Origin of the sequence: Paenibacillus rhizovicinus (genome assembly GCF_010365285.1) — a bacterium.
Lineage (GTDB): Bacteria > Bacillota > Bacilli > Paenibacillales > Paenibacillaceae > Paenibacillus_Z > Paenibacillus_Z rhizovicinus.
Genome location: NZ_CP048286.1, coordinates 2,605,515 through 2,836,200, shown reverse-complemented (window position 1 = coordinate 2,836,200; position 230,686 = coordinate 2,605,515). Strand labels below are relative to the sequence as shown.

The 230,686-nt window shown below is 55.5% G+C and carries 185 protein-coding genes, 1 tRNA gene, 5 pseudogenes and 2 riboswitches (2 of these 193 only partly in view); of the genes and pseudogenes, 142 read left to right on the top strand and 49 right to left on the bottom strand.

Going from position 1 to position 230,686, the window contains the following annotated elements; translation table 11 throughout:
• Both GZH47_RS12675 and GZH47_RS12670 read left to right on the top strand, forming a co-directional pair.
• Positions 1-2,206: the 3' portion of a glycoside hydrolase family 2 TIM barrel-domain containing protein gene (locus GZH47_RS12675; protein ID WP_162640418.1), read on the top strand. It extends 917 nt beyond the left edge of the window; 2,206 of the gene's 3,123 nt are visible here — the last part of the coding sequence; the start codon falls outside the window, past its left edge; it ends in the stop codon at positions 2,204-2,206.
• Positions 2,207-2,353: 147 nt separating this feature from the next.
• Positions 2,354-2,545, top strand: coding sequence for a hypothetical protein (locus GZH47_RS12670; RefSeq protein WP_162640417.1), 192 nt, complete (start codon positions 2,354-2,356; stop codon positions 2,543-2,545).
• Between the two features lie 73 nt (positions 2,546-2,618).
• Here GZH47_RS12670 and GZH47_RS12665 read toward each other — a convergent pair whose 3' ends face one another.
• Both GZH47_RS12665 and GZH47_RS12660 read right to left on the bottom strand, forming a co-directional pair.
• Entirely contained in the window at positions 2,619-3,575 is a 957-nt protein-coding gene (locus GZH47_RS12665) for an aldo/keto reductase (RefSeq protein ID WP_225446534.1), read from the bottom strand.
• A gap of 363 nt (positions 3,576-3,938) precedes the next feature.
• Positions 3,939-4,814 carry an aldose epimerase family protein gene (locus GZH47_RS12660; RefSeq protein WP_162640415.1) on the bottom strand — a complete coding sequence of 292 codons (876 nt, stop codon included), beginning with the start codon at positions 4,812-4,814 and terminating at the stop codon, positions 3,939-3,941.
• Between the two features lie 218 nt (positions 4,815-5,032).
• Here GZH47_RS12660 and GZH47_RS12655 point away from each other — a divergent pair, with 218 nt between their 5' ends.
• The 5 genes from GZH47_RS12655 to GZH47_RS12635 all read left to right on the top strand — a co-directional run bounded on the left by GZH47_RS12655 (position 5,033) and on the right by GZH47_RS12635 (position 9,445).
• On the top strand, positions 5,033-5,353 hold the full coding sequence (locus GZH47_RS12655; protein WP_162640414.1) for a PadR family transcriptional regulator: 321 nt from the start codon (positions 5,033-5,035) through the stop codon (positions 5,351-5,353).
• On the top strand, positions 5,350-5,907 hold the full coding sequence (locus GZH47_RS12650) for an HAAS signaling domain-containing protein (protein ID WP_162640413.1): 558 nt from the start codon (positions 5,350-5,352) through the stop codon (positions 5,905-5,907). The genes GZH47_RS12655 and GZH47_RS12650 overlap by 4 nt, the downstream gene beginning before the upstream one ends.
• Positions 5,904-6,857, top strand: a complete 954-nt coding sequence (locus GZH47_RS12645) for a DUF4097 family beta strand repeat-containing protein (RefSeq protein WP_162640412.1) — start codon at positions 5,904-5,906, stop codon at positions 6,855-6,857. Before GZH47_RS12650 ends, GZH47_RS12645 begins: the two co-directional genes overlap by 4 nt.
• Before the next feature lie 202 nt (positions 6,858-7,059).
• Positions 7,060-7,947, top strand: coding sequence for a multicopper oxidase family protein (locus GZH47_RS12640; protein ID WP_162640411.1), 888 nt, complete (start codon positions 7,060-7,062; stop codon positions 7,945-7,947).
• 40 nt (positions 7,948-7,987) lie between these two features.
• Positions 7,988-9,445, top strand: a complete 1,458-nt coding sequence (locus GZH47_RS12635) for an HD-GYP domain-containing protein (RefSeq protein WP_162640410.1) — start codon at positions 7,988-7,990, stop codon at positions 9,443-9,445.
• 288 nt (positions 9,446-9,733) lie between these two features.
• Here GZH47_RS12635 and GZH47_RS12630 read toward each other — a convergent pair whose 3' ends face one another.
• On the bottom strand, positions 9,734-10,627 hold the full coding sequence (locus GZH47_RS12630; protein ID WP_225446533.1) for a helix-turn-helix domain-containing protein: 894 nt from the start codon (positions 10,625-10,627) through the stop codon (positions 9,734-9,736).
• Positions 10,628-11,077: 450 nt separating this feature from the next.
• Between GZH47_RS12630 and GZH47_RS12625 the strand changes: the two genes are divergently transcribed.
• From GZH47_RS12625 to GZH47_RS12615, 3 genes are all read left to right on the top strand, one after another.
• Positions 11,078-11,332: a hypothetical protein gene (locus GZH47_RS12625; protein WP_162640408.1), complete on the top strand. Its 255-nt coding sequence runs from the start codon at positions 11,078-11,080 to the stop codon at positions 11,330-11,332.
• 72 nt (positions 11,333-11,404) lie between these two features.
• Positions 11,405-15,319 carry a response regulator gene (locus GZH47_RS12620; protein ID WP_162640407.1) on the top strand — a complete coding sequence of 1,305 codons (3,915 nt, stop codon included), beginning with the start codon at positions 11,405-11,407 and terminating at the stop codon, positions 15,317-15,319.
• A gap of 128 nt (positions 15,320-15,447) precedes the next feature.
• Positions 15,448-16,173, top strand: a complete 726-nt coding sequence (locus GZH47_RS12615) for a response regulator transcription factor (protein ID WP_162640406.1) — start codon at positions 15,448-15,450, stop codon at positions 16,171-16,173.
• Positions 16,174-16,485: 312 nt separating this feature from the next.
• Here the strand turns inward: GZH47_RS12615 and GZH47_RS12610 are convergent, their stop codons facing one another.
• Positions 16,486-16,704 (bottom strand): hypothetical protein, encoded by a 219-nt coding sequence (locus GZH47_RS12610; protein WP_162640405.1) that lies wholly within the window; start codon positions 16,702-16,704, stop codon positions 16,486-16,488.
• Positions 16,705-16,948: 244 nt separating this feature from the next.
• Between GZH47_RS12610 and GZH47_RS12605 the strand changes: the two genes are divergently transcribed.
• The 4 genes from GZH47_RS12605 (at position 16,949) to GZH47_RS12590 (ending at position 20,601) form a co-directional block, all read left to right on the top strand.
• Positions 16,949-18,523 (top strand): sensor histidine kinase, encoded by a 1,575-nt coding sequence (locus GZH47_RS12605; RefSeq protein ID WP_162640404.1) that lies wholly within the window; start codon positions 16,949-16,951, stop codon positions 18,521-18,523.
• Between the two features lie 97 nt (positions 18,524-18,620).
• A tRNA-Thr gene (locus GZH47_RS12600) sits at positions 18,621-18,695 on the top strand.
• A 569-nt stretch (positions 18,696-19,264) separates the two neighbouring features.
• Positions 19,265-19,681, top strand: coding sequence for a hypothetical protein (locus GZH47_RS12595; protein WP_162640403.1), 417 nt, complete (start codon positions 19,265-19,267; stop codon positions 19,679-19,681).
• A gap of 194 nt (positions 19,682-19,875) precedes the next feature.
• Entirely contained in the window at positions 19,876-20,601 is a 726-nt protein-coding gene (locus GZH47_RS12590; RefSeq protein ID WP_162640402.1) for a hypothetical protein, read from the top strand.
• Here GZH47_RS12590 and GZH47_RS12585 read toward each other — a convergent pair.
• Together GZH47_RS12585 and mscL are read right to left on the bottom strand one after the other, a co-directional pair.
• The gene (locus GZH47_RS12585) at positions 20,525-21,184 is read right to left on the bottom strand and encodes an NUDIX hydrolase (protein ID WP_162640401.1); all 660 of its coding nucleotides are present in this window, start codon (positions 21,182-21,184) and stop codon (positions 20,525-20,527) included. The genes GZH47_RS12590 and GZH47_RS12585 overlap by 77 nt on opposite strands.
• A gap of 3 nt (positions 21,185-21,187) precedes the next feature.
• Positions 21,188-21,679 (bottom strand): large-conductance mechanosensitive channel protein MscL, encoded by a 492-nt coding sequence (gene mscL / locus GZH47_RS12580; RefSeq protein WP_162640400.1) that lies wholly within the window; start codon positions 21,677-21,679, stop codon positions 21,188-21,190.
• A gap of 177 nt (positions 21,680-21,856) precedes the next feature.
• Between mscL and GZH47_RS12575 the strand changes: the two genes are divergently transcribed.
• Positions 21,857-23,659, top strand: coding sequence for an ATP-binding protein (locus GZH47_RS12575; protein ID WP_162640399.1), 1,803 nt, complete (start codon positions 21,857-21,859; stop codon positions 23,657-23,659).
• Between the two features lie 27 nt (positions 23,660-23,686).
• On the opposite strand, the gene GZH47_RS12570 is transcribed toward GZH47_RS12575, so the two are convergent.
• Positions 23,687-24,670, bottom strand: a complete 984-nt coding sequence (locus GZH47_RS12570) for a diacylglycerol/lipid kinase family protein (protein ID WP_162640398.1) — start codon at positions 24,668-24,670, stop codon at positions 23,687-23,689.
• Positions 24,671-24,938: 268 nt separating this feature from the next.
• Between GZH47_RS12570 and GZH47_RS12565 the strand changes: the two genes are divergently transcribed.
• Positions 24,939-25,979 (top strand): FUSC family protein, encoded by a 1,041-nt coding sequence (locus GZH47_RS12565; RefSeq protein WP_162640397.1) that lies wholly within the window; start codon positions 24,939-24,941, stop codon positions 25,977-25,979.
• Between the two features lie 161 nt (positions 25,980-26,140).
• On the opposite strand, the gene GZH47_RS12560 is transcribed toward GZH47_RS12565, so the two are convergent.
• The 10 genes from GZH47_RS12560 to GZH47_RS12520 form a co-directional block, all read right to left on the bottom strand.
• The gene (locus tag GZH47_RS12560; protein ID WP_162640396.1) at positions 26,141-27,343 is read right to left on the bottom strand and encodes a DUF5643 domain-containing protein; all 1,203 of its coding nucleotides are present in this window, start codon (positions 27,341-27,343) and stop codon (positions 26,141-26,143) included.
• Positions 27,303-27,884 (bottom strand): RNA polymerase sigma factor, encoded by a 582-nt coding sequence (locus GZH47_RS12555; RefSeq protein WP_162640395.1) that lies wholly within the window; start codon positions 27,882-27,884, stop codon positions 27,303-27,305. Before GZH47_RS12555 ends, GZH47_RS12560 begins: the two co-directional genes overlap by 41 nt.
• Before the next feature lie 165 nt (positions 27,885-28,049).
• On the bottom strand, positions 28,050-28,343 hold the full coding sequence (locus tag GZH47_RS12550) for a transposase (RefSeq protein ID WP_162640394.1): 294 nt from the start codon (positions 28,341-28,343) through the stop codon (positions 28,050-28,052).
• Between the two features lie 102 nt (positions 28,344-28,445).
• Positions 28,446-28,589, bottom strand: a complete 144-nt coding sequence (locus GZH47_RS33850; protein ID WP_192043604.1) for a hypothetical protein — start codon at positions 28,587-28,589, stop codon at positions 28,446-28,448.
• 123 nt (positions 28,590-28,712) lie between these two features.
• Positions 28,713-29,015 (bottom strand): hypothetical protein, encoded by a 303-nt coding sequence (locus tag GZH47_RS12545; RefSeq protein WP_162640393.1) that lies wholly within the window; start codon positions 29,013-29,015, stop codon positions 28,713-28,715.
• 29 nt (positions 29,016-29,044) lie between these two features.
• A complete protein-coding gene (locus tag GZH47_RS12540) occupies positions 29,045-29,650 on the bottom strand; it encodes a TVP38/TMEM64 family protein (protein ID WP_162640392.1) in 606 nt (201 codons plus the stop codon).
• Positions 29,651-29,679: 29 nt separating this feature from the next.
• On the bottom strand, positions 29,680-30,864 hold the full coding sequence (locus tag GZH47_RS12535) for an MFS transporter (RefSeq protein ID WP_162640391.1): 1,185 nt from the start codon (positions 30,862-30,864) through the stop codon (positions 29,680-29,682).
• Positions 30,865-30,905: 41 nt separating this feature from the next.
• Positions 30,906-32,042, bottom strand: a complete 1,137-nt coding sequence (locus tag GZH47_RS12530; RefSeq protein WP_162640390.1) for an MGDG synthase family glycosyltransferase — start codon at positions 32,040-32,042, stop codon at positions 30,906-30,908.
• A 192-nt stretch (positions 32,043-32,234) separates the two neighbouring features.
• On the bottom strand, positions 32,235-33,506 hold the full coding sequence (ilvA, locus tag GZH47_RS12525; protein WP_162640389.1) for a threonine ammonia-lyase IlvA: 1,272 nt from the start codon (positions 33,504-33,506) through the stop codon (positions 32,235-32,237).
• A 434-nt stretch (positions 33,507-33,940) separates the two neighbouring features.
• The gene (locus tag GZH47_RS12520; protein WP_162640388.1) at positions 33,941-34,762 is read right to left on the bottom strand and encodes a PPK2 family polyphosphate kinase; all 822 of its coding nucleotides are present in this window, start codon (positions 34,760-34,762) and stop codon (positions 33,941-33,943) included.
• 130 nt (positions 34,763-34,892) lie between these two features.
• On the opposite strand from GZH47_RS12520, the gene GZH47_RS12515 reads away from it, so the two are divergent.
• The 4 genes from GZH47_RS12515 to GZH47_RS12500 all read left to right on the top strand — a co-directional run bounded on the left by GZH47_RS12515 (position 34,893) and on the right by GZH47_RS12500 (position 40,774).
• A complete protein-coding gene (locus GZH47_RS12515; protein WP_162640387.1) occupies positions 34,893-35,468 on the top strand; it encodes a histidine phosphatase family protein in 576 nt (191 codons plus the stop codon).
• 157 nt (positions 35,469-35,625) lie between these two features.
• Positions 35,626-35,937: a Dabb family protein gene (locus tag GZH47_RS12510; RefSeq protein WP_162640386.1), complete on the top strand. Its 312-nt coding sequence runs from the start codon at positions 35,626-35,628 to the stop codon at positions 35,935-35,937.
• Positions 35,938-36,065: 128 nt separating this feature from the next.
• Entirely contained in the window at positions 36,066-36,236 is a 171-nt protein-coding gene (locus tag GZH47_RS12505) for a hypothetical protein (protein WP_162640385.1), read from the top strand.
• A 257-nt stretch (positions 36,237-36,493) separates the two neighbouring features.
• On the top strand, positions 36,494-40,774 hold the full coding sequence (locus tag GZH47_RS12500) for a choice-of-anchor I family protein (RefSeq protein WP_162640384.1): 4,281 nt from the start codon (positions 36,494-36,496) through the stop codon (positions 40,772-40,774).
• Between the two features lie 413 nt (positions 40,775-41,187).
• Here GZH47_RS12500 and GZH47_RS12495 read toward each other — a convergent pair.
• Together GZH47_RS12495 and GZH47_RS34095 are read right to left on the bottom strand one after the other, a co-directional pair.
• Positions 41,188-42,209, bottom strand: a pseudogene (locus GZH47_RS12495) (electron transfer flavoprotein subunit alpha/FixB family protein).
• Between the two features lie 239 nt (positions 42,210-42,448).
• Positions 42,449-43,417 carry an electron transfer flavoprotein subunit beta/FixA family protein gene (locus GZH47_RS34095; protein WP_225446464.1) on the bottom strand — a complete coding sequence of 323 codons (969 nt, stop codon included), beginning with the start codon at positions 43,415-43,417 and terminating at the stop codon, positions 42,449-42,451.
• 295 nt (positions 43,418-43,712) lie between these two features.
• Here GZH47_RS34095 and GZH47_RS12480 point away from each other — a divergent pair, with 295 nt between their 5' ends.
• From GZH47_RS12480 to map, 9 genes are all read left to right on the top strand, one after another.
• Positions 43,713-45,977: a (Fe-S)-binding protein gene (locus GZH47_RS12480; protein ID WP_225446532.1), complete on the top strand. Its 2,265-nt coding sequence runs from the start codon at positions 43,713-43,715 to the stop codon at positions 45,975-45,977.
• Positions 45,978-46,149: 172 nt separating this feature from the next.
• A complete protein-coding gene (locus tag GZH47_RS12475; protein WP_162645213.1) occupies positions 46,150-48,561 on the top strand; it encodes a 3-hydroxyacyl-CoA dehydrogenase/enoyl-CoA hydratase family protein in 2,412 nt (803 codons plus the stop codon).
• Between the two features lie 117 nt (positions 48,562-48,678).
• The gene (locus tag GZH47_RS12470) at positions 48,679-49,878 is read left to right on the top strand and encodes an acetyl-CoA C-acyltransferase (protein ID WP_162640383.1); all 1,200 of its coding nucleotides are present in this window, start codon (positions 48,679-48,681) and stop codon (positions 49,876-49,878) included.
• 249 nt (positions 49,879-50,127) lie between these two features.
• Positions 50,128-51,921: an acyl-CoA dehydrogenase family protein gene (locus GZH47_RS12465; protein WP_162640382.1), complete on the top strand. Its 1,794-nt coding sequence runs from the start codon at positions 50,128-50,130 to the stop codon at positions 51,919-51,921.
• An 862-nt stretch (positions 51,922-52,783) separates the two neighbouring features.
• Positions 52,784-54,514 (top strand): long-chain-fatty-acid--CoA ligase, encoded by a 1,731-nt coding sequence (locus GZH47_RS12460; RefSeq protein WP_162640381.1) that lies wholly within the window; start codon positions 52,784-52,786, stop codon positions 54,512-54,514.
• Entirely contained in the window at positions 54,511-54,948 is a 438-nt protein-coding gene (locus GZH47_RS12455) for a PaaI family thioesterase (protein ID WP_225446463.1), read from the top strand. The genes GZH47_RS12460 and GZH47_RS12455 overlap by 4 nt, the downstream gene beginning before the upstream one ends.
• A gap of 113 nt (positions 54,949-55,061) precedes the next feature.
• Positions 55,062-55,235, top strand: a complete 174-nt coding sequence (locus tag GZH47_RS12450) for a hypothetical protein (protein ID WP_162640380.1) — start codon at positions 55,062-55,064, stop codon at positions 55,233-55,235.
• A 192-nt stretch (positions 55,236-55,427) separates the two neighbouring features.
• Complete coding sequence (locus GZH47_RS12445; RefSeq protein ID WP_161703939.1) at positions 55,428-55,616, top strand: hypothetical protein; 189 nt, start codon at positions 55,428-55,430, stop codon at positions 55,614-55,616.
• A gap of 109 nt (positions 55,617-55,725) precedes the next feature.
• A complete protein-coding gene (gene map, locus GZH47_RS12440) occupies positions 55,726-56,469 on the top strand; it encodes a type I methionyl aminopeptidase (protein ID WP_162640379.1) in 744 nt (247 codons plus the stop codon).
• Between the two features lie 142 nt (positions 56,470-56,611).
• Here the strand turns inward: map and GZH47_RS12435 are convergent, their stop codons facing one another.
• Positions 56,612-57,577, bottom strand: a complete 966-nt coding sequence (locus GZH47_RS12435) for an AraC family transcriptional regulator (protein WP_162640378.1) — start codon at positions 57,575-57,577, stop codon at positions 56,612-56,614.
• A 106-nt stretch (positions 57,578-57,683) separates the two neighbouring features.
• Here GZH47_RS12435 and GZH47_RS12430 point away from each other — a divergent pair, with 106 nt between their 5' ends.
• Together GZH47_RS12430 and GZH47_RS12425 are read left to right on the top strand one after the other, a co-directional pair.
• Positions 57,684-58,328, top strand: coding sequence for an SOS response-associated peptidase (locus tag GZH47_RS12430; protein WP_162640377.1), 645 nt, complete (start codon positions 57,684-57,686; stop codon positions 58,326-58,328).
• Between the two features lie 246 nt (positions 58,329-58,574).
• Positions 58,575-59,333: a carbon-nitrogen hydrolase family protein gene (locus GZH47_RS12425; RefSeq protein ID WP_162640376.1), complete on the top strand. Its 759-nt coding sequence runs from the start codon at positions 58,575-58,577 to the stop codon at positions 59,331-59,333.
• A 144-nt stretch (positions 59,334-59,477) separates the two neighbouring features.
• Here GZH47_RS12425 and GZH47_RS12420 read toward each other — a convergent pair whose 3' ends face one another.
• Positions 59,478-60,266, bottom strand: coding sequence for a helix-turn-helix transcriptional regulator (locus GZH47_RS12420; protein WP_162640375.1), 789 nt, complete (start codon positions 60,264-60,266; stop codon positions 59,478-59,480).
• A 126-nt stretch (positions 60,267-60,392) separates the two neighbouring features.
• Here GZH47_RS12420 and pyk point away from each other — a divergent pair.
• The 3 genes and pseudogenes from pyk to GZH47_RS12405 all read left to right on the top strand — a co-directional run.
• Positions 60,393-61,400, top strand: a pseudogene (gene pyk, locus GZH47_RS12415) (pyruvate kinase); the annotation flags it as partial.
• 285 nt (positions 61,401-61,685) lie between these two features.
• Positions 61,686-63,623: an ABC-F family ATP-binding cassette domain-containing protein gene (locus GZH47_RS12410; protein ID WP_162640373.1), complete on the top strand. Its 1,938-nt coding sequence runs from the start codon at positions 61,686-61,688 to the stop codon at positions 63,621-63,623.
• Between the two features lie 93 nt (positions 63,624-63,716).
• Positions 63,717-64,271, top strand: a complete 555-nt coding sequence (locus GZH47_RS12405) for a hypothetical protein (protein WP_162640372.1) — start codon at positions 63,717-63,719, stop codon at positions 64,269-64,271.
• 799 nt (positions 64,272-65,070) lie between these two features.
• Here the strand turns inward: GZH47_RS12405 and GZH47_RS12400 are convergent.
• Complete coding sequence (locus tag GZH47_RS12400) at positions 65,071-66,528, bottom strand: MATE family efflux transporter (protein WP_162640371.1); 1,458 nt, start codon at positions 66,526-66,528, stop codon at positions 65,071-65,073.
• A 183-nt stretch (positions 66,529-66,711) separates the two neighbouring features.
• On the opposite strand from GZH47_RS12400, the gene GZH47_RS12395 reads away from it, so the two are divergent.
• Positions 66,712-67,599: a helix-turn-helix domain-containing protein gene (locus GZH47_RS12395; RefSeq protein ID WP_162640370.1), complete on the top strand. Its 888-nt coding sequence runs from the start codon at positions 66,712-66,714 to the stop codon at positions 67,597-67,599.
• A 152-nt stretch (positions 67,600-67,751) separates the two neighbouring features.
• Here the strand turns inward: GZH47_RS12395 and GZH47_RS12390 are convergent, their stop codons facing one another.
• Together GZH47_RS12390 and trxB are read right to left on the bottom strand one after the other, a co-directional pair.
• A complete protein-coding gene (locus GZH47_RS12390) occupies positions 67,752-68,195 on the bottom strand; it encodes a Dps family protein (RefSeq protein ID WP_162640369.1) in 444 nt (147 codons plus the stop codon).
• 33 nt (positions 68,196-68,228) lie between these two features.
• Positions 68,229-69,179 carry a thioredoxin-disulfide reductase gene (gene trxB, locus GZH47_RS12385; RefSeq protein WP_162640368.1) on the bottom strand — a complete coding sequence of 317 codons (951 nt, stop codon included), beginning with the start codon at positions 69,177-69,179 and terminating at the stop codon, positions 68,229-68,231.
• Between the two features lie 170 nt (positions 69,180-69,349).
• Here trxB and GZH47_RS12380 point away from each other — a divergent pair, with 170 nt between their 5' ends.
• The 5 genes and pseudogenes from GZH47_RS12380 (at position 69,350) to GZH47_RS12365 (ending at position 74,121) form a co-directional block, all read left to right on the top strand.
• Complete coding sequence (locus tag GZH47_RS12380) at positions 69,350-69,964, top strand: NAD(P)-dependent oxidoreductase (RefSeq protein ID WP_162640367.1); 615 nt, start codon at positions 69,350-69,352, stop codon at positions 69,962-69,964.
• Between the two features lie 114 nt (positions 69,965-70,078).
• Positions 70,079-70,951 carry a UTP--glucose-1-phosphate uridylyltransferase GalU gene (gene galU / locus GZH47_RS12375; protein ID WP_162640366.1) on the top strand — a complete coding sequence of 291 codons (873 nt, stop codon included), beginning with the start codon at positions 70,079-70,081 and terminating at the stop codon, positions 70,949-70,951.
• Between the two features lie 62 nt (positions 70,952-71,013).
• The gene (locus tag GZH47_RS12370; RefSeq protein ID WP_162640365.1) at positions 71,014-71,988 is read left to right on the top strand and encodes a hypothetical protein; all 975 of its coding nucleotides are present in this window, start codon (positions 71,014-71,016) and stop codon (positions 71,986-71,988) included.
• A gap of 218 nt (positions 71,989-72,206) precedes the next feature.
• A pseudogene (gene araD, locus GZH47_RS34090) lies at positions 72,207-72,346 on the top strand (L-ribulose-5-phosphate 4-epimerase); the annotation flags it as partial.
• 95 nt (positions 72,347-72,441) lie between these two features.
• A complete protein-coding gene (locus GZH47_RS12365; RefSeq protein ID WP_162640364.1) occupies positions 72,442-74,121 on the top strand; it encodes a ribulokinase in 1,680 nt (559 codons plus the stop codon).
• 1,202 nt (positions 74,122-75,323) lie between these two features.
• Here the strand turns inward: GZH47_RS12365 and GZH47_RS33845 are convergent.
• The 3 genes from GZH47_RS33845 to GZH47_RS12350 form a co-directional block, all read right to left on the bottom strand.
• The gene (locus GZH47_RS33845) at positions 75,324-76,193 is read right to left on the bottom strand and encodes a hypothetical protein (protein ID WP_192043603.1); all 870 of its coding nucleotides are present in this window, start codon (positions 76,191-76,193) and stop codon (positions 75,324-75,326) included.
• Positions 76,194-76,309: 116 nt separating this feature from the next.
• Positions 76,310-78,520, bottom strand: coding sequence for a methyl-accepting chemotaxis protein (locus GZH47_RS12355; protein WP_162640363.1), 2,211 nt, complete (start codon positions 78,518-78,520; stop codon positions 76,310-76,312).
• Between the two features lie 436 nt (positions 78,521-78,956).
• Positions 78,957-79,568: a superoxide dismutase gene (locus GZH47_RS12350; RefSeq protein ID WP_162640362.1), complete on the bottom strand. Its 612-nt coding sequence runs from the start codon at positions 79,566-79,568 to the stop codon at positions 78,957-78,959.
• A 264-nt stretch (positions 79,569-79,832) separates the two neighbouring features.
• Here GZH47_RS12350 and rfbC (GZH47_RS12345) point away from each other — a divergent pair, with 264 nt between their 5' ends.
• Genes rfbC (GZH47_RS12345) through rfbD (GZH47_RS12335) form a run of 3 tightly spaced genes read left to right on the top strand, consistent with a single transcriptional unit; the run spans position 79,833 to position 82,298 of the window.
• Positions 79,833-80,390, top strand: coding sequence for a dTDP-4-dehydrorhamnose 3,5-epimerase (gene rfbC / locus GZH47_RS12345; protein ID WP_162640361.1), 558 nt, complete (start codon positions 79,833-79,835; stop codon positions 80,388-80,390).
• A gap of 7 nt (positions 80,391-80,397) precedes the next feature.
• Positions 80,398-81,432: a dTDP-glucose 4,6-dehydratase gene (rfbB, locus tag GZH47_RS12340; RefSeq protein WP_162640360.1), complete on the top strand. Its 1,035-nt coding sequence runs from the start codon at positions 80,398-80,400 to the stop codon at positions 81,430-81,432.
• Positions 81,429-82,298, top strand: a complete 870-nt coding sequence (gene rfbD, locus GZH47_RS12335; RefSeq protein ID WP_225446462.1) for a dTDP-4-dehydrorhamnose reductase — start codon at positions 81,429-81,431, stop codon at positions 82,296-82,298. Before rfbB (GZH47_RS12340) ends, rfbD (GZH47_RS12335) begins: the two co-directional genes overlap by 4 nt.
• Before the next feature lie 135 nt (positions 82,299-82,433).
• Here the strand turns inward: rfbD (GZH47_RS12335) and GZH47_RS12330 are convergent, their stop codons facing one another.
• Both GZH47_RS12330 and GZH47_RS12325 read right to left on the bottom strand, forming a co-directional pair.
• Positions 82,434-84,017 (bottom strand): S-layer homology domain-containing protein, encoded by a 1,584-nt coding sequence (locus tag GZH47_RS12330; RefSeq protein WP_162640359.1) that lies wholly within the window; start codon positions 84,015-84,017, stop codon positions 82,434-82,436.
• Positions 84,018-84,153: 136 nt separating this feature from the next.
• A complete protein-coding gene (locus GZH47_RS12325) occupies positions 84,154-86,598 on the bottom strand; it encodes an O-antigen ligase family protein (protein WP_162640358.1) in 2,445 nt (814 codons plus the stop codon).
• A gap of 256 nt (positions 86,599-86,854) precedes the next feature.
• Between GZH47_RS12325 and GZH47_RS12320 the strand changes: the two genes are divergently transcribed.
• The 22 genes from GZH47_RS12320 (at position 86,855) to folE (ending at position 109,176) form a co-directional block, all read left to right on the top strand.
• Positions 86,855-87,649 (top strand): ABC transporter permease, encoded by a 795-nt coding sequence (locus tag GZH47_RS12320; RefSeq protein ID WP_162640357.1) that lies wholly within the window; start codon positions 86,855-86,857, stop codon positions 87,647-87,649.
• Positions 87,650-87,661: 12 nt separating this feature from the next.
• On the top strand, positions 87,662-88,942 hold the full coding sequence (locus GZH47_RS12315; RefSeq protein WP_162640356.1) for an ABC transporter ATP-binding protein: 1,281 nt from the start codon (positions 87,662-87,664) through the stop codon (positions 88,940-88,942).
• 12 nt (positions 88,943-88,954) lie between these two features.
• Positions 88,955-92,416 (top strand): glycosyltransferase, encoded by a 3,462-nt coding sequence (locus GZH47_RS12310; RefSeq protein ID WP_162640355.1) that lies wholly within the window; start codon positions 88,955-88,957, stop codon positions 92,414-92,416.
• Complete coding sequence (locus GZH47_RS12305) at positions 92,413-93,438, top strand: GHMP family kinase ATP-binding protein (RefSeq protein WP_162640354.1); 1,026 nt, start codon at positions 92,413-92,415, stop codon at positions 93,436-93,438. The genes GZH47_RS12310 and GZH47_RS12305 overlap by 4 nt, the downstream gene beginning before the upstream one ends.
• Positions 93,439-93,457: 19 nt before the next feature.
• Positions 93,458-94,153 (top strand): nucleotidyltransferase family protein, encoded by a 696-nt coding sequence (locus GZH47_RS12300; RefSeq protein WP_162640353.1) that lies wholly within the window; start codon positions 93,458-93,460, stop codon positions 94,151-94,153.
• Positions 94,146-94,688 carry a D-glycero-alpha-D-manno-heptose-1,7-bisphosphate 7-phosphatase gene (locus GZH47_RS12295; RefSeq protein WP_225446461.1) on the top strand — a complete coding sequence of 181 codons (543 nt, stop codon included), beginning with the start codon at positions 94,146-94,148 and terminating at the stop codon, positions 94,686-94,688. Before GZH47_RS12300 ends, GZH47_RS12295 begins: the two co-directional genes overlap by 8 nt.
• A gap of 30 nt (positions 94,689-94,718) precedes the next feature.
• Positions 94,719-96,920, top strand: a complete 2,202-nt coding sequence (locus GZH47_RS12290; protein WP_162640352.1) for a cellulase family glycosylhydrolase — start codon at positions 94,719-94,721, stop codon at positions 96,918-96,920.
• A gap of 34 nt (positions 96,921-96,954) precedes the next feature.
• Entirely contained in the window at positions 96,955-98,046 is a 1,092-nt protein-coding gene (locus GZH47_RS12285) for an acyltransferase family protein (RefSeq protein ID WP_162640351.1), read from the top strand.
• Between the two features lie 27 nt (positions 98,047-98,073).
• Positions 98,074-98,706, top strand: a complete 633-nt coding sequence (locus tag GZH47_RS12280; RefSeq protein WP_162640350.1) for a D-sedoheptulose-7-phosphate isomerase — start codon at positions 98,074-98,076, stop codon at positions 98,704-98,706.
• 22 nt (positions 98,707-98,728) lie between these two features.
• Complete coding sequence (locus GZH47_RS34625) at positions 98,729-98,836, top strand: sulfotransferase (protein ID WP_162640349.1); 108 nt, start codon at positions 98,729-98,731, stop codon at positions 98,834-98,836.
• A 92-nt stretch (positions 98,837-98,928) separates the two neighbouring features.
• Positions 98,929-99,672, top strand: coding sequence for a sugar phosphate nucleotidyltransferase (locus GZH47_RS12270; protein WP_162640348.1), 744 nt, complete (start codon positions 98,929-98,931; stop codon positions 99,670-99,672).
• Positions 99,673-99,697: 25 nt separating this feature from the next.
• On the top strand, positions 99,698-100,255 hold the full coding sequence (gene rfbC / locus GZH47_RS12265) for a dTDP-4-dehydrorhamnose 3,5-epimerase (protein ID WP_162645209.1): 558 nt from the start codon (positions 99,698-99,700) through the stop codon (positions 100,253-100,255).
• 8 nt (positions 100,256-100,263) lie between these two features.
• Positions 100,264-101,280, top strand: coding sequence for a dTDP-glucose 4,6-dehydratase (gene rfbB / locus GZH47_RS12260; RefSeq protein WP_162640347.1), 1,017 nt, complete (start codon positions 100,264-100,266; stop codon positions 101,278-101,280).
• A 3-nt stretch (positions 101,281-101,283) separates the two neighbouring features.
• Positions 101,284-102,144 carry a dTDP-4-dehydrorhamnose reductase gene (rfbD, locus tag GZH47_RS12255; protein ID WP_162640346.1) on the top strand — a complete coding sequence of 287 codons (861 nt, stop codon included), beginning with the start codon at positions 101,284-101,286 and terminating at the stop codon, positions 102,142-102,144.
• A gap of 261 nt (positions 102,145-102,405) precedes the next feature.
• Positions 102,406-103,812 (top strand): undecaprenyl-phosphate glucose phosphotransferase, encoded by a 1,407-nt coding sequence (locus GZH47_RS12250; RefSeq protein ID WP_162640345.1) that lies wholly within the window; start codon positions 102,406-102,408, stop codon positions 103,810-103,812.
• Positions 103,802-104,779, top strand: coding sequence for a glycosyltransferase family 2 protein (locus tag GZH47_RS12245; protein ID WP_162640344.1), 978 nt, complete (start codon positions 103,802-103,804; stop codon positions 104,777-104,779). The genes GZH47_RS12250 and GZH47_RS12245 overlap by 11 nt, the downstream gene beginning before the upstream one ends.
• Before the next feature lie 371 nt (positions 104,780-105,150).
• Positions 105,151-105,573 (top strand): GNAT family N-acetyltransferase, encoded by a 423-nt coding sequence (locus GZH47_RS12240; RefSeq protein ID WP_162640343.1) that lies wholly within the window; start codon positions 105,151-105,153, stop codon positions 105,571-105,573.
• 205 nt (positions 105,574-105,778) lie between these two features.
• Positions 105,779-106,330, top strand: a complete 552-nt coding sequence (locus GZH47_RS12235) for a DUF402 domain-containing protein (protein ID WP_162640342.1) — start codon at positions 105,779-105,781, stop codon at positions 106,328-106,330.
• A 6-nt stretch (positions 106,331-106,336) separates the two neighbouring features.
• Positions 106,337-107,026 (top strand): signal peptidase I, encoded by a 690-nt coding sequence (gene lepB / locus GZH47_RS12230; RefSeq protein ID WP_162640341.1) that lies wholly within the window; start codon positions 106,337-106,339, stop codon positions 107,024-107,026.
• A gap of 39 nt (positions 107,027-107,065) precedes the next feature.
• Positions 107,066-108,205 (top strand): tRNA epoxyqueuosine(34) reductase QueG, encoded by a 1,140-nt coding sequence (queG, locus tag GZH47_RS12225; protein WP_162645208.1) that lies wholly within the window; start codon positions 107,066-107,068, stop codon positions 108,203-108,205.
• 105 nt (positions 108,206-108,310) lie between these two features.
• Positions 108,311-108,535, top strand: coding sequence for a YneF family protein (locus GZH47_RS12220; RefSeq protein ID WP_162640340.1), 225 nt, complete (start codon positions 108,311-108,313; stop codon positions 108,533-108,535).
• Between the two features lie 47 nt (positions 108,536-108,582).
• Complete coding sequence (gene folE / locus GZH47_RS12215) at positions 108,583-109,176, top strand: GTP cyclohydrolase I FolE (protein ID WP_162640339.1); 594 nt, start codon at positions 108,583-108,585, stop codon at positions 109,174-109,176.
• 91 nt (positions 109,177-109,267) lie between these two features.
• Here folE and GZH47_RS12210 read toward each other — a convergent pair whose 3' ends face one another.
• On the bottom strand, positions 109,268-110,431 hold the full coding sequence (locus tag GZH47_RS12210; protein WP_162640338.1) for an alpha/beta hydrolase: 1,164 nt from the start codon (positions 110,429-110,431) through the stop codon (positions 109,268-109,270).
• A gap of 231 nt (positions 110,432-110,662) precedes the next feature.
• Between GZH47_RS12210 and GZH47_RS12205 the strand changes: the two genes are divergently transcribed.
• Complete coding sequence (locus GZH47_RS12205) at positions 110,663-111,409, top strand: IclR family transcriptional regulator (protein WP_162640337.1); 747 nt, start codon at positions 110,663-110,665, stop codon at positions 111,407-111,409.
• A gap of 124 nt (positions 111,410-111,533) precedes the next feature.
• On the opposite strand, the gene GZH47_RS12200 is transcribed toward GZH47_RS12205, so the two are convergent.
• Entirely contained in the window at positions 111,534-112,787 is a 1,254-nt protein-coding gene (locus GZH47_RS12200) for an exo-alpha-sialidase (protein WP_225446460.1), read from the bottom strand.
• Positions 112,788-113,001: 214 nt separating this feature from the next.
• On the opposite strand from GZH47_RS12200, the gene GZH47_RS12195 reads away from it, so the two are divergent.
• From GZH47_RS12195 to GZH47_RS12185, 3 genes are all read left to right on the top strand, one after another.
• Complete coding sequence (locus tag GZH47_RS12195) at positions 113,002-113,373, top strand: hypothetical protein (RefSeq protein ID WP_162640335.1); 372 nt, start codon at positions 113,002-113,004, stop codon at positions 113,371-113,373.
• A 182-nt stretch (positions 113,374-113,555) separates the two neighbouring features.
• Positions 113,556-114,785, top strand: coding sequence for a glycosyltransferase family 2 protein (locus tag GZH47_RS12190; protein WP_162640334.1), 1,230 nt, complete (start codon positions 113,556-113,558; stop codon positions 114,783-114,785).
• Positions 114,782-115,873 carry a glycosyltransferase family 4 protein gene (locus GZH47_RS12185; protein ID WP_162640333.1) on the top strand — a complete coding sequence of 364 codons (1,092 nt, stop codon included), beginning with the start codon at positions 114,782-114,784 and terminating at the stop codon, positions 115,871-115,873. The genes GZH47_RS12190 and GZH47_RS12185 overlap by 4 nt, the downstream gene beginning before the upstream one ends.
• 87 nt (positions 115,874-115,960) lie before the next feature.
• On the opposite strand, the gene acnA is transcribed toward GZH47_RS12185, so the two are convergent.
• Positions 115,961-118,681, bottom strand: coding sequence for an aconitate hydratase AcnA (gene acnA / locus GZH47_RS12180; protein ID WP_162640332.1), 2,721 nt, complete (start codon positions 118,679-118,681; stop codon positions 115,961-115,963).
• 281 nt (positions 118,682-118,962) lie between these two features.
• On the opposite strand from acnA, the gene GZH47_RS12175 reads away from it, so the two are divergent.
• The 6 genes from GZH47_RS12175 (at position 118,963) to GZH47_RS12150 (ending at position 125,257) form a co-directional block, all read left to right on the top strand.
• Positions 118,963-120,168 carry an amidase domain-containing protein gene (locus tag GZH47_RS12175; protein ID WP_225446459.1) on the top strand — a complete coding sequence of 402 codons (1,206 nt, stop codon included), beginning with the start codon at positions 118,963-118,965 and terminating at the stop codon, positions 120,166-120,168.
• Between the two features lie 173 nt (positions 120,169-120,341).
• Positions 120,342-121,544, top strand: coding sequence for a D-alanine--D-alanine ligase (locus GZH47_RS12170; RefSeq protein ID WP_162640331.1), 1,203 nt, complete (start codon positions 120,342-120,344; stop codon positions 121,542-121,544).
• 971 nt (positions 121,545-122,515) lie between these two features.
• A complete protein-coding gene (locus GZH47_RS12165; RefSeq protein WP_162640330.1) occupies positions 122,516-122,836 on the top strand; it encodes a hypothetical protein in 321 nt (106 codons plus the stop codon).
• Positions 122,833-123,834 carry a UV DNA damage repair endonuclease UvsE gene (gene uvsE, locus GZH47_RS12160; protein WP_162640329.1) on the top strand — a complete coding sequence of 334 codons (1,002 nt, stop codon included), beginning with the start codon at positions 122,833-122,835 and terminating at the stop codon, positions 123,832-123,834. Before GZH47_RS12165 ends, uvsE begins: the two co-directional genes overlap by 4 nt.
• Positions 123,835-124,000: 166 nt before the next feature.
• Positions 124,001-124,771: an enoyl-ACP reductase FabI gene (gene fabI / locus GZH47_RS12155; RefSeq protein WP_162640328.1), complete on the top strand. Its 771-nt coding sequence runs from the start codon at positions 124,001-124,003 to the stop codon at positions 124,769-124,771.
• Between the two features lie 339 nt (positions 124,772-125,110).
• The gene (locus tag GZH47_RS12150; protein WP_162640327.1) at positions 125,111-125,257 is read left to right on the top strand and encodes an anti-repressor SinI family protein; all 147 of its coding nucleotides are present in this window, start codon (positions 125,111-125,113) and stop codon (positions 125,255-125,257) included.
• 9 nt (positions 125,258-125,266) lie between these two features.
• On the opposite strand, the gene GZH47_RS12145 is transcribed toward GZH47_RS12150, so the two are convergent.
• The gene (locus GZH47_RS12145; RefSeq protein WP_162640326.1) at positions 125,267-125,611 is read right to left on the bottom strand and encodes a helix-turn-helix domain-containing protein; all 345 of its coding nucleotides are present in this window, start codon (positions 125,609-125,611) and stop codon (positions 125,267-125,269) included.
• Between the two features lie 478 nt (positions 125,612-126,089).
• On the opposite strand from GZH47_RS12145, the gene GZH47_RS12140 reads away from it, so the two are divergent.
• The 6 genes from GZH47_RS12140 to GZH47_RS12115 all read left to right on the top strand — a co-directional run bounded on the left by GZH47_RS12140 (position 126,090) and on the right by GZH47_RS12115 (position 130,862).
• The gene (locus GZH47_RS12140; RefSeq protein WP_162640325.1) at positions 126,090-127,262 is read left to right on the top strand and encodes a hypothetical protein; all 1,173 of its coding nucleotides are present in this window, start codon (positions 126,090-126,092) and stop codon (positions 127,260-127,262) included.
• Positions 127,259-127,846, top strand: a complete 588-nt coding sequence (gene sipW / locus GZH47_RS12135; RefSeq protein WP_162640324.1) for a signal peptidase I SipW — start codon at positions 127,259-127,261, stop codon at positions 127,844-127,846. The genes GZH47_RS12140 and sipW overlap by 4 nt, the downstream gene beginning before the upstream one ends.
• Before the next feature lie 81 nt (positions 127,847-127,927).
• The gene (locus tag GZH47_RS12130; protein WP_162640323.1) at positions 127,928-128,545 is read left to right on the top strand and encodes a TasA family protein; all 618 of its coding nucleotides are present in this window, start codon (positions 127,928-127,930) and stop codon (positions 128,543-128,545) included.
• Positions 128,546-128,787: 242 nt separating this feature from the next.
• Complete coding sequence (locus GZH47_RS12125; RefSeq protein ID WP_162640322.1) at positions 128,788-129,642, top strand: inositol monophosphatase family protein; 855 nt, start codon at positions 128,788-128,790, stop codon at positions 129,640-129,642.
• A gap of 99 nt (positions 129,643-129,741) precedes the next feature.
• A complete protein-coding gene (locus tag GZH47_RS12120) occupies positions 129,742-130,152 on the top strand; it encodes a GntR family transcriptional regulator (RefSeq protein ID WP_162640321.1) in 411 nt (136 codons plus the stop codon).
• Positions 130,149-130,862 (top strand): DUF5808 domain-containing protein, encoded by a 714-nt coding sequence (locus GZH47_RS12115; protein WP_162640320.1) that lies wholly within the window; start codon positions 130,149-130,151, stop codon positions 130,860-130,862. Before GZH47_RS12120 ends, GZH47_RS12115 begins: the two co-directional genes overlap by 4 nt.
• Positions 130,863-131,107: 245 nt before the next feature.
• Here the strand turns inward: GZH47_RS12115 and GZH47_RS12110 are convergent, their stop codons facing one another.
• On the bottom strand, positions 131,108-132,433 hold the full coding sequence (locus GZH47_RS12110; RefSeq protein WP_162640319.1) for a glutamate-1-semialdehyde 2,1-aminomutase: 1,326 nt from the start codon (positions 132,431-132,433) through the stop codon (positions 131,108-131,110).
• 161 nt (positions 132,434-132,594) lie between these two features.
• Entirely contained in the window at positions 132,595-133,689 is a 1,095-nt protein-coding gene (locus GZH47_RS12105) for an LCP family protein (protein WP_162640318.1), read from the bottom strand.
• 253 nt (positions 133,690-133,942) lie between these two features.
• On the opposite strand from GZH47_RS12105, the pseudogene GZH47_RS12100 reads away from it, so the two are divergent.
• The 4 genes and pseudogenes from GZH47_RS12100 to bcp form a co-directional block, all read left to right on the top strand.
• A pseudogene (locus tag GZH47_RS12100) lies at positions 133,943-134,977 on the top strand (ABC transporter ATP-binding protein); the annotation flags it as partial.
• Positions 134,978-135,267: 290 nt separating this feature from the next.
• Entirely contained in the window at positions 135,268-136,062 is a 795-nt protein-coding gene (locus GZH47_RS12095) for an ABC transporter permease (protein WP_162640317.1), read from the top strand.
• Positions 136,063-136,068: 6 nt separating this feature from the next.
• Positions 136,069-136,860 carry an ABC transporter permease gene (locus GZH47_RS12090; protein ID WP_162640316.1) on the top strand — a complete coding sequence of 264 codons (792 nt, stop codon included), beginning with the start codon at positions 136,069-136,071 and terminating at the stop codon, positions 136,858-136,860.
• Positions 136,861-136,889: 29 nt separating this feature from the next.
• The gene (bcp, locus tag GZH47_RS12085) at positions 136,890-137,369 is read left to right on the top strand and encodes a thioredoxin-dependent thiol peroxidase (protein ID WP_162640315.1); all 480 of its coding nucleotides are present in this window, start codon (positions 136,890-136,892) and stop codon (positions 137,367-137,369) included.
• 265 nt (positions 137,370-137,634) lie between these two features.
• On the opposite strand, the gene GZH47_RS12080 is transcribed toward bcp, so the two are convergent.
• Positions 137,635-138,501 carry a phosphotransferase gene (locus tag GZH47_RS12080; protein WP_162640314.1) on the bottom strand — a complete coding sequence of 289 codons (867 nt, stop codon included), beginning with the start codon at positions 138,499-138,501 and terminating at the stop codon, positions 137,635-137,637.
• A gap of 121 nt (positions 138,502-138,622) precedes the next feature.
• A complete protein-coding gene (locus GZH47_RS12075) occupies positions 138,623-139,861 on the bottom strand; it encodes a S41 family peptidase (protein WP_162640313.1) in 1,239 nt (412 codons plus the stop codon).
• 334 nt (positions 139,862-140,195) lie between these two features.
• On the opposite strand from GZH47_RS12075, the gene GZH47_RS12070 reads away from it, so the two are divergent.
• The 3 genes from GZH47_RS12070 to GZH47_RS12060 are packed head-to-tail and all read left to right on the top strand — an operon-like array spanning position 140,196 to position 145,325.
• A complete protein-coding gene (locus GZH47_RS12070; protein WP_225446458.1) occupies positions 140,196-141,227 on the top strand; it encodes an AAA family ATPase in 1,032 nt (343 codons plus the stop codon).
• On the top strand, positions 141,224-142,687 hold the full coding sequence (locus GZH47_RS12065) for a DUF58 domain-containing protein (RefSeq protein WP_162640312.1): 1,464 nt from the start codon (positions 141,224-141,226) through the stop codon (positions 142,685-142,687). Before GZH47_RS12070 ends, GZH47_RS12065 begins: the two co-directional genes overlap by 4 nt.
• Positions 142,665-145,325: a transglutaminase-like domain-containing protein gene (locus GZH47_RS12060; protein WP_162640311.1), complete on the top strand. Its 2,661-nt coding sequence runs from the start codon at positions 142,665-142,667 to the stop codon at positions 145,323-145,325. Before GZH47_RS12065 ends, GZH47_RS12060 begins: the two co-directional genes overlap by 23 nt.
• A gap of 213 nt (positions 145,326-145,538) precedes the next feature.
• Here the strand turns inward: GZH47_RS12060 and GZH47_RS12055 are convergent, their stop codons facing one another.
• Complete coding sequence (locus GZH47_RS12055; protein ID WP_162640310.1) at positions 145,539-147,128, bottom strand: bactofilin family protein; 1,590 nt, start codon at positions 147,126-147,128, stop codon at positions 145,539-145,541.
• On the bottom strand, positions 147,097-148,107 hold the full coding sequence (locus tag GZH47_RS12050; RefSeq protein ID WP_162640309.1) for a M23 family metallopeptidase: 1,011 nt from the start codon (positions 148,105-148,107) through the stop codon (positions 147,097-147,099). The genes GZH47_RS12055 and GZH47_RS12050 overlap by 32 nt, the downstream gene beginning before the upstream one ends.
• 237 nt (positions 148,108-148,344) lie before the next feature.
• On the opposite strand from GZH47_RS12050, the gene GZH47_RS12045 reads away from it, so the two are divergent.
• Positions 148,345-149,463 carry a ParM/StbA family protein gene (locus GZH47_RS12045; protein WP_162640308.1) on the top strand — a complete coding sequence of 373 codons (1,119 nt, stop codon included), beginning with the start codon at positions 148,345-148,347 and terminating at the stop codon, positions 149,461-149,463.
• A gap of 712 nt (positions 149,464-150,175) precedes the next feature.
• Positions 150,176-151,714, top strand: coding sequence for a glutamine-hydrolyzing GMP synthase (guaA, locus tag GZH47_RS12040; RefSeq protein ID WP_162640307.1), 1,539 nt, complete (start codon positions 150,176-150,178; stop codon positions 151,712-151,714).
• Between the two features lie 72 nt (positions 151,715-151,786).
• On the opposite strand, the gene GZH47_RS12035 is transcribed toward guaA, so the two are convergent.
• Positions 151,787-152,938: a HupE/UreJ family protein gene (locus tag GZH47_RS12035; protein WP_162640306.1), complete on the bottom strand. Its 1,152-nt coding sequence runs from the start codon at positions 152,936-152,938 to the stop codon at positions 151,787-151,789.
• A 264-nt stretch (positions 152,939-153,202) separates the two neighbouring features.
• On the opposite strand from GZH47_RS12035, the gene GZH47_RS12030 reads away from it, so the two are divergent.
• Together GZH47_RS12030 and GZH47_RS12025 are read left to right on the top strand one after the other, a co-directional pair.
• Positions 153,203-154,282: a peptidylprolyl isomerase gene (locus GZH47_RS12030; RefSeq protein ID WP_162640305.1), complete on the top strand. Its 1,080-nt coding sequence runs from the start codon at positions 153,203-153,205 to the stop codon at positions 154,280-154,282.
• A 65-nt stretch (positions 154,283-154,347) separates the two neighbouring features.
• Positions 154,348-154,448, top strand: a riboswitch (purine riboswitch).
• Between the two features lie 129 nt (positions 154,449-154,577).
• Complete coding sequence (locus GZH47_RS12025) at positions 154,578-155,969, top strand: NCS2 family permease (protein ID WP_162640304.1); 1,392 nt, start codon at positions 154,578-154,580, stop codon at positions 155,967-155,969.
• 105 nt (positions 155,970-156,074) lie between these two features.
• On the opposite strand, the gene GZH47_RS12020 is transcribed toward GZH47_RS12025, so the two are convergent.
• The 3 genes from GZH47_RS12020 to GZH47_RS12010 form a co-directional block, all read right to left on the bottom strand.
• Entirely contained in the window at positions 156,075-156,728 is a 654-nt protein-coding gene (locus tag GZH47_RS12020; protein ID WP_162640303.1) for a TetR/AcrR family transcriptional regulator, read from the bottom strand.
• 88 nt (positions 156,729-156,816) lie between these two features.
• Positions 156,817-157,614, bottom strand: a complete 798-nt coding sequence (locus tag GZH47_RS12015; RefSeq protein ID WP_162640302.1) for an ABC transporter permease subunit — start codon at positions 157,612-157,614, stop codon at positions 156,817-156,819.
• A gap of 20 nt (positions 157,615-157,634) precedes the next feature.
• Entirely contained in the window at positions 157,635-158,516 is an 882-nt protein-coding gene (locus GZH47_RS12010) for an ABC transporter ATP-binding protein (protein WP_162640301.1), read from the bottom strand.
• A 262-nt stretch (positions 158,517-158,778) separates the two neighbouring features.
• A riboswitch (purine riboswitch) is annotated at positions 158,779-158,879 on the top strand.
• A gap of 200 nt (positions 158,880-159,079) precedes the next feature.
• Here GZH47_RS12010 and purE point away from each other — a divergent pair.
• The 23 genes and pseudogenes from purE to GZH47_RS11895 all read left to right on the top strand — a co-directional run bounded on the left by purE (position 159,080) and on the right by GZH47_RS11895 (position 184,636).
• A complete protein-coding gene (gene purE / locus GZH47_RS12005) occupies positions 159,080-159,565 on the top strand; it encodes a 5-(carboxyamino)imidazole ribonucleotide mutase (RefSeq protein ID WP_162640300.1) in 486 nt (161 codons plus the stop codon).
• Positions 159,562-160,734: a 5-(carboxyamino)imidazole ribonucleotide synthase gene (purK, locus tag GZH47_RS12000; RefSeq protein WP_162640299.1), complete on the top strand. Its 1,173-nt coding sequence runs from the start codon at positions 159,562-159,564 to the stop codon at positions 160,732-160,734. The genes purE and purK overlap by 4 nt, the downstream gene beginning before the upstream one ends.
• Positions 160,735-160,737: 3 nt before the next feature.
• The gene (gene purB, locus GZH47_RS11995; protein WP_162640298.1) at positions 160,738-162,033 is read left to right on the top strand and encodes an adenylosuccinate lyase; all 1,296 of its coding nucleotides are present in this window, start codon (positions 160,738-160,740) and stop codon (positions 162,031-162,033) included.
• A 184-nt stretch (positions 162,034-162,217) separates the two neighbouring features.
• Complete coding sequence (locus GZH47_RS11990; RefSeq protein ID WP_162640297.1) at positions 162,218-163,108, top strand: phosphoribosylaminoimidazolesuccinocarboxamide synthase; 891 nt, start codon at positions 162,218-162,220, stop codon at positions 163,106-163,108.
• Between the two features lie 386 nt (positions 163,109-163,494).
• A complete protein-coding gene (gene purS / locus GZH47_RS11985; protein WP_162640296.1) occupies positions 163,495-163,737 on the top strand; it encodes a phosphoribosylformylglycinamidine synthase subunit PurS in 243 nt (80 codons plus the stop codon).
• A 3-nt stretch (positions 163,738-163,740) separates the two neighbouring features.
• Entirely contained in the window at positions 163,741-164,436 is a 696-nt protein-coding gene (purQ, locus tag GZH47_RS11980) for a phosphoribosylformylglycinamidine synthase subunit PurQ (RefSeq protein WP_162640295.1), read from the top strand.
• Positions 164,414-166,657, top strand: coding sequence for a phosphoribosylformylglycinamidine synthase subunit PurL (purL, locus tag GZH47_RS11975; RefSeq protein ID WP_162640294.1), 2,244 nt, complete (start codon positions 164,414-164,416; stop codon positions 166,655-166,657). The genes purQ and purL overlap by 23 nt, the downstream gene beginning before the upstream one ends.
• The gene (purF, locus tag GZH47_RS11970; RefSeq protein ID WP_162640293.1) at positions 166,642-168,120 is read left to right on the top strand and encodes an amidophosphoribosyltransferase; all 1,479 of its coding nucleotides are present in this window, start codon (positions 166,642-166,644) and stop codon (positions 168,118-168,120) included. The genes purL and purF overlap by 16 nt, the downstream gene beginning before the upstream one ends.
• 274 nt (positions 168,121-168,394) lie before the next feature.
• Positions 168,395-169,438 carry a phosphoribosylformylglycinamidine cyclo-ligase gene (gene purM / locus GZH47_RS11965; protein WP_162640292.1) on the top strand — a complete coding sequence of 348 codons (1,044 nt, stop codon included), beginning with the start codon at positions 168,395-168,397 and terminating at the stop codon, positions 169,436-169,438.
• Positions 169,438-170,064 (top strand): phosphoribosylglycinamide formyltransferase, encoded by a 627-nt coding sequence (purN, locus tag GZH47_RS11960; protein WP_162640291.1) that lies wholly within the window; start codon positions 169,438-169,440, stop codon positions 170,062-170,064. Before purM ends, purN begins: the two co-directional genes overlap by 1 nt.
• Positions 170,065-170,110: 46 nt before the next feature.
• Positions 170,111-171,292, top strand: a complete 1,182-nt coding sequence (locus GZH47_RS11955; protein ID WP_162640290.1) for a phosphoribosylaminoimidazolecarboxamide formyltransferase — start codon at positions 170,111-170,113, stop codon at positions 171,290-171,292.
• Positions 171,293-171,318: 26 nt separating this feature from the next.
• A complete protein-coding gene (locus tag GZH47_RS11950; protein ID WP_162640289.1) occupies positions 171,319-172,077 on the top strand; it encodes an IMP cyclohydrolase in 759 nt (252 codons plus the stop codon).
• 3 nt (positions 172,078-172,080) lie between these two features.
• Positions 172,081-173,346 carry a phosphoribosylamine--glycine ligase gene (gene purD / locus GZH47_RS11945; RefSeq protein ID WP_162640288.1) on the top strand — a complete coding sequence of 422 codons (1,266 nt, stop codon included), beginning with the start codon at positions 172,081-172,083 and terminating at the stop codon, positions 173,344-173,346.
• A 242-nt stretch (positions 173,347-173,588) separates the two neighbouring features.
• On the top strand, positions 173,589-175,082 hold the full coding sequence (locus GZH47_RS11940) for a polysaccharide deacetylase family protein (protein WP_162640287.1): 1,494 nt from the start codon (positions 173,589-173,591) through the stop codon (positions 175,080-175,082).
• A gap of 21 nt (positions 175,083-175,103) precedes the next feature.
• Entirely contained in the window at positions 175,104-176,492 is a 1,389-nt protein-coding gene (locus GZH47_RS11935) for an FG-GAP repeat domain-containing protein (protein ID WP_162640286.1), read from the top strand.
• Positions 176,493-176,554: 62 nt separating this feature from the next.
• Positions 176,555-176,938 (top strand): annotated as a pseudogene (locus tag GZH47_RS11930) (response regulator transcription factor); the annotation flags it as partial.
• Positions 176,915-177,871 (top strand): winged helix-turn-helix domain-containing protein, encoded by a 957-nt coding sequence (locus GZH47_RS34620; RefSeq protein WP_404823805.1) that lies wholly within the window; start codon positions 176,915-176,917, stop codon positions 177,869-177,871. The pseudogene GZH47_RS11930 and the gene GZH47_RS34620, both read left to right, overlap by 24 nt.
• Positions 177,868-179,289, top strand: coding sequence for a sensor histidine kinase (locus GZH47_RS11920; protein WP_162640285.1), 1,422 nt, complete (start codon positions 177,868-177,870; stop codon positions 179,287-179,289). The genes GZH47_RS34620 and GZH47_RS11920 overlap by 4 nt, the downstream gene beginning before the upstream one ends.
• 264 nt (positions 179,290-179,553) lie before the next feature.
• Entirely contained in the window at positions 179,554-180,165 is a 612-nt protein-coding gene (locus tag GZH47_RS11915; protein WP_162640284.1) for a sigma-70 family RNA polymerase sigma factor, read from the top strand.
• Complete coding sequence (locus GZH47_RS11910; RefSeq protein ID WP_162640283.1) at positions 180,146-181,498, top strand: DUF4179 domain-containing protein; 1,353 nt, start codon at positions 180,146-180,148, stop codon at positions 181,496-181,498. Before GZH47_RS11915 ends, GZH47_RS11910 begins: the two co-directional genes overlap by 20 nt.
• A gap of 94 nt (positions 181,499-181,592) precedes the next feature.
• Complete coding sequence (locus GZH47_RS11905) at positions 181,593-182,711, top strand: DUF3048 domain-containing protein (protein ID WP_225446457.1); 1,119 nt, start codon at positions 181,593-181,595, stop codon at positions 182,709-182,711.
• A gap of 285 nt (positions 182,712-182,996) precedes the next feature.
• Entirely contained in the window at positions 182,997-183,611 is a 615-nt protein-coding gene (locus GZH47_RS11900) for a DUF47 domain-containing protein (RefSeq protein WP_162640282.1), read from the top strand.
• Between the two features lie 26 nt (positions 183,612-183,637).
• Positions 183,638-184,636, top strand: coding sequence for an inorganic phosphate transporter (locus GZH47_RS11895; RefSeq protein WP_162645203.1), 999 nt, complete (start codon positions 183,638-183,640; stop codon positions 184,634-184,636).
• A 157-nt stretch (positions 184,637-184,793) separates the two neighbouring features.
• Here GZH47_RS11895 and GZH47_RS11890 read toward each other — a convergent pair whose 3' ends face one another.
• The gene (locus GZH47_RS11890; RefSeq protein ID WP_162640281.1) at positions 184,794-185,423 is read right to left on the bottom strand and encodes a hypothetical protein; all 630 of its coding nucleotides are present in this window, start codon (positions 185,421-185,423) and stop codon (positions 184,794-184,796) included.
• Between the two features lie 222 nt (positions 185,424-185,645).
• On the opposite strand from GZH47_RS11890, the gene GZH47_RS11885 reads away from it, so the two are divergent.
• The 7 genes from GZH47_RS11885 (at position 185,646) to GZH47_RS11855 (ending at position 193,160) form a co-directional block, all read left to right on the top strand.
• The gene (locus tag GZH47_RS11885) at positions 185,646-185,936 is read left to right on the top strand and encodes a YerC/YecD family TrpR-related protein (protein WP_162355398.1); all 291 of its coding nucleotides are present in this window, start codon (positions 185,646-185,648) and stop codon (positions 185,934-185,936) included.
• A 4-nt stretch (positions 185,937-185,940) separates the two neighbouring features.
• The gene (locus GZH47_RS11880) at positions 185,941-186,852 is read left to right on the top strand and encodes a sirohydrochlorin chelatase (protein WP_162640280.1); all 912 of its coding nucleotides are present in this window, start codon (positions 185,941-185,943) and stop codon (positions 186,850-186,852) included.
• Between the two features lie 290 nt (positions 186,853-187,142).
• Complete coding sequence (locus GZH47_RS11875; RefSeq protein WP_162640279.1) at positions 187,143-188,075, top strand: diacylglycerol kinase; 933 nt, start codon at positions 187,143-187,145, stop codon at positions 188,073-188,075.
• Positions 188,076-188,150: 75 nt separating this feature from the next.
• On the top strand, positions 188,151-189,779 hold the full coding sequence (gene rlmD / locus GZH47_RS11870; RefSeq protein ID WP_162640278.1) for a 23S rRNA (uracil(1939)-C(5))-methyltransferase RlmD: 1,629 nt from the start codon (positions 188,151-188,153) through the stop codon (positions 189,777-189,779).
• 862 nt (positions 189,780-190,641) lie between these two features.
• Positions 190,642-191,487, top strand: a complete 846-nt coding sequence (locus tag GZH47_RS11865; protein WP_162640277.1) for a hypothetical protein — start codon at positions 190,642-190,644, stop codon at positions 191,485-191,487.
• Positions 191,488-191,795: 308 nt separating this feature from the next.
• A complete protein-coding gene (locus tag GZH47_RS11860) occupies positions 191,796-192,737 on the top strand; it encodes a ParA family protein (protein WP_192043602.1) in 942 nt (313 codons plus the stop codon).
• Between the two features lie 9 nt (positions 192,738-192,746).
• Complete coding sequence (locus GZH47_RS11855; protein ID WP_162640276.1) at positions 192,747-193,160, top strand: hypothetical protein; 414 nt, start codon at positions 192,747-192,749, stop codon at positions 193,158-193,160.
• A gap of 936 nt (positions 193,161-194,096) precedes the next feature.
• On the opposite strand, the gene GZH47_RS11850 is transcribed toward GZH47_RS11855, so the two are convergent.
• Entirely contained in the window at positions 194,097-195,362 is a 1,266-nt protein-coding gene (locus GZH47_RS11850; protein WP_162640275.1) for an IS110 family RNA-guided transposase, read from the bottom strand.
• A 344-nt stretch (positions 195,363-195,706) separates the two neighbouring features.
• On the opposite strand from GZH47_RS11850, the gene GZH47_RS11845 reads away from it, so the two are divergent.
• The 4 genes from GZH47_RS11845 to GZH47_RS11830 all read left to right on the top strand — a co-directional run bounded on the left by GZH47_RS11845 (position 195,707) and on the right by GZH47_RS11830 (position 205,727).
• The gene (locus GZH47_RS11845) at positions 195,707-196,627 is read left to right on the top strand and encodes a restriction endonuclease (RefSeq protein ID WP_162640274.1); all 921 of its coding nucleotides are present in this window, start codon (positions 195,707-195,709) and stop codon (positions 196,625-196,627) included.
• Positions 196,624-200,871, top strand: coding sequence for an Eco57I restriction-modification methylase domain-containing protein (locus GZH47_RS11840; RefSeq protein ID WP_162640273.1), 4,248 nt, complete (start codon positions 196,624-196,626; stop codon positions 200,869-200,871). The genes GZH47_RS11845 and GZH47_RS11840 overlap by 4 nt, the downstream gene beginning before the upstream one ends.
• Before the next feature lie 274 nt (positions 200,872-201,145).
• The gene (locus GZH47_RS11835) at positions 201,146-203,338 is read left to right on the top strand and encodes an McrB family protein (protein ID WP_162640272.1); all 2,193 of its coding nucleotides are present in this window, start codon (positions 201,146-201,148) and stop codon (positions 203,336-203,338) included.
• Positions 203,310-205,727 carry a restriction endonuclease-like protein gene (locus tag GZH47_RS11830; protein ID WP_162640271.1) on the top strand — a complete coding sequence of 806 codons (2,418 nt, stop codon included), beginning with the start codon at positions 203,310-203,312 and terminating at the stop codon, positions 205,725-205,727. The genes GZH47_RS11835 and GZH47_RS11830 overlap by 29 nt, the downstream gene beginning before the upstream one ends.
• Positions 205,728-205,830: 103 nt before the next feature.
• Here the strand turns inward: GZH47_RS11830 and GZH47_RS11825 are convergent, their stop codons facing one another.
• Positions 205,831-206,775, bottom strand: coding sequence for a GIY-YIG nuclease family protein (locus tag GZH47_RS11825; protein WP_162640270.1), 945 nt, complete (start codon positions 206,773-206,775; stop codon positions 205,831-205,833).
• A 152-nt stretch (positions 206,776-206,927) separates the two neighbouring features.
• Between GZH47_RS11825 and GZH47_RS11820 the strand changes: the two genes are divergently transcribed.
• Positions 206,928-207,665, top strand: coding sequence for a restriction endonuclease (locus GZH47_RS11820; RefSeq protein ID WP_162640269.1), 738 nt, complete (start codon positions 206,928-206,930; stop codon positions 207,663-207,665).
• Between the two features lie 75 nt (positions 207,666-207,740).
• Here GZH47_RS11820 and GZH47_RS11815 read toward each other — a convergent pair whose 3' ends face one another.
• Complete coding sequence (locus GZH47_RS11815) at positions 207,741-207,968, bottom strand: helix-turn-helix domain-containing protein (RefSeq protein WP_162640268.1); 228 nt, start codon at positions 207,966-207,968, stop codon at positions 207,741-207,743.
• A 158-nt stretch (positions 207,969-208,126) separates the two neighbouring features.
• Here GZH47_RS11815 and GZH47_RS11810 point away from each other — a divergent pair, with 158 nt between their 5' ends.
• The gene (locus GZH47_RS11810; RefSeq protein WP_162640267.1) at positions 208,127-208,462 is read left to right on the top strand and encodes a LytTR family transcriptional regulator DNA-binding domain-containing protein; all 336 of its coding nucleotides are present in this window, start codon (positions 208,127-208,129) and stop codon (positions 208,460-208,462) included.
• 62 nt (positions 208,463-208,524) lie between these two features.
• Here GZH47_RS11810 and GZH47_RS11805 read toward each other — a convergent pair whose 3' ends face one another.
• On the bottom strand, positions 208,525-208,752 hold the full coding sequence (locus GZH47_RS11805) for a helix-turn-helix domain-containing protein (RefSeq protein ID WP_162640266.1): 228 nt from the start codon (positions 208,750-208,752) through the stop codon (positions 208,525-208,527).
• Between the two features lie 391 nt (positions 208,753-209,143).
• On the opposite strand from GZH47_RS11805, the gene GZH47_RS11800 reads away from it, so the two are divergent.
• The 6 genes from GZH47_RS11800 (at position 209,144) to GZH47_RS11775 (ending at position 218,479) form a co-directional block, all read left to right on the top strand.
• Positions 209,144-209,644, top strand: a complete 501-nt coding sequence (locus tag GZH47_RS11800; protein ID WP_162640265.1) for an RNA polymerase sigma factor — start codon at positions 209,144-209,146, stop codon at positions 209,642-209,644.
• Complete coding sequence (locus tag GZH47_RS11795; RefSeq protein WP_162640264.1) at positions 209,622-210,491, top strand: DUF5666 domain-containing protein; 870 nt, start codon at positions 209,622-209,624, stop codon at positions 210,489-210,491. Before GZH47_RS11800 ends, GZH47_RS11795 begins: the two co-directional genes overlap by 23 nt.
• 376 nt (positions 210,492-210,867) lie before the next feature.
• Positions 210,868-213,939 carry a DUF5107 domain-containing protein gene (locus GZH47_RS11790; RefSeq protein WP_162640263.1) on the top strand — a complete coding sequence of 1,024 codons (3,072 nt, stop codon included), beginning with the start codon at positions 210,868-210,870 and terminating at the stop codon, positions 213,937-213,939.
• Positions 213,940-214,377: 438 nt separating this feature from the next.
• Positions 214,378-216,210, top strand: a complete 1,833-nt coding sequence (locus GZH47_RS11785) for a cache domain-containing sensor histidine kinase (RefSeq protein ID WP_162640262.1) — start codon at positions 214,378-214,380, stop codon at positions 216,208-216,210.
• Complete coding sequence (locus GZH47_RS11780) at positions 216,207-217,835, top strand: response regulator (RefSeq protein WP_162640261.1); 1,629 nt, start codon at positions 216,207-216,209, stop codon at positions 217,833-217,835. The genes GZH47_RS11785 and GZH47_RS11780 overlap by 4 nt, the downstream gene beginning before the upstream one ends.
• Positions 217,836-217,981: 146 nt before the next feature.
• On the top strand, positions 217,982-218,479 hold the full coding sequence (locus GZH47_RS11775; protein ID WP_162640260.1) for a hypothetical protein: 498 nt from the start codon (positions 217,982-217,984) through the stop codon (positions 218,477-218,479).
• A gap of 1,002 nt (positions 218,480-219,481) precedes the next feature.
• Here the strand turns inward: GZH47_RS11775 and GZH47_RS11770 are convergent.
• Positions 219,482-219,733 (bottom strand): hypothetical protein, encoded by a 252-nt coding sequence (locus GZH47_RS11770; protein ID WP_162640259.1) that lies wholly within the window; start codon positions 219,731-219,733, stop codon positions 219,482-219,484.
• Positions 219,734-219,906: 173 nt separating this feature from the next.
• Between GZH47_RS11770 and GZH47_RS11765 the strand changes: the two genes are divergently transcribed.
• From GZH47_RS11765 to GZH47_RS11730, 8 genes are all read left to right on the top strand, one after another.
• Positions 219,907-220,869 (top strand): ABC transporter permease, encoded by a 963-nt coding sequence (locus GZH47_RS11765; RefSeq protein ID WP_225446456.1) that lies wholly within the window; start codon positions 219,907-219,909, stop codon positions 220,867-220,869.
• 21 nt (positions 220,870-220,890) lie between these two features.
• Complete coding sequence (locus GZH47_RS11760) at positions 220,891-221,778, top strand: carbohydrate ABC transporter permease (RefSeq protein ID WP_162640258.1); 888 nt, start codon at positions 220,891-220,893, stop codon at positions 221,776-221,778.
• A 111-nt stretch (positions 221,779-221,889) separates the two neighbouring features.
• Positions 221,890-223,515, top strand: coding sequence for an extracellular solute-binding protein (locus GZH47_RS11755; protein ID WP_162640257.1), 1,626 nt, complete (start codon positions 221,890-221,892; stop codon positions 223,513-223,515).
• An 18-nt stretch (positions 223,516-223,533) separates the two neighbouring features.
• A complete protein-coding gene (locus GZH47_RS11750) occupies positions 223,534-224,055 on the top strand; it encodes a hypothetical protein (protein WP_162640256.1) in 522 nt (173 codons plus the stop codon).
• An 11-nt stretch (positions 224,056-224,066) separates the two neighbouring features.
• Entirely contained in the window at positions 224,067-225,965 is a 1,899-nt protein-coding gene (locus GZH47_RS11745) for a glycoside hydrolase domain-containing protein (RefSeq protein ID WP_162640255.1), read from the top strand.
• Positions 225,944-227,353, top strand: a complete 1,410-nt coding sequence (locus GZH47_RS11740; RefSeq protein ID WP_162640254.1) for a DUF4832 domain-containing protein — start codon at positions 225,944-225,946, stop codon at positions 227,351-227,353. Before GZH47_RS11745 ends, GZH47_RS11740 begins: the two co-directional genes overlap by 22 nt.
• A gap of 271 nt (positions 227,354-227,624) precedes the next feature.
• Positions 227,625-228,710 (top strand): alpha/beta hydrolase family protein, encoded by a 1,086-nt coding sequence (locus GZH47_RS11735; RefSeq protein ID WP_225446455.1) that lies wholly within the window; start codon positions 227,625-227,627, stop codon positions 228,708-228,710.
• 511 nt (positions 228,711-229,221) lie between these two features.
• Positions 229,222-230,686: the 5' portion of a cadherin-like beta sandwich domain-containing protein gene (locus tag GZH47_RS11730; RefSeq protein ID WP_162640253.1), read on the top strand. Its footprint extends 1,487 nt past the window's final position; only the first 1,465 of its 2,952 coding nucleotides appear in the window; its start codon is at positions 229,222-229,224; its stop codon lies beyond the right edge, outside the window.

Genomic DNA, 230,686 nt, shown 5'->3' with positions numbered 1-230,686 from the left:
GTTTAGATCGGTTACGACGGACGGCGGCGTCTTCCGCATTAACGGACAGGCGGTCAAGCTGAAAGGCGTCAACCGTCATGATTCCCATCCGAGCCTCGGCCAGACGATTCCGCTTGCGCATATGATCGAGGATTTGCAGCTGATGAAGCGGCATAACGTCAATACGATCCGTACATCGCATTACCCGAACGATCCGCGTTTCCTGGAGCTGTGCAATGAATACGGCTTCTATGTCGTGGACGAGGCCGACCTGGAGTGCCACGGCATCGGCATGGCGGAGGACTGGAAGGACGGCGCGTTCCACCGTTTGTCCAACGACCCTGCATGGAAAGAGGCATTCATCGAACGCGCTTCCCGGATGGTGGAGCGGGACAAGAACCAGCCTTGCGTCGTCATGTGGTCGATGGGCAACGAGTCCGGCTATGGGCCCAACCATATCGCGATGGCGGAATGGACCCGCGGCCGCGACGGCTCGCTTCCCGTTCATTATGAAGGCGCGACGGCCGGCTACAAGGGGAACGAAGATACGAGCAGTCTCGATGTCGAAAGCCGCATGTATGCTTCTCTGCAGGAGATGGAACGGTACGGTCAAGATCCGGCGCAAACCAAGCCCGTCTTCTTGTGCGAATACAGCCATGCGATGGGCAACGGGCCCGGCGATCTGCAGGATTACTGGGACGTCATTTACCGCTATCCGAACCTGATGGGCGGCTGCGTCTGGGAATGGTGCGATCACGGGATCCCGCAGACGGCGGAGAACGGGCAGGCTTATTTTGCTTATGGCGGGGATTTCGGGGACAAGCCCAACGACGGCAACTTCTGCATCGACGGACTCGTCTCGCCGGACCGCAAGCCGCATACGGGCCTGCTGGAGCTGAAGAAAGTCATCGCGCCGGTTCGATTCGAGGCGGAGGATGCGGAACGCGGGTTGGTCAAAGTGACCAATCTGTATGACTTCATCGGGCTTTCCCATCTCACGCTGCATTGGAAGCTGGAGCGGGATGGCGAGCTGCTGCGTCAAGGCTGGAGCGGTTCGCTCGAAGCGGCGCCGCAAGCCTCGCAAGTGATTGAATTGCCGAGCGAGTGGAACGAGAAAGCTGACGGCGCGTGCGATCTGACGCTGTCCTGCCGCTTGAACAGGGACACGGCTTGGGCGGAGGCCGGCTATGAGGTAACGTTCGAGCAGTTCCGTCTCGGCACAGTGTCGACAGCTTCCGTGGAGGATGACGGCGGAGCGGCGGCGGGAGCGGCTTCGGCGGGCGATGGGAATGGCAAAGGCAAAGGCGCTGGAGCGGGAGCGGGAGTTAGAGCCGCTACGGCACGCACTGGGGCGGCGGCTTTACAGGTTGAGGAAACAGGCGGCTTGCTGTCGTTAAGCGGTCTTGATTTCCGTCATGTCTTCGATCTTCGTCAGGGCGTGTTCGCGGGTATTTCGAAGAACGGCGTGGAGCTGCTTGCAGAGCCGCAGCGGTTTCAAATTTGGCGCGCGCCGACCGACAATGACCGCGGCATTCGCTCCGCTTGGGAGCACGAAGGTTTCCAGCGAGCCGCGATGAAAGTCTATGACGCCGCATGGGAACGCCAAGCGGACGGCACGGCTGCCATCCGCGTACGCTTCTCGCTCGGGGGCTACATCCGGACGCCGATCCTGCAAGGCGAAGCGCTGTGGACCGTGGATGCGGCAGGGACGATTCGCTTGCGCGCGGACATGCAGGTGAAGGACAGCGCCACGCATCTGCCGCGCTTCGGGGTGGAACTGGTCATGCCGGCAGGCAGCGAAGCCGTGGAGTATCTGGGCTTCGGGCCGCATGAGAGCTACATCGACAAGCGCCGCAGCGTGCGCCGCGGCAAATACCGGACGACGGTGGACGGCATGTTCGAGTCGTACGTGATGCCGCAGGAGAACGGCTCGCGTTACGGCACGGAATGGGCGACCGTCACGAACGCGCTGGGCATGGGCCTGCGCTTGGAAGCGCCAGGCAGCTTCTCCTTCCAAGCGTCGCACTTCACGGCGCAGGACCTGACGGCTGCGACTCACACGCATGCGCTGAGGCCGAGGAAGGAAACGATCGTCAACGCGGATTACCGCATGGGCGGCATCGGTTCTAATTCTTGCGGACCAGAGCTTCAGGAGCGTTATCGCTTCGACGAGAAATCGTTCACGTTCGAGCTGGTCGTTCGTCCGGTATTCGCGGAGGACGAATAAGGGGTTGTGACGTGGCGTAACGTGGCGTGAATGATAGTGAAATGAAAGAAGGGCCATTCCCGAAAGTGCGACACTTTCGGGAATGACCCTTTTTGGGTTGGGTTGTTGAGCGCTGCGAGCTGTTGGCCGCTGGTGCTTTTCCGGGCTGTGAAGGAATTCGTCAGTTTTTCCGCCGATGAAGTGTACTGGGAGCAGCTCATGGCTGGAATTCGTCGGCTTTCCGCCGACGAAGTGTACTGGGAGCAGCTCATGGCTGGAATTCGCCGGCTTTCCGCCGACGAAGTGTACTGGGTGCAGCTCATGGCTGGAATTCGCCGGCTTTCCGCCGATGAAGTGTAATGGGTGCAGCTCATGGCTGGAATTTACTAGTTCTCCGCCCACAGTCCACCGCTCCGCTGCCCGCCCTTCAAACCTAGCGCTTCGCGCACAACGCCGAAAGCTCGGCAAGCTCGCGCAGCTCGTCCGAGCCGAGCGCGAAGGTCATCGCGCGGACGTTCTCTTCCGCATGATGCGGCTTGGAAGCGCCCGGAATGGCGAACACAGTCTCGCCGTTGGCATGAATCAGCCAATTGAGCGCGACCTGGCTTGGCGACGCGCCGTATTTGACGGCCAGCTCGTCCAGTCGGTTGATCAGCGGCTGCGTCCGCTGCAGCCCGGCGGGCTTGAAGCCGCCGGAGAACTTGCGCGGACCCGTGATGCCTTTGACGAGCGCCGGATTCTTGTGGAACTTGCCGCTTAGAAGACCCTGCTCAAGCGGCGAATAGGCAATGATGGAGACGCCCAGCTCCTTGGCCGTATCCAGAATGCCGTTGCGTTCGATGCGGCGGTCCAGCAGGTTGTATTTGACCTGGTTGGACGTCAGGCGCAGGCCGTGCGCCCGCAGCGCCTTGTCCGCCTCGCGCATCTTCGCGGCAGAGAAGTTGCTGACGCCGATATGGCGGATGCGGCCGGCTTTCGCCAGCTTGGCCATCTCGTTCATCTCCGCGGTCGCCGAGGAGAAAGAGTACGGCTGGTGCACCTGGTACAGGTCGATCGGCCAGCCCTTTAACCGGCGCAGCCGCTCGTCGATCGTGCGCGGGATGCTCCCCGCCGTGCGCATGATCGGCCACCACTTCGTTGCGATGTACGTCTCTCGGGGAGAAGCTCCGGCGGCATGCAGCGCATCGGCCAGCGCTTCCTCGGAACGGCCGCCGCCGTACACCTCGGCCGTATCGAACCAATTGATGCCGCCGGCCAAGCTGGTGCGCACGATCGACGCGATGTCGGCATCGTTAAGAACGGGCCAGAATTTCCCGACCATGCCGCTGCCTTTGCTGAACTGCCAGCAGCCGAGCCCGAGCGGAGACAATTCCAGATCGGAATTGCCCATGCGCCGAAGCTTTACTTGCTGTGCGCCGTCTTTGACAACGCCGGCTGCTCCGACGCGAAACGAATTTTCCTTGTCTGTGGCCGTTATGGACTGTTCATCATGTTCCGGTTGCGCCATACCCGCATCTCCTTCGTATAATTTGCGCTGTTGGAGTCATTGCTAGCAAATAAACGCATGCATGCCATGGTTGCACTCACGCCGCCGAGGCGTCTGCCTAAGCGTTCGCGCCGCGGGGCAGTCCGCCTAAGTGATCGCGCTGCCGAGACGTTCCACAGTGCACGCGCCATCAGGGCTGCGCCCGATCACTCTCTCAGCAGGACCTGCGCCACCAAGGCTACCTGCGCCGCCAAGGCTAACCTGCTCCTAAGAGCGCGTATACCCGATGACCAGCTCCAGATCCAATTGCTCGCCGGCTGCAAGCTCTGGCAGTCCGTCCCGCGTGTTCAACGCGCTGTTCAGCGCCATCCACGGTTCCACGCAGACGAACGGCGAGCCGTTCACCTGCCAAAGCACGACGTACTTGAACGCATCGCTGTACGACAGGACAACCGTGCCGCCGTCCGGACCCGGGAAAGCGATACGGCGAGCCGAAGCGTCGAGCAGGGCGACGGACTCTTTTAGGCCGTCAAGCGCAATCGCGCCTTCGATCGGTTTGACGACGTTATCGTTGTAATCGAGGTATTTCGTGGCATCCGTGTCATAGACCAAATTCTTGTCCGATGCGCGGAAATAAGGATGGAAGCCGGCGTAGAAAGGCATGCTCCGCTCCGATAGATTGCGGTACGTTTGGCGAATGGCAAGCTCGCCATTGACAAGCGCATACGTGAATAGCAGCTCGAACGCGAACGGGAATTCAGCCAGCGTGCTGTCGCTGCTATGCAATCGGACCGTTACGGAAGCTTCGCCATTCTCGGATACGGAGACGACCTCCCAAGGGCGATTGCGGGCGACGCCGTGATTGCGCATCGTGTACGTAGTCCCTTCCCACTCGAACTTGCCGTCTACCAGCTGGCCGCTAATCGGGAACAGCACCGGGTTGCCGCCCCGGATATTCGCTTGCGGATCGACGAACGTCGCCCGGTCGAAATAGAACAGTTCCTCGCCGCGCAGCGTGCAGCCGATGGCAATCGCGCCTCGCTCCGGGCAAATGGTAACGGAAGAGTTCGTCTCGGCGTCCTTCAACGTATAGAGCGGAAAAACATCCGCGTGCTGCTCAACTTCATAGCGCTTTTGATTCATGTTGTCTTGGCCTCCATCAATAAAGTTTTCTAACAAAATCATACCATATTGCATAGCCCGGACTAAAGCGCGCCTAAATTTATCCATTTCCCCTCAGCTATATTGCATTGTTGAATAGCTGGTGATATAGTATAGCTATCGAGCGGAGGCTCATTATTTTTTTAGCCAGCTATGCTACATTAATTAATACTCAACGATAACTAATAGGGGCGCTGCGAATGAATGTGCAATTTAAGAAAGGCGTGCTCGATTTATGCGTGCTGGCGCTTACCGCTTGGGATGACCGGTACGGCTACGAGCTGGCGGTGACGATGTCGGCGAAATTCGAAGTTGCGGTCGGCAGCGTGTATCCGCTGTTGAACCGGCTGACGCAGGAAGGTTATTTCTCCACGTATCTCAAGGAATCGAGCGAGGGGCCGCCGCGCAAGTACTACAAGCTGACCCCGCAAGGACATGCGCATCTCATGGCGCTGATTCGCGAATGGCGGAGCTTCTCCGTTTCCGTGGATGAACTCATTAAGGAAGGTGTAGAGCGATGATCAGAGAGCAGTATTTGGGTCACTTATGGGAACTGCTTGCTCCCGTGCCGGAGAAGCAGCGACGGGAATGGATGTACGACTACGAGGAACATTTCCGCGTCTCGGCAGAGCTTGGACGGAGCGAGGAAGAAGCCGCAAGCGAGCTGGGCGATCCGAGACTGATCGCGAAGGAGCTGCTGCTGAACTATCGCGTCGAACAGGCTGACAAGAAGAAAGGCAGCATTACGCTCGTGTCGCGCGCGGTGTTCGCGGCGGTCAGCCTCGGTTTCTTCAATCTGGTATTTGTGCTTGGGCCGTTCTGTGCCGTGCTTGGCGTGCTGGTTGCGCTTTGGGCGACATCCCTGGCAGTTGCGGTATCCTCGCTGATGGTTATGTACGAAGGCTTGTTCGGTGAAGCCGTGACGAGCGTTCAAGCTTCGTTCATCGCGCTTGCGCTCATCGGACTCGGCATGCTGCTAGGCGCCGGAACGCATTGGTTGACGCGCGCGTTCGCCAAGCTGACGCTGCAATATTTGAAATTCAATTCCAAAGTGATAAGGGTGAGAAAAGGATGAGGAAATGGGTATTCGTCGGGCTCATTCTGTTCGTGGTCGGGCTGGTCGGCGCAGCGGGCACGATCGGAGCCAAGGGAGACTTCTCGTTCGGAACGGAGAAAGTGGATAAGCAACAATCGATGTCCGCGGAGGGCATTCGCAATATCGATATCCAAACCGGCAGCGTCGACCTGACGATCGTGCCAGGCACGGGCAACGAAGTGAAAGCAAGTTTGACCGGCCGCGCAAGCAAATCATATCTCGACAAGATGAATATCTTGCTGAAGAAGGACGGAGACACGATCAAGGTCGGCTTCGAAGACCATATCGGCTTCCGTATTGGCATCAATATTCTGAACGTGAATCTGAAGCTCGAGGTGCCGCAGCAGCAATACGCTAATTTGAAATTGGACTCCGGCAGCGGAGACAACGTGATTAACGGGTTGAAGGCAGATGCTTTCGAACTGGACGGCGGTTCCGGCGACGTCGACTTAAACGGACTGCGAAGCAAGACGATCAAGGTATCGATCAGCAGCGGCGACCTGTCGCTTGCGGACGTAACCGCCGATGGGGACGTAACGTTAAAAACCGGCTCGGGCAATATCTCGGCGGATCGGCTGACGGCGAAGCGGCTGGACATCAATCTGAGCAGCGGCGACGTCGACCTGTCGGAGGCCGAAGCGGAGTTGAACGTGAAGACGGGCAGCGGCGATATTACGGTGGAAGGGAAGACGCTGGATTTCCCGGCGACGCTGAAGACGGGCAGCGGCGACGTGGGGATCTTTACGGATCGGCAGCCAGCCGATGTCGCAATCAGCTACAGCTCCGGATCCGGCAGTCTCGACAATGACTGGGATGGCGTGAAAGGCAGCACGGACGACGATGACATTCATCATCTCGTCTTCGGCAGCGGCTCCGTGCCTGTTCAAATCCATACGGGCTCCGGCGATCTCGACGTAGGGAAAAGGTAATGCGCAAGAGGACTTTGTTTCACCGATCCGGTGGGCGAAGTCCTTTTTTTATTCGAGTATGCGTCCATTTCGCTTGTAACGACTACATTTTACTCCTTCATAATCCGATATTCTGAATAGAGGTCTATATTTCGTTAAAAGCTCATGTTCCGCGTCCGCCCCGCATAAACTTCGTTGGTTATGACATGGGAGGGATGGCGGAATGGTGGAATCTCCGGATGTGTCGCTTTTGCCTTGTACGCTTCATAACGGCGTGAAATGCTTCGAATTGATTGCCCAGCCCGTGCAGCAGGAATTGCTCCCGGGCTTATTCATGCAAGGGTACGGATACAACGGTTCGATTCCGGGACCGACCATCGTCGTGGAGCCCGGAGACCAGGTGCGAATTCGCGTCACCAACCTGCTGCCGGAGGCGACCTGCGTGCACTGGCATGGCCTTGACGTGCCGAATACGATGGACGGCGTTCCGGACATCGAGCCGACTCCGCTCATTCGGCCGGGTTACTACGTCGATTACGAATTCCGTATCGTCAATCAACCAGGCACCCATATGTATCACAGCCATCATGAAACGATCCGCCAAGAGATGATGGGAATGGGCGGACTGTTCATTATTTGGGACCGTTACGAACGGGGGATTTCGCGGGATTTTGCTTATATGCTGCAGGAGTTTGCGGTGACCGGCCTGCCGAAAGGCAAGCTGGGACCGGGCACGTACGCGATCGATCCGTTGTCGGACGGCTTCAATTTTTTCACCATGAACGGGCGCTGCTTCCCGAATACGTCACCGCTTCAAGCGAGGCGCGGGGAGGTGTTGCGGATTCGAATGGCGAATCTTGGTATGCAAGGGCATCCCATGCATCTGCACGGCGTGCAGATGCTCGAAACCGCATGCGACGGCAACGAGATTCCGCCGTGGAATCAGCTTCGCCGAAGCACGGTGCTCGTGTCTCCGGGCGAAACGCGTGACGTGCGGTTTCTGGCGTGGAATCCGGGAAACTGGCCCTTTCACTGCCATATCCCCCATCATAATGCGAACAACTTCACGTTGCCGACAGGGGGCATGTTTACGACAATTCAAGTCGGCTAGGCGCAGGATAACCGAGGATGAAGGAGAGGGATTTTAACTTATGCAGGGACGTCGCAGAGCCGTTATCGGACCGTTATTGGCCGCTATTCTTCCGATCGTATTATTTGAATGGTTTCGTTCGCATCAAGAAGCTGACATGACGATGAAAATGCCGCATGGCCATTTCATAATCGTTACGATCGTGGCGGCGCTGGCCACGCTGGTTGCGGTTGCCGTCGGCATAGCAGGACAGCGGCTTCGCAACATAAAGGTCGGTTTCCTGTCGCTGGCGTACTTGTCGCTGGCTGGCGTTTTTCTCCTTCATGGGCTGACGACGCCGGGGTTTGTGACCCATTACGGCGATTTGCCCGCGATGTTCGCCCAGCTCAGCGTATTGCTGGCTGCCTTATGGCTCGCGTTATCGTCCTTATCGACGGATCATTGGCTTGTTCGGCAGATCGCCAGAAGGCGGCAGTGGCTTCTCCCCGTATGGCTGATGACGCTGCTGCTGCTCGGGATGCTTACGATGCTGGTTCCGGACATGATAGGCGATATCCCGCTGGCGACCAATCCGAACAAATGGCTGGCGGCCGGCATAACATTGGCTGCCTGCGCATGGACCTTCTACCGATACTGGCGTTCTTATCTGTCCGCGGGATTTCCGCTGCAGAAAGCGATCGTATACAGCGTAAGCTTGATTATCGCCGCGCAGTATATCATCGTCGAAGGCAAGACGTGGCAGCTGAGCTGGTGGATATACCATCTGCTGCTGCTGGGCTCCATACTGGTGATGGTCGCCGGCTTGCTTCGGCAGTACTTCTCCCAAGGCTCGTTCAGCTCGTCGCTGCGCGTGCTGTTCCAATCCGATCCTCGCGCCTGGCTGGAGGCCTGCAAGACACCTAGCGTGAAAGCCCTCATTATGGCGACGGAAGCCAGGGATGCCTACACCGCGGGGCATAACAATCGCGTGGCGCTCTACGCGCTCCGGCTCGGCGAGGAGATGGAACTTTCCAAGGACAAGCTTCGCGCCATCGCCCAGGGCGGTGTCGTCCATGACGTCGGCAAGCTGAGGGTACCGGATGCGATTCTGAATAAAGCCGGCAAGCTGACGCAGGAAGAGCGCCGCGTCATCGAGCAGCATCCCGTTTCGGGGTACGACATGTGCAAACAGCTCGGATTTCTTGGCGATGAGCTTGCTGTTATTCGGTCTCATCATGAGAAGTGGGACGGCACGGGTTATCCCGACCGGCTGCGCGGAGACGACATCCCTCTGCTCGCGCGCATTACGGCCGTCGCGGACGTTTACGATGCGCTGACCTCGTCACGATCCTATCGGCAGGCGATGTCGCACGAAGAAGCGATGGCCATCATCGTGGCAGGCAGCGGTGTCCATTTCTGTCCGACCTGCGTCAAAGCGTGGCAGCACTTGGCATCCGTGGACGCCGGCTTTATCGGCGAAATCGCCGCAAGCAGCAGGACGCTGCGGCTCGTGCATCAAGCGATGCAGGAACGCGCCTGAACTTCATAGTCAAGCATTACAGCGCTGCAGGAACGCGCCTGAACTTCATAGTCAAGCATTACAGCGCTGCGAGGGGCATGCCCCTCGCAGCGCTGTAATGCTTAGTCCGCAAATCAAGCGGCACTGTAACGCTTGGCCTCGCAAATTAGGCAACGCTGTGACGCTTAGACCCGAAGACCGAGCAACGCTGTAACGCTACATTCCGTTTACCGATAAACGCTTTAACGCACTAAACTATAAAGGCGCAAAATGGCGCGGTTTTGCGTGTTCGACGCTTAACCTCGTTTTTTATGGCCAAATAACCTGCGGCGAAACTTTTAACGCTTGCGCGATGAGCAGCGCCGTCTGACGCTGGGGCTTGTTGATTTTCCCATTGCGCAGCTTGGAAATGGTTTGCATGGAGATTCCGGTTACGGCGGACAACTGCTGGGCGGACATATAATTGCGGGCCATGAGTACTTTCAACGTGACGGATGAGTCGACGGTATCGGATGCATCCGGGGCAATGGATCGAATGTCCGATACGATGAAAGCGATGTTCTTCAGTCCCCCGTCCATGTGATAGAACGGATGATACGCGATGTGCAGGTCCAACTGCGCGGAATCGGTAAATTCCTTGGTCCGGACAACGATATGATGCTTTTGGCGCTGCTGGGCGGTCTGTTTGAGCACGGTGAGCAGACGCTCTCGTTCATCGTCATCCAAGTATTCGTTCAGAAGTTCGCTTTCGGGAAACCGATGATTGTCGAAAACAGGCGTCGGGTAGTACTTGAAGAAACGTTCGACAATGAACTTGTCGTTAAGAATGCCGCCCAGGAGCACCTTTTGAGATTCCCGCATGCCGTCTATCCAGGATTTGGCGCTGATGTCTTCGGCAGTCAGCAGGAAGGCGTTCTGCTCTGTTTCGGTGAGGGCCTCGCAGGTCAATAGCAGACGGAGCGGGTCATCGCCGGCCAAATGCTGCAGCAGGCAGGTTTCGTGCTGAGCGAGCGAGAGCATCCTGCTTCGGTCCCATTCCGAGAATAAGCGTTCCGGCGGCAGACCTTCCAGCACATCTCCGGAGCAGCCGACCAGACGGGAGAAAGCTTTGTTCGCGACATTAAAGTGGCAATCGTCGTCATGGTCGACAACGACGACGGCGAGCGGCGTTTTGAGATTCTGAAAAACAACGGTAGAAAGCATCACGCGGCATCCCTCGCAATCTATTTCTTAATGACTAGAACGTATCCGTTGTCGCGATACGCTGCAAAACATGGCCCACCGCTTGAAGACGGCGAAAGCCCTTTCTTGTTAACTGATTATACAACAGTATAAGAGTGGCGATTCTACTTTTCAACTGGGACTATTTTTTAAGAGGCAGGAATGGTGCCGAAACCCGAAAGCGTTTCAATAGCGGAGCGTGAATAGCCTTCGTAAAGCGATGACATTTCGTTAAACCCCGGGCGGGCACTTGCAATAAATTGACATGCAAATTTAAATATTTATCGATGTGCAAATGCAGTCCTTTTCATTCGACGAGTACCGAAATTTATAGTGAAATTGCGGCTTTGAAGGTCTTTTCAAACCTTTCGTAATCCCTCATAATAAGACAAAATGCATCATGAGATCCTGACATCGAGAGGAAGAATTTAGATGAATAATTGTAAAGTCCACGCATGCGATAAACCTATTAAAGCGAAGAAGATGTGTTCCATGCATCACCAGCGCTGGCTGAGGCACGGAGACCCCGAGGTCATTAAAGTTCGCCAAGCCGCCGAGCCGACCGCCTGCAAATGGATTAATTGCAGCAAGCGCTCCGTCAGCAAAGGTTATTGCGCGAAGCACTATTACATACAACGCCTGCATCAGCTCCGAACGAATCTGCAGGACATGAACGTGCCCCGATAAATTACCTATGAAGCCGTTTCCTCCCAAGTTATAATGAGGTATTACGACCTATGAGCGCAGGAGGATTTCGTGTTGGGACAATGGTCACTTCGGACAAAAGTATTGGTTCTTATTCTCTCTCTTACCGCAGGCGTGCTGTCCATTGTCGGTTACGGCAATTATTCGGCGGCCAAGCATACGATCGTGGAAGCGCTGGTCGACAAGGCCGGCACGCAAGTACAGAACGCGGCGGACAATCTCTCGTCATGGGTCGATACCCGTCTTGCGGAGGCGGAGGTCATGAGCCGCACCGACCAGGTACGGTTCGGTTCCGACACGGTTCGGCTTCAGTATTTCCGTAACGAAATCGGACGCTCCGGTTCTCCCTTCAAGACGCTCGGATTTGCGGATCCTGCGGGACGCCTCGTACTGGACGACGGGGATATCGTCGACATTTCCGCCGAACCTTCGTTCTCTGCCGTCATGCAAGGCAAGGTCATGGTCACGGATCCCTTCGTCCGCGGGCAGAGCGGCACGAGGATGTTCGTGATTCAGGTTCCCGTCTACGGCAGCGGCAACGAGATCGTCGGCGTGGTGGACGCCGCCATGTCCGCGGACCGGCTTTACAACGAGCAGCTCCACGTTCGCGTCGGCCGAGCCGATGAGACGTTTATGTACAACAACGAAGGGACGATCATCGAGGCGCCGTCGGACAGCGATTTGCTGAACGCGCCGCATTCGATCGCATCCCCGGATTTGCCGTTTCAACCGGCGGCGAAGCAGATGTTGTCGATGCTGAACGGCTCTGCCAAGCTAAGCGGGAAATCCGGCGATTCCTTCCTCTTCTATGCCAAAGTCGAACGAACGACATGGTATATGGCCTTGGACGTGCCGCTGCATGAAATCGAAGCGCCGCTATCGGAAATCAAATGGCGCTCCATCCTAACGATCGCCCTCGCTGAAGCCATTCTCACTCTTCTGTTAATTCTGTTCTCGCATCCTATCATTTCACGCCTTAAACGCATTCTAAGCGTGACGGAAGCGGCTGCGGCCGGCCGATTCGACGTGAGTAATATCGTGGACGAAGGCGGAGACGAGCTGTCGCAGCTGTCGAATTCCGTCAATCAGATGAAGCATCATCTAAGTGGCATGTTCGGCCAGATGGACGCCATGATCAATCAAAACCAATTTGCGTTTATCGTGCTCGATAACCAGTATCGCGTTACGTATTTCAGCAAAGCCGCCGAACGGATGCTGGGTTATAAAGCCGAGGAAGTCATTCAGCATGCCACGGGCCTCTTGTTCATCGACCCGATGGACATTGCCATGGAAGCGGCTCGTCTCAGCCGAACTTACGGCCGGCCGGTTCCCGCGGATATTACGGTGTTCGAGATGCTGCGCGCCGAGCAATTCACGTACGAGAGGGAATGGAACTACATCCGGAAGGACGGTACGCGGTTCCCCGTCGCTCACAGTTCGAACGGCATGCTGGATCGGGAAGGACGCTTCATTGGCGTTGCGGGCATCGCGCGCGATATTACGCAGCAGAAGCAGGCGGAGCAGATTCGCAGCCAGCAGTTGAAAGTACTGGGCGCTGCCAAGGATTTGATTGCCACGTTTGACGAGGAAGGCAAGCTGCTCTACATTAACGAAGCGGGGAAGACGCTTCTTGGCATGCGCGACTCCGCGACGAGCGTGGAAGATGTGCCGAAGCGTACGATCGAAGAGCTGCTCGAAGGCATCGAGGACGCGCGTGCGGTCGGTTACCGGGAGAATGAAGCGCTGCTCCGTTCGCTCCAAGGCGAATTTATCCCCGTTTCCAAAATTCTCGTGCTTCACCGGGATGACGATACCGGGGAATCGTTCTACTCCTGCATCGCCAGGGATATCTCCGAAGCGAAGCGCGTGCAATTCGAGCTGGAGCAAGCCAAGCGGGAGGCGGAAAGCGCGAATGTCGCCAAAAGCCATTTCCTGGCTCAGATCAGCCATGAGATTCGGACGCCGCTTGCCGGCATCATCGGCTTAACGGGACTCATGCAGAAGACGGAGCTTATGCCGCTGCAGCTCGATTATTTGCAGAAAACGCGGGATTCGTCTCAAGCGCTGCTCGCGATCATCAACGATATTCTGGATTTCTCCAAAGCCGAAGCGGGCCGAATCGAGCTGAACGAGATGCCGTTCGATCCGTACAGTCTCATTCAGAAGCTGAACGAAATGCTGAGCGTCTTCGTCGGCGGCAAAGAGCAGTTCCAATTCATTACGGAGACGCCGCTTATGCTGCCTGAATCGTTGATCGGCGATTGGCTGCGCATCGAGCAAATTCTGCTCAATCTTTGCATCAATGCCATCAAGTTTACGGAGCGCGGATTCGTGCGGCTGCGACTGGAAGTGCTGAGCGGCGGGGAGACGGAGGGCAGCCATGCCCGCATTGCGTTCACCGTGGAGGATACCGGCATCGGCATGACGGAGGATCAGCTCAGCAAGCTGTTCAAACCGTTCGTGCAGGCGAACGCGCAGACGAACCGCAAATACGGCGGGACAGGCCTCGGCCTCGTCATCGTCAAGCGGCTGGTGGAGCTGATGGGAGGCACGATTCAGGTGAGAAGCGAGATCGGCAAAGGCAGCACGTTTTCCTTCGCGCTCGATTTGGCCGTCGCCGAGCCGCCGCTGATGGACCGGTTCTTCATTCAGGCTGGCAAGGACTGTTCGATCTGGGTCGTGGAGGATCACCAGTACTTGAGCGAGCGGCTCTGCACGGCGCTTGAGGAGAGCGGACTCATGCCGATCCCGCTGTGGTCGTGGAAGTCTGCCCACGAGCGGCTCGCCCGATCCGGAATAGGCGTCCTGCCGTTTGCGGTGCTGCTAGATTTCGAAATGCCGGACATGTATGCCGAGGAGACCTGGCATGCCATGCACGAAACGGCCAAGGAGGCGGGCATCAAGACGATCGCGCTGACGACGGCTTATGGCCGTGAAGAGCTGTTGAAACTGCCGGAGGAGAATCGGCCGGACGCCATCCTGGTCAAGCCGACCACGCGCATCAGCTTGTATCAGGCGCTGCTGACGTTGTTCGATCGGACGGCGGAGAGGCCCGCCGAAGGCATGGAGGAGACGGCTGCCGCCGCATCCGTGCCGGAGCCGCTGGCCGGAACGATTTTGCTTGCCGAAGACAATGACATCAATCAGCTCGTGGCCGTCGAACAGCTTCGGGAATGGGGATGCAAAGTCGATGTCGCCGAAACCGGGAACGAAGTGCTGGATAGACTGACGACCAAACGATACGATCTGATCCTGATGGACATTCATATGCCGGAAATGGACGGCGACGAGGCGGCCCGCATCATTCGCCTGGATTCCAAATACGACCGCATGCCGATCGTCGCGCTGACGGCGAATATTATGCAAGAGGATCATGACCGCTATATGCAGCTTGGGATGAACGACGTGCTGACGAAGCCGATCGACCCTGCGAAGCTGATGCAAGTCATCGCCAAATGGCTTCGCTACGGCAAGGAGCTGCGCGTTGAACCTGCCAAGGGCAAAACAGGAGATGCGGCGAAGGCCAAACCGAAGGAGCGCGATTCGCTGAGCGCCGTCTACGTGCCGGTATCGGATGCGGGCGAGGAATGGCTTGAACGCGGCATAGAGGGCCTGCGTCTGCAGGAAGCGTTGCAGCGGGTGAACGGCAAGCGGGATATACTGACGCATATGCTGAAGCTGTTCCTGAAAGATTACCGAACGTTCGAGGAGCGCCTGTACGAGACCGTGGATGCCGGCGATTACGCCACTGCCCGTCGGATGGCGCATACGTTGAAAGGCGTAGCCGGTAATTTGTCCGCTGACGAATTGTCTGCGTCGGCACATCGGCTGGAGCTGCAGCTGAAGGCTGCCGGGGATGGACAGCCCGCGCCGGAGCTGGAAACGGCCGCGTCCGAAGCGAACGCGGTACTGCAGAATCTACTGGAAGAATTGACAATTATTATGCCAGATTTCGACAATATTTCCTAACATTTTTCTAACAATCTATTGTTGGGACGATCTTCCTATTGTATATTATAGTAGATGAAACGTGCCAGGCAGTCGGCTCCGCGTTTGCTGTCGAAATGGACGAATTCCTTCACGAGGTGAGGCATTGCATGTACAAACTCTTGATTATCGAAGATGACGTGATGATGAGCGACATGCTGTCCATGTACATGTCCGGCGAGGGATACGAAATCAAACAGGCGGAAAACGGCGAGCTAGGGCTGAAGCTGCTGGAACAGTTTAAGCCGGATCTTGTATTGCTGGATCTCATGCTTCCAGATTGGGATGGCATTGAACTGTGCATCCGGATGCGTCAGCAATCCCCCGTACCGATTATGATCGTCTCCATGAAGTCGGAAGTTTCCGAGCGGGTACAAGCACTTCGCGCCGGAGCGGATGATTACTTATGCAAGCCGTTCAGCATGCATGAGCTCAGCGCCCGGGTGGAAGCACTTATCCGCAGATCGCGTTTGATGCAGACCGCCGTGTCGGAGAGCCGCTCGATGGAGGCGGCTGAAGCGATAGCCGAGAAAGAGATCAAGCTGGATTCCGAGCGCAGGCTGCTGCTCGTTCGGGGCAATTTCGTCGAGACGACGTTCTCGGAGTTCGAAATCATGAAACTCTTCTTGACCCATCCCGGTAAAGTGTTTAGCCGCGAGGATTTGATTAATGCGATTCGCGGTTTTGATTCCTTCGTTACCGACCGTGCGATCGACGTGCACATCGTGAACCTGCGCCGCAAGGTGGAGAAGAATCCGAAGGAACCGCATTTTATCCGTACCGTGTGGGGCGTCGGCTACAAGTATGTTATGGAGGCCGAATCGGCAACGCATTAAACGCATTAATGGATTATAAATAGATGCCTTTTATCGCAGGCCTTCTGCGGTAAGAGGCTTTTTTTGTGCATATGGGGCAGAGGAAGAGGCGCGATATTTCCGCAAAATGAGCGGTTTGGTATAATCTAACGATTCGCTCATACATCTTTGCTTCTTTTCTAATCATTTTGTGTGACAATCGCCCTAACAGCTCCTCCTCCGTGCGGGGGATTAAAAAAGCAGTCTGTGCATCATGCGGGCCGCGGCCGAATAGCCGGGACCGTCCGATGCACAGACTGCCTTTTGCAGATACTTGCGGACTTGCGTGTTTGTTCAGCATACTTCCAGGTAAAGCTTGGTACCATCGCTGTATTGGAGAATGGCCACGTCGCGGATCATCTCGACGGACTTGATTCGCTTCCATTTCTTGCGGAAATCAAAGTTGAATTCCATCTCCAGCAATTTATTGTGCAGCAGCTCCATATACGTTAACTGCTCGGAAGGATAATGAACCGGGACCGAACGATTTTTGAAGGTTATGACTTTGGTCATTTGCAATGCACCTCCGTTTCTTTAATAATGCCATTGTACAGGTTGAATTTTAGTCCCTTATAAAATGAGCATGAGTCTGCTGTTTGTTTTGCTTACCCTTTTCTAACATGTTCGAAATCCATGGAGTACCAAGCGGGGACGTAGTGCTATTATGCGCTCCAAGCCGGAGGGATTATCCGCCAATGCTTCAAGTCAAGCTGGAGCGGGTAATAACCGGGGAGATAAATGGCGGGAGGATTATGAGTTGACATTTGCATTCGCAAAGGCTGTATTCGCCAACTTCAGTTTACTTATCGCGCTGGCGTATATGTTCGATCTGGCCTATCGGTATTTGTTTCAATATGCACCCAGCCGCGTGAAATATGGGATTACTGTGGCCGTCTTTATCCTGGGGGGCTGGCTTGCTATGGCCTTCGGGCTGCGCGTGGACGGCTTGCTCGTGCTCGATCTGAGGTTTCTGCCGCTCATCATAGCCATGCTCGTCTTTCCGAGTCTGCCGGCCATTGCGCTGATCGGCTTCGGAATCGGAATCGGACGGTTATTCATAGGGCTTGACGCCTCCGCGTTCATGGCTTGCCTAAATATGATTGTGCTCGGGCTTATTTGCACGTGGATGAGCGCGGGGCTTCGCTGGAAGTCGTGGAGCTTCTTAAAGAAGAGCATCATTACGCTTATTTCGGTGAATGTGATTTTCGCGCTAAACGCGACGCTGGTAGTGGCTTTCGGATCGAAAATGTCCGTCTCGGCCTTCTGGCTCGATTACGGGATTTATTCCTTCCCGCTGCGTTTGCTGCTGAGCGGCCTATTGATCTTCATCATCCGTGACTTTCAGAAGGAGCAGCAGCGGGTGGACGAGCTGCGGAAGATGAACATGCTCCTGCGCCGGCAAACACGCGAACTGCGGCAAGCGAAGCGCGACGTGGAAGAGAAGGCGCGCGAACTGATGCTGGCCAACAAATACAAATCGGAATTTCTTGCGAACATGTCGCATGAATTGAAGACGCCGCTCAACAGCATCATCATGCTCTCCCAGCTGATGAAGGAAAGCGAGGAAGAGCGAGGCGGCGGCGCGGAGGAAGCCCAGTATTCCGGGTTGATCAACGGCGCGGGCCATGAGCTGCTGCAGCTGATCGACGATATCTTGGATCTTTCGAAGGTTGAAGCGGGCAAGATGGATATCTACATGGAGCCGCATTCCGTCGAAGAGCTCGTTCAGACGCTGTATTTGCAGTTTCTGCCCGTTGCGGCGCAGAAGGGCTTGACGTTCGAAACGGAAATTGGCTCGCAGGTGCCGGAAGCGATCTATACCGATGCGCTGCGGATCAACCAAATCCTTCGCAATTTGCTTGCCAATGCGTTTAAATTCACGGAGACGGGCAGCGTCCGGCTCATCGTCAAGGCGGAAGGTGGCGTGCCGATCGAGCCCGGGCAGCTGCGCAAGCGCCGGCTGCGGAGCTGGAATCCGGTCGCTTGGGGCCGTCCGGCCGTCCGGATCGTCAATCCGCTGCGGATCGCGTTCTCCATTGCGGACACGGGAATCGGAATCGAGCCGGAGAAGCAGCAGCTGATCTTCGAGGCTTTCCGGCAGGAGGATGGCTCTATCAACCGCAAATACGGCGGCACGGGGCTGGGGCTGTCCATCAGCTTGCAGCTGACGCGGCTGCTTGGCGGGACGCTTGCGCTGGAGAGCCAGAAGGGAGAGGGGAGCAAGTTTACGCTTCGCCTGCCAGCGACCCAGACCGGTACGGATTCGGAAAAGGGGACAGGGTCCGAGGGGAGCGCGCCGGGGGACAGAGGATTGCGTATGCAAGACAGCTGACGGGGGACGGAGTGTTTTTTTGGACGAAAGGGATTGACTCCGCATTGATGATGCAGTATATTATAAAAGTCGCGTCAGCGACCTCAAGTTCAGACAAGCTGGTGTAGCTCAGGGGTAGAGCAACGCACTCGTAATGCGTAGGCCGGGGGTTCAATTCCCTTCACCAGCACCATTTACGCCAATAACCGCGCGGTTTCCGAGATATCGGGGATCGCGCTTTTTGTTTGTTTGGGAGAGAGGTATTCAAATAATGGATACGCATATCTATTCAACAACCTGTCGACGGCGCGTGGGTGAAGGCGCCTGACTTAAATGAAATCAAACGGTATATAGATGTTCATGATATAACTGTTCCGGTCTTGTCTCTGCAATACGAAGCGGACGCTTACGGGAAGCTTGGCCGGGCAGATAAGGCCAATTCCATTACCGACTACCTGGAAAGGTTAAATCCCTCGACGATCAAGGAATGATCAGTCATCAACCGGCGACTTTGCATACTACGAAACTCCAATAACGGCACGGTTTCCGAAGCTTTCGGGGATCGTGCTTTTTGTGCTGTTTACCGAGTCGTTCAGACCGGCAGGAAAGGCTCGCCGCTTATAGGGGCATTCGACAGGCGAGGCGCTTGCCTGCGCGCCAATGCTGGCGTACAGCTTGGGCAATTGATGTTGGCTTCTTGTCTTATACAGGGATGTCTCTCCACACATAGATTACATTAGCTCTTCTAAAGGAGGAATTCAGTTGTCAGTTAAAATCAAGAACGTGAAAGCTGTCAGCACGAAAGGGAAGTCCCAATCCCGCTCCGGCCGCAAGTCGGCCCGTGTGTCGAACGAATTGCTCGGAGGTGTCAGCATGGGCAACCATTGCTGCAACCGCCGGGACCCAGCCGTTGAAGGCATTCAGGAAGCCGGTGCAGATCTTAGCGATCTGTTCCACCAGTTCAAGAACCCTGTCGTTGCTGCCAAAGTCGTTCGCGCCATCCGCTGCCGGAACCGCAAACTCCTCGAAGAATTAATCGGAGCCAATTGTCATGTTGTCTGTTTCTTCCACCAAGGCCGCTTCTCCTGCGTTCGTATCGAGTGTACGTTCGGCCAATGCTGCGACGTGCGTATCAGCTTCGACATTTGCGTATCCAACCAATTCTGCCGCGACCGCTAGAGATTCAAGTCTTCACCAGCAACTGCCGTTATACAGAAAATGCCGGGGAATGTCCGATGGCGTGGACATTTTCCCGGCATTTTCGTTTTGTCGTAGGCATGCGCTCCATAGCCGGGTTGAAGCCCGGAAGCCCGGACCGTTGGCGGGCTTATGGCATAAGCTGACCATAATGCTTGGAAAGGGAGGGGATAGGTATGCCGATCATTCCGAATTTTCCGCAGTCGCTGCTGCAAGAGCACATGCGTTGGCATCACGCCAATCATTACAATGACCCTTCGCAGCTGCCGCCGGGTTACGGCTTGAATTTCCTGCAGTTTCACCGGCAGTTCATAAACAAGGTGTACCAATGGTACAACGGGCAGGGACTCGATCCGCAGCTCGTTGCCGGCTGGCAGGGCGTGCCGGAAGCGATCCGCAATACGCCTTGCTATAATCAGCAGGCGGAGGCTCGCGTGCTGTACAATCCGCAGTCTTTCGCGTCGGCGGACCAGTTGGGATTGTTCCTGGAGCAGTCGAATCTGCATGGCTGCATTCACCAGGAAGCGGCGAGAATATTCGGAGAGCCCTATCTGAACGATTTCGATATCGCACCGCAGAGCACGATGTTCTATAACATCCATGGCATGATCGATCAATGGTACCGGAATTGGGAGCGGGCGACAGGCAACGCCAGGGCTGCCGGGAATAAGCCGGCCGCCGGCTCGGCGCGCGGAAGAAGCGGACGCAGCGCGGGTTCGGCTGAGCGTCTGACGGCGAAGACAAAGCGGGGAAACGTCAGCGGAGCAGCGCAAGCACCAAAAGGACCGCTTCGCAGCGGTCCTCAAAGTACGCCTGCCCAGCCCTTCATAAAAGGTGCAGCAAGGCCTGGAATACATCTCTATAGTAAGAAGCCGGGCGCGGGACGAAATCGGAAGCCTTGACTTCCGCTTCGGCGTCGACGGCTCTGCCTTCGTTGTCGAGGCGAAACCCTGCCGCGCGCGCATGCTGCCGACGGCCGTCGAACAGCGCGATCATCGCTTCCAGCTCGGCCTCGTACACGCCGGACACTTCATCCTGTTGGAGCGTCAGCGAGGACAGCGGTCCGGGATAGACATAGCCGTAGACGCCGCTGATCTCCCGATCGAGGAACGCAAGTCCCTTCGCGACGCCTGCGGACTCCTTGCGAGCTTCGCCGAGCGAGAGGAGCGATTCGAACGGGATGGCGGCGCCGAGTTCTTCCTCGATCTCGCGGGCCGCGTCCCGCATCGTCTCGCCGGCGGCCAGGTGGCCGGCGGCGGTAATGTCGAAGCTCCCCGGGAACGTGTCTTTCCCGGGGGCTCGCTGCTGGAACAGAACAAGCCTGCGGTCGCCTTCGCGCCGCGCCAGCCAGCAATGGATGGAGCGGTGCCAGAGCCCGCGGGCGTGTACTTCGCTGCGGGGCGCCGTACCGAGCCAGACGCCGTGCTCGTCGTAATAATCGAAGCGTTCTTCTTCCCCGCCGCCGGCTTGGCTATGTCCGCTCATAGGCTAGGACAAGCCTCCCTCGAGCTCCGTCGATTCGGTCTGGAGATGGGAGGTGCAGTGCGAGCAGCGCGTCGCTTTGATCGGGATTTTGGACAGGCAGTACGGGCAGTTCTTGTCCGTCGGTTCGGATGGAGCCGCAGGATCCGGCTGACCCAGGCGGCGCAGCGCGTTCGCCCCTTTGACGATCATGAAGATACAGAACGCCACGATCGTGAAGTCGAGCAGAACGTTCAAAAAGTTACCGTATGCGATGACGGCAGCGGATTGTTCTTTCGCTTTGGCCAGCGTGTCCGGATTTTTGTCGATGGATAGATTGATGAACCGATCAACGAGGTTCACCCTGCCGAGCAGAATGCTGATCGGCGGCATAATGATGTCGTTGACGAGCGAGGTGACGATTTTACCGAACGCTCCCCCGATGATAACCCCGACCGCAAGGTCGAGCACGTTGCCGCGGACGGCGAATTCTTTGAACTCTTTTAATATTTTAACCATGATTCCACTCCTTCCGGTACTCTCTAATTATAGCGGACAAAAAGCGCAGTTCAACTGGTATTCGCGCCGCGCGAGGTATCGGTTCGAAGGATTTGTCGCGAAAAAAAGGATTTTCTGGAAATATGTCGAAATGGATGGACGAAAGCATCCTCGATTTTTGGAAAATGGAGATATGCGATGATCGAACCAATATTCAGCGATAGTTGGAAAATGATAGCGCTTGCGATGGTCATCCAGCTGTTCGCATCCATTACGGTTTACGGCATAATCGGCCATCTCAACAGAGCGCGGGTCAAGCAGCATTATTGGCAGCTGAGCGGCGCGCTCGTCTATGCTTTGGGCGTGTGGGTCAGTCACATTATCGTCCTGCTGACGACCAATGTTACGATCGACATCGATTGGACGACCGGCGTCAAGCTGTTCGGAATTATGATCTGCACGTACGGCTCGTTCAGGCTGCTGGATTCGCGCATTCCGTATGGCGTCCGTCTGCTTGGGGGCAGCGTGCTCATGGCGTTCGGCGCGAACCTGGTGATGTACGCTTCGCTTCCCGGCCAGCCGTCGGAATCGTTCAGCATCGACCCGGCCTTCGCTTGTTTTACGTTTCTGTTCAGCTTGATCGGGACGGCCAGTTCCTTCTACCTGTACGAACGCAAAACCGGCTATGCGTTCCTGCCCGGCCTGCTGCTCGGCATTTCCGGCATGATCATGGAGCTGTTCGGGCTCAGCTTGGTCGGAAAAGGGGAGACCGTCATATTGACCGCCGACCGGTTGAACGATTACATGCAGCTGTTGTCCGTCGTCCTTGGCCTCGCCACGCTGGTCATCTTCGCGTTCAGCATCGTCGCCCGTTACGTGGACCGCCGGTACGTGTCCATGAACGAACGGTACAAGCTGTTGGTCGAGAACTCGATCGACATGATCGCCGTCATCCAGGACGAGCGCTGGGAGTATATTAACCACTCCGGATTGCGCATTTTCGAAGCGGAGGGCGAACACGATCTGCTCGGCAAAAGCATTTATATGTATTTGCAGCCCCGTTTCCATGCGGCAATGAAAATGTTGCTGCAGGCTTCGCGGCAGAAGGAGCGCAAGACGCCGATAGAAATGGACTGGATTTCGGTCGAAGGCAAAACGCTCCATACCGAAGTGATCGTCTCCGGCACGAAGCTGTCGGGTAAACCCGTCATCCAAGTGATTATCCGCGATATATCGGAGCGGAAGAAGAACGAGGAGCTGCTCATCAATTCCGAGAAGCTGTACGTTGCCGGGCAGCTGGCCGCGGGCATCGCGCATGAGATCCGCAACCCGCTCACGTCGCTTAAAGGCTTCCTGCAGCTGATTACGTCGGGCAGAAGCGGCAAAAACTACTACGACATCATGCAGTCGGAGCTCACCCGTATCGAATCCATCGTAAGCGAGCTGCTGATGCTCTCCAAGCCGCAAATCTACGAGCTGACGCATATGGATATTCGAACGGTGATGTCGGATACGATTACGCTGCTGGACGCGCAGGCGATTTTGCACGATATCACTATCGAAGCGAGCCTAGGCGAAGAAACATTGTGGGCGCATGGCGTCGAGAACCAGCTGAAACAGGTGTTTATCAACGTCATCAAGAACGCGATCGAGGTGATGATGGACGGCGGGGTTATTAAAGTGACCTGCCTTCTGGACGAAATCGGGCGCATTATCGTGCGTATCGCGGATCGGGGCCCCGGCATCGCCCATGACCAGCTGGCGAAGATCGGGCAGCCCTTCTACACGACGAAGGAGAAAGGCACGGGCCTCGGGCTGATGGTGACGTACAAAATCGTCGACAACCATCACGGCAGCATCGAGGTCAGCAGCCGCATCGGGGAAGGCACGACGTTTGATATCCTATTGCCGTACCACGCGCCGAGGGAGGCGGAAGCAACGGAACGAAGCAACATCGTTTCGATTCTCCGGTTCCGCGAGGATAACGAGAGCGCTTCTTAATAAATTAGGTCCCGCGCAAGCGGCCGGCTACCGCAGCACTTCGATGCGGTTGCCGGCCGCTTGCGCGTACAGCGGCAGCGGGCCGGCAAATTCGCCGTCCCCGTAGACGGCGATCGCCGATTTCGCCGGATCCGGAAGCGTTTCTTCGACGACGATCGTTCGTCCGCGGAGCATCGTCACATAAGGCAGCCGCACATGCTTGCCCGACAGCAGCAGCGGAAACAAGCGAAGCAGCTGCAAGGGCGTGCAGGAATGGACGATGCAGACGTTCAGCCAGCCGTCGTCCGGCAGGGCTTCGGGACAAATCCGCAGTCCGCCGCCGTACGCGGGGACGTTGCATACGGCAGCCATCCATCCGCGTTGGAAGCTGGTCTTCCGGCCGTCCGCCGTGACGTCAAGCGGGCGCGGCCGGAAGGTGAACAGCACATGGATCAATCCGATGATATAAGCGAGAGAGCCGGCATGCATGAGGTTGCACAGCTTCTTGTAGAACGAACGGTTGACGGCTGCTGCGATAGCGGAGTCGAAGCCGGCGGCAAGCGCAGTCAGCACGGGGCGAACGGGATCATCCGGCTCTGCTCCGCGAAGCTCGATGATATCCGCGGGGAACGGCTTGCCCCGGAGCACGAGCCGCAGGGCAGCCAGCGGTTGCCGCGGAATGCCGAACGCTCTGGCGGTATCGTTGCCGGATCCGGCCGGAATGATGCCGAGCGGCACGCCGCTTCCGCATAGCAGGGGGAGCAGCCCGTGTATCGTCCCGTCGCCGCCAATTATTGTAATCGCTTTCAAATTTCTCGGTAAATCATCGGCCCGCGAATCAGCAGCGGCTTCCCTCGCGATTGCATCCTGTTCCCGGAGCAGGCTTGCGATCTCGCCGCGGGCTTCCTCGGGCGTGCCCGCCAACACGGTCGCATAGTCTGTACCGAGCCGTTTGAGCTCCGTTTCAACGATTTGCCATACTTTACGTCCTCGGCCTCCGCCGGAATTTTCATTGACTGCGAATATCCACATAGCTGAACCCCTCTTTATCTCTAATGGTCCCATTATAAAGGGGATTGCGGAGCGTGGAAACTTCTTTTTGAACATACAAGCAACCCTAGGTTCGCCTGATCTCGGCATGTACCTCTTCGGAAGGAAACGCGCTGCTCCGCGGGATTGGCGACGGCAACCATTTCACCTTACGCGGGGGGATGGTCTATAATAGCGGAAGGAGGCGAGAGAAAAACATGCCTGAACCATTGAAAACGACGTACATGCCCCGCAGAAGGAGCGATGAACCATGACGATCGGCGCGCGCGTTATCAAGACCGGCCTCGCCGTGGCGCTGGCCGTGTACATAAGCACGCTGTGTGGCTTTCCGTCGCCGATTATCGCGGCGGTGGCTTCGATTTTCACGATTCAGCCTTCCATCTCCCGCTCGTGGCAGCAGGTGGTGGATCAAGTGCAGACGAACGTGCTCGGCGCCGTGGTAGCGCTGATTGCGGTCCGTCTGTTCGGGCAGACGCCGATCTCGCTCGGCATGGTATGCATTATCGTCATTCTGGTATGCATCCGGCTGCGGATGGAAAGCACGATCGGACTGACGCTCGTAACGGTGGTTGCCGTAATGGAAGCCAACCAGCAGGGCTGGATGTTCGCGCTCGACCGCCTGCTCATGGTGCTGACGGGCATGGCTGCGGCATTCGCGGTCAATATTCTCATTATCCCGCCGCGCCCGCGCAAGCTGTTCATGACGCAGGTGCATGACGCGCACGCCAAGCTTTCCTTGCTGCTTCGCATGGCCATCTCCAACGAGATGAAGGAAGGCGTCCATCGCGAAGAGAAGGAGAAGCTCCAGGGCACGCTGCGCAAGCTGGACGAGGCGCATCGCCTGTTCGAGGAGGAACGCCCGTTTCTGCGCAGGCGCAACCAAGCGGGGGCGCGTCAGCTCATTCTGTCGCGGCATCTCATCAAGGCGCTGCATAAAGGCGTGGATTTGCTGGAAGCGGTGGAGGAGCATTATTTTGCCGTGTCGGGAGCGGAAGCGTGGGCGCGGCGATTCGATCAGCAGATCGAGGAGCTGGCCAAGTATCATGAGCAGATATTGCTGAAGCTGGAGGGCAAAATGAAAGCCAATGCCGCGATCGAGCCCGAGGAAGAGCGCGAAGGCCGGCTTATCAAGCAGCTCAGCGATTATTTGCATCAGAATCCCGACGAATACAAGAGGCTCGTCTTCGTCGCGTCCACGATGCTGGAGTACGCGTATCACCTGCGCCGGCTGGATCGGGTATCCGACCAAGTGCAGCAGCGTCAGGAGACGGAAGCTGCCTTTATCGGCTGATCGTCGCGAAGCGCAGCGCGGAGCGGAGCAGTTTAGCGTTGCAGTGCCGATTATAGTGCCAATAGCAGTGCCAATAGCAGCACCAAAGCAAGCGCCCTTGTACCGGCTGAAGCCGAACGTACAAGGGCGCCTGCTGCTTTTCACAGTGTAGCAGTTCCTTCTTACGGAGCGTGGAAAGGAACGGTCACTTCGAGTTCGGGCAGGTACCGAATCTTCGGCTTCCCGTTCTTGTCCAGCTGGAATTCATGCGGACTATCGGTGCGAAATAGATAGACGAAGGGTTTGATCGTTACGGAATCGGGAACGCCTTGAAGGGGTTCATAGCGATAGTCGGAGATCATAATCCGGCCACCATGCTCATTCCAGCCATTGCCGCCGAGCAGCTTGAGCTGATTGCCCCGATTATCGAACAGATCGATGCCCATCGTCGTAGCGGCGGTTGTCAGGGCCGCGCTATCCGGCACTTCGATGCTTGTCGTTAAGCTCGTCGTAATCGGCGTGGATTCGATGCGATCGAGCGTGAAACTCAAGCCGTCCTGGCTGCGCTTCGCATGAGGCTCGATGACGCGTATGCCCGCCGTGGCTTTGCGGACGGAGAATTGCAAGTCGAAAGGGGCGGCGACGTCCGTCAATGTTATGTCGACAGACAGCTCGAACGCGTCCGGAAACGGTTTCCCTCCCTGGTTGTGAAGGTCCGAGAACTCGATAATGGATTCATCGCTGCTTGAACCCGGAATAATGACAATGCCGATCGAGTTCGAATTGCCTGGCGAATACGCTTCGAGCTTCTTGCCGTCGATGGCAAGCGTCAACGTTTTGATTTGCTCCCCGATCGTATCGCTGCGTTTGTCGGCGGAGTCGCGCTTCAATCCGAGCGAGACGCGCGTGCCGTCGAATATGGCGACAGGGATGCCAAGCGTCACTCCCTGATGCGATGCGCTGGCTTGCACGTCGTTCGCCTGTCCGTCGTTCGCTGCGGCCTGCAGCCCCCGGTCGTTGGAGGCTTGGAAGATCGCCGCGAATCCGGGCAGCCGCTTGAACGCTTCCGCCATGGAAGGCGACAAGAAGTACGCGCCGGCAATCGCCAGCAAGAGGAGCGAGGCGGCAGCGGCGGACAGCCATGCCGAGCGTTTCCTCGTCTCGGGTGCTTCGCCGGCTTGCGTGCGGCAGCCGTCCATCATGCAGCCGTTCATCGTACGGGCGGCCAAATCGACTTGGACGGGCGTATCGCGAATCAGCTGTTGTATGTATTCGAGCTCTGAATCATGCGTCGGTCCATGCATCGGCTCGTTTCTCATTTCGACTTTCGGCTCGTTTCCCGCATCATGCTCGCGGTTTGTACGCATGCCCATAGATGGTTCCAATCGGATCGCCTCCTTTTTGTCCAAGCAGCTTTTTGCGGAGCCGCTCGTACTTCTTGCGGACCGCTGCCGGCGTCAGCCCCATGACGCTGCCGATTTCGTCGAAGGAGTACTCCTCCAGCGCGCGCAGCAGCAGCACTTTGCGCTCGGAAGGCGTCAGCTTCTCCAGCAGCTCGTGAATATAATCGGCATATCGGCCGACGGTCTCCGCTGCCGGGGGCGGTTCATTCTTGATATGCAGGAAAGCGATGAGGGACCGTTTGCGTTTCTTCAAGGCGTCGATGCAATGGTGGTGGGCGATTTTGTACAGCCAGCTGGAGAACGGCGCCGTCGGCCGGTATTGGCCGATCGAACGGAAGCCTTTAATGAAGATCTCTTGGGCAGCGTCTTCCGCTTCTTCTTGGCTGCCGAGCAGGTAATAGCAATACAAGTAGATTTTGCGTTGGAATCGTTCGATCAGCAGGGCGTACGCGTCCGTCTCACCTTGCTGCGTGCGTGCGATCACGGCGGCTAACGCCTCGGCATCCGTATCGGATGAATGCATGCAGGTCTCCCTCCTTTCTGCCTATATAACTTCCAACCGGAGCCGATTGTGACAATCCGCGCGAAAAAAAGACCCGCTGCGGCCATTCGCTTCCTGCGAAGCGACCGCCAAGCGGGTCTTGTGGGAGCCGATTCAAACAATAATCACAGATGAGCAATGGTTGACTTAATTGTTTTCCTTCGTATCGCTCTTATGGCGTCGCGGATGCTGCAGATGAGCCTCGAGCGAGGTCGTATCTTTCTTCGGCACGAGACGCGGGTCGGTCTTGCCGTCATGATGATTGCTGAAATCAAGCTGCACGAGATCCCATTCCGTCGTGCCCAGCATCGGGTCGGCGGGGAAAACGTCGCCGCGGTTCAGCTTCTCCTCGCGGCCCCATTCATTCTTATAAACGCCATCCACTTCAACGGGTTCGCCGGACACGGGCTCCATTTCAAAATGTCCTTGTTGTTCGCTCATAACGATCTCCTCCTTGGGTGCATAGGCGAGCCGTACTCCGACGCGCATCCGTAAAGATGCATAGAAGTACGACCGGCCTGTCGGTGTCGAAGAGCTCCGGGGCTACAATCCATGCTTCGGCACGGCGGCGCGGTCGGCATCGGATTGCGCATTGCTGGCCGCATTCTTTCCTTGGCCGGTGCGGTCCGCCTTGGACTGTGCCCTGCTTGCTTTGATTTGCAAATGAGAAGGGTGTTCGCCTGACATGAATGATCATCCTCCTGATCGGGATAAGTCATGAGAATCCACCTTCAGTTTGCCACCGCGGCGTGCGAACTATGTGCGCAGGAAGCCGTTATGAACGACCGGCAAGATCTGGCTGGCGGCGCATCACACGAGACGCAGTCCGCAGCCGGGACAGTCGGCATCCTGATGCGTGACCGTCTCCCCGCATGCGGGACAGGGCTCGCTGAAGGACTCCTTGTGCGCCGCAAGCCGCTGCCGCGCCGCAGCGGAATCCTCTTCCGCTGCGGCCTCCTGCCGGGCGGAGCCGCCGAACAGCGCCTCCACGAACTGCCGCAGCTCGGAGGCTTTGCCGGAATCGTCGGCGGAGAGCTTGAGAATATAAACCATGACGGCTACGAGCGTGCCGGCTATAACTAAGACGATGATCGTTGCAATCGCATTCATCATTTTCTGGATGTCTCCCTCTCCGAATGGGGCTATTTCAGCTGAAGACGGGCTTCCATTTTCTTGCCTCCGAACCACATGACGGCCAGCACGACGAGCGCGATCAGAATCCGCCACGGCTGCTCCAATAAATCGCCGATATTGAAGCTGAGCAGGGACACCGTAAGGATCATGACGGCTTTGCCCAGCAGAATGGCCAATACGAACGAACGGAACGAAATGCCGCTTAAACCCGATATGACGTTAATGAGCGCGGAAGGCGAGAAGGGAAAGCAGGCAAGCAGGAATATGGGCGTGAAGCCCTTGCGTTCGATGAAGGCAAGCAGCTTGCCGGCCTTCGGAAACCTGCGGCGCAGCCAGTCGCTGAAGTGGCCGCCGAGCTTGCGGGAGAGCCAGAAGAGCAGGAGCGACCCGGTGCAGACGCCGATCCAGGAGTAGAGCGAACCGAGGAACAGCCCGTATATGTTGGCATTGGCCGCCACGAAGACGATCAATGGCAGCACCGGGATGAAGGATTCTGCCAGCGGGAGCAAGATACCAGGCAAGGGACCGTATGCCGAGTAGCTCTCCAGCGTTCGCTGGAGATGCTCCAAGTCCATATTTTTAAACTGGGTAAGCCAATTTCCGAACAGATTCATGCCTTACACGTCCCCCTGGTTCAACGCTCTCACGCATGCGTTTTGTCGTGAAACGCACGGAACGGAAACCAAATATAGAAAAATCCGATGACGGCATACATGATGCCGCCATACAAGAGCACCGCGGACTGGCCCTGCAAAGTCGCGAGCGTTCCGCCGATGACGGGGCCGATCATGCCGCCGATACCCTCGACGGTCGAGAAGATGCCCCATCCGAGCCCCTGCTGCTTCGGCGGCACGTAATTGGCGAGCAGCGCGTTCCATGCGGGCAGCAAGGTGGCGTATGCCAGGCCGAGGATACCGGTCAGTACGATGCAGACCCACATCGGAGGCGCAACGGAAATCAGGTACAAAGCCGCTCCGATCAGAATGAAGCCCAATACGAGAAACCATTTCTTGCCGCCGAGCTTGTCCGAGAGCCTGCCCATCGGCATGAGGCTGACAACGGTACAGAAGCCGCCGGCAAGCAGCAGCAAGGAATACTGCGCGCCGTTCATGCCCAGCTTATCTTCCGCGAAGCTGGGCAGAACGGGCACCAGCATGCCGGCGCCCATCGTTTGCAGCACCATGCCCGGCAGCAGCAGCCGCATATGGAGCAGACGTTCTTTCAGAATAACGAATTGTTCGCGCACCGGCAGCGAAGGCGCCGAACCGGAAGCGCGCTGATTGCTGATAAACAAGGACAGCAGCCAGCTGACTACCGCAAGCACGAGAAGCAAGTAATAAGCCGTCATGCGGTTCCGGTCCATAATCACGTTGCAGACGATGGGTCCGCCTCCGATGCCGATGAACCAAATCGTATAGTAAAATCCCATTTGCATCGCCCGTCGGTCACTGGATACTTTGGTCAGGCAGACGATCCAAATCGGCGATATGCCGACCCCGTACAAGGCCGAAGCCGTAATGAACAGCCAAGGCTGATCCGAGATCGGAATGAGCAGAATGCCGGCAATGGAAGCGAGCAGTCCGACATGAACGACGAACCGGATGGAGAACCGGTCGAGCAAATAGCCGATGAACATCTTGAGTACCGTGTCCGTCAGGTAGTGGGCCGTAATGGCGATGCCGATAATATCGAGCGATAAACCGAGCGTTTTCTCCCCGTAAATCGGCAGGAAGCTGATAAGCGCCGCGCCGCGAATGAATTCGACGAACAGCAGAATGACGGAAAATAGTGCGACTTCGCGACTGAACAGACGTTTAATGACAGTCACATCCCCTTTATATCCAGGGTTCCCGTAAATGCTGCGCGCTTCTATAGGCGCACGGATGTCCTCTCCATTATATGCAAGCTGGAACAGAAATCCAAGGCGACGGTCTCGGCCGCGTCCTGGTACCGGAGCTTGCGCGCGCGAAGTTTATGCTGCATCAGCAGAACGGGATCGTGGATGAGTTGAACGATTTCTTGGGCGAGCTGGTCCGGCGAATGAACGATATTGGCTGCGGCTTTGTCCGCCAGGTAGCGCGCATTGTTCCGCTCTTGGCCCGGAACCGGTTGATAGGTGAAGATCGGGAGTCCGAGCGAGAGCGATTCCGCGAGCGTGACGCCGCCCGGCTTCGTGACGATGCAGGCTGCGAGCGCCATGAGCTCGTGCATCGCTTCGACATAGCCGAAGACGCGCAGCCTTCCTTCGGAGGCGGCTTCTTCGAACTGTCCGGGCAGCGCGGCGGCAAGCGCTTCATTGCGCCCGCAGACGACGGCAACGGTAAGATCAGGATGCCCAATTAACGGTGAAATCATAGCTGCGACCGCGGCAAGCGAGGACTGAACGCCGGCCATAACCAATACCACGGGCGTGCCGATGTCGAAACCGTAACGCATGCGGATGTCCGGATCGCAGGCGGCGCTGCGGAAGCCGCGTTTGACCGGAATGCCGCTGACGCAGATCCGGCGGTCGGAGATGCCGAGCGTCAGGAGTTCGCGTTTCATGTCTTCGGTCGGTACATAATAACGGTCAATATCGGGATGAACCCAGCGCCGGTGCAGATCGAAATCCGTCACGACGGTGCAGGCGGGAATGCGAAGGCCGATCTTTTTCTTGAGGGCGGGCATGGCGAGCAGGGGGAAAGTGTGGATGACGGCATCCGGCCGCTGGCGGAGCAGAATCCGCCGCAGCCGGTCGCGGCCGAAAGAGTGAAGCCAGCCTGAGAAGACGGAGTCGTGCTTCATCGGCTTGGTCCGGTCGTAAATCCAGCCGTACAAGCCGGGGATCAAGGAGTAGCTCTTCAGATACACCCGTTTGGTCATGGCGTTAATCCACGGATGCGCTTCGGCAAGCAAATCGACGAGGACCGGCTCGCCCAGTCCGCGGTCTTCAATCGCTTCGCTGATGGCGCGCGCGGCTTGCAAGTGCCCGTCTCCGTACGAAGCGTACAGGATCATGATTTTCATAGGAAAAACACCTCCTGCCGGAAGCATAACGCGCGAATGTCACTGGGCGGTCAGCGGTTTGTGAAGTGATTGTAAGGGGACGGGGCGGACAAGGAAAAAGCCTTGCCATGCACGGAAAAGATGCATGCCAAGGCTCTTATTGCGCAGCGCTCAGACTAATCCCAAGCGCGCATAGTTAACAATTCTCAATTCTCAAATCAGCAGATTGAAGAGGACGGGGTCCTTGTTCAGCTCCAAGAAGCTGAGCCCCTTATGATTCATGCGCGCGATGAGCGGCTCGTAATCGCCGCGCTGCTTCAGCTCGATGCCGACGAGCGCGGGACCGTTGTCCTTGTTGTGCTTCTTCGTGTATTCGAATCGCGTAATATCGTCGTCCGGTCCCAGCACTTCATCGAGAAATTCGCGCAGGGCGCCGGCGCGCTGCGGGAAGCTGACCATGAAGTAATGCTTCAGTCCCTCGAACACGAGCGAACGCTCCTTGATCTCCTGCATCCGGTCGACGTCGTTGTTCCCGCCGCTCACGACGCAGACGACGGTCTTGCCCGCGATTTGATCGCGATACAGATCGAGCGCGGCAATCGGCAATGCGCCGGCCGGCTCCGCCACGATGGCGTTCTCGTTGTACAGGTCGAGCATCGTCGTGCACGCTTTGCCTTCCGGCACGAGCACGATGTCGTCCAGCAGCTCGCGGCACATGCGGAACGTCAGGTCGCCGACGCGCTTCACCGCCGCGCCGTCGACGAACTTGTCGATCGTATCCAGCGCGATCACCTCGCCGGCATCGAGCGACACGCGCATCGACGGAGCGCCTTCCGGCTCCACGCCGATCAGCTTCGTGCCCGGCGACACGGCTTTGACATAGGCCGCGACTCCCGCCGCAAGCCCGCCGCCGCCGATCGTGACGAAGACGAAATCCGGCGCTGTTTCGACCGCCTCCATGATTTCTTTGCCGATCGTGCCGTTGCCGGCAATGATCTTCGGATCGTCGAACGGGTGGATGAACGCAAGGTCATCCTTCCGGCTAGCCGCGATCGCCTCCCGGAAGGCATCGTCGAACGTATCGCCGGTTAGGACGATCTCGACGTTCGGACCGCCGAAGAACGCCACTTGGTTAACCTTCTGCCGCGGAGTCGTGCTCGGCATGTAGATTTTGCCCGGGATGCCGAGCGTTTGGCAGGAGTAAGCGACGCCCTGCGCGTGATTGCCCGCGCTTGCGCAGACAACGCCCCGCATCAGCCGCTCCTCCGGCAAGGATTTGATCAAATGATAGGCGCCGCGCAGCTTGAAGGAGCGGACGACCTGCAAATCTTCGCGTTTGAGCAGGACGTTGCAGCCGTAGCGTTTGGACAGCACCCGGTTCTGCTGCAGCGGCGTGCGCAGGGCTACATCCTTCACGTGCATTTGCGCTTGCGCGATTTCCGTCAGTCCTACCGTCAGAGCATCATAGTTTCGTTCGTTCCCCATTGCCAACCGTCTCCTTTAGCCTTGAAAATGCTGGTCTGAAAATAAAAAAATCCCGTCCCCGTGAAGGGACGAGATGCATCTCGCGTTACCACCCTAATTCCGCTCCGTCGCAGGATGACCTGCAGCGTAACGGCTCTCTTGTCGCGTACCAACATACGCGCTCCGTGTAACGGCGGATTCCGTCCATGCTTACTGCATCATCCGGATCGGGACCCGGACGGTTCGGCACGGCTTCTCAGGGAGGATGCGTCATTCGCGGGCAAACGTCGGCTTTCAGCGGGCGCCGACTCTCTGGGGATTGCCTCTTGCGTAAAGCGCGTGTTCCCATCAACGAATTTCGATCATGTCGTGATTTATATTTGTTATACTCCCCGGGAGAGCGGATGTCAACAGCGGGTTGCGTCAGGGCTCCCATATATCCCCTCTTGTGACTGCTATTTGCTTGACTCGTTAATGCCCGCTGCCAAACGGAATTGCGACATATCCACTTCAGGATAGGATAGATCTAGTGAATCGAGCGCGGATTCCACGATCCGCAGCACGAGGTAGTCCCGGAACCAGCGGTTGTTGGCCGGCACGATGTACCACGGATTGCGTTTGGTCGAGGTTGCTTTGATCGCGTGCTCGTAGGCCTTCGTATAAGCCTTCCAGTATTGCCGCTCCTCCAGGTCGCTGGGGTCGAATTTCCACAGCTTCTCGGGGTTCTCCATCCGCTCTTGGATTTTGCGCAATTGAAAATCCGGCGAAATGTGCAGGAAAATCTTAATGATCGTAATGCCGCCGTCGCTCAGCATTTTCTCGAAATGCCCGATGTGCTTGAGCCGCTTGGACGCTTCCTTGCCGTCGATGAGGTCATGCACCCGCGTAATAAGCACTTCTTCGTAATAGGAGCGGTTGAACGCGGCGATCGATCCCTTGGCCGGGGCCACTCTATGGGCCCGCCATAGAAAATCATGCGCCGATTCGTCCGCCGTCGGCTTCTTGAAGCTCTCGGCCCGGAATCCCTGCGGATTGAGTCCCGCAAGCACTTTCTTGATGACGCCGTCCTTGCCGCTGCAATCCATGCCCTGGAATAGGATGAGCACGCCGTTCGTTTTTCCCGCGAACAGCTTCTCTTGATGCTCCTTAAGCTTGTCCTTGAGCGCTTCGAATTCCGCTTCGATGTCTTCCTTGCCTGCGATGCCCGCTGTATCCTCGGGATCGAAATCTGCAAGTGAAAAGCTCCGTTTCTCGTTCAACCGGTATTTCTCCAGCATAAGCTTCCTCCTTTGGCGGTCGCATGCGGACGCTAGAATCGCTAACCTAATCGTCTGCAAACGACGGGCGATGTGCTACTATGGATTATACTAGAAATTCCGATGCGTTGCTCGAAGGGGGAGGATGAGCATGGAGACGAAGACGAATGTGCTGCTTATTCGTCATGCGGAATCGGCGGTCCATCTCGGCGCCGACCGCACGAGAGGACTGACGGAGCAAGGCGGCGAGGATGTGCTTCGGCTAACCGCCAAGCTCGGCCGGCTGCCGATCGACACGGTCGTGTCCAGCCCGTATACGCGGGCAGTGCTGACGGTGCAGGGCATTGCGGACGAACGGAATTTGCCGGTGCTCATGATGGAGGATTTGCGGGAAAGGCGGCTGCACGGGGAAGACGTTTCGTTGCCGAAGGCAACGTTCCTTGAGGCGATCAAGCAGTCGTTCGCGGATCCGGACGCGGTTCTTCCCGGCGGCGAGTCGTTTCGCGAGGCGCAGTCGAGGGGCGTTCGGGCTTTGCAGGACATGCTGCAGCGGTTTCGCGGACAGACGATCGCCGTCGGAACGCATGGCAACTTGATGACGATGATCATGCAGGCGTACGATGCGCGTTACGATTACGCGTTCTGGCAGCGGCTGACGATGCCCGACGTGTACCGGCTGACGTTCGACGATGACAAGTTTCTGGAAGCGGGCCGTGCGTGGAGCTGATCGGATCGGATCGGATCGGATCGGATCGGGAGACGGAAAGGCGGAACGCGAGCGGAGGCGCTCTATCGATCGTTCGGCTTCTGTAGAATTTCGGATTTGGAAGACGCGGCGCATGTGCTAAACTTAACGGGTAATTACTAGGAGGAGGATGACGAAGATGGAACAAACGAGCATTCAACACATGGTGATTTTTAACTTGAAGCATGAGGCGGGATCCGAGGCGGCCGAGCAATTTCTGCGGGACGGCGAGCGGCTGCTGACCTCGATTCCCGTCGTGAATCAGTTCAGCGTTTTCAAACAGGTGAGTCCGAAGAACGATTACGACTACGGCTTCTCGATGATCTTTAACAGCCAAGCCGATTACGAGGCTTATAATGCGCATCCCGTGCATGTGGATTTCGTGGAAACTCGCTGGGTGCCGGAAGTGTCGCGGTTCCTGGAAATCGATTTTAAAGCTTACGGGGCATAAGGCGAGCGGAATTTCACGCCGGTTCGCTTCAGGACCGTTTGTCCTACTATATCGCCGAGAAGCCGCATATGATCTTCTATGAGGAGTAAGCCTGAACGGCTTATTCCGGGCATAGGAGGGGCGGCGCTATGCATACGGAAGAGGACGGGCAGCCGGGTTCGGCAGAATTACCGAGGGGCAGGAAGCCTTCGCTGCTGATGATCGTGCTGATACTGGCGGTCATCGCGGCGATCATCGCGTCCAGCTTCGCGCTGGCGCATGCGCTGATCGGCGGGCTGTTCCACAGGCTCGGGGGATGAACGGCCGAACGGGTTCATGCGCAGGCAGGCCGGTGCGCTCCATATTCCATCGTTTACGGTTTGAAGATCCGTTACCCGTTCCGCTAATTCCATAAGAATGAACGACGATTCGTTATCGGCTGCGCCGAAAGCGGGCGTCTTTTTTTGGCTTTTCGCCATGAAATGATAAGGGAAGGTTGCGAATTTACAAAATATCCAAATCACCTTAATACCGTCGACACATTGTCCCATTAAGCTACTAGGAGAATAATCCTAGAATGGGAGATGAAGTAGAGTTGAATACGAGGAATAAACGTTTGGTGTCGCTGGCCATGTCTGGCATCATCGCGGCGGGTTCATTCGGGGCCGTCATTCCGGCATCCGCGGCTGCACCTGTGATCGCAGCGGGTACGCCATATGATGCAAGCGGCTACAACGTGAATGTGAAGCACGTTGAAATTTATCAGTATTACGGTTCGGGCGTGTCCACGGGCGGCGCGGCCGATTATGGTTTCATCGAGCTGTACAACCCGACGGATGCAGCTGTCGACCTCGGCAACTGGTCCATTCAATACGCGGATCGCATGAATCAATATAACGCGTCGGCGGATCCCGCTCTGCCACTAAGCGGGGCGACAGGACCGTGGGAGAAGCTGGACTTGACCGGCAGCATTCCCGCGCACGGCTCGTACTTGATTCGCGCAGCCTCGTCGCTTTCGCCTAGCACGAAGCTTAGCGTGAAAACAGGAGACATCAATTTCACCCGCGATCATGCGGAGTATACGTTGCAAAACAAAGGCATGAAAGTCGTGCTGATGAGCAACCAAACGCTGCTGGATGCGACGAACGTCAATCCGTCCGCCAATACGCCGAAAACGGCTGGATTCGTGGACATGCTCGGAGCGGCTGGAAACGATACCGGCAGCACGATCGACGGTTACGAAGGCAGCGATTATCCGAAAGAGGCTGGCGGTCCTTCCAAAAACATTTCTTTGCGCCGGGTGGATTTCAACGATTCGGACGATAACAAAAACGATTTCGCTCTGATCGATTACAAGGGCACCGCGGGTGCCGCTGCGACATACGGACCGCATAGCAGCGCCGACGGCTCATGGGGACCGTCTACGCCCGTGACCCCGCCGGTGGCAACCCCGGTTTCCATTTCGACGGCTTCGCTGCCGGACGCGACGAAAACCCTTGCTTATTCGGCCAGCGTAGCCGCGACCGGCGGAACGGCTCCTTATGCCTATAGCGCGACGGGACTGCCGAAGGGATTGAGCATCAATGATTCCACGGGCGCCATCACGGGAACGCCTGCAGATGACGCAGCTTCCGCCAATACGGCAGCCATTACCGTAACCGACAGCGCCCCGGGCACACCGGGCACGGTGACGAAATCGTTGACGATCAACGTCAACCCCATGTTCCAGGATTCGGTATCCATCACGAAGCTGGGCTCCTTCATCGCCGGAACGCCGAACGCGGACGGCGGCGTAGCCGAAATCGTCAAATACAACACGGACAATCATAAGTTTTATTCCGTCAACGGCTCGAGCGATCCGGCGACGCTGGATATCGTAAGCCTTGACGCGAATGGCGTGCCTATCCAGCAAGCCAACAAAATCAACATCGAGCAGACGATCGCGGATCATGTTCCGAACTTCGCTTACGGCGATTTCACGAGCGTAGACATCGACACCAAGCATGACCTGGTGTATGCGGCTATTCAAGAATCGGACTATACGAAGAACGGGATCATTCTCGTATTCGATTACGACGGCAATTTCGTGAAGTACTATGAAGCCGGCGTTCAACCGGACATGGTCAAGGTTACGAAGGACGGCAGCTATGTCCTGACAGCCGACGAAGCCGAAGGACGGAGTACGGTCGATCCGGAAGGCAGCGTAACAATTGTCGATACGGTTAACAACACCGTCAAGCATGTCAAATTCGACAACCCGAGCGTCATCGACGACGCTGTGCATCTGCGCGGGCTGGCAACGAACGGCGTCATCACGGGGCCGGCGACATCCAAAGACGCAGCGGTGTACGACTTGGAGCCGGAGTACATTGCGCTGTCGGCAGACGAAGCGACCGCGTATGTGTCGCTGCAAGAGGGCAACGCCATCGGCACGATCAACATTGCGCAAGGTACGGTAACCTCGGTGAAAGGGCTGGGCTACAAGGACTTGAACGATCCGGCCAATTCGCTGGATTTGGTGAAAGACAACGCCATTAAATTCGAGAACGTGCCGTTCAAAGGCATGTACATGCCGGACGGTATCGACACCTATACGGTGGACGGCAACACATATCTGTTTACGGCGAACGAAGGCGACAGCACGGATTGGCCGGGCGCCCGGACGAACGTTTCGACCATCGGCGCGATGAAAGGCAGCCTGACGCCGGGTTCCGCGGCAGCCACGTTCCTGGCGAACAACACCGTCAACGGCAAGACGCCGTACGACGGCGTCGAAGTGCCGAGCGACATGGGACCGGACGGTATCTACCTCTATGGGGCGCGTTCCTTCTCGGTGTGGAACCCTGCCACGATGGAGCAAATTTACGACAGCCACAACGACTTCGAGAAAATCACGGCACAGCGCCTTCCGGCGTACTTCAACTCCAACCATGCGGATGTGTCATTCGACAAACGGAGTCCGAAGAAAGGACCGGAGCCGGAATACGTGAAAGTAGGGAAAGTCGGCAATAAAGCGTTCGCGTTCATCGGCTTGGAGCGCATCAGCGGCATCATGACGTACGACGTGACCGATCCGACGAAACCGGTATTCGCGAATTACATCAATACCCGCGATTTCACGGCAGCGGGCGCAGGTTCATTGCCGCCGCAAACCGATACGGGTCCGGAAGGCATCGACTTCATTCCGGCGTCGGCCAGCCCGACGGGACTTCCGCTCATTCTCGTCGCGAACGAGGTCGGCGGAACGGTAACGGTACTGCAGATGAACGTCACGAAAGTAACGCTGGATAAAACATCGTTAACGATTGCATCGGGCTCCGCGTCCAAAAAGCTCGTTGCAACGGTACAGCCTGTCGGCAACGGCGCTGCAACAGCGACTTGGTCTTCGTCCAATACGGCTGTTGCGCGAGTGGATGCGAACGGCAACGTTTCGCCTCGCAGCCAGGGTACGGCTGTAATCACGGCGATCAGCGCAGACGGCTACGGAATGGCCGAAGCGACGGTGAAAGTAACTGCGTCGAGCGTTCCTGGCGAAACGCCGGGCACGCCGTCCATTCCTGGAACACCGACCGATTCGGGTACGCCGACTGATCCGGGAACACCGACGAATCCAGGTCAAACGGGTAACAACGGGTCGTCGAACGAGCAAGGCACAACGGTGACAACGGAAGTCAAAACAACGACGGACAGTTCCGGTCAAGCGACGGCAGCGGTCACTGGCGAGCAAATCGAGGAAGCCTTGTCCAAGCTGAATGCAGGCACGGGGAACAAAGTCGTTGAAATCAAAGCGATCGCCGATTCGAATGCGACCAAGAATACGATCACGCTTCCGGCGACGGCACTTAGTCAGTTGGCGAGCAGCACGGTAAATGCCGTAACGATCGACGCAGGTCTGGCACGGGTGACGCTCGACGGGAAGGCGCTTGATACGATTTCCAAATCGGCGACTTCGGGCGACGTGTCCATATCCGCAGCGAAGGTAGACCTTGCCGATCTGACGGCGAATCTGTCGCCATCGGCGCAAGCGTCGGTTACCGCTGCAATCGGGTCCCACCCCGTATATTCGTTTACGGTCCTGGCGGACGGCAAGAAAGTATCCGATTTTGCTGGCGGCGAGGCAAGCGTCAGCGTGCCGTACACACCGGCGCCAGGCGAGAATATGAATGCGATTATCATGTATTATCTCGCGGATAACGGCGATATCGCGATGGTTCCGGAAGCGAATTACGATCCGGTAACGGGCATGCTGAGCTTCACCGTCAAACATTTCTCTACGTATGCGGTAGGATATAACGAAACGAAATTCAGCGATATTGCTTCAAGCTTCGCGAAGGATCAAATCATTTACCTGTCCGCGAGGAACATTATCAAAGGAACGAGCGCAAGCAGCTTTGCTCCCAAAGCGAACGTGACGAGAGCCGACTTTACGCTGATTCTCGCCCGCGCGGCAGGCGTGGATCTGGCAGCGTACGGCGGAAGCGGGTTCAGCGACGTGAGCAGCGATGCTTACTATGCGAAATCCGTTGCATGGGCTGCGGCGAACGGCATTACGAGCGGCGTATCCGCGAAGGCATTCGACCCGAGCGCGAACATTACGCGGGAGCAGATGGTCACTATGATCGCCCGCTTCGCCGACAAACTGCAATACAAACTGCCGGCATTGACCCATGGCGCAACGTTCGCGGACGCTTCGAGCATCTCGGCTTACGCGCAGCAGGCGGCAATGGCTGTTCAGCAGGCAGGCATCATCAACGGCAAACCGAACGGCAGCCAAACGCTGTTCGCTCCGAAACAGTTCGCAACGCGCGAAGAGACGGCGAAAATGATCGCGATTCTCTTCCAGTTGATGACGAAGTAACGTAGGGACATGAATGGGACGGAGCAGAAGCCATTCTGCTCCGTAGACTGTAGGCTGCAAACGCAGATCGCGGATCGCGGACCGCAAACCGCAGACCGCAAATCGCAAGCCGCAAATTGCCGACTCAGACCCAGACCGTAGACTGCAAGCCGCAAATTGCATACCGCAGGATTAGCCCTGCGGTCTTTTTGCGCGCTCAAATAGGTGTTCAGCCAGGCGGTGCGGCCGAGTATTCTCGATAACAAAACAACGAAGTGGAAAATCGGGAATGGCAGGCGGAGGCAATAACCGGGAGCTTCCTCGTTGCCGACTGTCCGCAGGTGAAAAGGCGCTTCACAAGCCGCGTTACACGCGGATGGGAAGCGCCTTTTGATTGATAAAACAATGGATAACCCGTGGTAGCCGTGAAAGGTTTAGCCGGTTTTGCCAAGCAGCCGTTGAAACCGTTCGGTTAACAGCGGCACGATCTCGAATAAGTCTCCGACGATTCCGTAATCGGCAACGCCGAAGATGGGAGCGTCGGGGTCTTTGTTGATGGCGACGATAACGCGGGATTGGCTCATCCCGGCGAGATGCTGGATCGCCCCGCTGATGCCGCAGGCGATATAGAGCTTCGGCGTGACGGTTTTGCCGGTCTGGCCGATCTGCAGCGCATAGTCGCAGTAGCCGGCGTCGCATGCTCCGCGCGAAGCGCCGACCGCGCCGCCGAGCACGTCGGCCAGCGCGGCCAGCGGCGCGAAGCCTTCCGCGCTGCGCACGCCCCTGCCGCCGGCGACGATGATATCCGCCTCGGCGAGATCGACCGTGCCGCCGGTCTTGCGCGCGATGCCGCGGACGGCGGTCCAAAGCGGCGGCGCTTGGTAAGCCAGCGCCGCGATCTTGCCCTCGCTGCCGGGCGTCACCGGTTCCGCGACGGGCAGGTTGTTAGGGCGCACCGAAATGATCTGCGGTGCGCCGGGAAGAAACCGCCGCTGCTCGAACGCCTTGCCGGCGTAGAGCGGGCGGGTGAAGAGCGCGGCCGCGCCGCCATCGCCGGACAGGTCGATGGCGGTCACGTCCGCGACGTGGCCGCCGCCGGCTCTGGCGGCCACGCGGGGCGCGAGCTCGCGCCCGCCGCGGTGTGGCCGAGCACGATGATGCTCGGCCGCGCCGCGGCAACGGCAGCGCCGATGGCGGCGGCGTACGCCTCCGGCGCATAGCCGGCCAGGGCGGGGTCGTCGACGACATGGACGACCCCCGCCCCCCGGGCGGCGAGCTCGGCGGCGGCTTCCTGCAGCGCCGCCCCGGGCCCGCCGCCGACGAGGACGGCGTGCACGTCGCCGCCGTCCCCGGCCAGCAGCCGCGCGGCGCCGAGCGCTTCCAGCGCCACGCGGCGCAGCTTGCCATCCAGGCACTCGGCATAGACGAGTGCCGTTATTTTCGTTGCATCGGTCATCGGTTCATGACCTCCTCTCTCAAGGTGAAGCTTGCTGCCGCATGGGCCGTGCGCAGAAACCAAGAAATTGGCAATTTGGGCAGTTTATTGGCCGGATCCATGTTTTGGCAGGCGAAAAGCTGCTGCGGCGACAGCCTTTCGCGAAATCGTCGTCACGGCAGGCGAACGCCTGACGAACACCTGACGAGCGCTTGGCTGCTATTCGCATACCTGGAACCGCAGCATAACCACCGGATCTTTCAAAACAACTTCGCTTCGCGCTGCAGCAGCTCCGCAAGCTGATCGGCCTGCTCCGCCGGCGCGCCGCTTAGCTTGCGGCCTGCCGCGCGAACCGGCGGCGGCAGAAGCGCGACGCGCTCCGTGCGCGGCGCGAGATCCGCCGCGTCCAGGCCGAGCGCCGCCGCGTCCAGCTGGCGAAGCGGCTTGCGCTTCGCTTTCATAATGCCGGGCAGCGACGGATAGCGCGGCTCGTTCAGCCCCTGCTGCGCCGTGACGAGCGCGGGCAGGGGAAGCTGCACCGTTTCCACGCCCCATTCCGTGTCCCGCGCGACGACGGCGATTTTGCCAGCGCCGCCGCTCCAAGCGGCACCGCTTGGCGCGGTCTGGCCCCCAGATGCCGAGCCTTCGGCCGCACCAGCACTTCCGGGCACCGAGCCGCCAGCACTTCCGCCGCCAGCCTCGCCAGGCGCCGAGCCTCCAGCACCGCCGGCCCCCGCTCCGCCGCCAGCACTCCCGCCACCTGTACCCCCAGCTATCGCTCCGTCATCCTCCACCGTCAGCTTCAACGCCGCCGACGCGCTCGGCAAGCCGAGCCGCTCCGCGACCTGCAGCGCGACGCTGCCCGCCCCGCGGTCAACGGCAAAAAGCCCCGCGAGCACGAGGTCCGGCCGCAGCTCCAGTACCGCCGCGGCCAGTGCCGCCGCGACGGCGTTCCCGTCATCCGGCAAGCCGGCCTGCGCGATCAGCACCGCCTCGTCGGCACCCATGGCGAGCGCGGTCCGCAGCGTCTCCGCGGCGCGATCGCTGCCGCAGGAGACGACGGTGACGCTGCCGCCGTGCGCCTCGCGCAGCCGAAGCGCTTCTTCCAGCGCGTATTCGTCGTACGGGTTCATGATGAACTTGACGCCGTCCTCGGCGACGGCGCCGTTCGCGAGCTCGATTTTCTCCTCCGTATCGAACGTTTGCTTGATCAATACCACCAGCTGCATCGGTCCCGAGCACCTCCCGGTCGTTCTGTAATTGCCTGCGGCAGTCATACCGTCCCACGGCCGCCGAATACGATAAAATAAGCCGTCCGAGAGCCGCTGCCGCCCCTGTTACCTTATGAACTTGGCCCTCGAAATAGACCCCGGCGCACCGCTGGACGGCGCCTTCGCGACATGTTGCCGACCGCCCGGACATATACTGAAACACTCCGCGTTTCCGTGGGAAGGAGGGGGCCTTGTGGGTGGATTAAGCGAACATACGCTGGTGCTGTTGACGAGATGGGTCCTGTTTTCGCTGATGACGCTGACGGCGTTGGCATGCTTTTACACGGTGGTCCGCAGACGGGCAGGTTACATGCTGCTGGGCAGGAGCGAGCAGCGCAAACCGCCGCCTCCGCATGATCCGTCCGATCCCGAGAACGATCAAAGCGACGACATGCTCCGCATTTCCTCGTTTACGACGACCGCCGGGCTTGCAACGGAGGCGTCCTCATGGTTCGAGCGGCCGTTCGAATGGGTCGTCCAGGTGTTCGGCCACCGCAAGCTGCTGAAGGATCTTCGAAGCGGGCTCATGCATGTCGTCCTGTTCTACGGATTCATCGTGCTGCAATTCGGCGCGGCGGACATCATTTGGAAGGGGCTCACCGGCTCCGCGCTGCCATATCCGGCGTATCACGGGTTCGTGCTGACGCAGGAAATCACAGTCGCGCTCGTGCTGCTGGCCATTCTTTACGGCACGTTCCGCCGTTACGTCGAGCGGCTGCGGCGGTTGAAAAGAGGCTGGAAGCCGTCCATCGTCCTTTGGTTTATCGGCGGGCTGATGGTGACGGTGCTGCTGACGCAGGCTTTCGACCGGTTGAAGGAAGCGCCGCCCTCGGGATCGGGCGCTTCGGATTCGATTTACGCGAGTTATGCTCCAGTGTCCTCTGCGCTGGCCGACGGGTTCCGGAACATCGGGTTCTCTACTGACGCGGGCAGCGTGCTGTACGAAATCTTCTGGTGGATGCATTTGGCGGTGCTGCTGGGGTTTCTCGTATACGTGCCGCAGTCGAAGCATTTTCATATCTTCACGGCACCCGTGAACTTATGGCTTCGCCGCCGTTCGCCGCCGGGCCGGCTTGCGCCGCTTGACCTGGAGGACGAGGAGGCGGAGTCGTTCGGAGTCGGGGCGGTGGAGCAATTCACGCAAAAGCAGCTGCTTGATCTCTACGCCTGCGTCGAATGCGGACGGTGCACGAATGTTTGTCCCGCGTCCTCGACGGGCAAGTTGTTGTCGCCGATGCATCTGATCGTCAAGCTGCGCGATCATTTGACCGAAAAGGGGGCCGCGATCACCTCGAAATCCCCGTGGGTGCCCGCGTTAAGCGGAAGCGGTGCGTCTGGCGCGCATGTCATGTCCGGCGCGGTACCGCTATGGACCGGCGGCGCGTCTGCGGAAACGACGATCGAGCCGACCATGACCGCGCAGAAGCAGGGCTGGCATGTGCAGGCGGGTACGTCCGTGACGGACTTGTCGCTGATCGGCGACGTCGTGACGGAGTCGGAGCTCTGGTCGTGCACGACCTGCCGCAACTGCGAGGATCAGTGCCCCGTCGGCAACGAGCATGTGGACAAAATCATCGATATGCGGCGCTATCTCGTCTTGACGGAAGGCCGCGTTCCGTCCGAAGGCCAGCGCGCCATGCAAAATATCGAGCGGCAGGGCAATCCGTGGGGACTGCCCCGCGCCGAGCGTGCGGCTTGGCTTGCGGCTTATGAAGCGGCTGTGCCGGGAGCGCCGCCCGTGCGGACGATGCGGGATGCGGCTAGCCGGGGCGAGCAGCCGGAGCTGCTGTTATGGGCCGGCACGATGGGCGCGTACGACCAGCGCAGCCGCAAGGTGCTGTTCGCCGTGGTGCGGCTGCTGCAGGAAGCCGGCATACCGTTCGCCGTCCTGGGCGGCGAGGAGCGAAACTCCGGCGATACGGCGCGGCGGCTGGGCAACGAGCTGCTTTTTCAAACCTTGTGCGCCGAAAATATCTCGACGCTGCAGCGTTACGGCATCCGCCGGATCGTCACGATCTGTCCGCATACGTTCAATGCGTTGAAGAACGAGTATACCGACTTCGGCCTCGAGCGTTCCGTGGCGGTGGAGCATCATACGACGCTGCTTGCGCGGCTCGTCGCGGACGGTTCGCTTACGCCTACGGTTACCCTTCGCGAGCGAGTGGTCTACCACGATTCGTGCTACTTGGGCCGGTACAATGGCGTCTACGATGCACCGCGTGCTCTGCTGCGCGCCATCCCCGGCGTTCAACTGTTGGAAATGGAACGCAATCGCGCGAACGGGCTGTGCTGCGGCGCCGGCGGCGGTCTGATGTGGATGGAGGAACGCGGGGGAATCCGCGTGAACGAGGCGCGTACGGCGCAGGCGCTGGAAACGTCCCCCACGGTCATCGGCTCCGCCTGCCCGTACTGTCTGACGATGATGGAAGACGGCATCAAGCTGCATGACGCGGAGTCCGGGGTTCGCGCCCGCGACGTCGCCGAGCTGCTTGCCGAAAGCGTATTCGGCACCGAGTAGCGCCTGCGGTCTGGCAGGCAGAGGCCGGTTTGCCGATGTTGCTGCAGAGCTTGCGGCGGCATTCCCTTGACCGACGCTTCATTTTGCAGGCTATACCGCATCATTCGCCAAGCCAAAGACTCGCCGCCTCAAGCGGCCAAACCACCATTGCAAAGGAGGGAGCGGCGTGGGAATGCGATCGACGCCGACGATTCGCCGTGCGGCCGTCATTGGTTCGGGGGTCATGGGGGCCGGAATTGCCGCCCATCTGGCCAACGCGGGCATGCAGGTGCTGCTGCTGGATGTGCCGCCGGCTGCATTATCGGAGCAGGAGACACGAGCGGGAGCATCGCTGCAGGATAGAGCGGTTCGCAATCGGCTGGCTGCGGCAAGCCTCGCCAAACTGGCCCGCAACGAACCGCCTGCCTTGTACGAGGCTTCTTTTATCAAGCGCATTACGCCCGGCAACTTGGAGGACGATCTCGAACGGCTCGGGGAGGCCGAATGGATCGTCGAGGCCGTCGTCGAGCGGCTGGACATTAAGCAGAGCGTCTTTGCCCGCATCGAATCCGTGCTGAAGCCGGGCACGCTCGTTTCGTCCAACACTTCGGGCCTGTCCGTGGCGGCGATGGCGGAGGGGCGAGGGGAGGCGTTCCGGAAGCAGTTTGCCGTCACGCATTTCTTCAATCCGCCCCGTCATATGAAGCTGGTCGAGCTCGTGCCCGGCCCGGATACCGATCCCGACACGTTGACCCGGCTTCGTGCCGCATGCGAGAAGCAGCTCGGCAAAGGCGTCGTGCTTGCCAAGGACACGCCGAATTTTATCGCCAATCGGATCGGCACGTACGGCATGCTGACGACCATCGCGGCCATGCGCAGCTTCGGGCTCAGTGTCGATGAGGTCGACGCGTTGACCGGCCCCGCCATGGGCAGGCCGAAAACCGCGACGTTCCGCATGCTGGACCTGGTCGGGCTCGATACGCTGCTGCATGTCGTGGACAATGTGCGGGAGCGAAGCGAGGACGACGAGGAACGCGCGGCGTTCGCAAGGCCGCCGGAGCTGGAAGCGCTTGTCGCGAAAGGCTGGATCGGGGAGAAGGCCGGCAGCGGCTTTTATCGCAAAATCAAACGTCCCGGCGGCGGCAGCGACATCGAGACGCTCCAGCTGGACACGATGACCTACGCGCCGAGGCGCAGCGTGAATTCACCGGTCATCGAAGCGGCCAAGACGGCCAAGGGCGCCGCGGGCAAAGCGAAGGCGCTGCTCTTCACGGACGGCGCCGACCGTTACGCCCAATTCGCCTGGCAGGCGATCAAGACGGTCTTATTGTACTCGGCCCGCCAGTTAGGCGTCGTGGCGGACACGATTACGGACATCGACCGGGCGCTGGTGTGGGGGTTCAATTGGGAATTGGGGCCGTTCGAGCTGTGGGATGCGATCGGGGTGGAGCGTTCCGTGCAGCGGATGCAGTCGGAAGGCGACGAAATTCCGAAATGGCTGGAGCGCTGGCTCGCAGCCGGCAACCGGAGCTTTTACAAGCAGGAGGGCTTGCAGCGTTTCTACGTCAGCGACGGCGCCTACCGGCTGCAAGAGGAAGAGCCGGATGTCATTTCGCTTGGGGCCTTGCAGCGTTCGGGCAAAATCATCCTCGGCAACGCCGGCGCCTCGCTGCTCGACCTGGGCGACGAGGTGGCGGGACTCGTGTTTCATTCGCCGAACAACGCGATCGGCGGGGATATCCTCACCGCGATCCGGCAGAGCGCGGTGGAAGTGAGCCGCAACTGGCGAGGGCTCGTTATCGCGAACGAGGGGCGTCACTTCTGCGTCGGAGCGAATTTGATGATGCTCCTGCTCGAAGCGCAGAACGGCGACTTCGACGAGATCGACGACATCATCTCCCTCTTCCAAAACAGCATGCTGACGCTCAAACGGCTCGACCGTCCCGTCGTTGCGGCGCCTCACCGGATGACGCTGGGAGGCGGCGTGGAAGCATGCCTGCCGGCGGACCGGATCGTCTTCTCGGCGGAAACGTATTTCGGCCTCGTCGAAACGGGCGTCGGCCTTATTCCGGCCGGAGGCGGCTGCAAGGAAGCGGCAGCGCTCGCGGATGCCAGGGCCGGAGCAGACGGGGACTTGCAGCCGCAGGTGAACGCGCTGTTCGAGACGATCGCGCTGGCGAAAACATCGACGAGCGGTAACGATGTCGGCCGCATCGGCTTCATGCGGCCGCATGACCGCGTCGTCATGCGCGGCGAAACGCGCACGGCCGAGGCGAAGCGGACGGTGCTGGCGATGGACCGCGAAGGGTATGCGCCGCCTCCGAAGGAGCAGCGGATCCGCGTCGCGGGCCGCGAAGGCCGTGCCGTGCTGCAGCTGGCGGTCGAAAACATGCGGCTCGGCGGCCAAGTGAGCCCGCATGACGTGCGCATCGGCCGCAAGCTGGCGCATGTGCTTGCAGGCGGCGACGCGGCGCCGGGCGCGGAGGTCAGCGAGCAATATTTGCTCGACCTGGAGCGCGAGGCGTTCCTCAGCCTCTGCGGCGAACCGCTGACGCAAGCGCGCATGCGTCATATGTTGACGACCGGGAAGCCGCTGCGCAACTAGGCGGCGCGGGAAGTGCTGCACCCCGTGCAGTACGTCGCCGCAAATCCGGCGAACCCGGCGAATCCACCCGCCGTCCAATATCTAACCACTCCGCCCCATAAAAGGAGGGAACCAACCATGACCGCGACCAAAAACCCGCGGGATGCTGTCATTGTCTCCGCCGTGCGCACAGCCGTCGGCAAAGCAAAGAAGGGCAGTCTCGCGGATACGCGCGCTGAGGATCTGGGCCGCGCCGTGCTTCGGGCAGCCGTCGACCGCGTGCCTGGATTGGACTATGCCGACGTCGAAGATGTCGTTATCGGCTGCGCGATGCCCGAGGGCGAGCAGGGGCTGAACTTCGCCCGCATCATGACGCTGTATGCGGGTTTTCCGGTGACGACGCCGGCCGTAACCGTCAACCGGTTCTGCGCCTCGGGCCTGCAGGCGATCGCCTATGCCGCGGAGCGCATTCGTCTCGGCGAAGCGGACATCGTGCTCGCCGGCGGCGTTGAAAGCATGAGCCATGTCCCGATGACCGGCTTCAAGCTTTCCCCGCATCCCGGCATTGCGGACAGCATGCCGGAGGTTTACATGGGCATGGGCCACACGGCAGAGGAAGTGGCCCGGCGCTATGGCATCAGCCGCGAAGCGCAGGACGCCTTCGCCGCGGAGAGCCACCGCAAAGCGGCGCAGGCCATTGCCGAGGGCCGCTTTCGCGATGAAATCGTCCCGCTGCATATCCGGCGGGAAGGCGTCGACGACAACGGCAGGCCGTGGGCCAAAGCGTTGACGTTCGAGCAGGACGAAGGCGTGCGGGCGGACACGACGCCGGAGGTGCTGGCGAAGCTGAAGCCGTCTTTTGCCCGGGAAGGTACCGTAACCGCAGGCAACGCTTCGCAGATGAGCGATGGGGCTGCGGCGGTTGTCGTCATGAGCCGGGAACGGGCCGAGCAGCTGGGCATCAAGCCGCTGGCGCAATTCCGGGCATACAGCGTGGCCGGCGTCGCGCCGGAGGTGATGGGCATCGGCCCCATCGAAGCAATCCCCAAAGCGCTCGCCCGCGCGAAAATCACGCTGGATCAGGTGGAAGTCATCGAGTTGAACGAAGCTTTTGCCGCGCAATGCCTGCCGATTATTCGTGAGCTTGGCATTAATCCGGCCATCGTCAACGTCAACGGCGGCGCGATCGCGCTCGGCCATCCGCTCGGCTGCTCGGGCACGAAATTGTCCGTCTCGCTGATCCACGAGCTGCAGCGGAGAGGGGGCGGCACGGGCATCGTATCCATGTGCGTCGGCGGCGGAATGGGAGCGGCTGGTGTTTTTACGGCTGAAACGTAGGTAGGTATGCGCCCGCCGGCTCGTTGATTGGTTCTATCCGTTGCTTCGCCCAGAGAATGAAGGTACTCCGCTCCATCTGTGCTTAGCTCAATCCCTGCTTCGCCCAACGATCAATCGCGCGCAGCCGATGCAGCGAGCCCCGGCGTGACCCGGAAACCGCAAGCATTTCGCATCCGCTAGAGCACAAGCCTATTCGACCAGAGTCAGACCGACAAGCAACGCCTGCTTATTCAGAAAGGAGGCAGCGACATGGCCCAAAACAAAGGTTGGGGCGGCCGTTTCGTGGTAGAAGACATGACGCCCGAGGAGATCGCCACGCCGGAGGATTTTACCGAGGAACAGGTGATGATCGGCGAAGCGGCGCGCGCTTTTCTCGAAGGCGAAATTCGCCCGCGCGATGCTGAGATCGAGGCGCTGGATTACAAGCTGACGGTGGAACTGATGCGCAAGGCGGGGGAGCTCGGCTTGCTTGGCGCCGATGTTCCCGAGGCGTACGGCGGGCTCGGACTCGACAAGGTAAGCTCGACGCTGCTAGCCGAAACGCTGGCCGAAGCGTCGTCGTTCGCCTTGTCCATCGGTGCGCATGTCGGCATCGGCACGCTGCCGATCGTCTTCTTCGGGACGCCGGAGCAGAAGTCCAAATACTTGCCCGACCTGGCGATCGGCAAGCGAATCGCGGCGTACTGCCTGACGGAGCCGTCATCCGGTTCCGACGCCTTGGGCGCCAAAACGACAGCGAGGCTGAATGCGGAAGGCACGCATTACAAGCTGAACGGCTCCAAGCTCTACATTACCAATTCCGGATTTGCCGACGTGTTTATCGTTTACGCGAAGGTGAACGGGGATCATTTTACCGCGTTCATCGTGGAACGGGGCTTGCCTGGCTTCAGCATCGGGCCGGAGGAGCACAAGATGGGCATCAAAGGCTCGTCGACCTGTCCCATCTTCTTCGACGACACGCCGGTACCGGTGGAAAACGTGCTCGGCGAAGTCGGCAAGGGTCATCTCATCGCCTTTAATATTTTGAATATCGGACGCTTCAAGCTCGCCGCGGCTTGCGTCGGCGGGGCGAAGGAGACGATCGGGCTCGCCGCCAAATATGCGATCGGCCGCAAGCAGTTCGGACGTCCGATCGCCTCGTTCCCGCTCATCGGGGCGAAGCTGGCGGATATGAATATCTCGGCTTACGTGACGGAAAGTATGGTTTATCGCACGGCCGGCTGGATCGACGAAATGCTGCAATCGACGGATGCCCAAGAAGGCGATGCAAGCCAAGCCGGCGCCTGCGCGGCCAAAGCGATTTCCGAGTATGCGCTGGAATGTTCCATCAACAAAGTGTTTGCGACGGAAGCGCTGGATTACGTGGCGGACGAAGCGGTGCAAATTCATGGCGGCTACGGCTATATCAAGGAGTACAAAGTCGAACGGATTTACCGCGACTCCCGCATCAACCGGATTTTCGAGGGGACGAACGAAATCAACCGGATGCTCATCCCCGGCACGCTGATGAAGAAGGCGCTCAAAGGCGAGCTGCCTCTGCTGCGAAAAGCACGCGCCTTGCAAGCGGAGCTGCTGCAGCCGATGCCGCTGCCGGCGTTCGACGAACCGCTCAGCAAGGAAACGTACCGGATCGGGCAGGCCAAAAGGACGTTTCTGGCCGTCGGCGGCTTGGCGGTGCAAAAGTACGGGCTTGCGCTGGAGCAGCAGCAGGAGGTCCTCTGCCTGCTGGCCGACATGATGATCCAAACGTTCGCGATGGAGAGCGCCGCGCTCCGCACGCGTAAAATGCTTCTCCGCGCCGATCCCGCCGCGGCCGCCCGCACTCGCAACGCCGTCGACATGACAATCGTCTTCGTGCAGGAAGCGATGGAGCGTATCGAGCGCTACGCGAAGACGACGTTATCCGCCCTGGAAACGGGCGATTCGCTGCAGACGCAGCTGGCCGTGCTGAAAAAGCTGATGCGCGCGCCGCTGGATGACATCATCGCGCTCAAACGCGGAATTGCCGCCCGCGTCATCCGAAGCCAGCAATACACGTTGTAGCCCGGAGCAGCGGGAGCGGTCCGTCAAGGGCATGAGCTGTCGGGTGTGAAAGAGCTGGCTTTTGTTCGCAAGTGGCTTCAACAGAGGCTTCAACAGAGGCGTCAAGAGAGGCGTCAAGAGAGGCTTCAACAGAGTCTTCGACAGAGCCTCCAACAGAGCTTCCAACAGAGTCTTCAGCAGAGACTCCAACAGAGCCTCTAACAGAGTCTTCAGCAGAGACTCCAACAGAGTCTTCAGCAGAGACTCCAACAGAGTCTTCAGCAGAGACTCCAACAGAGACACCAACAGAGGCTTCAACAGAGAGGCTTCAACAGAGGCTTCAACAGAGGCTTCAACAGAGGCTTCAACAGAGCCTTCAACAGAGGCTTCAACAGAGGCTTCAACAGAGACACCAACAGAGGCTACAACAGAGCCTCCAACAGAGAGGCCAACAGAGACTCCAACAGCGGCTTCTAAAAGAGCCTCCAAAACAGCTTCCAAGAAGGCGTTCTCGCGCCAAGGCAGCACTACGAATCTCATAACTCGAAGGTGCTGGGGAGTTAATTCAGTAACCTAACGAACTCAGAAAGCGCTATTCGCCGATTTTAGCCGCAATCGAAATTCTAACGAATCGTACAACGCTTATTGAATGGAAAATGAGCGAATTTGAGTGAATATAGGTGCATTTACGACGAATAGCATCGATAGGATTCGTTAGCTTTACAAAACGCCTTAAATACCCCTAATAAGGCGTCCAGGGTTCGTTACATCCATGCAGCGATGCGTCCAGCATCATTTCAGAAGGGCTCATGCTGCCGAAGCAAGTTTTCGCTCGCGAGGATGCACCTCGATATGTTTCGCAAAAACGTTCAGGAGGCGGGACATGGATCAACCGCAGGCTTTGCCCTGGCTTCGCAATTATCCCGGCGAGGTCGCCCCGGAAGTGGAAATCCCGAACCTCACCCTTGGCGATTTGCTGCTCCAGGCCGCCGCCAAATACCCCGCCAGCGAGGCGCTGCACTTCTTCGGCAAGCGGACCTCGTATAAGGAGCTGCTCGCCGCGGCTCAGCGGATGGCGGCGGGGCTTCAGCAGGCCGGAATCGGCAAAGGCGACCGCGTCGCCATCATGCTTCCGAACTGCCCGCAGACGGTCATCTCGTATTTCGGCGTCCTGCTCGCCGGGGCGGTCGTCGTCATGACGAACCCGCTCTACGTGGAGCGCGAGCTGGAGCATCAATTGAAGGACAGCGGCGCCGTCGCCATCGTGACCTTGGATTTGCTCTACCCCCGCCTCGCGCGGGTGCGCGGCGATACGCCTGACGAGGGGCCCGTTCCGCAGCTGCGGAAGGTGATCGTCACTTCCATTCAGGATGGGCTGCCCTTTCCGAAAAACATGCTCTACCCCATCAAGCAGCGCCGTGCGGGACAGTCTCCGAACGTGCCCTACGGCAAGAACGGGGTCACGCGCTATGTTTCGTTCCTGTCGAAAGCCGCCAAGCTGCCCGCCGAGGTCCATGCCGACCCGGCGGATATCGCGCTGCTGCAATATACGGGAGGCACGACCGGCATCGCCAAAGGCGTCATGCTGACGCACCGCAATATGCTCGCGAACGCGCATCAGTGCGCGGCTTGGTTTTACCGGGTGCAGGAAGGGAAAGAACGGTTCCTCGCGGCGCTGCCGCTGTTTCACGTGTTCGGATTGACGGTTATTATGAATCTGTCCGTGCTGAAGGCCGGTTCGATCCTGCTGCTGCCGCGCTTTGAACTTGAGGCCGTGCTCAAGACGATTCGCGACGAGAAACCATCGATCTTCCCCGGGGCGCCGACGATGTACGTCGCGCTGTTGAACCACCCCGACGTGAAGAAATACGACTTGTCGTCCATCAAAGTGTGCGTCAGCGGCTCTTCTCCCCTTCCGCTGGAGGTGCAGACGCAGTTCGAGCAGATGACCGGCGGACGGCTGATTGAAGGCTACGGGTTAACGGAAGCTTCGCCGGTGACGCATACGAATCCGTTGTGGACGAAACGGAAGATCGGCACGATCGGACTGCCGCTGCCCGGCACGCTGGCCAAAGTCGTCCATGCGGAAACCGGCGAAGAGCAGCCGCCGGGCGAGATTGGCGAGCTGTTGATCAAGGGCCCGCAGGTGATGCTGGGCTACTGGAACAAGCCTGAGGCGACGGCGAACGCGCTGCAGGACGGCTGGCTGCGGACCGGAGATTTGGCGCAGATCGACAGGGACGGATTTTTCACGATCGTGGACCGGATCAAGGACATCATCATCGCCGGCGGCTTCAACATCTACCCCCGCGAGGTGGAAGAGGTGCTGTATGAGCATCCCGGCGTCAGGGATGCGGCCGTTATCGGCGTGAAGGATGCGTACCGGGGAGAGACGGTCAAGGCGTTCATCGTGCTGCGCAAGGACGTAAGCGTCTCCTCCATGCAGCTGGACCGCTGGTGCAGGGAACGGCTGGCGGTGTTCAAAGTGCCGCATCAGTACGAATTCCGCACCGAGCTGCCGATGACGATGATCGGTAAAGTGCTGCGGCGCAAGCTGCAGGAAGAAGAAGAACTGGCCGCGGCCGGGAATGATGAAGGTGGCGCAGCGACATGATGGAAGGCGAGCAAGACCGTTCGCGCTCGCAGGAGGCCAAAGCGCGGCTTGAGGCGCTGGAAGCGGCCGCCCGGCCGACTTTCTGGGGCTACCTCGGCTGCGAGCTGGTGTCCGCAGGGGAGGACCGGGCGGTCATCGCGCTGCAGGTCAGGCCGGAGCATCTGAATCTGGCCGGCATCGTCCACGGAGGCGTGCTGGCTTCCCTGCTCGACAATGCGATGGGGCTGGTTGCGATCCTCGCCTGCCCGGGAGAACGGACGGTAACGACGGGGCTGAACGTTCATTATTTGCTGCCCTCGTCCGAGGGACTGCTGACCTGTGAAGCGGCGCTCATATTTCGCTCGAGAAGAACACTTACATTAGAAGGGCGAATTGCCGATAATAAAGGTGAGCTTCTTGTATGGGGAAGCGGAACGTTCCGCAGAGTAACTTGATTGTAACATGTTACATTTGTGTAGCGGGTTGTCCGCCGCATTGAAAGCGCTATTCCTTTCCTCTATAATTAGCCTATATATGGAAATTAGACAGAGCGAGAGGAGGGCGCATCGTGGTTAGCCCTTGGATAACGACTGCGGTCATCTTGTTCGGCATCATCGTCGCAATCGTGGGCGTCGTCGCCTACTTGCGCATGTACAAAAGCAGTGCCTGGTCGGCTGCAACGACGCGCTCGCAGGAATGGGATAACTCAGGCGTCGAATCGACAGATAACGACGAAAAATGAGGTTACAGAAATAAAATAAATAGCTGTTCGCTTTTATATCCCTCTTTAAAATGTTATAATTAATTGATAAATTAGATAATTCAAACCAGCCTGCTCCATGGCGCTTACAGGCTCACCTTCATTCAAGTGGATCGTTCAACATGCTCCAATCGTATTTGTTAGAACCACCAACCGATGCTAGGAGGGGATTTCATGGCGAAACGCAGCCATAATGAAGTCAAAGAAAGCCTCGTGGAGCTGACGCGCATTTTCCAACCGAAAGACTCGCGCAAATTCGTCAGGGATTATATCCGCAAGTACAGAATTATGGGCGGCTATGAGGAAGAACTGACGCTGCTGGTAGAGCATGAAATGGGGAGGCTTCGCTCCTCGGTAAGTTAATCGAACGCATCGACAGCCTTGCCCGGTAAGATAGGGACAAGGCTTTTTTGTTCCCTATCGCAAATTAAACTCTGCTTCGCCCTGCAGCACGCTTATGGAGGGATGTCGCATGATTCAATACAAAACGAAAGAAGAGATCGAGCGCATACGCAAGGCGGGGCGCATCGTAGCGGCTTGCCATCGCGAGATCGCCCGGCGGCTAAGGCCGGGCGTGACGACGCTTGAGATCGACCGATTCGCGGAAGCGTATTTGAGCGGAAACGGCGCGAAGCCGGCCCAGAAAGGGTACAAAGGCTACCCGTTCGCCACCTGCGCTTCCGTTAACGAAGTCGTCTGCCATGGGTTTCCGCGCAACATTCCCTTGCGGGAAGGGGAGATCGTGACCATCGACATGGTCGCCGAGCTGGACGGCTGGATGGCGGATTCCGCCTGGACGTATCCGGTCGGGCGGGTCAACCCCGATATGGCCAGACTGCTGGAAGCGACGAAATTTGCGCTCTTTCAGGGAATCGCGCAAGCGACGTCCGGCAAGCGCCTCGGCGATATCGGCGCTGCCGTGCAGGCCGTGGCGGAACGCGAGAATTACGGCATCGTGGAGGCGTTCATCGGTCATGGCATCGGGCGGCGGATGCACGAGGATCCGCAGGTGCATCACACGGGCAAAGCCGGTACCGGCAGGAAGCTGCGGGAGGGCATGGTCATTACGGTCGAACCGATCTTCGTCACCGGCAAGCCGCATATTTCGGTCGATGCGGACGGCTGGACGGCCCGCACGTTCGACGGTTCCTGGGGGGCGCAATTCGAGCATACGATAGCGGTCACCGGCGACGGCCCCGTCGTTCTGACAGGATGAGCGAAACTGAGCGGTCGGCAGTTGCGGCTGGTTTAGTTACTCTCTTGTCGCTTGCTTCGCCGATGCCCGGTGGTAGTGCTTGCTCATTGGAGAAACGCCTCGTCCCTGCACATTCTGCGGGGACGAGGCGTTTTTTTGCATGTTAGTCGAGCTCTTGTCCTGTCTGCGCGGGCAGGCGGGGAGGCTGGGGAAGATTCAAGGACGCCCGGTATTGGCGAGGCGTGACGCCGGTCTTCTTCTTGAACAGCCGATTGAAAAATTTCGTGTCCTGGTAGCCGGAGCGGGCTGCGATCGCGCTGATTTTGTCCGTCGTCTCGAGAAGCAGCCGGCAGCCGATATCGATCCGGGCGCTTTGCACGAAGTCGAGGAACGTGACGCCGGTCGCTCGCTTGAAGCTGCGTTGAAACTGGCGCTCGCCGATACCCAGCTTTGCCGCCATATCGCCCGCTAGCAGCTCCGCGGAACAGTTGGCGCCTATATAGGCAAGCAGCTCCTGCATGGAGGCGGCGGGCATTTCCGGGTCCGATGGCGCTCGCTCGGGACCTTCGATTTGCTGCCGGTACAGCTGAACGAGCAGCTCGACCGTCAAGGCGCATAGCGCGGCGGCCGATCCCGGCCGCCGGTCCGAGAATTCACGGTGCAGCCGGCGGAACAAGCGCTGTGCTTCTTCGCCGCGATCATGGAGGTGAAACCAGGCTTTGCCTGCGCCTCTTTCATTGAAGAAGGATACGAGCCCGGGCTCGGCCTGCACGGCCAGCAGCAGGCTGTTCAGTTGTTCGGCCGTAAGGATGCAATTGTATAGAACGAGCGGCTGCCCTTTCGCCGCCGGACGGAAGACATGGGAGATGCCGATGGGAATGAAGAACAGGTCGCCGCGCGTGACGGCCATTTGTTCCGTATCCAAATAGTGAAAGCCCGAGCCCTCGGCCACGAGGCAAATTTCGATGAAATCATGCGCATGCATGCGAAGGTCGAACGATTCATGGACGCGGTTGACGTAGACCGGCATCGGGTTATCGATCAGAGAGGCGTAAGGCAGCAGCCGTTCCCCCCTGGAAAAAGGCGCGGGAGCGCGGAGAGCCTCCGTTTCGTTCGCGGTTTCTTTCATGCCGGTCCACCTCCTTGGTATAGCTTTATTATAGCGAATCCTTCCCCGGCGCACATGATTTTGGCGGAAGCGGTCATAATAACCAAAACAAAAGGAGGGTTTTACCATGTGCCAAGCGATTTCCATTACGGCCGCTTCATCCGAGCTGACGGAACGTTTCGAACTCGATAATGTCCTATTCCATACTTCGAGCCGCTACGAAATTCAACCCACGGAGTCGATTTCCGCGATTATTCACCTCAAGAACGAACGGGTGCTGGACGAATTCCGCTGGGGAATGGTACCGTATTGGGCCAAGGATTCCGTGCGCATGGACAGCTTGCAGCTGTTCGAAAAGCCGATCTACGATCGGATCGCGAACAAGCAGCGCTGCGTGATTCCGTGCAACGGCTTCTATGTCACCAGAACCGAGGGCAAAGAAGTGCAGCGGGTCAAAATCACGATGCGAAGCGGGACGTTTGCCATTGCCGGGCTCTACGACGTGTTCCGTCCGGCTTCCGGCGAGGAGATGCGCACCTGCACGATGCTCATGACCAAAGCGAACGGACTGATCGCTCCCTATCAGCCGCAAATGCCGGCTATTCTAGAGCAGGAGGACATTTCGGACTGGCTGACGCGCGGCGCCTGCACGCCGTTTAAGCTGAAAAACATGCTGAGAATGATGGAGTCGGTGCGCATGATCGCCATTCCGGTCTCGGAGTCCGGCGAAGCGGAAATGGAATTCGAAGCGCCGCGGACGGAATGGGTGTAGCGGATACTTGCGCGAGCGTGAGCGGCAAAGCTGCTCCTGTTAATCGGGAGTGATGAATAAGGTTCCTTGAAAGCCGCGATTATCGCGGCTTTTGTCATTGCGGGAGAGGATGCGCTCGTTGTATTAATCATAGCGATGCGAAAGATTCATTATACAAACGATTCGGTTGCGAGTAAGATTCACTCTATGCTAACCATGCTGCAGATAAGTTACTAGATTGGATTAGAATGGATTGGGGGAATAGCGATGCGAATTGGATTAGCTCAAACTCGATTTCCATCCAGCTTGAAGGATGGGATGGCAGCCGTGCGGAAGATGATTGAATCCGGAGCCGAGCAGCAATGCGACCTTCTCTGCTTCCCGGAATCTATTCTTCCCGGGCTGCGAGGCGTCGGCTATGGGGTCGAAGCGTATGATCATCGGCGGATGACGGAATCTCTGGATGAAGTCTGCGAGCTTGCCCGGCTGAACCGCGTAGCGGTTATTTTGCCGACGGAGTGGTTGGATGAACGCGGTATGCATCTCGCGGCCTTCGTCATCTCGGCCGAGGGGAAGGTGCTGGGTTACCAGACCAAGAACCAAATCGATCCCGATGAAGATCAATTCGGGTACCTACCTGGACAAGGACGTCAATTGTTCGAGATCGGGGACGTGAAATTCGGCATCGTTATTTGTCATGAGGGCTGGAGGTATCCGGAGACGGTCAGGTGGGCGGCGCTTCGCGAAGCGAGCATCGTCTTTCACCCGCAATTCACCGGAGAGGTGGAGCAGCCGGCGTTCTATGAAGGCGCGATGCTTTGCCGGAGTCAGGAAAACAACATATTCTTCGCCAGCGTCAATTACGCGCTGCCTGTCCAAGGCAGTCCGACAGCGCTTATCTCTCCTTCGGGGAAACGATTGCGCGCAGCCGAGTCCGGTACGGAGCAGCTGATCGTTTGCGATATCGATCCGAGCGAAGCCAGCGGCTTGTTGGCCAGCCGTCTGCGCCCGGAGCTTCTCCTGTAGCTGTCACCTGCCACAATCGGGAATGCGGATACGATTCGGATAACAGCTTGTTCCGACTACTGTCTATAACCGACTTACAAGAAACACCAGCAGACCGCTGGTGTTTTTTTCCATTAGAGCAGTTGTGCGAACCTTTTCGGGCGCTCAATCGCGGTCCGACCGCTCCGCGATCACGTCGGAAGGCAGCTTCGCCGTGATGCGTTTGAAAATCCGGTTGAAATACGACGGGTCGCTGTAGCCCAGATGCTCGGAAATGTCCTGCACGGTCAGCTGCGAGTGGCGGAGCATATAGACCGCGGTCTTCATTCTCCGGCGGTGCACGTAATCGCTGATCGTCATGCCCGTCACTTTGCGGAACAAGGAAGCGGCATAGTTGGGACTGACGCCGATGCAGGCGCCGAGCTCGATCTTGGTGATTTTGCCGCGGTAATGATCGTCGATGTAGCGCTTCATGACTTCGATATGGTGAATGGAAGACGGCGCCTTCTCGCCCTCGTCGTATTCCCGGCTGACCGTCACCATCAGCTCGGTGAGCAGCGCGGCGCACATGATGGAGAAGTAGCGGTCTCTGGCCGTCCACTGCTCGACGATATAGAGCAGCTTCTCCAGCAGCAGCTCCGGCATATGCGTGACCCAGCGAAGCGGCGTGCGCCTCGAGAGAATGGGGAGCAAGCGCACGGTGGCGGAATCGGCCGGACTGAAGCGGACGACGACGCTTTCGCGGATGCTGCCGGCGCCATACAGTTCTGCGACCGGCAAGCCGGAGGGGATGAGCAGCAGATCGTTCTTGCGAAGCTGCATCGTCTGGCCCGCGACGCGGTAACTGGTCTGGCCGAATCGGATCCAGATCAGCGCAAGGCTGTCGCTGCCTAAGGATTTCTGTTCGATCCCGAGCATGCCGCGCTCTTGGCGGATATCGAAGATGTCGAACATGGCACACACTCCCATCTGTCTTCGTCGTACTATTATACAACCACTGTACTATAGTTCATCGCGCTCGCGCAAATGTTCTTTTACAATGAAAGAAGAGATGAAAATAGGATCCAAGGAGTGAGCGGAATGAAAAAGACATCGATCGTTTGTACGATGGGACCTGCTTGTATGTCACCGGAAATGTTGGAAAATATGCTGCTTGCCGGCATGAATATAGCAAGACTGAATTTGGCGCATGGGGAGCTTGACGATCATAAGGAGCGCATCGAGCTGGTTCGTGCTGCAGCTAAGAAATTGAACCTGCCTGTCTCCATCATGCTGGACATCAAAGGACCGGAAATCCGTACGGGATTGCTGCAAGAGCCATCCTACCTGCTGAAAGCCGGCGAGTTTCTGACGCTGACGACGGAACAGATCCAAGGCACGGAGAAACGTATTTCGGTTTCTTATGACCTGGCCAGCGACGTGAAGATCGGTTCCCGCATCATGATCGACGACGGCTTGATCGAGCTGCAAGTCGTTCGCATCGAAGGGCCGGACGTTGTGTGCTTGATTCAGAACGGCGGCGTCATTAAGAACCGCAAAGGCGTCAATCTGCCTGGTATCCGCACAAGCCTGCCGGGCGTAACGGAGAAAGACAAACTGCACATCGCCTTCGGTATCGAGCACAACGTGGAAATCATCGCGATGTCGTTCGTTCGCCGCGCGGAGGACGTGCAGGAAGTGAAAGCGATGCTGGCCGAGAAAGGCGCTTCGCACATTCAAGTGATGTCCAAAATCGAGAACCAAGAAGGTCTCGACGAGCTGGAAGCGATCGTAGAAGCGTCCGACGGCATCATGGTTGCCCGCGGCGATCTTGGTGTCGAGATTCCGATCGAGGAAGTGCCGGTAGCGCAAAAGCAAATGATTCAATCCTGTAACCGTGCCGGCAAATTCGTCGTAACGGCGACGCAAATGCTGGAATCGATGCAGAGCAACCCTCGTCCGACCCGCGCGGAAGCTTGCGACGTTGCCAATGCGGTATGGGACGGCACGGACGCGGTCATGCTTTCCGGCGAGACGGCTGCAGGGAAATATCCGCTCGAAGCGGTCCGTACGATGGCCGCGATCGCAGTCCGCGCAGAGGAAGCGATTCTCGAGTTTGCAAATAAAGATTTGATCCGCGCGTAGGCATCGTTTAAAGTGAATAGACAAGGTGAAACGGCTGTCGCCGTCCTTGTGGCGGCGCAGCGCGGTTCATTCCGGTGAAATCCAATCTTGGATTTGAAGGTGAAACGGCTGATGCTGCCCTCGAGGCGGCGTCAGCCCTTTTCATTCCGGAGAAATCCATGCATCGGCTGCGGCTAATGCGCTCGGATGAGGACAAACCGCCCGTACTCGGGGCGCTTTGCGATTTACTTACGTTAGGCGGGAGCAATCATGCACGTATTGACGATTGATCATATTTCCAAGAGCTACGGCGAGAAAATATTGTTTCAAGACGTATCGTTCGGCGTGGAAACGGGCGATAAGATCGGCATCATCGGCGTAAACGGCACCGGGAAGTCGACGTTTCTTCAAGTCGTCGCAGGAATAGAGCCCCCTGATTCGGGCTCTATTCTCGTTGCCGGCGGCACGACGGTGCGGATGCTGTCGCAGGATCCCCAGTTCGATCCCGAGGAGACGGTGCTCGAGCATGTGCTCGGCGGCGATTCCGCGCAAATGCAGGCGGTCCGCGCTTACGCGGATGCACTGCGCGATCTCGAGTTGAATTCCAGCGACGCGGCGCTGCAGGAGCGGCTTGTTCGCGCCAACCAGCGGATGGATGAGCTGGAGGCTTGGGGCATCGAGAGCGATGCGAAGATCGCGCTGACGAAGCTCGGCATCTTGAATTTCGATGCCAAGCTCGGCATTCTCTCCGGCGGACAGCGCAAGCGCGTCGCCATGGCGGCGGCACTGATTCAGCCGGCAGACGTGCTGCTGCTGGACGAGCCGACCAACCATATCGACAACGAATCCGTCGCTTGGCTGGAAGGCATGCTGCAGAAGCGCAAGGGCGCGCTGCTGATGATTACGCATGACCGGTACTTCCTGGACCGCGTCAGCAACCGGACGCTGGAGCTCGACAAGGGCCGCGCGTATTTCTATTCCGCGAATTACAGCCGCTTCTTGGAACTGAAGCTGGACCGCGAGGAGCGGGAAGCGGCTTCGGAGTCGAAGCGCCAGAATCTGCTCCGCAATGAGCTGGCCTGGATGCGCCGCGGCGCGCAGGCGCGTTCGACGAAGCAGCAGGCGCGCATTCAACGGTTCGAGGCGCTGAGCGCGCAAGGGCCCGATCGGGCGGCAGGCAAGCTGGAGATGTCGGTTGCCTCGTCCAGACTCGGGAAGAAAATTCTCGAGATCGAGAACGTACGCAAATCGTTCGAAGGACGCACCGTCATCGAGGATTTCAGCTACATCGCGGTGCCGGAAGACCGCGTCGGCATCGTTGGCCGCAACGGCCTCGGCAAGTCGACGCTGCTGAAGCTGATCGCAGGCAAGCTGGATCCGGACGCGGGTACCGTCTCGCTCGGACCGACAGTCAAGCTCGGCGTGTTCTCGCAGGAGCGCGAGGAGATGGACGAGACGCTGCGCGTCATCGATTTCATCCGCGAAACCGCGGAGCAGGTGACGACGGGGGACGGTTCGACGATTACGGCGGGACAAATGCTGGAGCGGTTTCTGTTTCCGCCGGTGCAGCAGTGGACGCCGATCGGAAAGCTGTCCGGCGGCGAGAAACGGCGACTGCAGCTGCTGCGCGTCCTGATGGAAGCGCCGAACGTGCTGCTGCTGGATGAGCCTACGAATGATTTGGACATCTTGACGCTGACTGTGCTGGAAGATTATTTGGACGAATTCCCTGGCGTCGTCTTCACGGTATCCCATGATCGCTACTTCCTGGATCGGATTGCGGAGCGGATCTTCGCGTTCGAAGGCGATGGCGTCATCGAGCAGCATGTCGGCAACTTCTCGGATTATCAGGCTTACGCGTCGGCACACGGCGTTCGATCGTCGGCTGGCGAGAGCGCAGCCGAGCGCAAGCCTGCTCCGGCAGCGGCGCAGGCGAAGCAGGATGCGGTACAAGAGCCGGCCAAGCCGACCAAGATGACGTATAACGAGCAGAAGGAATTCGATACGATCGATGCCGATATCGAGAAGGCGGAGACCGCGCTCCAGAAGGTGCAGGAGCGGATGGAAGCGTCGGCCAGCGACTCCGGCCTGCTGCAGGAACTGCTCGCGGAGCAGGCGCAGCTGGAGCTGAAGCTGGAGCAGCTGATGGATCGTTGGGCTTACTTGAATGAGTTAGCGGAGCAGATCGCGGCGAATAAGAAGAAATAGATGTGTGAGTTAAGTGCAAAAAGCCGTCCCGCTGTTGAAGCAGGACGGCTTTTTACGTGGTCAGGGCGGCGGAGCTGCCGGGGCTGTGGCTGAATGACGAGGACAGGAAAGAGGTGTGCTCCGAGTACTACGCCAAGCAGAGCGCCAGCAGAACGCCAAGCAGAACGTCAAGCAGAGCGCCAGCAGAACGCCAAGCAGAACGCCAAGCAGAACGCCAAGCAGAACAGCCGAGCAGAACAGCCAAGCAGAACAGCCAAGCAGAACAGCCAAGCAGAACAGCCAAGCAGAACAGCCAAGCAGAACAGCCAAGCAGAACAGCCGAGCAGAACAGCCGAGCAGAGCGCCAAGCAGAGCGCCAAGCAGAACGCCAAGCAGAACGTCATGCAGAACGCCAAGCAGAACGCCAAGCAGAACGCCAAGCAGAACGCCAAGCAGAACGCCAAGCAGAACGTCAAACAGAGCGCCAAGCAGAACACCAAGCAGAGCGCCAAGCAGAACGCCAAGCAGAACGCCAAGCAGAACGCCAAGCAGAGCGCCAAGCAGAACACCAAGCAGAGCGCCAAGCAGAGCGCCAAGCAGAACGCCAAGCAGAACGCCAAGCAGAACGCCAAGCAGAACGCCAAGCAGAACGCCAAGCAGAACGTCTAGCAGAGCGCCAAGCAGGACGCCAAGCAGAACGCCAAGCAGAGCGCCAAGCAGAACGTCAAGCAGAGCGCCAAGCAGAACACCAAGCAGAGCGCCAAGCAGAACAGCCAAAGTCCGGCGCTGGCTCCGCGGCCAGCATCATGGTCAGTTTTCAGGCCGCACAACGCGAGTGGTTGACTCTCTCACAATAACTGTAACGAACCCAGATGACGCTATTTGGTGAATTTTTGATCCATTCGGATTTTAACGAATCGAGAGAGGCTTATTAATGCGAAATCGAACGGAAATCGAGCAAAATGGGTGCGTTGGAGTCGAATAGCGATTATAGGATTCGTAAGAATCTCAAACGGCCCCAAAAGCCGAAGATAAGGTTTGTACGGTTCGTTAGTGTTTTGTGATGGGCATACGGTCCGACCGAAGCGCGCTAGCTAGGGGGCGTTCATGCCGGACCGAAGCGCGATAGCTCTGAAGCGTACGGTCCGACCGAAGCGCGCTAGCTCCGGGGCGTATGGCCCGACCGAAGCGCGATAGCTCCGGAGCGTTCGGTCCGACCGAAGCGCGATAGCTCTGAAGCGTACGGTCCGACCGAAGCGCGCTAGCTCCGGGGCGTATGGCCCGACCGAGTCGCGATAGCTCCTGGCGTTCATGCCGGACCGAAGCGCGATAGCTCTGAAGCGTACGGTCCGACCGAAGCGCGCTAGCTCCGGGGCGTATGGCCCGACCGAGTCGCGATAGCCCCAGGGCGTTCATGCCGGCCGGCTCGGTTCGCATGACTATCGAATTGCAAACGGCACGCGAATCGTTACACGTTCAGCGGCCGGGCCGGTTTCGGCGCCGAAGCCGCCGCGGCTCCGGCGTGCGAACTGCCATGCGACTGCGCGGCAGCTGGCATAAGCCGCAGCCACTCCGCGTGTTCCTCGCGTTTCAGCACCTTTCGCTGCCGCCAGCGAAGGAAAGCAAGAAAACCGCGCACATACTCGTCGGCGATCATGCAGCAGTAGATGGCTACGAGTCCCCAGCCCAGGTGAAGGCCGAAATAATAGGACAGGCCGACAGCCACGATCCACATGGAGAACAGGGAGGTCGTCATCGGGAAACGCGTGTCGCCGACCGCGTTCAAGCCGGAGTTGAAACCCATGTTCATCATTTTACCGGGCTGCAGGAGCATGTTGAGCGCGAGCAAGGAGACGCCCATATGAATTATGTCGGGATCGTCCGTGAAGAAGCCGAGAAACCATTTGCCGAGCAGAGCGAGCAGCCCTGCATTGACAGTGACGACGGCAAGCCCGATATAGAGCGCTTTGTAGGCGCCGCGGTAGGCTTCTTGCCACTTCTTCGCGCCGAAATGGTGGGCGATCTGGATTTGCACGGCCATGGCGATCGCAAAACCGAGCATGAAACAGAACGATTCGAGCGTGTTCATGTACGTTCGGGTCGCGAGCTCTTTCGCACCCAAAGTAGCCAGAAACACGAAGATGATCATTTGCGAGAGCATCCAGCAGGATGAATTGACGCCAAGCGGCCAGCCGATGCGGAGCACTTCCTTGAAGAGCTTCCGGTCGCGCAGCCGAATATCTGCGATTCCAACCTTGCGCTCGAAGGCGCCGACGAACATGTAAGCGAGAATGAGCATCATGATGATCCGGCAGGAGAGCGTGGAGATCGCGACGCCATGCAGGCCCAGCTTCGGAAATCCGAACGCACCGAAAATAAAGCCGTAATTAAACAGCACGTGCAGCAAATTGATGACGACGGCCGTCAGCATCGGACCGCGCGTGTTGCCCGTATTGCGGATCACGGTGCTGAACGCGGCCGACAAGGCGAATGGCGCAAGCGCGCAGCCGGCGGTGGAGATATAGGTATGCGCCAGCGGGAGCAGCTCCTCCGGCGTTTGAATCAGCCGCGCGATCTGGTCTGGAAGCAGGAAGAGCAGCGCGCTGATCCCGAGACCGATGCAGCCCGTCACTTTCGCCGCGATGATGCCGATCGTGCGGGCGTCTTCCGGATTCCTTGACCCCAGCTTCTGGGCGACGAGAATGCCTGCCCCGCCAGTGATCGTCATAAACAGCGTGTTCAGCCCGTTGAACAGCTGATTCGAGAGCCCGACGACCGCGACGGCGTCGTCGGAAACCCGGCTCACCATTAACGTATCCACGGTGCCGAGCAGCGTGGCGAGAAATAATTCAATGAAGATCGGCCATGACAATGACCACAAGGAATACGAGCGAAGCCCGTTCCTGTCTAATGCAGATGCTCCCATCTTGATTTGCCTGCCTCCCAAAGTTGCCTTCTTGCGCGTTCGGCGCGTCATGCACCGAAAGCGGAGCGCGGTTGATGCGCGCATATCACTTTCAAATTATAATGGGAATACGGATCGCGAAGTATGATGTTATCAACCGAAACTTTCAAATTTGAAACCTTACCGTGGAAAGGAAGGGGTTGCATGAGCAGACTGCAATTTACGGTTCCCCCGCTGCCGCATTACATGCTTTGCGGGCCGATGTCTCACGCTCCCGGCAGAAGGCATGCCAGCCGGAGGGATACGGGCGTATTCGATCTGCTCGTCGTGCGCGAAGGCTGTCTGTACATGGGGGAGGAGGATCGGACCTTCGAAGTGGAGCCGGGCTGCGCGTTGATTCTCCGCCCGGACACCTATCATTTCGGCACGCAAGGCTGCACGGAACGCACCTCTTACTACTGGCTGCATTTCCAGACGACGGGCAGTTGGACCGTAACGGACGACGAGCTGCCCCGCCATGGACTGGAACCGTACGACGAGAAACGCACGCAGGCCATGTGGTCGTATTCGACGCATACGTTTCATATTCAAGTGCCGCAATTCGTGAAGCTCCTGCATCCAAACAAAATGGACGAGCTGTTCGAGCAGCTCATCCAGCTGAACCAAAGCTTCTATTCCGGCAACGCAAAATGGAGCCAGCAGGTCCTCTTCCAAGAAGTGCTGTGGCAGCTGTCCGCCTCGATGGCGAAGGAAGAATCGACGCCGGCCGCGGCCTGCGCGGAGTTGGCGGCAGATTACATGCGCAAGCATTACCGGGAGCCGATTACCGCGCAGGAGCTGGGCGAGCGGCTTAATTTTCACCCGGTCTACATCGCCCGCTGCATGCAGCGGATCTATGGCTGCGCGCCGATGGAATACCTGCTGCACCAGCGCATCGAGCAGGCGAAGCTGCTGCTCCTTCAATCCGACCTCTCCATTGGCCGAATCGCGGAAGAGGTCGGCTTTAATCAGGCGGCGTATTTCACGTCCTGCTTCACGCGCAAGGAAGGCATTTCGCCGCGGCAGTTCCGGCAGCGGTTCTCCTATGGTTGAACGCAGTCCGATCGCCGCCGCATCATCCTCGTCCTACCTCTAATCAGCACAAAAAGACCACCTTCCGCAGCATAGGCTGCGCCGAAGGCGGTCTTCTATTCCGTTAGGCAGCGATGAAAGCGAAAGCGGGCTGCCGTCAGGCGTTTGATCAATTAGCGGCCGTTGAACGCTTTGAGCATCCACACATGTTTCTCAAGCGATTTGTGAATGGCCAGCAGCAGGTCGCCCGTCGTTTCGTCGCCGGCAGCGGCAGCGGCTTCCATGCCTTCCTTCAGCTCGGCGGCGACGTTCGTGAAGTCCTCGATAAGGGAATCCACCATCTCGTTTGCCTCTTCCTTGCCTGTCGCTTCTTTGACGCTGGAATACTCCAAGTATTCCGACATCGTGGCGTACGGCGTTCCGCCGACGGCCAGCAAGCGCTCGGCGATGTCGTCGACATGCAGCGTCGCTTCTTCGTAGAGCTCTTGGAATTTCACGTGCAGCGTGAAGAACGAGTTGCCTTTGACGTACCAGTGATAGTTATGCAGCTTCACATAGAGGACGCTCCAGGTCGAGATTTGTTTGTTCAGAATCGTTTGCAGTTTTTTGTTCGGCATGTTTGGCATCTCCCTCATAATAAGATAGATTACTTACACTTCTACGGTCTGTGCTTGCTGTGCCCGCCAGGCTTCGAAATCGTGCTCGCAGTCCAGCGCCGCCATGCAGCCGCTGCCCGCCGCCGTTATGGCTTGGCGATACTGGCGGTCTTGAACGTCGCCGCAGGCGTAAACGCCCGGAATGTTCGTTCTTGAGGTGCCGGGCTGAACGACTACGTAGCCCAGCTCGTCGGTCGTTACTTGGCCGCCGAGGAAGGACGTGTTCGGCGTATGGCCGATTGCGACGAATACGCCGTCGGCTTCCAGCAGCTGCTCTTCGCCGGTCGCATTGTCGCGCACCCGCAGGCCGCGCAGGCCTTGTTCGCCGGCTTCCACTTCAAGCGGCGTTACGCCGAGGCTCCAAGCGATTTTCTCGTTCGCCCGCGCCCGGTCCTGCATGATCTTGGACGCGCGCATTTCTTCGCGGCGGTGAACGAGGCGCACCTCGGAGGCGAAGCGGGTCAGGAACCCGGCTTCCTCCATCGCGGAGTCGCCGCCGCCGACGACGATGATCTTCTTCCCGCGGAAGAAGAAGCCGTCGCAGGTCGCGCAGGTGCTCACGCCCCGGCCCACATTGTCACGCTCGCCAGGGATACCCATATATTTTGCCGAAGCGCCCGTCGAAATAATCACGGCTCCGGCAGTAAGCACGTTTCCGTTCTCGAGCGTCAGCTTGAACGGACGCTCGGACAGGTCGGCGGTCTGCACCCAGCCTGTCTGGAAGCGGGCGCCGAAGCGCTGAGCCTGCTCGCGCATGTTCGCCATGAGCTCGGAGCCGAGCACGCCGTCGGGGAAGCCGGGAAAGTTCTCGACCTCCGTCGTCGTCGTCAATTGGCCGCCGGGCTGCGGCCCTTCGAGCACAAGCGGGCTATAGCCTGCGCGGGCTAGATAAATGGCTGCGGTCAATCCGGCAGGACCGGTACCGACAATGATCATATTTTCCATGGGTGATCCCCTTCCTCTCGTTAACCTCGGTATTTGAATATGAAACGGAACAGCTAGATAATAATTATTTCTAGATTAAAATTATTATAAATAAGAGGAATTGTCAAGCGTTATTGCTTCCAATCATTGGCCGTGTTACGTTAGCTTCATTAGGAAGGTGGCGCACGAAAATGAGGATCGTTGTGTTCGGTGCCGGGGGAAGAACAGGCCGCTTCGTCGTGGAACAGGCGTTGGATCAAGGGCATATCGTGACGGCTTTTTTGCGCCGGCCGCATCGTTTGGGATTGACCCATGCCCGATTGTTCTTCGCGCAGGGCGACGCTCGCGACGGCGAAGCGGCCGCTGCGGCCATCGCGGGTCAGGATGCGGTCATCTCCTGTCTGGGGACGAAAGGGCTGGGCAGCACGACGCTCCTCTCGGAGACGGCAGAACGCATCATCGCGGGCATGCAGCTTCACGGCGTGACTCGGATCGGCTACCTGGCTTCTGCCGGCATCGATCATGAAATTCCCGGCTTCGCCGGATTCGCCGCCCAGAAGCTGCTGCGGAACGTGCTCGCCGATCATCGCCGCGCCGCGGATGCGCTGGCAGCCAGCGGCCTGGATTGGACGATCGCGCGTCCGATGCGGCTTGCCGGCCAGCGGCTGCGGGGCGCTTATTTGGAAGCAAGGCAGGGCGTTCCGCAAGGCAAGGCGAGGATATCGCGGGCGGACGTGGCGCATTTTCTGCTCCGCTGCCTAACGGATCCGTTGTACAGCAGGCAGTCGATCGGACTCAGCTATTGATGAGTTATTGATGAGCTATTGATGAGTATTAATTAGCTATTATTGAACGTTTATTTGGCACGCCGTATAAAACAAGACATTCTGGCAAAAACAGAAAAGAGGACAGATATGGCAATGACACACAAACGAGTTCGAAAGGCCATTATACCGGCAGGCGGGCTCGGCACGCGTTTTCTTCCGGCAACGAAGGCACAGCCGAAAGAAATGCTGCCGATCATCGACAAGCCGGCGATTCAGTATATCGTCGAGGAGGCAGTGGCTTCCGGTATCGAAAGCATCATGATCGTGACCGGCCGCAACAAACGGGCGATCGAGGACCATTTCGACAAGTCGTTCGAATTGGAAGCGGAGCTTGAAGCGAACGGCAAAGCAGAGATGCTGGAGCTGGTGCGGAGCATTTCGCATATGGCGGAAATCGTCTACATCCGGCAGGGCGCGCCGCTTGGTCTCGGCCATGCGGTGTTGTGCGCGCGCCGCTTCGTCGGGGACGAGCCTTTCGCCGTGCTGCTAGGCGACGATATTTTGCAAGGCGGACGTGCCGCGCTCGCGCAGATGATCGAGCTGTACGAGGAGCGTCAGTCGTCGGTCGTGGCCGTTATGGAGGTTCCTTGGGACCAAACGGACAAATACGGGATCGTTGATTTGGCTGATAACGGCGACGGACGGCTGCGCGGGCTCGTAGAGAAGCCTTCCATCGGCGAAGCGCCTTCCAACTTGGCCATTGTCGGCAGATACGTGCTTGAGCCGGAGATTTTCGAGCTGCTTGAGCGGGCCGAGCCCGGCAAGGGCGGGGAGATTCAGTTGACGGACAGCCTGCAGCGGCTTAACGTGACGCGTCCGATCAGCGCCTTCCGGTTCGAGGGCCAGCGTTACGACGTCGGGGACAAGCTCGGCTTCGTTCAGGCGACGATCGATCTCGCGCTGCGACGCGGGGATCTGTCCGACGACGTGCGGCGGTATATGATCGAACGGTTGAAACAGGAATAAGCCGACGGGGCAGTTAGACGCGTTTACCGCATCCTCGTCGGAAGAAGGCGAGGATGTTTGCGTTGGGTATAAAAAGACGAATAAAGAAGATCAAGCGAGCGCTCGCGACGGCGGTCGTTCTTCTGGCGCTTGGCGTTGCGGCTGGCTATTGGATGAGCGGCTACGCGAAGCGCGGCCTCCCGGTTACGGCAGTGGAATCGGGGAACCTTCAGGACCGTCCCGCCCATAGCGGAATGATGGACATGGAGCAAGAAGGCGGCGAAGGAGAATCCGCCGCCGGCGCAATGGACGAGCATGACGGGGCGATGAACATGGACATGCCGGCGAATGCCGATGGCGCGGACGGCGCGCAGTGGGTATGGCCTGCCGGCGTGCCGGAAGCCGGGGAAACGGGCAAGCTGCGCGTGACGATTACGGGGAAAGACGGCAAGCCGGACGCCGGACTTCAAATCAATCACGAGAAGAAGCTGCATCTGATCGTCGTCAGCGAAGGACTGTCGACGTTTATGCACATGCATCCCGTGGAGACGGCGGAGCAAGGCGTATTCGATGCGAGCGTCACGTTCCCGGCCGCCGGGCGGTATGAGCTGATCGCGGATTTCAAGACGCCGGACGGCAGCCAGCAATGGCAGAGCACTTGGGTGCAGACGGGCGGCGCATCCGGTAAGCGTCAAGCGGAGCCGGCGCTGGCTGCGGATCAGCAGCTGACGCGCGCCGCGGACGGAATGGCGGTCAGCTTGGCGTTCGACAAGGCCCCGAAGGCCGGCGAATCGGCCGCGCTGACCTTCAGCTTCGCCGATCAAGCGACAGGCAGTCCCGTGCGTGATTTGCAGCCGTATCTAGGCGCTGCCGGGCATGTGGTCATTTTGGACGCCGAAGCGAAGCATTATCTTCACGTGCATGCGATGGATGATCCGGGCGGACCGACGGCGATGTTCCATACGACGTTCCCGTCGTCGGGCTTGTATAAGATATGGGGACAGTTCCAGCGCAAAGGACGCATCGTCACGGTTCCTTTCGTCGTCAAGGTAGGTTAGGCTGCCGCTTCCCAACAGAATAGGAAAGGCAAATGAGCCGTTCACGGGGCGTTATCGTTCCGATGAACGGTTTTTTTATGCCCGCTGGGTTTCGAGGAACGGTAATTCATGGTAAATTGCCTTCGCGGTAGTCTGGTTGAGGCACGTTGTGCAATGGTATGCTCGTATGTACGTACAAGTTAACCCTATGCTATATGAAAGGGAGAATGCTCATGCGGGTTCATAATGCCGTCGTCGTCGAGCAAGTCGCGAAGATGGCGCTTCGAACGTTCCAATTGTACAGCCGATGGACCGGCATTTGCTGGACCGCCACTGTTTGCGCGAGCACGGGATTAACGCGTATTACGGGCAAAAGTAAACCGATCGTTTTGCCGCATCCAAGCAGCTACCCGTTTCAACTTGTACGACTAGGACGTATAAACATAGCAGCCCATCATTGGAAGGAGCCAAATCATGACTCATAAATATGCGATCGGTGTGGACTACGGTACGGAATCGGGGCGTGCGGTGCTTGTCCGCTTGTCCGACGGCGCTGAAATTGCGGAGCATGTCACGCCATACCGCCATAATGTTATTGATGAACGTTTGCCTGAAAGCGGTTTAAAGCTGGAGCACGACTGGGCATTGCAGCATCCCCGCGACTATATCGAGGTGCTGGAGCAGTCCGTGCCGGCCGTTGTGCGGGAATCCGGCATTGAGCCGGTGGAGATAATCGGTCTCGGCATCGATTTCACGGCATGCACGATGCTGCCGATCGACGAAGCGGGACAGCCGCTTTGTTTCGACCCGGCCTACATTCAGAATCCGCACAGCTGGGTGAAGCTGTGGAAGCATCACGCGGCGCAGGACGAAGCCAACCGGATTAACGAAACGGCGGCGGCGCGCGGCGAACGTTTTCTCTCCCGCTACGGCGGCAAAATCTCTTCCGAATGGATGCTCGCGAAAGCGTGGCAGATTCTGAACGAAGCGCCGGACATTTACGAGACGGCCGATCAATTCGTCGAAGCGGCGGATTGGGTCGTAGGCCAAATGACGGGTAATATCGTGCGCAACAGCTGCACGGCAGGCTATAAAGCAGTCTGGCACAAGCAGGACGGCTATCCGAACCGCGAATATCTGAAGGCGCTTGATCCGCGTCTGGCAGATTTGGCGGAAACGAAGCTGCGGGGCGACGTACTGCCTTTGGGCACCAAAGCAGGCGAGCTGACGCCGGATATGGCGTCACGCATGGGGCTGGTCGCCGGCACCTCGATCGCAGTCGGCAACGTGGACGCGCACGCGGCTGTTCCGGCCGTAGGCGTCGTAACGCCGGGCAAGCTGGTCATGGCCATGGGCACCTCGATCTGCCATCTGCTGCTCGGCTCCGAGGAGAAACAGGTCGAAGGCATGTGCGGCGTCGTTGAAGACGGCATCATTCCTGGCTATTTCGGATACGAAGCGGGGCAATCCGCGGTCGGGGATATTTTCGCCTGGTACGTCGACGAGGCTGTTCCCGCTTATGTGGCCGAAGCGGCGCAGAACGAAGGCGTGAACGTGCATGAATGGCTGGAAAAGCACGCTTCCGGGCTGAACGCCGGCGAATCCGGCCTGCTGGCGCTGGATTGGTGGAACGGCAACCGTTCCGTGCTCGTCGATACGGACTTGACGGGCGTAATCCTCGGCCTGACGCTGCTGTCCAAGCCGCAGGAAGTATATCGCGCGCTGCTCGAAGCGACGGCGTTCGGCACGCGCAAGATCATCGAGGCTTTCCACGGCAACGGCGTGGAAGTGAACGAGCTGTACGCTTGCGGCGGATTGCCGCAGAAGAACCGCCTGCTCATGCAAATCTACGCGGACGTCACGAACCGCGAGATCAAGATCGCGGCCTCCAAGCAGACGACTGCCCTAGGCGCGGCGATGTTCGGCGCAGTCGCGGCCGGTGCGGCCAAAGGCGGATACGACAACGTCGTGGATGCCGCAGCCGCAATGGCGCGCGTCCGCGAAGAGACGTTCAAGCCGATCGCGGCGAACGTTGCGGTGTACGACAAGCTGTACGCCGAATACAATCTGCTGCATGATTATTTGGGCCGCGGCGCGAACGATGTAATGAAACGGCTGAAAGCGATCAAGGAAGAAGCGAGCTCGCACGCGTAATGCGATTAACGGATCAGCGCTGACGCTGAAGCGCTGCGATTCAATGCGCCGACGGCATAACCGGCAGAAGAGCTTGACCTTTAGGAACGCGAGAAAGCCCGCCGGCCGGCGGGCTTTCTCGCGTTCTGGCGAGCGAATGATATGGCACGCAGGTATTAGGCTGCGAGGTGTCGGGTTGAGTATTGAACTTGGAGCTTCGGTATACGCAATTGGACTGGCGTGAACACGGCTAGTAGATAAGGACAAACGCGCCAGGACTAACTAGTGTGCACGCAGAGCAAGCACGCATCCAACAGAGCTAGCACGAACCCAACAGAGCAAGCACACATCCAATAGAGCTAGCACGCATCCAACAGAATTAGCACGCATCCAACAGAGCTAGCACGAACCCAACAGAACTAGCACGAATTCCACACAAGCTCTAACGCAACGTACAAACCTTATGGTTGGGTTTCGAGGCTCGTTAAGATTCTTGCCAATCCAACACACGCTATTCCATGCGAACGTTTCAATTTCGCTCGAATTCTGTCCGTCTTGCTTTAATAAGCTTCCTTGGATTCGTTAGAATTCGAAAGAACGCAAAAATTCATCATATTAGCGTGAACGCAGAGTTAGTAAGAACCCCACACAAGCTCTAACGCACCGTACAAACATTATTGTTGGATATCGGAGCTCGTTGGGATTCTTACGAATCCTATACGCGCTATTCCGTGCCAACATGCCAATTTCGCTCGAATTCCGTTCGTTTTGCTTTAATAAGCTTCCCTCGATTCGTTAGAATTCAAAAGGTCGCTAAAACCGCCAAATAACGCTTATTGGGTTCGTTACTGTGGATGGCTGAATAGCTCTGGTCGCTCCTTCTCGTTGTGCAGGCTGAGAGATTGGCTATTGAAGCAGGTAGTTGAATACAATGCTGGGAGGCTGCTGGGTTCGAGGAATGCGCAACAGCCATCCTCGGCCGATTCTGGTAAAGGGTATGCGCAACAGCCATCCTCGGCCGATTCTGGTAAAGGGTGAACGCGCAACAGCCATCCCCGTCCGATTCTGGTGAAGGGTGAACGCACAACGGCCTTCTACGTCCGATTCTGGCGAAGGAGAACGCGCAACAGCCTTCTTCGTCCGATTCTGGCAAAGGAGGAACGCGCAACAACCCTCTCCGTCCGGTTCTGGCGGAGAGGGCTGCACTTCTGTTTGAAGAGAATTTATTGTTGGTCTTCCTCTTCGAGGCGCTGCAGCTCCTCGAAGTTGTTCTCGACGAGTCCGGACAGCTGCTGCGCATCCCACTCGTTGCCGCGAAGTACGCGAACGAAGAGCTCGAGCCCGACGACGTCGCGGTTTTGGACTGGCAGGTTCAGCAACGTTTGCGGGATCGGTCGTCCATTGAGACGCAGGATGACTTCCACGTTGCCTGCGATTACGATACCGTTCACGGAAACGATGCGGCCGTTATTGTTGATGCGGACGACGCCCGTGAAGGCAAGCGCCTGGCCGATGCTCATGCCAGGGAAATGCCGGATCGGATAGGAATTCGTGATCCAAGGATAGAAATTTCCGCCGTTAATGAATACCGTGACGAAGCCGAACTGCGGCGGGAATGGTCCAGGTCCGGGAATCGGAATCGGAATCGGAATAGGGAACGGTCCGGGACCAGGGAATGGCGGTGGGGGGAACCCGGGTCCGCCAGGGAATGGCGGTGGAGGAAATCCAGGTCCGCCGCCCGGACCGCCGGGGAATCCAGGTCCGCCGGGACCGCCGGGGAACCCAGGTCCGCCGCCCGGACCGCCGGGGAACCCAGGGCCACCGCCCGGACCACCGGGGAATCCAGGTCCGCCAGGACCACCGGGGAACCCGGGACCACCCGGACCGCCGGGGAATCCAGGACCTCCAGGTCCGCCACCCGGACCGCCGGGGCCGCCAGGACCGCCAGGGAACATGCCGCCACCTGGTGCGCCTGGCATCATGCCCCCGCCGGGAAGGCCGGGGAACATCCGAGGGCCGCCGCAGCCGCAATCTTTATACCGCTCGAAGTAACCTTCAGGTGCGCCTTGCACGTAGTAATACTTATATTTCATGAATCGGACTCCTTTGCGCTGAACAAGGATGGGTGAATATCTCGGTTCAGCTTATGCGGCAGGAGCCTATCCCGTGTCGATTCGAATGCGATCTTCGCGCGTGACCGCCATCTCCCTTACCGGCGCCGTGCTTCGTTTAATCTGAATTGCCCGACGAGCTGCTGCAGGAACGCCGAAATCGCCTCCACCTGGTTGGAGGTATGGCGGACATGCATGAAGTCGCCGAGCAGCTCCTGCACGTTGCCTTCCACTTCCGTCGATATTCGGCGGTTCTGTTTGCTGACAAGCGCGATTTTCTCCATAATGGCGACAACCTCGTCGATGACTTGCGATTTCAATGATTCATCCTCATGCGTGTTGTGCAAGATTTCCGCTGCCGCGGCGACAAGCGCGGTGCCCTCCGCGACGACCCTCGTACCTTCCGCCATCGTTCCCGTCGCCCGCTGCGCGTTCGCGTAGATATGTTGAACGATGCCGTGCACTTCTTCCGTCGATGTGCGCGTCGAATCCGCCAGCTTCTTGATTTCGGCGGCCACGACGGCGAAGCCTCTGCCTTGCTCGCCCACCCGTGCCGCTTCGATGGAAGCATTAAGCGCCAGCAGATGCGTTTGCGCCGATATTTCTTCGATGACGCCGAGCACGCTGCGGATTTCGTCCGTCGTCACCATGAACGCTTCGATGGAGCGGTTCGTCTCCGACACGCGGTCCGCGATTTGCTGCATTTTGTCCCCGATCCGCACAAGCTCTCCCTGCGCGACGCCGATGTTCGCGGATGCCTTGCCTTCCAGCAACTTCAGCGTTTCCCGCATTTCGCCGGCAGCGTCCTTCGCGATGTCGATATCCTTCAGCTGGCTGCGGATGCCGAGAATCATGTCATTGATTCTGCCGCTTACCCTTTCCGTCGTGCCGGCGGTGGCGCCCGTCGTCTCGAGCAGCACCCGCTGGTTGGTCAGCACGTCCGCGGAGGCGAGCTTCACTTGCAGCATGACGCCTTCCAGGGAATCGATCATGTTATTGATCCATTTGGCTAACTCCCGCGTTTCGTCATTGGCGAACGAGTTCGTGTCCAGCCGCTGGGTCAAGTCGCCTTTGCCTTCTGCGTTGATGCGGATGAATTGACTGAGCCGGCGCATCCGACGGGCGGTTTCTCGGTTCCCTCGCCGGTCCAGCGACCCGGCCATTGCCAGGCCAAGCAGCAGATTGACGAGGACGACGATGAGCGCGGAGCCTGCCGCCGGCAGCGAGCTGGTGAACAAGAAATAGGAGAGAGCCCCGCCAAGTACGCCCAGTCCGGTCAGCCAGCCAAGGGAGCGCTTGAATTGCAGCCAGCGGATGCTTCGGATGCGATACACTTCCTCCAGATCGCCTTCGCACATCATCCCCCAAACATCCGGGCAATGCGGCAGCTGAAACGTGACGCCCTTGCCGATGACGGCAATGTGGCGATAGTCGGAATAACCGGGGAACCCGACGAACAGATTGCTCCCATGGTTGATCGTGTTCGCGACGCCGGGATGAAGCTGGCCAGTTGCGGGATCGGTGAATATGAGCTCGAGCTCCGTATGTTCCTTGACGGATACGATGCCCCAGTCCGTGGACACGCCGTCCTTCAAGTTCTCGCCATGGGTAAACGTACGATCCTCGAACCGGCTGCGCGACAAGGCGGTACCCGGCGCGATTCCCGTCAGAAGCCGCGGCTTCGCCATGAACAAATAATTGTCGCCGGAGTCGGGATAGACGTGACCGGATTCGCGTTGGATCGAATCTCCGATGACATCGTTCGGTACGCGGCCGCAGAGTGCCCCGCGCCATTCGCCGCCGCGTTCGATCGGGGCGATGAAGAGCAGCGTCATTTTATCGTGAAAAGAAGACGTGCTCGGTCCGAACTTCAGCGTCCATGGATCGGCGTAAGGCCCGAATAAGCATTTGCGACCCCCTGCGATGCCGTTCGCATAGGTAAGACCGGAAGAGATCGGGCTGCCGGGCGAGCCGTACAGCTCGCCCCGATGGCGGGCGTCCGTCGAGTATGCGACCTTGCCCTCGCCGTCCAGCAGGAAGATTTCGGAGAAATCAACGGCGCGCGTCCTCGTTTCCGCGAACATTCTCTCCAGCATGGCTGCGTCTTGCGTCTCGTGCTGATCGGCGGCCATTTGCGCAAGCAGCCTGTCAAGATGATTCCAATATTCCGTCGTCCAAGCCAGGAGCAGCTCCATCCGCGTATCCGCGATCCCCTCGAAAATCTCCGCGACGTCCGCTTCCGTCTCTGCGTTAAGCTTGTGCGACCACCAAAGCGGCAGTCCCTTCCGAAAACCGAGCCAATCAAACATCAGGCATCACCCAATCTTATGTGTTCTGTTTCAATATGGAAGGAATTATAACATGAAAACACTGTTAAATGGAGAATATTGTCGAATAAATTCCGAAATCCCGGAATAATGTTAGGTAATTAGACACGGAAAGGGCGGCGTGACCCGGGAATGCAGGTTCAGGAGGCGGGGAATAGGAAGAAGGAAACGGGAAGCGGCGAATGGCGAACCGTGATCTGCCGACAGAGGTCCTCGAACGACGTTCGGGACCATGAAGCTAAAGCGGTATAAAACAGGATAAAGCGGTATAAAGCGGGATGAACTAAAATGCGGGAACCTGCTTGCTGCACCGAGAACAGCAAAAGACCCCCGCACCGAAGTGCGAGGGTCTTTCGTGAAGCATGAGACGGTCATTGCCGTGTAGGCGGAGACAGCCTTGTCTTCCGAATAGAGCGTCTTATTTGGCAGCGTCGTAACGTTTGCCGACTTCAGCCCAGTTCACAACGTTCCAGAACGCTGCGATGTAGTCAGGGCGTTTGTTTTGGTAGTTCAGGTAGTAAGCGTGCTCCCAAACGTCAAGACCAAGGATCGGCGTTTCGCCTTCCATGATCGGGCTGTCTTGGTTCGGCAGGCTGTATACTTTCAATTTGCCGTCTTTGCTAACTGCCAGGAACGCCCAGCCGCTGCCGAAACGAGTCGTAGCCGCTTTCGCGAAGTCAGCTTTGAATTGATCGAAGCCGCCCAGTTCGTTTGCGATCGCATCGGCAAGAGCGCCAGTAGGAGCGCCGCCAGCGTTCGGTCCGATAACTTCCCAGAACAGGGAGTGGTTAGCGTGGCCGCCGCCGTTGTTGCGAACTGCAGTACGGATCGCTTCGGGAACGCTGTTCAGATCAGCGATCAAATCTTCGATGGATTTGCTTTGCAGCTCGGGAGCGGATTCCAGAGCGGCGTTCAGGTTCGTAACGTAAGCGTTATGATGACGGTCGTGGTGAATCATCATTGTCGTTTCGTCGATATGCGGTTCAAGAGCGTTGTTTGCGTAAGGCAAAGCGGGCAGTTGATGTGCCATTTGTCAAAAACCTCCTAATAATATGTACTATTTTTCATTTCCATTATCCCTGTTCCTGTCCAATAAATCAACATAAATGTTTGTAAAGTCGGAGGGGCCACATTCATGGAGAAAGCCTGGATTTGCATCGTTTCGAACAGCAGAACATCCTCTAGCATGAACATTTACCCGGATTCCCATACGGTAACAAACTGGGCGGTGTACGAAGCAAAGCGGCCCCCATCGGAATATACATAAGTATGAAGGCAGAAAGGGGTGAGCCATGTGAATGTGAGCAATACGGGATTACCCGGCGTAAAAGTGATCGAACCCGGCTGCTATGAGGATGAGCGCGGTTTCTTCATGGAGAGCTATAACCGTGAACGATTGCTGGCGAACGGAATCGCGCAAGTGTTCCTTCAGGATAATCACTCGCTGTCCGCCTTGCCCGGCACGCTTCGCGGCTTGCACTATCAATTGGAACCCCATGCGCAAACGAAGCTTGTCAGGGTTATCGCGGGAGCTATATTCGATGCCGTGGTCGACATTCGCCGCGGATCGCCGACGTTCGGCCAATGGGAAGGATTCGAGCTGTCGGCGGGCAACAAGAAGCAGCTGCTTGTCCCGCAAGGCTTCGCGCATGGTTTCATTACGCTTGCGGCCAATACGGAAGTGCTCTATAAAGTCGATGCGTACTACTCGCAGCCCCATGATCGCGGCATTGCCTGGGACGATCCGGATATCGGCATCGCCTGGCCGCTTGCGCCATCGGTGCTGTCGGCGAAGGATGCCAAGCATCCGCTGCTCCGCGATGCAGAGATGAATTTTAATTACTCGAGGTGATGACAGCGTGAAAATTCTGATTACGGGCGGAGCGGGCTTCATCGGAAGCAATTTCGTGCATTACATGCGCAAGAAACATCCGTCCTATGATCTCCTGAATGTGGACGCGTTAACGTATGCAGGCAATTTAACCAATCTGGACGGGATTGAACCATCCGAGGGGGGCGGGAGCTATAGGTTCGTTCGCGGGGATATCCGGGACCGGGCCGCAATGGAGCCGTTGTTTCAAGCGGGGGTGGACGCCGTCATAAACTTCGCAGCCGAGTCTCATGTCGACCGGAGCATCGCCCAGCCGGATATTTTCGTGACGACCAACGTCGTCGGCGCGCATACGCTGCTCGACCTGGCGAGAACGTACGGCGTTCGAAAATTCATTCAAATTTCGACAGACGAAGTGTACGGCACGCTGGGCGATTCCGGTCTCTTCGCCGAGTCGACGCCGCTGGCGCCGAACAGTCCCTATTCCGCCAGCAAGGCCGCTGCGGATCTGCTCGTGCGGGCGTATCACGAAACCTACGGCATGGATGTCAATATCACCCGCTGCTCCAACAATTACGGGCCGTACCAGTTTCCGGAGAAGCTCATTCCATTGATGATTTCGCGGGCGCTTCAGGATTTGCCTCTTCCTCTATATGGCGACGGCCTGAACGTGCGCGACTGGCTCTATGTGGAGGATCACTGCAGCGCGGTCGATCTCGTGCTGCACCGCGGGGTTGCGGGAGAAGTCTACAACATCGGCGGCCGGAACGAGCGGACGAATGCGCAGGTCGTGGCGACCATTCTGGAGGCGCTCGGCAAGCCGGCATCGCTGATTGCGCATGTGCCCGATCGTCTTGGCCATGACCGCAGGTACGCGATCGACGCGGACAAAATCCGCGCGGAATTGGGCTGGAAGCCGGAGTTTCCGTATGAGCGGGGCATTCAAGCAACGATCGAATGGTACGTAGGGAACGCGGAATGGATGAATCGTATCACCACGGGGGTCTACCGGAGCATGAACGATGCTGCCGCAGCCGACAACAAGGAGCTGGACGAATCATGACAACGAAACCGATGCGCATCATTGTAACGGGGGCGGACGGCCAGCTCGGCCGGGAGCTCGTCAATCTGCCGGGGCTGGGGGAGCAGGGGATTCAGATCCTCGGCTTCGGCCGCGGCGGGCTGGACGTGACGAGTTTGCAAAGCTGCCGCGAGGCCGTTAAGCGGTATCAGGCGGACGCCGTCATTCACTGCGCGGCTTATACGTCCGTCGATAAGGCGGAGTCAGAGCCGGACGCCGCATTCCGTATCAACGCGGAAGGCTCGCGTAATATTGCGCTTGCGGCTCGGGAATACGGCGCGAAGCTGGTCTGCGTCAGCACCGATTACGTATTCGAAGGGACGGCCTCCCTGCCGTACAAGGAGAGCGACGAGACGAAACCGCGTACCGTATACGGTAAATCCAAGCTTGCCGGAGAGCAAGAGGTTCTGGCGGCAGGCGGGAAGGTATTCATCGTCCGGACATCCTGGGTGTACGGCAAGTACGGCCGCAATTTCGTCCAGACGATAGGCGATCTCGCGCGGACCCGCGACGAGATTCAGGTCGTCATGGATCAGATCGGCTCGCCGACGTATACGCTGGATTTGGCCGAATTCCTCATTCAACTCGTTCAGACGAACGAATACGGCATTTACCACGCGACTGGCAGCGGAGTATGCTCCTGGTACCAGTTCGCGCAGGCCATTCTGGAAGAGAGCGGCGTGAAAGGCGTGAAGCTGGTGCCCTGCACGACGGCGGAATTCCCGAGGCCTGCCCGGCGACCGGCCTATTCCGTGCTGCAGCATGGCGAAATTCAGCGCAGGGGACTGAAAGATCTCCGTCATTGGCGGGCGGCGCTCGCGGCTTATAGCGAAGAAATAAAGAAATAGACATGTGAGACGGAAAGGAGGAGCAAGGCTTCCTCTTGCTTCCTTGAATCTTGTAAGCGCTTAAACAATAACGACGAAAAAAGCCTCCACCGAAGTGGAGGCTTTCCTGAAGTTGGATCATGTCATAATACGAGATTATTTAACGAAACCAACATCGCCGAGGAAACGAGCGATCATCGTAGCCGCTTCAGCGCGGTTAGCGTTAGCGTCGCCTACTACCATAGTAGCAGTTTGACCTTTAACGATACCTTCGCTTACAGCAACTGCAACTTCGTCCTTAGCCCAGCCCAGGCTAGCAGCATCTTTAAAGCTTGCCAGTGCTGCGGATAATTGCGCGTCCGTCAGCGTGACATCTTTACCCGCGAATTTGATAGCGCGAGTTACGATAGCAGCCAGTTCCTTACGAGTGATGTTCGCGTTTGGTTTGAAAGTACCATCTTCATAACCCGTGATCAGACCTGCGTTAACCGCCGTAGCGATTGTAGCAGCGTACCACTTGTCGGAAGCGACGTCTTTGAATTTAGAAGTCGAACCGGATACTTCAAGACCCAGTGCACGAACAACCAAAGCTGCAAACTCAGCGCGCGTAATGTTGCGTTTAGGTTCGAACTTAGTAGCGGACGTACCTTTAACGATCAACTTACTTGCGAGAGCTTCAACATCTTTCTGTGCCCAGTTTCCAGCCAGATCCGCGAAGGACACAGCTTTCGCTTGGACTACAGTGTAGATGCTGTTGCCGTTACGTTGCAGGGATGCAATTGTTTGATCATCCGTGGAAGCAAATGTAGTTGGCACGAAGGACAACTCACCTGTTACTGGATTGAACAAAACGCCTACAAGACCTGTCGTATCAGCAGCAACTTCGTTCAGACCGATTGTACGTGTTACGTACTGGCCGAATGTCGTGATCTCTTGTTGTTTGCTTCCAGCAACTGCAATAACTTTGAAGTCGATCGCAGGAGCTACTTGTTTACCACCTGCAGCATAAACTGCGTCAGTGACCTTAGCGGCCGCATCACCAGTCAGCTGTTTCATTTCAACGCGAATTACTAGATCCTTCAGCTCAACCCCTAGGGATTTAGCGAGTTCTTCCAGTTTCAACGCAGCGATTGGCAGAGTGTAGGAAGTGCCATCAGCCATAGCAATGGTGAGGGACTCACCTTTGATCAGGGCATCAGCTGGCAAGAGAACAACATCCGAAGTTGTTGTGATAGAAGCGTTCTTATTGCTTGCAAAGAGATTGCTCAATGCATTACCGTCTACATTACCGTTGCTGTCAACGATACTTCCAGTTCCTGGGAAGAATACGCCACCACCAATGTTGGAGGAAGGGTCATAAACTGTATCCGTAACGGAGCCGGCGTTACCAGGATAGAAGTATTTAAGCGTGTACGGGAAGTATGTAGAGTATGTTGCGTACGTGGCATACGTCGCAGAAGCTACGTCAAAGGAGAATGTATATTTGCCATATGTACCGTAGACGGCATTTGTAGTTCCAAGGAACTTGTTGCCATCACCATAAACATGAACAACTACATTGTTTCCATTGAGCAGCGAGTAAGTAGCATCGTCAACATACACCGTACCAGTTACTGTGCCGTTGTTATAGCTAACGTTTTGAAACGCAGCGGAAGCAAAAGCAAGAACTGGCAAAAGCATCGAAACGATCATCAAGGAAGCAATAAGACCAGCAGTTTTGTTTAACAAAACTTTCGTCATTTTGTATTTCACCTCCTTTCGCGACAAAATAAGACATTACCTGTCGAATCCCCATTATATACTAGTCATGCTAGGAAAGAAAGCCCCTATATTGGAAATTAGTAGATTTATCATAAAAATATGAGAATGTAGCTATCTATTGAATTTTTTTATTTATATCATTCAGGAGATTTGCTTCATTTGGGTCCGCACTAACTAATTTTTTGAATAATTCATCATCGCTTTGTCCAATAGCGTTCAATGATGCAAGATAATAGCGTGTGTTTATTCTTATTCCTGGATCATTCATGTCGCCGGTAATATCGATTTTCAAGAGATTGATCGCTTCTTGATAGTTTTTATTATAGAAATAAATTTGACCAATCGCCTGTCTCATCAGTTGAGATACATCGAATTCGCGGCCTTGCAATTGTTCGGCTGGAAGTGACTTTAGGAGCTCCATCCGATGAACCACTTCATTATACAGCCCCAAAGATCGGTTCCATTCATTATTTGATTGTTGAGAATCAGTAGTTAACACTCGTTGACCGGCTAAATAGTATTCCATTATTGCCGCTTCGTAAAAATTCATATCCCATGGGAAATCTTTAACGCTCTCGTCCAATTTTTGCAATACTTTGTCATATTGTCCCTCGTCTTTTAAGTAACGATAGGTGTACAACATTAATGAACGATTATAGGGTTCAAAAGGTTGCAGTTGATTTAGCAATCGATTATATTCCTGCCTATATGAGGCATCATGCGTGGAATCAAATGCCTGCTGCATCCAATCCATTTTTCTTAACGTGTAGTCGGGATCATCCGGAGCTATTTTAATAGCTCGGTCGATATATGGAAGCAGTTCACTTAAAGGCTTATTCTCGTTAGTTGCAAGATCTACGGCATGCTGATAATTCAGATTTGCGCTATATTCGCGATAGGACCAGATGATTAATATAATAGCTAGCATTGAAATTGAAACGGGATAAAGGAAGCGCCACTTCATATGTTTATATCGCTCGAATACAAGGATTTTCAACTCCCCTTGCGCCGGAGCGAGCATCGCCCCCAAACAGAGAAAAACAATTACGGCAAGATAGCCGTAGCTCATGTCGAAATCTAACGAACTGTGAACAAGAATAGATAGCGATACGATGAAAAATACAAATTGATTGCTTCGTTGACTAGGATTCTTAATGTATGCCCGTATGAATAGGGCGTAGACTGCTGCAAGAAAAGCGATTAGAACGATAAGACCTAGCCAGCCGGTTTCAACGAGTGTTTGCAAAAAGAAGCTGTGCGCCTGTCTGCTTGTGTATGGGTTATTTTGATATTTCTCGTATATTACCGACCAAGCTCCGCCTCCTGCGCCGAATAGAGGGTAATCTGCAGCGGCTTTTATAGCATCTTTATAAAAAGTTTCACGTTCAAGCACGCTATTTTGTTCCAAGTTGATGCTATCAAGCCGGGATGCGATATTGTCGGGTAGCAAGCTCCTGACGCTGCTGCTTGAAAGGACAAGTGCGGCAGCCAACGCTCCAATGATTACGAAGAGAGCAGGAATGGCAACATGTGACCATTTCGTATTATTAAGTTTAGTGGTTTTGTCATCAAGCCAATCCGACAGTTTAGAATGAATAAGAGTGCTAACTGCAGTAAGGAGAACAGATACGCCAATTAGGAGCCCCCATCCTTCAAACGGGAGATGGTTCCAGAAGGAAAGCGTATTATTGTGGCCTGATGCAGGTTGTAGGATGCTGGAAATACTGTTGGATACCATTGTGATTTTACCCAGGATTGCAAATGATGAAACGATTGCTATGAGCATGTATATTAAGTATCTTAATTGTTTTCCTGGTCGAAGGAAAAGGAGAATGATTAGGACGAGAATAGGAATAAAGACGAGAGCTGCCCGGGAGTAGGTAAGCATGAATGAAATCCATATTGGGACAAGCATGAAAAGATGCAAAGCTCTCCAGTACCATTTAGTTGCATTTACAGCTGAGAAAACGCCTGCCAAGAATAGAGCAGTTAATAAAGCCGCATATGAGTTAGGGTACTGGAAAACAGAAGTGAGTCGATAGCCTGTACTGGATAACCACAAAGCTTGGGGGGAAGTAGCCTGTCCGAACAAATTCATTAATCCATAAATGACAATCATGTACCCGGAAAGTTGTAAGGTCAGCTCAATGATCTTGCCATGCAGGTTTTTCTCTGCGAAATACATACCGACTAAGAAGAAGACAGCTAACATAAATTCAAGAAGCAGCATAATCTTGGCACTATGTACCGAAACCGCGTTCCAATAGGGAATGAAATACATGATCGGAAGAAGGAACACAAGTACAGAAAGTAATGTCCGATAGTCTGTAATTTCCCACGTTTTCAACAATCTGATCCCTATGACAAGCAGGAGCACGAAAGCATATACAAACGATTCGAGAAGTGGAGCTTCAAAACTAAATGAGAAACCATTGAAGAGAGCGATTTGGAACGGGAATATAAATAAGAATAGGACTACGGCGGCTAGTATGAACCATTCCAGAAGAGATATATCTGAAACGATCTTTTTTTTTGAATTCGACAAATCTTTCGTTTTCAATTGTAGTGCTCCTTTGTTTAAGTGATCTCGTTCCTCTTAAAGTATGTAGGTAATATTCTAACAAATAATGTATAGCAATGCTATACAAAGGAAGAGCGTGATAGACGACCATTGAAATTTATCATGTTCTGGAAAGATAAGTAGAGACATAATTTCTCTCCATATGAAAAGTATTTGACTTAAGAATAGTGTTTAATTTTGTCGAAGCTGGTATAATGTTAGGAAGTTCTGAACAATGGTTTAAGGAGTATTGCCCATGGTAACCGGATTTATTAAGGATTTTTTGACTAACCAGCGTTTCATTATGGAGCTTGCAAAGAAAGATTTCAAGACGAGATATCTTGGATCATTTCTTGGTGTTGTTTGGGGTTTCATACAACCGACGATTCAAGTGTTGATTTTCTGGTTTGTGTTTCAGGTAGGCTTTAAGAATATGCCAGTAGATAACTTCCCCTTTATTCTGTGGCTTGCGTCTGCAATGATTCCGTGGTTTTTCATATCAGATAGTATAGCATATGGAACAAATGCGATTATTGAAAACAGTTATCTTGTAAAGAAAGTCGTGTTTCGGGTCAGTGTGCTCCCGATTGTCAAGATATACTCAGCGTTGTTTGTACATATCTTTTTTATATTGTTTTTAATTTTGATGTTTCTTATTTATGGGTATAATCCGACATTGTACTATCTGCAGATATTGTATTATCTCCCATGTATTTTATTGTTTACTCTCGGTGTCACTTGGATCACTTCTTCGTTAAACATTTTTCTTAAAGATATTGGACAGTTGGTAGGTATGTTCATCCAATTTGGTTTTTGGTTAGTTCCGATTTTTTACTCTCTAGACACTGTCCCAGACAAATTTCATTTCATTATGAAATTGAACCCCGCTTATTACTTAGTCGAGGGCTACCGCGATACGTTCATATATCATGTATGGTTCTGGGAACATCCAATGCTTACTCTTAATTTCTGGTTGTCTACATTTGTTCTGTTAGGAGTGGGTACGATTGTATTCAAGAAATTGCGTCCGCACTTCGCAGATGTATTATAAGGGGATGTTGATATGAGTACCCAGCCATCGATTTCGTTAGATCATATATCGAAAATATATAAGTTGTATGACAAGCCAACGGATCGTCTGAAAGAAGCGATTCTCCCCTTTGGACGAAAGTTTCATAAGGATTTTCATGCTATTCGAGACGTGAGCTTCTCGATTGCGCCAAATGAGACTGTAGGAATAATCGGTAAGAATGGTTCTGGCAAATCAACGTTACTAAAGATGATTACGGGAGTATTGACACCAACAAGCGGTAATATGAAAGTGAATGGTTCGATATCTGCCTTGCTTGAGCTAGGAGCAGGATTTAATGCAGAATACACGGGCTTGGAAAATATATATCTGAACGGCACAATTAGTGGTTTCTCGAGAGCACAGATGGATGAGAAGCTGGACAACATATTGTCATTCGCTGACATTGGGGACTTCATTCATCAGCCTGTGAAGATTTATTCGAGCGGAATGTTCGTGCGGCTAGCGTTCGCTGTTGCGATTAACGTAGAGCCCGATATTCTCATTGTGGATGAGGCGTTAAGTGTAGGTGACATGCGATTTCAACAGAAGTGCTTCCGTAAGATCGAAGAAATGAAACAGAGCAAGACGGTGTTATTCGTTTCGCATGATATGGCAACGATTACTAATTATTGCGATAGAGCAATCTGGATTAACGAAGGTGAGCTACTGGAAGACGGACTTCCTTCGGAGTTGGCCAAGCGATATCAAGCTTTCATGATGGGCTCTCGGATTACAAAATCGTCAATCGCAGCAACTACTAACAAGGAAGCTACGCCGGCTATTGCTCAGGATGACATTGATGCTATTCCCGCGAATCTTGATGTGCTTGGAGATAACAAGGCTCGTATTACGGGGATAACGATGTTGGACGCGGTGACGAATGAAAAAACGGCATTGTTCTATCCAGCTCAGGCTGTGAGGGTCATCATCAAAGTTGCTGCGAATGAGCAGATCGAGAATCCTATTATTGGCCTTAGCATTAAGGATCGACTGGGTAATATTGTTGCTGAATGCAATAGCGAGACTAGCTATTCAGAGGTTGCGGAGCTAGATGTGGAGCAAACGGCAAGCTATAGCTTTTCTTTTGATCTCCCGCATCTCAATAAAGGAACTTACACAATTTCTCCTGCGATTGCTTCCGGTACATTGGAGGAACATACGCAGCACAGTTGGGTACATGATGCTTTTGTTTTTCAAGTGTTATCGAACCGAAAGAATGCTCTACAAGGACTGCTCGTACTTGATCACGTAGAGTTCAATCAAATTCAATGAGGTGGCATTGCAATGCAATTTACCGGCGAGCGGTTCATGCCGAATGCAACGAATAAACAATTAGAGGTTGAACATAGGCAACGTTATCTGTCCGTAGAGCCGCTCGTGCTTGATAAGATCGTGCTGGATGCTGCATGTGGTGAGGGCTACGGAGCGCGGATCCTGGCGCAGCGCGCAACCCATGTATACGGAATCGACATTAGTATTGAAGCGATTACAAACGCTGAACTGACCTATTCGGCAAGTAACTTGGAATTCAGGCAGGGCTCGGTGGAAGAACTGGAAGGAATAGGCGGACAATCGATTGATGTCGTAGTATCGTTCGAAACAATCGAGCATATTGATGAAACAGCACAGCATAAGTTTCTACACGAAATTAAGCGAGTGCTTAAGGATGATGGTCTGCTGGTAATTTCCACACCAGATAAGCACTGGTATACGGATGTTCCTGCACATCACAACCCATTTCATGTTAGAGAGTTCTACAAACATGAATTTTTTGTGTTTCTCAAAAAGTATTTTAGTCATGTGAAGTTTTTTTATCAAAAAAATGAGATTGTATCTGTCATTGGATCAGGAGAAGGTGCTGCCAACTATCGCTCATTAGATGTCGATAGTTCTGTTCTGAATGAAGGCATGTATATTGTTGCTGTCTGCTCGGCTCGATCTGTAGAGGGCGTTAAGCTTCATTCGCTCATGACCAATCAAGAGGTGCAGTATCACAAGCTCGTAAGCAGAGTGTTGTCTCTTCAAGATGAGGTTGAAGAAAGAAATATTCATCTTGGAAAATTGGATCAAGAGATAGAAGAAGGTCGACAGCTGATTCAACAGAGTATTCAGGAACGGGCTCAAATGGAAGGTGTTATTCAGAGTCATCAGAACACGATTCAGCAGCAGGAAGAGCTTATACAGAGTAAAGAAGAAACGATTCAGGACTATCAAGATAAGCTTCAGCAGCAGGAAGACCTTATACAGAGTAAAGAAGAAACGATACAACACTATCGAGTTGCGACTCAACAGCAGGAAGAACTTATACAGAATAAAGAAGAAGCGATTCAGAGTTATCAGCTCACGATTCAGCAACAAGAAGAACTTATACAGAGTAAAGAAGAAGCGATTCGGAGCAAAGATGAATCCATTCATGGGGCAACTCAACAGACAGATGAGCAACTCATTCTGAGGCAAACGCAAATTAATAATTTGAACGGACATATTGAGCTTCTCTTGCAGCAGGAACGTAGATTAAACAATATTTTTGAATCTAACGGTTGGAGAACATTGACGAGTTACTACAAGATGCGTGATGCTCTGTTGCCGATGAATAGCAAGCGTAGACTGTTCCTGAGATTATTGAGTCAACCCCGAAAGGTTATACGCAATCTAAATAAATCGAACATAAAAAAGTTCGTGCATCATCTGCGTACGGAAAGAACGGGACTGTTAGAGAATCGAGTAGAGAATTACTTGGAGAGACAGTCACCGGCACCTGTTCAACCAATCGAAGTGTTCCGGCAGGACGTGAACATTTCACCGCTTATTTTCCCTACGAGCACAAAGCCAATTGTCTCAATTATTATTCCTGTATATAACCAGTGGCATTATACGTATGCTTGTCTTGCTTCTATTCTGCGACACACTGACGGAATCGAGTATGAGGTTATTGTTGCGGATGATATGTCGACCGACGATACGGTTAATATTGGCGCAGTGGTTCAGAACATCAAAGTTGTTCGCGACGGTACGAATCGTGGGTTTCTGTTGAATTGCAATAATGCAGCGGAATATGCAACCGGCAGGTACATTTTCTTCCTGAATAACGACACTAATGTCCAGGCAAACTGGTTAAGCACATTGATCGATCTAATCGGTCGAGACGAGTCAATTGGAATGGTAGGCTCTAAGCTGGTTTATCCAGATGGCCGATTGCAGGAAGCGGGCGGCATCATCTGGAATGATGCTTCAGGTTGGAATTTTGGACGTCTCGATGATCCGGAGTTGCCGCAATTTAACTACGTGAAAGAGGTTGATTATATCTCTGGTGCGGCTATCATGATTCGTGCGGAGTTGTGGCGGCGAATCGGGGGCTTCGACGAGCGATATGTTCCGGCTTACTTTGAAGATTCGGACCTTGCTTTTGAGGTGCGTAAACATGGATACAAAGTAATGTATCAACCTCAGTCGGTTGTCGTGCACTTTGAAGGTATCTCGCATGGTACGGATGTAGGCAGCGGGATTAAGAGCTATCAGGTCGAGAATAAGAAGAAGTTTGTGGATAAATGGAAGGTCGAGCTTCAGCAACAATTAGAGAACGCCCAACATGTTTTCCACGCTAGAGATCGTAGTAAAGGGCGCAAGACGATGCTCTTCATCGATCATTATGTACCTAATATGGACAAAGATGCAGGAAGTCGAACTGTATTCCAGTACCTTCAACTATTTTGTAACATGGACTTCAACATCGTATTCCTCGGCGATAATTTCTATCGCCAAGAGCCATACACCTCAATGCTTCAACAGATGGGGATCGAAGTGCTATATGGAAATTGGCATGCGAGAAATATAGACCAATGGTTGGAATGGAATGGTTCGTACATCGATGTGACATATCTTAATAGACCACATATTTCAATTAAATATATAGACAAGGTCAGAAAGTATACAAAATCGAAGGTAATTTACTATGGCCATGATTTGCACTTTTTGCGTGAGATGAGAGAGTATGAATTGACAGGGAATTCTGCATTGCTGCGTTCTGCGGAAGAGTGGAAGACACTCGAATCTGAGTTATTTAATAAGTCGGACATCTCGTATTATCCTTCACAGGTTGAAATCGATGAAATTAAGCAACTTTTCCCGAAAGTAAGAGCAAGGGCGATTCCTGCGTATATCTATGACTCTACGAAAAAAATGGATAAAGTTGATTTTGGCCTGAAGAAAGATTTGCTATTCGTTGGCGGGTTTGGTCATAAGCCTAATGTGGATGCAGTCCTTTGGTTCACAAAAGAAGTTCTGCCAACAATAGTAGAAGAGAACCCTGAGATTAAGCTGCATGTCGTTGGATCTAATCCGCCAGATGAAATTAAACAATTGCAGTCTCCTTCAATTTCTATCGCCGGCTACGTTACAGACGAACAATTAGCGGAGTATTACAGGCGTTGCCGTATCGTTATCGTACCATTACGTTATGGTGCAGGGGTAAAGGGGAAAGTGGTTGAAGCGATGTTCAACGGTTGTCCAATTGTGACGACTCCTACAGGTTCAGAGGGATTAAAGGAAGTTGAAGGATGCTTAATTGAAGTCAATGGTTCGGTTGAATTCGCTAAGCGCGTGATTGAAGCTTATGATAACTTCGGTCTGCTTGAGCGTTTGTCGAGCAAATCTATTCAATACGTGCAGCAATATTTTACGAAAGCCAGTGTTATGGAGGCTATTCAAGAAGATTTATCAGTAGATCGCCAGGAGGTAACTTCATGATTATACGAGCTAAAGCTCCGCTGCGATTAGGTCTTGGTGGCGGTGGAACAGATGTATCACCTTATTGCAATGAGTATGGCGGTTATGTACTTAATGCGACGATTGACATGTACGCCTATTGCACCATTGAAGTTACGAACGATGAGAAGCTGTCTTTCTACGCAGCTGATCGGGGTGAGTACTATGAAAGCGAGTCTTTATCGACGCTAGAATTGGATGGCCATTTGAGCTTGCATAAAGGTGTCTACAATTGCATCGTGAAAGAATACAATGGAGGCCAGCCGCTCTCCTTTAAAATGACAACGTACTCTGATGCGCCGGCTGGATCTGGATTGGGCTCCTCCTCGACAATGGTGGTGGCTATTCTGCAAGCCTATTGCGAATGGTTGAATCTTCCGCTCGGGGAGTATGACATGGCCCAACTGGCCTATCATATCGAGCGTGTTGATGTAGGATTAAGCGGTGGTCGCCAAGATCAATATGCTGCTACATTTGGTGGAGTTAACTTTATTGAGTTTTACGATCAAGAGAGAGTTATTGTAAATCCACTACGTGTAAAACAATGGATCGTGAATGAGCTTGAACATTCCATTGTTCTATATTACACAGGGGCATCTCGGGAATCTGCGAAGATCATAGACGAACAGGTGAAAAGTGCTGAGCAGAAAGACGCTAAATCGATTGAGGCCATGCATGAGCTGAAAGCGGATGCGCTGTTGATGAAGGAGGCTGTGCTCAAGGGCGATGTCTTAACCTTCGCACAATACCTCGGTAAGTCGTGGGAAGCAAAGAAGCGAATGGCAACATCCATAACAAATTCTCACATTGATCAAATTTACGATATAGCGATCGAAGCTGGGGCTTACTCTGGCAAGGTATCCGGAGCTGGCGGCGGCGGGTTTATGATGTTCATGGTCGATCCTGTGCGGAGACTTCGTGTAATCGAACAGTTGAACAAGCAAGATGGAAGTACAATGAATTTCCATTTCACCAAGAATGGTGCAGAGGCTTGGCGTGTCTAAAAATCCAGGGGGGAGAACGATGGAAGCTATTATTCTAGCAGGTGGATTCGGGACACGATTAAGAGAAGTCGTAGCTGACGTCCCTAAGCCGATGGCTCCTATTCGGGGAGTCCCCTTTCTAACCTACTTATTCGAGTATCTCATTAGTAACGGTATAAGTCGTGCGGTTCTTTGCACAGGTTACAAACATGAGGTAATCCATGCTTATTATGGCGATGTATATAAAACTTTAAGTTTGCTTTACTCTGTTGAAGACGAGCCTCTTGGTACCGGAGGGGCCATAAAGAAAGGGCTGTCTCAAGTGAAGTCTGAACAAGTGGCTATCTTGAATGGAGACACGTTCTTCGAAATTGCTGATCTCCAGGCCATGTTGTCCTTCCACAGGGAGAATCAAGCTGCATTAACAATCGGTGCGAAACAGATGTATGACTTTGACCGGTACGGAACTCTGTTGCTGGCCGATGACAATCGGATCGAAGGCTTTAAAGAGAAACAAGCTATGGATCAGGGATACATTAACGGCGGTGTATATATTCTGAATAGAAGCGAGCTGATGCACGACTCAATACCTGAGCGCTTCTCTTTTGAAACCGAGTATATGCAGATGTATTACGGCAACAAGCGATTTCTCGCTTACAAGAGCGAGGGTTACTTTATAGATATAGGCATTCCTGCCGACTATCATCGAGCAGAGAAGGAGCTATTCTATGAGTGAATTTAAGGCGCTGTTCCTCGACCGTGATGGGGTTATAAATGTAGAAAAAAATTATGTTTATCGGATAGAAGATTTTGAGTTTATGGATGGCATTTTAGATGTCCTGGGTTATTTTCAAGAGCAAGGTTATCTTCTCATCGTAATTACCAATCAGGCAGGGATAGGAAGAGGGTATTACACAGAAGATGATTTTAATCGGCTGAATGATTGGATGATACAGCAACTGGCCGATAAAGGAATTCATATTACACAAGTTTATTACTGTCCGTATCATCCGGAACATGGGATTGGTTCTTATAAGCAAGATAGCTTTGATCGTAAACCGAATCCTGGGATGTTGTTGAAGGCTGTGAGAGAATATGATATTAATCTCGACAGTTCGATATTAATCGGAGACAAGGAATCGGACATACAAGCAGGAAAAAAAGCAGGCGTAAATAAAAACGTCTTACTTAATCAACAAAATGATAATCATAATAAGTCGTCATTAGCTGATGTGATCATACACAGTTTAATGCAAATTATTGATCTATAAATAAATTACCTAAGATTTTCGGGGTGAAATGTGAAAAAGAAATATTTGAGATTAGCAATTATCGTTGGCGTAGTCCTATTATATTCAGCGTTAATAATAAGAAACGAATTGAACGATTCTGATCATTCACAAAGCCAAAATGTTGTAGCCAATTCAGGGGCCCCTACGAGTGAACCATCCGACATAAGTAGCCCCTCGCCTCAAGTAGAGGTGTCAAAAGAGTTTATTAAAGGGGTACATTATTTTGGTAATGAATGGCCAGTAAACTTTTGGTCATCGGATTTATCAGGCGCTGGTAATGATTTTTCGAAAATTAAAAACGACGGGTTCAATACAATTATTTTGGTTATTCCATGGGGAGAAGCACAACCTCATATATCCCCTGTTAGCTATAACCAAGATCTCTTTGGAAGACTAAAAATGCTTATAGAGAAGGCTGACGAGAAAGGCTTGAAAGTGATTCTAAGAGTGGGTTATGCATGGGATTATAGTCCGGATGTTGAAATGTCCCATGTCGATCGTGTGAGAAAATTATACACCGATCCTACCGTTTATAATGCGTGGCTGGATTATATCAAGGAGATATATACTCAAATAAAGGATTATCCGAACGTGACAATGGGCTTTATCACATGGGAGGATTTTTGGGGTGTGGTTGATGAGGCGTCGAACACAACCGATCCTGCAGCTCGGCTTGAATTTTCAAAAGAGATAGGGTTTCAAACGTTTTTGAAAAATAAATACACACTTAGTCAAGTGTCCGAGAAATATGATTCGGAATTTAGTACATGGGATCAAGTTCCAACTCCGGAACGTAAAAGTGAAGCTTTTGCTTTGTTTTATGAGTTTATGGATTCTGAAATTGTAAATAGATTTTTTGTACCTGCCCAGCGGGTTTTCCCTACTTTATCGATGGAAGCGCGCATTGACTCAGATCCAATAGATATGAAGGATGGAAGTATTTACTGGTACTCACACAAGGACACATATAAGCTTCCAGGAGCAGTATACACTGCAGGCTATTATTCTCCTGCTATGGGAGCTGAGAATAATGGGAATGAGGATTCGGCGGCAGAGGCACTTAAACGTCAGCAAGATCTATTCAAAACCATCAATCAAAATTTAGATGGTCGTTTGTTTTTCATCGACCAATTTCTCTATATGGATAATACTCCTGCCTTTAATCATAATACGAAAGTCAAGTTATCTGAACTAAACTCATTCGTAGAGAAATCCGCCGCCGCGCTCAATAAATACACTAACGGTTATGCTATTTGGAATTATAGGAGTTATGCAGCTAGTACTGTCTACAATCCGTCGTTCGCTCTTAAAGACAAGGGCTGGTTAGTGAGTGGAGAAGCGCAGGTTGTGAAGAACGGGGATGAAGATTACAGTGTTCTACTGAGCGAAGGCGGCACTGTAGGTCAATCAATTCCCAAACAAAGAGACTTTTATTCAGGGTTCGGACAGAACGTGAAATTATCGTTTATTGCAAAGGCGGATAAGGAACCTGCGAAATTAAGTATCAAGATTGGAGATGAAGTAGTTGTAAAAGAAGTTACACCTGAAGTTGAGAATTATGAATTGGAAATTCCTATCGATAAATTGAAAGACTATAATCTTTCATTTAGTGATCTAAACGGTGAAGTGCAAATTGATGACATCAAACTGTATAGTTTCATTCAAGAGGGAAATGTGTATGACTTTGAAGGAAACCAAGGGTCAGCTTTGACGGCATTTCGCAATTTGAATAGTAACTCTGGCAAGCAGCAAAAGAAGTTAAACGGGTTTGATGCGAACGCTAAGTGGGATGAGACTTTAGAGGGCAGTACCAGTGTTTTGAAAGGATCTTACCAAATTGAAGGAGATAGCGGGAGTAAGTATGCGTGGGTAGGTCAGGTGTCGAAAATTCAGTTGGAAGTAACACCAAATTCGAGTATTGACATTAAAGGTTCTGTACCAGTCAGTCTTTACAAGAAATCAAATAGTCAGTTTAAAGAACTGAAAGTTGATATTGTAATAAATGATAAAATCATCGCAAGTCAAGCTTTTGTTGAAGATGGTGAGCTTTCCTTCCATATAGATAAGGAACAGATCAAAAAAGTTATAGGGGAGTCGACATCTGTTCAACTGACATTACAGGCGAATAGTGCAGTAAACCCTGCAAAAGCAGGCATTGGTAAGGACACAAGAGATCTCTCGTTCATTATCAATTCCATTAACGTTACCTAAGGTTTCAGAAGCTGGGATAGAAGGTGAAGAGGTTATGTCCAAATCAATAGCTGAGCATTTAAATCAAAAAGCAAACAACTTTGATTTTTTACGGTTATTCGCTGCTACTCTAGTAATATTTTCGCACTCATATCCATTAACAGGGCATGCTGAGGTTCCAGTTCCATTTGTTTTGAATTCTTATGGGAGTTTGGGTGTGAAAATCTTTTTTCTCATTAGTGGCTTTTTAATTATGAGTAGTTTTTTGAGAAATCCTAGCGTAGTGATGTATTTTAAGGCGCGGATTTTGCGTGTTATTCCAGGACTTTTGTTTGCTCTAGCTCTTTCTAGTCTCGTACTCGGTCCTTTGGTTTCTACACTGTCTCCTAGTGATTATTTTAACAATCATCAAACTTATGATTATTTTAAAATGTTGTTTTTATATTCCGTTAGATATATCTTACCTGGTGTTTTTGAAGGTAATGTGTATCCGCAAAGTGTTAATGGGTCTTTGTGGACATTAGAGTATGAATTTACATTTTATATTATGATTGCCATACTTGGTGTAACAAGACTTTTGGTTGACAAGCGAGTGGTCCTGTTTGTATTTTTTATGTTTTTAACATTGACCTACTATCAAACATGGCTTGTTGATAAAAGCGTTGGAACGATTCATATCAGAGATTTTTTTGAATTTGGACTTTACTTTTCTGCCGGTATGTTACTGTATTCGTTTAGGGATTATATTCGAATCGATCGTTTAGTTGCAATATTTTGTGTTGTGTTACTGTTATTCTCAACATGGCATGGTGGGCTAGGGCCGGAGCTTTTTGTTTTTATTGGGGGATATCTTATTATATATTTAGCTCTATCTCCTGATATTCGACTAACATGGGTTTCGCGTTTTGGTGATTTTTCGTACGGAATGTATATATTTGCATTTCCTGTTCAGCAGTTAGTAGTATATCTAAATGGAGGAACAATGAAGAGTCCGTTTATGAATTTTATTATATCGTTTATCATCACACTTATTTTGTCCATAATATCATGGCATTTAGTTGAAAAGCATGCTTTAAAACTTAAAAGAATCTCAATTAGTCACTTATTTAGGACCAAATTTATATCCCAAGATAGAACTGTTAAATAAACTTATTAAGCACGCACGGAGGGAACTATGGATATTACACTAGAACAGCTTGTTACTAAGTATCCAGAACTTGAAGTATGCCTAAGCGATATACAAGTAGTCTTTACAAAAATGCGAGATAGCTTCCGCGAGGGAGGGAAACTGCTACTTTGCGGGAATGGAGGATCGGCAGCTGATTGTGAGCACATTGCAGGTGAACTCATGAAGGGTTTTATGTTAAGGCGTGCTCTCCCTGAGGCTCATCAGAGTAAGCTCGAAGCCCTTTTTCCTGGGGAAGGACATGCTATAGCTGATCAATTGCAAGGAGCGCTGCCAACGATTTCTCTTGTTGGGGCAACCTCGTTCTGGACGGCATATGCGAATGATATGAATCCAGAGTTTGTTTTTGCTCAACAAGTTTATGGATTAGGCAGAGTGAATGATGTTCTACTTGGAATTTCAACATCTGGAAACTCAAAGAATGTTATTCGTGCAATCCAGGTTGCAAAGGCCCAAGGTCTAATCACTATTGGTTTGACAGGAAGAGACGGTGGGAAAATGGCATCGTTATGTGATGTTGTGATTCGAGTCCCGTTAGACAGTACTCCTGATATACAAGAAAGGCATTTACCAATATACCATGCGATTTGTATTCTGCTAGAGAAATATTTCTTTGTATGATTATGGAGACCTAGACATTAAAATGTTTATTATTTTTGGCTCGCCTAGGTCAGGTACTACATTGCTATCTTCCGTTCTTGATGCACATGATGATATTGTAGTCCCTGATGAGACTGATTTCATTGTTTGAATAACTTCGACACTTCTCCGATACGACGAATATTTAGCGTGCATTGTGGAGTACTTAAATCATAATAATTATCTAGGAATGGAGTGTCAACAATGAAAGGTATCGTTCTTGCAGGAGGTACAGGATCGCGTCTGTATCCACTTACGAAAGTAACGAACAAGCACTTGCTGCCAGTTGGTAAGTATCCGATGATTTTCCATGCGATAGCTAAGTTGAAGGAAGCGGATATTATTGACATCTTAATCGTCACCGGGAAGGATCACATGGGCGATGTGGTTAATCTGCTCGGCAGCGGTGTAGAGATGGGCGTCTCGTTCACTTACAAGGTGCAAGATGAAGCGGGCGGCATCGCGCAGGCGCTAGGGCTTGCTGAACATTTCGTCGGAAGTGACTCGATGGTCGTGATTTTGGGCGACAATGTATTCTCGGATAGCATCGCGCCATATGTGCAGGGATTTCGTAGGCAAGGTAAAGGTGCAAAGCTCCTTATTCAAGAGGTGCATGATCCGAAGCGCTACGGCGTGCCTGAGCTGGATGGAGATCGAATTGTTTCAATTGAAGAGAAACCTTCTATGCCTAAGAGCAGCTATGCAGTGACAGGAATCTACATGTTCGACTCGCAGGTGTTTGATATTGTGAAGACACTCAAACCTTCTGCACGAGGGGAACTGGAAATCACGGACGTTAACAATGAGTATATTAATCGCGGCGAGCTGGGATACGATGTGCTTGAAGGCTGGTGGACGGATGCAGGTACGCATGCGTCGCTGGCGAAAGCTAATGAACTGGCGCAGGATCTATTGTTCGGCGAGGACTTCGGCAAGTTGAAGTTGTAAGTTTAGAAAGGGTGTTGCTGAAATGATGAAAGTCATCGATACGAAGTTCATAGGCGCAAAGCTGATCGAACCGGCGGTGTTCGGTGATCATCGCGGTTTCTTCATGGAATCATACAATGCACAGCGCTTCGCGGAGCAGGGATTAAACCATGCGTTCGTGCAAGATAATCACGCCTTTTCCGTCGAGGTCGGCGTGCTTAGAGGGCTGCATTATCAATTAAGCCCTAAGGCACAGACGAAGCTCGTGCGAGTGACGGCCGGTGCGGTCTACGATGTCATTGTTGATTTGCGTCGTGGTTCACCTACGTATGGACAATGGGAAGGTTTCATACTGTCGGCGGAGAACAAGCGTCAGCTACTCGTCCCGAAGGGCTTCGCGCATGGATATTGCACGCTTGAGCCGAATACAGAGTTTCTGTACAAAGTGGACGATTATTATGCACCCGAACATGACCGCGGCATTGCATGGAACGATCCGGGGCTGTCGATTGACTGGCCGATCAGCACGCCGATACTGTCGGGCAAAGATGAGAAGCATCCGCCCCTCGCACAGGCCGAGCACAATTATACATTCGAAGGGTGAGACTAACTATGCGTATGCTTGTTACCGGCGGCGCCGGGTTTATCGGCAGCAACTTTGTGCATTACATGCTGAGAGAGCATCCGGAAGATAGAATTATTAATGTGGATTCGCTAACCTATGCAGGGAACCTCGAAAACTTACATGCTGTAGAGAACGAGCCGAATTACCAATTCGCTCGTGTCGACATCACGAGTCGCGAAGCGCTTCGGCCTCTTTTCGAGCAGGGGATAGATGTAGTCGTCAACTTCGCGGCGGAGTCGCATGTTGATCGCAGTATTCTGGAACCGGATGTCTTCGTACGCACGAACATTCTGGGGACGCAAACCTTGCTCGACTTGGCGAAGGAGTTTAAGGTTCGCAAGTTTGTCCAGGTTTCGACGGATGAAGTATACGGTACGCTCGGCGACACGGGACTGTTCAGTGAAACGACGCCGCTAGCCGCGAATAGTCCTTACTCCGCAAGCAAGGCAGGAGCCGATCTGCTCGTGCGCGCGTACCATGAGACGTTCGGATTGTCCGTGAACATTACGCGTTGCTCGAACAACTACGGTCCCTATCAATTTCCGGAAAAATTGATTCCGTTGATGATTCAGAACGCGCTCGCGGACAAGCAGCTGCCAGTGTACGGTGATGGTCTGAACGTGCGTGACTGGCTCTACGTTGAGGATCACTGCAGCGCAATCGATCTCGTGATTCGCAAAGGCGTGAATGGCGAGGTGTACAACGTCGGCGGCAACAATGAGCGGAATAATCTGCAAGTTGTGAGGACGATTTTGCAGGAGCTTGGCAAGCCGGAGTCGCTTATTACGTTCGTAACGGATCGTCTAGGTCATGATCGCCGTTACGCGATTGATGCGACGAAGATTCGCACGGAGCTTGGCTGGCAGCCGAAGTATAATTATGAATCGGGCATCGTTGAAACCATCCGCTGGTATTTGAGCAATCAAGAATGGATGGAGCAAGTAAAGTCAGGCGGTTATCGCGATTATTACGATAAGCAGTATGGGGAACGTCTAGGAGGCTAACGGATGAGCGCGGATGCGGTGGTAAGGCTGCTGGTGACAGGGGCGAATGGACAATTAGGTCAAGAACTGGTTCATCTGAGCAATGACCGCGTGCATATCGTTGGATTCGGCCGAGACCAGCTAGATATAACAGATCTTGCACGTTGCCGTGAAGTGCTGGGGGAAGTAAAGCCAGACGGAGTGGTGCATGCTGCTGCTTATACTGCAGTCGATAAGGCGGAGTCAGAACCGGAGAAGGCCTATCGCGTGAACGCGTTAGGTACGCGCAATCTGGCAATCGCGGCGGAGGAGCTTGGCATTAAGCTGCTCTATGTCAGCACTGACTATGTATTCGATGGTCGCGGTACAGCGCCATACGACGAGTATGATAACACGAATCCGCAATCCGTTTACGGTAAGTCGAAGCGTGCAGGGGAAGTGTTACTGCAAAGTTTGTCGAGCCGGTGGTTCATCGTGCGTACATCATGGGTGTACGGCAAATATGGCAACAACTTTGTGAAAACGATGCTGAAGCTCGCGGGGGAGCGGGACTCACTTACCGTGGTGGCGGATCAGATCGGCTCACCTACGTTTACACGCGATTTAGGGGCTTTCTTGATCGATCTGATGCAGACGGAGAAGTATGGGGTGTATCACGCATCGAATACGGGCACCTGTTCATGGTACGAGTTTGCGCAGGCGATATTCGAAGAGAGCGGTATGCCTGTTCGCACTGAGCCCTGTACAACAGAGCAGTTCCCACGCCCGGCGCCACGTCCGTCTTATTCGGTGATGGATCACGCGGCAATTCGTCAGAATGGATTATATGATCTGCGGCCATGGCGCGAGGCACTCCGGGAGTTTCTGCTGGAGCATAACCAATAAATTGGAAGTAAATAGCTGTAAAGTACCTTTTATTGTACGACCTAAAGTTCTATGGATAAGCCGAGTCCGAACTGGACGAGGCTTTTCGTATTCATGTTGTCGAATCAAGCAGTATCGTATTCCCCCATTAGAGAGTGCACAGAGGTGCGGCAATAAAGAATTAGTAAAAGTAATCTTATAGTTGGCTCTTCTGACATTTTTTGATACTATGAGAAGTAGATTCGACACGTTCGAATACTAGAATTACAAGGAATGAGGATCATGATCCGACAAAATCAACGTTTCTTGACGCAAATCTATGTACTGGCGGATCTGCTTTGTACCCTGATGATGTTTTTTGCGGCTTATTGGCTGAAATTCATAAGTGGTTTCCTGCCATTTTATCGTACGTTGCCGTTCCAGGATTATTTGCTTTGGGGAACGGTATATTCGTTTGCTTCAATCTTGATCGGATTCTACGTTCGGTTCTATGCGCCAAGACGCAGAAAGAGTTCTTCCTATGATATTCTGAAAGTTTTTCAAGTACAAGGAATTAGCTTTCTGGGCTTGCTAAGCTTGCTGTTTATTTCCAAGGAAGTACATATTTCGCGCGAATTTTTGGCGATTTTCATTATTGCTAATGTGACAGGCATGATCGCTTATCGATATGTGCTGAAATCTTTATTGTCCCGTTTGAGGAGAAAAGGGTTTAACAAGCGTTATGTGCTTATCCTGGGAGCTGGGTCGGTGGGGAGAAGCTTCCACGACAATTTGCAGCAACATCCCGAATTAGGGTATGAGGCCATTGGTTTTCTGGATGATTTTCAGGTCGTTCACGCGGATGAGCATTTGCAGTATAAGCCCATTCTGGGGCTGATCGATAATTTGAGCCACGTTCTCGAAACGATGGTAGTCGATGAGGTCATCATCGCGCTCCCGCTGAAAGCATACAAGAAATACGCGTATATCATCGACCAATGCGAGAAAGCGGGCGTGAAGACGCTTATCATCCCGGATTTCTTCGATTTATTGCCGGCTCGCCCGTTCTTCGATAATTTCGCCGGGCTGCCGCTTATTAATATTAGGGATATTCCGCTGGATGAATTGAGCAATCGGTTATTGAAACGGACGTTTGATATTGTTTTCTCGTTGATATGCATAGTCATTACTTCACCGATCATGCTGCTTATTTATCTGGGCATCAAATTAACTTCTCCAGGTCCGGTGCTCTTCAAACAAGAGCGAATGGGACTTGATCGGCGTAATTTTCATATGTACAAATTCCGTTCGATGCACATTTCCGCACCTCATGTTGGCGATACGCAATGGACGGTTGAGAATGACCCGAGAAGAACGCGGTTCGGGTCATTCCTCAGGAAGACAAGCCTTGACGAACTGCCGCAATTCTTTAATGTGCTCGCAGGTCATATGAGCGTCGTCGGCCCGCGGCCGGAACGGCCTTTCTTCGTGGAGCAGTTCAAAGAAGAGATTCCGAAATACATGGTCAAGCATCATATCCGTCCGGGAATTACGGGCTGGGCGCAGACAAACGGTCTTCGCGGCGACACATCAATAGAAGAGCGGATCGTACATGACCTCTTCTACATCGAGAACTGGACGTTCTTATTCGATCTGCGGATCATTATGCGGACGGTAACGAAAGGTTTGTTGAATAAAAATGCCTACTAACCCGGATTATCGCGTTTCCGTTATTATTCCGACCTATAATGCCGGCCCCGAATTCGAGCGGCTTCTTAGACGGCTTCAAAGCCAATCTCAGCCTCCTTATGAAATCATCGTAATTGATTCCGCCTCGACGGACGGTACGGCCGAGACGGCCCGCAGGGTAGGCGTACGCGTCATTCCGATCGCTAAGGCGAACTTCGATCATGGCGGGACGCGGAATGCCGCGGCTAAGCAGTCGAAGGGCGACACGCTCCTCTTCATGACGCAGGATGCGTACCCGGACGATGATTATCTGATCGAGCGTCTGATTGAAGCTTTGTACGCGGAAGAAGATACGGCCTGCGCCTATGCGCGGCAAATCGCCAGGGAGGACGCGGATGGCTTGGAACGGATGGCGAGGGAGAACAACTATCCGCCGGTCTCGATTCGCAAGCAAAGGTCCGATCTTCCTCGGCTGGGCATTAAGACGTTTTTTTGTTCCAACGTGTGCGCTGCCTATAAGAAAACGATTTTCGATGAACTTGGTCAATTCGATGCGCCTGTACTGTTTAACGAGGATCTGTTCTTCGCCGCGCGTTGCGTGTTGAACAGGTATGCCGTTCGGTATGTTGCCGAGGCACGCGTCATCCATTCACATCATTATACGGTCATGCAGCAATTCAGACGTTATTTCGATAATGGGGTCTCCATGCGGGATAACGAATGGGTGTACCCGTATGCTTCCGTCGGGAAGGCCGGCTCGAGCCTCGTTCGCCAGCAGCTGCAGTTCTTGATTCGCAGCAGGCGGTGGCTATGGATTCCGAAGCTCGTGGCAGATGCCGGGGCGAAGCTGCTCGGCTTCCAACTCGGGAAGCGCTACAGGAAGCTACCGCCTAAGTTGTGCGTACGGTTCAGTATGCATCGGGGCATCTGGGCGAAGCTGAACGCGGCGGGGCGGGAGCAGCAATCGGTAACTGGAATGATGAAGTAGGCGCTAACATGCAACCTCGGACGAGCGCGTCCGAGGTTTTTTGCGCCCTTGCCTGAAAACACTAGGCAAGCTGTTAACGCTGACGACACCGATAAGCTTGGAATCAACTCGTGCCGCCGTCATAAATATAAGTATAGCGACCTATAGCAATCGTACCGAAATGAAGAGAAAACGAACATTAAACGGATAGCATTCAAATGAAAACGTTTGCAATAAAGCGTTTTCATCAGAAAAAGAGTGATATTCTAAATTTTTTAAGGTTTTTTAAAGGTTTTAGAAGGAATTCGAATGAATTTGTCGTATTATTAATTTTACCTAAATTATTCGTTAGTCTATCATTTCATACTGCGTTTGAAGAGGAGCTTAAAGTTATGGACGTTCGATCCTTCCAATTAGCCGATTATCAATCTGTTACCGAGCTGCTGGAGACCGTCTTGTCGGAGGAGTGTTACGAGCAGACGATTGAAGCATTTGCCCGTCAACTCTCTTGGGACAGCGAATTAGTGCTTGTCGCTGCTGTAGGTAATGAAATCGCAGGCATTATGATCGGTACGATCGATAATGGCCGCGGATACTACTATCGCATTGCCGTTCATCCGAAGTATCAGCGCCAAGGAATCGGCAAGAAGCTGATTGCCTCGCTTCGCCAGCGTTTCGTCCAACGGAACGTGTCCAAGATCATGATCACGGCGGACGAGCACAACGAACCTATCCTCTCACTTTATGAATCGCTTGGCTACGTCGCGGCGGATTTCTTCCGTTCCTTCCAGAAGCTGAGCATTGTCGCAGGGTAACTCCCCGGCTTCATTCCTCTCTCTATACCGTTATTTCGAAGGACAAGCATATCTGCCGTCATTGCTTTTGGCGAACAGATATGCTTTTCTTAACTTATAGGAAAGATTATGCTTCATTGTTGGAATAATAATTCATAGCAGCATTCGCATTCGCGCTCGCATTTCACGACTTTCAAGAAATCCTGTCTGCGTAGGAGTATAGCTTATGACAACTTATAGGCCCTGTGTCATTAAGAGCTTCAAGAATAACGGGCATTTGCACCGGATGTGGCTGGAAAATTGGCTCGTGCCCGCGGAACAGCTGGCCCCGGAGCATGCCGCGGAATCGATGATCGTCTTCATCAACCGTCAGACCCCGATCCAGGAAGCGGACGGCAAGCAGTGGATCAGCCGGGTCCCGGCGGTGTCCTTCTTCATCCCGGGCGAGTGGTTCAACGTCGTCGGACTGCTGGAAGACCATGGCGTCCGGTATTATTGCAATGTGGCCTCGCCGTTGTTTTTCCAGAACGACGTGCTGACGTATATCGACTACGATCTCGATGTCATCGTCCCCTGCGGGGGCAAGGCTCAGGTCGTGGATCAAGAAGAATACGAGATGCACAAAATCGCCTATCACTATTCGGAAGAAGTCAACCGAAAAGTAATGGAGGGGCTTAAAGCGCTGCTCCACCGCGCGCAAAATGGAGAGGCTCCGTTCAATGACCACCATATTATGTCGTATTACGACGCGTGGCACAAACAAACGGGCGAGGTGTAGCAGTCAATGAATACGGGTCCGGGTTCGAATAGCGAAGCACCGCGGGAAGTCGAACAGGCGGCCTTGGGACCGCGCAAGGGCAGAACGGCACCCGTAAGAACGAAGGAAGAACGTTCCTTGTCCAAGAAACCGGAAGAGGGCCGAAGAAGGGCGCAAGCCAGAACGATGCCGCCATGGCTGTTGGAAGTGAGGGACTGGGGACGCACGCTTGTGATCGCCGTTCTCGTCGTGCTGGGCATGCACTATTTCGTATTCAGCCTTTCGACCGTGAAAGGCCAGTCGATGCAGCCGACGCTGTACGAGAAAGAATGGCTGATCGTGAACAAGATCAGCTATCGGCTCGGTTCGCCCCAACTCGGCGACGTCGTGATTCTGCATGACCCTGCCGAAACGGCGGGCCATAAGGAATACCTCGTGAAACGGATTGTCGGCAGCCCCGGCGACCGGATTGAAATCCGCCAGGGAGAGCTGTACCGCAACGGCAAGCTCGTTCTGGAGCCGTATACGGACGCGCTGATCGAGGATGCCGACTTCGGGCCGGTCACCGTAGCCGGGGATCATTATTTCGTCATGGGCGACAACCGGCATGCAAAGGCAAGCCGCGACAGCCGTGAGTTTCAAGCCGTGCCGCGAAGCGAGATCCTCGGCCGGGCGGATATTATTATGTGGCCGATCACGCGGTGGGCGCATTTGTAAAGCGAGCAGGAAGGAGGTGCCGGGTTGGCAAGCGGCGGCATGGATTGGCAGCAGTTGAAAGACGACATGAAGGCTGCCGCGGAAGAACTCGGCATCGACAAGATCGGCGTCGCTTCCGCGGAGCCGTTCACGGAATTGAAGGAGCGGCTGGAACGACACCGGGCGCTAGGGTACGAATCCGGGTTCGAAGAACCCGATCTTCGCAAACGAACGGAGCCGGAGCTCCTGTTCGAGGATCCGCAGTCCATTATTGCGATCGCGATTGCGTATCCGTCCAAGCTCCAAGATCCGCCGAAATCCGTTCCCGGAGCCAGAAGGGGTATCTTGTCCCGTTCCGCTTGGGGCGAGGATTACCATACGGTGCTGCGGAACAGGCTGAAACGGCTTGAGAATTGGCTGCAGGAACGCGTGCCGGAAGGACGTTTCCTCAGCATGGTGGATACGGGGGCGCTGTCGGACCGCGCCGTCGCGCAGCGTGCCGGCATCGGCTGGTCCGGCAGCAACTGTGCCATCATTACGCCGGAATGGGGATCCTGGGTCTACCTCGGCGAGATGATTACGAACTTGCCGCTGCCGCCCGACAAGCCGGTAACCGAAAGCTGCGGCGAATGCACCGTCTGCATCGATGCTTGTCCTACGGATGCGCTCGTCGCGCCGGGGCAGCTCGATTCGCAGCGGTGCATTTCGTTCGTCACGCAGACCAAGGGACTTGTGTCGGACGAAATGATGCGCAAGATCGGCAACCGCTTGTACGGCTGCGATACTTGTCAGATCGTCTGTCCGGAGAACAAAGGCAAGCATGCGTCGCATCATCCGGAACTCGTGCCGGACAATGAGCTGGTAAAGCCGCTGCTGGTGCCCCTCTTGACGATGGGCAACCGCGAGTTCAAGGAGCGGTACGGCTCCAATGCTTCCGCTTGGCGGGGACGCAAGCCGATTCAGCGCAATGCCGTTATCGCGCTCGGCAATTTCAAGGATGCGGCTTCCGTTCCCGCGCTGGAAGGCGTGCTGCGGGATGATCCGCGTTTCGAGCTGCGTGCGACCGCTGCCTGGTCGCTGGGGCGGATCGGCGGAGAAGCGTCCGCAGCCGTGCTCTCCGAAGCCCGGGGGCGCGAGAAAGACGCTGCCGTGGTCGAGGCGATCGACAGCGCGCTGGCGGGGCTGGCTGCGCGGACGTAATCCTGCTGCCGCGAATTGTTGTATTCTGCCGTTTGCGAACGCATGGTCCCTCATGCTATTATTAAATGCAATATGACTATTAGAGACAAGGCAAGGTGAACGATTATGTGGACGGTCATTATTTCGATCATTACGCTCATCGTTGGTGCCGTCGGCGGTTTCTTCGTTGGCGTCTACTATCTCCGCAAGCAGCTGGAGAAGATGCAGAACGATCCGGAAATGCTGAAGAAGATGGCGAAGCAGATGGGGTATAACATGAACAACCAGCAGCTGTCGAAGGCGCAAAACATGATGAAAAACCAACAGCAGCGCCCGGGCAAACGAAAATAATCGTTCTCGTTGCCTGACGGTTTTCAGGGAAAGGAGACGATGCGCAAATGGCGGGAATGAAAGACTACGTCAATTCACACGTTTCGGATAATCGGGAGAAAATAGAGTATCACATCGGACAAATTCTCGGACTAATCGGAGAAGACGTCAACCGCGAGGGACTTCTGGAGACGCCCGCGCGCGTCACGCGCATGTACGAGGAAATCTTCGCGGGTTATGCCGTCGATCCGCGCGACGTGCTTGGCGTGACCTTCGACGAGCAGCACGAAGAACTGGTCATCGTCCGGGATATCGTCTACTACAGCCAATGCGAGCATCATATGGCGCCATTCTTCGGGAAAGCGCATATCGGCTATATTCCGAGCGGCAAGATCGCCGGATTAAGCAAGCTGGCACGGCTCGTGGAGGCCGTCTCGCGCCGTCTGCAGGTGCAGGAGCGCATTACGTCGCAAATCGCGAACATCATGGAAGAAGTGCTGCAGCCGCACGGCGTTATGGTCGTCGTGGAAGGCGAGCATCTATGCATGTGCGCGCGCGGCGTGAAGAAACCGGGCAGCATGACGGTAACGTCCGCCGTTCGCGGCGAATTCCGCACGAGCGCGGCGCTCCGTTCGGAGTTTCTGTCGCTGCTCAAACAATAAGCGTCAATGAACGTGAACAAGGGCTCGCTGTGCGGGCCGCCTGAATCGGCGGCCGCGCGGCGAGCCCTTGTTTGGTTGTGCTTGAATCGGGTTAAGCAGACTTATAAGCAGCATCCACTTGGCTGAGGAACAAGGCCGCGCGCTGGATGTATTCTTTCGGGTGCGCCCTGAACAGCAGTTCATGCTGGCCGCCTTGCACGACCCAGCTTCGCGACAGCGAATCATGCTGGTCGGCTGCGATCTGCTCCGCCGTGGACACGGAGGCGATGGCATCGCCCGTGCCGTGCATGATGAAGACCGGCATTGGATAAGCAGTCTGCATGACCTGTTTAACCGGCAGACGGTCCAGTTGGACGCCGGTAAAGAACGGCAGCATCCATTTAATGAGCGGAACCGACGGATAACGCGGAATGTCTTTCATATATTGGCGAAGGTTGTTGTACATGGAGTCGGAGCTCGGCAGAAACAAGCTGTCGAGCAGCATGGCATCGATCCGGTCGGAAGCGTCCGTCTGCAGCGCCGCTTGCAGCGCGGTTCCGGCACCCATGGAGAACCCCCAGACGACGACTTCGCCGGCGCCTTGCGACCTCGCGTATTGGACGGCGGCGAGCAGCTGCTGGGACTCTTCCTTCCCGCCCGTAGCGGGCGTCCGTTTGCCGGAAGAGGCATAACCGTAATCGAACATGAAGACGTTATAGTGCAGGCCATGCAGCAGCTCGGCTAAATCGTACATGGGAACCCAGGATTCCTCGCGGTTCGCTCCGTAGCCGTGACTGAAGACGACGGTCCGGTCGGAATGCGCCGGGGCAGCGGCGGCTTTTGCCGTCGACGACGTGCCGGTATCAGAAGGGGTTCCGCCGTTAGCGGAAGGGGCGTTTCCTACAGTGGCCGCAGCAGCTGCGATTGTGACGGCTCCGGCTCCGCTATTGGACGGAATATACCAGCCATGGACGGTCGTCCGGCCGCTCTTGCTCGGGAAGGCGACATCGCTGTACGCCAGTCCTTTGGCATCGAACGGATTCGTGGTCAGCGCCGGCACGTAAGGGTGGGCGATGACCCAGGCGGCATAGCCATGGAAGGCGAGCGCCAGGAACAGCAGCAGCGCAACGAATGCGGACATGACCGCAAGAGCGGCATGCCTGCGGCGATGGCTGGGCGCAGCCTTCTGTGCCGGAGAAGGCGCGGGCGTGAAGGGAGGGAGAAGTCCGGGTGCGAAGCTTCCGGCCGGATGCATAGGCGTGATCGTCGTGCTCATGATAGTAACCCCCTCTATATATGACCGTACATTTGTAAGCGCTTACTACTAGTTCTGTATTCCTATGTTATGGCGGAACCGCCAGCCTGTCAATGTATGTCGACAACTTGTTACGCTCTTGTAATGTTGCTGTAAAATAAGGCCGCGCGCTTTACCGCAGGGGGCGATTTGCGTTATACTGGCTGTAATTAAGTTTCACTCAGTGAAACCGATGACTGGGGGAGAAGGCCTATGACGGAGGATGGCAAATCGACGGTTCGCGCCGTAGAACGCGCGCTGGATTTATTGCTTTGTTTTACCGCCCGGAAGGAATGGGCGATGACGGAGCTGGCCGAGCAGGTTGGCCTGCACAAGAGCACCGTCCACCGCATGCTGGCTACGCTCGAGCAGCGGGGTTTCGTGGCGCGGGACGCCGCGTCGGACCGCTATCGGCTCGGTTTGCGCATTTGGGAGCTGTCGGCTAACATGTCGGGTGCGGACGACCCCGCGGTCATCGGGCTGCCGGAGATGGAACGGCTGCGCGATATGCTTGGCGAGACGGTCAGCCTCTATCTGCGCGACGGCAACGAACGGATACGGATTCAGGCCGTGCAGAGCATTCAGGCGATTCGCCGGGTTGCTCCGATCGGCGCAAGACTGCCGCTTTATGTCGGAGCGTCCAGCAAAGTGCTGATCGCCTTCGAGGAGCCGGCCAAGTGCGAGGAGCTGCTGCAGGACGAGTCATGGCCGGCTTCCTTCGACCGGCTGCAGTATCGCGAGCAGCTCGAGGATTGGCGCCGGCTCGGCTACGCGACCAGCGTGGAGGAGCGCGAGCAGGGGGCTGCGGCCGTCGCGGCGCCGATCTTCTCCCGTACGGGCAAGCTGGTCGCCGCGCTCTCCGTCTCCGGTCCGGCGAACCGGCTGACGCCGGAGAAGATGCGCGAGCAGGCGCCTGCCGTCATGGAAGCGGCGCACCGGCTCGGTTCCATGTTGAAATAATCCGAGGCGCGCGGACGAGCATCGGACAAAAAGAATAGAGCGGGTCTCCGGACAGTCGAATTCGACTGCACGGGGACGCCGCTCTTTTTGCTGCCTTCGGAGCTGCAGCCGTCAAGTGTAGTAGTCAAGGTGTAATGATTGTGTCGGAGTAACCGGCGAAGATGTTTTGCGTGCCGACGGGCTGCGTACTGAGCCAAACACCGATGTAGCCGCCGGGCGGAACGCTCGTAATCGAAATATAATCGCCGATCAGCGGCACGGGAACGGGAGAGTTGCCGTTGGGATTGAACGATTGGTTCGTAATCCGGGTGTTCGTGAAGGTTGCCCCGCCGTTAATCGACCTCGCCACGTACACGTCCAGATCGAAGCCATTTATTTGATTGCTGTAATAAATGACGTTGACTACGCCCGTGAGCGGATCCACGTCGATGTCCGGGAAGAAGTTCTGCGAGCCGGCCGGCGCGCCCGTAATGCTGACGGGAGCCGACCAGGAGCCGTCGTTCGGATTGCGTTTGGCCATGAAGATGTCGGCGTAGCCCTGCCGATTATCCTGCCAGATCGCGTATACGGTACCGGTGAAAGGTCCGACCGAGCGATCCGAGGAGATCGCGGCGAAGGTGAGCACGCGGAAGTTATAGCCGACGACGGGCAGCGGCGACGGAACCGGCACGACGTTGGAGACGACCACCGCGCCGTCGAACGTTCGGCCGCCGTCGAGGGAAACGCGCACGATAAATCTGAAGCTCGGATTGACCGTCACCCAAGCGGCGAAGACATTCCCCGTCAAGTCGACGGTGATGTCGGGACGTTCGACCTGGTCGGATTCGGCCGAGAGCAGGATCGGCTGGCTCCACACCGTGCTGTTGCTTTGCAGCGCTTGAACGAATGCCGTCGAGTTGCCGCCGTTCGCGACGTTGAATTGATGGTTATAGCTGATGTACGTGTTGCCGAGAAAAGGGCTCGATTGGGACGTGTCGATGACCACGTTCGTTTCGTCGTTGTTGATATACGTTCCGAATCCGGGCGCAATGATGACGGGTGCGCTGAACGTCGCGCCGTTGTCAGTCGAGAAGTACGCAACGGTCGTCCCGGAATCCGGTCCGGGGAATACATGGGCGGCGACGGTGAATAAGTTCGGGAAACCGTAAGAAACGACGGGCGCTTCCGCGCCGGTGAAGCCCGCAGGCAGCGGCAGCAAGCTGTTCGCCCAACTGAATCCGCCATCTAGCGACCGGTAGAGTCCGATCAACGGGACGCCCGTCGTCGTATCGACGGCCACGGCGACCATGATGCCCGTAATGAGCAGGTTGACGGCTACGCTCGGCTCGAATTTTGGATTGCCGTTGGGCGTGACCTGAAAGTTGAAATTCGTCATCATGTTCCTCCCTTTGATGCTGGAAGAAAATTCCTACCCCTCGAGGCCGGAGTCAGCCGTTTCATCCTCTTTATATGCATTCTATTGAAATCGCGGAGTTTTGACCTATGCTTGCGTCTACGAACGCAAAAAGGGCGGAACGAGAAGGAGAATCGTCTCGAAACTTTTAAATCTACTGGGAATAAATTGGTAGTGCTAGATGGAGGGGGTGAATAATATGCCATATTCAACAGGTCTTATTACGAACACCCGAGCACTCGGAACCGCCGCTTCTACCGTTTTCGTCAATGCGCGTAATATCACGAACGTCGAAGCATTGATTATTATTGAGGTTTACGTGGTGTCGGACTCGATGCCGCTCACGCTGGCATATCTGTCCGGCTTCATGCTGGCAGGGAAATCGGGCGACAAGCGCGAATTTTTCATAGGCGGCGATAGTGCTTATGAAGTGCAATTGAGCGTCATCAACCCGTTGACCGAAGTCGTCTTATCCACGTTCGGAGTGGACGAGTTCGGTAATTTGGTGGACGGACATCGCGTGCTGCAAGAGGAAATGACGGTTATTTCGCTTCTTTCGACAACGCCTTGATAGCAGGCTAATAAACGGTGAAACGCGCAAATGGGAGCTAACGCATTCGTTGGCTCCTTTCGCGCATCATGGCGGTCGTTTACATAGCGCGGAATCCGGCGCCTCACAGGATAGCCGCACAAGCAAACTTTTGCCGCTTCAATACAATAGTACAGGATGGTTGCGGCGGAAGGAGTGACAACATGGTCGATTTAGGGATCGTAATGCCCGTGTATAAGCAAAAGCCGGCCTTCCTCGAGGCGGCGCTGGATTCTGTGCTGAAGCAAACGTACCAGAACTTCAAATTGATCGTCGTCATTGACGGCGCACCGGAAATGGAGCCGCTCGTCAGGAAGTTTCTGAACGGCGACCGCCGGGCGGCAATCCTGTCGCATGGCGTGAATCAAGGCGTCGCGGCCGCGCTCAATACGGGCTTCCGACCATTGCTGGATACCTCCGGCATCGACTACTTGACTTGGGTCTCCAGCGACAACGTCTACTATCCGAGGTTTCTCGAGACGCTTCGCCATGCGCTTAAGAAAGGGCCGGAAGAGCTGGGCCTCGCATACAGCTCGTTCCAAGGCATTAACGACGAAGGCGTGCAGCTCTATGACGAGCAGACGCTGGCCGCGCAGCGGCAATACCAATCGCAGCCTACGGAGAAGCTGCTGGACTCTTCTCTGATCGGCGTTTCTTTTATGTACAAATCCCGCTATGCCAGGCTGATCGACGGCTACGAGCTCGTGCCTGTAGAAGATTACGACTATTGGCTCCGTCTCACCGAGCATTGCGAAATCAAATATATTCCCGTGGAGCTCATCGAGTACCGCGTGAACTCCGCGCTCAGCGTATCGGCAATGCTGCAGACGGTTGCCCAGCACCGCAAATGGCGGTATACGTATCACCTGGCTAGACACCGGGCACGGACGCGCAGAGGGATCGCGCCGGCCATAACGATCTTATATCCATTGAAGGAAGCGAACGCGCAGGCCATCGAGCGCATCGAGAACCTTTACGAACAGACCTTCAGTAACTATATATGCTATGTATTGGATTTATCTCCGGATATGCGGGTTACGGCCGAATTATCGAGCATTTCGCATCCGCTGACGGACTTCAAATGGTTTCCGAACACGAGCAGGCCCATGGCGCTGCTGCACGCCGTGCAGATGATTCAGACGCCGTACAGCTTGATTCTCGGTCAGAACCAATTTACGGATGCGATGAATTTGTCGATCATGTACGATGAAATGCAGAAAGCGGCGCCCGAAGTCATGTCCAATTACTACACCCCGGACCGTACGCAGCTCGGCTATCGCCATGCGAGCATGGCGGCCCACGACAACGCTGCCATCTACGACGAGTTGTTCCGCAGGGATTATCTCGTCGATTACGTGAAAAATCATTACATGCAAATGAGTGATCTCGTATGAAAATGCTCTTCACCTTCTATAATCCGAGCGGCGGCATGGAGACGCTCAACCGCATCCGCTGCAAAGCGTTGAAACAAAAGCATGCCGAGTGCCACCTGCTATACTCCATCGACGGCGAAGGCCGCAAGAATATCAAAGATATTCCAACCTTCATCATGAACGAGGAAGAAGCCATCCGGCGCCTGATCGAGCGCGAGAAGTATGATATCATCGTCGTTTGCACCGATGTGACGCTGCTGATGCTCATGCGAAAAGTAGGCTATCAAGGGCTGCTTATTTTCGAAATCCAGGGGCTCGGCACGCTGAAGACGGCAAACGCGATTCTGAAAGACATCTCTGCCCGCGTGATGGAAACGGCGGATGCGGTCCTGTATCCGCAAACGAGCCATCTGAAGCAGCTGCTGCCGGAGCATCTGCCGAACCTCCCCCACTTCTGTTTCGACGATCCGCTGGATACGCAGGATTTCGGCTATGCCGCCTATCCGCCGAAGCCGTTTCCGATTATCGGATGGGTCGGTCGCATCGAGGAGAACAAGAACTGGCGAGACTTCCTGCTGATCGGCGCAAGGCTCCTCAATCAGCATCCGGAGGGGTATCTCTGGATATTCGGGGATCCGAGCTTGAGCGAGCCGCGCGAGAAGGCGATGTTCGACAAGTGGGTGGACGGTTTGCAGCTGCGGCAGAAGCTCGTCATGCACGCGAACGTGCCCCATGAGCAAATGGCGGATTATTTCTCCATCATCGGCGATTCGGGCGGGCTGCTGCTGTCGACTTCCATCCTCGAAGGATTCGGTTACGCCGTCGCGGAAGCGATGCTTTGCCGCTGTCCGGTACTGACGACGGATTCCGACGGCATCCGAAGGTTCCTCGTGCACGACGTAACCGGCAAGCTGTACCCGAGGACCAATATCAATAAGGCATTTGCGGAAGCGCAGTCGCTGATGCGCGACATCCCTTTGCGCAATTCGATCATCGATCAAGCGGAAACGCATATCAAAGCGCATTTCTCCTGCACGAAATACGCGGATAATTTCTTCGGCATGCTAAGGAAACTGAAGGGAATCAACTCCAGGACCGAGCAGCTTTAACATATAACAAACGGGCCCGCTCAATGAAGAGCGGGCCCGTTGTATGGCATGGCAATATTGAATTGCCATCACTTATTTGGCTGTGACTTACTTCGCTGCGTTAGCCGCAATCATTTGACGGAGCACGGTTTGAAGGATACCGCTGTTCCGGTAGTAGTCGACATCGACTAGGGAATCCAGACGAACGATGGCAGGGAATTCAAACGTCGTACCGTCTTCGCGCGTTGCGACGACCGTAACGGTTTGACCCGGTTGAACGTCGTTGCTCAGGCCGACGATGTCGAACGTTTCGCGTCCCGTGATGTTCAGCGTTTTCCAGCCGTGACCTTCTTGGAATTGCAGAGGCAGAACGCCCATGCCTACCAGGTTGGAACGGTGGATCCGCTCGAAGCTTTCAGCGATGACGGCTTTGACGCCGAGCAGGAACGTGCCTTTGGCCGCCCAGTCGCGGGAGCTTCCCGTGCCGTACTCTTTACCGGCGATAACGACGAGGTTCTTGCCGCTCTTCTGATACAGCATGGATGCGTCGTAGATGGACATCACTTCGTCCGTCGGCAGGTAAGTCGTTACGCCGCCTTCCGTGCCAGGGGCAACCTGGTTACGAATGCGGATGTTCGCGAACGTACCGCGCATCATGACTTCATGGTTACCGCGGCGCGATCCGTAGGAGTTGAAGTCCACTTTGTCTACGCCGTGTTTGATCAGGTATTCGCCGGCAGGGCTGTCAGTCTTGATGTTACCTGCAGGAGAGATATGGTCCGTCGTAACGGAATCGCCAAGCAGTGCCAGCACGCTCGAGCTCTTGATATCCGCAATGTCGCCGATGTCGGAGCCGAGGTTTTCGAAGAACGGCGGGTTTTGGATGTAGGTCGATTTGTCGTCCCACTCGTAGCTCTCGCCAGTCGGTACGTCGATTGCGTTCCAACGCTCGTTCTGCGTAAAGACGTTCTCGTATTTGTCGCGGAAAATTTGCGGGCTCATTGCCGAAGCCATGGCATCCGAAATTTCTTTGGACGTCGGCCAGATGTCTTTGAGGTAGACAGGCTGGTTGTTGCCGTCGTAACCGATCGGATCGGAGGACAGGTCGATGTTGACCGTTCCGGCAATCGCATAAGCGACGACGAGCGGCGGCGATGCCAGGTAGTTCGCTTTGACTTGCGCATGCACGCGGCCTTCGAAGTTACGGTTACCGGACAGTACGGCTGCAACCGTCATGTCGTTGTCCGCGATTGCTTTGCTTACTTCGTCCGGCAACGGACCGGAGTTACCGATACAAGTCGCGCAGCCGTAGCCTGCAAGGTAGAAGCCCAGCGCTTCCAGCGGCTCAAGCAGGTTGGCGTTCTTCAGGTAGTCCGTTACGACCAGGGAACCCGGCGTCAGGGAGCTCTTCACGTAGGCCGGCTTCGTCAGGCCGCGCTCAACGGCTTTCTTCGCTACCAGACCCGCGCCGATCATAACGCTTGGGTTGGACGTGTTCGTGCAGCTCGTGATAGCCGCGATAACGACTGCGCCCGTGCCCATTTTGCTTACTTGGCCGTTCGTGTGTTTCACTTCGACGAACTCTTCGATTTTGTTGTCGGAGAGGCCGTAGCCGCCTTTGTCGATCGGCGTGCGGATGATGCTGTTGAACGATTCTTTCATCGCCGTCAGCTCAACGCGGTCTTGCGGACGCTTAGGACCTGCAAGGGATGGCACGATCGTGGACAAGTCGAGTTCAACGATGTCCGAGAATGTCGGTTCAGGCGTATCGTCCGTGCGGAACATGCCTTGAGCCGTATAGTAAGCTTCAACAAGCGCGATTTGATCTTCCGTACGGCCTGTGGAGCGCAGGAATTGCAGCGTTTCGTTGTCGACTGGGAAGTAGCCGACCGTTGCGCCGTATTCAGGAGCCATGTTGGCAACCGTAGCACGGTCAGCAAGGCTGATGTTGGACAAACCAGGGCCGAAGAACTCGACGAATTTGCCGACAACGCCTTTTTTACGAAGGATTTGCGTAACTGTCAGGGCAAGGTCAGTCGCCGTAGCGCCTTCTGCCAGGCTGCCGGTCAGACGGAAGCCGATAACTTCCGGCGTTACGAAGTACAGCGGTTGGCCGAGCATGCCGGCTTCCGCCTCGATGCCGCCGACGCCCCAGCCGACTACGCCAAGACCGTTGATCATCGTCGTGTGGGAGTCCGTGCCTACAAGGGAGTCCGGATATACGACAGTTTCGCCGTCAACCGTCTTCGTAGCGGCAACGGATGCCAAGTACTCCAGGTTGACTTGGTGAACGATACCCGTACCCGGCGGAACCGCGCGGAAGTTATCGAACGCCGTTTGTGCCCAGCGAAGGAAACGGTAACGTTCGCCGTTGCGTTTGAACTCGATGTCCATGTTATATTCAAGTGCTTCCGGCGTTCCGAAAGCATCGACCATGACGGAGTGGTCGATTACAAGGTCAACCGGTACGAGCGGGTTGATTTGTTTCGGGTCGCCGCCCGATTTCTTCACGGTATCGCGCATCGCCGCCAAGTCGACTACTACCGGTACGCCGGTGAAATCCTGCAGGACGATACGGGCAGGAATGAACGGAATTTCTTTGTCTTCGCGTCCGTCAGCCCAAGTTGCGAGCTGCTTCACATGTTCTTTGGTAATGCCGCGTCCGTCGAATTGACGAACGGCTGCTTCAAGAAGCACTTTAATGGAGAAAGGGAGTTTCGAAATTTTACCCAGGCCTTGCTCTTCCAATCCGCCCAGACGGTAGTAAGCATACTGCTTGCCGCCGACCGACAGCGATTCGCGGACGGAGTATTCGTTTTGCTTTGTCATTGCGCTTCGCGCCTCCTTGATTTGCGTGTTTCGGTTTCACTCTGTGAAACACAATTTCATAAACACTTCATAATGTAAGTATAGCGGTTTTCGAGCAAATAGGAAAGACCAAATATCGCCTGCTGACGGGGATCCGGCGCCCTTTTTTACCTGGAAACCGGACGAGGATCAAGCGTTTATTCACATGAAACGGCCTTCTTGCTCATATAATGAACCAGCATTATTCCGCCCATGAGCTGGGAGGTTTATTCCAATAACGGACGTGCGGGGAGGAATCACAGGTGCCGCGATCGCGAGTACGACCCGGAACAGGCAAGACAGTAACGAATAAAAGCGCGGCCGGCAAGCCGCCGGGCCGTGTTTCGGCGCCGCCCGTGCGGCTGCACGGCGCGGGCAGTTCAGGAAGCGCGATGCTTGCGCAAGTCAGCGGCGAACCGCCGGATACGGCCAAGTCCGAGGGTTGGAAGGCGGCTATTCACCGTTACGTGAAGCTGTACAATCAAGCCGAGATCGACCGTTACGCCGCCCCATTCGATGCCGTCATCTCCGATGGGGACCACTTGTACCGGTTCGGCCAGCGGCTCGGCCGGCTGCGCGAACAAGAGCTGCTGCGCGGCATTCTGCCTTCCCGGAGCGAGACGAGCGCCGAGCTGCTGCGGATCAGCGAATCCGGCACGCTGTCCGAGGTGTGCGTGCTCATCGAACTCCGCGTCAAACGTACGATCGAGCATCGCGGGCGCACGTATTTGGAGGAACGCTTCGACCGCGAGCGGCTTTGGCTGGCGGCCGAAGACGGGGACTATGTCATCTCCCGCGTCGAGCCGATCGTTTCCGAGCGCCGGCCGCGGTTCAGCTCGTCCCATTCCAGCCATGCCGGCGAATTCGCCGACGAGCAGGCGCTGGCCGCGGAAAGCAAGCCGCAGTCCATACCTTATATAAATTATGATGTTTTGCCGTTTTTCAAACATGGGCGGGCTGGAATCCGTTACAGGCGCGATTTGGCCGCCGCGTATGCCGACCGCTGGTGGAACGAGCCGAATCCCGCTTACGAAAATTTCGAGGTAAACTGCACCAATTTCATCTCCCAGTGTCTCTTTGCAGGCAACGCACCGATGAACTATACTGGTAAAAGGGCTTCCGGCTGGTGGTACCGCGGGTACAGCGGCGGCCGGGAAAATTGGAGCTACAGCTGGGCTGTGGCGAACGCGCTGCAGCATTATTTGTCGGTTCCGCACAACGGGGTACTGCGGGCAACGGTCGTCGAATCGGCGGATCAACTCGCTCTCGGCGATGTTATTATCTACGATTGGGGCGGCGACAACCGGTATCAGCACAGCACGGTCGTGACCGCGTTCGATGCTGCCGGCATGCCGCTCGTGAATGCGAATACGGTGCCAAGCCGCCATCGCTATTGGGATTATCAAGATTCCTATGCATGGACGGAGAACACCAAGTACCGTTTTTTCCATATCGCGGATGAGTTTTAAAATACAAGAATGTGTAAGTTCCACTTTATTCATCGACTTGTATTTCTCGGGGATGAAACGCGCCGCGCCGCCAGAAGGACGGCGACAGCCGTTTCATCTTGAGTGCGCTTCAAGCCCAGTGGAATGACAACCCGCCTGTGTGGGAAATTTATACGTAACCGGAGGATTGAATCATGGGGGAGAAAGTGCGCGTAGGGCTGGTTTACGGAGGGCGCTCCGGCGAGCATGAAGTTTCGCTGCAAACGGCCTTGGCGGTCATGAAAGCATTTGATTACGGCAAATACGAAATCCAACCTTTCTATATTTCGAAATCGGGCGAATGGCGCTCGGGGGAAACCCTGCTCGCGGCGCCATCGGATTTGGCCGCGCTGCGGCTTGGCGGCGGCGATGCCATCGTCGGCACGGATGCGCTCATGCCGGTATTCAGCGGCAGCGGTTTGGAGCCGGAAGCGGCTGCCGACGCGACGATTTCGGCGGTTCCGGCCGAAGTGAAGATCTCTTCCGTCACGTCGGCCGTGAACAGCGTGGCGAACGCAGCCGGTGAAGGCGGCGCCCTTGACGTCGTGTTCCCATTGCTGCACGGTACGTTCGGCGAAGACGGCACCATCCAAGGATTGTTCGAAATGGCGAACATTCCGTACGTTGGAGCGGGCGTGCTAGCTTCCGCGGTCGGCATGGATAAGATCACGATGAAGAAAGTGTTCGCTCAAGACGGCCTGCCGCAGTGCATTTACAGGTATTTCAACCGGACGCAGTGGGAGAAGGATGAGTCCTACTACATCATGGAAATCGAGACTGCTCTCGGCTATCCATGCTTTATCAAACCGGCGAACCTGGGTTCTAGCGTAGGTATTTCGAAGGCGCGCAACCGCGAGGAACTGATTGCAGCCGTAGAATACGCGTTGCGCTTCGACCGCAAGGTCATCGTCGAGGAGTTCGTGGACGCGCGCGAGATCGAGGTTAGCGTGCTCGGCAACGACGAGCCGCGGGCTTCCGTGGTCGGGGAGATCACATCCTCGAGCGAGTTCTATGATTACAAAGCGAAGTATGTCGATGGCAAATCGATGATGCATATCCCGGCGAATATCCCGGCAGAAGTATCGGAGTCCGTACGGGAGATGGCGATCCGCGCATTCCAGGCGATCGACGGCTCGGGATTGTCGCGCGTCGATTTCTTCCTGCGCAAGGAAGACGGCCAGCTGTTCATCAACGAAGTGAATACGATGCCGGGCTTCACGCCGTACAGCATGTATCCGCTGATGTGGAAAGAAAGCGGCGTGCCGTATACGGAGCTGTTGGATACGCTGATCGCGCTGGCGATCTCGCGCCATGCCGAGAAGCAGCGCATCGATTACAGCGGAGGAGGTCCGGCTTAGCATTAAGCCGGATTTTTTCTGCTCTTTGGTGGACGGGGCTGTGGGACTGACGGGTGAGGTGAGCTGGCGGGGCTGGTGGCCGGGTGAGCTGGCGGGGCAGGCGGTCTGGTGGGCCGGGTGTAGCGACGGAGCTGGTAGGCCGAGGGAACTGGTGAGGCTGGTGGCTTGGTGGAGCGACAGGGCTGGTAGGCCGGGTGAACTGGTGAGGCTGATGGAGCGACAGGGCTGGTGGCCGTGTGAACTGGCGGGCTGGTGGCCTGGTGGGCCGGGTGTAGCGATGGCGTTGGTAGGCCGAGGTGAGCTGGTGAGGCTGGTGGCTTGGTGGAGCGACAGGGCTGGTGGCCGTGTGAACTGGCGGGCTGGTGGCCGCGCGTGTGTATTTCGCAATATCTTCACCGGGTTCCACGGTTGCGTGGGGCTGCACTAATTGCGCTAACGAATCGTACGAGCCTTAAACGGGCAAAATGAACGTTCGAAACGGGATAAGGAATCGTAGAAGCCTTATTTCGATTAAAACGGACTATTTAGTGGGTTAATTAGCCGAATAGCGATGCTGAGGTTCGTTACGTTGCAGAAGGCCAGCAATACGGGCAAATAGCGTTATTTGGGTTCGTTAGCGCTGCTTACTTGCCGGGTTCCCGGCTGCGAGGCTCCGCTCCGCAAAATTTAAGCTTATGCTTACGAAGCAGTTTTGCTTACTTGCCAGATTCCCGGCTGCGAGGCTCCGCTCCACAAAACGTAAGCTTATGCTTACGAAGCAGTTTTGCTTACTTGCCGGATTCCCGGCTGCGAGGCTCCGCCCCGCAAAACTTAAGCTTATGCTTACGAAGCAGTTTTGCTTACTTGCCGGATTCCCGGCTGCGAGGCTCCGCTCCACAAAACGTAAGCTTATGCTTACGAAGCAGTTTTGCTTACTTGCCGGATTCCCGGCTGCGAGGCTCCGCCCGCAAAACTTTTAGGAGGTCATACATATGGGATTTCAATCGGAGTTTAATTCGGTCTGCAAATTCAAGTCCAAGCAGGAGTTGTACGAGCTCTTGGAGTATGGCCGCGGCAAAATGGTCAAAAGCGGCTTCCGCGTTTACCCGACCGGCCAGAAGGTGATCGCCTACACGCCGGACAACGAAGCGATCGCCATCGTGCGCATTCTCGTGTCCATCGCCGAAATCAATTTTCAAGGCGAAGAAGTGACGCAGGTCGAGATGGAGCTCGTCCGCAAGCTGACGGAGGAAGAAGCGCGCGTGCAAACGGCGCTGGCGTATGAAATGTTCTTCGGAGACCAACAAGCATGATTGTCCGCTTCGGGTTCGTTGCGATGAGCGTGCTGCTGGAGAAGACGTCCCCGTCCCGGACGATGACGTATGCGACGTTCTCCAAGCTGGATGACCGGGAAGCGGCATTGCGCCGTCTGGAGCGGATTGCGGAGGAGAATCTGCGGACGACGCTGCGAATCATGAAGCACTGCGTCGGTCACGACGTCTACGTGTACCGCATGACATCCAAACTGATTCCGCTTGCGACGCATGACGCGCTGAAGGACTGGAACCCCTACCCGGCGCTCGAAGAAGCGTTCGCGGATGTCGGTCGGTATGCCAAAGAGAAAGGCATGCGGCTGTCGTTTCATCCCGATCATTTCTGCGTGTTCAGCACGCCGCGGCCCGAAGTGCTGGCCAAATCGGCCGAAGATTTAAATTACCATGTCACGATGCTGGAGCATATGGGACTGGACCCGATGACCAAATGCAATATTCATGTCGGCGGCGCCTACGGGGACAAGCCCACCTCCTTGGAACGGTTCATTGCCCAGTTCGGCGCGCTGCCGGACAGGCTTCGGAATCGCATTACGCTGGAGAACGATGACAAGACGTTCACCGTGCGCGAAACGCTTGCGGCGGCCGAGGCCGTCGGTACGCCGATGGTGCTCGATATCCACCATCACGCGGTCAATGACGGCGGCGAGAGCGAAGCGGCGCTGCATGACGAGCTGTGGCCGCGCATAGTACGCACGTGGAATGGACCGGACGGGCAGCCGCTGCCTCTCGCGCCGAAGCTGCATGTATCGAGCCCGAAGAGCGAGCGGGACCCGCGCGGTCATGCCGACAACGTCGAGGCCGGACCGCTGCTGCGCTTCCTGCGCGGCGTTAACGGCTCGATTCCGCAGCTCGACGTCATGATCGAGGCGAAGCAGAAGGATGCCGCGCTGTTGCAGCTGATGGCAGACATGCGGCAGCTGCAGGCGGATGGCGAGGCCATTCGCGTCATCGACGGCGGCAGCATCGAGATCTACTAATATCAAACGGATATCGCACAGAGGCGCAAAAGAGGCTTGCAATGAGGCTTGATCTTTTGCGCCTCTTACGTTATTTTTGGTAAAGGAAGCGCTATCATTTCAGCCTTTACACCCTGGTCCTACTTCCGAATTGGCATCACCACTATACGGAGAGGATTGTGATTCAATGAACGGATTATTGGCAGGGAAGAATATGCTCGTCATGGGCGTAGCGAACGACCGCAGCATCGCGTGGGCCATCGCGCAGTCGCTGGCGGCGCAAGGTGCACGATTGGCGTTCACGTATGAGAACGAGCGCGTAGAGGAGCGGGTGCGCAAGCTGGCGGATACGATTTCCGGGTCCATCTTGCTGCCGTGCAATGTAACGGTGGATGAAGAGATCGAAGGTCTTGCCGATCAAATCCGGGAGAGCTTCGGCGTCCTTCACGGCCTCGTACATAGTATCGCTTTCGCGAAGACCGAAGAGCTGGAAGGCATGTTCGTCGATACGTCGCGTGCCGGCTTCGCGCTTGCGCACGACATCAGCGCTTATTCGCTGACGGCTGTCGCGCAGCGGTTGTATCCGCTCATGACGGAGGGCGGCAGCATCATGACGATGACCTACCTCGGCGCGGAGCGCGCGCTGCGCAATTACAACGTCATGGGCGTGGCCAAAGCGGCGCTGGAAGCGTCCGTACGTTATCTCGCCGCCGATCTCGGCCCGCACGGTATCCGCGTCAACGCGGTCTCCGCCGGACCGATCCGGACGCTGGCTGCCAAGGGCATCAAAGATTTCAACTCGATTCTGCGCCAGGTCGAGGAGAAATCCCCGCTCCGCAAAACGACGGATGCCTCCGAAGTCGGCGACACGGCGATGTTCCTGCTGAGCCATCTCGCGCGCGGCATTACGGGCGAAGTGATTTACTGCGATAACGGATATAATATCGTCGGGGTATAAGCGGATTTACAGGAATTCATAGACGTTTCATAGGCGATTTTCGGTTCGGGCTGCTTGCGGCTTGAATGCGGAAATCGCTTTTTTTGATCCGGAGATGGGACAAGAAATCGCAAATGATTCTGAAATTCGACAATTCTATCTTTGGAACTATGATCGATGATGCTGGGAGCGCAGTTTATGGAGGGAAAGAAAAAAATTTGCGGACAGGCAGAGTTCGACAACCTTTTTAAGTTACACATTGTATCATTGAGACAAGTGAAGTTGATAGAATAGTGCAATGGTCCTGCATCAAGCAGCAGGGAGGGAAATGACTTGATAGACAGGGAGGGAGAGAGGGTTATGTTCACTTCCGCGAAGGACGAGGCCGCCAAACGAGAATGGATTACCTTGCTGCTTCAAGCTAAGGAGCTCGGATTGACGGTGGAAGAGATACGCTCGTTTATCGAAGCTTCCAATAATGTAAGCGATTACAGGCGACAAGCCTAGCATGAACTACTACTCCGCGGTTTCGTTGTTCTTCTTCCATTTCTGAAACTCCAAAAACTCTTTGAACTGCGTCTTGCTAATGCCGGAGGACATCGCTTCCTTGAGCAGCAGCTGCCAATCCGGATCAAGCAACTGTTCGTCGGCATTCAAGTTGCCATATAAGAGAGAATGGATGGTCACGTCCAGCGCGGAGGCAACCTTCTCGAGAAATTGTATGGAGGGATTGGACTGCAGTCCGCGTTCGACATTGCTGATATAGGATTTCGCCACCTCGGCCCGGTCGGCAAGCTCGGATAGAGACATTCCTTTGTTCATTCGCAATTGATGGATTTGCTTTCCGATATCCTCGATCATGCTCATACATCCTTTGTTTCATAGAGTTTAGCAAACCCTGCATCCCTGCAGGAGTGGGACCTTGGTGCTTATCCACATATTAAGGGGTGCTTATGGATTTGTAAAGTTGCGTGTCATGTTATTGTAAGCCGGCCCGAGAGGTCGGTTTTTTTGCGTCTGAACAGAAGGACTGACTCTCGGTATTGTTTATGGATAAAAAATTGAATGTTCTTTATAAAGAACAATAAGTAGAGGATTCTGGAGATAACGTAAGAAAAGCGCTGTATAATTGTGCATAAACTACATATTTTGTTCTTAATCAAGAATAATCGAGCGAATTTCCGGCTTTTCATTTTCAGGAAGTTCAGGTTATATTTAAAGCGCAAAACGTTCTCAATAAAGAACGAGCGTAAACATCCTAAAGAACAACCTTGTCGATACTGGGGGGCTCGTCTTGCTGAGATCGCAGAGAATGAAACAGAAACGGAAGGCTCGCAGGTTGAAAACGACACTTTATATTATCAACGGCGTTATGGTGCTGATGTTGGTGTTTATTTTGACATCAAGCCGGGCGGGGCTGACCTACGGCGCATTCACCTCGACTTCGGAAGCGACGTCAAGCATTGGCATCTGTCCCGTCTTTCCGCAAGATATTGAAGCGCTGCTAGGCCAGTGGAACGATCATATCCGTCAAGGAAACGCTGCATATGCTTCGATAGCCGGAAGCGCGGCTCCGGATGCCAGCTCACCGAGTACGACTAATCTTGAGGCGAGTTCGGACGAGCAGCTGCAAGAGCTGAAGACTTCGTATCTTAACCGGCTAGCAGGCATTCCGGATGAGCTGCAATCGATTGCTTCCCTTAAAGCCGTGAATGAACATTCATTGCAGACCGTGCAGGAAGAGCTGGGCGCGGCAGGAGCCGTCTTGGGGCAGCTGGAGAATGATGTGAACACTGTAGACGCAAATTGCCTGCGGGTGAATGATACGTCCCTACTGGCGAAATTCGGAAGTGCGACTGATAACGATCTTACGGGCTCGCCGGCTCTGCATCAACGGGCCGAACAAGTATATGAAGCGCTTGCTTCCGATCAATCCGGAACTGTGTCACGGCCGGGGGAACAACCTCAGAGTAATGATGGACTGGTCGCAGATAGCTTCGTAACGCTATATGACGGGAAACAAGCCGCGTTGGACAATGCCTCGGGAGCTCTGTCGCAGCTGCAAAGCAACCTGCAAGCACGTGTAGCCGGAATTGATGAGCTGTTGGCATCAAGGGCCGAAGCTGCCGAGCAAGCGAAGGCTGCGGCGGAACAATCGGCGGACGAAGAGAATTCAAGCGCAGAGCGGCCTGACGCTGGTAACGAACAGCATGCAGAAGCGGACAACGCTGCGGAACCGAGCACGGTGACGCAAGACCAGCAATCGGCTCCGCAGAATAATCAGCCGCAAGACGAGCCGCAAGGCCAGCCTGATATGGCGCAGGACAATAAAACGGGTCAAGGAAAGGCGCCAGATGCAGGCCAAGGCGCAGAACAAGACCCGCCGCCGGATCCGCAACAAGAATCGTCAGAAGTCAAAAGTTCCAATGATTTGCTGCAAATGTCATCGTCCGGTCCTTCAAGAACCGGACAGGCTCAAAATTCAGATGAATCAGGCGGTGTATCGCAATGAAACTCAAGAAAATCGTCAGCCATTTCGTAACCGGCGTACTGATCGTACTGTTTCTGATCGTGGCCTTGTCCACGGTCATGTCCAAGGCATCCGGGGGCGCTCCCGAGCTGCTCGGTTACCAAATTAAAATCGTATTATCTGGCTCCATGGAGCCGGGAATTAAAACGGGTTCAATCGTAGCGATCAAGCCGGGCGGAGATATGAATCGCTTCGCGAAAGGCGACGTCATTACGTTCAAAAATAGCGAAGACATGATTGTTACGCACCGTATCTTCGATGTGGCCGAGCAGGACGGACAGAAGCTTTATACAACCAAAGGCGATAACAACCAAACGCCGGATACGACCCCGATTCCTTCTTCCCGCATTATAGGCAAGTATACCGGGTTCACGATCCCTTACGTGGGCTACGGCATGAACTTCGCCGATTCGAAGAAAGGCAGCTTGCTTCTGCTGCTAGTACCGGGCTTGTTGCTGCTGATCTACTCCGTCGTCACGACATGGAAGGCGATTTCGGAGCTGGAGCAGAAGAAGAGTCAACCGGCGGCTCCGGCGGCGCCATCGAACCCAGACGCATTGTCCTAGTGATTGTTCTCCTTGCGCCTATCGTAGGGATGCAATATATATTACAACCTCGTAAGAGGATATCCGGGGAGGAAATGAAAAATGAGCATTAAAGTGAAATTGGGTCTTGGATTGGCTACTGCAGCACTTGGCTTGTCGTTGATTGGCGGAGGAACGTTCGCTTACTTTAGTGATACTGCCGTAAAAACAGGTACGTTTGCTGCCGGTAATGTTGACTTGAACGTAGGAACGAGCCAAACGGAGACGATCAGCTTCGCTAATCTTGCTCCTGGGGATCATATGACAAAAACCTTTAAACTCAACAATGACGGATCTCTCGATATCGGTAAGATTTACCTGTCGACAAAATACACCGTTCAAGATAACGGCATTGCCAATAGTGAGGATCTAGGCAAATACATTAAAGTAGAATTCTTGAGAAACATCGACAAGTCGGATCAGGTCGTAGAAAGCATGACGCTTTACGATTTGCTAACCAGAACTCCGGACGCAGCGGAAAATACGCAGTTTGATATTATCCAGTGGCTGGCAGGTCATGAGGAAGCCGCAGGACTTAAATCCCACACGTCAGATAGCTTGATCGTCAGATTCACGTTCGAAGACAACGGTCAAAACCAAGATCAGTTCCAAAACGATGCGTTGAATCTGCAATGGTCGTTCGAAGCGAGAACGACCGGCGTAGCGCCGAAAGAGCTGTAATCCATTCTTTTCACTAAAACTGGCTGATGTCGCCTTAATGGCGATGCAGCCGGTTTTTTTATGGCTGATTTGTGCATGCATCTGGAAAATGATAAACTTTGAAGGCGGTGTGTAAGCGCTGCGATTACGGGGCAAATGAATGGTTTTACTTCAGGGCAGCCCATTTCGACGAAACTTTGACTGTCTGGCTCCGTATAGTAGTAAAGCAATGATGAATTCATAGGAAAGTAGTGTGATATACCGTGAACGATGGGAATGATATCCCTGTGATCGGGGGCAAAAGCTTCACCGCCGTTGCGATTAATTGCGCAGCCAAGGCCGGTGAATGGATTAAGACTAAGCTTGGCAATCATACAAGCCTATCGATAAAGCATTCCGCTCAGGATTTGGTGACGGAAGTGGATAAAGGCGCGGAGACGATGATCCGCAATCTGGTAGGGACGCATTTCCCTCATCACTCGTTTCTTGGGGAGGAAGGCGTAGAACCGGGGCCGGAGGCTTCTACGAAAGCGCTGCAAAGCGTGCAGGACGCGGAATACTTATGGATCGTGGACCCTGTTGACGGAACGACGAACTTCGTGCACGGGTTTCCTTATTTCTCGGTATCCATCGCGCTCGCGTACCGCGGCGAAGTCATCGTCGGGGTCGTATACGACCCGATGAGAGACGAGCTGTTCGTGGCGGAGAAAGGCAAAGGCGCTTACGTGCGCGGCCGGCGCATGGCCGTCTCCGGCGAGACGACGCTGCGAGAAAGCCTGCTGGCGACCGGCTTCCCCGCCGACCCGCACTACGCGCAGCCGCTCAATATGAAGCAGCTGCAGGCGATTGCTCCGCAAGTGCGCAATATTCGCTCTGCCGGCTCTGCCGCGCTGCACATGGCCTACGTTGCCTCGGGACGGCTAAGCGGCTTCTGGGAGATCGGCCTCAATTCTTGGGACTTGGCGGCAGGCGCCTTGCTCGTGAAGGAGTCGGGCGGCACCGTTACGGATGTGCAAGGTAATGATTATCATCTCGGCGTTCGTCATGTCGTGGCATCCAATGGCCGCATGCATGACGAATTCGTAACAGCCCTTCAACGGGCAGAGGCCGGCAACTGACGAAGAACGTCTCTTATTCCGTCCGCATATGACGGGAGAAGAGGCGTTCTTTTGCATAGAATAGCGTAAGACGCTATTTGGGATGGGGAGGCTGGCGGGATGTTCATCGAGCTTGACGTGCAGGGCGATGTGCCGCTTCACGAGCAGATCGCGCAGCAAATTATCGCGGGTATCGCTTCGGGGACGCTGAAGCCTGGAAAGACGCTGCCGTCGGCCAAGCGGCTGGCATCGGATCTGCGCATCAAGTCGCAGACGGTGCACAAAGCTTACCGAAGCCTGCTGGAGGATGGCTTTCTGGTGGAACGTTATGACGGCAGGCTGGGCATGCTCGTGCCGCCGAAGGAGGAAATGCCGAAGCTGACGGAGCGGTTCATGGAGCGCATGCATGACCGGCTGCGCGCGCTGGCGGCGGAAGGCAGGGCCAGAGGGATGACGGAGGCGGAATTCAGCAGGGCCTGCGTCGCGATTTACCGCAGTGATTTATCGAGGATGGGAGATTCATTGGAATGAAGGACATACCGAATAACCGGAGAGGCACGCTCTCTCTGCATTGGTATTGGCTGCAAGGGCTGCTGATCGCAGGCTCCGTACTGATGGCGGCGCTGCTGTGGAAGGACATTCCGCCGACGCTGACAACGCATTACAACCTCCATTTCGAGCCCGACGGTTTCGGAGATAAAAGCTGGGGAACCGTGTTCCTGCTCAATATCGTGCAGCTTTGCCTGCTCGTTACGATTCTGGGCACGAACGCGGTCATTGCCCAGACGGCCAGCGCCCAAGCGTTGGACAAGGGGGCGAGCGAGGCAAAGCAGCACAAGTTCAGGTTCGTGAACAGCGTATTTCTATACGGCTTGTCGCTGCTGCTGACCGCGTTCTTCAGCTACATTCAGGCAACGATGCTCTACGGGTGGCCGAACGAGGCACTTGCGGCCGTGACGGTGGTCATGATGGTGCTCGTCGTCGGCGGGATCGTCGGACTCGTCGTGACGGTAAGACGGCTTGGCCTGAAAGGGCAAAGCGCCGGCGGAGACGGAGATGGCGCGCATTGGCTGGCCGGAGGCGGATTGTATTACAACCCGAAAGATCCGGCCGTCTTCGTACCGAAGAAATACGGCATCGGATGGACGGTCAATTTCGGTCGCCCGATGGGGTGGATCGTCGTCATCACGCTGATTCTCATTCCGTTCGCGATCGTGACGCTCGTCGCGGTCATGCTTTAAATAAATAAACGCGAAAACGCCTAGCCTCGGAGAAGGCCGACAGCCGTAGCGAGTACGGTTGGCCGGCCGGCTGAAGAAGCGTCTTGCACCGGTTTATGCGGTGTGGGAAGCACTTCTGCCGCTCAGTCTCAGTGAGGATAGGCGTTCTTGTTGTTGACAGGGGAATGGGCGACTCGCGATCGTGACGCGCGATGGCTCGTGCAGGGCAAGCTTGTCATCGTTGCAATGGCTTGCTTGTTATTTTCTTATTGCTGGCTGGTCATCGCCGCAAAAGCGCGCTCGGCCGCAGCGATCGTGGCGGCGATGTCTTCGTCGGAATGGGCCGTGGTCAGGAACCAAGCCTCGTATTTGGAAGGCGCCAGGCAAATGCCCTGATCCAGCATCAAGCGGAAAAACTGCGCGAAGCGCTCGCCGTCGGTATCCTGCGCCTCGTCGTAGTTCGTGACGGGATGGCTGCAGAAATGCGCGGAGAACGAGCCGCGGATGCGGTTGATCGTCAGCGGAATGCCGTGCTTGTCCGCCGAGGCCTGCAGCGCATCCGCAAGCGCCGCTGCCTGCGCATCCATGCGGTCGTACACGCCTGGCTGCTGCAGTACCTCCAGGCAGGCGATGCCTGCCGAAATGGAGGCCGGGTTGCCGGCCATCGTGCCCGCCTGATAGGCCGGGCCGAGCGGCGCGACCTGCTCCATCACGGCCTTGCGGCCGCCGTAGGCGCCGATCGGCAGTCCGCCGCCGATAATCTTGCCGAGCGCCGTCAGATCCGGCTCGATGGCGGCGTGGTCCGGGAACGCGGCATACGTTTGCGCGCTGCCGTAATGGAACCGGAAAGCGCTGATGACTTCGTCATAGATGACAAGCGCGCCTGCTTCGCGGGTCATCCGGCAGAGCCCTTCTAGGAAGCCGGGCTCCGGCATAACCATGCCGAAGTTGCCGACGATAGGCTCGACCATGACGGCTGCGACATCGCTGCCGAATGCGTCCAGCGCCGCGCGCAGGCCGTTCAAATCGTTGAACGGCACGGTAATGACCTCGCTTGCGATGCTGACGGGCACGCCGGCGCTGTCGGGAATGCCGAGCGTGGACGGTCCGGAGCCGGCGGCGACGAGTACGAGATCGGAATGTCCGTGGTAGCAGCCGGCGAATTTAATGATTTTGCTCCGCTTCGTGTAAGCGCGGGCGACGCGGATCGTCGTCATGACGGCTTCCGTGCCGGAGTTGACGAACCGGACTTTATCCATCGAAGGAATGGCTTCCTTCAGCATGCGGGCGAGCGTAATCTCCAGCTCCGTCGGCGTGCCGTAGAGCGTGCCGTTCGCAGCCGCCGTCGTGATCGCTTCCGTGATATGAGGATGCGCATGGCCCGTAATGATGGGACCGTACGCGCATAAGTAATCGATGTAACGGTTGTCGTCGACGTCCCAGAAATGCGCTCCCTGGGCGCGCTTCATGAAGACGGGCGCTCCGCCGCCTACGGCCTTGAAGGAACGCGAAGGGCTGTTGACGCCTCCGACGATATGTTGAAGCGCTTCGGCATAGAGTGCCTCCGAGCGCGGGCGATGCGTGGTGGACATGGATGGTGCCTCCTTAGTGTCGGTTGAGTCTCAGCATATGCATGCATCTCTTACATGAATCCCAGAAAGAAAATCGCAATTCTTATTGTACCTCTGAGGCACGGGCCAACACAACAGAAGAGGGAGCGGCCGAATCCGTCGGCACGCTCCCTCTTCCAATCTTATTGCCCAGATCCATTGGCAGTGTTGCCGCTGCCCGTACTGGTCGTATTCGTGTTCGATCCCGTACCGTTGCTTTGAACGGAGGAATCGGTCGAAGTCGTAATGGTCGTATCCTTCGTCAGTTCATCCTGTACGTATTGCTTTACCTTATCCTCGTCGGAAATGGCAAGCACGGAGGCTCCGCCGACTTTCTCGCCGCTAATCAAGTCCATCGGTGGCACTTGAGCCTGGCCTGCGATATGGCTCTTCACGCCAAGCTGGGCAAGATCGATCATATCGGAGACGTCGATATTCGTTTTCACGTAGCCATCGACGCTGTCTACGATCTTCTTCATCTTGAGCAGGCTCCAGCCGCTCTTCATCTTGTCGGCTACGGCGCCGAGCAGCTTGCGCTGGCGTTCCGTGCGGGTAAAGTCGCTCATCGCGTCATGACGGAAGCGTACGTACTGCAGCGCCTTGGTACCGTCGAGATCCTGAACGCCTTTCTTCAGATGGATATCGTACCGGTTGCCGTCCGCGTTGTCGACGTAGTTCATGTCTTTCTCAACGTCGAAATTCTGAATGCCGCCGATCGCATCGATCACGGATTTGAATCCTTCAAAGTCGGTATACACATAATATTGAATATCAAGTCCGAGCACTTCGCCGATCGTTTGCATCGCAAGATCCGCGCCGCCTACGGCGAAAGCCGTATTGATGCGGTCATGGCCGTGATCCTGAATGTCCACGTACGTATCGCGGAGCACGGAGAACAGGTGGATATCCTTCTTAACCGGATCGATCGAGACGACCATCATGGAATCGGAGCGGGCTTTCTCGTTATCCTTCAAGCCGCGGTTGTCGCCGCCCATGATCAGAATGTTGACCCGTTCCTTGCCTTCCCATTCAGACGGCTTCTGAGCGGTGGTAACCTCATAATCGGTGAATTTAGGATCGTTCGTCGGTTCGCTTAATTTCTTGAGTCCATTAATGGATCCGTAGGCCTCGTATACAAAATACCCGACGACCGCCAAAATCACGACGGATACGCTTAACAGCGCCCATCTCCAGGGTCTTTTCCGTTTGGGTTGTTTAGGTTGCTTCGCGCGAGCCATTTGCTTGTAGTTCCTCCTTGTAATAGGTCCGAACGGACGAGGAGAAGACCCGCTTCGGAACAGATGAAATATACGTTCTACTAGATTGCTATAGAGATGAGGGCAAATTGACCTAACGTTAACAAACAGTATAGCATTACATATCATAAAATTATAAAATGGATTGTCGTAGAGAATCAAGTTTTATCTGATAGAAACGAATAGGCCGGATATTTCCTAGGAAATGTCGAAATGAAGGGAGCCGGAACGCAAAATGCTGGCGATTGACGTAAGGGATTTACGGAAACAATTCCAGGTACAGAAGAACCGCGAAGGTCTCGGGGGCGCGCTGAAGGATCTGTTCAAACGAGAGTACAACGAGATCACGGCGGTCAAAGATATCAGCTTTCAAATTCCGCAAGGCGAGATTTGCGGCTACATAGGCGAGAACGGAGCGGGCAAATCGACGACGATCAAAATGCTGACGGGCATCCTCGTCCCTACCTCGGGACACCTGATGGTAAATGGCTTCGTGCCTTATAAAGAAAGGGAAAAGTTCGTGCGCGGCATCGGCGTCGTGTTCGGTCAGCGCAGTCAATTATGGTGGGATATCGGCGTAATCGAATCGTTCCAGCTGCTGCGCAAAGTATATCGGGTGCCGGAACCGGAGTATCGCCAGCGCCTAGATGAATTGGTGGAACGTCTACAGCTTGGGGAATTGCTCAATCGTCCCGTTCGGAAGCTGAGCCTCGGTCAACGGATGCGCTGCGAGCTCGTCGCTTCGCTGCTGCACAATCCGTCGATCCTGTTTCTGGATGAGCCGACCATCGGCCTCGACATCGTCGTGAAGACGGAAATCCGCGAATTCTTAAAAAAAATTAATCGAGAACAAGGGACCACGATCTTGCTGACGACCCATGATTTGCAAGATATCGAGGCGTTGTGCTCGCGCGTGATCATGCTTGACGATGGCCGGATTATCTATGACGGCGGATTGGACGAGCTGAAATCCCGCTGGAGCAAAGGCCGCGAGCTGCAATTCCAGTTCGGCGATCAGCCGTCGCTCGATGCGCTTAGAAGCCTGACGGACGGTTTGAGCGGCGTGGAATGGAGCATCGACAACGAGCTGACCGCGACGATGTGGCTGCCGCATGCCGTGAACGTATCGGACGCGCTGGCGCGCGTCGTCGGCGGAAGCTCGGATATCCGCGACATCAAGATCATGGAGACGAACACGGATGAGATCGTCCGCGAAATCTATTCGTCGGGCTCGGCCTCGAACGAAGCGGCGGCGAAGCTCAGCCAAGGCGCGGCAGGAGAGCCGGCAGAAGGTGTATCCGCTTCGGCCGTTCCGGCTAGCGCCGACTTCGCAACGGTGACGGCAACAACGGCGCACCCGCAAGAAGCAACCGCAACCGTGACGGCAACAACGGCGCCGGAAGCCGTTGCCGGAACCGCAAACGCCCGCTCGGCAGGTTCGTCGGCGGCAACCGCGGCTTCCGCGGCGCAACCGGCGACCGGTTCGCCTGCCGGCCAAACGGCCGCCGACTCGCCGGTTCCCGTCGGCGCAGCCGCTTCCTCCGATAAGGAGACGAAGTCATGAACAGCGCTTACCTGGATTTGATCCGCATCCGTTTTCTGATGATGCTGGCGTATCGCGTCAACTACTACAGCGGCATCGTCATCTACACGATCAACATCGGCGCGTACTATTTTCTGTGGGAAGCGATCTACGGGGAGCAGAAGGTGCTGGCCGGCTTTACGCTCGCGCAGATGACGACATACGTCGCGGTCTCGTGGATGGCGAGAGCCTTTTACTTCAATAACCTCGACCGCGAAATCGCAAACGAAATCCGCGACGGCAGCGTTGCGGTGCAGTTTATCCGCCCGTACAACTACTTGTTCGTCAAGCTGATGCAAGGGTTCGGAGAAGGGTTGTTCCGGCTTTTCTTGTTCATGGGGCCGGGCTTGGCGCTCGTCTGTCTGATTTTCCCCGTGAAGCTGCCGTCCGACCTCGGGATTTGGGCGATCTACCTCGTCATGCTGTTGTTCAGTTTTCTTATTAATACGCAAATCAACATGCTTGTAGGCTTATTTGCTTTCTTCGTCGAAAACAACGAGGGCATGCTGCGCATGAAGCGGGTGCTCGTCGACTTGTTCTCGGGCGTCATCGTGCCGATCTCGTTCTTCCCGGGCTGGCTGGCCGTAACGATGAAGTGGCTGCCTTTTCAAGCGATTACGTTTCTGCCAAGCTCCGTCTTCACCGGCAGGATAACGGGATCCGAGGTTGCGCGCGTATTCGGCATTCAAGTCGTCTGGTTCGTCGTCCTGATCATTCCGATTGCATGGGTATGGCGTCAGGCGCGGACCCGTTTGTTCGTGCAGGGAGGTTGAGGAAGCATGTTCTATTGGTCGCTCGCCGCAGAGTATATGAAGAATTACGTCAAAACCAAGCTCACCTACCGGGCGGATTTCTGGATCGAAGTGCTGTCGGACTTGTTGTTCCAAGCCGTCAATCTCATCTTCATCCTCATCGTGTTCCGGCATACGCCGACGCTCGGCGGCTGGACCGAAGCCGAAGTGGTGTTCGTGTATGGCTATTTCATGGTGCCATCCGGTATCTTCGGCGCCTTGTTCAACATTTGGAATTTCAGCGAGCGGTACATCGTCAAGGGGGAAATGGACCGCGTGCTGACGCGCCCGGCTCATAATTTATATCAGGTGCTGCTCGAAAATCTCGATCCGCCGTCCTTGTTCGGCTCGTTCATCGGCCTGATCATCATGATCGTGAGCTGGGGCGATCTGGGGCTGACATTCCATCTGATGGATATCATCATGCTGGCCGTGTTTACGATCGGTTCGGTTATGATCTATGCAGGAATATTCACGTCGCTTACGGCGATTTCGTTCTATTCCGACGCGCCGACGGGCATCCTGCCGCTGATGTACAATATTTCGAACTACGGCCGTTACCCGGTCAACATTTATAACAAAATCATCCGCTTCTTCCTGACGTGGCTGCTGCCGTTCGCCTTTGTCGGCGTCATTCCGGCTTCGTATTTCTTGGGGCGCAACGAGACGGGGTTGTCTGATTTGGCGCCATACACGCCGCTTATGGGAGTTATCGTGCTCGGCATCGGGCTGTTCATCTGGAATCATGGGGTGAAACGATATCGGGGCGCAGGGTCGTAAACAAGGTTTAAGAGAGGGGAAATGGGATAATGGCAGCAATCAAAGCGAAAGCGGCCGTGGGGAAAAAGGCGCCGGACTTCGCGCTTCCGGCCATGGGCGGACGAGAGGTGCGCTTGAGCGATTATATCGGCCATAAGGTGGTCATCTTCTTCTATCCGAAGGACATGACGCCGGCCTGCACGCAGCAATCCTGCGACTTCCGCGACGCGTATGCGGAGTTCGGGAAGCAGAACACGGTCGTCATCGGCATCAGCAACGATCCGGCGGAGAGGCACGAGAAATTCGCGGCCAAGTACGAGCTGCCCTTCGAGCTGCTGGCGGATACGGAGCACAAAGTATGCGAGCTGTACGGCGTCTGGCAGTTGAAGAAGCTGTACGGCCGCGAATATATGGGGCTCGTGCGCTCGACTTTTCTCATTGACGAGAAGGGCAAGCTGGTGCGCGAATGGCGCAACCTCCGCGTGAAAGGCCATGCGGAGGAAGTGCTGGCCGCCGTTAGCGCGCAGTAGGTGCTGGTAAGCGGACTGGGGGCAGTGTACTGGGTGCAGGTCATGGCTGGAGATCGCCAGGTTTCCTCCCATTCGCGCGCGAGTGGGGGAGGCACTGGAAAAAGGTGCCGACGCCGCCCGACAGGGACCCGCGCTGTCTGTGTTGGTTTACCAAGCTCCGCAAAAACAAACCGAGGAACCTCCTGAAGATGGCGATATCGCCGTCTGCCGGGGGCCTCGGTTTTTTGCTGCCCATTGCTGCATTCCTTCTCGCTGCTATTTAAGGCTAGCTCCCTAACGCTCTAGCCTCGCCGCCTTGCTGCAATTGCCTCCATTCGCTCCACGCCTCCTGATAGCGGCTAATGTCCTCAGAATGGTACGTCAGGCAGGTCGCCATCCGGAAGTACATGGCCATCAGCATGTCTTCGATCAACGCTTGCTCGTGCATCGGGGGGAGACCGGCGCGCTCAACCGCTTGAAGCAGAATCGGAAGATGCAAATCATCCGGAGACGAGCAAAAGGCATACAGCAAATCGTACAAGGGCCGCCCGATCTTCGGAAACGGATCGATGATCCCCGCGAGCTGCCCATCTCGAAACAAGAAGTTGTGCACGCCGAAATCGCCATGCAGAATATAAAGGTTTTCCCGCAGAAGCCTAGTGCTTCTGCGCGATTGGATAGCTCGAACAAGCTCATGATCCGCCGGGCTCAGGTGATCGCCAATGACGGTACGGGAATAAATCAGATCTCCGTCGATGCGCTCGGGAGCTTCCACCCATTCGAATTCATCCGCATGTTCCGAATGAATGTAGTGGCGAATAATACGGTCGGACAGCTCCGGCATAAGTTGTGATTTTGTCTTGCGATCGTAGTCGGTGTCGCCGGCGATAAAATCGTAAAGATAAAAGCGATACTGCGGATCGACGTAGCGGATGACGGGGAACAGCGGGATCCCCTGATACATGCCGTAGAACCGAGTCTCGGCGGCAATGATCTCGGGTTCATTGGCTTTGAAGACGAACAGACGCGGCGTGTCCGAAGTGCCGAGTGCCCAAACGGTGCTATTGCTCCCGCCCCTTAGTTTGCTCCATTGGTCCACTGCCATCGGCAGCACCCGAGCGGCAATAATCTCGTGCATCAGTTCCTCTACCATACCGGAAGCCCTCGATTCTCAATGAATATAGCAGATGCGGAAACGGCTGAGGAGCCTGCTCGCTCTCCCTTTAAGCGGTCCGTAGTCAATAAAAGAAGAATGCGGCACTGGCTCCCCCAGCTTAAGAAAGGACGCGCTCAGCCCCTGTCCGTAGCAGCTCAACCGCCTTGTCAAGCGCGGCATCCCGTTGTTGATAGAGATCTTCCCTGCTTAGTGAGATCTCGATGTCCGGCGCAATGCCGACGCCTTCGAAGGGAGTGCCGTCCGGCAGGAACGCGCGAATGGCGCCGACGGTCACGCTAATATTGCCGTTATCGAATGTTCGCGCGACCGGCTGGCCGGTGGATCCGAATGTCCGCTCGCCGACGATAACCGCCCTGCCATTGTCCCGGAACGGCAGGATGAAGTCCTCGGCCGCCGATCCGGTGAACCGATCGGCCAGCAGGATAAGCCGACCCGCGTAAGCATCCGCGGCGGGATCGGCATAACCGGAACTGCATTCCGCGTAGCCGTAATCGTCGGCGAACCGGAATTTCGCGTTCGGATGCCGACGGTTCAGAAACTCGGGATGGCGCGACCGTTCCGTCCACCAGCGATGCGGACGATCCATAAGCTTGTCTGTCAATCGTCCTGGCGTCGAGCCGCCGCCGTTGCCCCGGACGTCGATAATAAGCGACGCGGAATCCCGGTATTCCTCCAGAAGCAGCAGCGCCTGCTCCTCGAATTTGGGGTGATTGAAGCTTGGTATGCGAATGTATGCGACCTCAGTGCCAGGCAGCCGCCGCCCCGTCGTTTCTCCTTGATTAAGAGCTTCGAAATCGACCGGTTTGCGAGGCAAGCTAACACACCGGCGGGTTCCTAGCTGATCCATAATCTCCACCTCGACCCGCTCGTCGGGCAGAAGCTGCGACAGATAGTAGGGCAGCCGGGCGATATTCGATCTCCAATCGGTCATGCCAGCGAGCGACCCGATTTCTTCCAGCCAATCGCCCAGCGTCCTGCCTCCAATCTTCAGTACCGAATCGCCGCGCTTCAATAAGCCGGAATGATCCCCGTTCACGACCCATTCGCCGTCCGCTTCGATCAGCGCAAGACCGAGCATTCCGCCGTACGGAAACGGCATGGCCCGATCGAAATAATTGGAATGTCCGTTGCGAAGCTTGCTGAAGTACGCCCACATGACGTGCTGAAAGTCGGCCCGCCGCTCCGCATGAGAGGCTTTTTCGAACCACTCCTCCATCACGTTTCCGAGCTCATCCGGTCCGATGCTTGCGTTCTCCCAATGAGCGAATGCCTTCTCGGTCAATCTTACGGTTTCCGCCACGATGATTAATCGCTGTTCCAATGACAGTTCCTGCATGAAACGGGCCTCCTTCAATTTTGGGGATGACGAGGGGGTCGATGCCGCTTGCGCTCTAATTTCTTCATCCGAACGAGAGCGTGCCTCGATATAGCATTTTGTTGGACAAGAAAGCGCCTCCTTTATAGGGGAATTATATCATTTCCGCATGGATACATAGACCATAATTTCCACAATAATCAATTACAGATATCGTGGAAAATCAAACATGCGTCCGTGTTGTTAATTTTGATGCCGCATTCGGGGCCTCCGGAGGTGTAAAGGGGGCTGTTGATGGCGAAACTAGCAGGTAGAACGATTCAATAGGATGGAAGAGTAGGAGAGGAGCCCGAAAATGATTCCAAAAACGCAGCAAGGCGAAAAAGGCGGCGAGCCGCTGCACGCACTGGATCCGGATATGTGGCCGGAAGCGGCGCAGCAATCGCTGCAGCTGATGCTGGCGCGGGTTAACAGCGTGCTGCTTGGCAAAGAAAAAGTCGTATCGCAGGTGTTCAGCGCGCTGCTGGCGGGCGGTCATGTGCTGCTTGAGGACGTGCCAGGCGTCGGCAAGACGCTGCTCGTGCGGGCTATTGCCCGGGTAATAGGCGGTGAATTCCGCCGCATTCAGTTTACGTCCGACATGCAGCCGGCGGACGTCGTCGGCGGGATGGTATGGGACGGGAAGCGGGGCGAGCTCGTCTTCCGCCAAGGGCCGCTGATGGCGAATGTCGTGCTAGCCGATGAAATCAACCGCACGCCGCCGCGCACGCAGTCCGCGCTGCTGGAAGCGATGGAGGAGCGGAGCGTGTCGGCCGACGGAGAGACGAGGCCGCTGCCGTCGCCGTTCATGCTGCTCGCCACCCAAAATCCGCTGCGGGACGACGGCACGTACCCCTTGCCGGAAGCGCAGCTCGACCGGTTCATGATGCGGCTCTCGATCGGCTATCCTGCTCCGGAGGATGAGATCAGCATGCTGGCTTCCGGCCGGCAGCGCCTGCTGCCGGAGCTTCTTCGTCCGGTCATCGTGCCGGAGGAGTGGCTGCGCATGCAGAAGGACGCGCAGACGGTGCATGTCCATCCCGCGCTGCTTGCCTATGCGGTGCATATTGTCGGCGCGACGCGCGCTTCGTCGGAGCTGCAGCTCGGCGCAAGTCCGCGCGCGACGCTGGATTGGATCCGCGCCTCGCAGGCCGCGGCTTTCGTCGCGGGAAGACGCTATGTGGTGCCGGATGATTTGAAGCATACGGCCGAACCCGTGCTGGCTCACCGGCTGCTTTTGCGGGAAGAGGCATGGGTGAAAGGGAACAGCCCCGCGAAGGTGCTGGAGGACATCCTGACCTCGTCTCCCGTGCCGATGCCGGCCTCCGAAGGCGGGCGCCGAAGATGAGAACGGCGGGAACGCAGCAAGGGAATAGGAACGGATCTGCGATGCCCGGAGAGGTTAAACCGTTGCCGGAAAGCGCGCTCCAGGAACCGGCAGCCTCCAGGCTGCGCAGCCGGATGATGCCGCGAATTATGGCGATGGTCATATTGGGCCTCGGCCTATTCGCGCTCATCGAACGGGGCGGAGCGGTAGAGTGGCTGTTCGCGGCCGTCGCGGTGCTGGCGGCGGGAGGCGGCCTGCTGCTTCCGTATGCGGCGCTGGGCCGCATTCATGCGGAACGGATCGTCTATGATGCCGAGAACCTTGAAGACGGCGGCGAAATGCGCGCCGCGCTGACGATCAGGCTTAGCCGCATGCTGCCGTTCATGTGGGTATGCGTGCAGGAAGAGATCGCGAACGCCTGCGCGCCGCAAGGCAGCGGCATACATATCATGCGGGCGCTGCTTCCCGGCTTCAGCCGCCGGCTGACGCTGACGTATAAGGTGAACGGTTTGCTGCGGGGAGAACTCGAATTCCGCCGTTTGACCGTGACGGCCGGAGATATGTTGGGACTAACGGTGCGTACCGTCGTCGTTGCCTGCCCGGGCCATGCGATCGTCAGGCCTTCGGCGCCGGCCGGAGAGGAGCTCGGCGAGCTGCCGGGCTTTGAAGCGGCGCAAGCCCGGCAAGGCATGCAGCCTGTCTCCGCATTCGGCGGGCAGATGATGGCCGCGGCATCCCGGCTGCGCAGGGACGGAGCGGGACCGGAGCTGCGCGGTTATATTCCCGGCGATTCGCTGCGCCGGGTCGATTGGCGCGCGATGGCGCGAGGGCTCGGCATGCAGACGCGCATGAGCGAAGCGGCCGAAGCGGGGACGGTCATCATTATGCTGGAAACTTCCGCGTCCGCGTATGGCAAGGAGCGCAGGCTATTCGATGCCAACGCCGGCCGGGCGGCGGCGATGATGAAACGAGCGGTGCGGGAAGGGAAGAGCGTAAAGCTGCTGACCAACTCCGCCGCGGAGAGCTTGATCTTCGACGGGGCGGCGGGAGCCGATCTTCGGGAAGCCGAAATCCGCCTTGCGAAGCTCCGGCTGGATGAGGCGTTCAAACCGATGTCGCAGCGATTGTCCGATGTCGTCGCGGGCGCGCCGCGCGGCGCATCCGTGATTTGCCTGACGGCGGGCATGACGGGCAGCGCCGAAGCGATCGCCAGACCTTCGAGCGATCCCGGCAATATTACTTACGGTGCCAAGCTGGCGGGCGTGAGGGGAATTCAGCTGCTGCTGCTTTTGTCCGTGCCGGCCGATAAGGGCGATGCGGCCGCCGAAAGCTGGCGGGAGCGGCTGCAAGGCACGGGCTGCCTCGTGAGAGCGATGCCGATGCCCAAGCATTTCGGAAGCATGAAGCCGGGCGTCGAGGACGCTGCCGTGCGCTCCGGCAGAGAAGGGGGCGGGGTTCATGTCGAAGCCGCAGGAGGATAAGCTCGGTTGGTCTGCCGGGCAGACGGAGGCTGTTTTGGCCGGGAGCGGCCAGGCAGAGATCGCAGGACTTGAGCAGGCTGCGGCTTCATCATCCGGCGGCGGTTCGCCGAAGGCCGCTGGCCGCGGCGCCACGACTGGCTCGGCTGTCGGAGCCGCACGCTTGTCCAAACGGTCGGAGGAACGGGAAGGGCTGCATTTCTTCCGTTACGGCTCCAGACGTTTGATAACGAGCCTGCTGTTGTATGGCCTGATCGTGGAATGGCTGCTGCCGCTCGAGCAGTTGAAAGCCTACACGGAGCTATACCAGATCAGTCCATTGCTTACGGCGGTGGGATTGTTTCTGGCCGTTGGGCTGTTCGTGCCGCCGACATGGGCAGCGCTGCTGATGAACGGGTGCATTGCGCTCGGAGCGGTGCTCGTCTTGTTCCAGCCTCATTACGGTTCATTATCGCAATCCATGCAGGGCTTCGTGCGCGCGTTCCGTCATGATGCGGCAGGCATCGCGCAGGGCCAGTTCATGCTATCCGGGGAAATGAGGACCCTGCTGCTCATAGCCGGACTCGGCATGATGGCGATCGCCGTGCAGTCCTTGATGTGGCTGCGGCAGTGGGGGCTGGGACTAACCGCGCTGACGGCCGTATATTTGCTGCTGTTGTACGGATTTACGGGCTTGGAGGTATTTCCCGGCTTGCTGCGGGCATGTGCGGAAGGCTTGGTGCTGAGCGCGCTCGTGACGGCGCCGCGCATCGAGCGGCTTGCGGGCATGCCGGATTTGTTCGCCAAAGGGAAGGGCGGCAGCGGCGGAGAGGGCAGCTTGTTGTCCGGCTGGTCGCTCGGCTGGTGGAGCGGCGCGGCTTGGCTGGCCGTCCTCATTATGGCGGCGAGTGTCGGTGCGGCTTGGGGCTGGTCCAGCGGCACGACTTCGGAGCAGGCGCCATGGGCCGCGGATGCCATCCAGTGGGGTCAGGAGCAAATGGACAAGGCCGACGGCGGCGCGGCTCCCGCAGCCACGACAGCGCAGGAAGCCATGTCCGAGACGGGCTTGAGCGGGTCGGGCAAGACGGGCTACGGCTTCGACGACCGCCGCCTTGGAGGTCCGCTGACTCCGGATACCACGGTATTGTTCACGGTAGCTTCGCAGGAAGCCGGGTATTTGCGCGGGGACAGCGAAGCCTTCTATAACGGGAAGGGCTGGGAGCAGGAAGAGCATGATTGGCTGAAGCGGAACGTGACGAGCGATTCCGGCAAACCGCGTGCCGGCGTGTTCGTCCAGACCGTGACGCCTGCCCGGCCGACGGTCGGCTATCCGTTGTTTACCGGCGGCGCGGACGCGCGAATTACGGCGCTTAAGCTGCAGCGTTCGCCGAAGAACGATAGCGGCAAGTATTGGCAGGATGCGTTCTCGGGCGCCCTGTACCCGTCCGGCGATGAGGATCAAGTCGTTCAGTACACCGTGGAGACGGTGATTCCGAACGAGGCGAAAGCGCAAGCGCAAGGGGATATCAACGCTGCCGGCAGCGCGAAGGACGCCTCCGTTCCGTTGTCGATGACGGAGCGGGAAGAGCGCGTGTTCACGCAGCTTCCGACGGATCTTCCGGCGCGGGTCGGCGAGCTTGCGGCGCAAATCCTCAAGGACGCGGGCAATCCGACGGACCGGTATGCGCAGGCGGAAGCGATCGTCGATTATTTGAAGGCGAATTATCCGTACACGCTGACGAATACGCAGGTTCCTGAAGGGGGCGCGGATCTCGTCGACGATTTCCTGTTCCGGCAAAAGCAAGGGTATTGCGTGCATTTTGCCTCCGCGCTGGCGGTGCTGCTGCGGACGCAGGGCATTCCCGCGCGGTACGTGAAAGGTTTTGCGCCGGGCGAACCCGGCCTGCCGGCGGATGGAGGCGACGCCTCCCTGTACACCGTGCGCGCGAGCGACGCGCATGCTTGGGTGGAAGTGTGGTTTCCGGGCGTCGGCTGGCTGTCTTTCGAGCCGACGCCGGGTTTTGCGGCACCGGATAGCGGTGCCGCCGGCGCAGCCGCCTCGTCCGCGCCGGCGGGCGAGGGGGCGCAGCCGGATGCCGCCGCGGCGGGCGATGCCGCGCCGGCGGCGGATCGCGGCGAAGCCGCCGGCGCCCGGAGCGCAGCCGGGCGTTTGGCCGCGCAGCTGCGCGCTGCCGCGGCGCGCGGCGCGCATGCGCTCGCGGACGCGGGCCGCGGCGCCATGGCTTCGCCGCCGTGGGCCATGGCGGCGTGCGCCGCAGCCGTTACGGGCGCGGCCGGGCTCGCCCTGGCGTGGCGCCGCAGGCACGAACGCTTCGCGTTCGGCACGGCGCTGCGCCGGTACGGCAGCGCCCTGAATGCGGGCCGGCATACCGCGGCCCGCAGCCAGTTCCTCCAGCTCGCGGACGCCTTGTGGCGCGAGCTGTACAAGCAGTGCGGCGCGAAGCCTCCGCACCGCACGGCGCGCGAATACGCGGCGGCGCTGCGCCTGCCGCCGCTGACCGCGCCGCTAGTCGCGGATTTCGTGCGGTGGGACGAAGAAGCGCGGTTCGACGCGTTCGCGCCTCGTCTTCCGACGCAGCAGCAAATGGCCGAGCTGGTCAGCACGGTCGTCAAACCGCGCCAGCCGGGAGCGTCTTCTTAAGCCCGATAAACCCAAAAATCCGCAAGCCGGGCACAGCCCCCGGCTTGCGGATTTTATTATTCCAAGGCCCAGGAATACAAACAACAAAAAAGCCGAGGCGGTTATCCAACCAACCCCGGCATGCGCAGCGGGCAGCGGCCCGCTGTCTTACTAATCGCTTGTATGTTTAAGTATGTTTAAGCTAAGTTTGTAATCCAATACATCCTATTGAAACTACCAGTTTCGCAGCAAAGCAGCCGCTTCTTCGTCCTTGCGGTTCGTCGTCGACTTGCTGCCCGACGATTCCTCGGTTGGCTTGGCCTGTTCTCCGTTGCCGTTGCCGTAGGAATTCGCCCGGTCTTGGAAGCCGAACGCGTACGCGCTGCTCGGGGTCTGGACGGGCTGACGGCTGTGTTCATCAACGAAGCCGGCGGGAATCGGGACCGCTTCCGTCGCAACGGCTGCATCCAGTCCCGAAACGGCGTTCGTCTCTTGGGCCGAGTCAGACTCGACATGTCGGTCCTTCAACGGCTCGAAGACGGTCCAGCCAAAAGCTTCGTTGCCGCCAGCTGCTGCTTCCGAAACAATCGCTGCCGATGAAGCCTCTGCAGCATCAACAGTACTGGCCCCGTTCACTAGCACCTCTACTTCCGCCTCGCCGGAAGCATCCTCGCTGACCAGAATCTCAACTTCCAAGTCGGAAGCACCTTCGCTCCCCGGAGCGCTGCCTACAGTATCGTCACCCAACGCAGCCGCCATAGTCGCAACGCCATCCGCGTCTTCGCTGAGCGAATCGTCTTCACTCCCCGCAGCTTCAACCTCGCCGGAAGCATCTTCACTCCACGAAGCCTCAACCTCCACCTCGCCAGCAGCCTCCTCACCAGAAGAAACCGCAGCCTCTTCAACGCCCTGCACAGCAGAAGACGCTAAGTGCAACACGTCGTCATCGTGAACCTCGCCGCTCGGAGCCGCCACATCCGCATGCAAAGCATCCCCGGTTCCCGCAGCAGCCGAATCTCCCGCAAGCTCGCCAGATTCTCCGGTCACCTCCGCACTTGCGGAAGCTGCTGCCGCCACTTCGGCCATCGCCACGGCCATCTGCTGCGGCGCTTGGCTGGTTGCTTGTCCGGGAACCCCAAGCGCCGCGCGCTCATCCTCGCTCAGTCCTTCGCTGCGCCGGCTGCCGGCATTCATATTCTGCATGAACGCCCGGCCGTTCTCCCGCAGCGGATCGGCAGAAACCGTTGGCGAACCTCCGGCGGCTTGAAGTTCCGCGTCATCCGAGCTTGCATCGGCGGCGTTGTTCTTCTCTGACGCCCGGAAACTGATCTTCTTCATCAGCAGGCTCGACTGCGCTTCCTTGTCCCGTCGATCGATCCCGCTGCGGCGTTCTTCGCCCTTCCAGTCGGGATCGGCTGCCGCGCGGCGATCGCGTCCGGCCCGCCGTTCGATCGGGCTGACGACAGGCTCGCCCATGTCCATGGCGCTGTTGCCCTGAAAGATACCGCCTTCATCGATCGCAAGCGTTGCCGCATCCATGTCGCCGTACAATTTCCCGGTCGACGCGATGGTCAGCTTGCCGCTGATGCGTACATTGCCCGTCACTTGACCGGCCAGAACAACGTTCCGGGCCGTAATGTTCGAAATTGCAAAAGCGCTCTCGCCCAGTACGACATCCCCTTCGGCAAACAGGTCCCCGCGCAGCTGGCCTTCCACTCTGACGCTTCCCGCGGAGCGAATGGCGCCTTCGATGATCGTGCCCTCGCCAATGAACGTGTCGGTCAGCAATGTGCTAATCTTGTCTTTTTTCCAGAACTTGAACATCGGTCGGCATCCCCTTCATAGCCATATTTAAATACGGTTTTGGATCGACGGGCACATCGTGCTCCAGCACTTCGAAATGCAGATGCGGTCCCGTGCTGCGTCCCGTGGAACCGATCAGGCCGATGTCATCGCCCTGCTTGAGGACGTCGCCGGCGGTGACGGAAATACTGGACAGATGCATATATTTGGTCGATAGGCCTTGTTTGTGACGGATCAGAACGTAATTGCCGCGGGCGCTGTTGAACCCGGTCTCGGCCACCGTGCCGTCGGCTGCGGCAAAGACGGGATCGCCGAAGCTGCCTGCGATATCGATCCCCGTATGCTTGGCGGGATTGCTCGTGAACGGATCGATCCGCACGCCGAACGGCGACGAGATGCGCTGCGAATACGTCGGCCAGAACGTCGGCGTCGTTCGGAGCTGCTGTTTCTTCTTCTGCACCTCCGTATGCGTACGGGTCAGCGCCTCTTTCAGCTCGCCGATCCGGGCGTCGAGCGATGCGTATTTCTCGTCCATGCCGTCGATCAGCTGACGATAGTCGTTATCGGTTGCGGCGAAGAGCTCGCCGCCGACGCCGTCTTCGGCGTTGGTCTTGCCGCCGGGCGCGTCGAATCCGACAAAGGACTGCATGGCCGATGCCAGCTTGTCCAATTGATCCAAGCGCGACTGCACGTCTTCGGCTTGCTGGGCGAATTCGACCATCTGTTTCTGCAGCTGCCGGATCGAGGCGTCCTTGAAGGCGATTTCGCTTTTATACGAGCCGGAGCTTAGCGCGATTTGCTGATGGAGCCGGTCCATTTTCCATTCGCTGCGTTCTTGAAGCAAGTACAGCGTCGACGCGGTCGCGGCCAGTGCGAGGATGAGAATCGGTATTGCCGCCAGAAGGAGGGTGGAAGCCCGAAATCGCACGGAAGGACCGCCGTCGTCAGGAAGGACGAGAAACGTAAACCGGCCGCCGGAGAAACGCCGTTTCTTCTTCATGCCTGCCTCCTTAACGATTTGGATTGATCTTGCCGAATAAAAACATATACCGATTAATTTCGGCACTTGATCGCGAAAAACTTAGCTTTGAAACAAATTTGATCCAAGATGCGGAAAAAAGAGGAATTTGTCGGATGGTGGCGAAATTTTGACCCAATACGGGCATAACGCGCGCCGCGGAGAACGACCGGACTTCGCGTCCAAGCATGCTTCAAGATATGAACGGAGGAACAGAACGTGATTAAGCTCGCAGGCATTGACGTAGGAAACGACAGCATTAAATTGATGGTCGACGGCTCGACGGAGCCTGTCGTCATTCCCAGCATTCTCTCTCCCGGCTATGAACGGCATATTTTTCAAGAAGAGGATTCGCCGCTGAAGGCGCTGGACGTTCGGATCTACAGCCCGAAGCTGAAGAGAAACAACCAGCGGTATTTCGTGGGCATGCTCGCGATGGAAGATCAAGATAACTCCGAGCTGGAGGAAACCGACAACAAGGCAACGAGCGACCAAGCGTTGATCGTGGCGCTGACCGCCCTTGCTTACGCCGGGCTGACGAGCAGCTCCTATCAGCCGTCCGAAACGCAGACAAGCCAAGTCGTGGAGTATATCGTCGGCACGGGACTGCCGGTTCGTACTTATGCAGGCTTTCACAAAGCGTTCGAGGAACGGCTCGTCGGCGAGCACGAAGTCACTTTCCTCTCCACGCCGAAGCTGCGCGGACGCTCCATCAAGGTCATCATCAAGCGGGCGGTCGTGTCCATCGAAGGCGCGGCGGCGCTGTTCCATATGGCAACGCACGACAACCTCGCCGTTCGCAACGAGGAGCTGTATTACGGCTGCATCGGCATTTGCGAGATGGGCGCGCTGACGACGGATTTCCCGGTCGTGAAGCGGATGAGCATCGACAATCAATTCAGCACGGGCGAGCAGTTCGGCCTTGCCGGCTATCTGGATCAAATCATTCGCGACGTCGAGGACCAATTCGGCCACCGGTTCCCGAGCCGGACGAAATTGATTCAGCGCATCAAGAGCGGCGACTATGTGATCCACCGTATCGGCGAAGGACAGGCGGACATTAGTCCGATCGTGGACAATTATTTCAGCCGCGCGGCGAACAAGGTGCTGGATCTCATCGTGAAACGGTGGAAGAAGAACCCGGACATCCAGTGCTTCTACGTACTCGGAGGCGGCGCAGCCGCGCTGCGGAGCTATCTGAACGACGCGGCAGGCTCCATTCGCCTGCGTTTCGTGGAAGACAGCGAGTTCCAGAATGTCTACGGCTACTTGAAACTGGCCAAAAACAAACAGCAGCAGGCGCTTGCAGCCACCGCAGCAGCGGCCGAACAGTCTTAATCGGACCGAACGCGCGGAGCCGATGGATACCGGACAGGCCGATGCTTCGCATAGGGGATAAGGAAAGCCGAACGGAGCGTTGCGCGCTCTGTTCGGCTTTTTATTGTTTTCGAGCTTACCGCTCCACCCCGATACCGACCCTTGCCTTTAACCATGTGCCGGTTTCTCAGACTCTCAGCGTGTACGGTGAAATCCGCGCATTCACCTGTAAAGAATCCAGCATGCGCTATTTGGTGATTTTAGCGCTCATTGGATTCCTAACGAATCCTGGGAAGCTTATTAATAGTAATGTCGAGCGAAAATCGAACGAGATGGGTACGACGGAGTCAAATAGCGTGTGCAGGATCCGTTAGAATCGCAAACGGCCGCAAAAGCCAACAATAAGGCTTGTAAGGTTCGTAAGCGCTCTGTGGCGTTTGCGCTAGCCCCGGCGTCCATATTCTTCAAGCGCTGAGAGGTCCGGCCCTTCGCTTCGCGAAGAAACTGAGCGTGCAGCAGGTATTCGGAAATTCGATGCCCGCGATGACAGAGGAGCAGTTTAACGCCGCCGCCGCAGCGTCCTTTCTCCTGGCCGATTACTCGCCGGCTGCGTTCCGAAATCCATGGGAGCGGTTTCTTTTTTCGCCTTGCAATCGATGCATTTCGTTTCCTTGACTGTCCCATACTGCCTATATATAATTGACACAATGATTTGAGGGAGGCTCCTACAAAAGTGAACAAGCCAAATGAAATGATCGTTGTCCTCGATTTCGGCGGACAATACAACCAGTTGATTGCAAGACGCATCCGTGATTTGGGCGTATACAGCGAATTGCTGCCTTACAATACTTCGGTGGAACGGATCCGGGAGCTGCAGCCGAAAGGCATCGTGTTCTCGGGAGGACCGGCAAGCGTATATGAGGAGAAGTCGCCGCTCGTAGATCCCGCGATTTATGATTTGGGCCTGCCGATCTTCGGCATTTGCTACGGCATGCAGCTGATCGCGCATCAGCTTGAAGGCAAAGTCGAACGCGCCGGCAAGCGCGAATACGGCAAGGCGGAAGTGGATTTCGCAGCGGGCAGCGAGCTCGTGAAGGACTTGGAAACGCGCCAAACCGTATGGATGAGCCACGGCGACCATGTCGTCGAGCTGCCGAAAGGCTTCCGCGTCGATGCGAGCACGGACCATGCGCCGATCGCGGCGATGAGCCACCCGGACCGCAAACTGTTCGCGGTGCAATTCCATCCGGAAGTGCGCCACTCCGTGCAAGGTAACGAAATGATCCGCAATTTCCTGTACAACGTGTGCGGCTGCGAAGGCAACTGGAGCATGAGCACGTTCATCGACGATACGATCCGCGACATCCGCGCGCAAGTGGGTAACGGCAAAGTGCTGTGCGCGTTGTCCGGCGGTGTGGATTCGTCGGTCGTGGCGATCCTGCTGCATAAGGCGATCGGCGATCAGCTGACTTGCATGTTCATCGACCATGGCCTGCTGCGCAAGGACGAAGCGGAAGGCGTCATGGAGACGTTCGTCGGCAAGTTCGATATGAAAGTCGTCAAAATCGATGCCAAAGACCGCTTCCTCGGCAAGCTGAAAGGCGTCGACGATCCGGAGCAGAAACGCAAAATCATCGGCAACGAGTTTATCTACGTGTTCCAAGAGGAATCCGCGAAGTTCGACGATTTCGAGTTCCTCGCGCAAGGCACGCTGTATACGGATATCGTCGAAAGCGGTACGGCGACGGCGCAAACGATCAAGTCGCACCACAACGTCGGCGGTTTGCCGGAAGACATTAAATTCAAGCTCGTCGAGCCGCTGAAGGCACTGTTCAAGGACGAAGTTCGCAAAGTCGGCGAAGAGTGCGGCCTGCCGGAAGCAATCGTATGGCGCCAGCCGTTCCCGGGTCCGGGTCTAGCGATCCGCGTGCTTGGTGAAGTAACGGACGAGAAGCTGAAGATCGTTCGCGATTCTGATGCGATCCTGCGCGACGAGATTGCCAAAGCCGGTCTCGACCGCGAGATTTGGCAGTACTTCACGGCGCTGCCGAACATGAAGAGCGTCGGCGTCATGGGCGACGCGCGTACGTATTCGTACACGGTCGGCATCCGCGCCGTAACGTCCATCGACGGCATGACGGCCGACTGGGCGCGTATTCCTTGGGATGTGCTGGAGAAAATCTCCGTGCGTATCGTCAACGAGGTCGACAACGTTAACCGTATCGTCTACGACGTCACGTCGAAGCCGCCGGCAACGATCGAGTGGGAATAGGCCGGAATTTATAATCAAAGACAAAAAACCTTATCGCGTTGCGATAAGGTTTTTTGCGCAGGAGGCATTGGCCTAGAGATTTGAAACAACCCGCTCGACAAGCCACAGTCCGCCAAGCATCAGGGCCGCGGCGGAACAGGCGACGGCCACCTGTCTCGAGTGTTTCCAGCGATAAAGAAGAGCTAACGCGGGCAGTACCAGGGCAACGATGACCACCTGAACGGTTTCGATGCCGACATTGAAACTGATCAAATCCACCGCCAAATTGCTCTTCGGAATATTCATTTCCGTCAGGATGTCCGCGAAACCCATTCCGTGGATCAGCCCGAAGACGAAGGTCAATACCCACCGGTAGCTGACTTTCTTGCGAATCAAATTGTCCAAAGCGACATAACAAATGCTCAGCGCGATGGCCGGCTCCACGAAAAGCGAGGAGACATGGATCACGCCCGTGACGGTCAAGGCCAAGGTAATGCAATGCGCGATCGTAAACGCCGTGATCGTCGCCGCGTACTGCTTGAACGTTTGCCTGGCGACGAGCAGGGAGAATAAGAACAAGAGGTGATCGTACCCCGATAATATATGATTCATCCCCAGCAGGAAGAAGGACAGCCAGCCGTCCGTCGCGCTCGATGAAGTTGTCTCATCGGGCAGTTGCTGCTGAGGAGACGCATCGCCCGGCTGCAATCCGGCAAAATCATCTGCCGTCATGTTCAGCGACCACGTCCGGTTGCTGCCCGCGAGTGCCGCGGTGCTTCTCTGGGTTCCGTTATAAACCGTCAGCAGGTTTACGTAATTGCTCGCTTTATCGTTCAAGTACAATTGATCGCTCAGCTGGATTTGCTGGGATGCCGCTACCGCGGGGAAGGAGGCTTTCAGCACCGCTTTCTTAGGGTGCATGGCGAGACTCTCGACGTGGGCCCACCCCGCGCTTTCTCCGTTAATCTTCACATCGATGCTGCTCTGCAGGACTGCCAGCAGCTTCTGATCCACCGCTGCGAACTCCTCGGAATCGAGCGTTTTGTCTTGATTGGTATCGCCCCCGACAAGCTCTATGACCGATAATTCATCGAGCGCGTACGTAAGCTCCGTCTTGGATTGATACAACTCCAAGGTCGAGAATGTCGCGCTGTAGCCATGAGCATCCGCTCGATGCTCACAAGACAGAAGCACCAGCATCGCCATGAAAATCGGAAGAAAGAAACGCCATCGCCAAACCGTCATTATATGCCATCCTTTTCTGTTTCTGCTTCCCGTTCTGCAGAAATCGGTCGAATTATTCGCTGCCTACCAAATCTATCATCCAATTGTTAAATCCAAATCAAAACTTCCTCGTAATTATGTATTAAATCGCCGGCTGCCCTAGAGTGCGAGTTAACGGAGGAGAATGGCTAACAAAATGGTTTATGTATCCAATGGGATGAGCTAGAATCCTATTAGGCAATTCGTTAAAAAGTTGTCAGGAGATTCCAACGGGGGGTTCATAGGGTGAGTAAAAGCAAGGGCAATCATCTATTGCGTAAATTGGGACTAACGGCGCTGGTCGCAGCGGGGTTGACGCTCGCGGCGGGCGCGGGAGCGTACGCGGCGACGAAAATGACCTTGTTCGTGAACGGTCAGAAGTCGGCCGTGGAACCGGTATCCATGAAGGGGACGACCTATGTTCCTCTTCGCGCCGCCGCCGAGATGCTCGGTGCGACTGTCAATTACAATGCCGCTTCGAGTGCGGTCACGATTACCAGCAAGCCCGTCCAATATCCTGCAGGCGACAGCGGCAACGAGGCGGTCGGTTCGGTGAATGGCGTGCCGATTACGAAGAACCAGCTGTACGATGCGATGGTTGCTCTGGGCGGCGCGCAAACGATGGACAACCTGATTCAAGCAGAACTGATTAATCAGGAAGCGAAGAAACAAGGAATCGTCATCAGCGAGCAAGACGTGGATGCGGAAATTGCGCTAATCATCAAGCAATTCCCGTCAGAAGCGGACTTTCAAGCCGCGCTGGTGCAGAACGGCATGACGCTCGAGGATTTAAGGAGGCAGACGCCGATGCAGCTTCAAATCCGCAGGATCCTGGAGCCGCGCGCGAAAGTTACCGACGAACAAGTGAAACAATATTTTGATGCGAACCGGGCCGAGTACGATCAGCCGGAGCAGGTAAGGGCATCGCATATTCTGGTGGCGACGCAAGCGGAGGCGGACGCCATTATGAAGCAGCTGAAGGCCGGCGCGGATTTCGCCAAGCTGGCGAAGGAGAAATCAATCGACGCGGGCAGCAAGGACGCGGGCGGCGATCTCGGTTACTTCGGCAAAGGCGTCATGATCCCTGAGTTCGAGAAAGCGGCGTTCTCACTTAAGGTGGGCGTGCTTGGCGGTCCGGTCAAGACGGAGTTCGGTTATCACATCATCAAAGTAACCGACCACAAGGCGGCCAAGGCGGCGAAGTTTGAAGATAAGGAGGCCGAAATCCGTGCCAAGCTCGTTCGCGACAAGGTTTCCGGTCTTTCCTCGGCATGGCTGGCGGATTTAAAGGCCAAAGCGCAAATTACGAACACGATCAAACCGTGAATTTCAATCGATTTCCATTGACAGGTTTTGAATAATCTCGCTAAAATGTTCACAGACTCAATTACAAACAAAATTGCATGTCTTTTCGTATAATCTCAAGAATCGGCTTGAGAGTCTCTACGAGGTCACCGTAAATGGCCTGTCTACGAAAAGCAAGATGAACGCGCGCGAACGGTCCATTCGCGCGGTCATACTTGTTTTTGCGTAGAACCTAGAGAATGCTGCCGAACTCCTCGGCGTCGTTTTCTAGGTTCTTTGTTTGTTCTGAACAATTTTCTGGGAGGTTATTAGAAAAATGGGCGGTTTCTTTCGTTTGAAGGAACACGGAACAAATGTAAGAACGGAAATCATGGCGGGGCTGACGACATTCATGACAATGGCATACATTCTCGCCGTCAATCCCGGCGTGCTTGGCGGCGCGGGACTGAATATGTACTCTGTGTTTCTGGCTACGGCGCTCGCGGGCGGTATCTTCACGATTGCGATGGGACTGTTCGCTAATTTCCCGGCGGCGCTTGCGCCAGGCATGGGCTTGAACGCGTACTTCGCTTCGACGGTATTGGCTTCGAAAGCGACGAACTCGCCGATTTCGCCGGAGATGGCACTGACGGCCGTCTTCATCTCCGGTATTATTTTCATGATCCTGACGGTTACCCAAGTCCGTCAAATGCTGATCGTTGCCGTTCCGGACAGCTTGAAGCATGCCATCACGGTCGGTATCGGCTTGTTCATTACGATCATCGGATTGAAGAACAGCGGTATCCTGGCGGTTGGCATTGAGAACACGGTAACGGACATTCCGAAAGGCCAATTCACGGATATTCTGAGTTTCGAATCCGTCTTCCACATGGGCAGCCTGGAAAACTCCAGCGTCTACCTGACGCTGATCGGCGTGCTGCTGATCGCGGTCATGATGGTGCTGCGCGTTCCCGGCGCGATTCTGTGGGGCATCATCGGCGTCACGATCATCGCGATCTGCACGGGCGACGTCGACGTCAGCAAAACGTTGGATGGCCAAAGATGGTCCCCGAACTTCAACGAACTGAGCTGGTGGGATTTCGACTTCAAAGGCGTGTGGCATACCGGTTTGATCTCCATCATCGCGACGTTCACGTTCGTTGAATTGTTCGATACGTTCGGCACGCTCGTCGGTACGGCTACCCGTGCCGGCGCGATGAAAGACCCGGTCAAAGGCCGTAAGCTCGTCGGCAAAGCGATGTTCGTCGACGCGGTCGGCGTCAGCGGCGGCGCGATGCTCGGCACGAGCACGGTTACGACGTTCGTCGAGAGCTCCGCGGGTATCGCTCAGGGCGGACGCACGGGCTTGACGGCGGTGACGACAGGCGTAGCGTTCCTGGCTTCCTTGTTCCTATGGCCGCTCATCTCGCTCATCCCGGGTTCCGCAACGGCTGCGGCGCTGATCATCGTCGGCGTTCTGATGGTTCAATCCATCAAGGAAATCGACTTCCAAGACATGGTGTTCGCGATTCCGTCGTTCTTGACGATCGCCTTGATGCCGTTCACGTACAACATTGCGAACGGCGTATCTGCGGGTATCGTTTCGTACGTCGTCCTGGCGACGGTCGGCAACCTGTCCGGCAAAAGCAAATATAAAGTCCACTGGCTCATGTGGGTGCTCGCGGTTCTTATCGTCGTGCGCTACGCTTGGATTGGCAGCCAGGGCTAAATAGAGAGATAGAAATAAGCACAGCGCGGACCGGCGCTGTGCTTTTTTTTTTGTGACGAAAACCCTTATCCTTACCGGCCGCAGGGCGCCTGATGCGACTTGGCCCTACTTCCGATACACTCCATACTTCACCATGTCGATGAAGTCATCGCTCTCTTCGATCAGCATCGCCTGCAGCGCTTCATGCGTATAATCGCCGGTGCGGTACAGCTGCAGGTATTTGGCGGAATACTGGGACAGGACCATCATCACCATATGGAACACCTTCTCCGGCGTTACGCCTTCGCGGAGAGGGCCGGATGCCAGCAGGTCGGTTTTGAACAGGTCATTCAGCATGAAGGGATCCGTATACTTCGTCTGATGTTCTGAGAAGAACGCGTCCAGTTCCTCCTTGAGCGCTTTCGGCGGATGGATCATGGCTCGCTGCACCAGCTCGGCTTCTTGCGAATGCCGCAGGGTGATCTGCTGCTTGGCGAGAATGATCGCCTTGAGACGGTCGAAGAAATCGACGGCTTGAATGCGGTCCACCTCTTCCATCGTCCGGTCGATCAACAGTCTCGTGCAATGCTTGACGACGGCGAGATAGAGGTTCTTCTTGCTTTTGAAGTAGTGGAACAGGATCCCTTTGGAAATACCCGCGCGGGAAGTAATAATGTCCGTCGAGGCATTGTCGTACCCGTTCTTGGCGAACTCCTCGATGCATATGGTCATGATGAGCTCCTGCTTGACTTCAGGAACTTTCGCGAATACGGAATTCATGGACGGTCACCTCGCTAACGGCTAAGAATCCGTCCGATCCAGCCCTGTTTGGCATTATGCCTTGGACGGCGTTCATCGGACGCGACCCCTATACCACGATATCTTTTTTACTATAATACCAATACGCGGACAGGAAGCAACCGGCGATGACGACGGCCATGATGACGGGATAGATCGGATCAAGGCTGTGTTCCGTCAGGATTTGCGCGGAATCGGCGTACTTGAACGGACTCGCGTATTTCAGCCAAGAGAACCGTTCGGAGATGCCTGCGACGACGCTGAGGAAGTACATGACGAACACGAGTCCGAGCGAGATCGAGACGATCGAACGCGTTCTGCGCGCGAGTGCCGAGAACAAGAACGCGATGGCGGCGAACGTCAGGTGCATCAGCAGCACCGCCAGTTCGAGCAGGAAGAACGCCCGATAGGAAATGTCCTGCCCCGAGGAGAATTGAAATCCGACAAGCGATGCCGCGACGATGACAAGGTTGAACAGCAAGACGTTCGAGGCGACGGCCGCCCCTTTATGCAAAATAATCGTTTGACGGGCGAGAGGCAGCGACAGCAGAAACTCGGCCGTCTTCTCGTTCTGCTCCTTGGCGATGATGCCGGAGGCCAGCAGCGCCGCGTAGATGCTTCCGAGCAGCGTCGTCATGAGATGGATCTCGATGCCGTAGAATCCGAGCAAGGTGCCAAGGCTGAGACGGTCCATGCCGAACGCTTTCTGCATGCCTTCCGGAACCGCGTTCGTGAGACTGTCCATGTTCGCCTGTTCCTTGGCCATGGAGGGGAAGATGCTTAAATACAGCAAAATAATGCCTGCCATAATGAGGCTCCATATGATCAGGCTCCGCAAATTGCGTTTGAACTCTCTTCTGAACAGCATGGCTGTCACCTCCGCGATTATTATTTCGTGTAATAATGCAAGAAAATTTCATCAAGCGAAGGCTCTTCGATCAAAATATCTTGGAAGGCGCATTCGGCCACGCCCTGCACGAAGGATCGCATATCGCCGTCATACAGCAGCTTCAGATGCGTACCTGCGATTTCCCGTTTCACGATGCCGGCGATACCGGACAGATCGATGGTTTCGGGCTGCTTGGAGGTGAGCGTAATATGACGCAAGTTGTTGCGAAGCAGGGTTTCCACGGATTCGACTTTGATCAGGGCGCCGTCCTTGATGATCGCCACCCGGTCGCACAACCGCTGCACCTCGCTCAGAATGTGAGAGGAGAAGAAGATCGTCGTTCCTTTGGCGCGCTCTTCCTTGAGCAGCTCGAAGAACGTGTTCTGCATCAACGGATCGAGTCCGCCCGTCGGTTCGTCGAGAATGAGCAGCCTCGGTTCATGGAGCAGCGCTTGAACGATGCCGACCTTCTTGCGATTGCCGAAGGAAAGGTCTTCGATTTTGCGGTTCAGGTCGAGATCGAGCCGGGCGGCGAGCTCGGCGATCCGCTGCTCGTTCCGGTAACGGTGGAAGGCAGCCGAGAAGCGAATGAGGTCCATGACCTTCATGTCATCGTAGTAGAAGACCTCCGAGGGCAGATAACCGATCTGCTGCCGGATCTCCCGAGAATGCGCGACGACGTCCTTGCCGAAGATCGCCGCGCTGCCGGAGGTCGGGAAAATAATGTTCAGCAGCGTCCGTATCGTCGTGCTCTTGCCCGCGCCGTTCGGTCCGATGAACCCGAACACTTCGCCTTCTTCGATGGAGAACGTAAGATCTGTGATGCCGCGGCTCTTGCCGTAAGACTTGGTCAGCCCTGCGATATCGACGATTGGCTTCAAGGCGTCAGCCTCCTTTTTATGAGGTGAAAGAGAAGCGTTGACTACTCAGTCAACTTATTTATAGTCCTTATTGACTCGATAGTCAATAAGAAGTTGGTTGAGTTTTCTGACAAAACCATCGCCTCATCTCCGTTTAAGAAAAGCAAATGCGATGAATTAGTGTCAAAATACGAACTATTACAGATAATTCAAATCGAATGTTCGTGTTTTCACGTTGACATTCCAGGTGAGGATTGATAAACTAGAAGTAGCTAATAAGAAAAGATTTTGTCGAAACTTATCTCGTATATCCTTGGGAATGGGCCCGAGAGTATCTACCCGAAAACCTTTAATTTTCGGACTACGAGACGATGCCGCGAAGATCCAGGTTGCCGCCAAGAAGGGGCAGCCTGATGTTGTCTTTACCGTTCTTGTATACCATCTGTAGCATGGTGGACAAAGCGTGAAGCCGCTTCGCCGCAAGTCTTTTGAAGTCCCGAAGCATTCCTGAATTGGAATACGTGCTGAGGGACTTTTTTTACGGATTCGAGATCCTTCCTAAACGAAAAGGTGGTCATTAGCAAATGTCGGTACAAGTGGGCGTTATCATGGGCAGCAAGTCAGATTGGGATACGATGAAACTGGCCTGTGATGTGCTGGATGAGCTGCAAATTCCGTACGAGAAGAAAGTCGTTTCCGCGCACCGCACGCCGGATCTGATGTTCCAATACGCGGAAACCGCCGCAGAGCGCGGACTGAAAGTCATTATCGCGGGTGCAGGCGGAGCTGCACATTTGCCCGGCATGGTCGCAGCCAAAACGATTCTGCCGGTTATTGGCGTTCCGGTTAAATCTTCGAATTTGAACGGTCTGGATTCGCTGTTGTCCATCGTGCAAATGCCGGGCGGCATTCCGGTCGCGACCGTCGCGATCGGCAATGCGGGCGGTACGAATGCAGGGCTGCTCGCAGGCCAGATCATCGGCGCATTCGATCCTGCGGTTCAATCGCGCGTGCAAGCACGGCGCGACCGGATTCAGCAGGAAGTGCTGGAAAGCAGTGAGACGCTATGAGCAAGGCGGCCGGCAGCGAGATGAAAGTGATATTGCCGGGTTCGACGATCGGCATTCTGGGCGGCGGACAGCTGGGACGGATGATGGCGAACGCGGGCAGCGCGATGGGGTACCGGTTCGTAGCGCTTGATCCGACGCCGGATGCGCCGTGCGGCCAAGTCGCGCAGCAAATCGTCGCGGCTTACGACAACCGCGATGCGGCCAAGGAATTGGCGGCGCGCGCGGATGTCATTACGTATGAATTCGAGAACGTCGACGCAGGGGTAGCCGCCATGCTGATGGAGCAATCGTACGTTCCGCAGGGCAGCGAGCTTCTCTATACGACGCAGCATCGGCTGCGGGAGAAGCGGGCGATCGAAGCGGCAGGCGTGAAGGTAGCGCCGTACGCGGAGGTTCGCAGCGCGGACGAGCTTCGCGAGGCGGTCGGCCGGTTCGGCCTGCCGTGCGTGCTGAAGACGGCGATGGGCGGCTACGACGGCAAAGGCCAATGGGTCATTCGCAGCGAGAGCGAAATCGACGAGGCGTTCGAGACGCTGAAGCGCGCGGGCACGGAGCTTGTGGTGGAGCAGTTCATCCGGTTCCAGAAGGAACTGTCCGTTATCGCGGCACGCAGCCCGCAAGGCGAGATTCGGACCTTTCCGGCAGCGGAGAACATTCATGTCGACAACATTTTGCATCTGTCCATCGTGCCTGCCCGCATCGACGAAGAGCTTCAGCGGGAAGCCGAGCGGCTTGCGGCGCGGATCGCGGAAGGGCTTGGCGCGGTCGGGCTGATCGCGGTGGAGCTGTTCTTGACGGAGGACGGCGAGCTGTTCGTCAACGAGCTTGCGCCGCGTCCGCATAACAGCGGCCACTATACGATGGAAGCTTGCCGCACTTCGCAGTTCGAGCAGCATGTGCGCGCCGTATGCGGACTGCCGCTCGGGGACACGGCGCTGCTGACGCCGGTCGTCATGGTGAACGTGCTCGGCGAGCACGTGGAACCGTTATTGGGACGGATGGCAAGACAGGATGAATCGGCGGAACGTTTGGGCGTCGCGCCTAAAATTCACTTATATGGGAAACATGAAGCCAAACATAAACGGAAAATGGGGCATGTCAACGTGCTCGCAGACAGCGTGGAGCAAGCGCTGGAATGGGTTTCCGAAACCAACATTTGGAGGGTTTAATAGATGTTACAACGTTACAGCAGACCGGAAATGAGAGCGATTTGGACCGAGGAGAACAAATTCAAAGCATGGCTCGAGGTTGAGCTTTGCGCATGCGAGGCTTGGGTTGAACTCGGCGTCATCCCTCGCGAGGACGTAGCGGCCCTTCGGGAGAAAGCGACGTTCGACATCGACCGCATTAACGAAATCGAGCTGGAAACCCGCCATGACGTTATCGCGTTCACGCGCGCGGTATCCGAAACGGTCGGCCCTGAGCGCAAATGGGTCCATTACGGCCTGACGTCCACGGACGTCGTCGACACGGCAATGGGCTACCTGCTGCTGCAAGCCAACGAGATTCTCGAGAAAGACATCGAGAACTTCATCGAAATCCTCCGCGGTCAAGCGGTTGTCTATAAAGATACGGCCATGATGGGCCGTACGCACGGCGTGCATGCCGAGCCGACGACGTTCGGCTTGAAGCTCGCGCTGTGGTACGAAGAAATGAAACGGAACCTGGAGCGTTTCCGCCATGCGGCGAACGGCGTCCAATTCGGCAAAATCTCCGGCGCGGTCGGCACGTACGCGAACATCGATCCGTTCGTCGAAGAGTTCACTTGCCGCAAGCTCGGCATCACGCCTGCTCCGATCTCGACGCAAACGCTGCAGCGCGACCGTCATGCGGAATACATGGCGACGCTGGCACTGGTTGCGACGTCGCTCGATAAGTTCGCGACGGAGATCCGCGCCCTGCAGAAGAGCGAATTCCGCGAGGTGGAAGAGCCGTTCGCGAAGGGCCAGAAGGGCTCGTCCGCAATGCCGCATAAGCGCAACCCGATCGGCTGCGAGAACATTTCCGGCCTGTCCCGCGTCATCCGCGGCCATATGCTGACGGCTTACGAGAACGTAACGCTGTGGCACGAACGCGATATCAGCCACTCGTCGGCTGAACGCGTGATCCTGCCGGATGCGACGATGCTGCTGAACTATATGCTGAACCGTTTGGGCAACATTTTGAAGAATTTGCAAGTGTTCCCGGAGAACATGAAACGCAACATGCAGCGCACGTTCGGCGTACCGTTCTCCGGCCGCGTCATGACGAAGCTGATCGACAAAGGCTTCAGCCGCGAGCAGGCGTACGATACGGTACAGCCGCGGGCGATGCAGGCATGGGAAGAACAGCGCCAATTCCGCGACATCATCGAGTCGACGCCGGAAATCACGAGCCAATTGTCCGCGGACGAGATTGCCGATTGTTTCAATCCGGCATGGCATTTGAAACACGTGGATACTATTTTTAAACGGCTTGAGTTGATTTAAAAGACAGACTCCGCATGCGGAATCGTCCTCCGATCGCTGTTGTACTCGGAATTTTATGAATTAACCTCTCAGAGGTGTAATTCCGAGTACAAAGGCGACCACTTCGTTTCTCCGGACTGATTCCGCCTGCTCCGTCTAACGTCATTATAAATAAACTAAGCCTAACGGCAGGGGGAGATAAAGGATGACACAAGCATTGTCCACGGCTGCGGATTATATTAAGGCGCCGCTGATTTATAAAGGCAAGGTGCGCGAGCTTTACGATCTGGGCGAGCATTTCCTGATCGTCGTTACGGACCGCATCAGCGCATTCGATTACGTGCTTGACCCGGCCGTACCTGAGAAAGGCAACGTGCTGAACCGGTTGTCGGCTTTCTGGTTCGAGCAAACGGCCGATATGATGGCGAATCACGTTGTTCACACGGACGTTAACAAGCTGGGCGATCTCGTTACGGAGCCCGAACTGCTGAAGAACCGCATCATGGTCACGAAGAAAGCGGAGCGCATCGATATCGAATGCGTCGTGCGCGGCTATATCACGGGCGGCGGTTGGAGACAATATGTGAAAACATCGGCCATCAACGGCATCGAACTGCCGGCCGGCCTTCGGAAGAACGAACGTTTCGCGGAACCTCTCTTCACGCCTGCGGCCAAGAACGACGTCGGCCATGACGAAGACATCCCGTTCGCGCGCATGCAAGAAATGGTGGGCGCCGAGCTCGCCGATGAACTGCGCGACAAGAGCATTCGCCTCTACGAATTCGCCCGCGCGTTCTGCGAAGAGCGCGGCATCATCCTGGCGGACTGCAAATTCGAATTCGGCCTCATCGACGGCAAAGTCATTCTGATCGATGAAATCTTCACCCCGGACTCTTCCCGTTTCTGGGCCAAAGCCAACTATGCGTACGACATCGAAATCGACAGCATGGACAAAGAACCGGTCCGCACGTACCTGCTCGGCTCCGATTGGGACCAGAACAGCAAACCGGCTCCGCTGCCGGAAGCAGTCGTCCAAGAAACAACGAACCGCTACCTGGCGATCTACGAAGCGCTAACGGGCAAACCGCTCAACTAACAACACGCGGGACAAGCACAGATGTCCCGCATCACATAAACAAGCATCCGCGTCCGGCGAACAATTCGCCGGCGCAACTCGCAAGGCGCCGCAGCGCGGCACAAGCCCGCGAGCGAAGCAAAACCGTCGCAACGCGGCGAAACGCCCGCGTAGCGCGCAGGATGCTCCCCCAAGAGCATCCTGCAAATGTTTGTTTTTGAAAATGGGTGCAGCAAAAGAGTGGTTTCTCGAGCCGGAGAGCGCAAGCGATCGCCTTTGAACGCCGGAAACAACCGCAGGTTAATTGTTCGAGTTTCCGGAAGTTCAACAGCGACGGAGGCCGATAAATCCACGTTTTGCGTAACGATCCCATTTTAATTTTAAAATTTCAGGAGGCGACCCCCCTAATGAAGGCTAAAGTCTACGTAACGATCAAAGAAAACGTGCTCGACCCGCAAGGCAGCGCCGTGCAAGGCGCCCTGCACACCATGGGCTTCGAGGAAGTCGGCAAAGTCCGCATCGGCAAATACCTGGAGCTGAACTTGGATACGTCCGACCGCGCGGAAGCGGAAGCGCGTTTGACAGCAATGTGCGAGAAGCTGCTCGCGAACACGGTCGTTGAAGATTTCCGCTTTGAATTGGAGGGGTAATCGATGAAGTTCGCAGTAATCGTATTTCCAGGCTCCAACTGTGATATCGACTGCTACAAAGCCGTCGAAGACACGATCGGCCAAGAGGTTGACTACGTTTGGCACACGGCGACGGATCTTTCCGCGTATGACGCGATTCTCGTGCCGGGCGGATTCTCGTACGGCGACTACCTGCGCTGCGGCGCCATCGCCCGTTTTGCTCCGGTCATGAACGAAGTGGTGAAAGCGGCGGAAGCCGGCAAGTTCGTCCTCGGAATCTGCAACGGGTTCCAAATCCTGACGGAAGCAGGCTTGCTGCCGGGCGCGCTTCGCCGCAACAGCGGCATGAAGTTCATTTGCCAGCAGACGCTGCTTGAAGTGGCGAACAACAACACGGCATTCACGAGCCAATACAGCGCAGGCGAGATCATCGACATTCCGATCGCGCACGGCGAGGGCAACTACTACTGCGACGACGAGACGCTCGCGCAGCTCAAAGCAAACAATCAAATCGTATTCCGTTACGCGGGCGACACGAACCCGAACGGATCGGTTGAAAATATCGCCGGTATCAGCAATGTACGCGGCAACGTAGTCGGCATGATGCCGCATCCGGAGCGCGCAGTGGATCAGCTGCTCGGCTCGGAAGACGGCAAACGGATGTTTACATCGATTTTGAACGCATGGAGGGAACAGCATGGCGCAGCAGTTAACGGCTAAGGAGCCAACGGCGGAACAAATCGCGGAACAGCGCATTTACACGCAGTTTGGCGTAACGGATCATGAATATGAGCTCATTTGCGGATTCCTCGGCCGTAAGCCGAATTATACCGAGATCGGCGTATTCAGCGTAATGTGGTCGGAGCACTGCTCCTACAAGAATTCCAAGAAAATCCTGAAGAAGTTCCCGATCACCGGCCCGAAAGTTCTTATGGGACCAGGCGAAGGCGCGGGTATCGTGGATATCGGGGACAACCAAGCGGTCGTATTCAAGATCGAATCGCATAACCATCCATCCGCGGTCGAGCCGTACCAAGGCGCGGCAACGGGCGTCGGCGGCATTATCCGTGATATCTTCTCCATGGGCGCGCGTCCGGTCGCATTGCTGAACAGCTTGCGTTTCGGCAACCTGGAAAATGCGCGCGTGAAATACTTGTTCGAGCACGTCGTCGGCGGTATCGCTGGTTATGGTAACTGCATCGGCATCCCGACAGTAGCGGGCGAAGTCATGTTCGACGAGAGCTACGAAGGCAATCCGCTCGTCAACGCCATGTGCGTCGGTCTCATCGACCACGATAAAATCCAGCGCGGCGTCGCTAAAGGCGTAGGCAATCCCGTATTCTACGTCGGTCCTGCAACGGGCCGCGACGGCATCCACGGCGCAACGTTCGCATCCGTCGAGCTCTCCGAAGAGTCCGAAGAGAAGCGTACGGCGGTCCAAGTCGGCGATCCGTTCATGGAGAAGCTGGTTATGGAAGCTACATTGGAATTGATCGATTCCGGCATCGTAGTCGGGATTCAAGATATGGGCGCGGCGGGTCTGACTTGCTCCAGCGCGGAAATGGCATCCAAAGCCGGCAACGGCCTGGAGCTTTACCTCGACGAGGTGCCGCAGCGCGAAGAAGGCATGACGCCTTACGAAATGATGCTGTCGGAGTCGCAAGAGCGCATGCTCTTCGTCGTTGAACCGCAGCATGAAGCGCAAGCGCAAGAGATTTTCGACCGTTGGGGCATCATCTGCGTGAAGGTCGGCAAAGTAACGGACGACGGCCGTCTCCGCTTGTTCCACCAAGGCGAAGAAGTGGCGAACATGCCGGTAACGGCGCTCGTCGACGAGTGCCCGATGTACGACAAACCGTCGAAGGAGCCTGCTTACTACGCGGCGAACGCGGCTATCGATACAGCGGCTTATCCGGAAGTAACGGACCTGACGGACGCGCTCCAGAAAGTGCTGGCATCGCCGACCGTGGCGAGCAAAGAGTGGGTCTACAACCAATACGATTACATGGTTCGTACGAGCACGGCCGTGCAACCGGGTTCCGATGCGGCAGTCGTAACGATTCGCGGCACGCGCAAAGCGCTTGCCATGACGACGGACTGCAACGGGCGTTACGTTTACCTCGATCCTGAAGTCGGCGGTCAAATCGCGGTAGCGGAAGCGGCGCGCAACATCGTCTGCTCCGGCGCCGAGCCGCTGGCAATCACGGACAACCTGAACTTCGGCAGTCCGGAGAAGCCGGAAGTGTTCTGGCAAATCGAGAAAGCCGCGGACGGCATCTCGGAAGCTTGCCGCGTGCTCGATACGCCGGTTATCGGCGGCAACGTCAGCTTGTACAACGAGAATGCCAAAGGCGCGATCTACCCGACGCCGGTTATCGGCATGGTCGGTCTCGTGCAAGACGTCGACCATATTACGACGCAAGGCTTCAAAGCCGAAGGCGACGTCATCATCCTTGCCGGCGAAACGAAGCATGAGCTGGGCGGCAGCGAATTGCAGTACGTCCTTCACGGCAAGAGCGAAGGACGTCCGCCGCAAATCGACCTCGCGGTCGAGAAAAAATTGCAGCAAGGCGTGCTGGGCGCGATCAAGCAAGGTCTCGTCGCATCGGCGCATGACCTTTCCGAAGGCGGCCTGGCCGTGGCGGTCGCGGAATCCGCGATCAGCGGCAAGCTCGGCGCGGAAGTGAACGTTGTCACTGACCTGCGCGCGGATGCTGCGCTGTTCAGCGAATCCCAATCCCGTATCCTGCTTTCGGCGAAAGCGGACCAAGCAGCGAAACTGACGCAATACCTGACGGAACAAGGCGTGCCGAATGCAACGATCGGCGTCGTACGCAGCAACGGACTGACGATTAACATCAATGGCAAACCGGGCGTTAACGCAACGGTTGAACAACTGGAGAAGGTCTGGAAGGATGCGATTCCATGTCTGATGAAATAAAACAGCTGCCAAAGCTGTGGACTGGCGATCATTATAACGAAGGCATCGGCCGTGACGATATATTCGATAAATTGCGTGAGGAGTGCGGGGTGTTCGGCGCGTTTAACGTGCCGAACGCTTGCTCGCTCGGCTACTACGGCCTTCATGCGCTGCAGCACCGGGGCGAAGAGAGCGCCGGAATGGCGACGGTGGAGTCCACTACGGGCAAGTTCTCGTATCATCGCAACATGGGGCTTGTCAAAGAGGTATTCGACGAAGCTGCGCTCGAAGGCTTGCCCGGCGACCGCGTCATCGGGCATGTCCGGTATTCGACGGCAGGCGAGAGCAAGCTGGCGAACGCCCAGCCGCTCATCTTCAAATACCGCGACGGCGACCTCGGCGTAGCGACGAACGGCAACATCGTGAATGCGCCGTCCATCCGCAAGGAACTGGAACACCAAGGCTCCATCTTCCAGACATCGAGCGACACGGAAGTTATCGCGCATCTCATTGCGCGTTCCAGCAAGGACTTTGTCAGCGCGGCGAAAGACGCGCTGCAGCGCATTATCGGCGGTTTCGCCTTCCTCATCATGACGAACGACAAGATGCTGGTCGCTTCCGATCCGCATGGCCTGCGTCCGCTCGTTATGGGCCGCATGGGCGACGGTTATGTGTTTGCATCGGAGACCTGCGCGCTGGAAACCGTCGGAGCTGTCTATGAGCGCGACGTTCAACCGGGCGAGCTGCTCATTCTCGACAAGGACGGAATGCGCGTCGACCGCTTCGAGCGTCTGGAACGCCGCGCGACCTGCGCGATGGAATACATCTATTTTGCCCGTCCCGACAGCGACATCAACGGCATCAACCTGCACTCCGCGCGTAAACGGATGGGGCAGAAGCTGGCGCTGGAAGCTTTCATCGATGCGGATATCGTAACCGGCGTGCCGGATTCCAGCATTTCCGCGGCGATCGGTTATGCCGAGCAGACCGGCATTCCGTACGAGCTCGGGCTGATCAAGAACAAATATACGGGCCGGACGTTCATCCAGCCATCCCAGGAACTGCGCGAGAAGGGCGTCAAGATGAAGCTCTCCGCCGTTCGCAAAGTGGTTGAAGGCAAGCGCGTCGTCATGATCGACGATTCCATCGTCCGCGGCACGACGTCCCTGCGCATCGTTAACCTGCTTCGCGAGGCGGGCGCGACGGAAGTGCATGTGTGCATCACGTCTCCGCCGTTCAAGAATCCTTGCTACTACGGCATCGATACGCCGGACCGCAAGGAACTGATCGCGTCGCAGAAGAGCGTGGAAGAAATCCGCCAGGCGATCAACGCGGATTCGTTGTACTTCCTGAGCCATGACGGGTTTATCGAAGCGGTTGGGGGTAACGATGGCGAGTTCAACCGGGGCATGTGTCTCGCTTGCTTCGATAACGATTATCCTACACCGGTGGACCCGACTTCGGAGAAGAGCTGCAGCTGCTAGCTAGCGCTTAATTTGGCGCAATAAGCGGCCTCCGGCCGATGTGGTCTCCGATCGCTGTTGTAGATGGGATTCTTGAATTTCAACCTGTTAGGTTGAATTCCATCTACAAAGGCGACCACTTCGTTTCTCCGACTCACATCGGCCTCCGGCCTCGGCGCGCTCGACCATTTTTTAGAGCAACGTAGCTTTCGCGTTTTAACAACGCGCTTTCGCATAATAGGTTAACGAGACGGGATTGCGTCCCGCAGAAAAAGATTAAAGGAGCTGACCAGGAGTGGCAGAAGCGTATAAACAAGCCGGCGTCGACATCGCGGCGGGCAACGAAGCGGTCGAACGGATGAAGAAGCACGTGAAGAAAACGTTCCGTCCTGAAGTGTTGACGGACCTCGGCGGTTTCGGCGGCTTGTTCGGATTGAACAAGGATAAGTACGAGGAGCCTGTGCTTGTTTCGGGTACGGACGGCGTAGGCACGAAACTGAAGGTTGCTTTTGCGATGGACAAGCATGATACGATCGGCATCGACGCGGTCGCTATGTGCGTGAACGATATCATCGTGCAAGGCGCTGAGCCATTGTTCTTCCTGGACTACCTGGCTTGCGGCAAAGTCGAGCCCGCGAAGATCGAAGCGATCGTGAAAGGCATCGCCGAAGGCTGCGTGCAGTCCGGCTGCGCCCTGATCGGCGGCGAAACGGCCGAAATGCCCGGCATGTACCAAGGCGACGAATACGATATCGCAGGCTTCACGGTCGGCATCGTGGATAAGAAGAAAATCATCGACGGCAAGACGATCCAGCCGGGCGACGTTGTTCTCGGTCTCGCATCGAGCGGCATCCACAGCAACGGCTATTCCCTCGTGCGTCGTCTCCTCGTGGACAACTCCGGCTACAAGCTGGACGACAAGCTGCCTGAACTCGAAGGCAAGACGCTTGGCGAAGTCATTATCGAACCGACCCGCATCTACGTGAAATCCGTGCTGGAACTGATCAACCGCGTGACGGTCAAAGGCATGGCGCATATCACGGGCGGCGGTTTTATCGAAAATATCCCGCGGGTGCTTCCTGAAGGCGTAAACGTGGAAATCGCATACGGTTCTTGGCCGATCCAGCCTGTATTCAAGCTGATGCAGGACAAAGGTCAAATCACGAACCGCGACATGTTCACGACGTTCAACATGGGCGTAGGCATGGTCGTCGTCGTTGGCGCGGACCAAGCGGAAGAAGCGCTTCGCGCGGCGAAAGAGCTTGGCGAAGATGCATACATCATCGGCAAAGTGACGGAAGGCAGCCGCATCGTTACCTTTACGGGAGCGGACGTGTAATGAAAGCCGGGAACCCGCTGCGCATCGCCGTATTCGCCTCCGGCAGCGGGAGCAATTTTCAGGCGCTTGCCGAAGCGGTCCAAGGCGGGGCGTTCCCCGCGGAGATCGCGCTGCTTGTCTGCGACAAGCCGGCGGCGAAAGTCGTGCAGCGCGCCGAGAAGCTGCGCGTGCCCGCATTTCTTTTCGATCCGAAGTCGTATGCTTCACGCGAAGCTTGCGAAGAAGAGATTGTCAGCCTTCTGGAACGGGAAGGCATCGACCTGATCGTGCTTGCCGGGTACATGCGGCTCATTACCGACGTGCTTGTGAAGCCTTATTACGGGCGCATCATCAACGTGCATCCGGCGCTGCTGCCTGCTTTTCCAGGGGTGCGGGGCATCCGTCAGGCGCTGGAATACGGCGTGAAGCTGACGGGGGTGACGGTCCACTTCGTGGACGGCGGCATGGACACGGGACCTATTATCATGCAGCGGTCGCTCGAGATCTTGGACGATGATACGGAGGATACACTAGGCGAGCGGATTCATGCGCTGGAGCATGAACTGCTTCCGCTGGCGGTCCGCCGCATTGCCGAAGGACATGTGACGCTGGACGGACGCAAAGTAACGGTACGAAGCGGCGAATAAGCAGCCGTGCGAAGACGGGATACGAGAAAGGACGAAGAACGAAACTATGAGCGATATCAAAGAGATTGCCTTGAGATACGGTATGAACCCTCATCAGAACGATGCTAAGATCTACTCCGCGGACGGCCAGGCGCTGCCGCTGACCGTCGTGAACGGAGATCCCGGCTTCATTAATCTGCTCGACGCCTTGAATGCTTACCAGCTTGTACGCGAGCTGCGCCAAGCGACCGGCCTGCCGGCCGCGGCTTCGTTCAAACACGTAAGTCCGGCCGGAGTGGCCGTGTACGCGCCGCTTTCGGAAGAACTGGCGAAGGCTTACTTCGTTGACGGCATGGAATTGTCGGAGCTAGCGACTGCTTACGCGCGCGCTCGCGGCGCAGACCGCATGTCTTCGTTCGGCGACGCTGCCGCGCTCAGCGACATTGTCGACGCCTCGACGGCGCAGCTGCTGAAGCGCGAAGTGTCCGACCTTGTCGTAGCGCCGGGCTATACGCCGGAAGCGCTCGACATCCTCAAGCAGAAGAAGGGCGGCAAGTACCTGATCCTGCAAATCGATCCGAACTACGTGCCTGAGCCGGTCGAGACGCGCACGCTGTTCGGCATGAAGCTGCAGCAAGAGCGCAACAACGCCGTGCCTGACGCTTCGGTATTCGACAAGGTCGTAACGGCTAACAAAGAGCTGCCGGCCAACGCGAAACGCGACATGCTCGTAGCGCTCGTTACGCTGAAATATACGCAATCGAACTCGATCTGCTACACGCTTGACGGCCAGACGATCGGTATTGGCGCAGGTCAACAATCGCGCATTCATTGCACGCGCCTTGCCGGCGACAAAGCAGACCGCTGGTATCTCCGTCAGCACCCGGCCGCGTTGAACATGAAGTTCCGCGAAGGCACGTCGCGCGCGGAGCAGAACAACGCGATCGACCTGTGGCTGGAAGACGAAGTGACGCCGTTCGAGCAAGCGGCATGGGAGCTCTGCTTCGATGAAGTTCCCGCTCGCTTGACGCGCGAACAGAAGCGCGAATGGCTGAACGGTCTGAAGGGCGTTTCTTACGGCTCCGACGCGTTCCTGCCGTTCCGCGACAATCTTGACCGCGCCAGCCGCAGCGGCGTGAAATACGTCATCCAGGCGGGCAGCTCGATGCGCGACGAAGAAGTCGTGCAAGCGGCGAACGATTACGGCATGGCCATGGTATACTCGGGCGTACGCCTGTTCCATCACTGATAATGGTTTCGAAGGAGGCGACGAGGATGTCCACGAATACAACGACGAAATGGCAAGCGCTGGCGGATGCGACCGTGCAGCGTTTGCAAGAGAACAGCTATCCGGGGCGCGGTATCGTAATCGGCTTGACGCCGGATGCGACGCGCTACGTGCAAGTGTACTGGATCATGGGACGGAGCGAGAACAGCCGCAACCGCGTGTTCATTCCGGAGGCGAACGGCTTCCTGCGCACGGAAGCGCGCGATCCTGCGAAGCTGACCGATCCATCGCTCATCATTTATTATCCGCTTCGCCATGAGGGCGGCGCGCATATCGTGACGAACGGCGATCAGACCGATACGATCTGGGATTCGATCAAATCCGGCGGTTCGTTCGAGCAGGCGCTCGGAACGCGCACGTACGAGCCGGATCCGCCGAACTTCACGCCGCGCATCTCGGGTATCGTTGATTTGAACGATGCGCAGAACGCGTACAAGCTGTCGATTCTGAAGTCGAACGAGAACGACGAGTCGCAGACGAAACGCCAATACTTCCATTACGAGCAGGCGATTGCGGGCTTCGGCCACTTCATCTCCACGTACGTGGGCGACGGCAATCCGCTTCCTTCGTTCGCCGGCGAGCCGCAAGTGGCGCCGCTGTTCGACGATGCGCAGGCAACGGCAGACTTCTATTGGAACCTGCTCGACGCGGACAACAAAATCTCCTTGCTCGTCAAGACGATCCGCATCAGCGACGGCGAGACGACGCTGACGGTCGTGAACCGTCCTGCCGAAGGAGGCGCATAAGTGATGCGTATTCTTGTTATCGGCGGCGGCGGGCGCGAGCACGCTATCGTCTGGGCGCTCGACAAGAGCGAGAAGGTTAGCAAAATCTTCTGCGCGCCGGGCAACGCAGGCATCGCCGAACTGGCGGAATGCGTGCCGATTCCGGTTAACCGGTTCAGCGATCTGATTCAGTTCGCGTGCGACAATGAAGTGGATCTCGTCGTGGTCGGTCCCGACGATCCGCTTGCGGACGGCATCGTGGATGCGTTCGAAGAGCGCAACATCCCGGTTTACGGCCCGCGCAAGAACGCAGCCGAGATCGAAGGCAGCAAGATCTTCATGAAGAACCTGCTGAAGAAGTACAACATTCCGACGGCGAAATACGAAACCTTCACCGACTATGAATCCGCGCTCGCGTATCTGCAGCAGCAGCAGGCCCCGATCGTCGTGAAGGCGGACGGACTGGCTGCGGGCAAAGGCGTGACGGTCGCTTATTCCATTCAAGAAGCGGAAGAAGCGCTGCACGGCATGATGGTCGGCAAAGTGTTCGGCGAATCCGGCGGAAGCGTCGTCATCGAAGAATTCCTGGAAGGCCAAGAGATGTCCATTCTTGCCTTCGTCGACGGGGCAACCGTTCGCGCGATGGTGCCTGCACAGGATCATAAGCCGGTGTACGACAACGATAAAGGCCCGAACACGGGCGGCATGGGCACGTATTCCCCGTTGCCGCATATCGATCCTGCGCTCGTCGAGGACGCAATCGAGAACATCATCAAACCGACAGCCAAGGCCATGGTCAGCGAAGGCCGTCCATTCCGCGGCGTGTTGTTCGCAGGGCTGATGATGACGAAGAACGGCGTCAAGACGATCGAGTTCAACGCGCGCATGGGCGACCCGGAAACGCAGGTCGTGCTGCCGCGTCTGAAGACCGACCTGCTCGACATCATCCTCGCTTCGATGAACGGCCGCCTGGAGCAGCTCGACATCGAATGGAGCGACGAGGCTGCGGTTTGCGTGATCGCCGCATCGGAAGGTTATCCGGCACCGTATCCGAAAGGACTGCCGATTACGGGACTTGAAGCCGCCAAAGCGCAAGGCGCGCTGATCTTCCACGCCGGCACGTCGATGAAAGACGGCGCCGTCGTAACGAACGGCGGACGCGTGCTCGGCATCGTCGGCCGCGGCCGCGATATCGCGGAAGCGCGCGCGCGCGCGTACGAAGCCGTATCGGTCATTCACTTCGACGGCATGCACAACCGTACGGATATTGCCGCTAAGGCGCTGAAATAGCATAGGCGAATGCTGCATTTTCCGACTTCCGACGGTAAACGCGATCCATTGTCCTGATCAACTTCATGAGCTGTCCCGAACGTCATTCGATGACGAAGGGACGGCTTTTTTTGCGTGAAAATTAGCGAATGGAAACGGATTCCGGACGGATGTTACTTCTTTGTAACGACTCTATCGGTCGAATCTATTACGATTGGGGTATAGTTACTAGAGAGAAGAGTAAGAGTTCGGAGGACAACTTCATGCGGTTCAAGGGGAAATGGGGATTTATCGGGCGTTTAGCCTGTTCGATATTGGCAACGATGATGATAGGAAGCCTCTTGCTCGCAGCCGGCTGCGGGGTGAAGGCGGATCGCGGGTTCGGCAGCACGGTCAATACGTCGCCTAGCTCGAGCGGGACGGTACCCGCCGGCGAGGACGGTGCAGGAAGCAAGTCGGATACGGGAAGCAAAACGGACGACGGGCATTTGGGCGAATCCGGTTCGGGAAGCTCGGGGACAAGCGGGGCCGCCGAAGGCGGCGATGCCGGCGAGGCTCGTACCGGCGGCGGTTCTGCGGGCAGCAAGACTGGGCCGAACAGCGCCGCAGGAACAGCGGGCAGCAAGGCTGATGCCGCAGGAGCGGCGAACGGCGAGTCTGACGCCGATGCGAACGGCGCAAGCGGCGGGGCTGGTCAAACGCCCGGCGGCGGCCAAACTTCGGCAGCCGGGGCGACCAAATCCGGCGCAGCTTCAGGCTCGCCGGCGCAAGGAAGCAGTTCCGCCGGTACCGATACCAATCCTGCAGGTCAACAGAACGCGGGAGGCAAGGGCAGTACGGCGGCGGGCCAAACGCCAAGTTCGACAGGCAAGCCATCGCAGCAGCCGACAGACAAGTCCGCGGACAATGCAGCGGCCAAGAAGCCGGACACAACGACCGATAAGCCGGCGCAGTCCAAGCCGGCTTCGTCGTCGGCCTCTTCGGCCAAGCCTGGCTCGTCCTCATCCACGACGTCCAAGCCAGATGCGGCCGCGTCGACTCCGTCCAAGCCGAACACGCCACCGGCGCAGACCAAGCCGGCTGCGCCGCCGGTCAAGCTGGACAAGCCGACCGAGCCCGCGATGCCCTATCAAGGAAAGAGCGGCGCCAAGCTCGTCGCGCTGACGTTCGACGATGGACCGGATAACCGGTACACGCCGGAGATTTTGGATATTTTGAAAGCGCAGCATCTCCACGCCACCTTCTTCACGGTCGGGATTCAGGTGAAACGCTATGGCCCCGTCGTGCAGCGAATCGTGAAGGAAGGCCACGAAATCGGCAATCATACCTATTCGCATTCGAATTTGTCGAAGCTTGACAGCACTGCTATTTTGAATCAAATTAAATGGACGGATACCTTAATTCAGCGGCAGGTCGGCTTCGTGCCAAAGCTGGTGCGCGCGCCGTTCGGAGCCTCTTCCCCGCTGTTGAAGCAGATCGTGGCGGATAACGGGCGTTCGCTCGTTTTCTGGACGGTGGATACGCGAGATTGGGAAGGCAGCACGGTTTCGGCCATGAGGGCGAACGTGAACAAGAACACGCATCCCGGCGGCATTATTCTGATGCATTCCTTCGGAAGCAAGCATATCGGCAACACCGTCAAGGTGCTGCCGCTCGTCATTAAAGATTTGCAGGCCAAAGGCTACACCTTCGTCACGGTCAGCGAGCTGCTGGATGCCAAGGCGCGTAACAAGCAGGCTGCCGCGAAGAAGAAGTAATTCGGGAAGGAGCAACTAAGATTGCGATTACGACGAGCATACATACGGGCTGCGCTCCTTCTCGCAGGATTGCTCGGTCTGCTGGCGACCGCCGGCTGCCGATACACGACGACGCCGGCCGATTTGCTGATGACGCCCAAGTCCACGCCGGGCAATGCCGCGTTGGCTGCGGCGCTTGACAGCATTCTGCCCGTCAGGGCGAAGCTGTCGGTCGTCACGCACGAGAGCTCCAACTCGTCGATTCTGCAAATGGACGGCGACGGCGACGGGAAGCCGGAGGCCTATGTCGTCTTTGCCGACGAGAACGGCACGCAGCACGTGATGGTTCTCGAACAGGCGGGAGCGGGCTGGCAGCAGCGGTTTACGTTCGCGGAGTCGTCCGCTTACGGGGTTGACGTGCTTCGCGTGGCGGATCTCGATCGCGACGGTACGCCGGAGCTCCTGATCGGCTGGAACCAATTCGGCGAACCGCAGCATATTTTGACCCTGTACCATCTGTTTACGGGTACGAAGCATACGACGATTCCGAAGCCGATCGCGGAGCTGCCCTACGACATCATGGGGATCGGCGACGGCAACGGCGACGGCAGTCCCGAAATCGGCTTAATCCTGCTGCAGCGGATCAAGATGGCCGCCTCCATCGGCATGTACCAGTTCCACGGGGACGGCGTAAGCAAGGTGGCTTCCGCTCTGCTGGACGGTTCGGTCAATGCGTATATCCAAGCGAAGCTGGGCAGAATCGCGCCGGGTAAATTCGGGGTCGTGACGGACGCCACGATCGGCGCCAACTCCTCGACTTCGACGATGATGGCCTGGGAAGGCGGCAAGCTCATTCAGATCTATCCGCCGCAGTCGAGCGACGACAACGTGCAGACGAACGCGAATGCGGTGCTGAGCGGAGATACCAACGGCGACGGCATACTTGAAGTGCATGTCCTTCGCGAAGCGCCGGGTCAATCGGAAGGCGTTCCGTACAGCGATTTGCTGTGGATCGAAGAGTACCGGCAGTGGAACGGCGTGGACCGATTCGCCGTAGTGGGCAGCCGCTATGCCGACTATGACGGCGACTATGCGATCCAAATTCCGGTAACGTGGAGCGGTTATACCTTCAGACGTCCGAGCGACGGCGGAAGAGGCGATATCGCGTTGGATGCCTACGACGGGGCGACGGGCGTGCAGAAGGAAATATTAACCGTACGGACCGTGCCGATTGCCGATTGGGGCGGCCGGGAAGGGAAGCTGCGGGATGCGGACAGCCGTTATCTGGAGCTTGGCCGGGGAGACGGGCTTGTCTATTACGCCGTATGGCACGACAAGCTGTCGGAGGACGTGGACGCACAGACCTCGGTGCAAGGGATTTTCCCGCCGGACGAAGATGCAATGAAGCATTTGTTTAAACTGCTGCCATAGATAGAGTCAGAGACAGAGCGAGAGAGCCAGGACGACAAAGGTTCGAAAGGGGGGACAGCCGCATGCGGGTATTATTTTTGGAGGACGAAGAGGCAATTCGCGGTTTTGTCCGCATTAATTTAAAACGCAACGGCATGGAGGTTACGGAGGCCGAGGATGGGGAGACTGCGCTAGAGCTGGCGAAATCGGCAGTTCCTCCTTTCGATATCGCCTTGCTCGACGTGATGCTGCCCACGATCAGCGGCTTTGAGGTATGCGAGCAGCTGCGCCAATTGTTCCCGCGCATGGGCATTATCATGCTGACGGCCAAGTCCCAAGAAGAGGACAAAATCCGGGGGCTGGAGCTAGGGGCCGACGATTATGTGCAAAAGCCGTTCAGCCCGGGCGAGCTGATCGCGCGGTTGAACGCGCTGAAGCGGCGCATGATGCCGTACGGCGAGGAGCAAGCAGGCGTTGACGGATCGGCGAGCGCGGGCGAAGCCGGTCTGAACGCGCCGGGTGCCGCTGCCGCGGTTGATGCTCAAGCGGCAGCAGGCCCCGGTGCCGAGACTGTTACTCCCGAACGGACCGGACTATCACCGCATGCTTCAGAGGGGGCGGCCGGATGGCAAGCAGGTCATGCTGGTAATTCCGTCGAAGCAGCGGGACAGGCGGCGCCGAATGCGGCTAGCGCCGACGTGGGCACCGGCGCTGGCGTTGGAGCTTACGCGGCGGAGCGCGCCGGGAACGGCGGCGCGCCGGCGAACACCGGCCGCGATGCCGGCGGTTCGCATGGACTGCAGCCTGACAGGCCTGACGGCGTGCCATCCGGCGCAGCCGCTAACGCCGCGGGACTCGACACGGCCGCGAACGCCGGCCAAGGCGCCGGTTCGTCGGGATTGCCCGGCAGCGCCGCGGCCGCCGGCCGGCACGACGGCAATCCCGGACAACCGGACGCCGGCGCATCCTGCACGTCCGATACGCTGGCCGTGCCTCAGATCGGCGGCGCAGCCAGCCCGGACGCCGGCGGCGCGCAGCCTTCGTTCGACCGCGCCGTTGCCCGTCCCTACCATCGCCCGGCACGGGCCGGCGATATCGACTCGGGCCCCTTCCTCTTGTCCGCGGCGGAGCGGCGTCTGTGGAAGGACGGCGTCGAGATCGTGCTGACCCCGACGGAGTGGACGCTCATGAAGCTGCTGATGGAGCGGGAGGGAGAAGGACTGAGCCGGGACGATATTTTGAATGCGGTCTGGGGCCGCCATTATGTGGGGGACTTGAAAATCGTCGACGTGAATATTCGGCGCATTCGGCAGAAGATCGAGATTAAACCGTCCGATCCGAAGCATATCGAGACGCTCTGGGGCTACGGTTACCGCTGGAACCGCAGCGGGGGCTTATGAGCCTCCGCACCCGGATCGTCTGGAGCTACGGGGTGCTGATCGTGCTCGTCGTCGTCATGCTCGGCTCCCTCTTCGGCACGCTCGTCTGGAACTATTACTACTCCAGCGCGGTCAGCTCCGTGCTGCAGCGCGCGCAGACGGAAGCCGTGCTGCACGACCGGATGATCGCGGACGAGCCGATGAAGGAGAAGGCGCGCTACATGATGCAAAATATGGCCGACGGCACGGCGCATCTGCAGCTGCTCACCGGCTCCGGCGAGCTCGTTGTCGACAGCGAAGGCTTCGGGGGCGAAGGCGTCGCGATCGATACGCCGGATGTCCGTACGGCCATGGCGCATGACCGGGGCATTTGGCGCGGCCGGGATCCGATCACGAACGAGCGGATTATCGCGGTTACGCTGCCCGTCAAGGTAGGCGACCGCGTGACGGCGATGTTCCGCTATACGGCGTCGCTCGTGACGCTGGACCGAATCATTCAAAATATTTTGTGGCTGACGCTGCTGGTCGGCTTGATCGTCGTCCTGCTGTTCTTCATGATGAGCGTGCTGATCGCGAACCGGATCGCGAGACCGATTCGCAATCTGACGAAGGTCGCGGAGAAGATGGCCGAAGGCGACTGGAGCCGCAGGGCCGCGCTGAACGACCGCGACGAGATCGGCCGGCTGGCGGATACGCTGAACACGATGGCATCGGAGCTGACGCGCAGGGAGAAGCTGAAGGAGGATTTCATCTCTTCCATCTCCCACGAGCTGCGAACGCCGCTGACGTCCATCAAGGGCTGGAGCGAAACGCTGGCTTCCGGCGACCCGTCGGACGTGGAGGAGCTGAATTTGGGCTTAGCGATCATCGACCGCGAGACGGAACGGCTGTCCGGACTTGTGGAGGATCTGCTCGATTTCTCCAAACTGTACGCCAAGAGCATCGTGCTCCATCCCGAAATGCTGGATATCCGCAAGACGCTGGGGGAGACGCTGCGTCAGTTCGAGGCGCGCGGGCAGCGGGAAAGCGTCGCTATCCAAGGCGAGATCAGCGATGCGCAGCTGCTGACGAAGGTCGATGCCGACCGGATGAAGCAGGTGTTCATCAACGTGCTCGACAACGCGCTTAAGTTTACGCCGAAAGGCGGGTCCATCCACGTGCATGCGGGGCGGGAAGACGGTCTGGCCCGCATGTCGATCCGGGATACGGGCTGCGGCATTCCTCCCGAGGACCTGCCGCACGTGACGGAGAAGTTCTATAAAGGCTCCAGCCAGCGCTCGGGCAGCGGGCTCGGGCTTGCCATCTGCAAGGAAATCGTGGAGCTGCACGGCGGCATATTCCGGCTCGACAGCGTCGTCGACGTGGGCACGACGGTCACCATCGAGCTGCCGTTGCTGACCGAGGCGCAACAGCAAGGCGAGCAGCACAATCAGGCTTAGGCAAATAAAAACCCGATCGGCGGACGCGCTTCAGACATGGCGCGCGGCGATCGGGTTTTACTGTTTTCGCCGGAGCGAACGGAGCTACTCTTTGTAGAATAACGTCTTGCGCTTGTTCGTGACGTACGCGACCGCGATCAAGGCCAGGCACGCGACGCTGACAGACAGCCAATGATCGCCGATCCAGTGGAGCAAGGCTTGCATAGAAGCGCCTCCCTCGGCAGGTTTTAGGAATAGTATGCCATGCGCGGGAATTCGTATACGATGCGAAAACCGTTTGGCCCCCTATGGCGTCTAATAGTCATTAAAGCAGGGCGGGAGGTACTGAATCTGGATACGACCAAGAAAACGGCGAACGCCGAGACCGGGAACGGCGATGCGTTCCTGCTGCTGATGGACGGCAGCAAGGAGCGGCTGTACCGGATCGCGCTGGCCTACCTTCATCGCGAGGCCGATGCGCTGGAGGCGCTGCAGGAGGCGACGTTTCGGGCTTACAAGAGCTTCCGGAAACTGAAGGAGCCGTCCTACTTCCATACCTGGATCGTACGGATTCTCTTGAACGTGTGCGCGGACGAGTTTCGCGGACGCAAGCGGAAGGGGAAGGATATCCGGTTCTCGACGGAGATAGAAGGGACTGCAGGAGCCTTCGCCGACGCTAGCGATACGCGGATAAGCCTGCGCGAGCTCGTGGACGGGCTGCCTCGGGAACAGAAGGAAATCATCATTCTGAAGTATTATCAGCAGCTGACGCTGACCGAAGTCTCGGCGATTCTGGAATGCCCGTTAGGCACGGTCAAGACGCGGCTGCACAAAGCGCTGGTCGCCCTGCGAGGGGAACTTGGAGAGGAGGGAAGCCATGATTTTGCCAGAGCATGAGCATGCGGTCGAAGCGGGGCTGGCGAGCGAGCAAGCGGCATGGGATGCGGCTCCGCTGCCGAACGGCGTGGACGAAGCGGTGCTGCGCGGCATGCTGCGGGCGAGACGGACTACGAGACGCCGCTCGAGACGAGCGATGATAGCGGCTTCCGCGGCAGTGATCATCGCGCTCTTACTCGGCATGGTCCGGGTCTCTCCGGCCTTCGCCTCGGCGGTAGCCGGACTGCCCGGCTTGTCGGGCATCGTTTCGCTCGTTGCGGGAGATCAAGGGCTCGAAGGCGCGGTGAGCAACGATTACGTGCAACCCGTGGATGCCGGCGACAGTCACGACGGCGTGACGTTCGCGGTCAAAGGGATCATCGCGGACGACACGCGGTTGAACGTGTTCTATACGGTGAAACTCCCTTCGGCGGCAAGCTATGTCCCGTACGAAGAACCTCGCATGTACGACGCGGATACGGGCGAGGCGCTGCCGGTCTCTATCAGTTTCGGAGCTGTGGATACGTCCGGTAAGCCGAAGAAGGCGTTTCAAGAGCGGATGGACGTCAGCATCTCGGCGGGGCATGCCATGCCCGAACGCGTGAGGATGAGCGTGAAGCTGATGGGATACCCGGAGGAGAAGACGTGGAACGTCGTCATTCCAATCGATAAAGCGCGGTTCGCGGACATGAAGGAAACGATTCCGCTCGCGCAGACCGTGACCGTCCAAGGGCAGCGGATGCGGTTCGCGCAAGCGGTCGTTCATCCCACCAGCATCACCGTCGACGTGGCCTTCGACGAGGCGAACAGCATGAAGCTGTTCTCGCTGAGCGACCTGCGAATCGTGACGGACACTGGCGAAGTGCTGCGCAGCTATGGTTCGACGCAGGTGTCGCCGGACAAGATGAAGCTCCAGTTCGAGAGTGCCTTCTTCGCGAAACCGAAGCATCTGACGCTGATCGGCAGCAAGATCATGGCGTTAGACAAGTCGAAGCTAGAGCTCGCGCTCGATCTCGGGCAGCAGCGGCTCGTGAAGTCGCCGGATGACCGGGTGAGGTTCATCGCCGCCGAGAAAACCGGCGCGGATGTCTACACGGTGAAGCTCGGCGTGAAGACGAATCGCGACCGCGACAACTTCAACTTCACGATCGTCGACGGGGCGTTCCATGACGCGGCGGGAACTGAATTTCAATTCGGCAGCCTGCGGACATCGACCGATAACGGCGCGGACGAGGACGAGGTCATCACGACTTTCGAAGCCAAGCTGGATAAGCCGTTCACGAACCCGCTGACGTTCCCGATCGTGAACTATCCCTCCTGGATCGAACAGCCGTTTGAAGTGAAGCTGAAATAGAACGGACGCGGATGGAAGACAATCCCTCGCTTGGTGTGGTTTAATGGATAGAGAGTATTTTCCTATCGAATTCGACAAAAGGTGGGTTGCTATCTTGCGCAAACGACGGACAAACAGGCTATTCGCGTTTCGTTTCGGCATCGTGCTGGCAGTGGCCGCCATGCTGCTGATCATGACAGGCTGCAACGACGACAAGAAGCTGGACACGGGCAACGCGGCGCCTCCGGCCGGGAATACGCCTGCGGCGCCGGTGGCGACGGAGCCGGAGCCAATCGATCCCCCGGCCGTCGACCCGCCTCAATTCATCGCGCCGCTGACGGGCTTGCCGCAGGATCATGAAGCCGCTCGCCGCCCCATCGCGGTCATGGTCAACAATTTCAGCGCGGCGCGTCCGCAATCGGGTCTGCCGAACGCCGACATGGTCTGGGAAGTGCTCGCGGAGGGCGGCATTACGCGGCTGGTCGCCGTATTCCAAAGCACGGAATCGACGTCTCCGATCGGTCCGATCCGCAGCAACCGGCCGTATTTGATCCGGATCGGCGAGGCGTACCACGCGGTGCTGGCGCATGCCGGAGCCAGCACGGACGCCTACGATCTGCTGCAGCATCACAACAAGGATTACCTCGACGAGATCTCGAATGCCGGCGCCTACTTCTACCGCGAATCGTTCCGCAAGCCGCCGCATAACCTGTATTCCAACTTGGAGAAGCTGCGCGCCGGAGCCGAGAAGAAGAAGTACGCCGAGACCGTCGATATTCCGACCTACCCCTGGTCCGAAGCCGGCGCAACGTCGGGCGGCAAGGACGCGACGCAGGTGGAGCTGCATTTTCTGCTGAAGGATTATGCCGTTTCGTATACCTACGATTCGGCCACGAAGCTGTACAACCGCTTCATCAACGGCAAGCCGCATACGGATCTCGAGTCCAAAGCGCAGCTGACCGCGACGAATCTCGTCGTGCTCGGCGCGAAGCATAAGACGTACGACGATTACGGCCGGCTCGAGGTCGATCTGGAATCCGGAGGTCCCGCCATCCTGATCGAACTCGGCAAAGCGGTCGACTGCGAATGGGTCAGAAGCTCCGACGGCGTCATCCGGTTGATGAAGGACGGGCAGGAGCTGCCGTTCGTGCCGGGCCGCACGTTCTACCACATCGTTCCGCTCTCGCAAACGTTCGAGAGTCATGTGAAGCTCGGAGCGCCGGCGCAGCAATAGACGTTACGGATCCGCCATTACGGCAAAGCCGGAAGCCAAGTGCTTCCGGCTTTTATTAATTTGCGCCGGGTCGGTTAAAATCCGCCATCGGGGAAAAGACTAGGAACGTCGACCGTTAGACGTCCGCAAATCGACATTTATGAAGAAATTTTTTTGAAAGTCATAAAACCTTTACAATCGCTTAACAATTGCCGTGTAAACTATGTTAAGATATTGTCGGTTAAATGTGCTTTTTGGCAAAAAATAACCGACAACCAACTGAGCAAGATGGCGAAGGGGATAGTTATGTTCAAGAAGAAAAACGATGTATTCTTCAACACGTTCGAAGCAATGGCGGACACGATTCTGGAAGGCGTGCTTTATTTTCAGCAAAACGTATCCAAAATCACGGATGCCACGAAATTTGCAAGAGATATGAAAGAATACGAAAGCAAATGCGATCGTCACGTACATACGATTTTGACGGAGCTCAATAAAACCTTCATCACGCCGATCGAACGCGACGACATCATGAGACTGACGGGCTCGCTCGACGATGTGCTGGACGGCATCGAGGCCTGCGCGTCGCGTTTCGAGATGTACAATATTACGGAACCGGACGAGTACATCACGTTGTTCGCGGAGAACATCCTTCGCTGCGCCCAACAGATCAAGAAAGCGATCTACCTGTTGTCGGAGAAGAAGCTGCTGGCGATGCGCGAGCCTTCCATCCAAATCAACGAGCTGGAGAATCAAGCCGACGATCTGCTGCGCGTCAGCGTGAAGAGCTTGTTCGCCAACGTGAAGGACCCGATCGAGCTGATCAAGCGCAAAGAAGTCTATGAGCGCCTGGAGCAAACGACCGACTATTGCGAAGACGTCGCCAACACACTCGAAACCATCATTATGCGTAACAGCTAAGGAGACGGGGACGAGCGGTTATGAGCATGGACACGTATATTTGGGTCGGCGTCGTTATCTTTCTTGCATTGGCTTTTGACTTTATTAACGGATTTCACGATACCGCAAACGCGATCGCGACGACGGTGTCCACGCGGGCCTTATCGCCGCGGATGGCCATTATCCTGGCTTCCATGATGAATTTCCTCGGCGCGGTCATGTTTACCGGGGTGGCGAAGACGATCGGGGGCAAAATCGCCGATCCGCGCATCCTCGAGCATGGGGTGCAGGTCATCGTGGCGACGCTCATCGGGGCTATCGCATGGAACCTCGTGACATGGTGGCTGGGCATTCCGTCGTCCTCCTCGCATGCCTTGATCGGTTCCATGACCGGCGCGGTCGTAAGCTCGGCCGGCTTCAAAGCCGTTAACGCCAGCGGCTTCACCGATATTATTAAAGGACTTATTTTCTCCCCGTTGATCGCGTTCGCCGGGGGATTCATCGTGATGTGGATCTTGAAGCAGATCTTCGCGAAATCAAGTCCCCATCATGTCAACAAAGTGTTCCGTTCCGGCCAGATTCTGACCGCTGCCTTCCAATCGTTCACGCACGGCACGAACGATGCGCAGAAAGCGATGGGGATCATCACCTTCGCGCTCGTTACGGCGAACGTGCAGGATTCGACGGATCACATCCCGCTGTGGGTCAAAGTCTCCGCGGCGACGGCGATGGCGCTCGGTACCTCCATCGGCGGCTGGAAAATCATCAAGACGATGGGGACGAAAATTTTCAAAATCGAGCCGATCAACGGCTTTGCGGCGGACATCACGTCCGCGTCGGTTATCTTCACCGCGACCTTGACGAAGCTGCCTGTCAGCACGACGCATGTCATCACCTCGGCGATTCTCGGCGTGGGCAGCGCGAAGCGCTTCTCGGCCGTCAAATGGGATCTCGCGGGACGGATCATCATCTCGTGGATCATCACGATTCCGATCACGATGATCTTGGCGGCATTGATTTATCAAGTGATTGCGTTGTTCCTGTAAGGAACGGCTGCTTGATAGCGGACGGTTCGGTTCGTCTGCTGTCGGCTGTCTGAGAAGTCGGCTGTCTGAGAACAACAAGATGGAACACAAAGAAGCCTTGGCTGCGCTGCTGCGCATGCTCAAGGCTTCTTCTTATTGCACTCCGGGCCGGGTACGTTTACCTGCGCGGACGCGGGCGTTTGCGCTTCGTTCCGTTCAACGGAATGCTTTTGCCCGCGACGGGCTTGCGGCCTTTCTTCTTGCGCGGCCTCGGTCTCGGCGTGCTGTCGTCGTCTTCCGCAATGGTGGCGGAGGCGCCCTTCTTCCCGAAGGAACCGGCGAGCACTTTGATCAGCGGCGCCATCTGAGTGATGCTGCCGACGACCTTCTGGACCTTCGTCATCGTCGTGACGATGCCGTCGAGGCCGCCCATGCGGTCAACGACGCCTTTGAGATCCGACAAGCTGTTCCCTAGATTGAAGCCGCCTTTTCCATCCTTCCCGTCCTTCGCGTCTGCCTTCGCTTCCGCCGCCTGTGCCGGCGCTGCCGTCAGCGAGGTGGAATTGGATTCCGGCAGGGGGATGATCTGCTGCATGGAAGCCGGCTGGATGGTAATGCTTGGAACGCCGCTCGAGAATTCGGCGGTATCGAAAGGAACGGGCGTATTTATGCCGATGCTCTTGTTCATGCCCATGAAGGGATCGGAAATGCCGGGAAAAGGGCCGTTTCCTAAGTTTTGCGGGCCTTGACCTTGGCCGCCGAGGGGCTGCTGGAAGCTTCTGACGGACGGATCGTAGCGATATTTCACGCAGATCACAACCTTTTTCAACGTTTTGCTAGCAGTCTATGGGATAAGTGACTATGCGGATTGGACGAATGCCCGCTTAGCGGAAATATTTTGGGTGAATACAGGGGGGCAAGGGCCGCTGTGGCTCTGCTAATCTGTAAAGCGCCGCAACGGTAACGCTTGAATATTGATGATGAAAGCAGTAAACTAAACCTTAATAGTCAAGGTAGGAGTGTGCGGACAATGCAACTGAAGAAGCTGAACGATAAGACGGTCGACCAATTGTTCGAAGCGGTATTGACGCTGAAGACGGTCGAGGAATGCTATATTTTCTTCGACGACCTGTGCACGGTGAACGAAATCCAATCCTTGTCCCAGCGGCTTGAAGTCGCGCGCATGTTGGGCAAAGGCGCAACGTATAATCAAATCGAAGCGGAAACCGGCGCAAGCACGGCGACGATCTCGCGCGTGAAACGGTGCCTCAACTACGGCAACGACGGTTACAAAATGGCGCTGGAGCGCTCCGGACGTTAATCGCATGAAGCCGGGGATTCTAGTCATAAGCCACGGTTCGCGCGAAGCGGACTGGGTGCGTCTCGTCGATGACACCGTCGCCGCGGTCGCCGCATCGCAGACATGCGCGAATCGGGGAGCGAACGGGATTGCGGTTCCGGTCGTGTCGGCGTTTCTTGAAATCGTGGAAGGCCGTCTGATTCAGGACGGTATCGATACATTAGCAGCGGAAGGCGTGGAGGAGCTATACGTCCTTCCGCTTTTTGTGTCGTCCGGAAGCACGCATGCGGACGACATCGCGCAGGCTTTCGGCGTTGCGCCGGTGTCGGCTGCGCGGCGAGGCGAGCTGGAGCCGTTCCGCATCCCCGCGGGGATGACCGTGCACATGGGAGTGCCGATCGATGACGACGGTGACGATGTCGGCACGGGTCGTGAGGCTGGGCATGGCGGCGAAGCTGGTAAAGCGGGCGATGCTGGAGCTGGCCGCGGCGGTATTGCCGGGCTGCTGCTGGACAATATCGCGTCGCTGTCGGAGACGCCTGCGCGGGAGCGATTGCTGCTGGTCGCGCATGGATCGGGCGAGCCGGTGTTTCATGAGCGCTGGCTGAGCGGGATGACGCGGCTTGCCGGACGTCTTCGTGCGCTAGGCGGCTTTGCCGGCGCGGACATCGCGCTGCTGCTGCCGGATCAGGCGGCGGGCAAGCTGCGCGCGCTGCAGCAGCGGTATCCGGACGATGCGTTCATCGTCGTGCCGCTGTTTCTGAGCGAGGGGTATTTTACCCGGACGGTCATTCCGAAGCGGCTTGATGGGCTTGCTTACCGGTATAATGGCCGGGCATTGCTGCCTAGTCCGCGCATTGCGGAGTGGATGGAACGGCAAATTTTCCACTGGCTGACAAGGTTAGGTCCGGATGACGGCGAACGTTTGGGAAGTTAGCCGCATTGGTGTATAGTAAGCATTAGTGCAAGAGATCGAGAAACGGGCTACGGCAGGCAGGTTGGACGACGCGATCGGCGGGTAATCACGGTAACCGGCGGTTGTGAGAAGGGGCATTCGCCCCCGCGCTACTCCGTTTGGAGATGTGCGTTCTGCTTCTTAGGAGGTTCGGACGGTTGAGCTTGAACGAACGAATGGATGGCTCAAGTCGAATGCTCACGAGCAGACAGGTACAATGGTAAGAAGGATGCGGTTCTCGTCGAACTGGGCTTGTCGGCCTGAATGTACGGATGTGCGGAGGTAGGAACGTGACGAATAAACGGGCAAGACTGATTTATAACCCGACATCAGGTCGGGAGGAGATTAAGAAGAGGCTGCCGGACATTCTGCAGCGGCTGGAGCGCGGAGGCATCGAAACCAGCTGTCACGCGACCGTGAGCGAAGGCGATGCGACGCTCGCGGCAGCGGAAGCGGCGGATCGCGGCTTCGATATCATCATCGCGGCGGGCGGCGACGGCACGCTATATGAGATTATTAACGGCTTGGCGGAGAAGGACAATCGTCCGCCGCTCGGGATTTTGCCTCTGGGCACGACGAATGATTTCGCTAGGGCGCTTGGCATTCCGAAGCATTGGGAATATGCGTGCGACCTCATTATTCAGCAGTATTCGAAGCCGATCGACCTCGGGCGCGCGAACAACCGGTTCTTCATTAATATCGCCGGCGGCGGCTCGCTGACCGAGCTGACGTACGAAGTGCCGAGCAAGCTGAAGACGATGATCGGGCAGTTGGCCTATTATATGAAGGGTCTGGAGAAAATGACCCGTCTGCGCCCGACCGAGCTGCGCATCCAGGCGAAGGAAATCGGCGAAATCCATGAAGAAATCATGTTATTCCTCATCTGCAACAGCAACTCCGTCGGCGGCTTCGAGAAGCTGGCGCCCGACGCGAGTCTCAATGACGGCATGTTCGATGTCGTCATCCTGAAGAAGTGCAACCTGGGCGAGTTCATACGCCTGGCATCGCTGGCACTGCGCGGCGAGCATCTCAACGATCCGCATGTGGTCAGTTTCCAGACGAACGAGATTACCGTCACGACGCCGGATTACGTGCAATTGAACCTCGATGGCGAGTACGGCGGCACGCTGCCGTGCACGTTCACGGTACTGCCGTCGCATTTGAATATTTTCGTCGATGAAGCGGGCATTTCTACTTATAAATAATGAGCAAGCAAGGATAAACCAAGATAAATAAAGCCCGCGTTAGTTGGCGCGCGGCGTTGGAGCGGGTATTGGCATATGAGCAAGTTCAGAGGTAAACAGCACGGCAATGGAAACAAAACGGCGGGGGCTCGCGAGGAGCGCAAGGGTGGCGCGAAAAGTGCTGGCAGCGTGTCCGGGACGGCGCCGGTGAATAAGAACGATGACGTCACCGTCGAGATCATCGGCTTGACGCATGAAGGCGAAGGGGTAGGCCGTGCAGACGGCTTTACCCTTTTTGTTCAAGGTGCGCTTCCGGGCGAGACCGTGCGCGCACGGGTGATGAAAGTGAAGAAGACGTACGGGTACGCGCGTCTGGCGGAGATCGTCGCGCCGAGCCCGGACCGCGTCGAAGCGCCTTGCGCGATCTATAAGCAGTGCGGCGGATGCCAGCTGCAGCATATGGACTATGCGGCGCAGCTGAAGTGGAAGCGGCAGCATGTGGTGGACAGCTTGGAGCGGATCGGGAAGCTGCGGGTTGCGGGGGATGGCGTGCAAGAGAGCACGGGCGGCGGGAACGAAGACGGTGCGAAAGAGAGTGCGTCGAACACGTCGCATGACGCGATTATCGTGCATCCGACAATCGGCATGGACGAGCCATGGCGCTACCGGAACAAGGCATCCGTGCCGATGGGCATGGCCATCAGCGGTTCGATCAGCGGCAAGGATGGCTTGCCTCAACCGGATTTGAACGGCGAGCACCTCATTGGCGGCTTCTATGCGCGCGGCAGCCATCGGATCATCGACATGGACGAGTGCCTGATCCAGCATAACAGCAACGACGACATCGTCGCCCGCGTGAAGGCGATCGGCCGCGAGCTCGGCATCGTCGCCTATAACGAGGAAACCGGCCGCGGCTTGCTGCGCCATGTCATGGCTCGCGTCGGCTTCGTCACTGGTGAAGCGATGATCGTGCTGATCACGAACGGGCCGCGCATCCCGAACGTGGAGCAATGGATTGAGCGCATTCGCGCGGAGATTCCAGGCGTGACGAGCATCGTGCAGAATATCAACAAGCGCGATACGAACGTGATCTTCGGCGATGAGACCCGCGTCCTATGGGGCAGCGAGGTCATCTACGACGAGCTCGACGGCATCCGCTTCGCGATATCTGCGCGCTCGTTCTACCAAGTGAACCCGGTTCAGACGGTGGAATTGTACCGCAAGGCGGTGGAGTATGCGGGGCTGACCGGCAGCGAGCAAGTGATCGATGCCTACTGCGGCATCGGCACGATATCGCTGTTCCTGGCTCGCGGAGCCGGGCATGTTCACGGCGTGGAAATCGTGCCGGAAGCGATCGAGGACGCGAAACGGAATGCGGCGCTGAACGGCATCGAGAACGCATCGTTCGAAGCCGGCCCAGCCGAAGTTGTCATCCCGCACTGGCGGCAGGAGGGCATCGTGCCCGACGTAATCGTCGTCGATCCGCCGCGCAAAGGGTGCGACGAGGCGCTGCTGGAGACGATTCTGGCGATGCAGCCGGAGCGGGTGGTGTACGTGTCGTGTAATCCGTCGACGTTGGCGCGGGATCTGCGCGTGTTGGAGGATGGCGGGTATCGGACGGTTGAGGTGACGCCGGTGGATATGTTTCCACATACGGTTCATGTGGAGTGTTGTTCACTACTCGTAAGAGAAGATAATGTGAATATCTCAAAAAAGTTGACCTAAAGCCTAAAAAGTCGTGTTAAGGCTTATAAAGTCGCATCAAAAAGCCGAGCGAAACTCAGGTATCCATTCCTGTGTTCCTCGGCTCTTTTCTACCCTATTCCCTCCCCTGTTTTTAAACACGACTCTAATTGCTCGTATTATCCCGATTTTCTCCGAGGTACCTCCGATTTTACTCCAATTGGTAGGACGACAATTTTTGCTCAGGTTGAAACAGGAAAGTGAGGGCGAGTGGAGTTAAAGCCAAGTGACGTAAAGCTTTTTGAAACGGTGCATGTCGAAGGGGGCGTAAGACGACTATTTAGAGACTGCACAGTTAAAAATTAAGAGATGTAACGGTGAATAAAAGGTCTCTCCAATTTGGGTAGAGACCTTTTATATTTGATAAGCTGAACCGTATCACAAGTAGGACGAAATTTTCAAAATGTTTTGTTAGCACTCAATAAAAACGAGTGCTAACGAGTTAGAATAAGATTGAGAGGGTATTTGTCCCTAATTTCGGGAAAAACAGACGAAAAAGGGCTAAAATCGCCTAATAGCGACTCTAGCCCTTTTGACTTACGTAATAGGAAGAATATACAATAAAAATGGGACAGAGTTTTTCAACTTGTCCGCTCAGTAGCACTCAATGTGGGGACATTGTGTACTACAAATGCTTATCCGTTCTTTTTCGCGATGAATTCATAGTATCAGATGCTAGATTGCTAGACAAGAACAAAATGATATTATGACAATATGTTCACAATGTGTTCGTCTTTTTGTTCCGAAAATGATGAGGCGGGTTTGTAGAGTGGCAAAAAGCTGGGAGGTTAGTACATAGAGCGAAAGTCTTCCTGTCCCAATAAAAACAGGAAGGGCTGGTTAAATGCCAATATACGAGGCTATATACAGACAAAATAACGAAGAAGAATTAGTAACAGTTAATAACATCGAACAACATGCAAATTTTCTTGATGTCAAAAATAATTTGCATTGTACCTATCAAGGTTGCACGGCAAGGCTGTCGTATGTGCCGAAAGGAAAAGTGAGAGCTCACTTTAAAACGTGGCCGAAAGAAGACCATCTGCAAGATTGCTTGGACTACTTTGAGAGAGTAGCAACAGCAAACAAGCAAAAATCGGTTGCTACTTCTACAATGGAACTAAGTGATAAACACGTAAAAAATGTGCTTGATAACTTGAAGAAAAAGAGAAGAGAACAAGAATCAGGGACAGACAAGCCGAAAACCAGCAACAATAAAAAGCCTAGACCAACAGTAGATCCTAATTCTGGAGAGGGTTCTGCTCTGAACATTGTCCCAACAACAGGTCCAAATGCTGATTTGGCAAGTGGCGAGAATAATGTTAAGGAACCTTCTGTTAGAAATCGGTCACTAATTAATTTGACTGATGAGGACGTGGGTTGGACTAGAAGTCTTGAAGGCTACATCCAAAATATTGAAGTGGACGACAGAAGGGTTATCCTCGAATTACGAGATGGAGATTATAACTTTTTGGTCTATTTCGAAGAATTCTTCTTTGATAATGCCCCAGTTAACTTCAGAGGTTACTTTGAAGATTTGAAAATTCTCGTACAAAACCATAAAGATTTTTTGTTTTCAGGCGTTGGTTTAATCGTGCGAAGAAAAGAACAATATGGCATGTTAGTTAATCGAGGCAATGATTTTTATGTTGATTATCAATATATTGCTGTTTTTCTTCATACCGCATAATCTTAATGTGCGATTTGGAAGAGCCGTCCTAACAGGGCGGCTCTAATCTTTGTCGTTATTGAAAGCACGGAGAAACATTCCTTACGCCTTGTTGCGATAATAACGACAAAGACCTTCTAGATAATAAATAACAGTTTTTGAATACGAACAGGGGGTTCTGACTGAGAAAGCACCGGCAGGAATAGTACATGTGGAACAATCGTTCTTTTAATTTTCTAAGCGTTGATTATGAATAAATTAGTATGGAAGAACCACGTCAAAAGGAGTAATCTAAATTATGGGAAATTATTACTCTTAAGGAGACGATCATGATGCCAACTGTAGTAAGCATGATAAATTGGAAAGGCGGCGTAGGAAAAACTACACTTACGTTACAACTGGGAATTGCGTTAAATAAGTTCCATAACAAAAGGGTCCTATTAATTGATTTAGACCCTCAATGTAATCTTTCCTTTGTGGCACTGGGTATTGAATCTTATGTAGATAAAGTTTATAACCAAGGCGTACACTCTTTAAAGTCTGTATTTGATGCTTATTTCAGTGATACTGAAATTGACGCTAAAATGGTTATCCAAAATAAAGTAGTTAACAGTCGTCCGGGTAAAGTATATACAAATGTACATATGGTTTTATCTCATCAAGAATTAGTTCTTTTGGATCTTCGTTTGGCTAGATCCAGAAAATCAGGTAGAGATCACAAAGAGGAAACGAGTTTTGAAATTGAAAAGCTAGCAATATTAAAAAGAGTAATCGATCAAGTTGCTGATGATTATGATTATGTTTTGCTCGATTGCCCACCAAACGTAAACCTTGTTACACAGAACGCCTTTTATGCAAGTAATTATTTCGTTGTTCCAGCAATCCCTGATTTCTTATCAACCACAGGAATATCACTAATTCGCGATTACATGGAAAAATTCAATACAGATTTTAGAAACATGCATCAATATGCCGAGTATGGAGAACTATATAATGATACCCAGTTTGGGGGGATTATCTTCAATATGGTGGATGAATATGGAGGTGGTCCAAAACGAACGCACCAAGAAACTCTGACGTCTATTCAATCGCAGCACCCTAGCTTTGTATTTAGCGAATTTATTACAGATGGGGATGGAATATCGGTTGCAGGTTCCGTAAACTTACCTATATACGCTCATGAATATTTACCAAGATCGAATTCCAATGCAAAAAAGCAAGCTGAATATTTTGAGAAGTTATCTAACGAATTTATTCTGAAGATTAAGTGAGGTGATATTGTGGATTCAATAAAATTATCAAAGATATTTAGGAAGGCTTCTGATATCCTTGCCTTATATGATAATGTGCCAGTAGATATTGTTCTTGATGACATTTATAGAATAATTCGTGCTGAAAAGTTGACTAAAACGAATGAGCCTACAAATGATCAAGAATCCATTGTTATTTCAGATGAATTGATTAATAGAATGTCAACGATGAATTCTGAAGAACTAACTATGTTTCTTCAGGAAAGTGAAGATTTTCAATCCAAAAAGGCGATACTGAATCTTGCAAAAATGTTGTCTATTACAACTTCTTCAAGGAATAATTATTCTGCACTTTCACATAGTATTGTGAAATATTTTGAGCGCCAAAGAATGGATAAGTTAATCAGGGAGGACAGAACTTCAAACTTTTCTACTGAAAATTAGCAATTGCCTTTCCAAGGCGAGCGACTTAATTCGCACCCCTATTTAAAATGAATTTCGCTCTATAGATGTTACGGAGAACCGTATCACAAATAGGACGAAAAACAAAGGGAGAGCCATTAAAGACTAAACTCTATGGTAATACATTACATGTATTTAATTTATCTTAATGGGCAACATTACATGAAAATAGATAGTTGTTGAGGTTATGTTATGAATATTCCTTTACTAAAAGTAACTTACTTAGCCCATACTATGAGATTCTGTTTGTCCATTATTCAGGCGCATACTCGGTTATCAAAAATCTAAAGTAATTTCCAAGACAAAAATGACTTTCAACCTGCTTCTGACGCCTACACGTCGGCGGATGCATAAGCGCGTCCGCTCCCGATATGCGCGTTGTCGCCATGGAGGTTTTCATACGAGGGTGTTATTCGACTGCATTTTTATCGTAGCACTCCAGTATGGTTTAGTTAGTAAAAAGACAGTTAGGGCATTGAGAAGCCTTAACTGTCTTTTTTATTTATGTACATAATGCTATTAAACTTTGTTGTTGATATTAGTTATGCTCCCTCGAAATGATTCAGTTTCCTCACTCAGACTCATGAATTCGCAGGATTTCACCCTTAGATGAGAATGAAAGAAGAAGATATGCTGGAGCTTATTGCTCGGATGAAATGAAAAGGGCATTCGTAAATAAAGGTGAGGAAAGCTTCACCCACATTGTTCCATTTACGCACGTCTCCACTTCGCCTTAGCGATTCTCGCTCCCATGTCTCAACGGGTCATAGCCCTTTCATTCCTTCGTCACATCTAACTAAGGGGTGGAGGTCGGTTTTTCTAACGGAACGGGTCCGAGCCCTTTTGCGTAACGTCTCCCGATACTCCGTGCTTCTTGTCATCCTGCGAATGCATGAGCTGGTGAGGATTCGAGCGATCTTAAGCTGCCTGAGAGAAAACTCGAGTTGAATCGTAAGTCTCACTGCTTTTTGCTAAACCGACTAGCAAACGCGCTACTTTACTACATAACTTCATGATGGATTTCATCTTCTTCAGGTTCTTTTTCTCCACGTTGTAACGGTGCAAAGCCCTGATTTCCGGGTTTGTCATGACCATACACATCGTCATGAGATAGAGGAAATGGCGCAGACGTGGCCGACCTCGTTTGCTAAGAACCAGCTTGCCTCGCCACTTCCCCGAACTCGCCTCAGCTAGATTCAACCCGGCATGTCGAAGCAACGCATTGCCGTGCGAATAGCCACTTAAATCACCGGCCTCACCAAGCACACCAGCTAAACTCGTTGCACTCACGCCCCGTATTTCAAGCAGCTTCTGTGCGTAAGGAATGTGTTCAAGAATGAGATGGAGCTCGCGTTCAATCTGTTCAAGTTGGCGCTGGGCCAGGTCGTATTCTTCAAGCAACTGTTCCAGATGAAGTTTGTAAGCATGGAGTGCCTTGGTGGTGCCAACGCTAGATTTTGCAAGTGAAATGAGCAACTCAGCACGTTTTACGCCAGCATGGCGCTTCACGTATTGCTTCCAACCGTCGAGGATCTGTTCCGTGCTTAACCGACTGATTTCACTCGGCAGAGGAAAGGTTCTAAGCGTTGCGATTGCACTGGTGCAGGTAAGGATTTTAAAGACCTGACGGAGCTCGGGAAAGACAATGTCTACCCAGCGATGAAGCTGATTAACCGCGCTGTTAAGTCGTTTGGTAACCGTCTCTCGGTTTGCCATGAGAATGCGCAGTTCCTCGTAGGCTTCCGGATGGAAACGAACGGGTGAGTAATACCCGTTTTTGATCATATCTGCAATGACGAGAGCATCCTTGCGATCGCTTTTAGACGGGGTGTTGTCTCGGTTTTCCTTGTTCTTTTTGACGAGGTGGGGGTTAACCAGAACAACTTCCATGCTTTGAGCGACAAGCCATCGAGCTAGGTTGAACCAGTAGTGGCCAGTGGGCTCCATGCCAATGATGACGTTGCTCAGCTTGTGGGTTTTGAGCAGATCCTGAATCCAACGTTCGAACAACATGAATCCTTCACGGTGGTTACCGAACTCGAGTGGAGTTCCCAGTGTAATGCCTCGGAAGCTAACGGCGCGGGCCACATGAACTTCCTGGGCGATATCTACGCCGACGACAAGGTGAGAAACGGTAATGTTTTCAATGCGTTGATTTTGCTTATCCTGTGTTTTAAAATTCATAGTAGAGCGACCTCCTGATGGGCTTTTTGAGGCTTTTGACCTCGTGCGTAACCCCATCGTACCGAGGCGCTCGTTTTTGTTCAAACGCCAAATTATTCGTTTTACAGGAATTCTAACGGGAGCTATGTTGAAGATTAATTGCGGTTAACCTTATCATAAGTAGCTGTGCAGCGTCAGGAAAAATTTGCAGTTATATATCAGGCCATACTTTGGGGTTAGATGAATGTGATTTTTAAGCAAAATCAAGACCACAGAACTTCGCGGCTGTCCGATTATTTCGGGGCGCGTTTGTTTCGATACGGGAAGATGAGATTATGCTAAAATGAAGTGGGAGGTGCGACGTAATGCAGGACATAGCAGAAACAAGCGATATATCATTGCCGGATGTCATGGAAGAGGACATCCATACACAGATGCCGCATATCCTCGAAATTCTGTTGCTTGACAGGACAACCTCATCTATCAAACGCACACAGAATATCATCTGGGCGAATGACAACTATAAAAAATATGGCACTGAAGCGTATGCGGCTACAGCTCAGATACGCCCGGAACTTATCACAGGCAGGCATGGCAAGTTGATCATGCCGCGAGCTCTGAAGACCGCCGAACTGCAAAAGAAACGCACAAAAACAAAAGCCGAGGTATTCACCCCGACCTGGATAGTGAAAATTCAAAATGATGCCGTTGACGCTGATTATAAAACCGACGACCTGGAAACATATACCCGCCGCAAATGGTTGGAGATAACCTGCGGAGAGGCCCCGTACATGGCAACACGCTATGATATGGGAACCGGTGTGATAATACCACTTGCGGAGCGACAAGGCTTCACTGACCGCAAACTCGCTAGGATCAACGCCGAGGTGATCGACAAAGCCGAGTGGCAGCGATTAGTCGAGTTGGCATACAAGACAAGCTATGGATTTGAGTGGAATGGAGATTCACTTCTCCTCGCCCGCGAGAACTTACTATACACATACCGTGACTACTACATAGATAAATGGGGAGAACCTCCTACTTACGGGCTGTTTGAGGGTATCGCCACAATCATCAGTTATAACCTATTCCAGATGGACGGGCTTACCTATAACGTTCCGTTGTCTGGAACAAAGGAACGGGTTCAGGATTATCAGTTGACTCTGTTCGATATGGAAGAATCCGAAAAAGAGGAATGGATAATCGTCCCCGGCAAGCGTGTCAGAATTATGAACTGGGACACCAATAAAATGGAATTTTTTGATAAGGGGGTACAAAAGGGATGAACGAAAACACAATCATCAAAACAACAAAAACAGTCTACCCTCAAATTTACGCGTATGTTCTTCCTGAATATAAGCCGAACGAGGGCTGGGTTAAAATCGGCTATACCGAACGCAGAAGCGTAGACGAGCGTATCCGGCAGCAGACACACACAGCGGGTATTGCCTATTCAAAGCTTTGGTCTGAACCAGCAAAATTTCACGGCTCAGACGAGTGGTTCTTTGATAAGCAACTTCACAACTATCTGCGTAGGTTCAAGCGAATAGAACAACGTCCCAATACGGAGTGGTTCTATTACAATGGTACTCCCGAACAGGCTCACGCTGACTTCGATGAGTTCCGACACAAGAAACACAACCAAGTCGGGAGGGAGATCGGATATCAACTTCGTGCCGAACAGGAAGCGGCTGTTCAGATGACACTTGACTACGCCGCGACGCACGCAGGCGGCGAGTTCCTTTGGAACGCAAAGCCACGTTTCGGCAAAACGCTCACGACCTATGACCTTGCCCGCCGTATGGGAGCGCAGAATGTCTTGATTGTCACGAATCGCCCGGCAATCGCTAATTCGTGGTTTGACGATTTTGAGACCTATATCGCTTGGAAGACGAATTACCGTTTTGTTTCCACGGCCGATACATTGAAGGAACGTCCAGTGTTTACCCGTGAGCAATTCGTTTCCGAAAACATCGGAAAGCCTGAAGGCGACCACGCGGGCTGTATCGCATTCATCTCGCTGCAAGATTTGAAAGGTGCGATCAGCTTCGGCGGCTACCATGACAAACTGAAATGGGTCAAAGGTCTGACGTGGGACTTGATCGTCATAGACGAAGCACACGAGGGCGTTGATACGTTCAAGACTGATGTCGCCTTTAACAACATCGCCCGCCAATTCACTCTGCACCTCTCCGGCACTCCGTTCAAAGCGGTTGCGAGTGGCAAGTTTGCCAAGGAGCAGATTTACAATTGGACCTACGCCGACGAGCAAGATGCTAAAGCGACATGGTCGGAAGAGGGCGAGGAAAATAATCCCTACGAGGGACTGCCGCGCTTGAATCTGTTTTCCTACCAAACGAGCCAGATGATCACCGATGAGGTAAACAAGGGCGCGAAGATCGACGGCAAAGACATCGACTTTGCCTTTGATTTGAATGAGTTTTTCGCCACGGGAGGTAACGGTAAGTTCATACACGAAGCCGAGGTCCGGAAGTGGCTTGACACCTTAACGCGTAACGAGAAATACCCGTTCTCGACGCCCGAAATGAGAGCGGAACTGCAACATACCTTCTGGCTGTTGAATCGCGTGGCAAGCGCAAAGGCTTTGGAGAAACTACTCCGCGACCACCCTGTGTTTGAGCGTTACGAGGTTATATTAGCTGCCGGGGACGGTAGAACCGACGAGGACGACTCCGTCGCAACACAGAAATCGCTTGACCGGGTTCGAGCGGCAATCAAAGCCCACGATAGGACGATCACGCTTTCAGTCGGACAACTGACTACGGGCGTGACCGTTCCCGAATGGACTGCCGTGATGATGCTCTCCAACCTGAAATCGCCGAGTCTTTATATGCAAGCGGCATTCCGCGCGCAAAATGCATGGAACTATGATGTTGATGGCGAGAAGCACCGCAAGCAGAACGCCTATGTCTTTGACTTCGCACCTGCGCGGACGCTCATCATCTACGACGAGTTTGCCAACAACCTGAACAGCACGGCGGCGGGCGGATGTGGCACAACGACCGACCGCGAAGAAAATATTCGTAAACTACTGAATTTCTTCCCCGTAATCGCTGAAGACGATGAAGGCAAGATGATCGAACTGGACGTAAGACAGGTTCTGACGATTCCGAAGACCATCAAGGCTCAGGAAGTCGTCAAGCGTGGCTTCATGTCTAATCTGCTATTCCAGAACATCTCTGGCATCTTCGCCTCCACCGAGGCACGTGAGATTCTGGAACAGCTTAACCCCGTCGCGCCGGGCAAGGTCGTACCCACTCAAACGAGCAGTACTATTGACATGAGTAATGTGAAAGTGGACGATGACGGCAATGCGGTTGTTGACCCCGTCCTTGTCGTTGCGATGACGGGCGCGCGTTTCGGTGAAAAGGTCTATGCAGATGTGACGGCAGTCGCCGAGCAAGCAGCAGAACAGCCGTCATCATCACTGACAAGCGCCGTAACGACAGCCTTCACTAACGGCATCTTAGATACTGTGAAAGAAATCGCCAAGGAGAGTTCCGTAACCGCAGCCCAAGCTGAGCTGATCGTGAAGCAGAACGCCAACGTCCTCGCCCGGGAAGTAGAGATGGTCAAAAAGCAGGCTGAAATCCGTGGAGCCGAGGTGACAGCCACATATGTTAAAGAAAAAGAGGCGGCTACCGCCTCAAATGATACTCTTGCTGTAGTTGAAGCCAGGGCACGGTATGAAGCTGCAAAACAGGAAATCGCCGAAACCTTGCAACAAGACCTCGCCGGTAAGGTTGCGGAGAAGACAGAGGAACTGACGCAGAAATCTACCGAGGAAATCCTTCAAAAAGCGGAGGAGAAAAAGAAAACCACGGTTGAAGACGACATCCGCGCCCGTTTGCGCGGGTTTGCCCGCACGATTCCGTCGTTCCTTATGGCATACGGCGAGCCGGACACGACCCTCGCCAACTTTGACGGCAACATCACCGACAGTGTGTTCAAAGAGGTTACAGGTATCACGCTTGACCAATTCCGCGCTTTGCGTGACACATACCAATTCTTTGATGCGGTTGTTTTTGACGAATCCGTTCAGGAGTTCCTGCACAAGAAGGAAGAACTGGCGAACTACTTCGACGATAGCCAGACGGAGGACATTTTCGACTATATCCCGCCGCAGAGAACCAATCAGATCTACACGCCCAAGAAGGTCGTGAAGATGATGATTGACAAACTGGAGGAGGAGAACCCTGACATCTTTACCGACAAGGGCAAGACCTTTGCGGACTTGTATGTGAAGTCAGGGCTTTACTTAGCTGAGATCGTCAAGCGGCTATACATCGGGCTTGAAAGCGCAATCCCCAACAAGGCCGCGCGGTTGAAGCACATTCTGGAGCATCAGGTCTACGGCTTCGCGCCTAGCGAGATAATATACCGCATAGCGCGCAACTTCGTCTTCGGCGGCTTCCCGGACATTGACAATTCGCATCTTGAGTGCCGCGACTTGACCGAGACAGCAAAATCAGGAGGAACGATTGGGATGAAATTCGATTGCGTGGTGGGGAATCCGCCGTATCAAGAGGAAGCGGTAGGGATAAGTACAAAAGACCTACCTATATATCCGTATTTTTACAATTTGGCAGAGCAAATCGCACCGAAATATGCATTAGTTTCTCCAGCGAGATTTCTATTCAATGCGGGAGGAACGAACAAAAACTGGAATGAGAAAATGCTAAACGATGACCACCTAAAAGTTCTATATTACGAGCAAGAATCAGCAAGGGTATTCCCTAACACTAGCATTATGGGAGGCATTGCTATTGTTCATCGTGATGTCAGTAAAAACTTCGATAAAATTGGCACATTCACATATGATTCAGAATTAAACTCTATTGTCGAAAAAGTTGCTAGATATAATGAGATTACCTTAGATACAATAATTGAAAATCGAGGGCAATACAGATTTTCAGATAAGATCTATCAAGATTATCCCCAGGAGATGAAACGTATTTCCGACCGCAGAATCTCTACAAATGCATTTGATAGTTTGCCAGGTTTGTTTACTGATATGATGCCAGACGATAAATATGAGTATCTCCGCATTTATGGTCGTGTTGGTAGTGAACGTGGTTATAAGTGGTTTAAGAGGGAATACACGGACTGCCCTGGGAGTTTTGAACGATACAAAGTCTTTATTTCCAAAGCCAATGGTGCAGCTTTGAAAAATGGCACTATTGTTGGTTCCCCATTTGTAGCAGACAAAAAAATTGGTGCGACTGAGACATTTATTACGATAGGCAGATATGATGATAAGATTGAAGCTGAAAACTTAGCGAAGTATATTATGACGAAATTCGCTCGTGTTCTGTTAAGCATATTAAAAGTAACAGCAGATAACACGAGGGAAAAGTGGGCTAAAGTTCCGCTCCAAGACTTCACGCCGCAGAGCGACATCGACTGGACACAGTCCATCCCCGGCATCGACCGTCAGCTTTACGCCAAGTATGGCTTGAACGAGAAAGAGGTTGCATTTATCGAGAACAAGATCAAGCCAATGGAATAAGGTCTTACAGAATGGTTGAGTTCCAGACACTTGTTGCTTAGTGGCTATCCGCAAAGGATTCGGATCGACTCAAATTGGAGACTGGCGTTCCGCAATTTGCGCGAAATCAGCGCAAGTGATGTCATAAGTTGTTCTGCTGGTGCCGGACAAGACAATGGGTCCAACCTAGAAGAGGGAAGGAGAAATTCCCTCTTCCCTACCATCAAGATTAGAATGGATGGTAGGGATAGCGGACATTTTGGCAAGCATATTTCCCAATATGGAGCGAAATATTATGACATTACCCGTCGAACTGGCTACGATCTTCCGTAATAAGCAAAAATCGTACAAGATGGTACTCATTCAATCCATTATTGAAGAGTACAGGCAAAGTAAACTGCAATTCTTACCGCTGAGCGCTGTGGCTGAGCGGTTTTTGGCGTATTACCGGCGCCGGAGCGAGGAGGAGCAGGTTGTTGATGCTCCGCCAGCCAATGTCGCGGACAGCTGGGCTGCCTTCACGTTAACGCAGACCAAGGCGTTGCTGCGAACGCCAATTGATGCCTTGTCGGCTATCCTTGAAGCTAACGGGGATACGATTACGTTCAAAAGCCATATCTGGTCGATGATAGACGATGCCATGCTACAGGAATTGACGGAGTATGCTGAGGCGCAACTGGACGATTATCATCACCAACTCGCGATCCAAGAGAACTTTTCTCTTCAGGGAGCCTTGGATCATATCTTGGAGAACTACCTAACCTTCAAAACGCAGCCATTCGCGAATCATCCTGTCGGCTCGCTAGTCAGGAATCGTATCCCGGAGTACCTCCGATCATTGGATTTTATCGATTCCGAATATAAGGTCCAAGGTTCAATCGGACAAGGGAACTGGGTCGGTGTTCCTTGGATTGCGATCTTGGATAAGCGTATTAACGCCACGCTTCAAAGTGGGGAGTACATCGTTTATTTATTCGCGGATGATATGAGCGCGGTGTACTTAACCCTGGCTCAAGGAGTCACGGAATCGATTGATCGCTTGAAACGGCGAGGCGCGCATGAATATCTCAGGGAGAAGGCACAGGAAATCAGAAAGATGCTGCCTCTAGAGGATTTAGAGCTGGATGCGCTAGCCCCCGGCATTGGTAGCGATTATCAAGCCTCGCTGATTGCATCCGTTCGATACGAGCGAGGTCATATCCCGAGCGACGAACAACTCTTGGCAGATCTCGAGAATGTTGTGAATAATTATAAACGCTATTCCGTTATTGTGAGGCATCAGAGCCCGCTGCATGAAACGGTCGAGGTGGAACCCGTGGACTACTTATCCGTTCCAGAACGAATCGAAGCAGTCAAAACCTTCATCCGCAGCAAAGGGTTTCACTTCCCTCCGGGCCTTATCGAGAATTTTTACCTCTCGCTGAAGACCAAGCCGTTCGCCATCCTGGCTGGTGTATCCGGAACGGGCAAAACGAAGCTCGTCAAACTCTTCGCCGAAGCGCTTGGCGCGACGAGCGCGAACGGTCAGTTCTCGCTCATTCCGGTGCGGCCGGACTGGAGCGATCCTTCGGATCTGCTCGGCTACAAGGATCTGACGGGGGCATTTCGTCCCGGCAAATTAGCCGAAGTGTTAGCGGTAGCGGCGGAGGAGCGTAACCGGCACAAGCCGTATTTTATCTGCTTGGATGAGATGAATCTGGCACGGGTGGAGCACTATTTCAGCGATCTGCTCAGTGTCATTGAGACACAGGAATGGCGCGGGGATCGGATTATCACTGTGCCTTTGATCGAGGCGAATAGTCTCGCTCCGGATGACCAGCCTCTATATGGCGGATTGGCGTTACCGGATAATGTGTACTTGATCGGCACGGTGAACATGGACGAAACGACGCATCCCTTCAGCAAAAAGGTCCTCGACCGCGCGAATACGATCGAGTTCAACTATATCAATCTCGAGCAATTCCCGGAGACGGCGGAGTCGCAAGATGAACCCGACGCGGGACGTGCGACAAATGCATTCCTGCGGAGCGAGTTCCTCCAGCTGATCGATGCCTACGCCGAGCACGAGGAGCTTACGAAGAAGGTTACCTCGCAACTCGTCCGCGTGAACGGTATCCTTGAACAGGTGCATGCGCATGTCGGCTTCCGCATCCGCGATGCAGTCTGCTTCTATATGATTTACAATCAGCAGTTTGGGCTGATGAGCGAGGACGAAGCGTTCGACCTTCAATTGCTGCAAAAGATTTTGCCGCGCGTGCAAGGGAGCTCTTCTTCTGTGAAACGGGTCCTGCTCCAGCTGATGCAGGTAGCGCTTGGCCGAAATCTGCCGCTGCAAGACTATCTCGATGATGCAAGCGAGCTGTATTTGAAATGGAGCTCTTGGTCGACGTCCGAAGAAACGGCCAAGTATCCGTTCAGCGCGCGCAAGCTTGCTTTCATGCTGCGGAGGTTGGAGGAAGATGGATTCACATCCTACTGGCTCTCCTAACGCGAGCGTAGAGCTACTTCGTATCGAGACGAATCGGTTCAATGTGTTTATTCAGGGCAAGCCGTATCATCCGACGGTGGATACGTTGCGTCTTCACCGTACGGCTGATCATCAATTGATGCCCGCGCAGCTCCAGATCTCGGCTCCGGGTGCCGGAGTTCAGATCGAACGAATGCTACTCTTTCATCCGGAGACGCGGCAGCTTGTGCCTTGGCAAACGGGCGATTCCGTGTATCCGTTCTTTTACGAAACGCAGGCATACGAGCTCGTCGTCGAGAAGAAAGAGGAGCTTCCGCTCACCTTCTACCACGAGAACGTGCATGTGCGGCAAGCGGTGAAGCCACTAGGCAGCCGGATTCTATCCGGTGTCCTTAACTTCCAGAACGAGGTTGGCTTGACGGACCTGGAACTTCGACTGAATGGACAGACGGTTCTTCAGTTGCAGCTGGAGATTTTTCCGGTGAAGTTGGATTACAAGCAGGACTACCAGATGATTTTGAACGATGTGAACCAGCAGATCTATAATCTCTCGTTCGATTTTCTGCGTAAGACGTACAATCTGACGGGCCTCCGGGAGACTAAGCATCAGAGCTTGACGGAGTTCTTCTCGATTCTGCAGCATGTATTCGGCCAACTGGTACAAGCCGTGGAACGGATTCAAAGCTCGCCGCATGCCAAGCATCAGGTAGAGAACCGAATCGTGGAAGCGGGAAAGGTGAAGAAGCCGGGTAAATCCAACATAGCGTTTCTGGCGAAAAGACCGCATCTGCTCGTGCGAGATGATCAACGCGGTGTCATTGCACTGAAGGGTGAGCGGTATCTGCCGAGCCACGCGATAGAGACGAAGCGGCATGTCGACTTCGATACGAACGAGAATCGGTTCGTACGGTGGGTGCTGCTGCGGATTGCGAAGAAACTAAAGGACTTGAAAGTGCGATTAACGGACAAGGGACGCCTTCAAGATCCGCTCCTGGCCCGGAAGCTAGAGGAGATGGGCAAGCAGCTTGGCAGGCTGTTGGCGCTGGATTTTCTGCAGGTGCGCGATATGCGGCAGTTATCGGTGACGCTTGTTCTCCAGATGGCGCCGGGCTACCGGGAAGTGTATCGCAACTACCTCATGTTAATGAAGGGGCTGTCCATTCAAGGGGATTTGTTCCGCCTATCGATGAAGGATCTAGCGCAGCTCTATGAATATTGGTGCTTCTTGAAAATTCATGATCTGCTTAGCCGAAAGTACGAGCTCGTCAAGCAGGATATCATCAAGGTCAACCGGACAGGCGTGTTCGTGACACTGGATAAGACACAGAAGGCGAAGATGGTGTACCGGAATCCGACGAACGGCGAGGAATTCACGCTCTATTACAACACACTGCCGAGTGGGGAGAAGTCGCCGACGGTCTCGCAGCGACCGGACAATGTCCTGACGCTGAAGAAGAACGATTCAACTTCGGTATACAACTATATCTTCGATGCCAAGTACCGACTGAACCCGGCGTATGAAGATACGCCTTACCGTACCATGTACGGGACGCCGGGACCGGAGGAGTCGGATATCAATACGATGCACCGTTATCGGGATGCGATTGTTTATGCCGATAAGGTCGAGCAAGAGCTGGAGCGAAGCATGTTCGGGGCGTATGTGCTTTTTCCATATCATGACGAGGAGCAGTTCAAAGATCATAAGTTCTATAAGAGCATCGAGCTTGTGAACGTGGGAGCTTTTCCGTTCCTGCCGAATGCAACGACGCTGATGGAGGCGTTCTTGGACGAGATTGTCCAGGATAGTCCGGAGAAGGCTTACGAGCGTTCGATGCGACCGCGGGGAACGAAGACGTACTATAAGGACAAGCTTGCCGGGCAGAACATGCTTGTCGGTTCTTTGCGTCAAGTCGAGCAGCTTGATGCGGCCCTTCGGCATGGCTTCTACCATGTGCCGTTGGAGAATTTTACGAATCATACGGTGCTTTCGGAGCTGGAATACGTGGCACTTTACCAGTCGATCGGGAAGTTTCAGTCGCAAGGCCTGGAATCGGGCGTGCACTGGTATGGTCGGATCCGGGATTGGAAGGTCGTGAGACGACAAGAGATCGAAGAGATCCCTCCTCGACGAGGGACCGAAGAGAAGCTCTATGTGAAGTTTACGGTCGAGCAATGGACGAAGCGTCCAGCGCCGATTCGGCCTGGAGGTCGGGGAATTCATAAGCTGCTGTGTACGTCGAAGTATGTGTTCGACCGGGCAGTTGAGATCGCCGAGCTCAAGCTCCGTACGGAAGAGGAGCTTGAAGCTTGGCGGGAGAAGCGGCGTACGGGATCGATCCGCGTTATGCTTGATCATGAACAGGTGGATTTGGCGAGTCGGGTAACGGCGATTGAGGGGAAGGGCGAATGAAGAACTGTAGCAGATACGCTTAAGAAGCTAGAAAAGACACCTTCCGAGGTGTCTTTTTGGGCTTGAGACATGATGCCAAGGCAATTTTTTATGAGGTATCTAACTAAACGCTCTTACGCTTAATTTCATCGAGGGTCCGACCATCTCTGTCTTTCCAATCTGTCCATCCATTCGAAGGTCTGCCTAATATAACACCACTTGCAGCGCTAGGTGATTTAAAAACATAATCGGATTGAAGAATATAAACGGCATCTTTTTTTACAACCAAACCATCGAGAATTAATTTATTTCTTAATTCTAGATATGTTTTCATGCTAGGCGCTGTTTCCGCAGCCATTTGTGAATTCTTAAACACGACGAACCCTTCATCGGTAAATTCTCCACTGGCCTCGATACCCTTGCCCCGGCAATAAAAAATGCTCTCTTTGGATACAGAACGGTTTCCTGACGCATCGCGAATTTCCTCGAAAATATTATAGCCAAGCGTAGCCAAAAGGATCTTTAAGGTATCAAACATGTCCATTAGGTCTGCTATAACATGCTCAGGAATATACGACTTGGTCGGTATCGTTTGTTGCATTTTATAGCGACCTATCACCTTGCATTGTTCAAAGCAAAACCACTCCAGGTATTTGATATGAGCCTTCGTGAACGTATTATTGCTTGTTGTTATTACGACGGCTGTTTCCCAGAAATCCTTTTCCTTGTGATGCTGTTTAAGACGTGTGTAGCAATCCTCTGCTTCCCCAATATAAACAGATGGTTTGGCATCATCATCTGATTGTCCGAACAAAAAATAAACACCCACGCCTTTGGTTTCTTCGCGTTGCCCTGCTTCAATTAACCTATTCCTCGGTATCAATACTGCTTTTACGATTCGACTTGTTATCTCGGCTATTTTTATCCCTCTTGGAGATCCGAGAACGATCCGGAAGAGGATTGAGATTCCGGTAAATGCAAAAGGAAGCTTGGCGATTCTCAAGCGAGAATGGCTAAGCTTCCATTTTGATTTCAACAAGATCAATGATTTCTCGAATAATTGGCTCATGCGGCATGTCTTATATTGGTTAAGCGAGAGAGTTTACTTAATGAAATTCCTCTTTGTTTGGGTTAAGAAGCAGAAATATCCGTTCGACCAGGTAATGTTTACCTTATTTAGTACCGATATATCTTATTATTATCATCAGAGGGGCGATATTCATGGCAAAGAGACGAAGACGGAAGAAAAAAGAAGATCCTGTGGCGGCGCTAATCATGCTGGTGATGGTGGGCGCGTTTTTTTCAACTTTCTCATCTACCCAATCTTTCGCGGCGGCTGGACTTGCTGCAGGACTGGTTTTCGCTGCCGGTGTAGGCATTATTATCTTCATCGGAATGCTTAAATCCGAACGACTAAAACGATCTGGCATAGCTGAGGTCGATAAGATGGATGGCCGTAAGTTTGAGCATTACCTGGGTCACATGTTTCGTGCCCAGGGATACCACACAGAAGTCACGCAGGCCGCAGGTGATTACGGTGTAGATCTTCTCCTTACTAAGCAAGGGAGGAAGATTGCCGTACAGGCTAAACGCTACACGGGAAATGTGGGGCTCGAGGCCGTGCAGCAGGTACAGGCTGGAAAAGCCCATTACGGAGCATCAGAAGCATGGGTAATTACGAACAGCAACTACACCGATCAGGCATATACACTTGCTAAGTCGAATGGAGTTCGATTAATTGCTCGCAATGAGCTCATTGAAATGATGCTTAAGATGAATACGCCGCAGAAGCAGACGTCGCCACAGCAAGAGGCTACTACAAAATCCTCAGCGCCTTTGCAGAAGAAAGATGATTTATGTGTTGATTGTGGCAGTATCATGATTAAAAGGAAGAGCAGCAAGGGCATGGTCACTGTATGCTCGAACTACCCGATCTGTAAGAATATCCGGGCGATTTGAAGAAACCGAAGTAGCCATCCGCACGAACCAGTCATGAATAAATAAAGAAGCTTAGCGACTCTCCAGTGAGAATCGCTAAGCTTCTTCATTTATCTCTACAAGATCAATGATTTCTCGAATATCACTTATTTCCAAAGCCTCGGCTATCCGCTCGATGTGCTGAAAGTTAATATTCTGACGTTTAGCATTAGATAATTCGCTTAATGCGGCATGTCTGATATCCGTTAAGCGAGACAGTTCTCTTAACGATATTCGTCTTTGTTTTATGATCTCATGTATTTTTACGATTATTTTTTTTGTCATAGGGACACCTTCAATTAAGGATTGACTATACGCGAAAGCCTACCATATAATATTTTTCGTAGTGGTACGTGATAGCGTATGTAAATTACTAGCAATATCCATATACATGTGGAATTAAACTTGATCTTTTGAGATGTGAAGGAGCCTGTATGCATATTATGGTGAAAGACAATAAGGGAGCAGTTCAGCTGCTTGATGTCTCTAGAGACGTCATTTATATACAAACAAGCTCTGACGGAACGCTTGTCTTCCATACGGAGCATGAAGAATATCGTCTACTGAATAAGGTAGAGGAATGGAGCAGAATGCTGCGAGGGTTGGGCTACTTACGGGTGGATCGCGGAACGATCGTCAACATGAATCAGGCTTGGCAATATGATGATAAACTTAAAGTGCTGAAGATTCAATCGAATAAGCGTGATGGGTGGCTTGCTGTATCAGAGAAGGCTCGAGAGGGCGTGATCCGATTAGTTGAACGCAAGGTGGAGAAATAGAGCAACCGCGCGAACCAGTCATGAATGAAAGAAGAAGCTTAGCGACTCTCCAGTGAGAGACGCTAAGCTTCTTTATTAATGTCTACAAGATCAATGATTTCTCGAATATCGCTTATTTCTAAAACCTTAGCTATCCGCTCGATGTACTGAAAGTTAATATTCTGACGTTTGGCATTAACTAATTCGCTTAATGCGGCGTGTCTGATATCCGTTAAGCGAGAAAGTTCACGTAACGATATTCCTCTTTGTTGTATGATTTCAGGTATTTTCACGATTAATTGCTTGGCCATAGGAACACCTTCAATTAAGAGTTAATTATACGTGAAAGCGTACCATGTAATTTTTTTCAAAGTGGTACTTGAATGCGTATCAAATCTATTAGCAATGCCCATAATTCGTGGAGTTGAATGGATGTTGACATGCGGAGCATGCGGATAAGGCGAAGAGCAAGAAAGGCTGAGTCGGCGGCAAGGAGATGGGATCCATACATGGGGATTTCCATGGTCATCGCTTATGATGGCTTATGGAAAATCCTTTTTGTGTTGTTCAAGGAATCATCCAATATAGATGTCCTATTCGAACCGGTTTATTTCCCCCAAATTTCCCCATCCTAATAAAATTCACCCGCAATGAAAAATTCCGGCCCCCTCGATTGTATTACAAGTGAAAGGAGGTGCTGAGGTGTACAATTCATCAGAGCTCAATGAATCTGTACGGAAGGCCTTGGAACTGTATTCGCAAAGCTTGATCAAGATCGCTTTTGCCTATTTGAAGAATACGGCGGATGCCGAAGAAGTCGCGCAGGACGTGTTCCTCACGTATTTGCAGAAGCATCCGGTGTTCGACAGTGGCGAGCATGAGAAGGCGTGGCTGATTCGAACGACGATCAATAAAAGCAAAAACATGCTGAAAACAGGGTGGTTCAGAAGCCGGAATCCGGTTCCCGAGGACCTAAGCTACCTCCCGAAGGAAGAAAGCGACGTGCTGCAGGCCGTACTGGCTCTGGATAAGAAGTACCGCATTCCGATTCATTTGCACTATTACGAAGGCTATTCGATCCAGGAAATCGCAGCCATCCTGCAGGCGAAGCCCGCGACGGTCGGCACATGGCTGGCGAGGGGACGCTTGATCTTGAAAGAAAAGATTGGAGGTCAGGGGGATGAAGAAATCGTCGTTATATAAATCCGCGATGACCCGCTTGAAGACAAGCGAGGATTTCAACGAAGTCACTTATCAGAAGCTGATGTCCGAGATCGAGAAGGCAGCAACGCCATCCAATATAAGCAACCAAAAGGAGAGAATGAATATGCAAAAAACAGTGAAAAGAACATTGACAGGTTGGACAGTCGGAATTGCAGCATGCGCGGTATTGGTGGTCGGGGGATTCGCGTTGACCCAGAATTCGTCGCCGTCGACGCCTGCTCCGTCCCAGTCGACGAACGTGGGAACGAAGCCGCCGATCATGGGCAAAGTAGCGGTCAACATCGACGGTGTCATCTCCGAGGTAAGCGCGGACGGCGCAAGCTTCAAGGTCGGCGATCTGTGGGTGACGGTAACGGATCAGACGAAACTCGGCAGCACGGAGCCAACGGCAGCGAAGCCTTCCGACGAGCTGCTCAATAAAGACTTCAAGGTCGGCGACATCGTATCGGGCTACACGTCCCAAGACGTCAGCACCGGCAAGGTGAACGCGGACGTTATCTACAACCTGATCGCCCCGCAGAATGACGCGGCGAACGCGAACGCGACAAAACCGGCGACGACGGGCAAAATGGCTGCCAACATCGACGGCCAGATCACGGAAGTGAGCGCGGACGGTAAGAGCTTCAAAGTCGGCGACCTGTGGGTGACGGTCACGTCCGACACCATCATGGGCATTAGCGGCCCGACGGCTGCCGCACCGTCCGATGACTTGCTGCAAAAGGAATTCAAGGTCGGCAATTTCGTATCCGGCTTCACGACGGATGATATCGGCACGGGCAAAGTGACGGCGACGCGCATTTACAACAACATGGCTCCGCAGCAATAAACGATTTCTGATCCGATTAGCAGCGGAAGCGGGATCAGCACGAAGCAAGATTTTAAAAATAATCGGGGCGATGGCGCTCGGGATCCATGAATCCCGGGCGTCTTTGTGTTTGCGATGCGAAAGCCGAAGCGGCGTAACTGTATGGAGTTCGCGCTTGCGAGGCGATCGCTTCAATCAGCACGCTCCGCATCCGCCCAAACCAGTCATCATACTCGCATGCAAAGTCATCAGCGTCCACTATCCGGGGGCAGACGCGCCTTCTATACTTGGGGAAGAATCGCTGCCGAAATCCGCCGGAATGCCGGCGAGAGCCAGCCGACATGTCGGCGAGAACAAGGCGGCAACTTACCTATTCGTAGCGGGAGGGTCAAACGGGATGGAGCTGGATCACAAGAGCGAAGCAGGCGGGGCAGGACCGACAGGCGAGAGGCGCACGAGCTGCGGCACGGAGTCGATCATGATTCCGACGTACGCGGTCGGAGCGCCGAGTTTAAATCCGATTATCGGCGAATACCGGCAGGAGAAGCCATACCCCTATAAGATGCAGGACGAGATCGCCGAAACCAAAGTCGACAAGACGTACGAGGCGCTGGTGGCGGAGAACGAATATTTGAAGCTGACGGTGCTGCCCGAGCTCGGGGGCAGGCTGTATTCCGCGTTCGATAAGCGCAACGGCAGAGAACTGTTTCACCGCAACAACGTCATCAAGCCGCAGCTCATTGGCCTGACCGGCGCTTGGATCGCCGGCGGGGTCGAGTTCAACTTCCCGATCGGGCATCGGCCGACCAGTCTCGAGACGGTGGAAGCGCATGTCCGCAGCCATGACGACGGCTCCGCTTCGATCTACGTCGGGGAGACCGACAAGATCAGCGGCCTGCGTTTCTCCGTCGAGCTGAAATTGCTGCCGGGCAAAGCCTATCTGGAGCAAATTACGCGCATCTACAATCCGACTCCGGTGCCGCAGCGATTTTTTCACTGGAATACGGCTTCGTATCCGGACACAGCTTCGCTGGTATGCCGCTATCCGACCCGCTGGATCATTGACGAGCAGAACCGCATCCGCAAGCCATGGCCTTATGATGGCCACGTCGATGTGCGAATGGCCCGTAATATCGAGAAGTTCTCGTCGATCTTCACGGCGATGAACGAGGAGGATTATTTTGGCGTCTACGATACGGATACGGAGGCAGGCAACGTTCATGTCGGGGATCACCGGGAGGTGCCCGGCAGCAAGTTCTGGTCCTGGGGCAATCACGAGCACGGGAGGAACTGGAATCTGCTGCTGACCGACGATGACGGGCCGTACATGGAGCAGCAGGCCGGCAACACGGAGACGCAATATTTGTACCATTACCTGCAGCCGCATCAGAAGCATCAATGGTCGGAATATTGGTTCCAGGCGATCGAGACGGGACCGCTTACGTACGCGAATAAGCATGTGGTGCTCACGACGGTCTTTCAGCCTGAAGCCGAGGGCGGGATTACGCTGCAGCTGTCGATGCTGGCAAACGAACGCTTGCAAGGCGCGACCGTTACGCTGCTGCACGATGAGGCGGCGGTGTTCGCGGCAACCGGCGATTGGTCGCCGGAGCGGACGGAGAAGTGGAACGCGAGGATCGCTTCCTCTTGCTTGGCCGAAGGCAAGCTGAGGCTTACGGTTCGGGATCGCGCGGGCGCGCTGCTGGTCGATCACCTGATTCGTCATGTCGAGGATGTAGTCACGCAAGACGAAGAAGAGGTCCACGCGCAGGACCAAGACGAACTGACGACGCGGCTGGTCCGCCTGTACAAAGCCGAAGAACGCCATCGCTATCGGGAAACGCTGGAGCTGCTGGATGACCTGCTCGCTACGCATCCCGAGTATCTGGAAGCGCATCTGCGCAAAACGGTCGTCCAGCTCAAAATGCTCGATTACGCCGCGGCCGAAGCGACGATCGAAGCCGCCGCCGGCCTGATTCCGTTCTCCGATGAGCTGCATTACTATACCGGGCTCGTCCGGTACATGAACGGCAAAGACAAGAAGGCGAAGAGCGCCCTGCTGTATGTGAACGACATCTCGGCCTTCGCGCCATCAGCCAATCTGCTGCTCGGCAAGATCGCGCTGAGGGATAAGGAATGGAGCCGTGCGGAACGCTATTTTGCAAAGGCGGACCTTGCGTCCGGCGTCGAAGGCGCGGACGTGCTGCGCGCCTATGCCTTGCGGCAGCGCGGCGACCGGGCGCAGGCGGAGATGCTGCTGACGGAGATATTGGCGAGCGATCCGCTTCAATTGTACGCCGCGGCGGAACTCGATCAGCTGACGGGCGGCGACCGATGCAAGTCGATCGCCAGAGACGACGTGCATAACGCGCTGCTCCTTGCCGAATGGTACGCGGAGCTCTCGGACGAGGCCGGCCAGCGTTTCGCTCTTGGGATTATGGCGGATTCGGAAGCCGCCGCCTCTGTCGCCGCCGTCGCCACCGCCACCGCCACCGCCACCGCCGCAACCTCCGCCGCCGCTGCGAAGGAGCCGCTGCTCCTCTACCACGCCGGGTACCTGGAATCCCAGAAAGGCAACGCGGCGTTGGCATCCAGCTTATATGAACAAGCCGAAACCTGCTCCTCGGACGGCGTGTTCCCGATTCTGCCGCTCACGCTGCTGGCGCTGGAAGACGCAGTTCGCTTGCTGGGCGAACGTGCGCCGCGGGCGCTCTACATGAGCGGGCTGATCTACAATGCCAAAGAAAGGCACGCGGAAGCGGGCCGCGCTTGGGCGCGCTGCGTCGAATTAGGCTTCGATTATTCGGTCCTGTATCGCAACTACGGCTTCCTGCTCATGGAAGCGGGCAAGGATGACGAGGCGATCGAAATATTGGAACAGGGGCTTGAATTGCTTCCCGTGAATCAGGACATCGCGATCTACCTGGCGCGGCTGTACCAACGGGGCGGACGCAGCGACAAGCGGCTGAAGCTCTTGCAGGTGCTCCAAGCCCCAGGCCAAAGACCGCAGTCCGCCGTGCGGCTCTCTATTGAGATTTATAACGAGTTCGGCCGCTACCACGAAGCCATTGCGCTGTTGACCGAGTTCAAGTTTAGCAACTGGGAGAATCCGTTCAAGGGTATGCCGGACCTGCGGTCGCTGTACCACGAGGCTTTCAATGGCCGAGCGGCGCAGGCGATGCGGGAGAAGAAGTGGGACGAAGCGATCCGCGACCTGGAGAGCTCGCTCCGCTACCCAAGCAACTTGAGGCTCGGCGTGGAGGCGGGACAGACGTTTGCCCGCGAGCATTATTTGCTCGCGCTCTGCTACGAGAAGAAAGGAGACTTCACGCGTACGCTGACACATTGCAGGAACGTGGCGCAGTTGAGGCTGGCCCCGGATCATCTGCATTATGCGGAGTACGTGAAAGCGGTGCAGAAGATGACGGAGCTGGAGTGGCTGGGCTTCGGGAATGATGATGCGAAGTAAACTTACAAGGCACGCTTAGAATTGCAGGCGTTGGAATAGCTCGGTCTTGGCAATTAGCCATGTGGAGTAAGCCGACGAGCGATGGGTAATGGGTTAGGCTGGCGAAGAAAGGCGGGGTTGCGCAGATGCGCAATCGCCGCCTCTTTGTTTTATTTGAATGAAAGAATAGCCAAGAACAAAGCGGAGCGAGCGGTCGATTGTGGAGGCGCCAGCGATCGGAACAACGATCCGCACGCGCAGCGGCGTTCTCTAGCGGTTTAATTGTTCATTTTACCCAAGCTCAACGCCCAACTTGTGAACAAGTTGTAAAACGCAGGAAGGAGAAGACAGCCCCGCGGCGAAGTAATGGTAATCTCATAGGCACCTCGCAGCTCGCGGAAGAGACGTCGATTAAGAAGTCGCAATAATCAGACCATTCAGGAGAGAAGGCTGCACGGTATGAGCGTCGTAACACGAGATCGGGCCCCATTCAGAAGGTCGACGCAGAAGAGATTGACCTTCTTCTTCATTTTGCCGATCGTTCCGTTGATCTTCATCAGTCTCTACGCGATATCGCAATCCGAGAATATCGTCGTCAGGCAAGCGGGAGAGAACAACAGGGCGGCGATCTCGGCCGCGCTCGGTTTCATCGATCAATTCACTGATACCGCGCAGCGCCTCAGCCTGCAAATCTCCAATGACAGCACGCTCAATGCCATGCTCGACGTGCAAGGCAGCGAGGCGACGATGATTTACGAGGCGAGTCAGATCCTTAACAGGCTGGCGACGTACAAACTGGCGAACGATATGATTCAGGACATCTGGATTCTGGATACGAATTTGGGCATGATCATCTCCCGGCAGCATGGGGGCAAACGAATCGACTATGCCCATAGGAATTGGTATTCCCAGGCCATTGCGGGCATGGGAAGCTCGGTGCTGTACATTCCGCATGCCACGAAGGAGATTTCGCCAGGCGTGCCCGATCCCGTGGACAACGTGGATCTCGTGACGTTTACTCGGGAAATGGGCTTCAACACGTCCAATCCGAGCAGCCATGTCGTCGGCATTACGGTGTCGCGCCAGACATTGACCCAGTTCGCGCTGAATCTATTGAATACGAAACATTCGCAGTTTCAAATTCTGGATGCGGACAATCGGGTGATCGCTTCTTACGCCGATGCGAGCGTCTCGGACGAAGCCGCCCGGGGATTGAACAGCAAATACGGTTTCATCAAGCTGAAGAAGCATATGTTGGACAGCCGGGTGGTATCGCAGGTTTCGGGATGGTCGATTGAGCTCGCGCAGCCGGAGAGCGTATTGAACCAGGGGACGCGTCAGCTGCAGGCGTTCATTATCGCGATCAGCGTCCTTAGCATTTTCCTCGCTCTGATCGTTTCGTGGATCGTCTATGTCGGCATTTCGGCTCCCTTGGCGAAGCTGCTCGGAGGCATTCAGCAAATCCGCCGAGGTGTCTGGGATGTTAATCTGAAGAGCAAGCGCAGGGACGAATTCGGCATGATCACGGACACCTTCAACCAGATGGCGATGCAGCAAAAGCAGTACTTGCAGGATATTTACACGCAGCAGGTGCAGAAGACGAGGACGGAATTGAAGTTTTTGCAATCCCAGATCGACCCGCATTTCCTATACAACACCCTCGATTCGATCTATGCCAGCGCCGTCCAATACGGAGCCGATGAAACCAGCGAGATGGTATTGAACTTGTCGCGGTTCTTCCGGCTCAGCCTGAGCAAAGGCAGAGATACGTTCACGGTCAAGGAAACGTTCGAGCATCTCTCCTACTACATCCGGATTCAGGAAATGCGCTTCCTCGACCATTTTGAATGGGAATATCAGATCGACGAAGCCAGCGAGCCGGTCCCGATTCTGAAGCTGCTCCTTCAACCGCTGGTGGAAAATGCAATTATCCACGGTCTCGAGAAAGCGCCGCCCGGCGGGCGCCTGACGATCGCGGCTGCCAATGAGAACGGGATCCTATCGCTTCGCGTACGGGATACGGGCAACGGCATTCCGGAGGATCGGCTGAGAAAAATCCAGTCCGAGCTCGTCCGCAATCGCGTCGACTCGTTTAATCTCGAGCGTGCAAAGCCGAATGACTTCTACGGCTTAACGAATGTCTGCTCCCGCTTGCGGCTGTATTACGGCAATCGGGCGGAGATGACAATCGCAAGCATCGCGGGGCAATGGACGGAGACGACGATTCGCATTCCGGTCGAAGCCTGCTACGGGGCGCCGCCGATCGAACGAACAGGGGGAGAGAACCTATGAATCTGCTGCTTGTGGAAGACGAGATCCGCCAGTTGAACAATGTCGCGACCTGCATCCCTTGGGAAGAGCACGATATCGAAATCGTCGGCATGGCCCGGAGCGGGAAAGAGGCGCTTGCGATGGTCGCGCTTCGCAAACCGGATATCGTCCTGCTCGACCTGCAGCTGCCGGATATGAACGGTCTGGAAATCATTCGAAGCTTGCGCGCGTCCGGGGAGTCGGTGTCTTTCGTGATCTTAAGCGGTCATAATGACTTCTCTTATGCACGGGATGCGCTGGAGCTGGGTGCCGATCAATATTTGCTCAAGCCCGCAGGCAATGCGGAGATATTGGCCGTCGTCAGCAAACTCGCCGAGCGTCTGAGGGCCGAACGCGAGACGGAACACGACAACCAGCGGCTCAAACGAATGTGGGAGACGAGCTTGCCTGCCTTACAGGCCTTGTTCCTGCGCGATCTCGTCCGAGGCAAATACGCGGCTGACGATTCGCTGCAGCATGCGGAGGAGTATTTTCCAGGGCGGCCGCCGCTGCAGGCAGAGGATGAATACGTGGTCGTAATCATGGAGATGGACCCGCTGCCCGCATCGGAAATCCGCTACTCCCAGAAGGATACGCCGCTGCTTCGGCTCGCTTTGCAGAATCTGGCCGCAGACACGCTGTGGGCCTCGAACTGCCTGCTGTTTCCGGATGACGAGGCTAAAGTGGTCGCCATGTTCGGCTGCCGGGAAGAGGAGTCCGGCGAAGCGCTCGTCTTGCGCGTCAACGTGACGATAGCAAGGCTGCTCGCGCGCGTGCAGGACAGTTTGAAGATGACGGCCAGCGCCGGCATCGGCTCCAAAGTCGTCCTGAAGGAGATCGAGATTTCCTTCAGGCAGGCGAATCGCGCCCTGCACGAACGCGTCGTATTCGGCTATAACGTCGTCATTCCGTATCATCCGCAGCCGATCGGCGCCGGCATCCCGGCTCCCGACCGCGCTTTCGAGCGGAAGCTGCAAGGGGCGATGGAGAGCGGGGACGATAACGCGGCTTGCGAGCATGTCGAACAGTGGTTTCGGGAGACGTGCAGCGTTGTTCCCAGTCTCGACGCGCTGCAAGAACATGTGCTGTTCCTGCACAGCTTCATCGTTCGGATGATCCATGCGCAAGGATGGTCGGTCGCGGAGGTCGCGAAACACGATTACGAATCCTTCCTGCGTCCGCCCGAGCTGGTCTCCAAGGAGCAGACCCTGCAATGGATGCTCCGCGCCGTCGAAGCTTATATGACGTACGGCAGCGAGCAGCGCAATTTGCATACCAATCGCCTCATCGTCGCGGTCATGGAGCTCGCCAAAGGGAAGATGGACATGGAGATGACGCTGCATGACATCGCGGACCAGTTATATATGAACCCGTCCTACTTAAGCAGGCTGTTCAAGCGCGAGACGGGACTGACGTTCACGGCCTATTATCAGGATTTGAAAATGCAGCGGGCCCGGGAGCTGATGGTCGGAGGGGCCAAAGTGTACGAAGCGGCGAGACAGGTCGGCTTCAAGGATATCGGCTATTTCACGAGGCTGTTCCGCAAGTTCTGGGGCGTGACGCCCGGAGAAGCGTCCGGCAGCGTGATCCATTACAGCAGCGAGTAAGCATGCGTCGATGATGGCATTGATCTTCAGCCGCCGTGGCGGAAGGTCGGCGTGTACGCGTTATTGGAATGAGCGAAGAACCTAGAGCGAGGAGCCAAGAGAGAAGGACCAAGAACGAAGGGTCAAAAGCGAAGGGTCAAAAGCGAATGGCCAAGAGCGAAGAGCCGAGAGCCAAGAGCCAAGAGCCAAGAGCCAAGAGCCAAGAGCCAAGAGCCAAGAGCCGAGAGCCGAGAGCCGAGAGCCAAGAGCCAAGAGCCAAGAGCCAAGAGCCAAGAGCCAAGAGCCAAGAGCCAAGAGCCAAGAGCCAAGAGCCAAGAGCCAAGAGCCAAGAGCCAAGAGCCAAGAGCCAAGAGCCAAGAGCCAAGAGCCAAGAACCAAGAGCCAAGAGCCAAGAACGAAGAGCCAAGAGCCGAGAACCGAGAGCCAAGAGCCAAGAGCCAAGAGCCAAGAGCCAAGAGCACCAAGAGCCAAGAGCCAAGAGCCAAGAGCCAAGAGCCAAGAGCCAAGAGCCGAGAGCCAAGAGCCAAGAGCCAAGAGCACCAAGAGCCGAGAGCCAAGAGCCAAGAGCCAAGAGCGAAGAGCCAAGAGCCAAGAGCCAAGAGCCAAGAGCCAAGAGCACCAAGAGCCAAGAGCCAAGAACCTAGAGTGAAGGGTCAAGAGCTAAGAAAGGGTGAGCTAACGAATCCTAGCAACCTTATTCGAGCCAAAAGCAGCGGATTGAGAATGTAACGAACCTCGGAAGCGTTATTTTGGATAAATGCTCCTGATACCGTCGATTTGACTTGTTTTCCGTGAAATAACGCTCATAGGATTCTTTAGATTCGTGAGGATGCCATTTTCTCGCATATAAGCAGTGTAGAGTTCGTTAACCGCTAGCCCGGAGTCGGAGGGGCGGAGCCAAGCGCCAAGCACCAAGAACCAAGAACCAAGAACCAAGAACCAAGAACCAAGAACCAAGAACCAAGAACCAAGAACCAAGAACCAAGAACCAAGAACCAAGAACCAAGAACCAAGAACCAAGAACCAAGAACCAAGAACCAAGAACCAAGAACCAAGAACCAAGAACCAAGAACCAAGAACCAAGAACCAAGAACCAAGAACCTCGACCGGAGCTAGCGTAACGAATCCTAGCAACCTTATTCGAGCCAAAAGCAGCGGATTGAGATTGTAACGAACCTCGGAAGCGTTATTTTGGATAAATGCTCCTGATACCGTCGATTTGACTTGTTTTCCGTGAAATAACGCTCATAGGATTCTTTAGATTCGTGAGGATGCCATTTTCTCGCATATAAGCAGTGTAGAGTTCGTTAACCGCTAGCCCGGAGTCGGAGAGGGAGGGGCGGTGGGTCGGAGAGGCGGAGGTCGGAGGGGCCGAGCCAAGCGCCCAGCGCCAAGAGCCGGGGTCAGAGGGGGCGGAGGGTCGGAGGGGCCGAGCCAAGCGCCGGGGTCAGAGGGTCGGAGGGGCCGAGCCCAGCGCCAAGAACCGGGGGCAAAGGGTCGGAGGGGTGGAGCCAAACGCCAAGCGCCAAGCACCAAGCACCCAGCACCCAGCACCAGTCAGCCAGTCGTGGCTGGCTTTTTTGCTTACATGCATTTTACTTGATGCCGGACTTGCCCTCGCACTTGAATGTACGTCCACTGTATTTTCACGATCCCTCGAACTTCACTCCGCTGTGATGTTCAAGCGTTCCGAACTTCACTCCGCTCCGATGTTCAAGCGCCTCGAACTTCACTCCGCTCCGCTGTTCAAGCGTTCCGAACTTCACTCCGCTCCGCTGTTCAAGCGCCTCGAACTTCACTCCGCTCCGCTGTTCAAGCGCCTCGAACTTCACTCCGCTCCGCTGTTCAAGCGTTCCGAACTTCACTCCGCTCCGATGTTCAAGCGTTCCGAACTTCACTCCGCTCCGATGTTCAACTTACGCTCCGAACTTCACTACACCCGCGACAGAAGTAATCATAGTCAAGCAGTAAAGTCATCTCGCTCCCGTATTCCCGTTTCATTCCGGCCAGTATACTCGAATTAACAATAACGCTCACCATATCTTCACATTCGGGAGAGGAGGAGAAAATATTGTCTTCTGTTATCGAGGAAACGGTTAGCCGCAGCGTCCCCGTGAGCTTGAAGCGGCCGTCGAAGTCCCTGCTGTCGAGAATGTGGCATATGCGTTTCATCTACTTGCTGCTGCTGCCGGGCATTGCGTATTTCGTCATTTACAAGTACGTCCCGATGGTCGGCATCATGATCGCCTTTCAGGACTACAGCGCGTTCACGGGCATCTGGCACAGCGATTGGGTCGGGTTCGCCCATTTCAAGGAAATCTTCGACGATCCGGACATCGTGCAAATTCTGTTCAACACGCTGTACTTAAGCTTGCTCCAGCTGTTATTCGCCTTCCCGGTCGGCATTGCGCTCGCGCTTATGCTGAACGAACTGCGGAACCACGCGTACAAACGAACGATCCAATCGATCGTCTACCTGCCTCACTTCGTCTCCTGGATCGTCGTCATCGGACTGGTGAATACCTTCCTGAGCGAGAAGGGGATCGTCAATTCCATGCTCGGGCTGCTCCATCTGCCGCAATCGAATTTGCTGACGAGCCCGGGCTGGTTCATGCCCCTGCTGCTGCTCGAAGGCATCTGGAAGGAAACCGGATGGGGGACGATCATTTTCCTCGCCGCTTTGTCCGGCATCAACAACGAACTCTACGAAGCGGGCGTCGTGGACGGAGCAAGCCGGATGCGGCTCATGTGGCATGTTACGCTGCCCGCGCTGCGCGGCACGATTGCCCTGCTGCTGATCCTTCAACTCGGACATGTGCTGGATACGGGAATCGAACAGATCATGCTGATGATCAACGCACTGACGAAGGACGTCGGCACGACGCTCGATTACTACGTGTATGTCAAAGGGATCCTGAACGCCGATTTCAGCTTCTCGGCAGCGTTCGGCCTGTTCAAAAGCTTGATCGGCCTCATCCTCATCCTCGGCGCGAACAAGCTGACCAAGAAATTCGGAGAAGAAGGCGCCTTCTAAAACGGCAAAGGGGGAAGGGAGATGCATTTTCGAACGCGCGGGGAGCTCGTAGTCGATCGGCTCAACGTTGCCTTGCTGTTTGTCATCGCCGCACTCATGATATTCCCGTTCTTTTACATGCTTGTCGTGTCATTCACTTCCTACCGCGAGTACATGAATACGGACCTGCTGCTATGGCCGAAGACATGGGTGCTCGATTCGTACCGGTACATCTTCAGCTCGAAACAGTTCATGCAATCGATCGGCAATACGGTGTGGATTACGGTGATCGGCACTGTGATCGATCTTGCGATGACCTCGACCATGGCATACGGGCTGTCCAGACAAGTGCCGGGCCGCAAATATATCAATTTCATGGTCCTCCTGACCTTCCTCTTCAGCGGAGGGATGATCCCAACGTACCTGGTCGTGAAAGCGACCGGCCTGATCGACACCAGCTGGGCGCTCATCCTGCCCGGCGCGATCAGCGCATTCAATTTGCTCATCATGCGGCAGTTCTTCATGGGCATTCCGAACGAACTGACCGAAGCGGCGATCATTGACGGCGCCAGCGAGATGAAGGTGTATACGCACATCATCCTTCCGTTGTCCAAGCCGGTACTGGCGGCGTTCGGCCTCTTCTGCGCCGTTGGCCATTGGAATACGTTCTTCGATGCCATCTTGTATTTGAACAACCCGGACAAGTGGACGATTCAGGTCATTTTGCGGCAAATTGTCGTGCTCAGCGATACGGCCTCTTCCCTGAAGCCGACCTTGATGGCCCAGCAAGTACGCGACCAGCATCTGCCTCCGCCCGAAACGATCGGCATGGCGGCGATTCTCGTGGCGACCGTTCCGATCCTGTTCGTCTATCCCTTCTTGCAAAAGCATTTCGCCAAAGGGGTGATGCTCGGCGCCGTCAAAGGGTAGCTTCGGGCTTGCCAGCCTAAGCCTGCCTTCCTAAAGTTACCGTCAACCCGTATCGACACCATCGAACTTCGTTACCCGGTTACGAGATTACGCGATAAGGTGGGGATTGGATTGAACAAGAACTGGATTAGAGTGCAGGCTGCCGCATGCGTGGCCTTCGTCATGCTGTTCTCGGCTGCCTGCTCTTCGAAGAACAACGATAACGGCGGCGCGAGCAGTACGGACGGTTCGACGAACGTCAGCGCTAAGACGGCTGACACCGCCGCGGATCCGCTGGCCAAGAAGCTCAAGATTACCGCGTTCGAAGGCTTGTGGGGCAAGGTGCTGCCAAGCGACAGTCCCGGCGTGAAAGCGATCGACGAGAAATTCAACATCGATTACAAACCGGAATTCGTGCCGATGGATCAGGCCCAGCAGAAAATCGCCGTATTGATGGCTTCCGGTTCGCAGCCGGATATCCTCGGTCTCGAGGGCGTAGATTCCAATTTCATCAAATGGGCGAAGCAAGGCGCATTCCTGCCGCTTAATGATTACATCGACAAATATCCCCAACTGCAGCAAATCCCGAAATCCATCTGGGACTCCGTATCCGTCGACGGCAAGATTTACGGCATTCCGCAATATTTTCATGTCAAATATATGAACTCCGCGGTCATTCGCAAAGACTGGCTCGATAAACTCGGCCTGCCGATGCCGAGCAATTACGACGAGCTGCTCCAAGTGTCCAAAGCGTTCACGGAGAAAGATCCGGACGGCAACGGCAAGGCGGATACGTACGGATTCTCGACGAGCAAAGGGATTGACTGGAACAACCGGATGGGCGTGTATTACGATATCGGCGCCTGGTACCACAAGAACGAACAGGGCCAGCTCATCCCGGGCATCATTTCCGACGATGCGAATCTGGACCGCCTGAAGTTCATGCAGGATGCATACGCCGCAGGCACGGTTCCCAAGGACTGGCCGGTCATGGAATATACCGACGCGCGGCAGGTTTTCTGGAGCGGCAAAGCCGGCATCTACTATGAAGGCATTCCGGGCACCGGCAGCATGTGGAATCTGCTCAGCGAGAACGCCCCTGATGCCGAAGTCGTCCCGATTCCGCCGTTCAAAGCGCCGGACGGCTCGCAAGGCCAGCCGGGGATGTCCGGGTATTACACGATGAAGACGCTCTCCTCCAAGCTGGCGAACGATCCGGACAAGATCGATCGTATTCTCACCATGGTGAATCAATTCATGACATTCACGCCGTTCGACCAGCGCAATCCGCAGAACGAGAATTACGATTGGAAGCAGGGCGGCGTGGACAAAGGCTACACGTACGCCAACGGCGTGGCGGATCTCAGCGGCGACAACGATGCGAAGGTGGCGGCGCGTCCGAGCACGTTCTTCACGGTTCAGGAATGGGCGCCTTCCGACGAAGCGCTCGAGCTGGACAAAGGGTTGAAGAATCCGAAGGAGGCGGCCTATGCCAAGGCGGTCATCGAGGAGTGGAACAAGCCGAACTACGTCTACATCGATCCGTTCAGCAGCATCCATTCGGACGTCTTCAACGAGAAGATGGGCGCCTTGTACGACAAGGTCATGGACGGGGAGACGAAAATCATCCTCGGCCAGGAGCCGCTCTCGTATTTCGATACGATTAAAGCCGACTTCCTGAAGAACGGCGGGCAAGCGATTATCGACGACGTCAACAAGCAGATCGAGGCGGTCGGCGCGACGGGCACTTGGAAATAACGCGTGGAACGGGATGCGATGACTGAAGTTCCGCAAGGAGGGCGCGGCGGCAATCGCCGCGCTCTCGATTACGATACAAAGGGTGACGATGGCATGTCTACTTACCTGGAACTGGATATCGACAGCGTAGTCCGCATCGGTCTGATGTACCTGGACGGCGATCGGTTCGAAGAAGTGCTGCTGGACCGGCACGGCCATACCGACTATGATTTTGCGCGTTTCACGGACGTGAAGAACGACTTGACCCGCTTGGAGAACATTAATCCGAAGCTTAATCTGTGCGCCGTGCTCTGGCAGCTTCATCCTGCCAATCGGCAGGTTGCCATTCCGGTCGTCGCGGGCAAATCGCTGCCGCTGGAAGAATGGACGCGGACGGCGGCGAGCCCGGAGATGCTGAGCGTGATGGAGAGCGGCCGGCCGCAAGTCAAGAAGCGGAACGCAAGCCGTATCTCCCGCTACTATCCGGTGCGTAACAGCGACGACGAAATTGTCGGCATTCTTGAATTGCTGCAAGGCATGGAACAAATCGAGGATCTGTAAGGAGACGGGATATGGATATCTATCTGATTAAGGACTACGCGCGAGTCGATGGCGTCACCGGGCAGTTCGTCGAGCGGGAGTACGGGCACGAGTTCGAGAAGTTCGATCGGGAGCTCGTGCTGCATACGGCCAGGAATCAGCATGTGTCTTTTCAAGTGATCGTGAACGCCGCGGGCGAGCCGGTCGATTCGGCCGATATTTCGTTCGACGACTTGCGGGGACCGGGCCGGCTGTCCGCCAAGGACGCGGAGGCGTTCGTCGAATGGTTTCATGAAACCGAAGGCCAGGCGATCCCGGATTGCCTCATTCCGTTAAATTCGGGCTATCCGTTCCGTATTCCGCAGCATGCCGATTACTTGCCCGGGCAGCAAGTCGGCGCGTTATGGGTCGACTGGTTCGTGCCTCGGGATGCGGCGGCCGGCACGTACGAGGGCGTCGTCCGCGTTCGGGCGAATGCGGACGAGAAGGAGTTCGTGCTCCGGCTGGTGGTACACGCCGTTACGGTTCCGGATCAAAGTCTGATGACGGCCGATTTGAACGCCTACGCCGACTCGATCTCTCCGGTCTTCCCGCATCTGTCGGCCAATCCGAACCGGTACGAGGACGGCAGCTTCTTCGACGTGGAGCGGCAGGTGGTCGCCATGGCCCGCGAGCATCGCTCGTTATATCACAATTTAGGCTACAAGCATTCGGGTATTGTCATCCCTTCCTTCGCTCCGGAGCTGGAGGGGGAGGGCAAGAACATTCGGGTGAAATCGTGGGAGCTGTTCGACCGCCATTTCGGCCCTTATCTGGACGGGACGGCCTTCGCGGATTCGAGAAGAGGCGCTTATCCGATCGAATATTTGTATTTGCCGTTTCATGTCAATTGGCCTGCGCGGTTCGAGAAGTGGGGGAAGAAGGGCTTCCGCACCGAAGTGCGCAGAATCATGGCGGAATTCATCCGGCATTTCGAAGAGAAGGGCTGGACGCGCACCAAGCTCGAGCTTTTCCTCAATCATAAGAAGCAGTACCGCTTCTATCCGTTCACGCTGGACGAAATCTGGTACGAGCATGACGAGGAGCCTTTCGAACAGTACTACGACATCATCAAGGATACGTATGATTCGACGTCCGTTCCGTTCCTGTTCCGGACGGACGAGAGCAACCATTACGGCAATCATTATCATAACAAGTATGCCGACATGTGCGATCTGTGGGTCGTCAACGCAGGCATGTTCAGCTGGTTCCCGGACAGCATCGAGGCGATGAAGCACAAAGGCAACGTCGTCTGGCTCTACGGCGGCGTCATCCGCAAGCTGTCCAGCAACTTCATGACCTTGTTCTCGTGGCCGATGCAGACGTTCATGACGGGCGCGGACGGCTTCTGCGTATGGAACGCCTTCGGCCATGGCACAAGCGATTACTTGAAGGCGCCGAACGCGGATGAAATCATTATGTATCCGGGCAGCCGTTTTGGAATCGAGGGTCCCCTGCCGTCGATCCGGCTGAAGTTTCTCCGCAATGCGATGCAGCTGGCCGACGTGATGATGAGCACGAACGGCTACGATTACGAAACCCGGACGATGTTCAACCGCAAGGTCAGGGATATCGTGAACGGGCATTACGGCTTCGAAGGCGACAATGGCTGGTGGAAGAAGACGCCGGATTTCGTCGATACGCCGCCCCGCATATGGGATTTCTCCGCCGGAGGGCTGGTCGAGCAGGCTTGCTCGCCTGAAGCGTCGCATGGCAAATCGCCGCGGCTGATCGAATGCATTCATCGGGATGTGCTGACGTATCTGGGCGGTTCCGGCTTGTTTCCTGCGACGACCTCAGCCGCTTCCGAGTCTGAGTCTGCGTCCGAGTCTTCGTCTGTCGGCGTTGCGCAGACAAAGGAGGTTCACGCATGGTCCGAAAGCGGTTCGTAGTCCGGCCGGGCGTCATTGACGACGTGCTGGTCAATCCGGGAATCGGCTTCACGACCTTCCAGCGCTTCAACGGCGATCAGCTTAATGCGGGCAACAAATGGACGGAAGGATTTCCGATCGACTATCAGCCATTCGAAGGATCGTTGGCGAACAAGGATCATCCGATGACGAGCATCGCCTATTATCGCATCTACTGGCGGTTTCTGGAGCCGGAGCAGGGGCAGTACGACTGGGAGCTGATCGACCGCGCGCTGCGCACGGCGCAAGAGCGGAAGCAGACGCTGATGCTCCGCGTCGCGCCGTACGGGGAGTGCGAGCTGTCGGATGTCCCGGACTGGTATCGGCGGCTGCCGGACGTGTCGGGCAATCCCATCCAGCCGCGCTGGCGGGTGGATCCTGAAGATCCCCGTTATGTGAGCTGCTTCGGCGGCTTCATCCGGGCATTGGGCGAGCGGTACGACCTTCATCCGGGACTGGAGTCGGTCGATATGGCGATCATCGGTTCATGGGGAGAAGGCGAAGGCTCCGAGCTGCTGACGCAGCCGACCCGGGAAGCGCTGATGGATTGTTATATCGACAGCTTCCGCGAGACGCCGCTGCTCATGCTGCTCACGGACGACCGGACGAACCGTTACGGCTTGTCCCGCGCCGCCGTCGGCTGGCGAGCCGATTGTCTCGGCGATATGGGCGGCTATTGGAGCAATCTGAAGGACATCGTCGGCTGGCGCGCGGACAGCGCGAACGAGTATTGGGATATTCCGCTCGACTGGTCGCATATGACGGATTGTTATCCGCAGTTGATTACCTTGACCGGCGTGCAGGATGCGTGGAAGAAGGCCCCCGTTTCCTTCGAGGTATGCTGGGTCGTCCAGGACTGGTACGACAGAGGCTGGGATATCGACTATATCATCGACCAGTCGCTCAAGTGGCATATCTCGACGTTCAACGCCAAGTCTTCGCCGATTCCGCAAGAGTGGGAGCCGAATGTCCGGCGGTGGCTGAACAAGATGGGCTATCGTTACGCGCTGCGCAAAATCACGTATCCGGAGTCCGTCGAACCGGGCGGCGAACTGGATATTACGACCTGGTGGGAGAATCTCGGGGTAGCGCCGTGCTATCGCAGGTACCCGCTTGCTCTGCGCTTGCGGAACGACAGCGGCAGTACCGTGCTGCGCACCGATGCGGATATCCGGGAATGGCTGCCTGGCGACACGCTGTACGACGGGGCTGTTGCGCTGCCGGCGGATCTGCTGCCCGGCCGTTATCAGTTGGAGCTGGCCATTCTGGGGACGGACGCCGTCGTCCCGGCCGTGCAATTGGCCGTGGAAGGCCGGCAGTCGGACGGCTGGTATACGCTTGGCGGAATTGAGGTCGCGGCGAAAATCTGACGCGGCGAAGGCTCGATAGCGCAGGGCGGGAAACGGCGGCGGCTTGTTAAGGCCCGGGAGCGCAGGGCGGGAAACGGCGGCGGCTTGCGAAGGCCTGGGAGCGCAGGGCGGTAGCGGCGGCGGTTTGCGTAAGTTCAGAAGCGCAGGGCGGGAAACGGCGGCGGTTTGCGAAGGCCTGGAAGCGCAGGGCGGATAACGGCAGCAGTCTGCGAAAGCCCCCGCGAGAACCCCGCGCCAAGGCGCGTTCGGATGAAGCGAAGGAGGAGACGGTTTGGACTCAGCAGCAGCACCGTTTTACACGAGTATCGGACGGCTGGCGGAGGTCTATGACCGGCGGGCCAGACAGCTGGCCCTCCGTGCCGGGAGCAAGGAAGAGTACGCGGCGTGGAAGGAGCAGGTTCGCGGCCGCTTGCGGGAAATTACGGGCATGAACACGATGGAAGGCTGCGAGCTGAGCCCGCGACTGCTGGGGAGCGAGCAGATGGACGGGTATCGCCGCGACAAGCTGATCATTCAGACCGAGCCAGGCGTATGGATGCCGCTCTACGTGCTCGTTCCGGATGGAGCGGGATCGCCGCCGGAAGGGATGCGTACTCCGTGCGTCATTGCCGCTCACGGACATCGGACGGCCGGCAAGCTAAGCGTAGCCGGGCGATCCGAGATTCCGGCAGTCAAGGCGCAAATCGGCGTCTATAACAACGATTACGGCGTCCGGCTCGCGCAAGAGGGCTATATCGTGTTCTGCCCGGATGCCCGCGCTTTCGGCGAGAGGCGGGAATGGACCTTGCAGGGAGACGACGATGAATCCTTCATCGGAAGCTCCTGCGCGCAGCTGAACCATATGGCGATCGGCCTTGGCCAGTCGCTGACGGGCATGTGGACATGGGATCTGATGCGGTTGGCCGACTATATCGAGACAAGAGCGGATTGCGGGGCAATCGGCTGCGTCGGCTTATCCGGAGGCGGCCTGCAGACGTTATGGCTGGCTGCGCTGGATGATCGTATCCAAGCCGCGGTCTTGAGCGGCTACTTCTACGGCTATAAAGACGCGCTGCTGAAGCTGTCGGACAACTGCGCTTGCAATTACGTGCCGAATTTGTGGACTTGTGTCGATATGGGGGATTTAGGCGCGTTGATCGCTCCTCGTCCGCTGCTCGTCGAGAGCGGGACGAACGACCGTCTGAACGGCGAACGCGGCATCGCCAACGTGTACGAGCAGGTGGACATCACGCGTCAAGCGTACCGGTTGTTCGACGCCGAGCGGGAGCTGCAGCATTTCGTCTTCGAAGGCGGGCATATGTGGCGGGGCGATCAGACCTATGCGTTCTTGGATCGGCATTTGCGGGCGGGCGTATAAGGATAAGAACGGACGAATTATTCGCGTAAGCGGGCTTGCCAGAATGATGGCAGGCTTTTTTTGATATAAGGGCAGGTCGTTCCGGTTGCGGAAATGTAAGTAAACAAAACGTATAATTGCAAGATTGGTGTTCCTTGATGTAATGTCTAAGGCTTATTATATAGATACGAAGCATTGGCTGGGAATCGTGCGTATACGCAAAAAGTATACCGATATACAATTATCAAACGCTATTTACAGCCAAAATAAGCATGATCTATAATCGTTTATGTAACGCATTCTTGTAAATGTAAGTTTACAAAAAATACGCATTGTAAGTAACCCAACACAGCGGGACAGCATCCGATGCAGTACGCTGTGTTATTTTAACCGCAGCTATGTAAGCGCTTTATTTAAGTCTAAGGAAGCTTGTTATAGAGAGGAGGCGGCCGGTTCACGTACACCTATTGCAATGCGTGCAAGTGAAATCGAGCTATTCTTCGCTATTCATTAATCGACAGGAGTGATCGGAATGATGAAGTTTCGTCGAATTTTTTCGGTGGCCATTATGATTTCCATGCTTGCTGCCTATTTCGCGCTGCCTGCTAGCGCCGATGCTGCGACCGACAATGCGTTGTACAATTTTGAGTCGGGCACGCAGAGCTTCTTCGTCGACGGCGGAGCCGCGAACGGAACGGTTGCCAAGAGCTCCGAGCAAGCTTTTGCAGGCGCCTCGTCGTTGAAAGTGAACTTTAACGTCCCGATCGGCTCCGCGTCCAAAGGGATCAACGTCGGCGTAGCCAACCCGAACCTGATCATTGGCGCTACATACGCGATGCATGTGTATATCCCGAGCGGTGCGAACATTAAAGCGATGCTGCCTTACGTCATGGACAACACTTGGAGCTGGGTCAATTCCTATTATGATGTCGCTCCGATGGTCAAGGACGGCTGGAATACGGTGAAGCTGACCATTCCGGCGAAGCAGGGCAACGGCACGACGGATTACAAAACGCCGCTCAATCAAGTGGGCATTCAATTCTTGGTCGACACGGGCGGCTATACGGGGAGTGCGTATATTGACAGCATTACGCTCGAAAGCGTGCCGGTCGCGCCTCCAAGTCCTGCAAGCCTAAGCAGTCTGAAAATAGACGGCGCGCCGGTTATCGGCTTCGATGCGAATAAGACGGCGTACGTCGCGCATGTGCCTAACGATGCGGCTTCAGCGGCTGTAACGGCAGCGGCGGTCGATCCGGCGGCAAGCGTGTCGATCAGCGGGGACGGCAGCTTGGCCGTCGGCGAGAACAACGTTGCGGTGACGGTCACGGCGCCGACGGAGACGAAGGTCTATACCGTTAAGGTGATTCGCGGACTCCCTGCGAACCAAGGCAATCGGATTTCGATCCAAGGGCGGGAGTTCTACGCGAACCATGAGCGCATCTGGTTCAATGGCGCGAATACGCCTTGGGACAAGTGGAATGATTTTGGCGGCGCCTTCAATTACGCTTTCTGGGACACGCATTTCCAGCAGCTGCATGACAATGGCGTGAACGCTTCCCGTGTCTGGATTACGAGCAATGGCGAAGTCGGTATCGATATTGACGAGAACGGGCATGTTGCCGGTGCTACCGCGGCGCACTGGAACGATCTGGACAGCCTGTTCTATCTGGCGCAAAAGCACGGCGTTTACATTATGGCGACGCTGATGTCGTTCGACCATATGAAGGATTCGCATCCGAATTACACAAGCTGGAGAAACATGCTCGCGAGCGATGCGAATATCGACTCGTACGTGAACAATTACGTGATTCCGTTCGTTAACCGCTATAAGGCCAATCCGTACCTGTGGTCGATCGATTTCATGAACGAGCCGGATTGGGTGTATGAAGATGCGCATGACGGCAATTTCCCGTGGGAAAGACTGCAGACGCTGTTCGCGAAGGAAAGCGTAGCTGTTCATACGAACAGCCAGGTGCTGACGACGGCCGGCTTGGCGA

What these genes read in the sequence shown, in the direction of transcription:
- GZH47_RS12665 (WP_225446534.1), bottom strand. Translation starts at nt 3,575, where the DNA reads ATGGGCAATTCCGATCTGGAATTGTCTCCGCTCGGGCTCGGCTGCTGG.
- GZH47_RS12660 (WP_162640415.1), bottom strand. Translation starts at nt 4,814, where the DNA reads ATGAATCAAAAGCGCTATGAAGTTGAGCAGCACGCGGATGTTTTTCCG.
- GZH47_RS12655 (WP_162640414.1), top strand. Translation starts at nt 5,033, where the DNA reads ATGAATGTGCAATTTAAGAAAGGCGTGCTCGATTTATGCGTGCTGGCG.
- GZH47_RS12650 (WP_162640413.1), top strand. Translation starts at nt 5,350, where the DNA reads ATGATCAGAGAGCAGTATTTGGGTCACTTATGGGAACTGCTTGCTCCC.
- GZH47_RS12645 (WP_162640412.1), top strand. Translation starts at nt 5,904, where the DNA reads ATGAGGAAATGGGTATTCGTCGGGCTCATTCTGTTCGTGGTCGGGCTG.
- GZH47_RS12640 (WP_162640411.1), top strand. Translation starts at nt 7,060, where the DNA reads ATGGTGGAATCTCCGGATGTGTCGCTTTTGCCTTGTACGCTTCATAAC.
- GZH47_RS12635 (WP_162640410.1), top strand. Translation starts at nt 7,988, where the DNA reads ATGCAGGGACGTCGCAGAGCCGTTATCGGACCGTTATTGGCCGCTATT.
- GZH47_RS12630 (WP_225446533.1), bottom strand. Translation starts at nt 10,627, where the DNA reads ATGCTTTCTACCGTTGTTTTTCAGAATCTCAAAACGCCGCTCGCCGTC.
- GZH47_RS12625 (WP_162640408.1), top strand. Translation starts at nt 11,078, where the DNA reads ATGAATAATTGTAAAGTCCACGCATGCGATAAACCTATTAAAGCGAAG.
- GZH47_RS12615 (WP_162640406.1), top strand. Translation starts at nt 15,448, where the DNA reads ATGTACAAACTCTTGATTATCGAAGATGACGTGATGATGAGCGACATG.
- GZH47_RS12610 (WP_162640405.1), bottom strand. Translation starts at nt 16,704, where the DNA reads ATGACCAAAGTCATAACCTTCAAAAATCGTTCGGTCCCGGTTCATTAT.
- GZH47_RS12590 (WP_162640402.1), top strand. Translation starts at nt 19,876, where the DNA reads ATGCCGATCATTCCGAATTTTCCGCAGTCGCTGCTGCAAGAGCACATG.
- GZH47_RS12585 (WP_162640401.1), bottom strand. Translation starts at nt 21,184, where the DNA reads ATGAGCGGACATAGCCAAGCCGGCGGCGGGGAAGAAGAACGCTTCGAT.
- mscL (WP_162640400.1), bottom strand. Translation starts at nt 21,679, where the DNA reads ATGGTTAAAATATTAAAAGAGTTCAAAGAATTCGCCGTCCGCGGCAAC.
- GZH47_RS12575 (WP_162640399.1), top strand. Translation starts at nt 21,857, where the DNA reads ATGATCGAACCAATATTCAGCGATAGTTGGAAAATGATAGCGCTTGCG.
- GZH47_RS12570 (WP_162640398.1), bottom strand. Translation starts at nt 24,670, where the DNA reads ATGTGGATATTCGCAGTCAATGAAAATTCCGGCGGAGGCCGAGGACGT.
- GZH47_RS12565 (WP_162640397.1), top strand. Translation starts at nt 24,939, where the DNA reads ATGACGATCGGCGCGCGCGTTATCAAGACCGGCCTCGCCGTGGCGCTG.
- GZH47_RS12555 (WP_162640395.1), bottom strand. Translation starts at nt 27,884, where the DNA reads ATGCATTCATCCGATACGGATGCCGAGGCGTTAGCCGCCGTGATCGCA.
- GZH47_RS12550 (WP_162640394.1), bottom strand. Translation starts at nt 28,343, where the DNA reads ATGAGCGAACAACAAGGACATTTTGAAATGGAGCCCGTGTCCGGCGAA.
- GZH47_RS33850 (WP_192043604.1), bottom strand. Translation starts at nt 28,589, where the DNA reads ATGTCAGGCGAACACCCTTCTCATTTGCAAATCAAAGCAAGCAGGGCA.
- GZH47_RS12545 (WP_162640393.1), bottom strand. Translation starts at nt 29,015, where the DNA reads ATGATGAATGCGATTGCAACGATCATCGTCTTAGTTATAGCCGGCACG.
- GZH47_RS12540 (WP_162640392.1), bottom strand. Translation starts at nt 29,650, where the DNA reads ATGAATCTGTTCGGAAATTGGCTTACCCAGTTTAAAAATATGGACTTG.
- GZH47_RS12530 (WP_162640390.1), bottom strand. Translation starts at nt 32,042, where the DNA reads ATGAAAATCATGATCCTGTACGCTTCGTACGGAGACGGGCACTTGCAA.
- ilvA (WP_162640389.1), bottom strand. Translation starts at nt 33,506, where the DNA reads ATGGGGAACGAACGAAACTATGATGCTCTGACGGTAGGACTGACGGAA.
- GZH47_RS12520 (WP_162640388.1), bottom strand. Translation starts at nt 34,762, where the DNA reads ATGCTGGAGAAATACCGGTTGAACGAGAAACGGAGCTTTTCACTTGCA.
- GZH47_RS12515 (WP_162640387.1), top strand. Translation starts at nt 34,893, where the DNA reads ATGGAGACGAAGACGAATGTGCTGCTTATTCGTCATGCGGAATCGGCG.
- GZH47_RS12510 (WP_162640386.1), top strand. Translation starts at nt 35,626, where the DNA reads ATGGAACAAACGAGCATTCAACACATGGTGATTTTTAACTTGAAGCAT.
- GZH47_RS12505 (WP_162640385.1), top strand. Translation starts at nt 36,066, where the DNA reads ATGCATACGGAAGAGGACGGGCAGCCGGGTTCGGCAGAATTACCGAGG.
- GZH47_RS12500 (WP_162640384.1), top strand. Translation starts at nt 36,494, where the DNA reads ATGGGAGATGAAGTAGAGTTGAATACGAGGAATAAACGTTTGGTGTCG.
- GZH47_RS34095 (WP_225446464.1), bottom strand. Translation starts at nt 43,417, where the DNA reads ATGCAGCTGGTGGTATTGATCAAGCAAACGTTCGATACGGAGGAGAAA.
- GZH47_RS12480 (WP_225446532.1), top strand. Translation starts at nt 43,713, where the DNA reads ATGACGCTGACGGCGTTGGCATGCTTTTACACGGTGGTCCGCAGACGG.
- GZH47_RS12475 (WP_162645213.1), top strand. Translation starts at nt 46,150, where the DNA reads ATGCGATCGACGCCGACGATTCGCCGTGCGGCCGTCATTGGTTCGGGG.
- GZH47_RS12470 (WP_162640383.1), top strand. Translation starts at nt 48,679, where the DNA reads ATGACCGCGACCAAAAACCCGCGGGATGCTGTCATTGTCTCCGCCGTG.
- GZH47_RS12465 (WP_162640382.1), top strand. Translation starts at nt 50,128, where the DNA reads ATGGCCCAAAACAAAGGTTGGGGCGGCCGTTTCGTGGTAGAAGACATG.
- GZH47_RS12460 (WP_162640381.1), top strand. Translation starts at nt 52,784, where the DNA reads ATGGATCAACCGCAGGCTTTGCCCTGGCTTCGCAATTATCCCGGCGAG.
- GZH47_RS12455 (WP_225446463.1), top strand. Translation starts at nt 54,511, where the DNA reads ATGATGGAAGGCGAGCAAGACCGTTCGCGCTCGCAGGAGGCCAAAGCG.
- GZH47_RS12445 (WP_161703939.1), top strand. Translation starts at nt 55,428, where the DNA reads ATGGCGAAACGCAGCCATAATGAAGTCAAAGAAAGCCTCGTGGAGCTG.
- map (WP_162640379.1), top strand. Translation starts at nt 55,726, where the DNA reads ATGATTCAATACAAAACGAAAGAAGAGATCGAGCGCATACGCAAGGCG.
- GZH47_RS12435 (WP_162640378.1), bottom strand. Translation starts at nt 57,577, where the DNA reads ATGAAAGAAACCGCGAACGAAACGGAGGCTCTCCGCGCTCCCGCGCCT.
- GZH47_RS12430 (WP_162640377.1), top strand. Translation starts at nt 57,684, where the DNA reads ATGTGCCAAGCGATTTCCATTACGGCCGCTTCATCCGAGCTGACGGAA.
- GZH47_RS12425 (WP_162640376.1), top strand. Translation starts at nt 58,575, where the DNA reads ATGCGAATTGGATTAGCTCAAACTCGATTTCCATCCAGCTTGAAGGAT.
- GZH47_RS12420 (WP_162640375.1), bottom strand. Translation starts at nt 60,266, where the DNA reads ATGTTCGACATCTTCGATATCCGCCAAGAGCGCGGCATGCTCGGGATC.
- GZH47_RS12410 (WP_162640373.1), top strand. Translation starts at nt 61,686, where the DNA reads ATGCACGTATTGACGATTGATCATATTTCCAAGAGCTACGGCGAGAAA.
- GZH47_RS12405 (WP_162640372.1), top strand. Translation starts at nt 63,717, where the DNA reads ATGACGAGGACAGGAAAGAGGTGTGCTCCGAGTACTACGCCAAGCAGA.
- GZH47_RS12400 (WP_162640371.1), bottom strand. Translation starts at nt 66,528, where the DNA reads ATGGGAGCATCTGCATTAGACAGGAACGGGCTTCGCTCGTATTCCTTG.
- GZH47_RS12395 (WP_162640370.1), top strand. Translation starts at nt 66,712, where the DNA reads ATGAGCAGACTGCAATTTACGGTTCCCCCGCTGCCGCATTACATGCTT.
- GZH47_RS12390 (WP_162640369.1), bottom strand. Translation starts at nt 68,195, where the DNA reads ATGCCGAACAAAAAACTGCAAACGATTCTGAACAAACAAATCTCGACC.
- trxB (WP_162640368.1), bottom strand. Translation starts at nt 69,179, where the DNA reads ATGGAAAATATGATCATTGTCGGTACCGGTCCTGCCGGATTGACCGCA.
- GZH47_RS12380 (WP_162640367.1), top strand. Translation starts at nt 69,350, where the DNA reads ATGAGGATCGTTGTGTTCGGTGCCGGGGGAAGAACAGGCCGCTTCGTC.
- galU (WP_162640366.1), top strand. Translation starts at nt 70,079, where the DNA reads ATGACACACAAACGAGTTCGAAAGGCCATTATACCGGCAGGCGGGCTC.
- GZH47_RS12365 (WP_162640364.1), top strand. Translation starts at nt 72,442, where the DNA reads ATGACTCATAAATATGCGATCGGTGTGGACTACGGTACGGAATCGGGG.
- GZH47_RS33845 (WP_192043603.1), bottom strand. Translation starts at nt 76,193, where the DNA reads ATGAAATATAAGTATTACTACGTGCAAGGCGCACCTGAAGGTTACTTC.
- GZH47_RS12355 (WP_162640363.1), bottom strand. Translation starts at nt 78,520, where the DNA reads ATGTTTGATTGGCTCGGTTTTCGGAAGGGACTGCCGCTTTGGTGGTCG.
- GZH47_RS12350 (WP_162640362.1), bottom strand. Translation starts at nt 79,568, where the DNA reads ATGGCACATCAACTGCCCGCTTTGCCTTACGCAAACAACGCTCTTGAA.
- rfbD (WP_225446462.1), top strand. Translation starts at nt 81,429, where the DNA reads ATGACAACGAAACCGATGCGCATCATTGTAACGGGGGCGGACGGCCAG.
- GZH47_RS12330 (WP_162640359.1), bottom strand. Translation starts at nt 84,017, where the DNA reads ATGACGAAAGTTTTGTTAAACAAAACTGCTGGTCTTATTGCTTCCTTG.
- GZH47_RS12320 (WP_162640357.1), top strand. Translation starts at nt 86,855, where the DNA reads ATGGTAACCGGATTTATTAAGGATTTTTTGACTAACCAGCGTTTCATT.
- GZH47_RS12315 (WP_162640356.1), top strand. Translation starts at nt 87,662, where the DNA reads ATGAGTACCCAGCCATCGATTTCGTTAGATCATATATCGAAAATATAT.
- GZH47_RS12310 (WP_162640355.1), top strand. Translation starts at nt 88,955, where the DNA reads ATGCAATTTACCGGCGAGCGGTTCATGCCGAATGCAACGAATAAACAA.
- GZH47_RS12305 (WP_162640354.1), top strand. Translation starts at nt 92,413, where the DNA reads ATGATTATACGAGCTAAAGCTCCGCTGCGATTAGGTCTTGGTGGCGGT.
- GZH47_RS12300 (WP_162640353.1), top strand. Translation starts at nt 93,458, where the DNA reads ATGGAAGCTATTATTCTAGCAGGTGGATTCGGGACACGATTAAGAGAA.
- GZH47_RS12295 (WP_225446461.1), top strand. Translation starts at nt 94,146, where the DNA reads ATGAGTGAATTTAAGGCGCTGTTCCTCGACCGTGATGGGGTTATAAAT.
- GZH47_RS12285 (WP_162640351.1), top strand. Translation starts at nt 96,955, where the DNA reads ATGTCCAAATCAATAGCTGAGCATTTAAATCAAAAAGCAAACAACTTT.
- GZH47_RS12280 (WP_162640350.1), top strand. Translation starts at nt 98,074, where the DNA reads ATGGATATTACACTAGAACAGCTTGTTACTAAGTATCCAGAACTTGAA.
- GZH47_RS34625 (WP_162640349.1), top strand. Translation starts at nt 98,729, where the DNA reads ATGTTTATTATTTTTGGCTCGCCTAGGTCAGGTACTACATTGCTATCT.
- GZH47_RS12270 (WP_162640348.1), top strand. Translation starts at nt 98,929, where the DNA reads ATGAAAGGTATCGTTCTTGCAGGAGGTACAGGATCGCGTCTGTATCCA.
- rfbC (WP_162645209.1), top strand. Translation starts at nt 99,698, where the DNA reads ATGAAAGTCATCGATACGAAGTTCATAGGCGCAAAGCTGATCGAACCG.
- rfbB (WP_162640347.1), top strand. Translation starts at nt 100,264, where the DNA reads ATGCGTATGCTTGTTACCGGCGGCGCCGGGTTTATCGGCAGCAACTTT.
- rfbD (WP_162640346.1), top strand. Translation starts at nt 101,284, where the DNA reads ATGAGCGCGGATGCGGTGGTAAGGCTGCTGGTGACAGGGGCGAATGGA.
- GZH47_RS12250 (WP_162640345.1), top strand. Translation starts at nt 102,406, where the DNA reads ATGATCCGACAAAATCAACGTTTCTTGACGCAAATCTATGTACTGGCG.
- GZH47_RS12245 (WP_162640344.1), top strand. Translation starts at nt 103,802, where the DNA reads ATGCCTACTAACCCGGATTATCGCGTTTCCGTTATTATTCCGACCTAT.
- GZH47_RS12240 (WP_162640343.1), top strand. Translation starts at nt 105,151, where the DNA reads ATGGACGTTCGATCCTTCCAATTAGCCGATTATCAATCTGTTACCGAG.
- GZH47_RS12235 (WP_162640342.1), top strand. Translation starts at nt 105,779, where the DNA reads ATGACAACTTATAGGCCCTGTGTCATTAAGAGCTTCAAGAATAACGGG.
- lepB (WP_162640341.1), top strand. Translation starts at nt 106,337, where the DNA reads ATGAATACGGGTCCGGGTTCGAATAGCGAAGCACCGCGGGAAGTCGAA.
- queG (WP_162645208.1), top strand. Translation starts at nt 107,066, where the DNA reads ATGGATTGGCAGCAGTTGAAAGACGACATGAAGGCTGCCGCGGAAGAA.
- GZH47_RS12220 (WP_162640340.1), top strand. Translation starts at nt 108,311, where the DNA reads ATGTGGACGGTCATTATTTCGATCATTACGCTCATCGTTGGTGCCGTC.
- folE (WP_162640339.1), top strand. Translation starts at nt 108,583, where the DNA reads ATGGCGGGAATGAAAGACTACGTCAATTCACACGTTTCGGATAATCGG.
- GZH47_RS12210 (WP_162640338.1), bottom strand. Translation starts at nt 110,431, where the DNA reads ATGAGCACGACGATCACGCCTATGCATCCGGCCGGAAGCTTCGCACCC.
- GZH47_RS12205 (WP_162640337.1), top strand. Translation starts at nt 110,663, where the DNA reads ATGACGGAGGATGGCAAATCGACGGTTCGCGCCGTAGAACGCGCGCTG.
- GZH47_RS12200 (WP_225446460.1), bottom strand. Translation starts at nt 112,787, where the DNA reads ATGATGACGAATTTCAACTTTCAGGTCACGCCCAACGGCAATCCAAAA.
- GZH47_RS12195 (WP_162640335.1), top strand. Translation starts at nt 113,002, where the DNA reads ATGCCATATTCAACAGGTCTTATTACGAACACCCGAGCACTCGGAACC.
- GZH47_RS12190 (WP_162640334.1), top strand. Translation starts at nt 113,556, where the DNA reads ATGGTCGATTTAGGGATCGTAATGCCCGTGTATAAGCAAAAGCCGGCC.
- GZH47_RS12185 (WP_162640333.1), top strand. Translation starts at nt 114,782, where the DNA reads ATGAAAATGCTCTTCACCTTCTATAATCCGAGCGGCGGCATGGAGACG.
- acnA (WP_162640332.1), bottom strand. Translation starts at nt 118,681, where the DNA reads ATGACAAAGCAAAACGAATACTCCGTCCGCGAATCGCTGTCGGTCGGC.
- GZH47_RS12170 (WP_162640331.1), top strand. Translation starts at nt 120,342, where the DNA reads ATGGGGGAGAAAGTGCGCGTAGGGCTGGTTTACGGAGGGCGCTCCGGC.
- GZH47_RS12165 (WP_162640330.1), top strand. Translation starts at nt 122,516, where the DNA reads ATGGGATTTCAATCGGAGTTTAATTCGGTCTGCAAATTCAAGTCCAAG.
- uvsE (WP_162640329.1), top strand. Translation starts at nt 122,833, where the DNA reads ATGATTGTCCGCTTCGGGTTCGTTGCGATGAGCGTGCTGCTGGAGAAG.
- fabI (WP_162640328.1), top strand. Translation starts at nt 124,001, where the DNA reads ATGAACGGATTATTGGCAGGGAAGAATATGCTCGTCATGGGCGTAGCG.
- GZH47_RS12150 (WP_162640327.1), top strand. Translation starts at nt 125,111, where the DNA reads ATGTTCACTTCCGCGAAGGACGAGGCCGCCAAACGAGAATGGATTACC.
- GZH47_RS12145 (WP_162640326.1), bottom strand. Translation starts at nt 125,611, where the DNA reads ATGATCGAGGATATCGGAAAGCAAATCCATCAATTGCGAATGAACAAA.
- sipW (WP_162640324.1), top strand. Translation starts at nt 127,259, where the DNA reads ATGAAACTCAAGAAAATCGTCAGCCATTTCGTAACCGGCGTACTGATC.
- GZH47_RS12130 (WP_162640323.1), top strand. Translation starts at nt 127,928, where the DNA reads ATGAGCATTAAAGTGAAATTGGGTCTTGGATTGGCTACTGCAGCACTT.
- GZH47_RS12120 (WP_162640321.1), top strand. Translation starts at nt 129,742, where the DNA reads ATGTTCATCGAGCTTGACGTGCAGGGCGATGTGCCGCTTCACGAGCAG.
- GZH47_RS12115 (WP_162640320.1), top strand. Translation starts at nt 130,149, where the DNA reads ATGAAGGACATACCGAATAACCGGAGAGGCACGCTCTCTCTGCATTGG.
- GZH47_RS12110 (WP_162640319.1), bottom strand. Translation starts at nt 132,433, where the DNA reads ATGTCCACCACGCATCGCCCGCGCTCGGAGGCACTCTATGCCGAAGCG.
- GZH47_RS12105 (WP_162640318.1), bottom strand. Translation starts at nt 133,689, where the DNA reads ATGGCTCGCGCGAAGCAACCTAAACAACCCAAACGGAAAAGACCCTGG.
- GZH47_RS12095 (WP_162640317.1), top strand. Translation starts at nt 135,268, where the DNA reads ATGAACAGCGCTTACCTGGATTTGATCCGCATCCGTTTTCTGATGATG.
- GZH47_RS12090 (WP_162640316.1), top strand. Translation starts at nt 136,069, where the DNA reads ATGTTCTATTGGTCGCTCGCCGCAGAGTATATGAAGAATTACGTCAAA.
- bcp (WP_162640315.1), top strand. Translation starts at nt 136,890, where the DNA reads ATGGCAGCAATCAAAGCGAAAGCGGCCGTGGGGAAAAAGGCGCCGGAC.
- GZH47_RS12080 (WP_162640314.1), bottom strand. Translation starts at nt 138,501, where the DNA reads ATGGTAGAGGAACTGATGCACGAGATTATTGCCGCTCGGGTGCTGCCG.
- GZH47_RS12075 (WP_162640313.1), bottom strand. Translation starts at nt 139,861, where the DNA reads ATGCAGGAACTGTCATTGGAACAGCGATTAATCATCGTGGCGGAAACC.
- GZH47_RS12070 (WP_225446458.1), top strand. Translation starts at nt 140,196, where the DNA reads ATGATTCCAAAAACGCAGCAAGGCGAAAAAGGCGGCGAGCCGCTGCAC.
- GZH47_RS12065 (WP_162640312.1), top strand. Translation starts at nt 141,224, where the DNA reads ATGAGAACGGCGGGAACGCAGCAAGGGAATAGGAACGGATCTGCGATG.
- GZH47_RS12060 (WP_162640311.1), top strand. Translation starts at nt 142,665, where the DNA reads ATGTCGAAGCCGCAGGAGGATAAGCTCGGTTGGTCTGCCGGGCAGACG.
- GZH47_RS12055 (WP_162640310.1), bottom strand. Translation starts at nt 147,128, where the DNA reads ATGTTCAAGTTCTGGAAAAAAGACAAGATTAGCACATTGCTGACCGAC.
- GZH47_RS12050 (WP_162640309.1), bottom strand. Translation starts at nt 148,107, where the DNA reads ATGAAGAAGAAACGGCGTTTCTCCGGCGGCCGGTTTACGTTTCTCGTC.
- GZH47_RS12035 (WP_162640306.1), bottom strand. Translation starts at nt 152,938, where the DNA reads ATGACGGTTTGGCGATGGCGTTTCTTTCTTCCGATTTTCATGGCGATG.
- GZH47_RS12025 (WP_162640304.1), top strand. Translation starts at nt 154,578, where the DNA reads ATGGGCGGTTTCTTTCGTTTGAAGGAACACGGAACAAATGTAAGAACG.
- GZH47_RS12020 (WP_162640303.1), bottom strand. Translation starts at nt 156,728, where the DNA reads ATGAATTCCGTATTCGCGAAAGTTCCTGAAGTCAAGCAGGAGCTCATC.
- GZH47_RS12015 (WP_162640302.1), bottom strand. Translation starts at nt 157,614, where the DNA reads ATGCTGTTCAGAAGAGAGTTCAAACGCAATTTGCGGAGCCTGATCATA.
- purE (WP_162640300.1), top strand. Translation starts at nt 159,080, where the DNA reads ATGTCGGTACAAGTGGGCGTTATCATGGGCAGCAAGTCAGATTGGGAT.
- purK (WP_162640299.1), top strand. Translation starts at nt 159,562, where the DNA reads ATGAGCAAGGCGGCCGGCAGCGAGATGAAAGTGATATTGCCGGGTTCG.
- purB (WP_162640298.1), top strand. Translation starts at nt 160,738, where the DNA reads ATGTTACAACGTTACAGCAGACCGGAAATGAGAGCGATTTGGACCGAG.
- GZH47_RS11990 (WP_162640297.1), top strand. Translation starts at nt 162,218, where the DNA reads ATGACACAAGCATTGTCCACGGCTGCGGATTATATTAAGGCGCCGCTG.
- purS (WP_162640296.1), top strand. Translation starts at nt 163,495, where the DNA reads ATGAAGGCTAAAGTCTACGTAACGATCAAAGAAAACGTGCTCGACCCG.
- purQ (WP_162640295.1), top strand. Translation starts at nt 163,741, where the DNA reads ATGAAGTTCGCAGTAATCGTATTTCCAGGCTCCAACTGTGATATCGAC.
- purL (WP_162640294.1), top strand. Translation starts at nt 164,414, where the DNA reads ATGGCGCAGCAGTTAACGGCTAAGGAGCCAACGGCGGAACAAATCGCG.
- purF (WP_162640293.1), top strand. Translation starts at nt 166,642, where the DNA reads ATGTCTGATGAAATAAAACAGCTGCCAAAGCTGTGGACTGGCGATCAT.
- purN (WP_162640291.1), top strand. Translation starts at nt 169,438, where the DNA reads ATGAAAGCCGGGAACCCGCTGCGCATCGCCGTATTCGCCTCCGGCAGC.
- GZH47_RS11955 (WP_162640290.1), top strand. Translation starts at nt 170,111, where the DNA reads ATGAGCGATATCAAAGAGATTGCCTTGAGATACGGTATGAACCCTCAT.
- GZH47_RS11950 (WP_162640289.1), top strand. Translation starts at nt 171,319, where the DNA reads ATGTCCACGAATACAACGACGAAATGGCAAGCGCTGGCGGATGCGACC.
- purD (WP_162640288.1), top strand. Translation starts at nt 172,081, where the DNA reads ATGCGTATTCTTGTTATCGGCGGCGGCGGGCGCGAGCACGCTATCGTC.
- GZH47_RS11940 (WP_162640287.1), top strand. Translation starts at nt 173,589, where the DNA reads ATGCGGTTCAAGGGGAAATGGGGATTTATCGGGCGTTTAGCCTGTTCG.
- GZH47_RS34620 (WP_404823805.1), top strand. Translation starts at nt 176,915, where the DNA reads ATGATGCCGTACGGCGAGGAGCAAGCAGGCGTTGACGGATCGGCGAGC.
- GZH47_RS11920 (WP_162640285.1), top strand. Translation starts at nt 177,868, where the DNA reads ATGAGCCTCCGCACCCGGATCGTCTGGAGCTACGGGGTGCTGATCGTG.
- GZH47_RS11915 (WP_162640284.1), top strand. Translation starts at nt 179,554, where the DNA reads ATGCGAAAACCGTTTGGCCCCCTATGGCGTCTAATAGTCATTAAAGCA.
- GZH47_RS11910 (WP_162640283.1), top strand. Translation starts at nt 180,146, where the DNA reads ATGATTTTGCCAGAGCATGAGCATGCGGTCGAAGCGGGGCTGGCGAGC.
- GZH47_RS11900 (WP_162640282.1), top strand. Translation starts at nt 182,997, where the DNA reads ATGTTCAAGAAGAAAAACGATGTATTCTTCAACACGTTCGAAGCAATG.
- GZH47_RS11895 (WP_162645203.1), top strand. Translation starts at nt 183,638, where the DNA reads ATGGACACGTATATTTGGGTCGGCGTCGTTATCTTTCTTGCATTGGCT.
- GZH47_RS11885 (WP_162355398.1), top strand. Translation starts at nt 185,646, where the DNA reads ATGCAACTGAAGAAGCTGAACGATAAGACGGTCGACCAATTGTTCGAA.
- GZH47_RS11880 (WP_162640280.1), top strand. Translation starts at nt 185,941, where the DNA reads ATGAAGCCGGGGATTCTAGTCATAAGCCACGGTTCGCGCGAAGCGGAC.
- GZH47_RS11875 (WP_162640279.1), top strand. Translation starts at nt 187,143, where the DNA reads ATGTGCGGAGGTAGGAACGTGACGAATAAACGGGCAAGACTGATTTAT.
- rlmD (WP_162640278.1), top strand. Translation starts at nt 188,151, where the DNA reads ATGAGCAAGTTCAGAGGTAAACAGCACGGCAATGGAAACAAAACGGCG.
- GZH47_RS11865 (WP_162640277.1), top strand. Translation starts at nt 190,642, where the DNA reads ATGCCAATATACGAGGCTATATACAGACAAAATAACGAAGAAGAATTA.
- GZH47_RS11860 (WP_192043602.1), top strand. Translation starts at nt 191,796, where the DNA reads ATGATGCCAACTGTAGTAAGCATGATAAATTGGAAAGGCGGCGTAGGA.
- GZH47_RS11850 (WP_162640275.1), bottom strand. Translation starts at nt 195,362, where the DNA reads ATGAATTTTAAAACACAGGATAAGCAAAATCAACGCATTGAAAACATT.
- GZH47_RS11845 (WP_162640274.1), top strand. Translation starts at nt 195,707, where the DNA reads ATGCAGGACATAGCAGAAACAAGCGATATATCATTGCCGGATGTCATG.
- GZH47_RS11840 (WP_162640273.1), top strand. Translation starts at nt 196,624, where the DNA reads ATGAACGAAAACACAATCATCAAAACAACAAAAACAGTCTACCCTCAA.
- GZH47_RS11835 (WP_162640272.1), top strand. Translation starts at nt 201,146, where the DNA reads ATGACATTACCCGTCGAACTGGCTACGATCTTCCGTAATAAGCAAAAA.
- GZH47_RS11830 (WP_162640271.1), top strand. Translation starts at nt 203,310, where the DNA reads ATGGATTCACATCCTACTGGCTCTCCTAACGCGAGCGTAGAGCTACTT.
- GZH47_RS11825 (WP_162640270.1), bottom strand. Translation starts at nt 206,775, where the DNA reads ATGAGCCAATTATTCGAGAAATCATTGATCTTGTTGAAATCAAAATGG.
- GZH47_RS11820 (WP_162640269.1), top strand. Translation starts at nt 206,928, where the DNA reads ATGGCAAAGAGACGAAGACGGAAGAAAAAAGAAGATCCTGTGGCGGCG.
- GZH47_RS11815 (WP_162640268.1), bottom strand. Translation starts at nt 207,968, where the DNA reads ATGACAAAAAAAATAATCGTAAAAATACATGAGATCATAAAACAAAGA.
- GZH47_RS11810 (WP_162640267.1), top strand. Translation starts at nt 208,127, where the DNA reads ATGGTGAAAGACAATAAGGGAGCAGTTCAGCTGCTTGATGTCTCTAGA.
- GZH47_RS11805 (WP_162640266.1), bottom strand. Translation starts at nt 208,752, where the DNA reads ATGGCCAAGCAATTAATCGTGAAAATACCTGAAATCATACAACAAAGA.
- GZH47_RS11795 (WP_162640264.1), top strand. Translation starts at nt 209,622, where the DNA reads ATGAAGAAATCGTCGTTATATAAATCCGCGATGACCCGCTTGAAGACA.
- GZH47_RS11790 (WP_162640263.1), top strand. Translation starts at nt 210,868, where the DNA reads ATGGAGCTGGATCACAAGAGCGAAGCAGGCGGGGCAGGACCGACAGGC.
- GZH47_RS11785 (WP_162640262.1), top strand. Translation starts at nt 214,378, where the DNA reads ATGAGCGTCGTAACACGAGATCGGGCCCCATTCAGAAGGTCGACGCAG.
- GZH47_RS11780 (WP_162640261.1), top strand. Translation starts at nt 216,207, where the DNA reads ATGAATCTGCTGCTTGTGGAAGACGAGATCCGCCAGTTGAACAATGTC.
- GZH47_RS11775 (WP_162640260.1), top strand. Translation starts at nt 217,982, where the DNA reads ATGGCCAAGAGCGAAGAGCCGAGAGCCAAGAGCCAAGAGCCAAGAGCC.
- GZH47_RS11760 (WP_162640258.1), top strand. Translation starts at nt 220,891, where the DNA reads ATGCATTTTCGAACGCGCGGGGAGCTCGTAGTCGATCGGCTCAACGTT.
- GZH47_RS11750 (WP_162640256.1), top strand. Translation starts at nt 223,534, where the DNA reads ATGACTGAAGTTCCGCAAGGAGGGCGCGGCGGCAATCGCCGCGCTCTC.
- GZH47_RS11745 (WP_162640255.1), top strand. Translation starts at nt 224,067, where the DNA reads ATGGATATCTATCTGATTAAGGACTACGCGCGAGTCGATGGCGTCACC.
- GZH47_RS11740 (WP_162640254.1), top strand. Translation starts at nt 225,944, where the DNA reads ATGGTCCGAAAGCGGTTCGTAGTCCGGCCGGGCGTCATTGACGACGTG.